Origin of the sequence: Pseudahrensia aquimaris (assembly GCF_042676045.1) — a bacterium.
Lineage (GTDB): Bacteria > Pseudomonadota > Alphaproteobacteria > Rhizobiales > Rhizobiaceae > Pseudahrensia > Pseudahrensia aquimaris.
The window spans coordinates 285294-515979 of the sequence record NZ_JBHTJV010000003.1; the positions used below are offsets into that span (position 1 = coordinate 285294).

At 56.0% G+C, this 230686-nt stretch carries 211 protein-coding genes, 2 tRNA genes, 2 pseudogenes and 1 riboswitch (2 of these 216 only partly in view); of the genes and pseudogenes, 86 read left to right on the forward strand and 129 right to left on the reverse strand.

Annotation, left to right across the window (positions count from 1 at the left end):
• The 5 genes in view from ACFQ14_RS04895 to ACFQ14_RS04915 are tightly spaced (at most 51 nt apart) and all read left to right on the forward strand, a layout consistent with a single transcriptional unit that may run on beyond the window.
• Nucleotides 1-278: the end of a cytoplasmic protein gene (locus ACFQ14_RS04895; protein ID WP_377211584.1), read on the forward strand. Its footprint begins 505 nt before the window's first position; 278 of the gene's 783 nt are visible here — the last part of the coding sequence; its start codon lies off the left edge, out of view; the stop codon is at nucleotides 276-278.
• A 51-nt stretch (nucleotides 279-329) separates the two neighbouring features.
• Nucleotides 330-1148, forward strand: coding sequence for a CAF17-like 4Fe-4S cluster assembly/insertion protein YgfZ (ygfZ, locus tag ACFQ14_RS04900; protein WP_377211585.1), 819 nt, complete (start codon nucleotides 330-332; stop codon nucleotides 1146-1148).
• A complete protein-coding gene (locus ACFQ14_RS04905; protein WP_377211586.1) occupies nucleotides 1148-1744 on the forward strand; it encodes a YfbR-like 5'-deoxynucleotidase in 597 nt (198 codons plus the stop codon). The genes ygfZ and ACFQ14_RS04905 overlap by 1 nt, the downstream gene beginning before the upstream one ends.
• A complete protein-coding gene (locus tag ACFQ14_RS04910) occupies nucleotides 1741-2289 on the forward strand; it encodes a tyrosine phosphatase family protein (RefSeq protein WP_377211587.1) in 549 nt (182 codons plus the stop codon). Before ACFQ14_RS04905 ends, ACFQ14_RS04910 begins: the two co-directional genes overlap by 4 nt.
• Nucleotides 2286-3275: an NUDIX hydrolase gene (locus tag ACFQ14_RS04915; protein WP_377211588.1), complete on the forward strand. Its 990-nt coding sequence runs from the start codon at nucleotides 2286-2288 to the stop codon at nucleotides 3273-3275. The genes ACFQ14_RS04910 and ACFQ14_RS04915 overlap by 4 nt, the downstream gene beginning before the upstream one ends.
• 12 nt (nucleotides 3276-3287) lie before the next feature.
• Here ACFQ14_RS04915 and ACFQ14_RS04920 read toward each other — a convergent pair whose 3' ends face one another.
• The 5 genes from ACFQ14_RS04920 to ACFQ14_RS04940 all read right to left on the reverse strand — a co-directional run bounded on the left by ACFQ14_RS04920 (nucleotide 3288) and on the right by ACFQ14_RS04940 (nucleotide 8296).
• Entirely contained in the window at nucleotides 3288-3656 is a 369-nt protein-coding gene (locus ACFQ14_RS04920) for a PilZ domain-containing protein (RefSeq protein ID WP_377211589.1), read from the reverse strand.
• 109 nt (nucleotides 3657-3765) lie between these two features.
• Nucleotides 3766-4635 carry a carboxylating nicotinate-nucleotide diphosphorylase gene (gene nadC, locus ACFQ14_RS04925; RefSeq protein ID WP_377211590.1) on the reverse strand — a complete coding sequence of 290 codons (870 nt, stop codon included), beginning with the start codon at nucleotides 4633-4635 and terminating at the stop codon, nucleotides 3766-3768.
• Between the two features lie 3 nt (nucleotides 4636-4638).
• Nucleotides 4639-6255, reverse strand: coding sequence for an L-aspartate oxidase (locus ACFQ14_RS04930; RefSeq protein ID WP_377211591.1), 1617 nt, complete (start codon nucleotides 6253-6255; stop codon nucleotides 4639-4641).
• Nucleotides 6256-6277: 22 nt separating this feature from the next.
• Complete coding sequence (gene nadA / locus ACFQ14_RS04935; RefSeq protein ID WP_377211592.1) at nucleotides 6278-7354, reverse strand: quinolinate synthase NadA; 1077 nt, start codon at nucleotides 7352-7354, stop codon at nucleotides 6278-6280.
• 174 nt (nucleotides 7355-7528) lie between these two features.
• A complete protein-coding gene (locus ACFQ14_RS04940) occupies nucleotides 7529-8296 on the reverse strand; it encodes a 2-keto-4-pentenoate hydratase (RefSeq protein WP_377211593.1) in 768 nt (255 codons plus the stop codon).
• A gap of 97 nt (nucleotides 8297-8393) precedes the next feature.
• Here ACFQ14_RS04940 and ACFQ14_RS04945 point away from each other — a divergent pair, with 97 nt between their 5' ends.
• Together ACFQ14_RS04945 and ACFQ14_RS04950 are read left to right on the forward strand one after the other, a co-directional pair.
• The gene (locus ACFQ14_RS04945; RefSeq protein WP_377211594.1) at nucleotides 8394-9620 is read left to right on the forward strand and encodes an MFS transporter; all 1227 of its coding nucleotides are present in this window, start codon (nucleotides 8394-8396) and stop codon (nucleotides 9618-9620) included.
• A 64-nt stretch (nucleotides 9621-9684) separates the two neighbouring features.
• Nucleotides 9685-10215: a hypothetical protein gene (locus tag ACFQ14_RS04950; RefSeq protein ID WP_377211595.1), complete on the forward strand. Its 531-nt coding sequence runs from the start codon at nucleotides 9685-9687 to the stop codon at nucleotides 10213-10215.
• On the opposite strand, the gene ACFQ14_RS04955 is transcribed toward ACFQ14_RS04950, so the two are convergent.
• The 7 genes from ACFQ14_RS04955 to ACFQ14_RS04985 form a co-directional block, all read right to left on the reverse strand.
• Nucleotides 10199-10696, reverse strand: a complete 498-nt coding sequence (locus tag ACFQ14_RS04955; RefSeq protein WP_377211596.1) for a PaaI family thioesterase — start codon at nucleotides 10694-10696, stop codon at nucleotides 10199-10201. The two genes, ACFQ14_RS04950 and ACFQ14_RS04955, sit on opposite strands and share 17 nt — an antisense overlap.
• Nucleotides 10697-11461, reverse strand: a complete 765-nt coding sequence (recO, locus tag ACFQ14_RS04960) for a DNA repair protein RecO (protein WP_377211597.1) — start codon at nucleotides 11459-11461, stop codon at nucleotides 10697-10699. It lies immediately after the preceding gene.
• A gap of 17 nt (nucleotides 11462-11478) precedes the next feature.
• Entirely contained in the window at nucleotides 11479-12459 is a 981-nt protein-coding gene (era, locus tag ACFQ14_RS04965; RefSeq protein WP_377211598.1) for a GTPase Era, read from the reverse strand.
• A gap of 10 nt (nucleotides 12460-12469) precedes the next feature.
• Nucleotides 12470-13219 carry a ribonuclease III gene (rnc, locus tag ACFQ14_RS04970; protein WP_377211599.1) on the reverse strand — a complete coding sequence of 250 codons (750 nt, stop codon included), beginning with the start codon at nucleotides 13217-13219 and terminating at the stop codon, nucleotides 12470-12472.
• A gap of 3 nt (nucleotides 13220-13222) precedes the next feature.
• The gene (gene lepB, locus ACFQ14_RS04975; RefSeq protein WP_377211600.1) at nucleotides 13223-13963 is read right to left on the reverse strand and encodes a signal peptidase I; all 741 of its coding nucleotides are present in this window, start codon (nucleotides 13961-13963) and stop codon (nucleotides 13223-13225) included.
• Nucleotides 13964-14074: 111 nt separating this feature from the next.
• Complete coding sequence (locus tag ACFQ14_RS04980) at nucleotides 14075-14731, reverse strand: uracil-DNA glycosylase (RefSeq protein ID WP_377211601.1); 657 nt, start codon at nucleotides 14729-14731, stop codon at nucleotides 14075-14077.
• Nucleotides 14732-14740: 9 nt separating this feature from the next.
• A complete protein-coding gene (locus ACFQ14_RS04985; protein WP_377211602.1) occupies nucleotides 14741-15313 on the reverse strand; it encodes a LabA-like NYN domain-containing protein in 573 nt (190 codons plus the stop codon).
• 281 nt (nucleotides 15314-15594) lie between these two features.
• On the opposite strand from ACFQ14_RS04985, the gene rpoZ reads away from it, so the two are divergent.
• The 4 genes from rpoZ to acpS all read left to right on the forward strand — a co-directional run bounded on the left by rpoZ (nucleotide 15595) and on the right by acpS (nucleotide 19576).
• Nucleotides 15595-15990, forward strand: coding sequence for a DNA-directed RNA polymerase subunit omega (gene rpoZ / locus ACFQ14_RS04990; RefSeq protein ID WP_377211603.1), 396 nt, complete (start codon nucleotides 15595-15597; stop codon nucleotides 15988-15990).
• A gap of 172 nt (nucleotides 15991-16162) precedes the next feature.
• Entirely contained in the window at nucleotides 16163-18418 is a 2256-nt protein-coding gene (locus tag ACFQ14_RS04995; RefSeq protein ID WP_377211604.1) for a RelA/SpoT family protein, read from the forward strand.
• A 115-nt stretch (nucleotides 18419-18533) separates the two neighbouring features.
• Nucleotides 18534-19187, forward strand: a complete 654-nt coding sequence (locus ACFQ14_RS05000; protein ID WP_377211605.1) for a DUF2062 domain-containing protein — start codon at nucleotides 18534-18536, stop codon at nucleotides 19185-19187.
• Entirely contained in the window at nucleotides 19184-19576 is a 393-nt protein-coding gene (gene acpS / locus ACFQ14_RS05005) for a holo-ACP synthase (protein WP_377211606.1), read from the forward strand. The genes ACFQ14_RS05000 and acpS overlap by 4 nt, the downstream gene beginning before the upstream one ends.
• On the opposite strand, the gene ACFQ14_RS05010 is transcribed toward acpS, so the two are convergent.
• Genes ACFQ14_RS05010 through dapA form a run of 3 tightly spaced genes read right to left on the reverse strand, consistent with a single transcriptional unit; the run spans nucleotide 19573 to nucleotide 21433 of the window.
• A complete protein-coding gene (locus tag ACFQ14_RS05010; protein ID WP_377211607.1) occupies nucleotides 19573-20061 on the reverse strand; it encodes a GNAT family N-acetyltransferase in 489 nt (162 codons plus the stop codon). The genes acpS and ACFQ14_RS05010 overlap by 4 nt on opposite strands.
• Nucleotides 20061-20537 carry an SsrA-binding protein SmpB gene (smpB, locus tag ACFQ14_RS05015; protein WP_377211608.1) on the reverse strand — a complete coding sequence of 159 codons (477 nt, stop codon included), beginning with the start codon at nucleotides 20535-20537 and terminating at the stop codon, nucleotides 20061-20063. Before smpB ends, ACFQ14_RS05010 begins: the two co-directional genes overlap by 1 nt.
• Before the next feature lie 29 nt (nucleotides 20538-20566).
• Nucleotides 20567-21433, reverse strand: coding sequence for a 4-hydroxy-tetrahydrodipicolinate synthase (dapA, locus tag ACFQ14_RS05020; RefSeq protein ID WP_449301297.1), 867 nt, complete (start codon nucleotides 21431-21433; stop codon nucleotides 20567-20569).
• Between the two features lie 263 nt (nucleotides 21434-21696).
• Here dapA and ACFQ14_RS05025 point away from each other — a divergent pair, with 263 nt between their 5' ends.
• From ACFQ14_RS05025 to ACFQ14_RS05035, 3 genes are read left to right on the forward strand one after another with little or no spacing between them, the layout of a single operon-like run.
• A complete protein-coding gene (locus tag ACFQ14_RS05025) occupies nucleotides 21697-23766 on the forward strand; it encodes a lytic transglycosylase domain-containing protein (protein ID WP_377211610.1) in 2070 nt (689 codons plus the stop codon).
• 56 nt (nucleotides 23767-23822) lie between these two features.
• Nucleotides 23823-24761, forward strand: coding sequence for an alpha/beta fold hydrolase (locus ACFQ14_RS05030; RefSeq protein ID WP_377211611.1), 939 nt, complete (start codon nucleotides 23823-23825; stop codon nucleotides 24759-24761).
• Nucleotides 24762-24777: 16 nt separating this feature from the next.
• A complete protein-coding gene (locus ACFQ14_RS05035) occupies nucleotides 24778-25632 on the forward strand; it encodes a fumarylacetoacetate hydrolase family protein (protein WP_377211612.1) in 855 nt (284 codons plus the stop codon).
• On the opposite strand, the gene ACFQ14_RS05040 is transcribed toward ACFQ14_RS05035, so the two are convergent.
• From ACFQ14_RS05040 to ACFQ14_RS05050, 3 genes are read right to left on the reverse strand one after another with little or no spacing between them, the layout of a single operon-like run.
• Entirely contained in the window at nucleotides 25629-27464 is a 1836-nt protein-coding gene (locus ACFQ14_RS05040) for an ABC transporter ATP-binding protein (protein ID WP_377211613.1), read from the reverse strand. The genes ACFQ14_RS05035 and ACFQ14_RS05040 overlap by 4 nt on opposite strands.
• Nucleotides 27465-27495: 31 nt before the next feature.
• A complete protein-coding gene (locus ACFQ14_RS05045) occupies nucleotides 27496-29358 on the reverse strand; it encodes an ABC transporter ATP-binding protein (RefSeq protein ID WP_377211614.1) in 1863 nt (620 codons plus the stop codon).
• Between the two features lies 1 nt (nucleotide 29359).
• Nucleotides 29360-29614: a hypothetical protein gene (locus ACFQ14_RS05050; RefSeq protein ID WP_377211615.1), complete on the reverse strand. Its 255-nt coding sequence runs from the start codon at nucleotides 29612-29614 to the stop codon at nucleotides 29360-29362.
• 243 nt (nucleotides 29615-29857) lie between these two features.
• Here ACFQ14_RS05050 and ACFQ14_RS05055 point away from each other — a divergent pair, with 243 nt between their 5' ends.
• Entirely contained in the window at nucleotides 29858-30313 is a 456-nt protein-coding gene (locus ACFQ14_RS05055) for a tRNA (cytidine(34)-2'-O)-methyltransferase (RefSeq protein WP_377211616.1), read from the forward strand.
• Here the strand turns inward: ACFQ14_RS05055 and ACFQ14_RS05060 are convergent.
• Entirely contained in the window at nucleotides 30310-30768 is a 459-nt protein-coding gene (locus ACFQ14_RS05060; protein ID WP_377211617.1) for a GNAT family N-acetyltransferase, read from the reverse strand. The two genes, ACFQ14_RS05055 and ACFQ14_RS05060, sit on opposite strands and share 4 nt — an antisense overlap.
• Nucleotides 30769-30779: 11 nt before the next feature.
• Nucleotides 30780-31040 carry a hypothetical protein gene (locus tag ACFQ14_RS05065; RefSeq protein WP_377211618.1) on the reverse strand — a complete coding sequence of 87 codons (261 nt, stop codon included), beginning with the start codon at nucleotides 31038-31040 and terminating at the stop codon, nucleotides 30780-30782.
• 152 nt (nucleotides 31041-31192) lie between these two features.
• Between ACFQ14_RS05065 and hemF the strand changes: the two genes are divergently transcribed.
• Nucleotides 31193-32107, forward strand: coding sequence for an oxygen-dependent coproporphyrinogen oxidase (hemF, locus tag ACFQ14_RS05070; RefSeq protein ID WP_377211619.1), 915 nt, complete (start codon nucleotides 31193-31195; stop codon nucleotides 32105-32107).
• A gap of 20 nt (nucleotides 32108-32127) precedes the next feature.
• Here hemF and ACFQ14_RS05075 read toward each other — a convergent pair whose 3' ends face one another.
• From ACFQ14_RS05075 to ACFQ14_RS05085, 3 genes are read right to left on the reverse strand one after another with little or no spacing between them, the layout of a single operon-like run.
• Complete coding sequence (locus tag ACFQ14_RS05075; RefSeq protein WP_377211620.1) at nucleotides 32128-33357, reverse strand: CCA tRNA nucleotidyltransferase; 1230 nt, start codon at nucleotides 33355-33357, stop codon at nucleotides 32128-32130.
• Nucleotides 33354-34019: an NUDIX hydrolase gene (locus ACFQ14_RS05080; protein ID WP_377211621.1), complete on the reverse strand. Its 666-nt coding sequence runs from the start codon at nucleotides 34017-34019 to the stop codon at nucleotides 33354-33356. The genes ACFQ14_RS05075 and ACFQ14_RS05080 overlap by 4 nt, the downstream gene beginning before the upstream one ends.
• A gap of 10 nt (nucleotides 34020-34029) precedes the next feature.
• Nucleotides 34030-34644, reverse strand: a complete 615-nt coding sequence (locus tag ACFQ14_RS05085; protein ID WP_377211622.1) for a DUF1285 domain-containing protein — start codon at nucleotides 34642-34644, stop codon at nucleotides 34030-34032.
• Nucleotides 34645-34809: 165 nt separating this feature from the next.
• On the opposite strand from ACFQ14_RS05085, the gene ACFQ14_RS05090 reads away from it, so the two are divergent.
• The 4 genes from ACFQ14_RS05090 to ACFQ14_RS05105 are packed head-to-tail and all read left to right on the forward strand — an operon-like array spanning nucleotide 34810 to nucleotide 41638.
• On the forward strand, nucleotides 34810-35820 hold the full coding sequence (locus tag ACFQ14_RS05090) for an AAA family ATPase (RefSeq protein WP_377211623.1): 1011 nt from the start codon (nucleotides 34810-34812) through the stop codon (nucleotides 35818-35820).
• Nucleotides 35821-35829: 9 nt separating this feature from the next.
• Entirely contained in the window at nucleotides 35830-36744 is a 915-nt protein-coding gene (locus ACFQ14_RS05095; RefSeq protein ID WP_377211624.1) for a DUF58 domain-containing protein, read from the forward strand.
• Nucleotides 36741-39551 carry a DUF4159 domain-containing protein gene (locus ACFQ14_RS05100; protein ID WP_377211625.1) on the forward strand — a complete coding sequence of 937 codons (2811 nt, stop codon included), beginning with the start codon at nucleotides 36741-36743 and terminating at the stop codon, nucleotides 39549-39551. The genes ACFQ14_RS05095 and ACFQ14_RS05100 overlap by 4 nt, the downstream gene beginning before the upstream one ends.
• Complete coding sequence (locus tag ACFQ14_RS05105) at nucleotides 39548-41638, forward strand: hypothetical protein (RefSeq protein WP_377211626.1); 2091 nt, start codon at nucleotides 39548-39550, stop codon at nucleotides 41636-41638. Before ACFQ14_RS05100 ends, ACFQ14_RS05105 begins: the two co-directional genes overlap by 4 nt.
• Nucleotides 41639-41647: 9 nt before the next feature.
• On the opposite strand, the gene ACFQ14_RS05110 is transcribed toward ACFQ14_RS05105, so the two are convergent.
• A complete protein-coding gene (locus ACFQ14_RS05110) occupies nucleotides 41648-42160 on the reverse strand; it encodes a GNAT family N-acetyltransferase (RefSeq protein WP_377211627.1) in 513 nt (170 codons plus the stop codon).
• Nucleotides 42161-42435: 275 nt separating this feature from the next.
• Here ACFQ14_RS05110 and ACFQ14_RS05115 point away from each other — a divergent pair, with 275 nt between their 5' ends.
• Nucleotides 42436-43416, forward strand: a complete 981-nt coding sequence (locus ACFQ14_RS05115; RefSeq protein WP_377211628.1) for a glutathione S-transferase family protein — start codon at nucleotides 42436-42438, stop codon at nucleotides 43414-43416.
• 8 nt (nucleotides 43417-43424) lie between these two features.
• Nucleotides 43425-44336 (forward strand): metallophosphoesterase family protein, encoded by a 912-nt coding sequence (locus ACFQ14_RS05120; protein WP_377211629.1) that lies wholly within the window; start codon nucleotides 43425-43427, stop codon nucleotides 44334-44336.
• Here ACFQ14_RS05120 and ACFQ14_RS05125 read toward each other — a convergent pair.
• The 9 genes from ACFQ14_RS05125 to ACFQ14_RS05165 form a co-directional block, all read right to left on the reverse strand.
• On the reverse strand, nucleotides 44306-45055 hold the full coding sequence (locus tag ACFQ14_RS05125; protein WP_377211630.1) for a hypothetical protein: 750 nt from the start codon (nucleotides 45053-45055) through the stop codon (nucleotides 44306-44308). The genes ACFQ14_RS05120 and ACFQ14_RS05125 overlap by 31 nt on opposite strands.
• A gap of 113 nt (nucleotides 45056-45168) precedes the next feature.
• Nucleotides 45169-46761 (reverse strand): L,D-transpeptidase family protein, encoded by a 1593-nt coding sequence (locus ACFQ14_RS05130; protein ID WP_377211631.1) that lies wholly within the window; start codon nucleotides 46759-46761, stop codon nucleotides 45169-45171.
• 101 nt (nucleotides 46762-46862) lie between these two features.
• Nucleotides 46863-47639 (reverse strand): alpha/beta fold hydrolase, encoded by a 777-nt coding sequence (locus tag ACFQ14_RS05135; RefSeq protein ID WP_377211632.1) that lies wholly within the window; start codon nucleotides 47637-47639, stop codon nucleotides 46863-46865.
• A gap of 12 nt (nucleotides 47640-47651) precedes the next feature.
• The gene (gene leuA, locus ACFQ14_RS05140; RefSeq protein ID WP_377211633.1) at nucleotides 47652-49331 is read right to left on the reverse strand and encodes a 2-isopropylmalate synthase; all 1680 of its coding nucleotides are present in this window, start codon (nucleotides 49329-49331) and stop codon (nucleotides 47652-47654) included.
• A gap of 544 nt (nucleotides 49332-49875) precedes the next feature.
• The gene (locus ACFQ14_RS05145) at nucleotides 49876-50898 is read right to left on the reverse strand and encodes a hypothetical protein (protein WP_377211634.1); all 1023 of its coding nucleotides are present in this window, start codon (nucleotides 50896-50898) and stop codon (nucleotides 49876-49878) included.
• A gap of 218 nt (nucleotides 50899-51116) precedes the next feature.
• Nucleotides 51117-54431, reverse strand: coding sequence for an OmpA family protein (locus ACFQ14_RS05150; RefSeq protein ID WP_377211635.1), 3315 nt, complete (start codon nucleotides 54429-54431; stop codon nucleotides 51117-51119).
• A gap of 633 nt (nucleotides 54432-55064) precedes the next feature.
• A complete protein-coding gene (locus ACFQ14_RS05155) occupies nucleotides 55065-56147 on the reverse strand; it encodes a porin (RefSeq protein WP_377211636.1) in 1083 nt (360 codons plus the stop codon).
• Between the two features lie 516 nt (nucleotides 56148-56663).
• The gene (locus tag ACFQ14_RS05160) at nucleotides 56664-57989 is read right to left on the reverse strand and encodes an ATP-binding protein (RefSeq protein WP_377211637.1); all 1326 of its coding nucleotides are present in this window, start codon (nucleotides 57987-57989) and stop codon (nucleotides 56664-56666) included.
• Complete coding sequence (locus ACFQ14_RS05165; protein ID WP_377212075.1) at nucleotides 57986-58705, reverse strand: response regulator; 720 nt, start codon at nucleotides 58703-58705, stop codon at nucleotides 57986-57988. The genes ACFQ14_RS05160 and ACFQ14_RS05165 overlap by 4 nt, the downstream gene beginning before the upstream one ends.
• 49 nt (nucleotides 58706-58754) lie before the next feature.
• Between ACFQ14_RS05165 and ACFQ14_RS05170 the strand changes: the two genes are divergently transcribed.
• Entirely contained in the window at nucleotides 58755-59447 is a 693-nt protein-coding gene (locus tag ACFQ14_RS05170) for an EF-hand domain-containing protein (RefSeq protein WP_377211638.1), read from the forward strand.
• A 173-nt stretch (nucleotides 59448-59620) separates the two neighbouring features.
• Nucleotides 59621-61732, forward strand: a complete 2112-nt coding sequence (locus ACFQ14_RS05175; RefSeq protein ID WP_377211639.1) for a beta strand repeat-containing protein — start codon at nucleotides 59621-59623, stop codon at nucleotides 61730-61732.
• A gap of 363 nt (nucleotides 61733-62095) precedes the next feature.
• Here ACFQ14_RS05175 and ACFQ14_RS05180 read toward each other — a convergent pair whose 3' ends face one another.
• Nucleotides 62096-65002 carry a beta strand repeat-containing protein gene (locus ACFQ14_RS05180; protein WP_377211640.1) on the reverse strand — a complete coding sequence of 969 codons (2907 nt, stop codon included), beginning with the start codon at nucleotides 65000-65002 and terminating at the stop codon, nucleotides 62096-62098.
• A 70-nt stretch (nucleotides 65003-65072) separates the two neighbouring features.
• Nucleotides 65073-67931 (reverse strand): hypothetical protein, encoded by a 2859-nt coding sequence (locus ACFQ14_RS05185; protein ID WP_377211641.1) that lies wholly within the window; start codon nucleotides 67929-67931, stop codon nucleotides 65073-65075.
• A 621-nt stretch (nucleotides 67932-68552) separates the two neighbouring features.
• Between ACFQ14_RS05185 and ACFQ14_RS05190 the strand changes: the two are divergent.
• Together ACFQ14_RS05190 and ACFQ14_RS05195 are read left to right on the forward strand one after the other, a co-directional pair.
• Nucleotides 68553-69205, forward strand: a pseudogene (locus ACFQ14_RS05190) (IS3 family transposase); the annotation flags it as partial.
• Nucleotides 69206-69425: 220 nt separating this feature from the next.
• The gene (locus ACFQ14_RS05195) at nucleotides 69426-72617 is read left to right on the forward strand and encodes a beta strand repeat-containing protein (RefSeq protein ID WP_377211642.1); all 3192 of its coding nucleotides are present in this window, start codon (nucleotides 69426-69428) and stop codon (nucleotides 72615-72617) included.
• Nucleotides 72618-73755: 1138 nt separating this feature from the next.
• On the opposite strand, the gene ACFQ14_RS05200 is transcribed toward ACFQ14_RS05195, so the two are convergent.
• Together ACFQ14_RS05200 and ACFQ14_RS05205 are read right to left on the reverse strand one after the other, a co-directional pair.
• Nucleotides 73756-73845: transfer RNA gene (locus ACFQ14_RS05200), tRNA-Ser, on the reverse strand.
• Between the two features lie 62 nt (nucleotides 73846-73907).
• Complete coding sequence (locus tag ACFQ14_RS05205) at nucleotides 73908-74483, reverse strand: TetR/AcrR family transcriptional regulator (protein WP_377211643.1); 576 nt, start codon at nucleotides 74481-74483, stop codon at nucleotides 73908-73910.
• Nucleotides 74484-74623: 140 nt separating this feature from the next.
• Between ACFQ14_RS05205 and ACFQ14_RS05210 the strand changes: the two genes are divergently transcribed.
• The 3 genes from ACFQ14_RS05210 (at nucleotide 74624) to ACFQ14_RS05220 (ending at nucleotide 77689) form a co-directional block, all read left to right on the forward strand.
• Nucleotides 74624-75583, forward strand: a complete 960-nt coding sequence (locus ACFQ14_RS05210; RefSeq protein ID WP_377211644.1) for an N-acyl homoserine lactonase family protein — start codon at nucleotides 74624-74626, stop codon at nucleotides 75581-75583.
• Nucleotides 75584-75800: 217 nt separating this feature from the next.
• Nucleotides 75801-76520, forward strand: a complete 720-nt coding sequence (locus ACFQ14_RS05215; RefSeq protein ID WP_377211645.1) for an HAD family hydrolase — start codon at nucleotides 75801-75803, stop codon at nucleotides 76518-76520.
• Nucleotides 76517-77689: an acetate/propionate family kinase gene (locus ACFQ14_RS05220; protein WP_377211646.1), complete on the forward strand. Its 1173-nt coding sequence runs from the start codon at nucleotides 76517-76519 to the stop codon at nucleotides 77687-77689. Before ACFQ14_RS05215 ends, ACFQ14_RS05220 begins: the two co-directional genes overlap by 4 nt.
• Nucleotides 77690-77741: 52 nt before the next feature.
• On the opposite strand, the gene ACFQ14_RS05225 is transcribed toward ACFQ14_RS05220, so the two are convergent.
• The 9 genes from ACFQ14_RS05225 to ACFQ14_RS05265 form a co-directional block, all read right to left on the reverse strand.
• Nucleotides 77742-78917, reverse strand: a complete 1176-nt coding sequence (locus ACFQ14_RS05225) for an ABC transporter substrate-binding protein (protein ID WP_377211647.1) — start codon at nucleotides 78915-78917, stop codon at nucleotides 77742-77744.
• Between the two features lie 54 nt (nucleotides 78918-78971).
• A complete protein-coding gene (locus tag ACFQ14_RS05230) occupies nucleotides 78972-80870 on the reverse strand; it encodes an AMP-dependent synthetase/ligase (protein WP_377211648.1) in 1899 nt (632 codons plus the stop codon).
• Nucleotides 80871-80875: 5 nt separating this feature from the next.
• Nucleotides 80876-81655, reverse strand: a complete 780-nt coding sequence (locus ACFQ14_RS05235; RefSeq protein WP_377211649.1) for an ABC transporter ATP-binding protein — start codon at nucleotides 81653-81655, stop codon at nucleotides 80876-80878.
• Complete coding sequence (locus ACFQ14_RS05240) at nucleotides 81652-82455, reverse strand: ABC transporter ATP-binding protein (protein ID WP_377211650.1); 804 nt, start codon at nucleotides 82453-82455, stop codon at nucleotides 81652-81654. The genes ACFQ14_RS05235 and ACFQ14_RS05240 overlap by 4 nt, the downstream gene beginning before the upstream one ends.
• Nucleotides 82452-83546: a branched-chain amino acid ABC transporter permease gene (locus ACFQ14_RS05245; RefSeq protein WP_377211651.1), complete on the reverse strand. Its 1095-nt coding sequence runs from the start codon at nucleotides 83544-83546 to the stop codon at nucleotides 82452-82454. The genes ACFQ14_RS05240 and ACFQ14_RS05245 overlap by 4 nt, the downstream gene beginning before the upstream one ends.
• 4 nt (nucleotides 83547-83550) lie before the next feature.
• Nucleotides 83551-84426 carry a branched-chain amino acid ABC transporter permease gene (locus tag ACFQ14_RS05250; RefSeq protein WP_377211652.1) on the reverse strand — a complete coding sequence of 292 codons (876 nt, stop codon included), beginning with the start codon at nucleotides 84424-84426 and terminating at the stop codon, nucleotides 83551-83553.
• A gap of 123 nt (nucleotides 84427-84549) precedes the next feature.
• Nucleotides 84550-85569, reverse strand: coding sequence for a zinc-binding dehydrogenase (locus tag ACFQ14_RS05255; RefSeq protein WP_377211653.1), 1020 nt, complete (start codon nucleotides 85567-85569; stop codon nucleotides 84550-84552).
• A 4-nt stretch (nucleotides 85570-85573) separates the two neighbouring features.
• A complete protein-coding gene (locus ACFQ14_RS05260; RefSeq protein ID WP_377211654.1) occupies nucleotides 85574-86821 on the reverse strand; it encodes an acyl-CoA dehydrogenase family protein in 1248 nt (415 codons plus the stop codon).
• On the reverse strand, nucleotides 86818-87522 hold the full coding sequence (locus tag ACFQ14_RS05265) for a TetR/AcrR family transcriptional regulator (protein ID WP_377211655.1): 705 nt from the start codon (nucleotides 87520-87522) through the stop codon (nucleotides 86818-86820). The genes ACFQ14_RS05260 and ACFQ14_RS05265 overlap by 4 nt, the downstream gene beginning before the upstream one ends.
• A 183-nt stretch (nucleotides 87523-87705) precedes the next feature.
• Between ACFQ14_RS05265 and ACFQ14_RS05270 the strand changes: the two genes are divergently transcribed.
• The 14 genes from ACFQ14_RS05270 (at nucleotide 87706) to ACFQ14_RS05335 (ending at nucleotide 100512) form a co-directional block, all read left to right on the forward strand.
• A complete protein-coding gene (locus ACFQ14_RS05270) occupies nucleotides 87706-88533 on the forward strand; it encodes an SDR family oxidoreductase (RefSeq protein ID WP_377211656.1) in 828 nt (275 codons plus the stop codon).
• A gap of 4 nt (nucleotides 88534-88537) precedes the next feature.
• Nucleotides 88538-89014 (forward strand): MaoC family dehydratase, encoded by a 477-nt coding sequence (locus ACFQ14_RS05275; protein ID WP_377211657.1) that lies wholly within the window; start codon nucleotides 88538-88540, stop codon nucleotides 89012-89014.
• A complete protein-coding gene (locus tag ACFQ14_RS05280) occupies nucleotides 89014-89916 on the forward strand; it encodes an SDR family NAD(P)-dependent oxidoreductase (RefSeq protein ID WP_377211658.1) in 903 nt (300 codons plus the stop codon). The genes ACFQ14_RS05275 and ACFQ14_RS05280 overlap by 1 nt, the downstream gene beginning before the upstream one ends.
• Nucleotides 89913-90953 carry a phosphotransferase gene (locus ACFQ14_RS05285; RefSeq protein ID WP_377211659.1) on the forward strand — a complete coding sequence of 347 codons (1041 nt, stop codon included), beginning with the start codon at nucleotides 89913-89915 and terminating at the stop codon, nucleotides 90951-90953. Before ACFQ14_RS05280 ends, ACFQ14_RS05285 begins: the two co-directional genes overlap by 4 nt.
• On the forward strand, nucleotides 90950-91744 hold the full coding sequence (locus ACFQ14_RS05290; RefSeq protein WP_377211660.1) for an SDR family NAD(P)-dependent oxidoreductase: 795 nt from the start codon (nucleotides 90950-90952) through the stop codon (nucleotides 91742-91744). The genes ACFQ14_RS05285 and ACFQ14_RS05290 overlap by 4 nt, the downstream gene beginning before the upstream one ends.
• A gap of 32 nt (nucleotides 91745-91776) precedes the next feature.
• The gene (locus ACFQ14_RS05295) at nucleotides 91777-92973 is read left to right on the forward strand and encodes an acyl-CoA dehydrogenase family protein (protein ID WP_377211661.1); all 1197 of its coding nucleotides are present in this window, start codon (nucleotides 91777-91779) and stop codon (nucleotides 92971-92973) included.
• A 9-nt stretch (nucleotides 92974-92982) separates the two neighbouring features.
• A complete protein-coding gene (locus ACFQ14_RS05300) occupies nucleotides 92983-94080 on the forward strand; it encodes an acyl-CoA dehydrogenase family protein (RefSeq protein ID WP_377211662.1) in 1098 nt (365 codons plus the stop codon).
• A gap of 4 nt (nucleotides 94081-94084) precedes the next feature.
• Complete coding sequence (locus ACFQ14_RS05305) at nucleotides 94085-94492, forward strand: PaaI family thioesterase (RefSeq protein ID WP_377211663.1); 408 nt, start codon at nucleotides 94085-94087, stop codon at nucleotides 94490-94492.
• 41 nt (nucleotides 94493-94533) lie between these two features.
• Entirely contained in the window at nucleotides 94534-95280 is a 747-nt protein-coding gene (gene otsB, locus ACFQ14_RS05310) for a trehalose-phosphatase (RefSeq protein ID WP_377211664.1), read from the forward strand.
• A 22-nt stretch (nucleotides 95281-95302) separates the two neighbouring features.
• Entirely contained in the window at nucleotides 95303-96676 is a 1374-nt protein-coding gene (locus ACFQ14_RS05315) for an alpha,alpha-trehalose-phosphate synthase (UDP-forming) (protein WP_377211665.1), read from the forward strand.
• Between the two features lie 118 nt (nucleotides 96677-96794).
• Nucleotides 96795-98480, forward strand: a complete 1686-nt coding sequence (locus ACFQ14_RS05320; protein WP_377211666.1) for an electron transfer flavoprotein-ubiquinone oxidoreductase — start codon at nucleotides 96795-96797, stop codon at nucleotides 98478-98480.
• 51 nt (nucleotides 98481-98531) lie between these two features.
• Nucleotides 98532-99155, forward strand: a complete 624-nt coding sequence (locus ACFQ14_RS05325) for a pyridoxamine 5'-phosphate oxidase family protein (protein WP_377211667.1) — start codon at nucleotides 98532-98534, stop codon at nucleotides 99153-99155.
• Nucleotides 99156-99164: 9 nt separating this feature from the next.
• Nucleotides 99165-100064 carry an alpha/beta fold hydrolase gene (locus ACFQ14_RS05330; protein ID WP_377211668.1) on the forward strand — a complete coding sequence of 300 codons (900 nt, stop codon included), beginning with the start codon at nucleotides 99165-99167 and terminating at the stop codon, nucleotides 100062-100064.
• Nucleotides 100065-100203: 139 nt separating this feature from the next.
• A complete protein-coding gene (locus ACFQ14_RS05335) occupies nucleotides 100204-100512 on the forward strand; it encodes a CBU_0592 family membrane protein (RefSeq protein ID WP_377211669.1) in 309 nt (102 codons plus the stop codon).
• Here ACFQ14_RS05335 and pcaD read toward each other — a convergent pair.
• Entirely contained in the window at nucleotides 100509-101300 is a 792-nt protein-coding gene (gene pcaD / locus ACFQ14_RS05340; protein ID WP_377211670.1) for a 3-oxoadipate enol-lactonase, read from the reverse strand. The genes ACFQ14_RS05335 and pcaD overlap by 4 nt on opposite strands.
• Before the next feature lie 115 nt (nucleotides 101301-101415).
• On the opposite strand from pcaD, the gene uvrB reads away from it, so the two are divergent.
• The 3 genes from uvrB to ACFQ14_RS05355 all read left to right on the forward strand — a co-directional run bounded on the left by uvrB (nucleotide 101416) and on the right by ACFQ14_RS05355 (nucleotide 105373).
• Entirely contained in the window at nucleotides 101416-104259 is a 2844-nt protein-coding gene (gene uvrB / locus ACFQ14_RS05345; protein ID WP_377211671.1) for an excinuclease ABC subunit UvrB, read from the forward strand.
• A gap of 454 nt (nucleotides 104260-104713) precedes the next feature.
• The gene (locus ACFQ14_RS05350) at nucleotides 104714-105064 is read left to right on the forward strand and encodes a hypothetical protein (RefSeq protein ID WP_377211672.1); all 351 of its coding nucleotides are present in this window, start codon (nucleotides 104714-104716) and stop codon (nucleotides 105062-105064) included.
• A 21-nt stretch (nucleotides 105065-105085) separates the two neighbouring features.
• The gene (locus tag ACFQ14_RS05355) at nucleotides 105086-105373 is read left to right on the forward strand and encodes a twin-arginine translocation signal domain-containing protein (RefSeq protein WP_377211673.1); all 288 of its coding nucleotides are present in this window, start codon (nucleotides 105086-105088) and stop codon (nucleotides 105371-105373) included.
• 62 nt (nucleotides 105374-105435) lie between these two features.
• Here ACFQ14_RS05355 and ACFQ14_RS05360 read toward each other — a convergent pair whose 3' ends face one another.
• Nucleotides 105436-105651 carry a hypothetical protein gene (locus ACFQ14_RS05360; RefSeq protein ID WP_377211674.1) on the reverse strand — a complete coding sequence of 72 codons (216 nt, stop codon included), beginning with the start codon at nucleotides 105649-105651 and terminating at the stop codon, nucleotides 105436-105438.
• A 398-nt stretch (nucleotides 105652-106049) separates the two neighbouring features.
• On the opposite strand from ACFQ14_RS05360, the gene ACFQ14_RS05365 reads away from it, so the two are divergent.
• From ACFQ14_RS05365 to ACFQ14_RS05380, 4 genes are read left to right on the forward strand one after another with little or no spacing between them, the layout of a single operon-like run.
• Nucleotides 106050-106400: a DUF2147 domain-containing protein gene (locus ACFQ14_RS05365; protein ID WP_377211675.1), complete on the forward strand. Its 351-nt coding sequence runs from the start codon at nucleotides 106050-106052 to the stop codon at nucleotides 106398-106400.
• Between the two features lie 30 nt (nucleotides 106401-106430).
• Complete coding sequence (locus ACFQ14_RS05370; RefSeq protein ID WP_377211676.1) at nucleotides 106431-106721, forward strand: hypothetical protein; 291 nt, start codon at nucleotides 106431-106433, stop codon at nucleotides 106719-106721.
• Nucleotides 106722-106772: 51 nt separating this feature from the next.
• On the forward strand, nucleotides 106773-108275 hold the full coding sequence (locus tag ACFQ14_RS05375) for an AMP nucleosidase (RefSeq protein WP_377211677.1): 1503 nt from the start codon (nucleotides 106773-106775) through the stop codon (nucleotides 108273-108275).
• 7 nt (nucleotides 108276-108282) lie between these two features.
• Nucleotides 108283-109326 (forward strand): endonuclease/exonuclease/phosphatase family protein, encoded by a 1044-nt coding sequence (locus ACFQ14_RS05380; protein WP_377211678.1) that lies wholly within the window; start codon nucleotides 108283-108285, stop codon nucleotides 109324-109326.
• Here the strand turns inward: ACFQ14_RS05380 and ACFQ14_RS05385 are convergent.
• Nucleotides 109221-110741, reverse strand: coding sequence for a class I adenylate-forming enzyme family protein (locus tag ACFQ14_RS05385; protein WP_377211679.1), 1521 nt, complete (start codon nucleotides 110739-110741; stop codon nucleotides 109221-109223). The two genes, ACFQ14_RS05380 and ACFQ14_RS05385, sit on opposite strands and share 106 nt — an antisense overlap.
• 126 nt (nucleotides 110742-110867) lie before the next feature.
• Here ACFQ14_RS05385 and ACFQ14_RS05390 point away from each other — a divergent pair, with 126 nt between their 5' ends.
• Nucleotides 110868-111722, forward strand: coding sequence for a uracil-DNA glycosylase (locus tag ACFQ14_RS05390; protein WP_377211680.1), 855 nt, complete (start codon nucleotides 110868-110870; stop codon nucleotides 111720-111722).
• 129 nt (nucleotides 111723-111851) lie between these two features.
• A complete protein-coding gene (locus ACFQ14_RS05395; protein WP_377211681.1) occupies nucleotides 111852-113156 on the forward strand; it encodes an MFS transporter in 1305 nt (434 codons plus the stop codon).
• Here the strand turns inward: ACFQ14_RS05395 and ACFQ14_RS05400 are convergent.
• The 5 genes from ACFQ14_RS05400 to ACFQ14_RS05420 all read right to left on the reverse strand — a co-directional run bounded on the left by ACFQ14_RS05400 (nucleotide 113153) and on the right by ACFQ14_RS05420 (nucleotide 118924).
• Nucleotides 113153-114229 (reverse strand): TRAP transporter substrate-binding protein, encoded by a 1077-nt coding sequence (locus tag ACFQ14_RS05400; RefSeq protein WP_377211682.1) that lies wholly within the window; start codon nucleotides 114227-114229, stop codon nucleotides 113153-113155. The genes ACFQ14_RS05395 and ACFQ14_RS05400 overlap by 4 nt on opposite strands.
• Nucleotides 114226-115038 (reverse strand): bifunctional hydroxymethylpyrimidine kinase/phosphomethylpyrimidine kinase, encoded by an 813-nt coding sequence (gene thiD / locus ACFQ14_RS05405; protein ID WP_377211683.1) that lies wholly within the window; start codon nucleotides 115036-115038, stop codon nucleotides 114226-114228. The genes ACFQ14_RS05400 and thiD overlap by 4 nt, the downstream gene beginning before the upstream one ends.
• A complete protein-coding gene (thiE, locus tag ACFQ14_RS05410; RefSeq protein ID WP_377211684.1) occupies nucleotides 115035-115682 on the reverse strand; it encodes a thiamine phosphate synthase in 648 nt (215 codons plus the stop codon). Before thiE ends, thiD begins: the two co-directional genes overlap by 4 nt.
• Entirely contained in the window at nucleotides 115679-116437 is a 759-nt protein-coding gene (locus ACFQ14_RS05415; RefSeq protein WP_377211685.1) for a hydroxyethylthiazole kinase, read from the reverse strand. Before ACFQ14_RS05415 ends, thiE begins: the two co-directional genes overlap by 4 nt.
• Nucleotides 116426-116534: riboswitch (TPP riboswitch) on the reverse strand. (Overlaps the previous gene by 12 nt.)
• Nucleotides 116535-116596: 62 nt before the next feature.
• Nucleotides 116597-118924 carry a xanthine dehydrogenase family protein molybdopterin-binding subunit gene (locus ACFQ14_RS05420; RefSeq protein ID WP_377211686.1) on the reverse strand — a complete coding sequence of 776 codons (2328 nt, stop codon included), beginning with the start codon at nucleotides 118922-118924 and terminating at the stop codon, nucleotides 116597-116599.
• A gap of 154 nt (nucleotides 118925-119078) precedes the next feature.
• On the opposite strand from ACFQ14_RS05420, the gene ACFQ14_RS05425 reads away from it, so the two are divergent.
• On the forward strand, nucleotides 119079-120041 hold the full coding sequence (locus tag ACFQ14_RS05425) for a DMT family transporter (protein WP_377211687.1): 963 nt from the start codon (nucleotides 119079-119081) through the stop codon (nucleotides 120039-120041).
• Here ACFQ14_RS05425 and pgi read toward each other — a convergent pair whose 3' ends face one another.
• Nucleotides 120042-121670 (reverse strand): glucose-6-phosphate isomerase, encoded by a 1629-nt coding sequence (gene pgi / locus ACFQ14_RS05430; RefSeq protein WP_377212076.1) that lies wholly within the window; start codon nucleotides 121668-121670, stop codon nucleotides 120042-120044.
• Nucleotides 121671-121794: 124 nt separating this feature from the next.
• On the opposite strand from pgi, the gene pepN reads away from it, so the two are divergent.
• A complete protein-coding gene (pepN, locus tag ACFQ14_RS05435) occupies nucleotides 121795-124437 on the forward strand; it encodes an aminopeptidase N (RefSeq protein WP_377211688.1) in 2643 nt (880 codons plus the stop codon).
• Between the two features lie 136 nt (nucleotides 124438-124573).
• Nucleotides 124574-127018, forward strand: a complete 2445-nt coding sequence (locus tag ACFQ14_RS05440) for a PAS domain-containing sensor histidine kinase (protein ID WP_377211689.1) — start codon at nucleotides 124574-124576, stop codon at nucleotides 127016-127018.
• On the opposite strand, the gene ACFQ14_RS05445 is transcribed toward ACFQ14_RS05440, so the two are convergent.
• From ACFQ14_RS05445 to ACFQ14_RS05495, 11 genes are all read right to left on the reverse strand, one after another.
• Nucleotides 127015-129936 (reverse strand): bifunctional [glutamine synthetase] adenylyltransferase/[glutamine synthetase]-adenylyl-L-tyrosine phosphorylase, encoded by a 2922-nt coding sequence (locus ACFQ14_RS05445; RefSeq protein WP_377211690.1) that lies wholly within the window; start codon nucleotides 129934-129936, stop codon nucleotides 127015-127017. The two genes, ACFQ14_RS05440 and ACFQ14_RS05445, sit on opposite strands and share 4 nt — an antisense overlap.
• A gap of 33 nt (nucleotides 129937-129969) precedes the next feature.
• Nucleotides 129970-131349, reverse strand: coding sequence for a sensor histidine kinase (locus ACFQ14_RS05450; RefSeq protein ID WP_377211691.1), 1380 nt, complete (start codon nucleotides 131347-131349; stop codon nucleotides 129970-129972).
• Nucleotide 131350: 1 nt separating this feature from the next.
• On the reverse strand, nucleotides 131351-132028 hold the full coding sequence (locus ACFQ14_RS05455) for a response regulator transcription factor (RefSeq protein ID WP_377211692.1): 678 nt from the start codon (nucleotides 132026-132028) through the stop codon (nucleotides 131351-131353).
• A gap of 157 nt (nucleotides 132029-132185) precedes the next feature.
• Nucleotides 132186-133709 carry a Do family serine endopeptidase gene (locus ACFQ14_RS05460; RefSeq protein WP_377211693.1) on the reverse strand — a complete coding sequence of 508 codons (1524 nt, stop codon included), beginning with the start codon at nucleotides 133707-133709 and terminating at the stop codon, nucleotides 132186-132188.
• Between the two features lie 127 nt (nucleotides 133710-133836).
• On the reverse strand, nucleotides 133837-134295 hold the full coding sequence (locus ACFQ14_RS05465) for a cytochrome c-type biogenesis protein (RefSeq protein WP_377211694.1): 459 nt from the start codon (nucleotides 134293-134295) through the stop codon (nucleotides 133837-133839).
• Nucleotides 134288-136273 carry a heme lyase CcmF/NrfE family subunit gene (locus tag ACFQ14_RS05470; RefSeq protein WP_377211695.1) on the reverse strand — a complete coding sequence of 662 codons (1986 nt, stop codon included), beginning with the start codon at nucleotides 136271-136273 and terminating at the stop codon, nucleotides 134288-134290. The genes ACFQ14_RS05465 and ACFQ14_RS05470 overlap by 8 nt, the downstream gene beginning before the upstream one ends.
• Nucleotides 136270-136716 carry a cytochrome c maturation protein CcmE gene (ccmE, locus tag ACFQ14_RS05475; RefSeq protein ID WP_377211696.1) on the reverse strand — a complete coding sequence of 149 codons (447 nt, stop codon included), beginning with the start codon at nucleotides 136714-136716 and terminating at the stop codon, nucleotides 136270-136272. Before ccmE ends, ACFQ14_RS05470 begins: the two co-directional genes overlap by 4 nt.
• 18 nt (nucleotides 136717-136734) lie before the next feature.
• On the reverse strand, nucleotides 136735-137877 hold the full coding sequence (ccmI, locus tag ACFQ14_RS05480) for a c-type cytochrome biogenesis protein CcmI (protein ID WP_377211697.1): 1143 nt from the start codon (nucleotides 137875-137877) through the stop codon (nucleotides 136735-136737).
• A gap of 61 nt (nucleotides 137878-137938) precedes the next feature.
• Nucleotides 137939-138361, reverse strand: a complete 423-nt coding sequence (locus ACFQ14_RS05485) for a hypothetical protein (protein ID WP_377211698.1) — start codon at nucleotides 138359-138361, stop codon at nucleotides 137939-137941.
• Between the two features lie 25 nt (nucleotides 138362-138386).
• Complete coding sequence (locus ACFQ14_RS05490; protein WP_377211699.1) at nucleotides 138387-139787, reverse strand: ATP-binding protein; 1401 nt, start codon at nucleotides 139785-139787, stop codon at nucleotides 138387-138389.
• An 18-nt stretch (nucleotides 139788-139805) separates the two neighbouring features.
• Nucleotides 139806-140459, reverse strand: a complete 654-nt coding sequence (locus ACFQ14_RS05495) for a response regulator transcription factor (RefSeq protein WP_377211700.1) — start codon at nucleotides 140457-140459, stop codon at nucleotides 139806-139808.
• A 286-nt stretch (nucleotides 140460-140745) separates the two neighbouring features.
• On the opposite strand from ACFQ14_RS05495, the gene ACFQ14_RS05500 reads away from it, so the two are divergent.
• Nucleotides 140746-141096 (forward strand): hypothetical protein, encoded by a 351-nt coding sequence (locus ACFQ14_RS05500; protein WP_377211701.1) that lies wholly within the window; start codon nucleotides 140746-140748, stop codon nucleotides 141094-141096.
• 11 nt (nucleotides 141097-141107) lie between these two features.
• On the opposite strand, the gene ACFQ14_RS05505 is transcribed toward ACFQ14_RS05500, so the two are convergent.
• From ACFQ14_RS05505 to ACFQ14_RS05600, 20 genes are all read right to left on the reverse strand, one after another.
• Nucleotides 141108-141314, reverse strand: a complete 207-nt coding sequence (locus ACFQ14_RS05505; RefSeq protein ID WP_377211702.1) for a hypothetical protein — start codon at nucleotides 141312-141314, stop codon at nucleotides 141108-141110.
• A gap of 10 nt (nucleotides 141315-141324) precedes the next feature.
• A complete protein-coding gene (locus ACFQ14_RS05510; protein WP_377211703.1) occupies nucleotides 141325-145176 on the reverse strand; it encodes a baseplate multidomain protein megatron in 3852 nt (1283 codons plus the stop codon).
• 3 nt (nucleotides 145177-145179) lie between these two features.
• A complete protein-coding gene (locus ACFQ14_RS05515; RefSeq protein ID WP_377211704.1) occupies nucleotides 145180-145623 on the reverse strand; it encodes an NlpC/P60 family protein in 444 nt (147 codons plus the stop codon).
• 30 nt (nucleotides 145624-145653) lie between these two features.
• A complete protein-coding gene (locus ACFQ14_RS05520) occupies nucleotides 145654-146541 on the reverse strand; it encodes a DUF2163 domain-containing protein (protein WP_377211705.1) in 888 nt (295 codons plus the stop codon).
• Nucleotides 146538-147182 (reverse strand): phage distal tail protein, Rcc01695 family, encoded by a 645-nt coding sequence (locus ACFQ14_RS05525; RefSeq protein WP_377211706.1) that lies wholly within the window; start codon nucleotides 147180-147182, stop codon nucleotides 146538-146540. Before ACFQ14_RS05525 ends, ACFQ14_RS05520 begins: the two co-directional genes overlap by 4 nt.
• A 7-nt stretch (nucleotides 147183-147189) precedes the next feature.
• A complete protein-coding gene (locus tag ACFQ14_RS05530) occupies nucleotides 147190-147735 on the reverse strand; it encodes a phage tail tape measure protein (protein WP_377211707.1) in 546 nt (181 codons plus the stop codon).
• Entirely contained in the window at nucleotides 147732-147950 is a 219-nt protein-coding gene (locus tag ACFQ14_RS05535) for a phage tail assembly chaperone (protein WP_377211708.1), read from the reverse strand. The genes ACFQ14_RS05530 and ACFQ14_RS05535 overlap by 4 nt, the downstream gene beginning before the upstream one ends.
• Entirely contained in the window at nucleotides 147947-148267 is a 321-nt protein-coding gene (locus ACFQ14_RS05540; RefSeq protein WP_377211709.1) for a gene transfer agent family protein, read from the reverse strand. The genes ACFQ14_RS05535 and ACFQ14_RS05540 overlap by 4 nt, the downstream gene beginning before the upstream one ends.
• Nucleotides 148267-148683, reverse strand: coding sequence for a phage major tail protein, TP901-1 family (locus ACFQ14_RS05545; protein WP_377211710.1), 417 nt, complete (start codon nucleotides 148681-148683; stop codon nucleotides 148267-148269). The genes ACFQ14_RS05540 and ACFQ14_RS05545 overlap by 1 nt, the downstream gene beginning before the upstream one ends.
• Nucleotides 148684-148714: 31 nt before the next feature.
• On the reverse strand, nucleotides 148715-149128 hold the full coding sequence (locus tag ACFQ14_RS05550; RefSeq protein ID WP_377211711.1) for a DUF3168 domain-containing protein: 414 nt from the start codon (nucleotides 149126-149128) through the stop codon (nucleotides 148715-148717).
• A complete protein-coding gene (locus ACFQ14_RS05555; RefSeq protein ID WP_377211712.1) occupies nucleotides 149125-149346 on the reverse strand; it encodes a hypothetical protein in 222 nt (73 codons plus the stop codon). Before ACFQ14_RS05555 ends, ACFQ14_RS05550 begins: the two co-directional genes overlap by 4 nt.
• Nucleotides 149343-149678: a phage head closure protein gene (locus tag ACFQ14_RS05560; protein WP_377211713.1), complete on the reverse strand. Its 336-nt coding sequence runs from the start codon at nucleotides 149676-149678 to the stop codon at nucleotides 149343-149345. The genes ACFQ14_RS05555 and ACFQ14_RS05560 overlap by 4 nt, the downstream gene beginning before the upstream one ends.
• Nucleotides 149678-150247: a head-tail connector protein gene (locus tag ACFQ14_RS05565; RefSeq protein ID WP_377211714.1), complete on the reverse strand. Its 570-nt coding sequence runs from the start codon at nucleotides 150245-150247 to the stop codon at nucleotides 149678-149680. The genes ACFQ14_RS05560 and ACFQ14_RS05565 overlap by 1 nt, the downstream gene beginning before the upstream one ends.
• A gap of 102 nt (nucleotides 150248-150349) precedes the next feature.
• On the reverse strand, nucleotides 150350-151594 hold the full coding sequence (locus tag ACFQ14_RS05570) for a phage major capsid protein (RefSeq protein WP_377211715.1): 1245 nt from the start codon (nucleotides 151592-151594) through the stop codon (nucleotides 150350-150352).
• Complete coding sequence (locus ACFQ14_RS05575) at nucleotides 151591-152256, reverse strand: HK97 family phage prohead protease (RefSeq protein ID WP_377212077.1); 666 nt, start codon at nucleotides 152254-152256, stop codon at nucleotides 151591-151593. Before ACFQ14_RS05575 ends, ACFQ14_RS05570 begins: the two co-directional genes overlap by 4 nt.
• 49 nt (nucleotides 152257-152305) lie before the next feature.
• Entirely contained in the window at nucleotides 152306-152686 is a 381-nt protein-coding gene (locus ACFQ14_RS05580) for a DUF6107 family protein (RefSeq protein ID WP_377211716.1), read from the reverse strand.
• Entirely contained in the window at nucleotides 152686-153888 is a 1203-nt protein-coding gene (locus ACFQ14_RS05585; RefSeq protein ID WP_377212078.1) for a phage portal protein, read from the reverse strand. Before ACFQ14_RS05585 ends, ACFQ14_RS05580 begins: the two co-directional genes overlap by 1 nt.
• A 36-nt stretch (nucleotides 153889-153924) precedes the next feature.
• A complete protein-coding gene (locus ACFQ14_RS05590) occupies nucleotides 153925-155232 on the reverse strand; it encodes a DNA-packaging protein (protein ID WP_377211717.1) in 1308 nt (435 codons plus the stop codon).
• Entirely contained in the window at nucleotides 155192-155671 is a 480-nt protein-coding gene (locus ACFQ14_RS05595; RefSeq protein WP_377211718.1) for a hypothetical protein, read from the reverse strand. Before ACFQ14_RS05595 ends, ACFQ14_RS05590 begins: the two co-directional genes overlap by 41 nt.
• Before the next feature lie 152 nt (nucleotides 155672-155823).
• Nucleotides 155824-156306, reverse strand: coding sequence for a YcgN family cysteine cluster protein (locus ACFQ14_RS05600; protein WP_377211719.1), 483 nt, complete (start codon nucleotides 156304-156306; stop codon nucleotides 155824-155826).
• A gap of 135 nt (nucleotides 156307-156441) precedes the next feature.
• Here ACFQ14_RS05600 and ACFQ14_RS05605 point away from each other — a divergent pair, with 135 nt between their 5' ends.
• The 4 genes from ACFQ14_RS05605 to ACFQ14_RS05620 all read left to right on the forward strand — a co-directional run bounded on the left by ACFQ14_RS05605 (nucleotide 156442) and on the right by ACFQ14_RS05620 (nucleotide 161350).
• Nucleotides 156442-158598, forward strand: a complete 2157-nt coding sequence (locus ACFQ14_RS05605; protein WP_377211720.1) for a transglycosylase domain-containing protein — start codon at nucleotides 156442-156444, stop codon at nucleotides 158596-158598.
• Nucleotides 158598-159218, forward strand: a complete 621-nt coding sequence (locus ACFQ14_RS05610; protein ID WP_377211721.1) for a DUF1214 domain-containing protein — start codon at nucleotides 158598-158600, stop codon at nucleotides 159216-159218. The genes ACFQ14_RS05605 and ACFQ14_RS05610 overlap by 1 nt, the downstream gene beginning before the upstream one ends.
• On the forward strand, nucleotides 159215-159787 hold the full coding sequence (locus tag ACFQ14_RS05615) for a DUF1254 domain-containing protein (RefSeq protein WP_377211722.1): 573 nt from the start codon (nucleotides 159215-159217) through the stop codon (nucleotides 159785-159787). The genes ACFQ14_RS05610 and ACFQ14_RS05615 overlap by 4 nt, the downstream gene beginning before the upstream one ends.
• Before the next feature lie 339 nt (nucleotides 159788-160126).
• Nucleotides 160127-161350: a hypothetical protein gene (locus tag ACFQ14_RS05620; protein WP_377211723.1), complete on the forward strand. Its 1224-nt coding sequence runs from the start codon at nucleotides 160127-160129 to the stop codon at nucleotides 161348-161350.
• A gap of 6 nt (nucleotides 161351-161356) precedes the next feature.
• On the opposite strand, the gene ACFQ14_RS05625 is transcribed toward ACFQ14_RS05620, so the two are convergent.
• The 3 genes from ACFQ14_RS05625 to ACFQ14_RS05635 are packed head-to-tail and all read right to left on the reverse strand — an operon-like array spanning nucleotide 161357 to nucleotide 163999.
• Complete coding sequence (locus ACFQ14_RS05625) at nucleotides 161357-161695, reverse strand: DUF1491 family protein (RefSeq protein ID WP_377211724.1); 339 nt, start codon at nucleotides 161693-161695, stop codon at nucleotides 161357-161359.
• A gap of 8 nt (nucleotides 161696-161703) precedes the next feature.
• Nucleotides 161704-162468, reverse strand: a complete 765-nt coding sequence (locus ACFQ14_RS05630; protein WP_377211725.1) for a peptidoglycan-binding domain-containing protein — start codon at nucleotides 162466-162468, stop codon at nucleotides 161704-161706.
• A complete protein-coding gene (locus ACFQ14_RS05635) occupies nucleotides 162449-163999 on the reverse strand; it encodes a sensor histidine kinase (protein ID WP_377211726.1) in 1551 nt (516 codons plus the stop codon). The genes ACFQ14_RS05630 and ACFQ14_RS05635 overlap by 20 nt, the downstream gene beginning before the upstream one ends.
• A gap of 228 nt (nucleotides 164000-164227) precedes the next feature.
• On the opposite strand from ACFQ14_RS05635, the gene ACFQ14_RS05640 reads away from it, so the two are divergent.
• On the forward strand, nucleotides 164228-164683 hold the full coding sequence (locus ACFQ14_RS05640) for a SufE family protein (RefSeq protein WP_377211727.1): 456 nt from the start codon (nucleotides 164228-164230) through the stop codon (nucleotides 164681-164683).
• A gap of 12 nt (nucleotides 164684-164695) precedes the next feature.
• Here the strand turns inward: ACFQ14_RS05640 and ACFQ14_RS05645 are convergent, their stop codons facing one another.
• The 3 genes from ACFQ14_RS05645 to ACFQ14_RS05655 all read right to left on the reverse strand — a co-directional run bounded on the left by ACFQ14_RS05645 (nucleotide 164696) and on the right by ACFQ14_RS05655 (nucleotide 166635).
• Nucleotides 164696-165550, reverse strand: a complete 855-nt coding sequence (locus tag ACFQ14_RS05645; RefSeq protein ID WP_377211728.1) for a DUF6456 domain-containing protein — start codon at nucleotides 165548-165550, stop codon at nucleotides 164696-164698.
• Nucleotides 165547-166029, reverse strand: a complete 483-nt coding sequence (locus ACFQ14_RS05650; RefSeq protein ID WP_377211729.1) for a helix-turn-helix domain-containing protein — start codon at nucleotides 166027-166029, stop codon at nucleotides 165547-165549. The genes ACFQ14_RS05645 and ACFQ14_RS05650 overlap by 4 nt, the downstream gene beginning before the upstream one ends.
• 192 nt (nucleotides 166030-166221) lie before the next feature.
• The gene (locus ACFQ14_RS05655) at nucleotides 166222-166635 is read right to left on the reverse strand and encodes a MucR family transcriptional regulator (protein WP_377211730.1); all 414 of its coding nucleotides are present in this window, start codon (nucleotides 166633-166635) and stop codon (nucleotides 166222-166224) included.
• A gap of 445 nt (nucleotides 166636-167080) precedes the next feature.
• On the opposite strand from ACFQ14_RS05655, the gene ACFQ14_RS05660 reads away from it, so the two are divergent.
• From ACFQ14_RS05660 to ACFQ14_RS05715, 12 genes are read left to right on the forward strand one after another with little or no spacing between them, the layout of a single operon-like run.
• On the forward strand, nucleotides 167081-167536 hold the full coding sequence (locus ACFQ14_RS05660; RefSeq protein ID WP_377212079.1) for a Na+/H+ antiporter subunit E: 456 nt from the start codon (nucleotides 167081-167083) through the stop codon (nucleotides 167534-167536).
• A complete protein-coding gene (locus ACFQ14_RS05665) occupies nucleotides 167536-167850 on the forward strand; it encodes a monovalent cation/H+ antiporter complex subunit F (protein WP_377211731.1) in 315 nt (104 codons plus the stop codon). The genes ACFQ14_RS05660 and ACFQ14_RS05665 overlap by 1 nt, the downstream gene beginning before the upstream one ends.
• Nucleotides 167847-168212, forward strand: coding sequence for a monovalent cation/H(+) antiporter subunit G (mnhG, locus tag ACFQ14_RS05670; protein WP_377211732.1), 366 nt, complete (start codon nucleotides 167847-167849; stop codon nucleotides 168210-168212). The genes ACFQ14_RS05665 and mnhG overlap by 4 nt, the downstream gene beginning before the upstream one ends.
• Nucleotides 168209-168766 (forward strand): DUF4040 domain-containing protein, encoded by a 558-nt coding sequence (locus ACFQ14_RS05675; RefSeq protein ID WP_377211733.1) that lies wholly within the window; start codon nucleotides 168209-168211, stop codon nucleotides 168764-168766. The genes mnhG and ACFQ14_RS05675 overlap by 4 nt, the downstream gene beginning before the upstream one ends.
• On the forward strand, nucleotides 168766-169203 hold the full coding sequence (locus ACFQ14_RS05680; RefSeq protein ID WP_377211734.1) for a Na(+)/H(+) antiporter subunit B: 438 nt from the start codon (nucleotides 168766-168768) through the stop codon (nucleotides 169201-169203). The genes ACFQ14_RS05675 and ACFQ14_RS05680 overlap by 1 nt, the downstream gene beginning before the upstream one ends.
• A gap of 3 nt (nucleotides 169204-169206) precedes the next feature.
• Nucleotides 169207-169632, forward strand: coding sequence for a cation:proton antiporter subunit C (locus ACFQ14_RS05685; RefSeq protein ID WP_377211735.1), 426 nt, complete (start codon nucleotides 169207-169209; stop codon nucleotides 169630-169632).
• Nucleotides 169629-171170 carry a monovalent cation/H+ antiporter subunit D family protein gene (locus tag ACFQ14_RS05690; RefSeq protein ID WP_377211736.1) on the forward strand — a complete coding sequence of 514 codons (1542 nt, stop codon included), beginning with the start codon at nucleotides 169629-169631 and terminating at the stop codon, nucleotides 171168-171170. The genes ACFQ14_RS05685 and ACFQ14_RS05690 overlap by 4 nt, the downstream gene beginning before the upstream one ends.
• Nucleotides 171167-172675: a proton-conducting transporter transmembrane domain-containing protein gene (locus ACFQ14_RS05695; protein WP_377211737.1), complete on the forward strand. Its 1509-nt coding sequence runs from the start codon at nucleotides 171167-171169 to the stop codon at nucleotides 172673-172675. Before ACFQ14_RS05690 ends, ACFQ14_RS05695 begins: the two co-directional genes overlap by 4 nt.
• Nucleotides 172672-173016: a hypothetical protein gene (locus tag ACFQ14_RS05700; protein ID WP_377211738.1), complete on the forward strand. Its 345-nt coding sequence runs from the start codon at nucleotides 172672-172674 to the stop codon at nucleotides 173014-173016. Before ACFQ14_RS05695 ends, ACFQ14_RS05700 begins: the two co-directional genes overlap by 4 nt.
• Nucleotides 173009-174712 (forward strand): Na(+)/H(+) antiporter subunit D, encoded by a 1704-nt coding sequence (locus ACFQ14_RS05705; RefSeq protein ID WP_377211739.1) that lies wholly within the window; start codon nucleotides 173009-173011, stop codon nucleotides 174710-174712. The genes ACFQ14_RS05700 and ACFQ14_RS05705 overlap by 8 nt, the downstream gene beginning before the upstream one ends.
• Before the next feature lie 35 nt (nucleotides 174713-174747).
• Entirely contained in the window at nucleotides 174748-175146 is a 399-nt protein-coding gene (msrB, locus tag ACFQ14_RS05710; protein ID WP_377211740.1) for a peptide-methionine (R)-S-oxide reductase MsrB, read from the forward strand.
• Between the two features lie 4 nt (nucleotides 175147-175150).
• Nucleotides 175151-177232, forward strand: coding sequence for a S9 family peptidase (locus ACFQ14_RS05715; RefSeq protein ID WP_377211741.1), 2082 nt, complete (start codon nucleotides 175151-175153; stop codon nucleotides 177230-177232).
• 54 nt (nucleotides 177233-177286) lie between these two features.
• Here ACFQ14_RS05715 and ACFQ14_RS05720 read toward each other — a convergent pair whose 3' ends face one another.
• Together ACFQ14_RS05720 and ACFQ14_RS05725 are read right to left on the reverse strand one after the other, a co-directional pair.
• Entirely contained in the window at nucleotides 177287-177889 is a 603-nt protein-coding gene (locus ACFQ14_RS05720) for a superoxide dismutase (protein ID WP_377211742.1), read from the reverse strand.
• A gap of 92 nt (nucleotides 177890-177981) precedes the next feature.
• Nucleotides 177982-178842: a branched-chain amino acid aminotransferase gene (locus ACFQ14_RS05725; RefSeq protein WP_377211743.1), complete on the reverse strand. Its 861-nt coding sequence runs from the start codon at nucleotides 178840-178842 to the stop codon at nucleotides 177982-177984.
• Nucleotides 178843-178959: 117 nt separating this feature from the next.
• Here ACFQ14_RS05725 and ACFQ14_RS05730 point away from each other — a divergent pair, with 117 nt between their 5' ends.
• Complete coding sequence (locus ACFQ14_RS05730) at nucleotides 178960-179613, forward strand: haloacid dehalogenase type II (RefSeq protein WP_377212080.1); 654 nt, start codon at nucleotides 178960-178962, stop codon at nucleotides 179611-179613.
• On the opposite strand, the gene ACFQ14_RS05735 is transcribed toward ACFQ14_RS05730, so the two are convergent.
• Nucleotides 179610-181109, reverse strand: a complete 1500-nt coding sequence (locus ACFQ14_RS05735; protein WP_377212081.1) for a helicase HerA-like C-terminal domain-containing protein — start codon at nucleotides 181107-181109, stop codon at nucleotides 179610-179612. The two genes, ACFQ14_RS05730 and ACFQ14_RS05735, sit on opposite strands and share 4 nt — an antisense overlap.
• Before the next feature lie 97 nt (nucleotides 181110-181206).
• On the opposite strand from ACFQ14_RS05735, the gene ACFQ14_RS05740 reads away from it, so the two are divergent.
• The gene (locus ACFQ14_RS05740; RefSeq protein ID WP_377211744.1) at nucleotides 181207-181971 is read left to right on the forward strand and encodes a DUF3750 domain-containing protein; all 765 of its coding nucleotides are present in this window, start codon (nucleotides 181207-181209) and stop codon (nucleotides 181969-181971) included.
• A 3-nt stretch (nucleotides 181972-181974) separates the two neighbouring features.
• On the opposite strand, the gene ACFQ14_RS05745 is transcribed toward ACFQ14_RS05740, so the two are convergent.
• The 9 genes and pseudogenes from ACFQ14_RS05745 to ACFQ14_RS05785 all read right to left on the reverse strand — a co-directional run bounded on the left by ACFQ14_RS05745 (nucleotide 181975) and on the right by ACFQ14_RS05785 (nucleotide 193683).
• Nucleotides 181975-183144, reverse strand: a complete 1170-nt coding sequence (locus ACFQ14_RS05745) for an acetyl-CoA acetyltransferase (protein ID WP_377211745.1) — start codon at nucleotides 183142-183144, stop codon at nucleotides 181975-181977.
• Between the two features lie 40 nt (nucleotides 183145-183184).
• Nucleotides 183185-184483, reverse strand: a complete 1299-nt coding sequence (locus ACFQ14_RS05750) for an NAD(P)/FAD-dependent oxidoreductase (protein WP_377211746.1) — start codon at nucleotides 184481-184483, stop codon at nucleotides 183185-183187.
• Between the two features lie 8 nt (nucleotides 184484-184491).
• Nucleotides 184492-186792: an NADP-dependent malic enzyme gene (locus tag ACFQ14_RS05755; RefSeq protein ID WP_377211747.1), complete on the reverse strand. Its 2301-nt coding sequence runs from the start codon at nucleotides 186790-186792 to the stop codon at nucleotides 184492-184494.
• Between the two features lie 86 nt (nucleotides 186793-186878).
• Nucleotides 186879-186953: transfer RNA gene (locus ACFQ14_RS05760), tRNA-Gln, on the reverse strand.
• Between the two features lie 75 nt (nucleotides 186954-187028).
• Nucleotides 187029-189377: a xanthine dehydrogenase molybdopterin binding subunit gene (gene xdhB / locus ACFQ14_RS05765; protein WP_377211748.1), complete on the reverse strand. Its 2349-nt coding sequence runs from the start codon at nucleotides 189375-189377 to the stop codon at nucleotides 187029-187031.
• On the reverse strand, nucleotides 189374-190777 hold the full coding sequence (gene xdhA / locus ACFQ14_RS05770) for a xanthine dehydrogenase small subunit (protein WP_377211749.1): 1404 nt from the start codon (nucleotides 190775-190777) through the stop codon (nucleotides 189374-189376). Before xdhA ends, xdhB begins: the two co-directional genes overlap by 4 nt.
• A 51-nt stretch (nucleotides 190778-190828) precedes the next feature.
• A pseudogene (gene puuE, locus ACFQ14_RS05775) lies at nucleotides 190829-191743 on the reverse strand (allantoinase PuuE); the annotation flags it as partial.
• Nucleotides 191740-193080, reverse strand: a complete 1341-nt coding sequence (locus ACFQ14_RS05780; protein WP_377211750.1) for an NAD(P)H-dependent oxidoreductase — start codon at nucleotides 193078-193080, stop codon at nucleotides 191740-191742. The pseudogene puuE and the gene ACFQ14_RS05780, both read right to left, overlap by 4 nt.
• Nucleotides 193081-193101: 21 nt before the next feature.
• Nucleotides 193102-193683, reverse strand: coding sequence for a biotin transporter BioY (locus tag ACFQ14_RS05785; protein ID WP_377211751.1), 582 nt, complete (start codon nucleotides 193681-193683; stop codon nucleotides 193102-193104).
• Nucleotides 193684-193836: 153 nt separating this feature from the next.
• Here ACFQ14_RS05785 and ACFQ14_RS05790 point away from each other — a divergent pair, with 153 nt between their 5' ends.
• Nucleotides 193837-194745 (forward strand): MBL fold metallo-hydrolase, encoded by a 909-nt coding sequence (locus ACFQ14_RS05790; RefSeq protein ID WP_377211752.1) that lies wholly within the window; start codon nucleotides 193837-193839, stop codon nucleotides 194743-194745.
• A 1-nt stretch (nucleotide 194746) separates the two neighbouring features.
• Here ACFQ14_RS05790 and ACFQ14_RS05795 read toward each other — a convergent pair whose 3' ends face one another.
• Both ACFQ14_RS05795 and ACFQ14_RS05800 read right to left on the reverse strand, forming a co-directional pair.
• Entirely contained in the window at nucleotides 194747-195727 is a 981-nt protein-coding gene (locus tag ACFQ14_RS05795; protein WP_377211753.1) for a DUF1499 domain-containing protein, read from the reverse strand.
• 42 nt (nucleotides 195728-195769) lie between these two features.
• Entirely contained in the window at nucleotides 195770-197401 is a 1632-nt protein-coding gene (locus tag ACFQ14_RS05800; RefSeq protein WP_377211754.1) for a long-chain-fatty-acid--CoA ligase, read from the reverse strand.
• A 186-nt stretch (nucleotides 197402-197587) separates the two neighbouring features.
• On the opposite strand from ACFQ14_RS05800, the gene ACFQ14_RS05805 reads away from it, so the two are divergent.
• Entirely contained in the window at nucleotides 197588-198013 is a 426-nt protein-coding gene (locus ACFQ14_RS05805; protein WP_377211755.1) for a hypothetical protein, read from the forward strand.
• 78 nt (nucleotides 198014-198091) lie between these two features.
• Nucleotides 198092-199486 (forward strand): aminotransferase, encoded by a 1395-nt coding sequence (locus ACFQ14_RS05810; RefSeq protein ID WP_377211756.1) that lies wholly within the window; start codon nucleotides 198092-198094, stop codon nucleotides 199484-199486.
• A 121-nt stretch (nucleotides 199487-199607) separates the two neighbouring features.
• On the opposite strand, the gene ACFQ14_RS05815 is transcribed toward ACFQ14_RS05810, so the two are convergent.
• The 10 genes from ACFQ14_RS05815 to ACFQ14_RS05860 form a co-directional block, all read right to left on the reverse strand.
• Nucleotides 199608-200447: a hypothetical protein gene (locus tag ACFQ14_RS05815; protein WP_377211757.1), complete on the reverse strand. Its 840-nt coding sequence runs from the start codon at nucleotides 200445-200447 to the stop codon at nucleotides 199608-199610.
• On the reverse strand, nucleotides 200444-200620 hold the full coding sequence (locus tag ACFQ14_RS05820) for a hypothetical protein (RefSeq protein ID WP_377211758.1): 177 nt from the start codon (nucleotides 200618-200620) through the stop codon (nucleotides 200444-200446). Before ACFQ14_RS05820 ends, ACFQ14_RS05815 begins: the two co-directional genes overlap by 4 nt.
• On the reverse strand, nucleotides 200620-201327 hold the full coding sequence (locus tag ACFQ14_RS05825) for an imm11 family protein (RefSeq protein ID WP_377211759.1): 708 nt from the start codon (nucleotides 201325-201327) through the stop codon (nucleotides 200620-200622). The genes ACFQ14_RS05820 and ACFQ14_RS05825 overlap by 1 nt, the downstream gene beginning before the upstream one ends.
• Nucleotides 201328-201364: 37 nt before the next feature.
• A complete protein-coding gene (locus tag ACFQ14_RS05830; protein ID WP_377211760.1) occupies nucleotides 201365-202321 on the reverse strand; it encodes a hypothetical protein in 957 nt (318 codons plus the stop codon).
• Nucleotides 202318-202602 (reverse strand): hypothetical protein, encoded by a 285-nt coding sequence (locus tag ACFQ14_RS05835; RefSeq protein WP_377211761.1) that lies wholly within the window; start codon nucleotides 202600-202602, stop codon nucleotides 202318-202320. Before ACFQ14_RS05835 ends, ACFQ14_RS05830 begins: the two co-directional genes overlap by 4 nt.
• On the reverse strand, nucleotides 202599-203297 hold the full coding sequence (locus ACFQ14_RS05840) for a hypothetical protein (RefSeq protein ID WP_377211762.1): 699 nt from the start codon (nucleotides 203295-203297) through the stop codon (nucleotides 202599-202601). The genes ACFQ14_RS05835 and ACFQ14_RS05840 overlap by 4 nt, the downstream gene beginning before the upstream one ends.
• 536 nt (nucleotides 203298-203833) lie before the next feature.
• On the reverse strand, nucleotides 203834-205468 hold the full coding sequence (locus ACFQ14_RS05845; RefSeq protein WP_377211763.1) for a pyruvate, phosphate dikinase: 1635 nt from the start codon (nucleotides 205466-205468) through the stop codon (nucleotides 203834-203836).
• Nucleotides 205469-205493: 25 nt separating this feature from the next.
• Nucleotides 205494-208955 carry a chromosome segregation protein SMC gene (smc, locus tag ACFQ14_RS05850; protein ID WP_377211764.1) on the reverse strand — a complete coding sequence of 1154 codons (3462 nt, stop codon included), beginning with the start codon at nucleotides 208953-208955 and terminating at the stop codon, nucleotides 205494-205496.
• An 80-nt stretch (nucleotides 208956-209035) separates the two neighbouring features.
• Nucleotides 209036-209695: a DsbA family protein gene (locus ACFQ14_RS05855; RefSeq protein WP_377211765.1), complete on the reverse strand. Its 660-nt coding sequence runs from the start codon at nucleotides 209693-209695 to the stop codon at nucleotides 209036-209038.
• Nucleotides 209696-209859: 164 nt separating this feature from the next.
• On the reverse strand, nucleotides 209860-210375 hold the full coding sequence (locus tag ACFQ14_RS05860) for a DUF721 domain-containing protein (protein WP_377211766.1): 516 nt from the start codon (nucleotides 210373-210375) through the stop codon (nucleotides 209860-209862).
• Nucleotides 210376-210387: 12 nt separating this feature from the next.
• Here ACFQ14_RS05860 and mutY point away from each other — a divergent pair, with 12 nt between their 5' ends.
• The gene (mutY, locus tag ACFQ14_RS05865; protein WP_377211767.1) at nucleotides 210388-211449 is read left to right on the forward strand and encodes an A/G-specific adenine glycosylase; all 1062 of its coding nucleotides are present in this window, start codon (nucleotides 210388-210390) and stop codon (nucleotides 211447-211449) included.
• On the opposite strand, the gene ACFQ14_RS05870 is transcribed toward mutY, so the two are convergent.
• Nucleotides 211446-212585, reverse strand: a complete 1140-nt coding sequence (locus ACFQ14_RS05870; protein ID WP_377211768.1) for a site-specific DNA-methyltransferase — start codon at nucleotides 212583-212585, stop codon at nucleotides 211446-211448. The genes mutY and ACFQ14_RS05870 overlap by 4 nt on opposite strands.
• A 158-nt stretch (nucleotides 212586-212743) precedes the next feature.
• Here ACFQ14_RS05870 and ACFQ14_RS05875 point away from each other — a divergent pair, with 158 nt between their 5' ends.
• Nucleotides 212744-213436 carry an HAD family hydrolase gene (locus tag ACFQ14_RS05875; protein ID WP_377211769.1) on the forward strand — a complete coding sequence of 231 codons (693 nt, stop codon included), beginning with the start codon at nucleotides 212744-212746 and terminating at the stop codon, nucleotides 213434-213436.
• On the opposite strand, the gene ACFQ14_RS05880 is transcribed toward ACFQ14_RS05875, so the two are convergent.
• A complete protein-coding gene (locus ACFQ14_RS05880) occupies nucleotides 213433-214119 on the reverse strand; it encodes a hypothetical protein (protein WP_377211770.1) in 687 nt (228 codons plus the stop codon). The two genes, ACFQ14_RS05875 and ACFQ14_RS05880, sit on opposite strands and share 4 nt — an antisense overlap.
• 139 nt (nucleotides 214120-214258) lie before the next feature.
• On the opposite strand from ACFQ14_RS05880, the gene thrC reads away from it, so the two are divergent.
• From thrC to ACFQ14_RS05900, 4 genes are all read left to right on the forward strand, one after another.
• The gene (gene thrC / locus ACFQ14_RS05885; protein WP_377211771.1) at nucleotides 214259-215653 is read left to right on the forward strand and encodes a threonine synthase; all 1395 of its coding nucleotides are present in this window, start codon (nucleotides 214259-214261) and stop codon (nucleotides 215651-215653) included.
• Nucleotides 215654-215686: 33 nt separating this feature from the next.
• A complete protein-coding gene (locus ACFQ14_RS05890) occupies nucleotides 215687-217018 on the forward strand; it encodes a M16 family metallopeptidase (RefSeq protein WP_377211772.1) in 1332 nt (443 codons plus the stop codon).
• A gap of 8 nt (nucleotides 217019-217026) precedes the next feature.
• Nucleotides 217027-217611 (forward strand): GNAT family N-acetyltransferase, encoded by a 585-nt coding sequence (locus ACFQ14_RS05895; protein ID WP_377211773.1) that lies wholly within the window; start codon nucleotides 217027-217029, stop codon nucleotides 217609-217611.
• A gap of 170 nt (nucleotides 217612-217781) precedes the next feature.
• Nucleotides 217782-220670, forward strand: coding sequence for an EAL domain-containing protein (locus ACFQ14_RS05900; RefSeq protein WP_377211774.1), 2889 nt, complete (start codon nucleotides 217782-217784; stop codon nucleotides 220668-220670).
• Nucleotides 220671-220679: 9 nt separating this feature from the next.
• On the opposite strand, the gene ACFQ14_RS05905 is transcribed toward ACFQ14_RS05900, so the two are convergent.
• Nucleotides 220680-221279, reverse strand: coding sequence for a YqgE/AlgH family protein (locus ACFQ14_RS05905; RefSeq protein WP_377211775.1), 600 nt, complete (start codon nucleotides 221277-221279; stop codon nucleotides 220680-220682).
• A 121-nt stretch (nucleotides 221280-221400) separates the two neighbouring features.
• Between ACFQ14_RS05905 and ACFQ14_RS05910 the strand changes: the two genes are divergently transcribed.
• Complete coding sequence (locus ACFQ14_RS05910; protein ID WP_377211776.1) at nucleotides 221401-222213, forward strand: protein-disulfide reductase DsbD domain-containing protein; 813 nt, start codon at nucleotides 221401-221403, stop codon at nucleotides 222211-222213.
• Between the two features lie 109 nt (nucleotides 222214-222322).
• Nucleotides 222323-222808 (forward strand): peroxiredoxin, encoded by a 486-nt coding sequence (locus ACFQ14_RS05915; RefSeq protein WP_377211777.1) that lies wholly within the window; start codon nucleotides 222323-222325, stop codon nucleotides 222806-222808.
• A gap of 22 nt (nucleotides 222809-222830) precedes the next feature.
• Here the strand turns inward: ACFQ14_RS05915 and rnhA are convergent, their stop codons facing one another.
• The 10 genes from rnhA to ctaD all read right to left on the reverse strand — a co-directional run.
• The gene (rnhA, locus tag ACFQ14_RS05920) at nucleotides 222831-223280 is read right to left on the reverse strand and encodes a ribonuclease HI (protein ID WP_377211778.1); all 450 of its coding nucleotides are present in this window, start codon (nucleotides 223278-223280) and stop codon (nucleotides 222831-222833) included.
• On the reverse strand, nucleotides 223277-224239 hold the full coding sequence (gene thrB, locus ACFQ14_RS05925; protein ID WP_377211779.1) for a homoserine kinase: 963 nt from the start codon (nucleotides 224237-224239) through the stop codon (nucleotides 223277-223279). The genes rnhA and thrB overlap by 4 nt, the downstream gene beginning before the upstream one ends.
• Before the next feature lie 20 nt (nucleotides 224240-224259).
• A complete protein-coding gene (gene ispH, locus ACFQ14_RS05930; protein WP_377211780.1) occupies nucleotides 224260-225264 on the reverse strand; it encodes a 4-hydroxy-3-methylbut-2-enyl diphosphate reductase in 1005 nt (334 codons plus the stop codon).
• Nucleotides 225265-225348: 84 nt separating this feature from the next.
• On the reverse strand, nucleotides 225349-226095 hold the full coding sequence (locus tag ACFQ14_RS05935) for an SURF1 family protein (RefSeq protein ID WP_377211781.1): 747 nt from the start codon (nucleotides 226093-226095) through the stop codon (nucleotides 225349-225351).
• Complete coding sequence (locus tag ACFQ14_RS05940; RefSeq protein WP_377211782.1) at nucleotides 226092-226487, reverse strand: DUF983 domain-containing protein; 396 nt, start codon at nucleotides 226485-226487, stop codon at nucleotides 226092-226094. Before ACFQ14_RS05940 ends, ACFQ14_RS05935 begins: the two co-directional genes overlap by 4 nt.
• Nucleotides 226488-226567: 80 nt before the next feature.
• The gene (locus tag ACFQ14_RS05945) at nucleotides 226568-227431 is read right to left on the reverse strand and encodes a cytochrome c oxidase subunit 3 (protein ID WP_377211783.1); all 864 of its coding nucleotides are present in this window, start codon (nucleotides 227429-227431) and stop codon (nucleotides 226568-226570) included.
• A 49-nt stretch (nucleotides 227432-227480) separates the two neighbouring features.
• Entirely contained in the window at nucleotides 227481-228077 is a 597-nt protein-coding gene (locus ACFQ14_RS05950; RefSeq protein ID WP_377211784.1) for a cytochrome c oxidase assembly protein, read from the reverse strand.
• Nucleotides 228078-228080: 3 nt separating this feature from the next.
• Nucleotides 228081-228272 carry a hypothetical protein gene (locus ACFQ14_RS05955; protein ID WP_377211785.1) on the reverse strand — a complete coding sequence of 64 codons (192 nt, stop codon included), beginning with the start codon at nucleotides 228270-228272 and terminating at the stop codon, nucleotides 228081-228083.
• Nucleotides 228269-229198 (reverse strand): heme o synthase, encoded by a 930-nt coding sequence (locus tag ACFQ14_RS05960; RefSeq protein ID WP_377211786.1) that lies wholly within the window; start codon nucleotides 229196-229198, stop codon nucleotides 228269-228271. Before ACFQ14_RS05960 ends, ACFQ14_RS05955 begins: the two co-directional genes overlap by 4 nt.
• Nucleotides 229199-229284: 86 nt before the next feature.
• Nucleotides 229285-230686: the 3' portion of a cytochrome c oxidase subunit I gene (ctaD, locus tag ACFQ14_RS05965; protein WP_377211787.1), read on the reverse strand. The gene runs 209 nt beyond the window's last position; 1402 of the gene's 1611 nt are visible here — the last part of the coding sequence; its start codon lies off the right edge, out of view — the gene reads right to left on this strand; it ends in the stop codon at nucleotides 229285-229287.

The following is a 230686-nucleotide window of genomic DNA, read 5'->3' on the forward strand; positions in this document are numbered from 1 at the left end:
CCGGCGATGACGAAGGACGGGAATTGCTGGCCATTTTGATCGAAATTCTTGAAATGGGATATGTTCGAACCGACGAAGGAACCGAGGACGAGTTGTTCGTGTGGCCCTATTTCTTCGCGGTGCCGTTGGACAAGCTGACCCCACCACAAAAGGTGGAATTGTTCCGCATTCTCACAGCCGGTGATTTGCAGGACAGCACGGAATTCGGCAGCTACATCTTCTACCGCACGGCCATTAAGCCAGACGGCACATGGAGTTTCTTCCTTGCTGGTGATTGAGCTTCTGCCCCATAAGCACCAATTCAACAGAGAATCGCAAAGCCCGCCCGCATGAGCCATTCAGCCAATCTTTTCGATCGCAGCCTATTCCGATTGTCAGGCGCAGACAGCGTCGACTTTCTGCACAATCTGGTGACGTGCGACGTCGTTAAATTGCGCGAGGGCGACGTAACTTTCGGTGGCCTGCTGACGCCGCAAGGCAAAGTTCTGTTCGACTTCCACATCATGCGCGAAGCCGATGGTTTTTTATTTGATGTGGCAAGCGGCGCACGCGATGATGTGATGAAGCGGCTGAAATTCTACAAGTTGCGTGCTGCTGTAGACATTGAACCGGACGATGATCGGCAGGTTTATGCCCTTTGGGGTGACGACGTAGGCGGCACAGACGGCCGGCGGCCGGAAATGGGCACGCGAGCCTATTCGGCCTCTCACGAGACAAATTCAACAATCGAAGACTGGAATCGGCACCGCCTGCATGTCGGAATTCCGCTTTCCGGCGTGGATTTTGATCTGGGCGATGTTTTCGCCCACGATACGCTCATGGATCAATTTGTAGGTGGCGGCGTGGATTTTTCCAAAGGCTGCTATGTCGGACAAGAAGTCGTCTCCCGCATGAAACACCGCGACAGCGCCCGCAATCGCTTCGTCAAAGTGAAAAGCGGGACCGACTTGCCGCAAAAGGGCGTTGCACTGATTGCCGCCGAAAAACGCATTGGGACGATGGGCAGTGCGGTGGGCAAAGACGGTTTGGCGCTGGTGCGCGTCGACAAGGTCGGCAAGGCGCTGGATGCGGGCGAGCCTATCACCGCTGAAGATGCGCCGGTCACACTCGAATTGCCGGAATTCGCCACTTTTGGCTGGGGTTCGTGATGGCGCAGCCAAGGGCATGGCAGCGCATGTTGTCGGGGCGCAGGCTGGACCTGCTGGACCCTTCACCGCTTGATATCGAATTTGAGGACATTGCACACGGCCTCGCCCGCGTGGCGCGGTGGAACGGCCAGACGGTTGGCGACCACGCCTTTTCAGTCGCGCAACATTCGTGGCTGGTGGAGGACGTTACGGTTCACTTGCTCGGCAGCGCAACCACCGAGCAACGGCTTTATGCGCTGCTGCACGATGCGCCCGAATATGTGATTGGCGACATGATCTCGCCCTTTAAAGCGATGATCGGCGATGCCTACAAAACGGTTGAGGCACGCTTACAAGCTGCAATTCATCTGCGCAGTGGCCTTGCTGCGGAACCTTCAGACAAGCTGAAAAAGACCATCAAGCGTGCCGATCGCATGGTAGCTTGGTTTGAGGCGACACATCTGGCCGGCTTCAGCGAAAGCGAGGCTGAAAAGTATTTCGAACGACCCTCAGGGCTTGCGCCCGAAGCGCTGGACCTCAAGCCACTGCCTACTTTGGAAGCGCAGGCCATGTATTTGGATCGTGTTCAGGCCGTAATGGCAGGAGCAGCCGCGTGACCTTGCTTTATGTTTGTCCGCTGGACCACCTTGAAGAAACGATGGCCCGATCTGGCGCTCGGCATTTGGTGACGCTTGCGGCACCGGGAAAAGGCATTGAACGACCTGCCAGCGCTGATGATGGTTTTTTGTCGCTGGAATTTCACGATATTGCGGAGCCGCGCGATGATCTTGTCATGGCAAGGCCGGAGCAAATCGATCAGTTGATTCAGACTGTGCGCGCGTGGCATCTGGCTCCTGCCATCGTTTTTCAGTGCTGGATGGGTATTTCCCGATCCACGGCGTCTGCCTTGATTGCCGCCCTTGCGTTAAATGGTGGCTTGGATGCGCAGATCCTCGCCCGCACCTTACGCAACACCGCGCCCAGCGCGACGCCTAACCCGCGGATGATATCGCTAGCTGACGAAACACTTGGTCTCGGCGGAGAGTTGGTGACAGCGGTGAGCGCAATTGGGCGCGGGTCAGATGCCTTTTTGGGAACGCCTTTCCATCTTGATCTCCCGGCAATCGCTACCCCCTCTTCGGCCAACACGGCCACGGCATGACGATGGACGAACGTTCGCCACGCATTGAAATTGGGCTTCATGCGGCAGTTGTTGCCGTGGAAGAGCGCACACCACTGGTTTTGATCAACAGTCCGGAGGGTAACGAGGCCGCTTTGCCTGCGCTGCCTTTCGGGCCTTTCGATCCAGACCAAAACCCAACGATGGAGGCAGGTTTGCGCCGTTGGGTTGGCGAACAAACGCTGCTGCCTCTTGGTTATGTGGAACAGCTCTACACGTTCGGAGACCGCCGCCGTATGCGCGCTGAAGGCGGCGGGCGCACACATTTGGTCTCGGTCGGCTATCTTGCGCTGGTTCGCAAGAAGAGCGGAAACCAGGGGCAAAACTGGACTTCATGGTATGCGCACTTCCCCTGGGAAGATTGGCGCGAAGGCGAGCCGTCCATGCTGCGTGAAGTCATTTTGCCTGCCCTGCGGCGCTGGATTGATGCTACGGGCGAAAACTCTGCGCTCAAGGCAGCGCGGTCTGGCCGCGTGCAGCTGGCGTTTGGCTGCGAGTTACACCACAACAAAGAAGTTGATTTGAAAAACTGGGACGAAGAGCGCGTGTTGGAGCGCTACGAATTGGCCTATGAGGCTGCGTTGGTGCAAGAGTCCGTCGCCGACGGTCACAGTGATACCCTTGCCCTGCCCACGGCTTTGGGGCGCGCCATGCTGCACGACCATCGGCGCATTTTGGCAACGGCTATGGCCCGCCTACGGGGCAAGCTAAAATATCGGCCGGTCGTCTTTGAGCTGTTGGCTGAGCAATTCACGCTGACCGAATTGCAGCAAACCGTCGAGGCCTTGTCGGGCCGTCGCCTTCACAAACAAAATTTTCGACGCATGGTGGATAAGGCAGGACTGGTAGAAGCCACCGGCGCGACCACATCGCGAACGGGCGGCAGGCCAGCGGCTTATTTCCGCTTCCGCCGCTCGGTGACACGCGAACGGCCTGTGCCAGGACTGCGCGTTGGATCGTCTATCTGAAAACGACCGGCGTTAGGTGGGGCGTCTGCGCAGAGTTTGCGGAATGCCGGTGGCCTTCAATTGCGCACGGTGTGGTTCGCTTCGTATGGTGGGCTTGGAGATAAACCGCACACCCAACGTATCACGCTCGCGCCAACGCACTTCGCACTCAATGCGAATGCCGTCCATTGGAATATCGAGGGTGAAGTGATCCGGAATCGGAACATCGTTGGTCATCTTGATTTTCACGCCTTGAGACGAGAAATCGCGCACCATTACTTCGCTCGAAATCGCGCCGTCATTATAGCTGACGACGCCCTTCTTCAGCACGCGTTGGCGGCGTTCCCGCTCGCCCGGTGTCAGCTCTTCGTCTGATGGCATTTTCGCAGTTTCTTCGGTCATTTTCACAATACCCATCCGTGGATTGTGTCGAATATAACCGGAAGTCGTAAATTTTGTGTTGCAGGTTTGGTTGCAATTTATCACACCACACCCGAAATTTTGTGTCAGATCAGGACTTTATCTGAATATCGAGGCCCAGATCGAGCGTTGGGGCGCTCATCGTGATCTTACTGGTTGATATGTAGTCCACACCGGCTTCCGCAATGGCGCCGATTGTATCGATGTTGACGTTGCCGGATGCTTCGATGGGAATCCTTCCATCAACAATCCTAACACCTTTCTCAAGATTTTTCAAAGACATATTGTCAAGCATTACAACATCAGGTGAACTCTTAAGCGCTTCCTCCAATTGGGCCAGCGTGTCCACTTCCACCTCCACTGACACCAAATGACCAGCAAAAGCGCGGGCCGCTTCGATGGCTTTTTTGACGCTGCCAGCAACAGCGATGTGGTTGTCTTTGATCAGGATTGCGTCATCCAGTCCGTAGCGGTGGTTTGAGCCTCCCCCGCATTTAACGGCATATTTCTCAAAAGCCCGCAGGCCGGGGATGGTTTTTCGAGTGCAGCATACCTGTGCCTTTGTGTGAGCAATGCGGTCTGCAAACTGGCTTGTGTAAGTGGCGATACCCGAAAGGTGACAAAGGAAGTTCAGTGCCACCCGCTCGGCGCTTAAAATTGCACGTGCTGGGCCCGATATCGTAGCAATGTCCTGCCCCGCTTTCACGCGGTCGCCGTCCTTCACCAAGGCCTTGAATTTAATACCTTCATCCATCGCCTCGAAGGCGCAAGCAGCGATGGCAAGGCCGGAAATGGTGCCAGCTTCGCGGCTGTTCATAACGGCTTTCGCCTTTGCCGATGCAGGTATGGTCGCATCGCTGGTCACGTCTCCCGCGAGACCGAGGTCTTCGCGCAGGGCGGCGTGGACCGCATCGCGGATCATAATAGGCGACAGAGTTGGCGGGTGCGGTTTTTTTGCCATTGGTCAGACCGCCTTTGCGGTTTTGCCCGCCAGCAATTGCTGAGCCAGCAAGTCCGCTTGTTTGCGAGTGATGAAAGATCGTTTGGCGAGTTCAGGCACTTCGTGAGGGATATCAGAGCGGAAATGACCACCCCGGCTTTCCATGCGGGTTATGGCGGAGACAGCAATCATCTTTGCTGTGATCAGACTGTTTTCAAACCGTTGCTTGGTGTTGGCTTGTTCAAGGTCCACGATGGTCCGCAAGCCATTCAACATGCCGTCGGGCGTTCGAACGACGCCGAATTCAGCGCTCATCGTGCGGCGCAGCAGGGTCATTTGTTCGGAATCTTCATCCGTCTCTATGTCTTCTTCCATAGCGGACGGGTCTGTGCTGCCGTCGCCCCGGCGCGGGGCCGGCATCAGATTTTGAATGTCTTCGGCAATGCGGGCAGCGAACACAACGGCTTCCAGAAGCGAATTCGATGCCAGACGGTTTGCGCCATGGGCACCGGTGGAAGTGACTTCACCGCAGGCCCATAGGCCATCCAACGTTGAGCGGCCGCTTGCGTCTGTCAGAATGCCGCCCATGAAATAATGGGCTGCGGGAACCACGGGGATCAGGTCTTTGGCCGGGTCAATGCCAGCATCTTGGCAATAGCCGTAAACAGTAGGAAATTCCTCCGCGAAATGGTTGCCTATGGCGGTCCGGCAATCGAGAAAAGCGCCGCGTCCTGCACGTATTTCGGCGGCTATCCCGCGTGCAACGATATCGCGGGGCGCAAGTTCCGCGTCTTCGTGCAACGGCACCATGAATCGCTCGCCGTTTTTGTTCAGCAGGTGGCAGCCGTGGCCGCGAAGAGCCTCGGTGGCCAGCGGTGACGGGTCTTTGTCGACGTCGATGGCGGTGGGGTGGAATTGGACAAATTCCATGTCTGCCAGTGTAGCACCAGCGCGAGCGGCCATACCGATGCCTCCACCACGGGCTTCAACGGGGTTTGTGGTGCGAGCGTAAAGGTGGCCGATGCCGCCTGCAGCCATGACAACGGCGCGGGTTGGCAGATGGATTTTGTTGGCTCCCCTTCCCGCATCATCACGCGCTACCACGCCGCTGACATGCTTGCCGTCGGTTTCAATGTCTTGCACGACATAGCCTTCAAGCACCCTGATCGACGGCGTTTTGCGGACAGCAGCAACCAGCGCTTCCATGATCGCACGACCCGCCATATCGCCTTTAACGCGCACGATGCGGTTTTCTGAATGAGCCGCTTCGCGCGAGACGGCGAGTTTGCCCTGAAGATCACGGTCAAACGGCACGCCGAATTCCAGCAGGTCGGTGATGCGATCTGCGGCTTGAGACGCCATGAGCCGTGCGATCTTTTCATCCACTATGCCCGCGCCAGCTTCCAACGTGTCGGCGACGTGTTTGTCCACCGTGTCGCCCTCGGAAACAGCCGCCGCAATACCAGCCTGCGCCCAAGCGGACGATGCCCCACGCCCTAGCGAAGCGGACGTCAGAACGGTGACCGACCGCGGCGCTAGTTTCAACGCACAAAACAGCCCGGCCAGACCACCACCGATGATCACAACATCGTCGTTGCCGTCCCAATCGACGGGACGCAGGAAAGAGAGTTGATCGGCCATGAGCGGCGCTTTCTTTGTCAGATTAGTTCTTCAAATTCACCATGCGCTCGACCGCTTGGCGGGCTTTGGCGGCCATTGTCGGGTCGACCAGCACTTCCTCTTTCATCTCCAGCAGGCTGTCGAGGATGCGTGGCAGCGTGATGCGCTTCATGTGGGGGCACAGGTTGCACGGCTTGATGAATTCGACGCCGGGCGCTTGTTCCTGAATATTCGAGGCCATGGAGCACTCCGTCACCAGCAGCACTTTCGCGCCGGGTTTTTGGCCCACCGCGTAATCGATCATGCCTTTGGTCGAGCCCGTAAAATCGGCAATGGCGGTCACTTCCGTGGGGCATTCGGGGTGGGCGATGATTTGGATTTCAGGGTCGGCCTCGCGGTAAGCAAGCAGCTCTTCCGCGGTGAACCGCTCGTGAACCTCGCAATGGCCCTTCCAAGTGAGGATTTTCACGTCCGTTTCTTTGGCAACGTTCTGGGCGAGATATTCGTCCGGGATCAGCAGCACCGTGTCGACACCGAAGCTTTCCACGACGGCGACGGCGTTGGAAGATGTGCAGCAAATGTCGCTTTCGGCCTTTACGTCTGCGGACGTGTTCACATAGGTGACGATGGGCACGCCGGGATTAGCTTCGCGCAGCAGACGCACGTCTTCGCCGGTGATGGATTCCGCCAGCGAACAACCGGCCCGCATGTCAGGAATGAGCACGGTTTTGTCCGGGTTCAGCAGCTTTGACGTTTCCGCCATGAAGTGCACGCCGCACTGGATGATGACCTGCTCTTTCACGCGGGTGGCTTCCATCGCCAATTGCAGCGAATCGCCTGCGATATCGGAGACGCAATGGTAGATTTCCGGCGTCTGGTAATTGTGCGCGAGGATGGTCGCGTCGCGCTCTTTTTTCAGCTTGTTAATCCAGTAAACGTAAGGCGCGTGGACGGGCCATTCGATCTCAGGGATGTGGTGCTTCACCTTCTCGTAAAGCGGCGCGGTTGCCTCGGCGATTTCCTTGGTGAAGGTCAAATCGGGCATGGGCAGGCGCTCGTATGTGTGGCCTGAGGCCACTTTAACCGCAGCTTGCTTGGTTTGGGATGTTTCGAGCGTCATGGTGCTCTCCTTTCCTTCAGGCCGATTGTCTCGCGGCCCCTCCATTATACTCCATATGAGTATAATGGAGGTCTAAAACAAGTCCGGCTGAACCGGACGGATATTGAGGGCGAAGCTAGCCGAGAGGCGGGCCGATCACAAGATGGCCCGCCTCTTTGTCGCGTTTGTTCGCTTCTATGTGAATTTGACGCTAACCGTGCCGAAATCACCGAACGATGCCGAGACTGTAGTGCCAGCTTTGGCAGGAACCGGCGCTGTGCATGTGCCGGTGGAGACCCACTCCCCCGCTTTCAGGCTTGATCCCTGATCGGCCAGCGCTTTTGCCATCCATACCAGCGAAGTGAGCGGCGCACCCATGACGTTTGCGCCGGAGCCTTCCTGCACAGTCTCGCCATCGCTCATGCCTTGCACAGGTGCCGAGACAAGATCGGCGTTTTGCCAATCCTTGATTTCGCTGCCGACGATAAAGGCCGAATTGCCCGCGAAATCGACTGTCAGGCCGATGCCGTTTTGAAAGCTCTCGCTGCCGACGCAGCGGCCAATGACCTCCAGCGCGATGTGGCATGAGGCGACCGCATCGGCGGCGGTTTCCTCGTTGATCGCTTCACCTGCAGCGGGATAGTCGCGGGCCATTTTGAACGCGTATTCCGGCTCGACTGCCATCACGGTCGGGCGGGCTGCGATTGCGCCGCCCTCTTCCACCAGGCTTGCTTCCACCATCGGGCCATAAAACGGGCCATCGAGGCCGAAGGCTTTTTGTGCGCCGTCATTCGTCGCGCCGACTTTCCAACCAATGTGCGGCGAGCCGAAAGCCGCAACCACGGCCTTCTGATGCTCCAGCGCCTGCGCCATTGTGGGCTTTGGGTCAGGCAATTCGACATGGGCTTGAACGCCCGTACGGCGGGCTTCGGCGATTGCGGTGGCGAATTCGGAACTGTTCATGGAGATACTCTTGATGGTTGCCATTTGCGCCCTTCTAGGCACAATTGAGCCTTTGGGACAGTCTCTGTCCGTCAATTGACCCCAAGAATCACGCCTTATGACCGAAACCCGCTGGCAGCCGCCCGTTCCTCTCATCATCGCTTGCGGCTGCGCCATTGCGCTGCTGGCCTTCGGGCCGCGCTCCGCGATGGGGTTCTTTCAGGAGCCAATCCTGCAAGACAAAGGCTGGGGCAGCACGACTTTCGGGCTGGCGATTGCCATCCAAAACCTCGCTTGGGGTCTAGGTCAACCGATCTTCGGCGCTTTGGCGGACCGTTTCGGCGCGTATAAGTCGCTGGCTGCCGGCGGGATCATCTACGCGGTTGGGCTTTATCTGATGGGCACCGCAGACGCGCCGATCTGGCTGCATATCGGGGGCGGCGTGATGGTGGGGCTTGGCGTGGCGGCTGGCTCGTTCGGCATCATCCTTTCAGTCTTCGCCCGCAATGTGGAGCCTGAAAAGCGTTCCTTCGTCTTCGGAATGGGTACAGCAGCGGGCAGCGCGGGCATGTTCCTGTTTTCGCCTCTCTCTGCCGCCTTGATTGAGAATTTCGGCTGGTCAAATGGGCTCGTCTATATGTCGATCATGATGCTGATCATCCCCGTCCTCGCCATCCCACTCTATGGCAGCGCAAAGGACGCGCGGATGACGCAAGATGCCATCGAGCAGACCATTGGCGAGGCGCTTTCCGAAGCGATGCGGCACAAATCCTATCTCCTGCTCATCACAGGCTTCTTCGTCTGCGGCTTTCAGGTGGCTTTCATCACGGCGCACTTTCCCAAATACATCGCGGACATCGGCATGGCGCCGATCTATGCGGTTTGGGCCATCGCTTTGATCGGACTGTTCAACATTTTCGGCTCGCTCGCTTCCGGTGTGATCGGGCAGAAATATTCAAAGCCTTACTTCCTCGCCCTGCTCTATGTCGGAAGATCGATTGCGGTAACGCTGTTTCTGCTGCTACCGCAAACGCCGACTTCGGTGATCATCTTTTCCATCGTGATGGGCCTTTTGTGGCTTTCCACCGTTGCGCCCACCAACGCGCTGGTCGCTATCATGTTCGGCACGCGGCATTTGGGAATGTTGGGCGGGATCGTTTTCTTCTCCCACCAGATCGGCTCGTTCCTCGGCGTTTATTATGGCGGCTATCTGCGCGATCTTACGGGCAGCTATGACACCGTTTGGTGGCTTGGCGTTGCGCTCGGCCTGTTTGCAGCCGCCGTTCACTGGCCGATCCGTGAAGCGCCGGTAGACAGAACAGCCCAAGGAACAGCAACAGCTTAACGCAATCTCAAATGATTTCAGCTTAGCGTGCGGCCACACAACCGATCTTTTGGGATGGTCGAGCATGAACAACACAATTATTGGCGGCGCGTTTGCGGGCGTCCTCGGGCTTGCAGTTTTGGGCATGGCCGTTTCTTTCGGACCAACCGCACCTGATGAAAACTTCGACTATGCAAACGCGACCGCACAGGAACAGGCCGATTGGCTCAACACCTATGGCCGTTATATCATCGATACGAACGGCGAAGAGATCGTCGGCAAAGACCGCACGATCACGTTTGAAAGCATTGACCCACAGCGCAAGGCGATTGGCTTTCGTGTTCTAACCGAGGCGGAAACCGACGAAGCCAAGGGCATCTTGTCGTCGGACACTTTCACCAAAATCGCCGCTGAACTGTCCAGCAAAGAGCAAAAACGCCTTTGCGACTATGCGCAAGCCAACGAAATGCTGATCGGTGACGCGCTGCTGCAAATCACCGTGCAGATCGACGATCAGGCTCTGCCCGCAATAGATGTGTCCAAAGCAGCCTGCGAGGAACTCAAAAACCGCAAAGAGCCACCAAAGCCACCGCTCGGCCTCACACCGAAAGTTTAAACACCGAACAGGCTTGCGAGCCGTGGGCGAAGAGTTTGCCGTTTTCGTCTTCAAGGCGGCCTTCGGCGGTGGCAACCTGGCGGCCGGGATGGACAACCTTTGCGCGGGCGAACAGGCGGCCAGTTTGAGGCGTGATAGGGCGCACGAAGTTCACTTTGAGATCAATTGACGTGCTGGCGAAGCCAACGGGGCAGAGCGTTTGTACGGCGCAGGCCATCGCTGAATCCAGCAAGGTCGCCGCGTAACCGCCGTGAACAACGCCCAGCGGGTTCAAGTGGTCTTCGCTTGGCACGCCGGTGAAGACGCACACGCCTTCGCTCACCTCCAGCAGCCGAAATTGCAGGGCGCGGCCAATCGTAGGGGCGGGAAAGTTGCCGTCGATAATGCCTTGGAGGTATTGCAGGCCGTTCAGCTGCACGATTTCTGCGGGGTCGGTCGTGCCGAAGCCCTTGGGCAAATCTATTCCGTCCAGAGTTTCCATCTAAAGCGTCGGCCCTTCCCGTTCTTCTTTTTCCATCGCCCGCCGCACAGCACGAATGAGGCCATCGCGTTCGGGCGGGCAATCTATCGCCCGTGGGCCGAAGACATGCCTGTCGAGAAAGAAGCCGGTCAAGCGAAATCCGTCTTCAATTGTGGCCAAAGACGCGCTTTCAACTTCCAGCGGATTGGCCACCAATAGAAACGGTGGAAGCGGCAACATGCGTTCGGCGTAGGGCGCGCCCGCCTCGCGGTTGACGGCGCGGCCGGATTTGGGCGAGACGTAGATAAGATCGCGCCGCCTGCCTGTGGCTGCACATTGCGTCAGGTCCAGGCCAAAACCCAGTTCATCGAGAATTGCCAGTTCAAAACGCACGAACAATTCGCCTGCGATATCGGGTGCGGTGAGATTGTCGAGCACAATGTTCAGCATAGCGAACAGCGCGGGATGCGCGTCGCGTTCGGGCAGCAGGCGCAGATGGGCGGCGATGGTTTGCAGTGCGTAGACGCCGTGCGGCGTCTCCATCAATTTCGCTGCGCGCGCGCCAGTGGATTCCAGCTTGAATTGACCCAGATGATCTTCCAGCCGCGCCCGCCAGACGGCGCGGACGGAATTGCCCGGTTGCAAAAGCGGGCGCAGCGTGCGCGACCGTCCGCCTTGCACGAGGCCGAGGTGTCGGCCCCGTTCGCGGGTCATCAATTCGGCAATGACGCTGGTTTCGCCATGCTTCTTCACGCCCAGAACAACAGCATCGTCGGTCCATTCCATGGCGTGGTTCTAGCCGATCATTTGGGAAATTGCAGGCCCATTTCCTGATAGCGTTCAGGATCATCAATCCAGTTTTCACGCACTTTGACGAACAGGAACAGGTGAACATCGCGGTCCAGCAGCTCTTTTAGCTCGGCGCGGGATTGGCGCGAGATGGCCTTGATCGTCTCGCCCTTCTTGCCGATGACGATCTTTTTGTGGGCATCGCGCTGGATGTAGATCACCTGCCCGATGCGAACGCTGCCGTCTTTCTTCTCTTCCCAGCTTTCGGTTTCCACGTGGGCGGAATACGGCAATTCCTGGTGGAGGCGAAGGTAGAGCTTTTCGCGGGTTACTTCCGCCGCCATCATCTTGGTGGGGAAATCGGAGACTTGTTCCGGCGGATAGAGCCATGGGCCTTGGGGCATCAACTCGGCAAGGCAATCGAGATAGTCCTTACAGCCGGTGCCTTTAAGCGCGGAAACCATGAACGTGTGGTCGAATTCGACGATTTCGTTGGCCTTGGCGATGAGGGCCAGCAATTCGTCGGAGCGAACGCGGTCGATCTTGTTGAGCAGCAGAATGCGCGTGCCCTGACGGTTTTTGAGCGCTTCCAAGATCCGCTCGGCGTCGCCCTTGATGCCGCGCTCGGCGTCGATGAGCAGCGTGGTAATATCAGCGTCCTTCGCGCCGCCCCACGCGGCATCCACCATTGCGCGGTCAAGCCTGCGGCGCGGCTGGAATATGCCGGGCGTGTCGACAAAGATGATCTGCGAGCCGCTGTGCATGACGATGCCGCGCACGGTTGTGCGGGTGGTTTGGACCTTGTGGCTGACGATGGAGACTTTGGTTCCCACAAGCTGATTGATTAGCGTGGATTTGCCCGCATTGGGCGCACCGATAAGTGCGACGAAGCCTGCCTTTTGTTCTGCCAGAGGAACCGATGGCGCGAGGTTGGAACCGCCTCCCAGAAATTCTTCGATATCGAGTTCGACGCCGCGAGGCTCTTCTTCGGCCATTATGTGATGCTCATTTGTTGGTGCGCTCTTCTATTGTTCCATCGGATTTTTTCACCCATGCACCTTCGCGCAACAGGATTGTCTCAGCCGCTTTTTGCTCCGCAGCGCGTTTGGAGCGCCCCCTGCCCCGCGCTCCCTTGGTGCCGCCGACCGTCACTTTGACGATGAAAGTCGGGTCATGGTCCGGGCCTTCGCGTTCAAAAATCTCATAGATGGGTGTTTGAAAGTTTTTCGAATGCGCCCACTCTTGAAGCGCGGTCTTGCTGTCGCGGTTGGCGGCATCGGCTTGGTGTATCCGGTCGCCCCAGAAACGCGCCACGAATGACCGCGCAGCATCCAGTCCGGCATCGAGATAGATGGCTGCGATGAGCGATTCCACGACATCGGCGCGCACGCTCTTCATGCGCTTGCCGGTCAGCTGTTTGACGTCCGCACCTGCCTTGATGAAATCGTGCAGGCCGATTTCGTCGGCAATCGCAGCGCATGTCGTTCCGCTGACGAGGGAATTGAGCCGAACCGCCAATTCGCCTTCACGCGCTTTGGGAAAAGCTGCAAACAGCATGTCGGCGATGCACAGGCCCAAAACACGGTCGCCCAGAAATTCCAGCCGCTCGTAGTGTGAAATCTCGCCAACCCGCTTGCTGGCGCTGGCATGGGTGAGCGCACGGGTCAGCCGCTCATGGCTGTTGAATGTATGGCCAACGCGCGATTCCAGATCGGCTAGGTGGGCAATGTCGGGTTCGTTTTTGGCGCGTTGCAAAAGCTATAGTCCGTCGAACAATCGGCCCCAGCGCATGTCGCTCGGCCATTTCCAGATGTGCCAGGCGGGGGTTCCGTTTTCCATAGACAGGAAGATGAAACGCGCCTTGCCGACCAGATGATCGGCTGGAACGAGGCCTACATCATAGCGGCTATCGGCAGAGTTGTCGCGGTTGTCGCCGAGAAAGAAATACTTTCCTTCCGGCACTTCGAATACAGGCGTGCTGTCGCCGCTGCTGCCGGGTTGAACGTCCAGAGTTCCATACATCGCGCCGTTATCCATGCGCTCCTGAATGATCGGGGTTTGGATGATGCGACCCTGAAAGTCTCCTTCGAACATGCCGTTTTGCAGCCGCTCAATGGGTTGGCCGTTCACCAGCACCACGCTATCACGCAATTGCACCTTGTCGCCGGGCAGACCAACGACGCGCTTGATGTAGTCTTTCGACGGATCGGGTGGGTATTTGAACACCACGACATCGCCCCGCTCTGGGTCAGAGCCAAAGATGCGGCCCGAGAAGATTGGTGGGCTGAAAGGCAAAGAATGGCGCGAGAAGCCGTAGCTCCATTTGGAGACGAAAACGTAGTCGCCAACAAGCAAAGTTGGTTTCATGCTGCCGGATGGAATGGAAAACGGCTGGACGATGAAAGAGCGGATGATAACCGCCAGCAGGATCGCCTGAATGACGACCGAAATGGTCTCGCGGATCGCGCCGCCTTCTTTCGCTTTTTCGGTGGTAGCCAAAGTGTTTTCCTGTCTCATGCGCCCGTCCGCGTCACGGGCTTGCTTATGGCGATGGACGGCCTTGGGGGCAAGGGGTTTGGCCGATTTAGCTAACCGCTAGCCGATACGCTGTTATGAGGCGTCCAGCCGCTCTCGCGCTGCGCGGAAGATATCGTGAAACATGGCCTCGGTAAGGCGGCCTGTATTGGTGTTGTAGCGTGAGCAATGATAGCTGGAGATAACGGTATAGCGGCCCATTTTATGCTCGACACCGTGACCGAAGGGCACCGCCGCCACCCGCTCCCCCAGCGCTCGCGCCGTGCTATCGTGGGAAATCTTGCCCAGCGTGACCAGAATTTCCAGCTTGGGCAGTTTATCCAGTGTGGCTTGCAGGAAAGGGCGACAAGCGTTGATCTCGGCTCCAACAGGCTTGTTTTGCGGCGGCACGCAACGCACCGCGTTGGTGATGCCGCAATCAACGAGTTTTAGGCTATCGGAAGGGTCTGCACCGTAGCGTCCCTGCGCAAAACCAAATTTCACGAGGGTGTCATACAGCAGATCGCCCGCATAATCGCCGGTGAACGGCCGTCCTGTCTTGTTTGCGCCTTTCAAACCGGGGGCCAAGCCGATGACCAGAAGCCGCACATCCTCCAGCAATCCAGAGCGCGGAAACCAGCTTGGAACAGGTGCGTTGTGCCATGTTGGATTGGCGCCACGATGGTGGTCACGAAATTCCTGCAAGCGCGGGCACAGCGGGCAATCTCGATTGGGTTCTGAGGCTGGCGTCATGCGGCGCTTTTAGTCGTCGTAGCGCTCGTTGTCACCTGATGCAGACGGGCGATCAGCAGGATCGCGGCCAATAGCTTTCTCCAGCGTCAGCAAATCGAGGAAATTATCAGCCTGACGGCGCAGATCGTCAGCAATCATTGGCGGCTGGCTGGCGGTTGTGGACACCACGGTCACCTTTCGACCACGGCGCTGCAAGCGTTCCACCAGATAGCGGAAATCGCCATCGCCGGAAAACAGAACGAAGTGATCGACTGTCTCAGCCAAATCCATCGCATCAATGGCGAGTTCAATGTCCATATTGCCTTTGACCTTGCGACGGCCGGCAGCGTCGGTGAACTCTTTGGCGGGTTTGGTGATGACGGTGTAACCGTTGTAATCCAGCCAATCTATGAGCGGACGTATTGAAGAATATTCCTGATCTTCAATTAGTGCGGTGTAATAGTAGGCGCGCAGCATGTAGCCGCGCTTTTTGAAATGGGTGAGCAATTCTTTGTAATCGATGTCAAAGCCCAAGGCTTTCGAAGTGGCGTAGAGGTTTGCGCCATCAATCATCAAAACAATTTTTTCGCGTTCGTCGAACATAGTATGTCTCGCAAGTTGCCCACACCGGCGAATGGGCGTCCAATAAACAGTTGAAATATAAGGCCGCAGCCAGTGGCGGTTTCGGAGATAATGTAATCAAGTGCAATTCAATTTGCCTTGAGAACAAGCGCCACAGGCGGCTATGCCGCACTGCCCCGCCTTCACTCCTAGATCCGCTTTGCGGCTAAAGAGTGGAAATAACTTGAAATTGCCGCAAAGGTTGCGTAGCACTCCAACAAATACAGACACCCCTCCCCGCAACAGCATTTCAGGAGCCTCTCATGGCCCGCGTTACCGTGGAAGATTGCATCGACAAGGTGCCAAATCGTTTCGAACTCGTCCTCCTCTCCGCCCACCGCTCGCGTCAGATTTCGGCCGGTGGCCAAATTTCCGTTGATCGCGACAACGACAAGAACCCTGTTGTTGCGCTGCGCGAAATCGCGGACGAACAATTGTCGCCCGGCGATCTGAAAGAAGATCTGATCCATTCGCTGCAGAAGCATGTTGAAGTGGACGAGCCGGAAGACGTTATGGAAGCAGCAGACGTTGCCGATGCAGCAGATGCTGACGCACCAGCCGAGGCGCCCGCACAAATCACTTTCGACAACCTGTCGGAAGACGAATTGCTCAGCGGTATTCAAGGCTTGGTGCCACCGGAAAAGACCGACGATTTTTAGAGCCCGAGCGGTATAGAATAAGTTTTGAAGGCCGGTTCTTGTGAATGAACCGGCCTTTTTCGTGTTTATGCGCTAAATTGCCTGCACCAAGGCGATTTTGCTTGCCGCCTGCCCTGCCCGTCTACAATTATAGGTGACGGATAATCACCTGTTAAACGGATCTTCCAACGCCATGATGCGCCAGCACGAGCTTGTCGATCGGGTAGCGAGCTACACGCCTAACATCGACCATGATCTGCTGAACCGCGCCTATGTTTACGCGATGCACAAGCACCGCCACCAAAAGCGCGCATCGGGCGATCCGTATTTCAGCCATCCGCTGGAAGTTGCCGCCATCGTCACCGACCTGCGGCTGGATCAAGACAGTGTGGTAGCCGCATTGTTGCACGACACGATTGAAGACACGGACGCCACCCGCGCAGAGATCGATTCGATGTTTGGCCACGATATCGGCCAGTTGGTCGACGGGCTGACCAAACTGAAGCGGATTGATCTGGTCTCCAAAAAGACCCGACAGGGCGAAAATCTTCGCAAACTGCTGCTGGCGATTTCGGAAGATGTTCGCGTGCTGTTGGTGAAGCTGGCGGATCGACTTCATAATATGCGCACGCTGGGCGCCATGCCAGCGCACAAAAAACAGCGCATCGCCCAAGAAACGATGGACATTTACGCGCCCTTGGCGGGACGCATGGGTATGCAGGATTTGCGCGACGAGCTGGAGGAGCTTTCCTTCCAAACGCTCAACCCTGAAGCCCATGACGTCATCCACGAAAAGCTCGCCAAACTGCGCGAGAAAAGCGCGTCCATCATCGCGGAAATCGAAACGAGTGTGCTCGACAATCTAGCGGCCTACGATATCAAGGCGGTTGTGAAGAGCCGTAACAAGCGGCCCTATTCTGTGTTTCGCAAGATGGAAAGCCGCAACATTTCGTTCGAGCAATTGTCGGATGTCATTGGCTTTCGCGTCTTGGTGGAACGGGTTGAACACTGCTATTTGGCGCTTGGTGCGGTCCACACGCGCTGGGCAGCTGTTCCGGGGCGTTTCAAGGATTATATCTCGACGCCAAAGCAGAACGACTATCGCTCACTCCACACAACAATCGTCGGGCCGTCGAGGCAGCGCGTGGAACTGCAAATCCGCACCCACGAAATGAACGATATCGCGGAATACGGGATTGCCGTTCACGCGCTCTATAAAGACGGCATCTATTCGGCGCCGGAGACTACCGAGGCATCCGGCTCGCTGAAGGGGTTGGACGCCAGCGAAAGCCGCGCCTATTCGTGGCTACGTCGCACGGTTGAAAACCTCTCAGAAGGCGATCATCCCGACGATGTGCTGGAACACACGCGGCTGGAACTGTTCCACGATCAGGTTTTCTGCTTCACACCAAAAGGCCGCTTGATTGCACTTCCCAACGGCGCAACCGCAATCGACTTTGCCTATGCGGTTCACACCGATGTCGGCAATTCCTGCGTCGGCTGCCGCATCAACGGGCAAGCCTCACCGGTGGTGACGAAACTGCGCAACGGTGACGAAGTCCACGTGATTCGCTCGGAAGGCCACACCCCGCCATTGGCTTGGGAAAATGTGGTTATGACGGGCAAAGCGCGGGCCGGTATCCGCCGCGCAACCCGTGTCGCGCGGCAAAAGCAGTATCTCGGCCTGGGTGAAAAAATTCTTACCGCCACCTTCCGCCGTGCCAACCACGATTTCGATGCGAAAAAATTGGCGCCCGTTCTGTCAAAACTGGCCTACTCTCGAGTGGAAGATGCAATTGCTGCGGTGGGCCGGGGCGAGGTTCCGCCGGAAGATGTGCTCAAGGCCGTCTTCCCTGACTACCAGAAAGAACGCAGCCAGCGTGGCACCGGCGCAGGCGGCGAAGGCTGGTTCAATATGACGGGCGTGGCCAACATCATGTTCCGCATACCGGGCTTGCGAAACCAGAAACACACCGAAGCTGCCCGCGACGTCTCCGCTGCCATACCCATCAGCGGCGCTGGCGAGGGCTTGCCGGTTTCCATCGATCCGGAAGGCGGCGCGGTGCCGGGAGATCGGATTGTGGGCATTCTAACGCCGGGCGAAGGCATCACAGTCTATCCGATCCAGGCCACCGCATTACAGAAATTTGAAGACAGTGCGGATCAGTGGTTAGACCTGCGTTGGGATATTGACGAGGACAATCCTGCCCGCTTTCCCGCCAAGGTGGCGCTGACGGCGGTAAACAGCCCTGGCGTGCTGGCGGAAATCTCTGATTTGATTGCACGGACTGACGCCAATATCGCCAACCTCTATGTTGCCTCACCCGAACAGGGGCTGACGCAAATGACTTTCGGGGTGGAGGTCTGGGACTTGAAACATCTCAACCGTCTGCTGTCAGAACTGCGGGGTCTGGATGTGGTCAACAGCGTTGAACGGCACCACGACTGACCGCTTCATTTTTTCGCGCCCCGCTTGCGCCACAAACGGCCTATTAACGCCCATAGTGTAGGCAGGGGGCGAACCGTTGGTTTTTGCGGCGGTGGGCTGGGAAGTAGTTGGATTAATGTTGTTCAAACGCCGTAAGGCTGCCTCATTGCTGGAGACGCTGCGGGTTTGGATTTGGCCGCGACGTTCTTGGCTGCGCTCAACACAATATGTGACCAAGCGCATTTTGCGCATTACAGCCACACCGCACTCGATAGCCGCTGGCGTGGCCGCGGGTGTTTTCACCTCGTTCACGCCATTCATGGGCCTGCACTTTCTGTTCGCGTTTGCGCTGGCTTGGGCATTGCGCGGCAGCTTGATTGCTTCTGCGCTCGGCACTTTCTTTGGCAATCCACTCACTTTTCCCATCATCTGGACGGCAACGTTCAACACCGGCAACTATCTGCTTGGCAACCATGGCATGGCCCACGAGGCTTTGGGCATCGGCCACACCATGAAGCGATTGTTCAATGCGACGCTCGATTTGAACTTTCACGCGGTGGGACAGGGACTTTCAGATATCTGGTTTCCACTCCTCTACCCCATGACAATTGGCGGGGCGCTGTTGGGGCCATTGTTTGCAATACCCGCCTACTTCCTGACCAAACGCGGCACGCAATTGTTTCGCGAGCGGCGTCGCAATGCGGTGATGAAGCGCGCCGAAGCCGTGCGCGAGCGGGCGCGGAAACTCGCGGCAGAGGCGCAGGCGAAACAAAAAGGCAGGACGGTATGATTATCGGTCTTGGCAGCGACCTCATCGATATCCGCCGGATTGAAAAATCGCTGGAGCGGTTTGGCGACCGTTTCACGCAGCGGGTTTTCACCGAAGTCGAGCAAGCCAAAAGCGATCGCCGCCGGATGCGCGCGGCATCTTACGCAAAGCGATTTGCGGCTAAAGAAGCCTGCTCCAAAGCGCTGGGAACGGGCATAAATCGCGGCGTCTTCTGGCGCGATATGGGGGTGGTGAACCTTCCTGGAGGCAAACCGACCATGCAATTGACTGGCGGCGCGGCCACTCGGCTCGACGCCATGACGCCGGACGGAATGACCGCGCATGTTCATCTGACAATCACCGACGACTACCCTCTGGCGCAGGCTTTCGTCGTTATCGAAGCGCTTTAGTCGAGATCAAGGCGCATGGTTATGGATGTGGGTTTGGCATATCCCGCATGCGCGCTTTCACCGACCTTTTCAAAGCCAAGTTTTGCAAAAGCCGCGTGGTTTTCCGTCAATTCAACGCGCGTTTGCAACTCCACCCCAAAAGCCCCCTGCTCTTTCGCTAGGCGGATCGCGGCATTCACCAAGCGGCGGGCGAGGCCTTGCCCCCGCATAGCCTGCGCAACAGCCAGTTTGCCGATATAGAGCGAACCGCCTTCATCACGGGCAAACAGGCAACCAATAATGTGGCCGTTGTGGCGGGCAACAAAGAGTGTCTCGACACGCGCCTTGCGGCGCAGATCATCCGCGGACATGGCGTCTAGAGACGACGGCGGGTCGATGCGTCCTTCCATAAATGCAAAGGCATCTTTCAGGAGCGTGTGAAGTTCGGTCCAATCGACCGAATCCCCATCAGGGTTTCGTTCGATTGTGACGTCGTCCTCCACCATCAACCGCGATCCCGCAACAGACGCGATTTCTCGCGGTTCCAGTCCCGTTTCTTTTCCGTTTCGCGCTTGTCGTGGTTCTTTTTGCCCTTAGCCAATGCCAATTGCAATTTCGCCATGCCACGCTCGTTGAAATACAGCTTCAGAGGAACCAATGTCATTCCATCGCGGGCGACAGCTTGCGAAAGGCGGTCGATTTCCCGCCGAGACATCAGCAATTTACGGCGGCGGCGCGGCTCGTGGTTGTTGCGGTTGCCCATGGCGTATTCAGGAATGTGCGAATTGATGAGCCACAGCTCGCCGTCTTCGTAGCTGGCATAGCTTTCCGCGATGTTTGCCTTGCCGGTGCGCAGCGATTTCACCTCGGTTCCGAGCAGCATAATGCCTGCCTCGAAAGTGTCTTCGATGGCAAAATTGTATCGGGCTTTGCGATTTTCCGACAGCGTTTTGCCGCTGTCCGGCTTCTTCTTCGGTGCCATTTTTGGGCGGGCCTCAGCGGCCCCCTTTGTTAGTTCATAAGACCCGCATGAACCAATGCAGCACGCATCGTTTCTTCGGTTTCCTTATCTATGGGCATCAACGGCTTACGCATCGAATTGTTCATTTTTCCCATCAGCGAAAGCGCATATTTAGCACCTGTCGGGTTTGGCTCTATGAACAGGGCGGTGTGCAGCGGTAGCAGACGGTCTTGAATTTCCCGCGCTGTTGCAAAGTCACCCGACAAGCAGGCTTCCTGAAATTTCGCGCACAGAGCAGGCGCGACATTGGCAGTAACCGAAATGCAGCCGTGTCCGCCATGCGCGTCAAAACCTAAAGCGGTTGAATCTTCGCCGGACAATTGGATGAAATCCTTGCCGCAGGTCGCCCGTTGTTCAGACACGCGGTCGACCTGCGCAGTCGCGTCTTTCACTCCAACAATGTTGGAATATCCATGCGCAAGTTCGCCCATCGTCTGCGGGGTCATGTCGATTATGGAGCGGCCTGGAATGTTATAGATGAAGATCGGCAGATTCATGCTTTCAGCAATCGCGCCAAAATGTGCTTTCAAGCCCTTCTGGTTCGGCTTGTTGTAATAGGGAGTGACCACCAGAATACCGTCAGCGCCGACTTTCGCCGCAAAACGAGCAAAATCGATGGCCTCTTCGGTATTGTTAGAACCAGCGCCCGCCATCACAGGAACGCGGCCAGCGGCAATCTCAATCGTCATCTCGATTACGCGCTTATGCTCAGCATGTGTCAACGTAGGCGATTCGCCCGTGGTGCCCACTGGCACGAGGCCGTGAGAACCTTCACCGATCTGCCATTCGACAAAGTCGCCAAATGCTTTTTCATCGACAGAGCCGTCATCAGCAAAAGGGGTGACGAGTGCGGGCATCGAGCCGTGAAATTTGGGAAGGGACACTGGTTATCTCCGCTCAGGAAAGGTCCGCGCGGGCTACCATTGGGCACCGTCACACTTGAACCGTATTGCTTGTCTATTCAGCGCGGCAACATAGGGATACGGGTCGGGCGCGGCAAGGCGAAAGCTGCAATTGCGTCAGTTGTGGTAAGGTTTTGTTAACGCGGCCTTCACCTCTTTGCGGCATGTTAAACCGCTCGACTGAGTATCCTCCCGCGTATCTTCGGAGCGACCCGCAAATGTTCCCTCGTTTCCTCATTTTGCAAACACCCCGTATCGTCGCCAAAGCAGCTTTGACGGCAGCTCTGAGCAGTGCGCTGGTTGCCACTTCTTTTGCCACCAACAGCACCGGAAGCGTGTCGACCTATGGCGCAGCGGCACAGTTTGGCAAACTCTCCACCCGTGGTTCGGTCGACATAAAACCCGCATCAGCCACACTGAAGCGTGGACTTGCCGCACTTGATAAACGCGATATGCAGAACGCGCTTGCCGCTCGCGAGCAATTGCAGGCCGGATCTCTGGAGCGCAAGGTTCTCGATTGGGCCATTGCCATGAACGGCAACGGCGTCCCTGCCCGCACTTTGGTTGGCATTTCCTCTGATCTGGCCAACTGGCCGGGCGCGAAAACGATGCGCATCAATGTGGAACGCGCATTGGTGCGCGAAAGCAATAGCGCTGCGCTGCGCGTGGCGTTTAGCCAGTCCCAGCCGGAAAGTCTTGAAGCCAGCATTGCGCTCGCCAAGGCACATCTCAACGCTGGCGACGGCAGTGTTGCCCGCAATGCCATTGCTCCAATCTGGCACTCACGCAAACTGTCGCAAAGCGATCAGCGCACAATTCTCAATACGTTTGACAAAGTGTTGTCGCGCGACGACCACCGGGCGCGTATTGAATACCTACTCACCATCAACCGCTTGCGCGAAGCAGAGCGACTGGCTGGCAAAGCTGGTATGACACGCCTCGTTAAAGCGCGCGCTGCTGTAGTGCGCAAACAACGCGGCGCAGCCGATGCTCTCGCCACCGTTCCCGCTTCGCAGAAGTCTCACCCTAATTACCTTGTCAGCCACGCACGCCATTTGCGCGGCAAGGAGCAATTGTCCCGCGCAGCCAAGGTATTGCTGTCGATTGATCTCGATAAAGTCCATCCAAACGCTGCTGATGCCCTGTGGGTGGAGAAGCGGATCCTCGCTTCCGATCTGATCGAAATCAAAAAATACAAGACCGCCTACAGCCTCGCCTCTCGAAACGTAGCGAAGTCGGCCAAGCGTCGATTGGATGCAGAGTTTCTCGCTGGTTGGATAGCGTTGCGCAAAATTGGTGATGCAAAAACCGCTGCCCAGCATTTCGCTCGATTGGTGAAAATCGCATCGACGCCGGTGAGCCTGTCGCGTGGACACTATTGGCATGGTCGTGCTCTGGAAGCCGATGGCAACATAAAGGACGCCCGCCGCGCCTACGCAAAGGGCGCACAACACGATACGACTTTTTACGGCCAGTTGGCCGCAATCAAGAGCGGTCGTTCGAAGATCAACATCGCGTCCGCAAGCCCTACGAAAAATGACCGCGCGTCCTTTGCGAATTTTGAATTGGTGCAGGCCATTGCAAAGCTGGAATCAGCAGGGCATCCGAACCGTGCCCGCACGATTTATCGCCATCTCGCGCGTCATTTGGAAACGCCGGGCCATCTTGCGCTTTTGGCTGCCCGTGCCGAAGCACGGGGCGATCATCAGCTCGGCCTTCAAGTAGGCAAGACCGGATTCAGCCGCGGCATGGAAGTGGACAAGGTGGCTTGGCCTTTGGGCGCTATCCCTTCAAACGCACGGCTTGGAAAATCCGGCACCGCCTTGGCATACGCGATTTCACGGCAGGAAAGCACGTTCCAGATAGATGCCCGCAGCCACGCCAACGCTTTGGGCCTCATGCAATTGTTGCCCGGAACAGCCAAGCAAACCGCCCGCCGCGTCGGTGTGAAATATTCAAAATCGCGTCTGACCCGCGATGCGTCCTACAACGCGCTTCTGGGCACCGCTTATCTCGACCAGCAAATGGAACGCTTTGGCGGCTCGCTGATTTTGACATTTATCGCCTACAATGCTGGCCCTTCCCGCGTGAACCAATGGATTGAACGCAACGGCGACCCGCGCGGCGCATCCTTGGAGTTTGTGGTCGATTGGATCGAGAAAATTCCGTTTTCTGAGACACGCAATTACGTTCAACGCGTGATGGAAAATCTCCAAGTCTACAAACGCCGCATTGAGGGCAGCAAGCTGACCATCGAGAGCGATTTGCGCCGTGGACGCGGCGCTTAGCGGCTTTCGCGATTGAGCTTTCGTGGATATGGTGCGCGCTGACCAAGGGGTGAGCTGTGGCATTGAACTTTGAGAAAACAGAGCGTTTTCCCGCCAACGCAAAGGTGAGCGAAGTCTTCGTTGAGCGCACGCCGTTTGCCGTTTCGATGCGCGATGCTGTGCAGCTAAGAGGCTTTCGCTACCGGGTTCGTAACGGCGGAAATAAGCGCAACCATCTGCCCGTTTTGTGCATCCCGAGCGATCTTGGCAACGCAATGGAATTCGACCGTTTCGCGCGGCAATTGCTCATGCAGGAAAACGGACCAACCGCCCTTTACAGCGTATCCCTGCGTGGGCGTGGCGGTTCTGACGCCGGCAGCGTAGCGACGTATTCGCCACTGATAGCCGCTGAGGATATCATATCCGTTTGCGATGCTCTCAACGTCCATGAGGTCGCTTTGCTGGCGAATGCAGGCGGTGCTTTGCCTGCCTTGCTGATGGCACCCAAGCGCCCTGCCCTGATTGAGAAGCTGATCTTGAATGACGCTGCGCCAGAACGTGACGATGTGGGCATTGCCCGCGTTCGAACGCTTGCCAAAAATCACACCCCAGCCAAGACTTTGGAAGACGCTATCCAGCGCGAAAAAGACATGCTGGGCTCCATGTTTCCGGCTTTTGGCGAGCCGGATTGGCGCGAAAAGGTGGAAGCTGCCTGGCATGATGGCGAAAAGCTGACCGCAGAACCCGCCTACGACGCAGCGTTGGCCAGATATTTTGACTCCATGAATTTCGAAGATCGCCAGCCACTGCTTTGGGACGAGTTTAAAATCTTTGCGGCGCGCCCGGTGATGGCATTGCGTGGTGAGAAATCGCAACTGATCACGCAGAGGATCATCGACAAGATGCGCGATATTTGCCCCACTCTTTTGGAACGTGTGGTTGCTGGTCAGGGGCACTTCCCGCTGCTGACCAAAGACGATCTGGCCGTCGAAATCGCTGCTTTTCTTCATTCTTGAAACTGGAACCAAACCCATGCGCCTCGTTACTTATTCATCAGCCAATCTCGGCGGCCCGCGCATTGGCGCTATGACGGAAGAAGGGCTGGTGGACCTGACCGAAGCCTGCGGTGTTACGTCAATGCGGGCCTTCCTTGAAGATGGACTGCAAGCCAAAGCGCAGACGCATGTGGATGGCGCCCGTGAATTTGTGAGCGACTACCGCCTTGATCTGCCCATCGCTGATCCCGGCAGGATATTCTGCATCGGCGTAAACTACATGAACCGCAACGAGGAATATAAGGACGGCCAAGCAGCGCCGACGAACCCTTCGGTGTTTATGCGCGGCCCACTTTCCTTCGTTCCGCATGGCCGCGATCTGGTCATTCCGCCGGAATCAGAGCAACTCGATTATGAGGGCGAGATTGTGCTGGTGATTGGACGTCCGGGACGCCGTATTTCAAAGGCGAAGGCGCTGGACCACGTGGCCGGTCTGACAATCATGAACGAAGGCACAATCCGCGACTGGGTGCGGCATGCCAAGTTTAATGTCACGCAGGGCAAAAACTTCGACCGCACGGGTGGCCTTGGCCCTTGGATCGAGACTGATCTTTCCGGAATCGATGTAACCAATATGACGGTTGAAACGCGGGTGAACGGCGAAGTGCGCCAGAGCGACACGACTGCTTCGATGGCGTTCCCTTTCGCCAAGATCATCGAATACCTCTCCACCTTCACCACTCTGCAAATTGGAGACGTGATCGCAACCGGTACGCCAACAGGCGCGGGCGCACGGTTCGACCCGCCGATCTGGCTGAAACAGGGCGATGTGGTGGAGGTTTCGGTTGAAGGCGTTGGCACGCTGGTCAACGGCGTGATCAACGAGGCTTAACCGCCAACGAAACCGCCCGATTGCCGCTCCCAAAGCCGGAAATACGCGCCTTTGGCCTTAAGCAACTCCTGGTGCGTTCCGTCCTCGACGATCTTACCCTCCTCCATCACGATAATGCGCTGGAGGTTTTGTAGGGTGGAGAGACGGTGGGCAATGGCGACCACAGTTTTGCCTTCCATCAGATCGGCCAAATGCTCTTGAATGGCCGCTTCAACTTCTGAATCGAGCGCGGATGTGGCTTCGTCCAGCAGCAATATCGGTGCGTTTTTCAAGAACACGCGGGCAAGAGCGATTCGCTGGCGCTGGCCACCAGAAAGCTTCACGCCACGTTCGCCCACATGGGTGTCGTAACCTGTCCTGCCCCGAACATCTTTCAGCTTCACGATAAACTCATGCGCCTTGGCGCGGCGGGCCGCTTGTTCGACCTCCGCGTCAGTCGCATCGGGTTTGCCGTATGTGATGTTGTCTTTGATCGAGCGGTGCAGCAGGGCGGTGTCTTGGGTGACGATACCCATCTGGGCGCGGAGCGACGGTTGGGTGACTGATGTGATATCGGTGCCGTCGATGGTGATTGCCCCTCCATCAATATCGTGAAAGCGCAGCAGTAGGTTCATCAACGTGGTTTTGCCAACACCCGACTGGCCGACAATGCCTACCGTCTCGCCCGGCTGGATGGTAAGATTGAAGTCTTCGATCACAGCATCCGTGCCTTCATAGGCAAAGCTCACCTGCTTAAACTCGATTTCACCTCGGGCTTCGCCAAGTGGCTTCGCGTTGCCGGCGTCTTTAATGGTCGGTTCACGAGCGATCAGTTCTGCGGAATTTTGCACTGTGCCGAAGTTGCGGAACAGACCGTTGAGCAGGCCGAGCATCCGACCCATAAGCAGGTTGAGCCGAAGGCAAAGAGCCAGAACGATGGAGACTTCGCCAACGCTCAGTGCCTCTGTGGTGTAGAGATAGAGCGCCAGCGCAGCGATGATGACCAGCATTACCGAAGACATGGCATGATAAGCCATGCGCATGCCGGAAACGGCGCGGGTGAAACTGCGCAGAACCGTCAGCACATTGTCCCACGCTTCGCGGATGAAGGCATCGTTGCGATTCTCCGCGCTGTAGAGTTTGAGCGTGCGGATGTTGCTGTAACCGTCCACGATGCGGCCTGTGACGCGAGCGGTTGCGTCGGCTGTTGCACGGCCACGGTCGCGAATTTTGGGGATGATGATAAAGGCGATTGCGGCCACCCCGCCGAACCAGATCAGCACAGGCACAAGCAAGCGCCAATCCAGCGACGCCAGAACAACGAGAGTGGTGAAGGCAAAGACGGCAATGAACCAGATGATCTGCAAAAGACTGACCATGAAATCGCCCGCCGCCTGCCCGGCCTGCCAGATTTTGCTGGAAACACGGCCTGCCATTTCCTCGTCGAAGAAAGAAACGTCCTGACGCGAGATGGCGCGGTGGGATTGCCAGCGCACGAAGGTGAAGAAATCCGGCACGACGATCTGTTCTTCCAGCGCAGCGGTGGCGACAAACAGAATGGCGCGCACGACACCCACGAGTAGGGCCATCCACAACAGGGTCGCTCCGTGATCGGCAAAGAAACTCTGCGGGCCCGAAGCGTTCATCATGTCCACCACCCAGCCGACAAAGGTGAACAGCGCAGCTTCAACCAGCGCCACGATGCCACCAAGCACCAGCATGGCAATAAACATGCCGGGCATCTGGCTGGCATAGTGGCGAATGAAGCCCATGCCGCTCGTTGGCGGCCGACCGGGATCGGGCCGCTCAAAGGGCCGCGCAAAACGTTCGAAGAATCGGAAAAACTGGTCCATGGGTTACGCTAGAGATGGCGAGCGACGGGCGCTATTGCGCCGCCACGTCGCTTGCCTCGTCAATGATGAAACCGCCCGATTGCCGCGCCCAGAGAGAAGCGTAGAGATCGCCGTTGGCCACCAGTTCATCGTGGGTGCCCTGCTCAACGATTTCGCCCCCATCCAGAACAATAAGCCGATCCATATTCGCTATGGTGGACAAGCGGTGAGCAATTGCGAGCACGGTCTTGCCTTCCATCAGGTTGAACAATTGCTCCTGAATGATGGCTTCCACTTCAGAATCGAGCGCAGACGTGGCTTCGTCCAAAATCAGAATTGGCGCGTCTTTCAGGAACACGCGGGCAATCGCTACGCGCTGCCGCTGGCCGCCGGAGAGTTTGACGCCTCGTTCGCCAACCTGCGCGTCGTAGCCCTTGTTTCCCTCGGCATCTTCCAATCCCAAAATAAACTCGTGAGCATTGGCCTTCTTCGCAGCGGCGATCACCTCGTCATCGCTCGCATCGGGGCGGCCGTAGGCGATGTTTTCGCGCACGGAGCGGTGCAGGAGCGAGGTATCCTGCGTCACCACAGCAATTTTCGAGCGCAGGCTTTCCTGAGTAACTTCGGCAATGTTCTGACCATCAATCGAAACGTTGCCGCCGTTGATATCGTAGAGCCTAAGCAACACGTTCATGAGCGTGGTTTTACCCGCGCCGGAGCGGCCAATCAGCCCGACCTTCTCGCCCGGCGCGAGGGTAAGGTTCATGTCTTTGATGACTGTGCCGTGCTTATCATAGGTGAAGGTGACGCCATCGAAACGCACCTCGCCTTTCGAAACCGTCAACGGCTTGGCGTTGGGCTTGTCGAGAACAGAGCGCTCCTGCGCGATCGTGTTCATGCCGTCGATGGCCATGCCGATGTTTTCAAACAGACCGGCCATTTCCCACATAATCCAGTGCGACATGCCGTTAAGGCGGGTCACCAGAGCAGCCGCGACGGCAACAGCGGCAACGGTCGCCGCACCATCAAGCCACTGCCAGATCGCTATGCCGCCAACGGATGCCAGCAGCAGCTTGTTGATGATCGTGAGCGTGACATGCATCCCCGTTGAGAGGCGCATTTGCGGGTGCACTGTCTCAAGGAACTTATCCATGCTCTCCTTGGCATAAGTGATCTCACGCCCTGCATGGGCGAACAGCTTCACCGTTGAGATGTTGGTATAGCTATCGACGATGCGTCCCGTCATCGACGAACGCGCATCCGCCTGCCTGCGCGAAATGACAGCCATGCGCGGCAGAAAGTATTTCATCGTGAGGCCGTAAGCGATCAGCCAGACAATGAACGGCACCATGAGCAGTGTGTCGAAAGAGGCGATCAGCACGAGCGCGCCGAGAAAATAAACGCCGACGTAAACGAAAACATCGAGGATTTTCATCACCGTTTCGCGCACGCCAAGGGCTGTCTGCATCACCTTGGTGGCGACGCGACCGGCATATTCATCTTGATAGAACTGCATGGACTGGCCGAGCATATAGCAGTGGGCCTGCCAGCGGATGATTTGCGGGTAGTTGCCGATCACCGTTTGGTGCAACACCAACGACCACGCCAGAATGATCAGCGGCAGCAAGACAACCGTTACGAAGGCCATCCAGACAAGATACGCCCCCTCCTGCTGGAGGAAAGTTTCGCGGTCCGCATTGGACAGCCAATCGACGATGTTTCCCAAAAACGCGAACAGCGAAATTTCGATCACAGCGACGAGCGCACCCAATACGCCCATCAGCGCAAGCCAGGGCCAGATGCCTTTGGAATAATGCCAGCAGAAAGCGACCAGCCCTTTGGGAGGCGTGGTCGGTTCTTCTGGCGGATAAGGCTCAATGAAGCCTTCAAACCATGTGTAAAGTCGGCTCAACATGTCAGGCCCTGCTTTTGTGATTGATCGGCGCCGTGGCGCACGCATCGGGGAAAGCACGCGGGAACTTCGGACGCAATGCGTGTCCGGGCTCACACTTGTTGTAGTGCGGGCTGGCCTCACTTGGAAGCGTGACAACATGGCGGGTGACCACAAACGCCGTCGCAACCTGCAAGGCGCAGATGACGACCAGTGTGGCGACCAGCCACTTATTGATGTGGTTTCGCTTGCGCGGTTTGATTTTGGTATTGTCAGTCATTGGATCAGTTCCGAAAATTGAAAGCCTTGCGTGGAGGCTTTCGGGAGCTAATCCTCTGCGAAAGCCGCTAGCGAGCGCCGACCTCGTGGGTGGCGGGCAAAAGGGAAACGTACATGATCATCGCAGTTCTCCTTGCGGTTTCGTTCTGCTGCTCCATAACTGGCGTCTGGCAGTTGCGGCAAGGGTAAGTCTGCTCACAAACCATGTCTAGCTGCAACATTTTGGATTTTCACCAGAGCCACCATGCCTCTCCACATCGCCCTCTTCCAACCGGACATCCCCGGCAATACTGGCACGATCTTACGCCTTGGGGCGTGTTTGGACTGCCGTGTTCACATCGTCGAGCCTGCTGGTTTTCGGCTTGATGACAAAAGCTTACGCCGGGCGGGTATGGACTATCTGGAATTAGCGGCTCTCCAGCGCCATACGGATTGGGAGCAGTTTCTGAAATGGCGGGACGAGGAAAAGGTTCGGCTGATCCTGTTCACGACGAAGGCGGAACGCGCCTATACGGATTTCTCCTACAATGAAGGCGACTGCCTGCTTTTTGGCCGCGAGACTGCCGGTGTGCCAGACGATGTGCACGAAAGTTGCGACGAACGCGTGACGATTCCCATGGCGGCGCAGGCGCGTTCTCTCAATCTGGCGATGAGTGTTGCGATGGGCGCGGGCGAGGCTTTACGGCAGATCGGACGTTAGAGGGTTTTTACCATGTGGCGATGCGGAATGCCTGCATCCATAAAGTCGTCGCCTTGGGCTTTGAAACCGAGTTTTTCATAAAAGCCCAGCGCGTCTGTCTGCGCGTCCAGCACAATTTGTGTAACCGCCGGATGGATTCTCGCATAGTCAAGCATCGCGGCCATCATGTTGTCGCCGTAGCCTCTTCCGCGGTGGCTCTTCACCACAACCAGACGGCCGATCTTCATTGTTCCGCTGTATCGTGTGTTGTTCTCGATCATCGGCTCCAGCGGAATCATCCGGCCGGCGGCAACGGGTTCATCATCAAGCAGTCCAAGAAAATGCACCGCGCTCAGACAGTCGGCCTCGTCGATTTCCAACTCTTCGGGCACCCCCTGCTCTTCCACAAATACCGTGTGGCGCAGCCGGAAGCAGGTCTCAATGTCGGCTTCAGACAGAGCTAGCCGAACTTGCATTGCCGCCACGCTCAGTCCGCCGTTGGCAAGCGCACCATGGTGAACTCTATCGTTTCATCCGGCAGTAAACGCCAGCTTTCAACGCGGGTCCAATAGGCAGCTTTGGGAAAATCATCGAGCCATTGTTGCGCGGTCGCACGCGCTTCATCACGCGGAAGCTGATAGCAGGCGCGCACCAAGCCGTCCTTGTCTTTGCGGGGGCGAACGGCAGCTTGCCGCGCTCTTTCCAAGGCTGGCGCATGGGATGGCTGGTTGTGGTTCAATTCACTCATGGACGCGATACTCCGCAGACAATGTGTCTGTCGCACATAAAATGGGAAACTGCGGCACGAGGAGTCAAGTATGGCTTTCCAAACAAGGCTTGCCTGCTACGCCAAGACTATGGCACTTCGTGGACACAATGACTGTCCACGGAAACTGACACATGCGCGACCGCCACGCTTTGCCCGCTGGGCTGCCTGAAAACATCGAAGCGAAAAAGCAAACTGCACGGGATTGGTTCGAAACACTGCGCGACGACATTTGCGCAAGGCTTGAAGCGCTTGAAGATGCGGTTGAAGGCCCATTGTCTAATCAGGAACCGGGCCGCTTCGAACGCACGCCGTGGAGCCGTGACGACGGCAAGGGCGGCGGCGGCGTTATGTCGATCATGAAGGGCCGCGTTTTTGAAAAAGTGGGCGTCCATGTCTCTACAGTGTATGGGGAATTTTCCGAGGCGTTCCGGGCGCAAATGCCTGGTGGTGATGAAGACCCCCGTTTTTGGGCATCTGGCATTTCGCTGATCTGCCACCCGCAAAACCCGCACGTTCCTGCTGTTCACATGAACACACGCCAAGTTGTCACGACCCGCCAGTGGTTCGGCGGAGGCGCAGACCTAACCCCCGTACTGGATGCGCGGCGGGTGCAAGACGATCCGGATTCAATCGCTTTCCACAAAGCCATGCAGGAAGCCTGCGATGCTCACGCGGTTGCTGATTATCCGATGATGAAAGAGTGGTGCGACGAGTATTTCTACCTACCCCACCGCGACGAACCGCGTGGTATTGGCGGTATCTTTTACGACTACCAACATTCAAGCGACGAAGATGGCGGATGGGATGCAGACTTCGCGTTCACGCAAGACGTAGGCCGCGCTTTTGCCGATATCTACCCGAAGATCGTAGCGGCAAACATGGAAAAGACCTGGACGGATGAACACCGCGAAGAACAATTGGTTCGGCGAGGTCGTTACGTCGAGTTCAACCTGCTGCACGACCGCGGTACTATATTTGGATTGAAGACGGGGGGCAATGTAAACAGCATTCTCTCTTCCATGCCGCCCGTGGTGAAATTTCCCTAGGCAGACCTTGTCAGAGCTTGTCAGACCTTCGCAAGGAGGAATTCTCGGCTCGCTTTGAAACCGGACGCAATCCATACCTCTTCAAGGCGCGTGAGAGTTTGTGCAATTTGGGGGCCGGGCTTCATGCCTGCGTCCAGCAAATCCTGACCGCGCACTGGCAATTCCGGCCTTTCCCATTTTGCGATTCTTTTGAGTCGCTTGGCGAGTTTTGTTGAACGTTTTTCATCGTTTTTGCCAATAGCGGTCGCGCAATCCAGGCGGATACGGTCCGACACGGCTTGAACGTTGCTGCGATAGAGCATGGCGTCGAATTCTTGTTTGCTCTGCTTTTTCGGCAAGCTCTCCTGCCCTGCCCAAGCAATCAGCCTGTCGCGCACTTTGTTCGACAGTTTCAGCCGTTCCGCCAAACCAGCGACCTTGTCTTCCATCGGCGCGATGATCGACATAAGCCGCAGTACAGCATCGGCGTCCCATCCCAGCTCCTGTTCCGCTTCGACAAGCCCGTGAATGGCATCTATGCCCCAGTTTTCGCTTTCCGGAAGCACTTTTGACAACACGCCAGTCTGACGCATCCAAAGCAAAGCGCGAGACGGGTCCGGCGCGGCCAACATGCGCGATAATTCCTGCCAAATGCGTTCGGCGGACAAATCATCCAAGCCGTCTTTCAGTCGTGTGCAGGCCATCAGCCCCTTCGCATCGGGGCGGAATGTGCCGTACCAAGCGAAAAAGCGGAAGAAACGCAGGATGCGCAGATAGTCTTCCTCGATGCGCTTTTCGGCCATTCCGATGAAAATCACGTTCCGCGCCATTAGATCACCATAGCCACCGAGCGGGTCAAACACCGTGCCATCGGCTTCCAAATACAGTGCGTTCATCGTGAAATCGCGCCGCTCGGCATCTTCCAGCCAATCCGTGCCGAACGTCACCGTGGCGTGACGGCCATCGGTGTCGATATCCTTACGCAGGGTTGTCACTTCAAAGGTTTCACCGTCGATAAGCGCGGTGACGGTTCCATGGTCTATACCTGTAGGAATGGCCCGATGGCCCGCTTCTTCCAGCCTCATCGTCACGTCAGCAGGAATAAGCGTGGTCGCCACGTCCACGTCTTTGATAGCTTCACCGAGCAGCGAATTGCGCACGGCGCCGCCAGCGATTTTGGCTTCGCCACCATCGCTGTTCAATAGGGCAAGAAGTTCCTGCAAGGCCGGGGAATGCAGCCAGCTCTGATCGATTCTTGCAGGCGCAATCATCCGCCATAAACCCTTTCCTGAACCATGCGGATAATCCCCGCCGTCACGCCCCAGATGCGGCGTTCTACAGGCGGGTTTACGCTTTCATCCATGAACGGCATAGCAAAGAAATGGCGTTCGCGCTCTTTCCAAGTGAGGCTTTCGATGCGGTGGTTTTCGCGGTCCATCAGGAACGACAACGGCACCTCAAAGGCGCTGGCGACTTCGTCTTCGTTGATGACCATTTCATAGTCGGGCCGCACTTTGGCGGCGACTGGCGTGATGCGGTAGCCGGAGCCGGAATAATAGTCGCCAAACGTGCCGATGAGTTGCACCGCATTGTCGTTTAAGCCCACTTCCTCCCACGCCTCGCGCGTGGCGGCCTCTTCCGGCGTTTCGCCGGGGTCAATCTTGCCACCAGGAAAGGCTATTTGGCCCTTGTGGCTGGAAAGGTGTTCTGCGCGTTGGGTCAGCAGAACGTGCGCATCATCACCGCGATCAATCACGGGGATCAGCACAGCCGCGTGTTTGAAATCGCGATCCATGAACTCCTCACGGTCGCCTGGGTTCAACCGATCGTCGCCGCCAATCGCCGCCATAACATCCGCACGACGAGCAAAACGTTCTTCCAACCTTTTGCAGAAGGCGGCGGCAGAGTATTGCGGTTCGTCGATCACCCTCACGCAGAAACACTCATGCGGATTGAGCCGCTAGTTCGTCCGCCGGCATGATGGGAAACACCTCGCCGCCGGAGCGGATGGAAAACATCGTCTTGCCATCAATTTCGATTTCTTCGCCATGTTCCACGAGTTCGTACATAACAGGCCGGGCCAAAAGCGCTTCGAGACGACCGCGCACGAGAGCGTAGGGCTTCAATTGTTTGTGTTTGCCATAAATCTCGAACCTCAGCGGATTGTCCGCATCGATTTCCACCACATCGCCCAAATTGGTGCGCAGCGTGATGACCTGTTCACCCTCTTTTTCACCTACATCCATCTCGACGCCGACAAAAGGCGCATCTTCGACACGAATTCCGACCTTCTCCACGGGAGTAACCAAATACGTCTTGCCGTCCTCATCTTTACGCAAAACGGTTGAAAACAAGCGCACCAGCGGTTTTCGCCCAATTGGGGTGCCTTGATAGAACCACGTTCCATCGCGCTTGATCTCCATATCGAGATCACCACAGAAAGGCGGATTCCACTTCTCTACAGGCGGCAGGCCTTCGCCGGAATGGGCGGCGCGCTTCACCAACGCTTCAAGCGATGCGGTGGTTGGGTTGTCGGCATCGTCAACAGATCGGGCCATAAGCCGCACTCGCCTCCCTCTACTCAATTGGGCATAAATCGAACATACTCACGAAATAGTGGGTGTTAGCCCGTTTGTCAGCATGGCAAATTGCGTCAACCTGACCAGCGACAGGCATTTGCTCCGTTTCCGCGTAGCCACATTTAAGACAAAGGGTTTTCCACGATGAACGATATGACCAAGACCGAAACGCCGGACGACAAAGCCCTCGTTGCAGACGCGGAAGCCGCAGTCGCCACCGTTGCCAAGGCCCGCGAAGCGATTGGCAAGATTATTTTCGGGCAGGAAACGGTGGTTGAAAACGCGCTCATCACCATTTTGGCTGGCGGTCACGGTCTGCTGGTTGGCGTGCCCGGTTTGGCTAAAACAAAACTGGTGGAAACATTTGGCACGGTGCTGGGTCTTTCGGCAAACCGCATTCAGTTCACACCAGATCTGATGCCATCAGACATTTTGGGTTCTGAAATTCTGGACGAGGATTCGAAGGGCAAACGCTCCTTCCGTTTCGTCAAAGGCCCGATATTCTCACAGCTTCTGATGGCGGATGAAATCAACCGCGCTTCGCCGCGCACCCAGTCAGCGCTTTTGCAGTCGATGCAGGAATATCATGTGACGATTGCTGGCGAACGGCATGATCTGCCCGCTCCTTTCCACGTGCTCGCAACGCAAAACCCGCTGGAACAAGAAGGCACTTACCCGCTGCCGGAAGCGCAGCTTGACAGATTTCTGTTGCAAATCGACGTTCCCTACCCGTCCGCTGATGCAGAACGCCGTATTTTGTTGGAAACAACTGGTGCCGGTAACGCGAAGGCCGAGGCGGCTATGACTGTTGAGGAATTGATGAAGATCCAGGACCTCGTCCGGCGGATGCCGGTTGGCGAGTCGGTCGTGGAAGCCATCCTCAAACTCGTACGGTCTGCGCGGCCCGGCGAAGATAACCCGCTCGATACCGCAAAACACATTGCCTGGGGCCCTGGCCCCCGCGCGAGCCAGTCGCTCATGCTAACCGTCCGCGCACGCGCGTTACTGGATGGACGGCTTGCGCCATCGGTTGACGATGTGTTGGCGCTGGCTGAGCCAGTGTTGCAGCATCGCATGGCGCTCAACTTTGGTGCCCGTGCCGAGGGTCTCACTGTCCGTTCCGTCATTTCCGATTTGAAACAGGCGGCGGCGTAAGCGACCGCGATGGCTCTTTCAATCGGCACAGTCTCCGCAAAAGTTGACAACAGCGATGCGCTGACACGCGCTCGGTTACGGGCGGGGCTGGTGCCAGACCTCCTCGTTGAAGCGCAGCGCATTGCCGCCAATGTCGTTTCCGGCTGGCATGGACGGCGCAGGCGTGGTTCTGGCGATACGTTTTGGCAATTTCGTCCCTATGACACGGGCGAAAGTCTGACACGAATTGATTGGCGACGCTCTGCGCGGGATGATTCGATTACAATTCGCGATAAAGAACTGGAAGCCGCCCACACTGTCTGGGTTTGGGCCGATAACAGTCCTTCCATGCTCTATCAATCATCGCTCAGCGAAGTTTCCAAACAATCACGCGCAATGGTTTTGGCCTTGGCGCTTTGCGAAGTGCTTGCTCGCTCTGGCGAACGTGTCGGCTGGCCGGGGCTGACACGGGCAATCTCGTCGCGCAGCGCGGCTGAGCGCGTGGCAGGCGAGTTGATGGGCTCGGCTGGTGAGGACACGGGTTCGTTCCCCCCACTGCGAGGTATGGTCCGCCGTCATTCGCTGGTCGTCATCAGCGATTTTCTGGAACCTATTTCCGACGTTCTGGCGCGGGTTGATGCTGCGGCCCAGATGGGCGTGGAAGGCATTCTGATACAGATTTCAGATCCTGCGGAAGAGACCTTCCCATACTCTGGCCGAACGGAATTTCGCGACCCTGAAACGGGTCGCAAATTCACTGCGGGGCGCGCCGAGACGCTTCACAAAGACTATGAGCGGCTGTTCAATGCGCGGCGCGAAGTGCTGGCTGAACACTGCAAACGATTGGGTTGGCATCACATCACCCACCGCACGGATCAGTTAGCTTCTTCAGCGCTTGTCGCTGCCCATATGCGCCTTTCAGGGCAGGTTGGAGGGGCACGATGAGCCTGTTTGGATTGACCTTCGCTTCTCCGCTTCTGCTGCTTGGGCTGCTGGCACTTCCCGCGATTTGGTGGTTGCTGCGGCTGACGCCGCCACGGCCCCGTGAAGAGGTGTTTCCGCCCACACGAATTCTGGAACAAATCACCAAACCTGAAGAGACGCCCGCTCAAAGCCCTTGGTGGCTGACGTTGTTGCGTCTGGTTATGGCGGGGTTGGTGATTCTGGCGCTTGCCGATCCCATACGAAATGCGATCACCGATGCGGTGTCTGGCGAAGGGCCAGTGCTTGTAGTTGTCGACGATGGCTGGACTTCTGGCCTCGATTGGCAAGAACGCGTGAACAGCGCATCCACTCTGATAGAAGAGGCCGGCAATTCCTCTCGCCCCATTGCTCTCGCGTTTCTCAGCGAGAGCGAACAGGCCAATCTGGCGCCTTCCACGGCGGATGCAGCACTCGCGCGACTGTCCGCTGCGCAGCCAACACCGCTAAAGACCAACGCCGCCGCGTTGGCAGAGAAACTGCGAGAGGACGCCACAACTTTCGGCACCATCGCTTGGCTTTCCAGCGGGTTGAGCGATGAGGGCACTACGGCGCTTAACGAAGCGATCGGACTGAAGCAGGCTGGCGAGGTGCTTTATTTTGGCCCTGCGCTCGACAACACGATTGCAGTGACACGCATTTCAAACGACACAGACGCAATGGTCGCAACGCTTGCTCGCCCCGCCTCAAGCTCAGTGCGTAGCGGAATAGTAAGCGCTTACGATATTCAAGGCCGGTCGTTGGCAAGTGCGGAATTTGCGTTCGAAACGGACGCCAGCTCAGCCGAAGCGCGTTTCGTGCTTCCTGCCGAGTTGCGCAACGATTTCGTTCGAATTGACGTGGATGGGCTTTCCAGCGCGGGTGCGGTTCAGCTGCTCGACGAGCGGTTCCGCCGCCGTAATGTCGGGCTGATTTCCGGCGAGAACGCCGACCGCAGCCAGCCTTTGCTTTCGCCGCTGTACTATATTTCGCGAGCGCTTGCCCCCTTCTCGCAAATCCGTGAAGCGCAGGACGCCAATCTTTTGACCGCAATAACGCAGTTGATAGAGGAGCGCGTTTCGACGCTCATACTGGCCGACATCGGCACTCTACCTGAAGACGCTGAAGCGAAATTGCGTGAATGGCTGAACGCTGGTGGCGTGCTCATCCGCTTCGCCGGGCCACGGCTCGCTGCGGCAAATGACGATCCGCTCATTCCTGTTCGGCTGCGCCAGGGCGACCGCAATCTGGGCGGCACGCTCACATGGGGTACCCCACAACGTCTTTCCACTTTCGACCCGGCGTCACCTTTTTCCGGCGTTGTCATTCCAGAAGACGTGACCATCAACCGACAGGTTTTGGCCGAACCGGATATTGATCTGGAAGCGAAAACGTGGGCAAGCCTTGAGGACGGAACGCCGCTCGTGACGGCTGCAAGAGAAGGCGATGGCTGGATTGTGCTGTTCCATGTGACCGCCGATGCAAGCTGGTCGAACCTGCCGCTATCGGGGGCGTTTGTGGACATGCTGCGCCGCATCGTGGCTGTTTCGAACGGCGCACTGTCCCAAAGCCTTGTGCAACAGGGTGGCGAGAGCGAAAGCACGCAGGCCAGTGGTACAATTGCTCTGCCGCCCCTGCGCAATCTCGACGGATTTGGTGTGCTTGGTGGCGCGGCGGAGGCCGCCCTACCACTGACTTTTGCTTCCGGTACGAACCCAACGGTTGGTCTCGAAAACCCACCCGGGCTTTACGGTTCCAGCGATGCTTTTGTGGCACTGAACCTGTTTCAGGATGGTGATACTTTGACCGCTTTTGATACTTCGACCCTGCCCGCAAACGCGGAACAGCGCGCCTATCAGGCGGAAGCTCCGTTCAATCTGAAACCGTGGCTGCTGGCTGTTGCGCTCGGCCTGTTCGCGCTCGATTGTCTCGCCGTGCTATGGATGGCAGGCGCGTTTCAAAAGCGCCTGCGGCCAGCTGTGGTCAGCATAGCGGCGGCACTTATGCTGGTAGTGGCACAAGGAGAGCGCAGCTTCGCGCAAGATACCAGCGCAGAATTCGAGGCATCCCTCAAAACCCGTCTCGCATTTGTGCGCACTGGCATCGCGGAGTTGGACACAATAAGCGAAAAGGGGCTCATCGGCCTGACGGATTTCATCGCGTCCCGCACATCTTTGGAACCTGCGGAGCCTATGGGCGTCGATATTGGAACGGACGAACTCGCGTTCTTCCCCCTGCTCTATTGGCCCGTCAGCGCGGCGTCTCCCGTGCCAAGCACGCAAGCGATGGCGCGGGTTGATGCGTTCATGAAACAGGGCGGCACGGTGCTCTTCGACACGCGCGATCAGCTATCGGGTGGGTTTGGCGGCAATTCCGTCAGCGCCGCCACCATGAAACTGCGCGAAATATTGGCGACGCTTGATATTCCACCGCTGGAGCCTGTGCCAGAAAACCATGTTCTCACCCGCGCTTTCTATCTTCTGGATGTTTTCCCCGGTCGCTATCTCGACGGCAATTTGTGGGTTGAAGCCTCGGCAGACGAAAGCAGCGCAGACCGACCAACGCGAAGCGGCGATGGTGTCTCGACAATCATGATCACGTCGAATGACTTCGCAGGCGCTTGGGCGGTTGAAGCCTCTGGTGCGCCCACGCTTCCGATTGTGCCTCCTAATCCCACCCAGCGCGTCTACGCCTATCGCACTGGCGTCAACATCGTGATGTATACGCTGACGGGGAACTATAAAGCGGATCAAGTTCACATCCCCGCATTGCTGGAAAGGCTCGGACAATGAGCGGCCTTGAGATCACCTTCGCGCCGTTTTTTGCATGGTGGGTCATTGCGCTGATCGCATCGCTGGCTGTCGCCTTCGCGCTGTTCGGCATTTTTCGCGGGCTGAAAGGTAGCTGGATCCGTCTTGCCGCCGCCGCCCTGCTTGGCCTCGCGCTAGCCAATCCATCGCTGCTGCAAGAAGAACGTGAGCCGCTCAAGACAGTGATTGCTGCTGTGATCGATCAATCCGACAGCCAAAAGCTGGATGGACGTGATGTGCAGACCGAGGAAGCCCGCAAACGGCTGGCAGACTTGATCGCCCGTTTCCCACAGTTCGAATTTCGCGAAGTTGTTGCAAAGAACGGCGGCACTGAAAACCAGGACGCGTCCACGGCTCTTTTCGGTGCGCTGAAGAGCGCTTTGCAAGATGTGCCGCCAGAACAGGTTGGTGGGGCAGTTCTGATCACCGACGGACAGGTTCACGATATTCCTGAAACTGCCGCTGCGCTGGGTTTTAACGCCCCCATCCATGCGCTGATTACTGGCCGTGAAGACGAGCGCGACCGTCGCCTTATTCTGCACAAAGCTCCCCGGTTCGGCATTGTGGGCGAGCCGCAGGAAATCGAATATTCGGTTGAAGACACCAACATTGATTCCGGTGGTTCGGTGGACGTTACCGTCTCCATCGACGGCGAAGTGATCGGCGTCGAGAACGTGGCTCCGGGCGAGAAAGCGACCTTCCTGTTTGATGTGCCGCACGGCGGCAAGAACGTCATCGAATTCGAAGCGCAGGTGGTCGATGGCGAGATCACGCCCGTCAACAACCGTTCGTTTGCGGTTATCGAAGGCATCCGCGAGAATTTGCGCGTGTTGCTGATCTCGGGCGAACCGCACGCGGGCGAACGGACTTGGCGCAACCTGCTGAAATCGGATGCCTCTGTTGATCTGGTTCACTTCACCATTTTGCGGCCGCCGGAGAAGCAAGACGGCACGCCGATCAATCAGCTGTCGCTGATCGCCTTCCCCACGCGGGAATTGTTCATTGAGAAGATTGATGAATTCGACCTCATCATATTCGATCGCTACCAGCGGCGGGGTGTGCTGCCGGTTTTGTATTTCGACAACATCGCCCGCTACCTCACCGATGGAGGTGCGATTCTGATCGCGGCGGGCCCGGAACATGCGGACTTTTCATCCATCCACCGCACGCCATTGGCGACGGTTTTGCCAGTTGAACCGACGGGCCAGGTGATCGAAGAACCTTTCAAGCCCCAGGTTTCCGATGCTGGCCGTCGACACCCGGTAACGCGCGATTTGCCGGGAATGGCGACTGCGGGAAGCGAAGAACAGCCCACCTGGAGCCGTTGGTTCCGCACAATCGAGGGAACAAACCCGCAGGGCGATGTTGTTATGACAGGCGCACAGGACAATCCCCTGCTGGTGTTGAACAGGCCCGGCGAAGGGCGTGTTGCAATCTTGATGTCGGACCATGTTTGGCTTTGGGCGCGTGGTTTTGAAGGCGGCGGTCCCCACACGCAAATGCTGCGCCGTCTTGGCCACTGGCTGATGAAGGAACCAGAACTTGACGAAGAAGCCCTGCGCGCCAGCGCAAGTGGCAACACGCTGCGTATTGAGCGACAAACGATGGGCGACCAACCCGGCAGCGTTGATATTGTGGACCCGACAGGAGCCCGTTCAACCGTGGAACTGACACAGGAGAGTGAAGGGCTGTGGACCGCCGACTTTGATGCGAACACTCTGGGCCTCTATCGCCTGGCCAACGGCGATCTTACAACTCTTGCCAGCGTTGGCCCGTCCAACCCACGCGAATACTCGCAGATCATTTCCACTGGCGAAAACCTCGCGTCTCTAGCAGCACAAACACGGGGTTCCGTGCGCCGCGTCGGGCCTGCCGATAGTCCGGACATGCCGCGCATTGTGCCCGTACGCGCAAGCGGAACGGCGGCAGGCAACGACTGGATCGGCCTGCGTTCCACGGGTGCGAGCAAGCTGGTCGGTGTCAATCAAATCCCACTTTTCGCCGGCGTTTTGGGTTTGATATTGCTTCTTATGGCACTTGCCGGGATGTGGGCTCGCGAAGGACGCTAGGCTTTCATTTTATCGGTCGATAAACCGCGATGCCACACCGCCCAAGACTACACCCTCTTCCAAGGCGCAGACCAGAATACGGTTCGGGTCTGCGGGCCTTGGCAGCACAATTGAACCGGCAGGAACCCGTTTGAAGCCGAAGGGCCCGTAATACGGTTCATCACCAACCAGCATTATGGCTTTCGGCCCGCCCTGCCGAGAATGCTCGCGAGAAGCTTTCACGGCCTCAGCCATCAACAACTTTCCCGCGCCTTTGCTTTTATGCTCGGTCAAGACAGCCAGCGGCCCGAGCATCAATGCAATGTCGTCGCCAATGCAAACCTTCGTCAGACGCACAGTGCCGATAATCGCACCGTTCAATTCAGCGACGAAGGACAGGGGCATTTCATGGTCCACGCCTTCGCGCAGAACGTAGGCCGCACGAGCGGTCATACCGGGGCCAAAAACCGACCAAGTGATGGTTTCAATCAAGGGAGCGTCATCAAGCCGTTCAGGCCGGATGGTCAGCGACGGATTTGTCATGGGATAGTCCTGAGGAGATATAAGCAAAAAGACGTTCGAGGCAGACATTGCGAAAACGCGCAAAAGGCCAGCCCCGTGTGAGCGAGGATTAAATGTATCGTCGTCGCAGCGTCGTCGTGCTCATTGTCAAATATCTCCCAGTCGAGGCGGTTCAGCTATCATGCAAACCGACATTCGTCTAGCGCCTGTTTCGTTTTTGCAGAAGCGTGTCCGGCTTGCCCTGTTTAAGCCTATGGGGCAAAACAAGGTCTCTTTTCCCGAAACGGAAACGTAAAATGGGCCTTCTCGTCGACGGCGAATGGAAAGATCAGTGGTATGACACCAAGAAGTCGGGCGGCAAATTCGTGCGTTCCGATGCTGGTTTTCGCAACTGGATCACAACTGATGGCAGCGCCGGACCAACCGGCGAAGGCGGCTTCAAGGCTGAAGTTGGTCGTTACCACCTGTACATTTCCCATGCCTGCCCCTGGGCCAATCGCGCAGCAATTTTCCGCACCCTTAAAGGCTTGGAGGACGCGATTGACGTCTCCGTCGTTCATCATTTCATGGCCGAAGATGGATGGACTTTCGAGTTGGAAGAAGGTGCCACTGGCGACAAGATCAATGGCTTCCCCTTCATGCGTGACGTTTATACTGCGGCAAAGCCGGACTACACGGGGCGCGTGACCGTGCCTGTTTTGTGGGACAAGGAGCGCCAGACAATCGTCTCCAACGAGTCGAGCGAAATCATCCGCATGTTCAATTCCGCATTCGATGGTATCGGTGACAACAGCGTGGACTATTATCCGGCGGACTTGCAGCCCGAAATCGATGCGATTAACGAGCGCGTCTATCACACGGTCAACAACGGCGTTTACAAATGCGGGTTTGCGACCACAAGCGAAGCCTATGAAGAGGCGTTTCAGCCGCTTTTTGAAAGCCTCGATTGGCTGGAGGATCTTTTGTCGACGAGGCGTTATCTGGCTGGCGCACAGATCACCGAGGCGGACTGGCGTTTGTTTACGACGCTCATTCGCTTTGACCCGGTCTACGTTGGTCACTTCAAGTGCAACCGCAACCGGATCGTCGATATGCCAAATCTTTGGAACCACACGCTTGAACTTTATCAATGGCCCGGCGTGGCAGAAACGATCAACATGCGGCACATCAAACGGCATTATTATGCCAGCCATGAGACAATCAACCCAACGCGCATCGTGCCGCTGGGACCCAATCTTGACTATTCTGCGCCGCACGACCGCGCTCGGTTCGACTGAGGGCAGATTTGGTTTTCAAACTTGCCCATCTTTCCGATCCGCACCTTGGGCCGTTGCCAGATGTGCGGCGCCGTGAACTGATTTCAAAGCGCATCACGGGCTACGTTAACTGGCAGCGAAACCGCGCCAAGTCGATGAACGATGATACGCTTTCGGCACTCGTGGCGCACTTACATGCTGCAAAGCCGGATCACATCGCAGCGACGGGCGATCTGGTCAATCTGGCTTTGCCGGCAGAATTTACACTGGCCCGTCAATGGTTGGAAACGCTGGGCAGCGGTGACGACGTGTCGGTCGTTCCCGGCAATCACGACACATATGTCCCTGGCGCGTTGGCGCAAGCGCAGGAAATTTGGGCGCCCTACATGACGGGTGATGGCGAGCGCGACGTCGCTTTTCCTTATCTGAGAATCCGCGATGGCGTGGCGTTGATGGGTGCCAATTCCGGCCGGGCCACCCTTCCGTTTCTGGCGACTGGCTCGTTCCGCGAGCCGCAAGCAAGGCGGTTGGCCGAACTGCTGGAGGCGAGCGGAGAGGCCGGACATTTTCGCGTGGTCATGATCCACCACCCGCCGCACAAAAATGCTACTGCGCGGCAAAAACGGTTGATCGGGTCTAGCAGATTTCGGGCGGTGATCGCCAAACACGGTTGCGAGCTGGTGCTCCACGGCCACACCCATTTGCCGACAAGAGTGGAAATCCAAGGTCCAAGGGGAAGTGCAGTGCCGGTCTTTGGCGTTTCCGCTGCCGGTCAATCACCCTATTCGATTGTGGGCAAGCGCCCGAAGCCACCGGCCAGCTACAACCTGTTCGAGATCAAGCGTCAAAGCAACGGATGGCAGTGTCTTCGTTCCCGCTACGGATTTGAACCAAACGGAAACGACGTGGTTCAGCTAAGCCCCAGCGCGCCCATTATCTGAGCGAAGACTTCCGGCGCGAACGCCCATGCCGCCGCAAGCGCCGCGGCCATTGTGACCGCAATACCCGATAAGAATCCACCAACATGGGAGATGAAGCTCCTGCGCGGTTTGTTGGAAACACTGCTATCAGCCTTTGGCTTTTCGCTTGAAGATGCTGTAGACGGTGCGCCCGTTAAACCGACTTTCGCGGTGGTATCGGTCGCCGCCTTTGCGCTTGCGGCGTTGTCTATGGATTGCTGATAAAGCGGTTGGGTTTGCGCTTTTTGCTCAGCCAAGGCGCGGTCTTTCGTTTCGATCCATTCACCTTCGATGATCCGCTCGCGCTCAACGATCTTCTCCGCGATGTAGTGCGAAACGATGTCCCCCATCGCCTGCACATCATCGGTTTGCGAAAGCACAATGCGACCAAGCCGTGTGTCTTTCAAAAAGCGATAGGTCTTGCCGTCATGGTCGATGGCAACGAATGACGTCATGTCTATCCAAAGGCGGGCGCGCTCGCCCTTCCCTATGGTGAATTCGAAACGGTCGTCTTTGGGATCGATATCCGTGATCAGCGGCGCAAGTTCCTCAACCAACTCTTCCAACCGTGCGCGATCTGAAGCGCGGCGTTCAAAAGCGATATCGTCGATATCCGCCCGCTCTTCACGCACCGTGCGCAGAGCTTCCTTGAGCGTGCGGGCGTGACGCTCGACGCGGTCAATCGGGTGGTCTTCGCTCATGTTCACCATCGTACTCACTCTCAACCGCGCCCGCTGCGGGCTGTTAAGAGGTTGTTTACCATAAATCCGTCGTAGATTCACAGCCGCCAAAGCGAAACATGTTTGCTGCTTAGCTAGAACAGGTAACGACCCACCAGGCGGTCGCGTTCATAAACATCATCGAAGAAGAGCGGCACGCCATTGTCGTCTATCCACGCTGTGAAGTAGGCTAAATGAACCGGCAGCTTTTCTTTCAGGTTAACGCGGGTGCGCTTCTTGCTGCTGATAATGCTGTCCACCTTGGACGGATCCATCCCGCCCTGCATCTCATAAATCTTCCGCGCAAAATCGAGCGGTTTTTCGACCCGAATGCAGCCGGACGAAAAGGTGCGTGAGGAGCGGGAAAACAGGTTGCGCGAAGGGGTATCGTGCAAATAGACCGCAAATTTGTTTGGAAACATGAACTTAACCTGTCCCAAAGAGTTGTTTTTACCCGGCTGCTGGACCACTCGGTACGGAAACTTGGTCGCAGACACGGCGCTCCAATCGACTGCGTATGGATTCAGCTCCGCAGAATTTGCGCCCCAACCTCGATAGAGTTTGTAATTGTTCTCCACCAGATAAGCTGGGTTCTTGAGCACTTTAGGCAGCAATACACGACCGGCGATGGAGGTTGGCACAGTCCAAGTGGGATTAAACTCGGAATACGATATCTTGTCCGAGAACATCGGTGATTGGTGGAACGGCTTGCCGACGATCACGCGCCGACGGTCCACAGTCTTGCGACCATCCACCATAAAGAGTTCAAATCCGGCCTGATTGACCAAGATGTGACGGCGGCCAAGCTGACGGGGAAGCCAACGCCAGCGCTCCAGATTGATTGCCAACTGACGCACACGCTCTTCGGCGGATACATTGAGCGCGCCGAACGTCTGCGGCCCGGCCACACCATCGGCGGAAAGACCATGACGCTTCTGGAAATGCATCAGCGCTTCTTTCAAGCCGTCGTCGTAGAAGTCCGGTTGATCGGTTTGCAACGCGTCGTAGCCGCGAGCCGAAAGGTTATCGCGCATTTGCGAAACACGGGGGCTCGTCATGCCCGGTTTGAGCGTTTCGCCAGCATCAATCGGGTTCCACCCGCCGCGCAGCAAAAGCGCGCGGTAGCCTGCAAGCATCTGGCGTAGCTGGCCGTACTGCGGATGGTTTGGCCGCAGCGCACGCAGCATTTCCTTCGGTCCGTTTTCCGCTGCCCCTTCCAGCCATTGCTGGGCGTTTACAGTTTTTGGTTTGATAACGATGTTGGGGTCCGTCACAGAGGGCGTCGTCAGACCGGAATAGAGATCACGCCCAAGCGTCAAGAAAGCATGGCTGAGCGCCAGTTCCAGCCGCGCTGCATCGTTTTCGCTGGAAACTTCATTAAAGCCGCGCAGACCGCCAAGATATTCCAAAGGGTCGAGGCCGTCCCGGTAGGAATTGCTGATTTCGTCGATCAGCGAGCGGCCCGCTTCGCTCAGACCACTGCCGCTTGTCCATATTGGATTGAAAGCACGCGCTTCATAGCTGGCGCGAAGACGTTCTGTCGGAAAGGAGCGGCCGGACCATTCAACTGTGTTGCGCTCTAGGTATGCAGAAACCTGCTCGGGCGTTCCCGCTTTTGCTGACAAAGCAGTCATTGCAGCTATCGACACCGCACCAATTGCCGCTCTTAGAATTGTCCTATGGCTCATGTTCAACCCTCCTGAACACTGTGATTCGCGCCAAGGTATCACCATAGGTCTCAAAACTGAATCCCGTACCGCCGACTGATTGCTCGACGCGAATGCGGCGATCAAGCCGACAGATTTTGAGCGATTGCGGCACGCACCAAGTCCGGCGCCTCTACGGGCGGCGAGTGCCCCATACCGTCCACGATGTGCAGCTTGATGCGACCGCTTTTCGCCAAGGGTTGCAGAGCCTCGGCTTGCTCTACGGGCAATATCGCATCGTCTCGCCCCCAGATCACTGTGATTGGAACGGCGCTTGTCCACAAATCATCAAGCGGTAATTCACCCTGCACGCCGTTGCGCGCCAAACGGGTTGCAATTTCTTGCAAGCTCGACACCGCACCGGGTTGAACCCGAAGTTCTGCGTTCATCTGAATGATACGCGGGTCGATGGTGTAATCGGCGTGAAAGAACGAAGGCATAACGGCTTCAACATCTGCGGTGGTTTGCGCATCTGCCCAGGTCGTCAAGGTATCGTGGGCTATGCCGGGGCCGAACCCACCGGGAGCGAGCAGGGTAAGGCTCGAAATCCGATCAGGTGCAATAATGGCCATGAGTGATGCGACCGCACCCCCCATGGAATGACCAACAACATGGACACGCTCGCTGCGCCTTTCCAGAGCTTCCAGAACGGCAAGCGCGGCGTTTTTGGGCGTCATTTTGATACCCGAATCCAGCGATCCAGCATGACCGGGAAGATCAAACGCCCAAGATGGTGCGCGATCACTCAAATGGCGCTGGAGGCCACGCCATTCTGCGGCGCAGCCTCCAAATCCGTGAATAAAGACAAACAGATCTTTTGCGCCTTCCGGCCCGGCCTGCTGGATAACGTTCAGCGACATGCTGGTCTTTCCTTAGACATCATTACCCAAGGCGCGGTTTGCAGCACTGACTAGAGCTTCCAGCGATGCGGCTACGATGTTGGCGTTTATCCCGGCGCCGAACCATTGGCGGCCTTTGTCATCCTTCACTTCCATATAGCAAATCGCGGTTGCGTCGCTTCCTTGCTGCAGCGAGTGCTCTGAATAATCCACTACCGTCAGGCCAAGGCCATATTCGGCGTTGAGCGCGGCGACGAAGCCGTCGATTGGCCCTGTGCCTTTGCCGTGAATAGTCTTGCTTTCTGTTCCATCGGTAATTGTGGCCTCAAGCCGACGCCCTGTTCCGCTGTCAGGGTCTGTAAAGGTTGCGTGGTCGACATAGCGCAAGCGGCCGTCAGGCTGCTCAATATATCGGGTGCGGAAGCGGTCATAAATCTCGGATGATGGAAGCTCCCTGCCCTCCTTGTCCGTGATTTTCTGGACGTCATCGCGCATCTCTACCTGCAAGGCGCGCGGCAGCTTCAGCCCGTAGTCCGCTTCCATCACATAAGCCACGCCACCCTTGCCGGATTGCGAATTGATGCGAATGATGGCCTCGTAGGTGCGTCCAACGTCTTGCGGGTCGATGGGCAGATACGGAACTTCCCAAACCGCTTTGTTCGCCTTCTCCAGCGCCTTCATGCCCTTGTTGATGGCATCTTGGTGGCTGCCAGAAAACGCGGTGTAGACCAACTCGCCCACATAGGGGTGACGCTCTGGAATGCGCAGCTGGTTAGAGTATTCGTAGACGCCCTTGATGCGTTCGATGTCGCGAACGTCCAGCTGCGGGTCGACGCCTTGAGTGAGCATGTTCAACGCCAAGCACACAATATCGACGTTGCCCGTGCGCTCGCCGTTGCCAAAGAGCGTTCCTTCCACGCGGTCCGCTCCGGCCATCAGACCCAACTCCGTGGCAGCGATACCGGTGCCTCTATCGTTGTGGGGGTGGAGTGAAATGATAACGCTGTCGCGCCGGTCGATGTTGCGGCACATCCATTCGATCTGATCGGCATGGATGTTCGGCGTCGACATTTCCACGGTCGCAGGCAGGTTCAAAATCAGCTTCTTGTCCGGCGTTGGCTGAACGACCTCAACGATCGCGTTGCAGATTTCAAGAGCAAAATCGAGTTCTGTGCCGGTGAAGCTCTCCGGCGAATACTGGTAGCGATAACCGCCGCCAGCCTTAGCAGCCATATCAACGATCATCTTTGCCGCATCGACCGCGATTTGCTTGATGCCATCGCGGTCTTGGCCGAAGACAACGCGGCGCTGCAATTCAGATGTGGAGTTGTAGAAATGCACGATGGGGGTGTCTGCCCCTTCCAGCGCTTCGAATGTGCGGGTGATGAGTTCGGGACGGCACTGCACCAAAACTTGCAGATCAACGTCGTCGGGCACATTGCCCTGTTCAACACACCAGCGGGCGAAATCGAAATCAGTTTGCGATGCGCTAGGGAAACCGATCTCGATTTCCTTGAAGTTCATATCCAGGAGCAGTTTAAACATCCGCGCTTTGCGCTCGTGACCCATAGGATCGATCAATGCCTGATTGCCGTCGCGCAGATCAACTGAACACCAGATCGGTGCTTTCTCGATGCGGTTGGATGGCCATGTTCGGTCTTCTAAACCGACCTGCGCATAGGGTGTGTATTTGCTTGCTTCTTCCATCATCATGGGAGGCAGTTCCTTATTCGGACAAGCCGTAAGTCGACGCTATCGGAGCGGGCCTTGGGCGAGATTATATGAGTTTTGTAAAGTTGAAGTGAGGGGGCGGAGAGCATTGCTGAAAAGCATTGCGGGATTTGCCTCGACCGCCGGTTGCCCCCTTACAGGCACACGCACCGACGGTCGCTGATAAGCGACAGAAGAAGGTTTAGCGAAAGAGTGCGCTGCGTGATCATGCTCTTTCCAATAGTCCCAAACCCGATGTTTGGCAAGATGGGCGCTGGTTGCTGGATGTCGAGAACGCCGACGGATCGGGCAGATCAAGGTTCACGAATGTAAAAATGGACGATCTTCCACATTGAGTGAAGGGCTGTTCGGAGCACTTTATCTAGCGCCGCAAGCGGTCTTTTCTCTCCTAAAGACTTCAATTTGCGCGGCATCTTCCACTTTCACACAAGCATACGGGCTTTAGAGACAGAAAACCCGCCAAGCTTTCGCTGGGCGGGTTTCGGTTTTCCGGCTTGAACGCTTTGAGGACCAAAGCGCCGAATCCCTACTTTTCGTCATCCGTGGATTTGCGACTGGTTTTGATTTGACCGCGCTCCACGCGCTTGGCGTGCTCTGTCGTACCGCCAGCGCCGAGGACTTTGGACTCCTCACGCCAATTCTCACGCTCGGGACGGCCGGGGAAACCGACCATATTGCCAAGCCACGTGATTTCCGCATCGCTCATCTCAGCGACCTGGTCGAAATGATAGATGCCGAGTTTGAACATCTTTTGCTCGATGGCATTACCGACACCGTCAATGAGTGTCAGATTGTCTGGCTTGCCACCACGAGCTTTCTTCAAAAGCCCTTTGGGCTCTTTGCCGACCGAGCCTGCGTCTGCTTTGCCAAGGCTCGTGCCGACTTGTCCGGCAGCGACGCGGGAGGCGAACTCAGTTGTTTTTCCCTTGGCCAGTTCTTTAGCCTGTTTCACCCATTCTTCGCGCTCGATGCGTCCGGGAAACGCCAAGACTTCGCCATAGTGGGCTTCGTCTTTTGCCTTCCACGATGCGATTTGAGCGAACTGATAAATGCCCAGATTGTTCAAACGCGCTTCGTTCTGCGGACCGATACCACTGATCATACGAAGGTTGTCTTTGTTTGCTGCACTTGGCTTTGGTGCTGATTTCTTGGCAGGAGCCTTGCGGGCTTTTGGCTTGGCAGCAGCCTTTGGCTTTGGCTTTGGCTTTGGTGTAGGTGTCGCTGAAACCAGGGGAGCCGCAGGTGCAGCGGGTTTGGTTACCGGCGGAGTTGGCATGGGCGGCTTCGGCACAGGCGGAGGTGTCGGCGCAAGAGGCGCAGATGGTGTTGGTGCTGGTGCTGGTGTTGGTGTTGGTGTTGGTGTTGGTGCAGCAACCCGAGCTGCGCCGGCGGCCACAGCAGCGCCGGTTCCAGCCGCAACAGCGGTGCCGACAGAGGGGGTTTCCGCTTCAGCTGAACCGAAAAGATTGCGGAGCAGGCAACCAAGAATACAGCCCAAAATGAAAGCGATCGCCATTAGAAGTAGTGTTTGAATGATCAATACGGTCATCGGATATTTCCCTCTCGTGGCGTCTTAGCGTGCGTTCGATTTGCGAACTTCAGATGTCATCCAGCCGACGATCAGCCCGATGATGAAGGCGATTATCAGGTAGACGATATATTGCTCGATCAAATACCACATGGATGAATTCCTTAGATTTTTCTTGCGCACCGGGTATGGCGGCTCAAATGGCTGAAGCGCGCGGCGTTGCCGCCGCGCGCTGATGGTTAGTCTTCGATCACATTAAACTCGATGCGGCGGTTTGCTGCGCGGCCTTCGACGGTGCGGTTGCTTGCAACTGGCGATGTTTCGCCGAAACCTTTTGCCGCCAAATTGTCGACGCTTACACCAGCATTGGTCAGGTAATCCAAAACGGCTTGGGCACGTGCTTCAGACAGAGCTTGGTTGAAGGCATCGCGTCCGCGGCTGTCTGTGTGACCACCGATTTCAAAGCGCGTGTCCGGACAAGACTTCATAGCTGCCGCAATTCGATCCAACAGAGCATTGGACTGTTCGTTGATTAACGCACGGTTGGTTGCAAAGAGAATTTTCTCGCCTGCAAACAAAGCGCGGAAGTCAATTTGGCAAACTGGTGCCGCTGGCTCGGGCGCCGGGGCTGGCGCCGGTGCGGCCGGCGCTGGTGCCGGGGCTGCTGGCTCTGGTGCCGGCGCTGGTACTGGTGCTGGCGCTGGTGCTGGCGCTTGAACAACGACTGCAGGAAGCGGATAGGAAATTTGCTTGCGCAGCTTGAAATTTTCCGGGATCGAACCCTCGATCTCAGCGCCTAAACGATCAGCCTCTTCTTCGGAAGACGCCCTGCCCTGCACAAACATATTCGTATCGGTGATGGACGCGCGGCTGTTGTCGAGTTTGTTCACCGCGGAAATAGCAGCGGCAACAGCGTTGCCGAAATTCTCCGGCTCACCCAATGCAACACGCTGCCTATCGTCAACATCTTTGCCAAGGGTGGCACGGGTGGCTGCGACCAGCGAATTACCAGTGCCGCGATTGGGAACAAACCCGGACTGAACAGCGGTGTCGCCACCTTTTTCGAGCGCCCACGTGTAGGGTGAAATCGCCACCGGCTTGATATCACGAACGTCCCACGAATATCCGTAATCCGGATTGTTGGCGATATCAGCGAGCGAATTTTCATAATTTGCGACGCTGGAAGCCTGCCCCTCAATGCTGAGTTGGCGGTTCGAAATGCTGGCTTTACCCGTGCTCAAACGGTCCAGCAGAGCCAACCCTTTATCAGCATTGGCAATAAAGCCAGCAGGTGCATCCTCGCGGGGCACAATACGGTTGACCACGGTAGCGTCTGGATAGAGCGCTTTGGCACGGTCTGCGATACCCTTGCGTGCCTCCATTGATGGTGCGTTACCAGCCAGGATGATTGCGCTGCCACGACGTTCTGCAGACCAGACATAGTCCCCAAGATCGGGCGCCGGTTCAATATTAGCAGCCGCGAGGCTCATGCCGGCATCAAGTGTTCCTTTCACCGTTCCATCGGCCGCAGTGAAATCGCTTGGCGAGCGGGCCTTGCCATTTACCGTGAGGTTTAGATCGGACAATGCAACATCGCCCTCGGAAAAGCGTGGCAGCAACGATACCGCACTAACGGAAGCCGCACTGAACGTTTCAGGTGCACCATTGGCGATTTTCATGTCGTCCACCACCTCGGCGTTCGGCAATTGGGCGCGTGTGGCGGCAACAATGGTTGCGCGCGCGCGCTCGTCAGGCACGAAACCGCTTAGCGTTACTTTGCGGCCATCATAATCCGCTCCCCATTCATATGGAGAGACCGTGTTTGGAACAATGCGCTCGCTGTTCAAGATCAAACTTGAAGGCAAAGCGCCTGCAACGGCGGCCTTGGCGACATCGAAGGTTTCGGGATCCCGTGCGACGCCCTCAACCGCTAGGTTAGTGTCGCTCAAGGCGACGTTACCGCTTGTGAAGCGTGGCAGTTGGTCGAGAGCAAATTGTGTACCTTCGCGGAATGTGGACGGAGCACCGGCCGCAATCGCCATGTCGTCAACGATTTCCGCCCCGGGCAGTTTTGCGCGGGCATCCTCTACAATGGAGGCGCGCGTTGCATCGTCTGGAACATATCCGTCCAAGACCACCTTCGCGCCATCATAGTCGGCACTCCATGTGTACGGGGTGATCGTGGCGGGGCGAATGTCTTCGGAGGCCAGAGCGAGACCTGCAGGCAAGTCTCCTGCGACCGCGGCTTTAGCGGTGTCAAATGCTTGCGGGTCTTTTGCCACACCATTGACTGTCAATGCCGTATCAGCAAGCGATACGTCGCCGCTTTGGAAGCGTGGTAATTGATCGATACCGAAACGCGCAGCATCAGTGAAATCGCTTGGTGCACCGGCTGCGATCTGCATTTGGTCGATAACTTCGAAGCCAGGCATCTGGCTGCGTGTTTGCGCAACGACAGCGTCGCGGACCGCCTGATCTGGCACATAGCCACCCAGAGTAACTTTCGAGCCATCAAAATCAGCATTCCACGTATAGGGAGACACTGTGGATGGAACGATTTTCTCTGCCGCCAAGACCATGCCTGCGGGCAATGCTCCAGCGACTGCGGCTTTGGCGGACGAAAATTCGTTGCTGTCTTTTGCAACGCCCTCAACCGTTAAGTCGAGATTGCTAAGACCTACATTTCCGTTGGTAAAACGTGGGAGCTGATCGAGTGCAAACCCGGCAGCGTCCTGAAATGTATCTGGTGAACCACCAGCTACAACCTGTTCATCGGTCACTGGCACGCCGAGCGTTTCGCCAGCTTTGGTAGCAAGGGCGGCGCCCACTTCTGTTGAAGGCACATAACCGGACAGTGTGACACCTGTTCCGCTGTAATTTGCTCCCCACGTATAAGGCGTCACAGACGGCGGTGTGATTTCCTTCATCGCGAGCGTTGCTCCGGCGGGAAGAACACCATCCAGAGCCGCGTTTACGCCGTTGAACGTGTCGAAACTGCTCGCAACACCTTTAACGCTGAGATTGCTGTCGCTGAGCGACATCTCACCGGTGGTGAGGCCGTTAAGCTGCGCCATTCCGAAGCCGGCCATGGCTGCAAGACCCTCGGGCGCACCGCGAGCCAGGGTCATTTGGTCGGTCACGTTGGTGCCAGGAAGGGCTTCTTTTGCAGCGTTTACGATGGTTTCACGCACGTCATCGTTGGGAACAAAACCGCTCAGTGTGACCGCATCGCCGTCGCGATTTGCTGTGAGCGTATAAGGGCTTTGAGCGGCGAGAAGGCTGGATTGGTTCTCAATGACGCGCACATCATAGGCGTTGAGCGCGGTTACTTCGGCGGCGTCCTGCGCATCTTCGCTTGGAGCAACACCCGTGAGCGTAGCATCGCGACCATCCATTTCGACACCCGCCCATGTAAGACCGCTGCCAGCAAGCGCCGCTGTGGCTTTGGCCTTCAAATCGGCTTCAATGACGTCTGCCTTCATATAAAGGGCAAGAAGCGAGAGCAGCCCGACTGTCAAAAGTCCGGGCCAAATCCATTTCTTCCAGTGACACATCAGTGACGCTCCTTAGCTCATATTTTACGCCTTCGGATGCGAAGGCAGGGACAAGACAGCAGTCTTGCGAAAGGAATTATGCGCAGGTTGCTGCTGTGGGGCACATAACAGCAAATTGCGTTGTGAACGATCAAAAACGGTTGGGAAATGGAAACAACGGCCATTTTAAGACGGCGCCAATTTGGTACCCTCCTGAACCTTTCCGCGAAATGTGCGCAGGCTCTTCGGCGTCAATGTTGCGGGTGCTCAAGCATCGGTTTGTGCAAACCCGGCTAACACTAATCTCGCCACATCCCTTGGCATTCAATCAATGGTTAACAAGATCTTATCTTTGCGCAGCGCCCACCAAAGATCAAGCGGTTTACTTACCTTAGGTAATGCTTGTAAAGCCTTGAACTATATGATTTTTTGAATTTTTTCTTCGTTTTTCTGTTGAAAATCATCGGAGCTGCTGAGGTTGCTTCAATGTCGCATGGGCCAACTCAGATCGTAATGGCGGTCTCTGGCTTCACGTTCATGGGGCAAGTGTTGCGCGAGGTGAATGAACAGCCCATCTAAATGTTCTGAAATCTGAACACAAAAAAAGCCCGGCAGTTTCCTGCCGGGCTCTTTTTTGTCTTATCGACTAAACGATTACCAAGTGCGGTAAACGCGCAGTGAGTAAGAGTTTGTGTCGTCGCGGAAAGCAGCAGTCGGGCGGATCGAGAGACCCGGGACTGGGTTCCAGCGAACACCAACAGTGATTTCGTCTTGGACAACCGAGTCGTCATCCGAACCGTGGTAGTTGATGTCTGCGCTCCACTCTGGGCTGAACGTGTAACGTGCGCCAACCAGGTAGTGGTAATCGCCAGCGGCAACAGCTGCTGTCGAGTCTGCACCATCTTCACCGTCCCAAAGAAGGACGCCGCGGATTGCGAGGTTTTCGATGAGGTTCAGGTCAACCGAAGCCTTGATGTAGCCTTCGTCCGTCACGTCTTCGTGCAGGTACGAAATGCGTGCGCCACCCCAAGAACCGGTGTAACCAACGCCTGCATAGTAGTCCATGTTGACGTGATCGTTATCAGCATCGTTGCCAACCGAGCTCTGAATACCAGCAGTAGCGGTGAAACCGTTAGCTGCATATGTGTAATCAAAGAAGATAGCTTGGTCGTATGCGTAGAACGTACCACCATCATACTTTTCGTTGTATGTGCCATAGCCGTGGAACGTTGTGTTCCAAGCATCGGAATAACCGAGGCGAACTTCGCCACCGTCAGCAGACAGGCTGATCAGAGCGCGGTCGATACCGACTGCTGCGTCTGGACCACCGTCGCCGTCAGCCTGAAGGCGAACCTGCGAGCGGAGCGTACCCCAATCGGTTTCGTTGCGAGCATCGATGTTCACGCGAACGCGGTAATCCCAACGAGAGTTGTCGGTCGTACGACCTGCAACTGCTGGCACGGGGACGATAAGGCCGGTAGCATCGTCAAGACGGAAGCTAGCAGGTGTTCCAGCAACGGGAACATCTGTGTTTTTCGTGAAGTCAACACGAACATAGCCGTCAAATCTGAGGCAAGTTTCGGTGCCTGGGATGTAGTAGAAGCCTGCGCCGTACATGTCGCAAACGCGGACGTATTCTACTGGCTCTGGCTCAGCAATAACAGCGTCAGCGGCGCGTGCGCCGGTAACAGCCATAAGCGCTGCAGCAGAACCCAGAAGGAGGGTTTTGAGTTTCATTGGTTTGATCTCCAGTAAAGAACCAAGTTGAGATAGGGCGGAAGCCCCGATGGGTCAGACACGTTTGCGCCCTATCCCTGAGCGGAACCTACTCGCACCGCCTGTGAAGGCAATGCCAAACTTGCCGTTTGGTGCCCTGCACAAGGGTTTCACAAACCCGCTGTTGCACAAAAGCCACGTTTTCGACGCTCTACAGCCTCATTAGGCTTAACAAACGGTGAATTCGATCTTGCAAAACGCATGTTTGAGGCGGGAAAACCGAACAACAGCGAACAAATGGACAATACTGCCCGCGCGGCATGACTCCAGTAATACACCGCTTAAGCGTTGATATATATAGGATTTCGTTTGCAATCAAAGTGAGGGAATCAGTGCGAGGGTGTTTGGGCGCCGATTCCACGCGATTCTTCATGTGATGACCGCACTAGTTTTGCACAGGCCCGTGCAGCAACAAGCCAGATCATCCAATGGTCTGAAAACCTGCAGGCTTCGGTTCGATTTTAAGCCTGTCCCACTTCACGCGATGGGCAGTTCAACCGTCACTGCTGCCCCTTTTTCATCTGAGCGGTTGGCAATGGTGATGCTGCCCAGATGGGATTCGATGATCGTCTTGGCGATAGATAGCCCAAGTCCGGCCCCTCCGCTTGCCCTTGATCGGCTGGCCTCGCCCCGCACGAACGGATCAAAAATCGTCGCCAATTGTTCTGGCGCGATGCCTGGCCCTTCGTCTTCCACCGAAATTATGGCCTTACCGCCCGTCTCAATGACCTGCGCCACGCCGCGCTTGCCGTAGCGTGACGCGTTATCGATAATATTTGTCAATGCGCGGCGAAGCGCAACGGGGCGCCCCGACACTATGATAGGCCGCGCGCGGGCGAACTTTATGTCAGTCGGCTCACAGATACTTTCGAGCAATTCGGTCAGATCGACGTTCTGTAACGGCTCTCCCGCGCCTTCCGCCCTGCCCCAATTCAACAATTCGTCAGCCATGACTGTCATATCATCGAGGGTTTTGATCATCGGTGTGCGCAAATCGTCGTCAGCGATCATCTCGGTGCGAAGGCGAAGGCTGGTGATGGGAGTGCGCAAATCGTGGCCAACCGCAGCGACTGTTCGCATACGCTCGGCGTTGAAGCGGTCAATGTTGGCTTGCATCGTATTGAATGCGTGGGCGGTCTTCTTGAATTCCGCAGCGCCACTCTCCGCCAGCGGTTGAGATCGGTCGCCTTTACCAACCCGAAGGGCGGCCTCCGTCAGGTCACGAAGTGGTTTGGTAAGGCGTCTGATGAACAGCAGCCCGACGGCCAGGACGCCCAAGAATGAAAAGATCAGGCTGGTCCAAACACCCTGCACATAGAAGAAGGGCCGCGGCGAAGCGTTTGTCTGCCGTGCGTTGAGCCAAGTACCGTCCATAAGCGGGATGGCAATTTCAACGACTGTGCGCCGCCGCCCGTTGCGCTCTCCCCCCAATTCACGGATCTGCATGAGAATGTCCTTGCCCTGCGGCAAGGCAATCGTTTCGCCAATTTCGCTGATGAGATTGGCGATGCGGGCGGTTTGCGGGCCTGAGGCATCAATCAGCGGCCGGTTCGCCAAGCGCAGGCGCAGCCGCCGCGCCGAGGATGCGCGAACCACGTCCTGGCGCAAATCAGGAGCCAAGGCATTGAGCGCAGGAACCAGCGTGACCAGACGTTCAATCTGAGAATTTCGGCGTAGGTCGCGCAGTTCGCGGTTTCGTTCAAAGCCAAGCACCAAGAACGCAACCGCGTTGGCGACGATGAGCGCTGCCGCCAAGACGAGCGTAAAGCGCGCCGCCAGGCTATCGGGCCACAGGCGGCTCATGCGAGAGCTTCCTGCACGTCGGCGGCAAAACGATAACCGCCGCCCCACTCGGTCAGTATGTAAGTCGGTTTCTTCGGGTCAGTCTCTATCTTGCGACGAAGGCGGCTGATTTGATTGTCGATGGCCCTGTCATAAGCCTTCGCCTCGCGCCCCGCGGTTAAATCAAGCAATTGATCGCGAGACAGCACAGTGTTGGGCCGGTCGAGAAAGACAGTCAGCAAGCGGTTTTCAGCCGTGGTGAGTTCATGTCGTGTGCCGTCATGATGAGAGATCGCGCTTTGCGAAGCATCGTGCACCCAATCGCCGAAGCGGCGAGCAGACAAAACGACCGTTGCCGGAGCCGATGGCACGCGACGCAACACGGCGCGGATGCGTGCCAAGAGTTCGCGCGGATTGAACGGTTTGACGAGATAATCATCCGCCCCGAGTTCTAAGCCAACTATGCGGTCTGTCTCATCGGCCATTGCGGTGAGCAGAATGATGGGTGGACCATTTTCGCTGTTGATCCAGCGGCACAAGCTCAATCCGTCTTCGCCGGGCATCATGATGTCCAGCACGACGAGATCAAACTTGCCATTGCCCAGCGCCTCCCGCGCCTGTGCGGCATCGGCCGCCATTTCGGTGCGGAACCCTTGTTTGCGCAAATATTGGCTTAGCGGCTCGCGGATCTCGCGAGCGTCGTCAACAATCAGAATATGGGCATTGGTAATGGTCATGGGCCATTCGTAGCGGATTTCGCGGGCTTCGCGAACGGCCAATCAGCCAGTGGCTGCGCTTTATTTGTCGCAAATTGTATCAAGCGGGCCGGTTGAGACAACTGGCGACAAACTGCCCCTGCAGCGACAAACTTTTCCGGCTTTGGGCGTCTACATCGGTGGCACAGGAATGATCCTGACGAACCTGAAAATGGAGACTATCATGGTCAATATCACAAAGACATCTGTTGCAGCGCTGACCCTTGGCGCCCTTCTCATCGGCTCGACCGGCGCAATAGCCATCGCTCAATCTTCAAACAACGAAGGCCCACGTGCTGAACACGCCTCATGGTCTGGCAAGAAAGACCGTGGCCACCGTCGTCATCATCGCGGCGGCAAACGTGGCGGGGGTATGATGCAAATGCTGCGAGCGGCTGATGCCAACAATGACGGCGACATCACCAAAGAAGAAATCGACACCTACCGCGCTGCTCAGGTGGCGGCAGCTGATGCCAATAAAGATGGCAATATCTCGCTGGGTGAGTTTGAGACGATCTGGATGGATATGACAAAGCAACGGATGGTTCGCGCCTTCCAACGCCTTGATGCCGATGGCGATGGTTCCGTTACCCAAGCCGAGCGCGATGCGCCTGTAGAACGTATGGTGCGCCGGATGGACCGCAACGGCGATGGCGTCATCAACCGTGAAGACCGTCGCGGACGCGGCGGTGAGCGCGGCAACCGCGATCAACGCGGCGATTAAGCCGATTCCTCAAATTTCTGAAATTGCGCCCCTCGATGAAAATCGTGGGGCGCTTTGTTTATTGCGGGGGCACGTCGCTTTTCGCCACTTTGACGGTTTGCGGGATAGAAAAGCTGCCAACCAGTGCTAGAACACTTCTGAGGCTGCATCTCGGCCTCCGCGGGGGACGTCCATTGGCGCAGGTTACAGTAAACAATGGTTTCAACGCTACGCTGTTCGATCACAGCATCAGCCTTCAGCTGATACAGACCGCCACAACATTTTCTTACAGTTCACTGACAGGCGATATCGTCACGCTAAATGGCACCTTTAGCTATCCCGGTGGTTTGGGGACCAATCCTATTGGCACTTTGGATAGTGTAACCATCGATATCGGCAACGACGGCACGACAGATTTGTCGACGGACTATTCGACTCCCCCGACCGATTTTTCCGGCCTCTTTTCACCCCAACCGGTGTTTTTCGACTCGCTGTTCCAACAAGATGACGTGCATGATCTAACAGGCAGCTTTGTGCTTTTTTCTCTGTCCGGATTTTACAGCAACGGGGGTGTGTTCGGCGCGCCCAGTCAAACGGTCAGCGACACGGCGTCCATATCTGGAAGCGGCGCCATATTTGGTGACGCGATCATCGGCGGAGGGTCGAACGCGCCCACAGGCGACGATCTTATAACGGTCACAGGGCTTACTGGCGATTTGTTGGTAGTCGGTGACACACGCTACAAAGATGCATCGCCCGACACTTCCGTTTATGGCGAGGACAACATCGCCGACACATCATCGAGCAGCAGTTTCAATCTCAAGCTGATCGGAGATTTCGACTTCACATTGGGAAATCTGGACGGCGGCACAATCAACGCCGGAATTGATACGATAACAGGTGGATTGACCGCAGTCACAATCATCGGAGACGGGCGAACGCTGGACGGGCGCAACAACAGCGTCTTTGCGGCTGCGGATATCCTAACCGGCAGTTCCAAAGCCGACACCATAATCGGTGACATTGATACCCTTCTGGTCGATCCACTTGGCGCAAATATCCTCCACGCCGGAGGCGATACAATCGACGGTGGCGCGGGCGATGACATCATCTATGGCGACTACCGTGTTTTGGACCCTGCTTCGGTGGTCAATCAGGGCAGTGATACTATCAATGACGGGGCTGGCAACGATCTGATCTACGGTCAGGTTGGTGACGATGTTTTGTTCGGCGGCACTGGCTCTGACACGATCGACGGTGGCACCGGCCGTGATACCGCCAATTTTTCTCTCAGCGCTAACGCTGTGACCGTGATTTTGGGCATGTTAGGCGCGGACGGCTCTGCCATCGGCAACGGCACCGATATTCTGCGCGAAATAGAAGACGTCACCGGATCGGCGCTCGGTGATATGATCACAGGCAACGAAGCAGCAAACGGCCTCGTGGGTGGCGGTGGCGATGACACTTTGATTGGCGGTGGAGGCAACGACGACTATTGGATCGACAGTTCAGATGACGTGATCCTTGAGCTGGCTGGCGAGGGATACGACGAGGTCTTTACCGATCTGGCCAGCTACACCCTTGGTGCAAACGTAGAGCGCCTCAACTTTATCGATGGTGGCAACCATTCGGCCAAAGGCAACGCGCTCAACAACAGATTTGCCGGCAATGCAGGGCAAGATACTTTCATTCTCGACGAAGGCGGAGCCGACATATTCTCTGGCGGCCAAGGGCAGGATGTATTCGACGCGCGATTGAGCACGAACGGTATCAACATTGATTTAGCCACAGGAATGCATGGTGGCGATGCGGCAGGTGACAGATTTTCCTCCATCGAGGTGTTCTGGGGCTCTAACAATGCCGGCGTCGGCGATACGATGATCACCGAGCTTGCTCGCGCCAAGTTTTACGGCTTTCGAGGAGACGACGATCTAACTGGCGGCGCGACGGTTGATTATCTTGACGGCGGCGTTGGCAATGATGTGCTCAATGGTATGGGCGCCCGCGATGGACTGCGCGGCTTCACGGGCGACGACACGCTGACAGGCGGGTCCGATCGTGACTATTTCCAATACGTCGTTGCCGGGTTCGATCATGATACGATCACCGACTTTCAAGACGGTCTGGACTATCTAAGGATTTTCTCAAACGTAGCCGACGAAATCTCCGATTTCACCATCGCTGGCAATGGAACGTCCTCCGTGTTGCTGACGCTGAACGATGGCACAGGTGAAAACACCATCACGCTCAACAGCGATGATGGCTCGAATATCATCATCGATTCTGGTGATTTTCTATTTTACTGAAAGCCAGCAGCCGTTCAGTGACCACGTTTTTGATTGCACATTTCAGTTAATGCGCTTCAATGCAGCCGGTTCGGATAGTCTGGCGGAGACAACGTCCGTCAACGCAGGGTTTCACCTAACTTCACCAGATGCCAATTTGGTCATCTGGCTGAGAGCTGGTGCATCTTTGCGCAGGCTATTGAGCAAGAGAACGGAATTGAGCAACACTCGTTGACAAAGTCGGCCAAAGGCAGCTGGCTTATCGGCGGATTACTTCACATTTTGAGTTTGTCCGCATCACGCAACTACACAGTTGGATGGAACCGAAGGGCTATCTCACGAAGGCGTCAACAGCCACGCAAGTATGCTCGGCGTTCAATCCGGCTAATAGAACAAAAAGTCGCTCGCATCGATTGTGATGTTCGAGCCACCATCGCTGTTGAGGGTGATGGTGTTATCGCCTGTCCCATCGTTCAACGTTAACAACACAGATGATGTGCCGTTGCCGGTGATGGTGAAGTCGGTCACGGCGTTGGCAACGTCGGAGAAGACGCGCAGGTAGTCGAGGCCATCCTCGTAGTCGGTAATCGTATCGTGGTCGAATTCGGCAAAGACGTATTGGAAGTAATCGCGGTCCGCGCCGCCGGTCAGAATATCATCTCCGACGAACCCGCGCAGTCCGTCGCGGGCTCCCGTGCCGTTGAGCGTATCATTCCCCAGTCCGCCATCAAGGTAATCGACGGTAGCCCCTCCGGTCAGGTCATCATCGCCTGCAAAGCCGTAGAACTTGGCCCGCGCTGCGCCCGTGACCATTGTGTCGGAAACGGCGGCGTTGTTGGAGCCCCAAAAGACTTCCATCGAGGCAAACAGATCACCAGCGGCATCACCACCATGGGTGCCGGAAACGAGATCAATGTCGATCCCCAGCGAACCGGCGCGCGCGTCGAACGTGTCCTGCCCCTGACCGCCTGAGAAGATGTCGTTGCCACCAGCATCGAGAATGAACGTGTCATTGCCCGCATTGCCGTCAAAGCGGTTGGCAAGATCATTGCCGGTGGCAGTGTGGTTGCCCGTATCAAGGAAGGTCAGACGCTCGACATTGTTGCCCAGTGTGTAGCTCGCAAGCCCATCCACATAGACCCGATCATAGCCTTCGCCCGCAAGTTCCGTGACGCTGTCGCCTGCATCCTCAATCCAGTACTCGTCATTACCAAGGCCGCCGATCATGGTGTCGGCTCCGGCTCCACCATCGATGTCATCGTCGCCGCCCGAGCCGAATAGGTTATTGTTTTCGTCGCTGCCGATCAGAACATCGTCAAACCCAGAGCCGGTCACGCTTTCAAAGCCCAGAAGAATATCCATTCCGGCTCCAATCGTGTCTTGCGCAGTACCGGATTGTTGAGACAGATCGACCGTAACGCCAGAAGTTGCGTTCAAATATTGAACATAATCGTTCACACCACCCCGTCCATCGAGAAGATTGTCGCCTTCAGTTCCTTGGATGAGGTCGACATCATTTTCCGAGCCAATCACGTTCTCGAAGCCGCTGAGCCGATCTCCCGAAGCATCACCTCCGCTGGCTAAAACATTAAGCTTGATGACTACGCGCCCGGCAGATTGCGAGTAGTCGACGGTGTCAATACCGCCACCACCATCAAGATCGTCGAAGCCTTCGCCACCGCGTATTGTATCATTGCCAATGCCGCCGAAGATATTGTCGGCTCCGTCCCCGCCGCTTAGCGTGTCATTTCCCTTGCCACCGATCAGTGTGTTTTGACCTTCGGTTCCGAAAACCACATCGGCAAAGTCTGAGCCAGTGACGTTCTCGAAATTCAAGAGCGTGTCGTTGCCGCCGCCGCCGGTCATCTGTTGCGTTGTAATTTCGAGATCAACGACCACCCCGGCGGACGCACCGCTATAGTCGGCGGTATCGTCTCCGTCTCCGCCATCCAGAACATCGTTTCCGTCACCTCCCGCAATGACATTGTCTTCTTCGTTGCCCGTGATTGTGTCGTCAAATGCCGAACCGATGACGTTTTCGAGTTCACGCAGCGTGTCCGTTCCTTCCCCGGTCGCGATGCCATCGGCTCCCGCGAGGCCGAGCAATACCGTCACCGCGCCGACACTTGTCTCGTAAGTGACGGTGTCGTTTCCGCTGTCGCCGTCTATCGTGTCGTTGCCGGTTCCGCCGGACAAAACGTCATCGTCGCCTCCGCCGTTCAGCGTGTCGTCGCCAGTTTGGCCATGAATGATGTCGTCGCCTTCCCCGCCATCGATCTCGTCATCACCTCCAATGACAAGAGCGCCGAGCGTGTTTTGGAAATAGTCGCCGTGGATCGTATCGTTCCCGAGGCCGCCATCTACGACGTCATCGCCTGCGTTCAACTGATTGTCGGCAGATCCTTCTGAAACCTCATAAACGTCTCCGATGATCAAATCGTCAGCCGTGCCGCCGACCAGCACATCAGCACCGGCGGTGACGATGACTTCGCCGTCGGCCACATCGGCCCCACCCATCTTGTAGACATCGCCGATAATTGTTGCCGACTGGCTGCCACCAGTGATCGTGTCGTCTCCTGTCTGAACCTCAACCTCAAATCGAAGCATATGGACATCTCCGATGAGCCATGTTTCGCCTGCCACGGTAGAAATGTCCGTGATCTGATCACCTTCGGTAGCCGCCAAATAATTCGCGGGAGAGAAATAACCATGGTCGCCAATGATTACAGACAGTCCGGTCTGCCCGCGATCAAAGGTCAGATTGTCAAATGCACTTGTGGGTACAGTTCCTGTAACACTTCCTGGGCTACCCCGGGCGGAGTCCCCGGCGACGAAGCCGGTGCTAGTGATCGTTACAGTGTCGGTGGCGGCGGGAAAAGCCAGCGTTCCATCCAGACCGAAAACGGAGTAATCAATATCAATGCCGAAATTTTCGATAGCTCCGCTGATTGTTCCTGTATCGGCTTGCGAAAGAGCATTTACCCAGAAGGATGCATTGCCAGACAAAAACTCACCGACGGGCAAGGGGCTTGTGCCGAAGTCGATGATGAGGTCGGTGTTACCGTCATTATCCGTGTCCCATTCGATCTGGGTCACATCGCCTTCGGGGTCGGTTCCGAGACCTCCGGGATAGGTAAATGTACCGGTGAGCGTCACCCGATCATTCGAGCCCGTTACCCAAACGTAGGACGTAGCGCTTTCAACGAGTATCAAGTCGCGCGCGGTCGATTGACCGCCATCCACGCTCGTGCGGGTCAGGACCGATCCGGCAAAGGTTGTTATTGTTGCCATCAAAACCTCGCATTTTGTGCCTGGTGACGGCAGAAACTTCCGGCTTTCCGTGCTATTTGTCACAAAGCTGTCAATAAAACAGGAAATCTCCTGCATCGATGGTGATGTTCGAGCCATTGCCGCTGTTGAGGGTGATGGTGTTGTCGCCAGTGCCATCGTTGAGTGCGAGCGTTACCGATGAAGTGCCGTTGCCTGCAATTGTGAAATCAGAGACCTCATCGGCCACAGCCGAGAAGACCCGCAGGTAATCCAGACCGTCCTCATAGTCCGTGATCGTATCGTGGTCGAACCCGGCGAAGACATACTGGAAATAGTCCCGCCCGGCGCCGCCTGTCAGCGTATCATCGCCGGTGAAGCCGCGTAATCCATCGTCGGCGCCCATGCCGTTGAGCGTGTCGTTGCCCGTGCCACCGTCGAGATAGTCTATGGTCGCCCCGCCGGTCAGGTTATCATTGCCGCCGAAGCCGTAGAACTTGGCGCGAGCCGCACCCGTAACCATGACATCGGCAGCGGAATTGGAGCCCCAGTAGACTTCCATCGATGAGAACGTATCGCCCGCTGCATCTCCACCATGACTGCCGGTGACAAGATCGATATCTATGCCGAGCAAACCTGCGCGCGCGTCGAACGTGTCCTGCCCCTGGCCGCCGGAGAAAATGTCCGACCCGCCCGCATCAAGAATGAAGGTGTCATTGCCCGCATTGCCGTCAAAGCGGTTGGCGAGTTCGTTGCCCGTGGCGGTGTGGTTGCCGCTGTCCTGGAAGGTGAGCCGTTCAACATTCGCGCCAAGCGTGTAGGTGGAAATACCGTCGGCATAGACGCGATCATAACCTTCGCCCACATTTTCGATCACCGTGTCGCCGGGGTCGGTGATGTAATAGCTGTCATTGCCCGCGCCGCCTGTTAGCGTATTGTCGGCGACATTGCCCGTGAGGCTGTCGTTGTGGGCGGAGCCAATGAGGTTCTCTATACGCAAAAGCGTGTCGCCCTCCGCGTCGCCGCCGCTTGCGGCCCCTGTGGTGAGATCGACGGTCACGCCCGCCGAGGAATTTTCGTAAGAAACCGTGTCGCTGCCCGCCCGCCCGTCGAGGCGGTTGGGCTGATCGTTGGCGGTGAACGTGTCATCGGAGGTTGAGCCGATGAGGTTCTCGATGCCGGTCAGCATGTCGCCTTCCGCATCACCGCCGGTGCCGGTTCCTGTGATCAGGTTGACGGTGACCCCCGCAGCCGAGGCGATGTAGGTCGCCGTGTCGCTGCCGCCGCCACCGTCCATGATGTCCGCGCCCGCGCCGCCGGAGAATATCTCGTCTCGATGGGTGCCGATCAGCACGTCATCTCCTGCCGTGCCATCCGGCACGCCGAAGAGGGCGAATTCGGTGAACTGGGAGGGGCTGGAACTGCTGAATGGGTTTATGTCCGCGACCAGGTCGACGTTCCCGTCGCTGTCGACCCGGTAAAGCTCTCTGTCGCCTCCTACTTCTGCGTCGAAATACAGCGCACCGTTATATTCCGTGAATTTGTTGGTGTTCACGGTCGTGGAGAACGTGACCTGTTCGACAGCCCCGCTGCTGTTGACCTTGTGCAGAAAGAACCCCTCCGTCGTCGCCGCAGAGAAATACAAAGCTCCGGAAAACTCGGTGAAGCCGAAGGGGCTCGAATTGCTAGATCCCGGCCTGATATCAGCCACCTGCTCTACGGATCCCGTGCTGGTGACGCGCCACAGTTCGTTACCGCTGATGCCATCATTGGCGGCGAAGTAAAGCGCTCCGTTGAACTCCGTAAAACCGAACGGGTCCGAACTGCTCGACCCGCTTCGGATATCGGCCACTTGCTCGACCGTGCCATTGCTGTTGAGACGCCAGAGCTCTCTGCCGTCCGTGCCACCATCTGCGTTGAAATAGAGCGCCCCGTTAAACTCAACCAGGTCCTGGGGGCTCGAGCTGGGCACCCCCGGATTGATATTGGCCACGATCTCGACCGCGCCCGTGGCGGTGATGCGCCACAATTCCCTGCCGGTGAGGAAATTGTCGGCGGCGAAATAGAGCGCTCCATCAAACTCGGTGAACCCATCCGGGTTTGCGCCGCCACCGAACGGGTTGAACTCCGTTACCTGCTCGACAGTGCCAGAAGCCGTGACGCGCCAGACTTCCTCGTTGCTGCCATCATCGTCGGCCGCAAAGTAAAGGGCGTCGTTGAATTCGGTGAAGTGAAATGGAAGCGAACCCTCCGAGCCCGGGTTGATGTCTGCCACCTGTTCGACGGTGCCTGTTTCGGTTACGCGCCAAAGCTCGGCACCCGTGGTATCGTCTAAAGCGGTAAAATAAAGCGAATTGCCGAACGGTGTCAGTGCGGTGGCAAGGGAGCTGAAGGGGCCTGGGTAAAGATCAGCCACCTGTTCAACGGTTCCGTCGTTCGTCAGTCGCCACAATTCCTGTCCGCTCGCGCCGTCATTTGCTCTGAAATAGAGTGCGTTGCCGAACTCCGTCAGCTCTCGGGGTTCCGAAAAACCTAAACCGGGCGAGATGTCCGCCAGTTGCTCGATCATGCCATTGCTGTCGAGCCTCCAGAGTTCCTCTCCGTCGCTGCCGTCTCTAGCTGCAAAGATCAGAGACGTTTCACGCGCCACCGTCGCCACGTTCATCGATGTCGTCACGATGTCCGTTGCGATGACCACGGTATAGGTGAACGTGCTCGTGCCCGCAGGCGCTTCGCGTCCGGCGGATTCATAGACCAGCGACCGCAATTGCGCAGCGGTGAGAAAATCTCCCTGCTGCACCAGCGTGCCGTCGGGATAGGTCACGTAACCCACATCCGGCAGGCTATCGATGAAGATGGTTGCCAGTTCCGCGAACGGCGTTTCGATCCCCATATCAACCCGGAAGCCCGAAGGCGCTGCGATGGTCTTGGGTGTGTCGACGGTGAAGGGCATGGGGCAACTCCGATACAAAAGGCGCGGCTCAACAACCCAGTGAAACGCAAGCCTTCATCCTGAAAGAACAAGGCCACGGGCGCTCGCCAGAAAAGGCAAAGCTTACCAATTCTCCGTCAGACTGCAATATCTCACTCTGATGCATCACCTCAGCACTATTGCTACCCTTGCGTTACGCGACAGAAGTATTACTGCCTGATTTATCGACCAGAACCCATTACGTGCAGAGCCTGCGCCATGAAGCCCGCGATCTGAGGGAGATAGTGGCAATGCAGACGCTGGAACTGCGCTTGGTCAAAAAAGCATGATCGCGGATGGGATTGAGATCGAATGAGGCATCCCGCATCTAAAAAGCTAGTTTATTGCTCTCAGGTCGTTCTTCACCATTCAGTACTGTGCAGCTGCATGCTGTCTCTACGACTTATTAGGCTGTTTTTGTGTCATACCTGAATGACGCCCTACCCTTCATGAAGTGTCGCAGCAGCACTCGAAAGATGGCAGGTAAGCCGGCTTTTTTTGGGTTGTGGTGACTCGAATTTGGCACCTCTTACCCACTTGTTTTCAGCGATTTTCGGCAAATCAAGCATCCAATTTCATATCACTTCAATTTCCATCAGGGGGTCGCGCGAAGACAAGCGTCAAACCGATTTGCTAAGTTGTGCGTGGCAGGACAGCGGCAAAGTCTACGGCTATCGCTAGCTGCACGATGATTTGCTCGATCAGGGCGAGACTTGCTGCCCAAACCGGGTGGCTCGATTGGCCAATCTTTCAGGGATCAAGGCGCAGATTGGTTACAAAAGTCGACCGGGAACATACGGCGGCAGGCCGTCCGTCATCGTCGATAATACGCTTGATCGGCGCTTCGATGCCAAAGCGCCGGACACGGCTTGGGTGAGGGATATTACCTATATCAAAACCCATGAAGTCATTGCCTATCTCGCTGTCGTCATCGACCTGTTCTCGCGTCGCGTCATTGGTTGGTCGCTTCAAAGCAGGCAGATAGCGGATGTGGTTCTGCAAGCGCTGCTGATGGCCGAGTGGCGGCGCAAACCAATGCAGCAGGTACTGGGCGCCACTTAGACGAAGGCTCGCAGTTCACCAGTATCGAATGGGCAGCGTTCCTGCGTCAGCACAATCTGGAGCATTCGATGATCCGACGCGGTAATTGCCACGACAATGCCGTAGCAGAGAGTTTCTTAAACCTGCTCAAACGCGAGCGGATCAAGCGACAAACCTACCGCAGCCGTGAAATGGCCAGTCGCGGATTTGCAGACGCGCAATTTTTCGCTCGTTGAAGCGGAAATTCGGTGGTGCTCGGTTGCGTCGCCACTCCACCGATAATCATCAATTTTCCGTTCTTCTGCACAAAAGTCTGGAACTAACAAACAGGATATTCAACAAGACTTGTAGCGTGTTGCTCTCGGATTACTCTAACGGTAGTGTTTTGTTTTTATTCAGCGCGTAGATTCGTGCGATTTGACGGCGGGACCAAGTATGGCGATTTCAACTTTTGGCAATACCAGCTTCGATACTGTTCTGGGGGACTATCTTATCGGAACAGGAGTCGGGCTGGGGTATGGCGAACTTGAAATAGATGCTGGAAGTATATTCAACGCAACCGCGTCGAATATCTCGACCAATCCCCGGCTTCTTGTTGGGGCAGACGGCAATGAGGGTTTGGTAGCAGTTGATGGTCTCGGTTCCTCAATCAACCTGCTGAGCAATGGCGCAAATTTCGGATCCAGCAGTTATGCCACATTCGGTTTCGGCTCTAACTCGATAGGCACGTTTGATCTTACTGCTGGAGCAGCTGCCAGTGTTAGCCTCAATGGAACCGTGCCTTTGGCCGGACAGGTTTCGAGCGCGAATTTCGGTGTAACGGGTGGTGATGGCATGCTCAATATGGATGCTTCCAGCTTAAGCATCGAAGGGGCAGCGGCACGACTTTCGTTTGGCTTTGACAACGCGAATGGCACAGGGACGATCAGCAACTCGTCGTCGATCTCCATCAACGCTTTGGGCAGCGGAAATGACGGTGCTGTTATGACGGTGGGGGACTTCAACTCGATCGGCGCAATGACTGTCGATGAAAGCTCCATCGCCATGACTTCTTCAAGTTACGCGAATGCTTTCGTCGGCAATGTCGGTGGTGATGGGATGCTGTCCTTAACATCCTCCACTTTCACCGCCGACGCCGAGAGTTTCGCGGGACTTTTCGTTGGAGTCCAAGAGTCTAGTGGGATCGTCAATCTGACGTCTACTGCTTTTGAACTGAACGGCAAGCTTGGCGCTTTCATGAACATTGGCCAGGCAACACCTGGATCAACCATGGTCCCGGTAAGCACCGCTGCGGTTAATCTCGATAACTCCTCGCTCACCCTGTATTCGCGAGACGGCTATGCAGGTTTCAATATGGGGCGTAACGGAAATGACGCTTCAGGCAGCTTTTCCGCGATCAACGGGTCATCGGTAACCATCACATCCGATGCCGCAGCGATGCCGGAGGGCGCTTATCTTGGAGTGGGCCGACTGGGCGAAGCATCAGGCGATTTGTCGATCATCGACAGCACTCTCACCATGTCGGCACTGACCGGTGACTACGCGACCATAAACATCGGAAGGGCCGGTGCCACAGGCACTGCAACTTTCAACAATGCAACTATCGACATTTCGGGAGGGCAGAACACCACCACCGGCATCCGCGTAGGGCGCAGCGACAACAGCAATGGCGATCTCATACTGACCAACGGTACCAATCTGACAATCGACGGCGGTTACGCATTCCTCCTCATCGGCACGAATGTGGACGAGACTGGGACTGTCACGGAAACCAGCGTCGACACCAATGGTTCTGTTTCTATTCTGGGCGGGTCGACCGTCAGCATAACATCCGATCCAACGAGTCCGGGTTCGATTGCCGCTGTCAGGATTGGCGCTGATGCTGCTGCCGCCTCGGCTGACCTGATAATCAGCGGTGCAGGATCAGCACTCAGTTCCACTGATGTTGTCATCGTTGGTGGAGACCCGAACCTTGGGCAAAACGGCACAGGTGCCATAACTGTGGAGGAAGGCGGATCGCTTACAACAGGTTTGCTGGGAATTGGCACCGGGGGCACGCTGAACACCAGCAATGCAGTCCTCAATGTTGCCGATCTTGGATCGGCTGATAACGCAACTTGGAATCTTCAGGCAGCCGGTGACACTGACCTGCAGGGTAACCTCGAATTGGAATCAGATATGGTAATCAATTTCGAGGTTTCAGCGGACGGCTTGTCGGCAGGCAGATTGATGCAGACGGGCATGAGCGCAGATATCGGTGCCGACGTCTCCATGATCCTGAATGCGCCGAGTGGCTTTGAATTTGAAGCTGGAGATGCTTATTCACTGCTTGCGTTGGACGTCACCACAGCTTCGGTTTCCACTGATCTGGCTACGGATTTCAGCGTGGCTGGTCAGGATGCTGATTTTTCCTATGTGGTGCAGACCTCGTTGGGATCTGGATACAATTTAGGCTTCGAGGCACTCAACAACGGCGACGGGAGCGGTGTCGCAACGCTTGATTATTCCGGTGCCACGGCCAGTTTGATGCTGGACTTCAATACCGACACCGGCGTCGTGTCTGGCGATGGCGGAGGCTTCAGCGAGATTTACGCAGTCAACGTCGATGAACTGGTAGGCTCGGTTCTGGGTGATGATATGCTTCTGATTGGTGCCAACAACGGCTTCCTCTCAGGAGGCGGAGGGTCCGATACGCTTTTTGGTGCAAATGGCGATGACACGCTTGATGGAGGTACTCAAAACGACATTCTGGATGGCGGTTCTGGTGCTGACACAATGATCGGCGGTGCGGGCAACGACCAATTTTACATCGATGACACTGGCGATGCGATTGTTGAATTGATCGGCGGAGGCAATGACCGTGTCTACGTGTCGGGACTTGCTGCCTATACGATGGACGACAATGTTGAACGCGCTACCTTCCTCGACGGGGGTAATCACACTATTTTCGGTAACGCCGGAAACAACCGGTTTGACGGTAATGCCGGTCTCGACAAATTCATTTTGGATGCAGGTGGCAACGACACCTATTCCGGTGGCAATGGCGAGGACACATTCGACGCCCGTACTTCAGCCAACGGCATCACGATTGATTTGGTGAATGGCAATCACGGCGGCGATGCAGCTGGTGATATTTTCTCTTCAGTGGAGAAGTTTTTCGGCTCCGCATCAATGAGCGATACGATGACAACCGGGCTGGCCCGGGCCAAATTCAGTGGTTTCGGCGGGGATGACATTCTCACCGGCGGCAACACCGTAGATTTCCTTGGTGGCGGTGCTGACGACGATGTTTTGTCCGGTATGGGAGCGCGAGATACACTCCAAGGCGATACGGGCAATGATACCATGACAGGTGGTGCTGACCGGGACCAATTCCTCTACGTCAAAGCTGCCTTTGGCCAGGATACAATCACGGACTTTGAGGATGGGCTCGATTATTTCAAGATCTGGGGCGGTAACAGCCCGTCCAACGGAGTCGCGTCGTCTCTTGCCGACTTCACAGTCACAGGTAATGGAACCTCCAGCGTCCGTCTGACCCTTAATTCGGACACATCAAACTTCATCGACATCGAAGGAGCAGGCGGATCAAATGTCACCATTGATACGTCAGATTTCCTTTTCTACTGATCCGCTTAAGTGGGCTGAAGCGGGTAATCTGAAACATCTCTCTGGTTCGCCAGAAATGTTATTGCGTACAGACTTCAGCAATTCCTAGCTTCTGGACACCTCGACGGATATTCTTGGTCGAAGTAATGGCGCCTCCTGCGAGCCGTCGCTTGTTAGCGGCTTGTTCCAGAATGCGCTGAGCCGCCGGGCGTTGTTTCGGTTCCCCTAACACTCCACCAGCGGCGAAGCATCGGCTGCAGCGCTGAAATGAAATTTGGATGAGCCATTTTTTTATGTCTGATTTGGAGTGATGAAAAGCGGATTAAGGCTTCATATAGAGCGGTCAAGAAGTCAGAGAATATTGAACTGGGCGGCAACTCTTCCTCGTGGAGAGCAGTGCAGCATGGAAAGTGCCAATCAATGCCATGCATGGCTTGTAAGTTGCGATGTCGTCGGCACCGAAAACCAATCGCAATAATTCAGATCTGGCTCTAATACGTTGCCCGACCGCCGGAGAGACCAAACGTGGAGCCTGTGGTGAAACTGTTTTATTCGGATGCGAGCCAGGCAAATCATTGCCCTACTTGGGGCGCATAACGGTCACCGCAAGCATGTAGCGATCAGCACAATATGGAATAAACGTTATCGTCACTTTTCCCCTCCACTGCCGTTGGGAGATTTTTGCAAACGAGCCATTCTGACTCTTCCGCTCTTTGCTTGGAAGCCTCAGAAACGGAATGACTCTTCATCGGCCAATATCGATTGGCTGCATATGGTCGCTTGATCAGAGCTACAGCGTTAAGCCAGTGCACCGAAATGTGCTCGGCAAAACATCGCAGAGAAAACCAACAACTAAACCTGGTTTTTCCCAACCTACGTGCTGCGTTCGCGTTAAGCACAGGCAGTCTGTACCAACTGGTTCAGGGCTTGATCACATCTTGCGTTGCAGAAATCTTTTCGGCGCGGTTGAAAAATGACCTTAGCTTTATTTGCATTGAAACTGACAGCGCCCATGCAGCGGGTAAAAGCGTCACTCTACTGCTGAGCTTACCCGCAGAACACAGGCGTTGGAATCAAATCGCAAAGGGGGTGCGGCAGGGGTAATATACATCGACCACCCCTTTGAATTGTTGATAGCAGTGATCGAATTTAAGAAAACTGGCGGAGACGAAGGGATTCGAACCCTCGAGACGGTTCCCCGTCTACGCCCTTAGCAGGGGCGCGCCTTCGACCACTCGGCCACGTCTCCGCCGCCGTGACTAAAGTAAAGGGGGGATGCGATCAAGGTGAAATTGAGCGCTTTGTATTGGCTTATGAAACCGCCAGCCAACGGGTGGCGGCAACGGTCAATTCTTCGATCATCTCAGTCGGGTCGGCTTGGGGGTTGGCCATGAGTTCCGACATCGCCCCTTCCACCATCCCGTGCGCAAGTGAGGCGGCGATTGCAGGGTCCACATCATTGCGCAGTTGGCCCCTTTGCTGGCCGTCTGCGATGTGCGCGGCGATTGATTGGCGCAGGCGTGTGCCGGAACGGTATCCGTCACGCAGGGCAAACGGCACCAGTGCCATCAGTTCCACCAAATTCTGCTCTTTCGCTGCCTGATTGAACATGGCCTGCATGACGTGGCCGAACCGCTCAGGCCATTCGATTTCCCAAAGATGTTTGGATTGCAGGGCTGTATCGAAACGGGTTTCCACCGCCTCCATCACCGCGATCAGCAACTCGTTCTTGCTCTTGTAGCGCAGATAAATCGTGCCCACTGCCACACCTGCATCTCGGGCTACTTCCGACAGCTTTGTGGCCTCAAAACCGTGCTCTGCAAAATGGCGGGTCGCCTGCTCAACGATGCGGTCAGTCTTGTCCGATTGGGGGGTGGTTTGGCTCACGGGTGAATGGGCTCTTTTAAAGACGAGAACAGGCTTTTCGCCAGAGCGAAATGAATATCATTCAGATTTTCGATTGACAAACGGCTGAGATTGGAAAAAATGAATGAGATTCATTCATATTTCAATTGAGGCGAATGGCTATGGCCAACATGACAAGACGACAGATTATGAGCGCCGCATCGGTCTGCGCGATTGGCCTGCCGATTGCCGGATGTTCCTATGCGATGTGGCGGCCTTTGGCGGAAATAGACCAAGCGCCTACCAATCCCCCGCCAGTGACCGTGCGGCTGTCCGCCAGGATTACCTTGCACATGATTCAAACTGGCTGGGTGTCGGTGAAGGAAACGCACCGCGCCTATTCCGGTCCGAAGGGCTTGCGCCTTCCTGCCATTATGACCGATGGCGATTGGACGGAATGGCTGCCTGTGACGGCTTGGGCCCTTGAACACCCTGAAGGACTTTTTGTGGTTGATACCGGCGAGACGGCGGCGATCCTGAAGCGTGATTACACCGCTTGCGATGCCGTCACCGGCCTGTTCTACCGCCGCAACCTGCGCTTTTCGCTGACGGCGCAGGATGAGATCGGGCCGCAAATGAAGGCGCTTGGGCTTGCGCCAGAGCGGGTGTCGAAAGTGGTGATGACCCATTTGCATTCCGACCATATGGGCGGGATGGGCTGGTTCAAGCAGGCTCAGTTTTTCGTCTCACAACAAGCGCAGGGCGGGCATGCGGGCGCTTTGATGTGCCGCATTCCCGAGGGAATCGATATTCGCGCCGTTCGTTTGGCGGAAACAGCGCGTGGCGTGTTTAACGCCTCCTCTCCTCTTACAACGGACGGCACGGTTTCGATCATCCCGACCAATGGCCATGCCAATGGGCATCAGTCGGTTTTGATCGAAGGCGAAGGTCGTTCGTGGTTGATTGCAGGTGACGCCGCGTTTTCGCTCGACCAGATCGAAAACGGGACGATTGCGGGAATCGTTGAAGATCATGCTGCCGCTGTGGAAACATCCAACCGGCTGAAAGCGCAATATCAACAGTTCGGCACGACAATTCTACCAACCCATGATGCAACCAACATGCAGCGCCTAATTGGTTAAACACCATATTCCCCTAGCGACGAAGGGCGCAAAGCCAAACTGCTGGGAGCGATACCGACGGTTAAGCCTTCCATCGTTCCTGCACGCAGCAGCCATCCGCACGATGCGCGGATTATCCCCAAGAGCCACGATTTTCACTGGCGGCTAATCCATGTCTGCCGTTGCACAACGGGCGTTCGTGGGGAACAGTGGTTCAAAATCCAACGGAATTCAGTGCATGGCCATTAAGGCAATTCTTTTCGACAAGGATGGGACCTTGATCGACTTCTCGGGCACGTTTGGGCCGGCGACCGCGAAGGTGATCGGTCATTTGAGCGATGGTCACGCAGTCATTGCCGCCGATCTGGCGGAGGTGCTCGGGTTTGATGCCGATTTGAAAGCCTGTCACGCGCATTCCGTTCTCATCGCGGGCAGTTTGAGGGATATCGCGGAAGTCGCAGCCCCAATCTTGCGGCGTGATGATATTGATCAACTCGCCAGCGATATCGATGCGCTCTACATCCTGCATTCGACCTCCAGCCTCACCCCGTTTCCGTTCACGCACGGCGTACTGGATGAATTGGGCGCGATGGGGCTGCCGCTTGGTATCGCAACCAACGATTCCGAAGAGGCTGCACGGGTGCATTTAGCCGAGCTTGGCCTGCTTGAACGCTTTGCGCTGATCTGCGGTTTTGACAGCGGACATGGCGGAAAGCCTGAACCTGGGATGGTTTTGGCATTCGCCAGCCACTGCAAATTGGCGGTGAGCGAAATTGCGATGGTGGGCGACTCCGAGACCGACATGAAGGCAGCACGGGCCGCAGGCGCTTTGGCAATCGCAGTGGCCAGCGGTGAAGCGGAAGCGCAAGACCTTGCTGAATTCGGCGACCATGTTTTGAATGATATCAGCGCATTACCCGATCTTGTGCGGAAATTGAATCAGGAGATGAACGCATGAGACAGGTTGTTCTAACGCTCAATGCCGGCTCGTCCTCGGTAAAATTCGCCCTGTTCGATGCCGATGGTGACCCGACATTGGAACTGGTTGGCCGCGTCGAAGGCATCGGCTCCGACGCTTGGCTAAGGGTGAAAAACGCGCAAGGCGAGACAGTCGTAAGGCGCGATCTGGACGAAGGTGCAATAACCTCCCCCACAGATGCGTTGGCGACCATTATGACGGTGCTGAGCGAGCTTGCGCCTGACACGGAAGTGCGCGCAGTGGGCCACCGTATCGTGCATGGTGGCGTCGACTATGACGGGCCGGTATTGCTCGACGCGCCAACCATCGCAAAGCTTGAGGCGCTGACACCCTTTGCGCCACTTCACCAGCCGCACAATTTGGCCGGGGTGGTGGCTGCGCATGAGGCATTTCCCGATGCGCCGCAAATCGGCTGTTTCGATACGGCCTTTCACCGCCACCAGCCGTGGGTGAACGACACCTTTGCCCTGCCTCGGCGGCTTTATGACGAAGGCGTGCGGCGCTTTGGGTTTCACGGGCTTTCCTACGAATATATCGTCAGCCAGATGAAGCGCGACGCGCCTTATCACCATGATGGCGGCGTGATCGTGGCGCATTTGGGCAACGGAGCATCCATGTGCGCCATTCGCGGCGGATTGTCGGTCGCGTCAACGATGGGCTTTTCCGCACTCGACGGCCTGCCGATGGGCACGCGATGCGGGCAATTGGACCCGGGCGTGGTGCTTTACATGATGGACCAATTGCAGATGGGGCCGCGCGAGATTGAGCACATGCTCTACAAGGAATCCGGGCTCAAGGGTTTATCGGGCTTGTCGAACGATATGCGCGAACTGCTGGCTTCCAACGACCGCGCGGCCAAACACGCGCTTGATTATTTCGTCTTCCGAATCCGCCGAGAAATCGGTGCGATGGCTGCCGTTTTGGGCGGGCTGGACGCTATCGTGTTTACTGGCGGGATTGGCGAAAACGCAGACATCATCCGCGAACGGGTTTGCGACGATATGGATTGGCTGGGCTTGGAAATGGACGAGGATCGCAACCGTCTCAATGCGCCAATCGTTTCATCAGACCGCAGCCGCGTGAGGATTTTCGTCACGCCAACTAACGAAGAGCTGATGATTGCACGCCACGCGAGCGGCTGGCTGTAGACAAAAAAGGGCGGCCCGATGGACCGCCCTCTTGGTTGTTCATGCGCAGGTTTTACTGGTCTTCGATACGCGCCAATTCCACCCAATTGCCGTCTTTGATGACGGAAATGATGACTTCGTCAGCGCCTTGGTGATCGGTTGCTGAATAGTCGACTGTGTTGCCAGAAATGACATCTTCGTAGTTCAGGCTTTCCATCGCTTTCTGGAACGTGTCGGCGTTCAAGTCTCTGCCAGCTGCTTCCAGTGCTTTGTGCATGGTGATGGCTGCAGAATAGCCCAACACAGCGCCTGTGCCCGGCAATTGCTCGCCTGTGGCCTCGGTGTATTGCTTGAAGAACTTCTGCACTTCTGGCTTGTCCATGCGGGAGAGCAAATCAGCCCAACCGGCAGCGGCATACATGCCCTCGGTCACGCCACCTGGCACTTTGGCCATGACAGTGTGGAAGCCAGCGGACGAGTTGATGAAGAACATGTCTTTATCCATGCCCAACTTCTTGGCCGTGCCAGCAACCGTGATCGCCTGACGCACGCCCAAAGCCATAGCGACGATCTGACAACCGTCTGACTTCAGTTTTTGCAGCGAACCGACGAAGTCGCCTTCGTCCGGCTTGTGCGTTGTTTCAGAGACGAACTCCAAACCGTCCATCGCCGAAGCGGCATCTTGTGCGCCAGCCACGATTTCTTTGCCGAAGTCGGTTGGCAGCGTCATGGTGCAGATTTTCGACACGCCTTTTTCTTTGGCCAAATACGGCACACCAGCTTTGATCTGCGCGTAGTAGGACGCTGTTCCCGCATATTTAAACTGCGAGAAAGGTTCGTTCATTTGGCGCGCGGCTGAAAGCGGCGAGACGTTGGGAATGCGCTTTGCTTCCAACACAGGGAAGGCAGCGATGTTCATGGGCGTGCCGAGCGACAGCAACATGGCGAAAACGCCGTCACCGTTGACCAGCTTGTTCATGCCCTGAATGGCTTTCGGCATCTGATAACCATGATCTTCCACAACAAAGCGGATTTTACGACCGTGGACACCACCGGCAGCGTTCAGTTCATCGAAGTAAAGCTGTGCAGCCTTGGTGGCAGGGCCGCCAAAGGCGGCAAAAACGCCTGATAGATCGTTGTTGGAGCCGATCAGGATTTCGGTGTCAGTGACCCCCTGTTCGGCGTGGGCTGGCATGGCCAGCATGGATGTTGCTGCGGCGGCAAGCGCCAGTTTCTTGAGCATTTTCATTTGTGTTCCTCCGGTTTGTTGCCGACACGCTCCCACGTCGGCGGATAAGAAAGGCTAGTACATTTCGGCGATGAGCGCCGCATGTTTTTCCTCCACGAAGCCACGTTTCAGCTTCATGGTCGGGGTCAGTTCGTCGTCCTCCGCCGTCAACAAAATGTCGATGAGGCGAAATTTCTTTATCTGTTCAACTTGCGCGAAATCTTTGTTCACTTCGTCGATAACGTCACCAACGAGTTTCTGAACTTCCGGCGCAGCGCAGAGCGATGCGTAGTTGTTGAACGGTATACGTCTGTCTTGTGCGAACTTTTCGACATTTTCCTGGTCGATCATCACGAGGCAGGACAGATATTTGCGGCGGTCACCGATGATGACAGCATCCGAAATATAGGGTGAGAATTTCAAGCGGTTTTCAATTTCCGCAGGCGTGATGTTCTTGCCACCTGCCGTGATGATGATGTCTTTCAAACGGCCTGTAATTGTGACGTAGCCTTCGTTGTCGACATAACCGACATCGCCAGTGCGTAACCATCCATCTTCGGTGAAGGTTTCTGCGGTCTTTTCGGGCTTGTTGAGATAGCCCTGAAACACGTTACCGGCTTTGTACTGAATTTCGCCATCTGTTGCGATGCGCACTTGGGCACCCGGCACTGGCTTGCCGACAGAGCCAATCTTGTGCTCACCGAATGTGTTGATGGAAATCACACCGCTTGATTCCGTCATACCGTAGCCTTCCAGCACCGGCGCGCCGATGGAATGGAACCATTTGAGCAATTCCGGCGATATGGGCGCAGCGCCTGAACCGCCGCGGCGCAGACGATCCATGCCGAGCATACGCCGCAGATTGCGCAATACCATGAAGTCCCAGAACCTGTAAGACAAAGAACCTGCCGCTTCAGGATCAGCACCATTCATGATTGCTTCTGCGCGTCGTTCGCCGGCCGCCAGCGCTTGCTTGTAGGCCCAGCGCTGCATGGCCGTTGCGTCGGATGTAAGGATAGACACGCGCGAGTATATTTTTTCCCAAAGCCGCGGCACAGCAACGAACGTATGCGGCGAGACTTCTTGCAGATTGTCGAAAACCGTCTCTGGGCTTTCGGCAAAGTTCAACGTGGCGCGAGAGACGAGCGGGCCGAAGCCTGAAAAGAGGCGTTCCAGAATGTGACAAAGGGGCAGGAAGCAAATTTGCTCGTCTGTCGCATAGGTCGGTGCGCCGACCATGCCGGATGACAGCGAGTGGAAGATATTTCCATGACTGATCATCGCGCCCTTGGGCATGCCGGTTGTGCCGGAGGTGTAGACGAGGATGGCGATGTCATCGGGTTTGCTCTTGGCAATCTCTTCTTCGAACCGGCCCGGATTGGCCTTCTCGAATTCGCGGCCCATCGCGTACAGATCTTCGATGAAAATGACCTTATCGTCCGAGAAGTCATGCAGGCCGTCGCGGTCGAACACGATCGCTTTGGTGAGGCCGGGCATTGCGTCTTTGACTTCGAGAAACTTGTCGAGCTGCTCGTCGTTTTCCAGAAACAGGAAACGGCTGTCAGAATCGTTGACCAGATATTCGAGCTGACTGGCGCTGTCTGTCGTGTAAACGCCGGAGCCGATCCCACCAACGCATTGGGTTCCGAGATCAGCGAACAGCCATTCCTTGTTGTCTTCCGACAAAATGGAGACAACTTCGCCGCGCTTCAGGCCCAATGACATAAGGCCGAGGCCGACGAGTTTGGCGTTTTGATAGTAATCGTTCCAAGAGAACGATAGCCAAATGCCGAAGTCCTTCTCCCGCATGGCGGTGCGTTCGCCCAGCTCTGCGCAACGGGCCTGAAACAGTTTGGGCAGCGTGTCATAGCCATCGATGAAGAATGGGCCTTGCGCCATATCAGCATTTACTTTGATGCCGTTTATGTCCTGCATTGCTGGCATTTCAGCCGCTTTGTGGGTCTTCAAATCCATGTTCGTTACCTCCACGTTTTGCGCTGTTTCCAGCGGCGCTGTCCGCGCTGATTTTCGTCGGCACTCACCCCCAGATAAAACTCTTGCACGTCTTTCGACGAAGCCAATGTACTGGCTTCGTCCGCCATCACGATGCGGCCAAGCTCCATGACATAACCGAAGTCTGCAAGCTCCAACGCCACATGGGCGTTTTGCTCAACCAACATCATGGTCACTTTTTGCTCGCGGTTCAAACGACCGATAATCTCAAAAATTTCTTCCGTCAGCAGTGGCGAAAGACCGAGGCTCGGTTCATCCAGCAGCATGATACGCGGCTTTGCCATGAGGCCACGACCGATGGCGAGCATTTGTTGCTGGCCGCCAGAAAGCGTTCCGGCCTGTTGCGCAGAGCGTTCCTTCAAAATCGGAAAATATGTGTAGACCATTTCCATGTCAGTGGCGATGTTGGCGGCACCGTCTGAGCGGGTGTAGGCACCCATCGAGATGTTTTCAGCCACCGTCAGAAGCGGGAAAATCTCGCGGCCCTCCGGCACATGAACAAGGCGCTTGGCCACAACACGGTCCGGCTCCATGCCCTGAATTTCTTCGCCCTCGAGAACGACCGTTCCTTTTTCAGGATCCATCACGCCGGAGATGGTTTTCAGGAGCGTTGTTTTGCCCGCACCATTTGCGCCCAAAACGGTTACGATCTGACCCTCACGCACTTCCAGCGACACGCCGCGAATGGCCATGATCGGTCCATAGTAGGATTCCAGGTTGTCGACCTTGAGAACAGGTTGACTCATGCCGCGTCCTCCTTCTTGGACTTCCCTGTCTTGGAGACCCCCTTCGTGCCGAGATAAGCCTCAATCACCGCCGGATGCGATTGCACTTCGGCGGACGTTCCGGTCGCCAATTCTTTGCCATCAGCCAGAGCAAGCACGCGGTTGGAGACGGCGGAAACGAGGCCCATGTCGTGCTCGACCATGAGCACGGTTATGCCGAGTTGTTTTTGGATATCTTCAATCCAGAAGGCCATATCCTGTGTCTCTTCGACGGAAAGGCCTGAGGCCGGTTCGTCGAGCAGCAAAAGGCGCGGTTCTGTCGCCAAAGCGCGACCCAATTCGACGACCTTGCGCACGCCATATGGCAGGCCAGAAATCATCTTGTCGCGGTATGCCTGGAGATCCAGGAAATCGATCACCTGTTCCACTGCTTCGCGGTGGCGGCGTTCTTCGTCGCGCACTTTCGGCGTGAAAATCAGCTCCGATATCATGCCGGTTTTGCGGTGGCGCTGGCGGCCAACGAGCAAGTTGTGCAGCACGGTCGCTTGTTCGAACAATTCGATGTTTTGAAACGTGCGCGCGATACCCAGCATCGGCACTTCGTCTGAACGACGCTTCAGCAGGTCTTTGCCATCAAACGTGATGCGCCCTTCCGCAGGGTCATAGAACCGCGAGACGAGGTTGAACATTGTGGATTTGCCAGCACCGTTTGGCCCGACAAGGGCGAAGACTTCGCCCTCCTCGATTTTCACCGACACATCGTTGACGGCGACAACACCGCCAAAACGCAGCGTGACGTGGTCGAATTCCAGCAGGCTCATCGCACGCGCTCCGTCTTTAGGTAAGATTTCTGGCGGCGGAACATATCGCGGCGGTAGAACGGGAACAGCTCGAAATAGGTTCGCACTTTCAACCAACGGCCATACAAGCCCATCGGCTCAAACAGAATGAAGCCGATCAGAATGGCGGCGAAGATGCCGCTCTCCAAGCCAGGCACGTTGATGTTGATGTCAAAGGCGGTGGATAGGAACGTGCGGCCGTTGGCGATCAAAACCGGAATGACCCCGACGACGATGGCCCCAAGAAACGCGCCGTGAATGAAGCCAAGTCCACCGATCACGATCATCAATAGCAATGTGATGGACAGCACCAGATCGAAGGTTTCGGAATTGACGAAACCAGCCGAATGGCCAAGCAACGAGCCGGAAAGCCCCGCGAAGGTTGCTGACAGGAACAGCGCCTTGGTCTTTGTCACGGTCAGGTTGATGCCCATCGCTTGCGCGGAGATTTCAGAGTCGCGCACGGCGGTGAACGAGCGGCCCAAAGGTGCCCGAAGGAGATTGCGGTAGACCAGCATCACGATAACCACGACCGCCAGACAGACATAGTAGAAGGCGTATGGGGTCGCAAAACGGTTCACCGTGAAACCAAAGATCGAAATGTCCGGCACCACAATACCGCTGACACCGCCGGTCCACGGTTCGGCAAGAATGATGATATCTGCGATGAGGATCGACAAAGCCAGTGTTGCGAGCGCTAGATACACCCCGTGAAGCCGCAAAACAGGCAGTGCGATCAACGCGCCCAGACCGCCAGCGATCAAACCGGACAGCGGGAAAGCGATGAGCCAAGGCACACCAGCTTCCAGCATTTTTACGTTGGCATAGCAGCCAAGTGCCATGAAAAAGGCGTGGCCCAAACTGGGCAGACCCGTATGACCCGTCAGCAACATCAGCCCCATGCCTGCGATAGCAAGGATCAAAACGCTGGTCACTTCGCCAATCGCATATCCAGAAAGCAAAAGCGGCAAGCCCAACATCCCAATGGCCAGCAGCGCATACCAGAAAGCCTGCGCGCCGTGTTTGAAGAGGCGGATATCGGCGTCATATGAGGTTTTGAAAACGAAACGCATCGGCCTACACCTTCTTCTTTTGGGTTTGCGAAAAAATACCGTCAGGGCGGAAGATCAGGACCAGCAACAAAATTGCGTAAGGCGCGATTTGCGAAATTCCTGGAACGCCATAGCGCGATGCCAATTGCTCAACCACGCCGATGATTAGACCGCCAACCAGCGCACCCGGCAACGAACCAAAACCACCGATGGCTGCGGCTGCGAATGCTTTGATGCCCAGCAGTCCGATGCTTGGTTCAATCGCGCCTTTGGAGGCGAACAGGATGCCAGCAACCGCAGCCACCGCGCCTGAAAGGCCCCAGACGAGGCTTTGAACCCGCTTGACGGGGATGCCCATGTAATAAGCGGCCAATTGGTTTTGTGACGCCGCCTGCATGGAAATGCCAAGCTTGGTCTTGGAGAAGAACAAGTAGAGCATGACCGTGAGCAGGATGGTCACGATGATAATCGTGAATTCCTCAGCGCCGAGAACGACCCCGAACAGCCTCACCTCATTACCGACGAACGGGCTTTCCAGCGAGACCGGCTCGTGGCTCCAGATGGTGCCCGCCGCAAAGCGCAGGATAAAGCCAAGCGCAATGGTCAACACCACAATGGCGACTTGCGACTGCCCGAACATATGGCGCAGCACCGTTCGGTCGAAGAGATAGCCGAAGGCGAACATAATTATGATCGACAACGCCACAGCCACGCCAAACGGCAGACCCATGAAATCCTGATTGGTGAAGCCGAGGCATAGAAACGCGCCCAGCATCATGAAATCGCCTTGAGCGAAATTGACCGCTTCAGTGGCTTTGTAGATGAGCACAAAGCCAAGTGCGATGAGGCCATACACGCAGCCATTTGCTAGGCCGCTGACCAACAGCTGGACGAGATCCAACGCAGTATCCTCCCTGACGCTTTCTGAGCCGTGCGGCTCTTGGCGTCTTGTGTGAAATCCTAGTCGCAGAGCGCACCGTTGCCAAGGCCTCCCGCCCCGGCATCAGCGCGAATTATCGTTTGTTCACGGCTTGATAAAGACTTTACCGTTCGGTTTGGCAAGTTCTTCCGGCAGGCTCTCCATCGCTTCCTCAAGCGATAGAATAGCGGTGACGTCGGTTTTCCACTCGCCCGTTGCAAAGCGCGTTTGCGCTGTTTGGATAGCGGCTACTTTTTCTTCCATCGGCGTGGTCATCATCCAGCTTGTCAGCCAGAAACCTTCGATCTGTTTTTGCATGAAAATCAGTTGGCCCGGTTCCTGGATGGTTGGAAGCTCGGTGTCGAGCTTGCCATAGATCACCCAGCGCGCGCCGCGGCCCATTGTGTTGAACACGGACGCGGAGGTGTTGTTGGCGACTGCGTCGAGGAAAACGCGGGGTTTGTCGTTTCGGCAAATGCCGCTCAGTTCCTCGACAAAGTTTCCGTTCTCCGCATTGAGCACATGAGTTGCGCCCATGCCTTTGAGCAGATCAATCTGCTCGTCGCGGCGCACAAGCGCGATGGGGCTATAGCCTTCGTCTTTCGCCATAGAAATCATCAATTTGCACAATTGGCTGGCCCCGGCAGAGACAATGAAGCTTTTCTCGCCTTCCTTTTTCACCAAATCAAACATGGCGATTGCGGTAAGCGGATTGACGATCATGGCCGCCCCGTCCTCATCGCGCACGGCATCTATGAGCGGTATGCAGGTTGCGGCCTCTGCAACCACATACTCGGCCCAAGCCCCCTGGGGCGAGGCGGCAAAAGCCACGCGCAGGCCCTTCAAGCCATCGGCAACGGCTCCGCCGCCAGATGATACGACTTCACCCACGCCTTCAAAGCCAGCGGCTTTTCCCGCGATGCGCTTCTGGCCGTAGAGGCCTTGGATGAACATCTCGTCAGACGGGTTCACAGATGCCAGCGAAACCTTGATGACCACCTGGTCTTCCTTCGCCTCCGGCATGTCCAACTCGCCAAATGTGAGGTGTGTAGCCATGTCGGTAAGCTGAATGCTTTCCGGCGCTTTGGTGGCGAAACCGCCTTCTTTGAGGATGAGAGCTTTCATGGGATCACGCGATCTTCTGTTGGGTGTATTGTTTCAATTCCTTGCGGGCGACCTGACGGCGGTGCACCGCGTCGGGGCCGTCTGCAAAGCGCAGGGTGCGAAGGTGCATCCACTGTTTCGCCAGAGGCGTGTCTTGCGAGATGCCAACGCCACCGTGCATCTGGATGGCATCATCGGTCACCTTCAAGGCAACAAGCGGTGCAACCACTTTGATCTGCGAAATCCACGGAGCAGCTTCACGGGCATCGCCCTGATCCATCATCCAAGCGGCTTTCAGGCACAGCAGGCGGGCCTGTTCGATGGCCATACGGGCATCTGCAATCGTGTCGAAGTTCGCGCCCAGTTGGGCAATCGGCTTGCCAAAGGCTTCGCGGCGCAACGAGCGCTCGCACATCAGTTTCAGCGCATGTTCGGCTTGGCCGATGGCACGCATGCAGTGGTGAATGCGGCCCGGCCCAAGGCGGCCTTGTGAAATCTCAAAGCCCCTGCCCTCACCGAGCAGCAGGTTTGTTGCTGGGACACGCACATCGGTAAAGCGCATGTGCATGTGGCCATGGGGCGCGTCGTCCATTGTGAACACATGCATTGGTCGCAATATTTCAATGCCTTTGGTGTCGGCAGGCACAACGATCTGGCTGTGCTGAGCATGTTTGGGGTCATCGTCCGAGCCGGTTTTGACCATGACGATATAGACCTTGCAGCGCGGGTCACCCGCGCCGGAAATCCAGTGCTTTTCACCGTTCAGAACGTATTCGTCGCCGTCGCGTACGCAGGACATTGAGATGTTGGTGGCATCTGATGATGCCACATCTGGTTCGGTCATCGCATAGGCCGAACGGATTTCGCCTGCGAGCAACGGTTTGAGCCATTTCTCTTTCAGCTCATCGTTCGCGTAACGCTCAAACACTTCCATATTGCCGGTGTCGGGTGCTGAGCAGTTGAAGACTTCGGCACCAAGATGCGCTTTGCCCATCTCTTCAGCCAAGTAGGCGTATTCCACCGTGCTGAGGCCATAGCCGCGCTCTGAATCCGTCAGCCAGAAATTCCATAGACCGCGCTTTCTTGCTTCAGCCTTCAGACCTTCGAGAATCTCCGTCTGACGCTCGGTATATTGCCAGCGGTCGCCTTTTTCGATCTCGTCTAGGAATTCTTTTTCCAGAGGCAGAACCTCATCTTGGATCATTTCGGCCACCTGGTCGCGCAGTGCGCGAACTTTGTCAGACATACCAAGATCCATTGCCGCGTCGCTCATGCGCTTGCTCCCGTTTGTTTCAAGACTTCTTTGTCAGCCTGAATGCCAACGCCTTGCATAGCGAAGGTCACCAGATCAGCTGCAATTTTTGCTTGTTCCCGTGCTGGATTTTCCGTGCGGGGCGAATACCAAAAGACTGTGCTGTTGATTACCGCCAGATAGCTCTTCGACGCCAACGATAGGTCGGAGACCGTCACGCCAGCCTCCTTAGCTGCCGCAGCAATTGCATTGCGGAAACGCGCTTCATAGGCATTTCGAATCTCTATCAACTCGTTCAGCGTATCGCGCTGCGCAGCCGTGGTTGAGCCCTGTTGGTGCAACTGCACCCCTTGGGCCAGCACGCGCTGATAATTTTGCCGCGCCATCAACACTGCCGCATGGGCGAAAGACTTGCGGGTCAGCTTCTGAATCGCGGTATCGGATCTGTTTGCCGTCGATTCGATTGCCTCGACGTTAATTTCCATTCCACGGCGATAAACCTCGAAGAACAAATCGGTCTTGGAGCGGAAATGGTGATAAATCATGCCTTTGGTTGCGCCAAGGTGGCGGGCAACATCATCAATCGAAGTTGCTGAAAAGCCCTGCTCCTTAAAGCACTCCGCGGCGGCATTGAGGACTTCCGTGCGGGCGTCAGGCGCGCCGTCGCTGGGCGCCGAAACGCCTCGCGTGCGTGTTTCCAATCGCTGTACGGCCGTATTCATTGGCTGCAGCTTAACCTCGCATTGTGCAGGCAAACCCTAGTCATCATTATCATCAGCCTGACCTCCCTCAGACAAATACGGGAACATACTACTCGGTATGTTGTCAATCGCATCGCACCGCCATAGGATTGCAATGCACGTTTTTGGCCAAACTTTAGGCTACGCGTTTGGGAGGAGCATTCGGTGAGCGATTATATCGACGGACTGTTTGGCTTGGAGGGTAAGACCGCGCTCATCACTGGCGGGGCAACCGGTATTGGCCGCATGATGGCTGAGGCTTTGGTGCGAGCTGGTGCCCGGGTGCTGATCTGTTCACGCAAGGGCGATGCCTGCGAGGCGGTGGCTGTGGAGTTGAACGCACTGGACGCGAAAGGATCGGCGGAAGGCTTTGGTGGCGATCTGGCGACAGAGGAAAGCCATGCGGCGCTTGTGTCTGAAGTAATGTCTCGCACCGACGTGCTGCACATTCTGGCCAACAATGCAGGCGCGTCTTGGGGCGAACCGTTCGAGACGCATCCGCGCAAGGCCTGGGATAAGATCCTGACGTTGAACGTGACGGCTATGTTCGAATTGACACGAGACCTCACACCTTTGTTGGAAGCATCCGCGTCAATCGATGATCCAGCACGGGTTATCAACACGTCGTCTACCATGGGCATCGTGCCGATAGCCGATGGGGCATACTCTTATACAGTGTCCAAAGGAGCGGTTTTGCATCTGACGAAGTTGCTCGCAAATGAATTCACTGCGCGTCGCATTACTGTCAACGCGATCTGCCCCGGCCCCTTCCCCAGTCGCATGACAGCTTTTGCGACCGCGACCGAAGAAGGCACTGATAAAGTTGCCCAAATGAACCCAATGGGGCGCGTCGGGCGGCCAGACGATATTGCAGGTTTGATGCTGTTTTTGTGCGGACGCGGCGGCGGCTATGTAACGGGTGCTGCGATTCCCGTAGACGGTGGATATTCCGTCGACACGGGCGACCGGCCAATTTTTCCAGATATGGGGTAAGACCATGAGCGAGACGATCACACTCGATGAATTGAAAGCCCAGGTTGGCGGCGAACCGCGCTATTCGCGTTGGTTCACGCTGGATCAAAAGCGCATCGATCTGTTCGCGGACGTGACCGAAGACTGGCAATTCATTCACGTGAAGCCGGAGGCAGCAGCAAAGACGCAATTTGGCGGCACGATTGCCCACGGGTTTTTGTCGCTCTCCATGCTGTCGGCCATGAGCTTCGATTGCGAACCGTCGCTTGAGAACATCGAAATGGGCGTCAATTACGGCTTTGACAAAATTCGCTTTACCGCACCTGTGGCCGTTGGCTCGCGGGTGCGGGGCAAGTTCACAACGCTGAGTGTGGATGAAAAATCTCCGACCAACATTCTGGTTACGAAGCGCGTTGACGTAGAAATCGAAGGCGGCAAGCGCCCTGCCCTGACTTCGGAATGGCTGGGGCTGACCGTATTGAAAAAAGAAGGTGCCGCGTGATGGCTATCTCGTTTGAAAACCAAGTTGTCATCGTCACCGGCGCAGGCAACGGCCTTGGCAAATCGCACGCGCTAGAGTTTGCCCGTTTGGGTGCAAAGGTCGTCGTCAACGATTTCGGCGGTGCACGTGACGGCACAGGCGGTTCGTCTGCCGCCGCTGAAGCCGTGGTTGCGGAGGTTGAAGCTGCGGGCGGAACGGCGATTGCCAATGGTGCCAACGTTGTCGACCGTGAACAAGTCGATGCGATGGTGAAGCAGACGCTGGACGCCTATGGCCGCATTGATGTGCTCATCAACAATGCAGGCATTCTGCGCGACCGCTCGTTTGGCAAAATGACGGGAGAGGAATGGGATGCGGTTGTGGCTGTTCACCTGACCGGCTCAGCCAATTGCACGCTCGCGGTTTGGAACATCATGAAGGCGCAGAACTACGGGCGCATCGTGATGACGACCTCAACCTCCGGCATCTACGGCAATTTCGGACAGGCCAATTACGGCGCTGCGAAGACCGGCGTTTGGGGCTTGATGAACACGCTCCATATTGAAGGTGCGAAGAACAACATTCACGTTAATTGCATTTCGCCAACCGCTGCAACGCGAATGACCGAGGATGTGATCCCGCCCGAAGCGCTTTCGACGCTGGACCCGAAATGGGTGACGCCAGGAGTGCTGTTTTTGGCATCGAAAGAAGCGCCTTCGCGCAACATTCTGTTGGCTGGCGCTGGCGGATACACCGTCGCCAAGCTGATGGAGGCGGAAGGCATTTTCCTTGAAGAAAACGACCGTACACCAGACGCAATCGCGGCTCGGTGGGGCGAAATTACTGACATGACTGGCGCCGTCGAACACATGCAGGGCAACGACCACGTGATGAAAATGGTCCAGAAGGCAATGAAAGGATGAGCGAGACGCCCCCTTTCGAGCTTGCCCCGCTGATCGAGTGGCTGGAGAGCCATTGCGGGCTTGCCGGCTTCAAGACCATCACGAAGTTTGGTGATGGTCAGTCAAACCCGACGTACAAAATTGAAGCCGAATCCGGCGATTACGTCTTGCGCGCCAAGCCGCCGGGCGAATTGCTGAAATCGGCCCATGCGGTGGACCGCGAATACCGCGTTATGACCGCGCTGGCTGACACGGATGTTCCCGTGCCGGATGCGATTGCGCTTTCAGAGAACGGAAACGCCTCGCCCATCGGGCGGCAATTCTTTGTCATGCGGTTTAACGAAGGGCGGATTTTCTGGGATCCAGCCCTGCCGGAAGTCGCCGACAATGATACCCGTACCCGCATTTACGACGCGATGAACGACACGCTGGCGAAACTGCACAGCGTGGATGTTGCGGCTGTTGGCCTGTCCGAATTCGGCAAGCCGGGGAACTATTTCGCACGGCAGACAGACCGCTGGGCCAAGCAATATCGTGCCTCTGAGTTAGAGCGTAACGATAATGTGCATGAGTTGATCGCTTGGCTGGAAGCGAACATGCCGGAAGACGACGGCACGGTGTCGATCGTCCATGGCGACTACCGGCTGGACAACATGATCTTCCATTCCAACCGCGAGGAAGTGGTCGCGGTGCTGGATTGGGAACTCTCCACACTGGGCCATCCGCTCGCCGATCTCGCCTATCAATGCATGCAGTGGCGGCTGCCCCATGCCAGCGGCATGCGCGGACTGGGCGGAATTGACCGCAACGCCATCGGCATACCGACTGAAGGGCAATATCTGATAAGCTATTGCGAACGCCGAGGCATTGAACGCATCGAAAACTGGTCTTTCTACGTGGCGTTCTCGTTCTTCAAACTGGCAGCAATTCTTCAGGGCGTTTACCGCCGTTCGGTTGACGGCAATGCGTCGAACCCCGAACGGGCCAAACAAATGTATGCAGCCGTGCCGCTGCTGACCCAAGCGGCGTTATCAGAAATTAAGGAGCACGGCGCATGAGTGTCGAACAGATATTTGAAGGCCAGACAGTGCTGATCACCGGCGCTGCCGGAGGATTTGGAAAATCCGCATCCGCCTTGTTTGCAGAGCGCGGTGCCAATCTGGTTTTGTCGGACTACAACGCGGATGGCCTCGCCGCGCTGGCCGCCTCTTTGGAGAAAGACGGCCACAAGGTCACCACTCTGGCCGGGTCGGTCGCGGAAGAAGACCATTGCCGCGAAACGGTTGAACTGGCGATGGAGCGGTTTGGACGCCTAGACGTGGCAATTAATAATGCAGGCATCGGCCACGATGCGGCGAAAACTGCACAGATCGATTCCAAGCAAGCGCATATGACGGTGCAAGTCGATTTGATGGGCGTCTTCTACGGCATGAAGTATCAAATAAGGGAAATGGAAAAGGCACACGGCCAAGACGGGCGCATTTGCTCGATCCTCAACGTCGCCTCGCTGGCGGGCCTTTCCGGCGCACCGACACTGGGCATGTATGCGGCGGCAAAATTTGGCGTTGTGGGCCTGACGAAATCCGCAGCCATTGAATATGCCCGCCGCGGCATCCGCATCAACGCCATCTGCCCCGCCTTTGCCCGCACGCCGATGGTCGAAGACGGGTTGCTGGCCGCTGGTGGCGGCACCAAGGAAGCGGAGGACTTTTTGACCCGTGGCATTCCGATGCGCCGACTGGCAGAACCTGAAGAAATTACCCGGTCAATGCTGTGGATATGCGACCCGCGCAACACATTCATGACCGGACAAGCTGTCGCCTTGGACGGCGGCACGAGCGCCCAATAGGGCGCACATGGAAATATTGGAGGAGCCTTACTATGGATCTCAACTACACACCGGAAGAACTCGCCTTTCAGACTGAAATTCGTGATTTCATGGCAGCTAATTTGCCTGCTCGGATTTCTGACAAAGTGCGGCACCACAAGAACCTTACCAAAGAAGACCATGACGAGTGGCACGCCATTCTCGCCAAGCCCGGTTATTTGACCGGCCACTGGCCCAAGGAATTCGGCGGCCTTGGCTGGAACGCGGTTGAGCGCTCGATCTTTGACGAAGAAATGTCTCTCGCCTGCGGCCCGCGCATCGTGCCTTTCGGCTTGAACATGCTGGCACCCGTGCTGATGGCTTTCGGCTCGAAGGAGCAGCAAGATCATTATCTGCCGCGCATCGTTGATGGCACCGATTGGTGGTGTCAGGGCTATTCCGAGCCCGGATCCGGCTCCGACCTCGCCTCGCTGAAAATGAGCGCGGTGCGCGATGGCGACCATTATATTCTGAACGGTCAGAAGACTTGGACGACGATGGGCCAATACGCCAACAAGATTTTCTGCCTCGTTCGCACGAACAATGAAGGCAAGAAGCAGGAAGGCATCTCCTTCATTCTGGTCGACATGGACACGCCCGGTGTGGAAGTGCGCCCGATCATCCTTTTGGAGGGCACTCACGAGGTGAACGAAGTGTGGTTCACCGACGTTCGTGTTCCTGCCGAAAACCTGGTCGGCGAGCAAGACAAGGGCTGGACCTATGCGAAATATCTGCTGGTGCACGAACGGTCTGGCATTGCAGGTGTCGGCATGGCGATGGCGGGGCTAGCGCATTTGAAGGACATCGCGGCGAAGCAAGTGAAAGATGGCAAAAGCCTTATGGAAGACCCCTACTTCGCAGCCCGTGTGGCCGAAGTGGATGTAGACCTTGCCGCGATGCGCACAACAAACCTTCGGGTCACGCAGGCAGAGAACGATGGTGGCCCTGCGGGAGCGGAAACGTCGATGTTGAAGATCAAAGGCACTGTAATCCGCCAGACGATCAACGATCTCACCCGCCGTGCGCTTGGCCCTTATGCCATGCCGTTCGTCAGCGAGGCACTGGATGCCGGTTATAACGAAGAGCCGATTGGGCCGGATTATGCCAACCCCGTCGCGGCCGATTATTTCAATCACCGCAAGACGTCCATCTATGGCGGCTCGAACGAAATTCAGCGCGAGATTATCTCCAAGACTATGATGGGGCTTTAGAGCAAACCGATGCAATTCACCCACACTGAAGAACGCCAAATGCTCGCCGATATGGCGGGGCGGTTTGTGCGAGAGCAATATCCGATCGACAAACGCCACGAAATTGCTGCCAGCGACGGCGGCATTTCGCCCGAAATGTGGGAGCAAATGGCCGAGCTTGGGCTGATAGGTGCACTATTCCCCGAAGAGTTGGGCGGTTTTGGTGGATCGGGCTTTGATGTTGCTGTGATTTTTGAAGAGATTGGTCGCGGGCTTGTCGTTGAACCTTTCCTTCCGAATATGCTGGCTGGGCTGGCTTTGGCCGAAGGGTCGGATGCGCAAAAGGCGGTCATCGACGAGGTGATCGCCGGCAGTACCAGACTCGCTTACGCCCACGGCGAACCGGCGAGCCGTTATACGCTCGATCACGTCGAGACAAATGCTGCAAAGACATCCAATGGCTATGTTCTAAATGGCAACAAGGCGGTGGTGCTGGGTGGTGATAACGCAGACCATTTGGTGGTTTCAGCCAAAACAGACAATGGCATCTCGCTCTTCTTCGTACCTGCCGATGCTACCGTGCGGCGGGATTATTCGACAGTGGACGGCTACCGCGCTGCTGAAATTGCATTGAAAGATGTTGCTGTTGGTGAAGATGCTCTGATCGGGGTGGAAGGAAGTGCGCTTCCATCGATCAAAAAGATTAACGCCTATGGCGCCCTGGCCGTTTCTGCTGAAGCGCTTGGAGCAATTGAAGTCGCGATTGACCTGACGCTGGATTACCTGAAAACCCGCAAGCAGTTCGGCGTGGTGATCGGCAAGTTCCAAGCGTTGCAACACCGGATGGCCGACATGATGGGCGAACGGGAGCAAATCCGTTCAGCGCTCATCAACGCAGCGGGCCATATGGAGAGCGACGAGCGCGATTGGTATGTCTCAGCGCTGAAAAACCTTGTCGGACGCTCCGGCCGCATGATTGCGGAAGAAGCAATCCAAATGCATGGCGGTATCGGCATGACGTGGGAATATGCGGTCGGCCACTACGCCAAGCGCATCGTGATGATCGACCATATGTTCGGTGACGTGGACCACCATCTGGAACAGATTATCAAGCTGGGCAAAGGCTGAGCCTTTGAGCGCGCCGGAGCGGGTCATCGAAGCAGATTCTGCTGCGCAGAAACACATCGGATATGTGGTGCATATTTTCGCAGACAGAAGCGAAGCGTTGCTCAAGCTGGAGCCACAACACCTAAACCGCAACGGCAAGCTGCATGGTGGGTTGATTTCTCTGCTGATAGATTCGTCCAGCGGATATGCTGCCAGCCGGGCACTTTCCGACGATGCAGATGCAATGGTGGTGACGGTTTCGCTAACAACGAATTATCTCGCACCCGCGGATGGCACTTCGGTTCGCGCCATCGGTCGGGTTGTGCGGGCTGGTCGCTCGATCGTTCACACTACAGGCGAAATCGTCGACGAGAACGGCGTTGTTCTTGCAACGGGCAGCGGTGTTTTCAAGGCGGTCAAGAGCAAGGCTTAATGCCCTTTGGAGGGCATGCTGACACCTGCTAGAGTAGGGACATGAAGAATGCCCTTCCCCCGCTAGAGCCTCCCCCGCTAGAGCCTGGCCGCCACGCGCTGTTCCTCGATTTCGATGGAACTCTCATTGCATTTGCTGAAACGCCTGACGGGATTGAGGTTAGCGATGATCTGCACATGTTGATTGATGGCATAAGCGAGCGGTTCGCTGGCGCTATGGCGTTTGTAACGGGGCGCGGCATCGCTAATCTGCGCAGTCATATCGGCGAGCGGCGCATCGCAATGGCTGGCGCCCATGGTGCGGAATGGAGCATTGACGGACAAGCGCATGAGACGCTGAAAGGCGAAGGCTTCGACGATCAACTCACGGCAGTTGCAGCTTTTGCAGCATTGCATGATGCATTGGTGATGGAGGTTAAGTCGGGAGGTCTAACCCTCCATTATCGACGCAAACCGGAACTGGAAGCGGATGTTTTCGCCATCGTGGAGCAGGCTTTTGCCGGACGCGACGACTTCCATATCATGCCAGGACACATGATGGTGGAGGCTCGCCGTGCGCAGGCGGACAAAGGTAAGGCGATAGAGCGTTTCATGAAGAGCGCCCCTTTTCGTGGGAGGGTCCCGGTTTTTCTCGGCGATGATGTCACCGATGAATTCGGCTTTGCCCCTGTCAACGCCTTGGGTGGCATTAGCGTTCGGGTGGGACCGGGGGAGACGCAAGCGCGATACCGGCTGCCCGATATTGCCGCAGTCCACGATTATTTGGGCGCTGCGCTGAAAACAGGCTAAGGTTGCCTTAGGGAGGAACATAGTGAGCCGATTGATTGTCGTGTCGAACCGAATGGGCGACCCGCGCAAGCCTGCTAAAGGTGGCTTGGCGGTTGCGCTAAACGGCGCTTTGAACGAAATCGGCGGCGTTTGGATGGGTTGGAGCGGTACGATCACCGATACCGCGCCGGGTGAAGGCCAATTGCACGTGGTCGAAGAGGGCAAGATCACGCTTGCGGGACTGGACCTGAACCAGCAGGAGCACGATGGCTACTATCTGGGCTATTCCAACAGCGTGCTTTGGCCCGCCTTTCACCACCGCACGGACCTGATCGAGTCTGATTCCGAAGCACAGGAAACGTATAAGCGCGTGAACCGCACCTTTGCGACCCGGCTTTACGGGCTGCTCCAGCCAGATGATGTGATTTGGGTTCACGATTATCATCTCATCCCACTGGCGATGGAATTGCGCGCGATGGGCGTGAAAAACCGCATCGGGTTTTTCCTCCACATTCCGATGCCGCCAAGCCAGATTTTCTCTGCCATTCCTGAAGCCGACTGGCTAATGCGGTGTTTTTATCATTTCGACGTGCTGGGTTTTCAAACTCAGGACGACGCAATGAATTTTCGCCTCTATGCCGAACGCATTCTGGGCGAAGACCCATGCAGCGGCGATCAGATCAAGGCCTATGGCCGAACGGTCACATCGCGGGCGTTTCCCATTGGCATCGACGTCGACCAATTCCGGGATTTGCTGAACCACCCCGACGCCGTGGAATTGAGCGAGCGGTTGGAGCTTAATTCGCTCCAGCGGAAATGGGTGACTGGTGTTGAACGGCTCGACTATTCAAAGGGTTTGCCGGAGCGGATGAAAGTGTTTCGTCGGCTGCTGGAAAAATATCCAGAAAACATGCGCCGCACGACGCTTGTGCAGATCGCGCCGCCGACACGCGAGGCTGTTGATGCCTATGCAGATATTCGAAACGAGCTTGAAAGCCTTTCAGGGGCGGTGAATGGCGAGTTTGCCCGCATCGACTGGACGCCGATCCGCTATATCCACCGCCATGTATCACGGGCCAAACTGGCCGCTCTTTTTTCAATTTCGAAAGTTGGCTTGGTCACGCCTTTGCGCGATGGGATGAACCTTGTCGCGAAGGAATATGTAGCGGTGCAGCCAGACGATGACCCCGGAGTGTTGGTGCTTTCTCGGTTTGCCGGTGCAGCCGAGGAAATGGATGCAGCGCTGCTGGTCAATCCGTTCGATATTGAGAGCACGGCTGACACGTTGCAACGGGCGCTGAGTATGTCGCTGGACGAACGAAAAGAGCGGCATGAAGCACTGAAGCGCGTGGTCGAAGATGGCGATGTGGTGACATGGTGCAACGGGTTTCTCGATTGCTTACGCGCGCAGCGCTAAGCGTGCGCCAACCATGCTCCACAGCGGCGTATTTGCCAATTGATTGCCCCCCTTAGCTGGTCTAACAACGCGCAACACGCGGCCGCGAGATTGCGGACACGACGAAAGGGAGTTGATCATGAGCGAAGCACTGGAACCACGCGAGAGCATGGAGTTTGACGTTGTCATTGTTGGCGGCGGACCATCCGGCCTTGCGGCTGCTATCCGGCTGAAGCAAATCGACGAAAACATCAACGTCGTTGTGCTGGAGAAAGGCGCGGAAATTGGCGCGCACATTCTGTCCGGCGCGGTGGTGGACCCCATTGCTGTCGACCGCCTTTTTCCCGATTGGCGCGATGAGGAAGATCATCCGTTCAAGGTGCCCGTCAAGAAAGACAAGTTCTATCTAATGGGCGAAGGCGGCAAGATACCCCTGCCCGTTTTTGCCATGCCAAAGCTGATGAACAACCACGGCAATTACATTGTCTCGTTGGGCAATGTCTGCCGCTGGATGGGTGAGAAGGCCGAAGCAATGGGGATTGAAGTATTCCCCGGTTTTGCCGCCGCTGAAGTGATTTATGACGATGCGGGCAACGTCAAAGGCGTCGCAACCGGCGATATGGGCGTGCAGGCCGATGGCACACCGGGGCCGAACTTCGAGCGCGGTGTGGAACTGCACGGCAAATATGTGCTGATCGGCGAAGGTGCCCGCGGCTCCATCGCGAAGCAGTTGATCCGCAAATTTGAACTCGACAAAGACAGCGACCCGCAGAAATACGGCCTTGGCTTCAAAGAGCTTTGGGAGATCGACCCCGACAAACACATCGAAGGCATGGTCATGCATTCGCTCGGCTGGCCGTTGAAAAACAACCAGGACGGCGGCTCGTTCATCTATCATATCGAGAACAATCAGGTTTACGTCGGCTATGTTGTCGCTCTTGGCTACAAGAACCCGTACTTGTCGCCGTTCGACGAATTCCAGCGTTTCAAAAAGCACCCGGCGGTCGCCAATCTTTTGGAGGGCGGCAAGCGCATTTCATACGGCGCACGCGCAATTACCCAAGGCGGATGGCAATCGGTTCCGAAGATTTCCTTCCCCGGTGGCGCGATCATGGGATGTTCCGCAGGTTTTGTGAACGTGCCCCGCATCAAGGGCAGCCACAACGCGATGTTGTCCGGCATGCTGGCAGCAGAGCATGTGGCAGACGCGCTGAAGGCAGGCCGTGCAAACGACGATCTGGTTTCCTACAATGCTGCATGGCGCACTTCCGACGTCGGTAAAGACCTGAAGCCGGTGCGCAACGTGAAGCCGATTGTCACGAAATACGGTGCGGTGCTCGGAACGATGATTTCCGGCATCGATATGTGGTGCACATCGCTGCTGGGCGGCTGGTCGCCTTTCGGCACGATGAAGCATGCCAAGGCGGACTATGAGACGACCGAGCCTGCTTCCAAGCACGAAGCGATACAATACCCCAAGCCCGATGGTGTGCTGACGTTCGACAAGTCTTCGTCGGTGTTCCTGTCGAATACAAACCATGCCGAAGACCAGCCAAAACACCTTCAATTGAAGGATGCAAAGCTTCAGTTTGAAAGCGAGTTCAAGGAATTCGCGGGGCTGTCGCGGCGCTATTGCCCCGTTGGTGTTTACGAATGGCTGGACGAGAAAGGTGATGCGGCGGTTGAGGGCGACCCGAACGCACGTTACCAGATCAACGCGCAAAACTGCGTGCACTGCAAAACGTGCGATATCAAAGATCCCAACCAAAACATCAACTGGGTGCCGCCGCAAGGTGGCGAGGGGCCGGTTTATCCGAATATGTAAATTTGAGGGCCGGTCGAAAGACTGGCCCTTTTGGTTTGAAAGGACACGGGCATGACCACGCACGCGATTGAAACGATCGAGCAGCTTGAGGCATATTATCCCGGCATCGCCAACATATCACCCGCGACTTGGGGCAAGGAGACGGCGAAGATTAATGACGACTATCGCCGCCTGATCGAAGCCTGCCCCTTTGCCACAGTAGCAACCGAAGGACCAGAGGGTCTGGATTGTTCGCCTCGTGGAGATGGGCCCGGATTTATTCGCATTATTGACCAACACACGATTGCCCTTCCCGACCGTCGTGGGAACAACAGGCTGGATACGCTGCGCAATATCGTTCGCACGGGGCGCGTGGCTTTGTTGCTTATGATACCGGGTTTGAATGAGACGGTTCGGATCAACGGCCGTGCCTTGGTGAGCGTGGAGCCGGATTTGCTGGAAAGCATGGCGGAGCAAGGTAAGGTTCCGGCAAGCGCCATCCTAGTCACAATTGAGACGATGTATTTTCAATGCGCCCGCGCCATCATCCGCTCGCGGCTTTGGCAGGCTGATGCGCAAGTTGATCCAAAGACCCTGCCCTCAGCAGGCCAGTTGGTGCGTTCCGTCATGGCCGATTTCGACAGCGACAGCTACGATGCCGTTTTGCCAGAGAGACAGGCAAAGACACTGTATTGAGGAATGCACATGCGTGATTTCCAAAGCGATTTCATCGAAGCCAATGGCCAGCGCATACACGTGAAAACTGCGGGGCCGGATGGCGCTCCCGTCATGGTCATGCTGCACGGTTTTCCAGAGTATTGGGCAGCTTGGGCGGATGTCGCGGCGCGGTTGGCAGATCGCTATCGGCTGATCTTACCGGATCAGCGCGGCTTCAATCTCTCGTCAAAACCAGAGGGGGTGGAGGCCTACGAGACCAAGCACATGGTTGCTGATCTAGATGATCTGATGGATACACTAGCGCCGAACCAAACCTTCATTCTGTGCGGTCACGACTGGGGTGCGTCGGTTGCTTACGCCTATGCGATGCGGCATGCGCAGCGGGTGTCCCACCTCATCATCGCCAATGGCGTTCACCCGATCTGTTTTCAAAAAGCGCTCTATGCGGGTGGCCCGCAGACCGATGCAAGCCAATACATGAACGTGCTGCGAACGCCCGGCATCGAAAGCAGGATGGCGGAAAACGGCTACCGCCGCTTGCTCAACATGTTTGAAAAATTCTCAGCTGCGCCTTGGTTGAATGAACGCGTCAAAGAGCAATACCGAACCGTATGGTCACAAGATAACGCGATGGAGACGATGCTGAACTGGTATCGTTCGTCACCAATGGTTGTGCCGGAAAGCGGCAGCGCACCAAAGGCGCTCGATATCACCGAGGCAATGCGCGAGAAATACCGCATCACCATGCCCCACCTATTGCTGTGGGGCGCAAATGATGTGGCGCTGCTGCCGGAAGCCAATGCAGATCTCGATCTGTTTTGTGATGATCTGACGCGTGTGGCCATCGACAATGGAAGCCACTGGCTGCTGCACGAACGGCCTGAAGTGGTAGCAGCGGCTATGCTCAATTGGTTGGACGAAGGCTGAACGCTAGCGCCCGCAAACTTCGTTCCCACACTGTGCCATTGGCCACATAATTGCGCGCTGCGCCGCGCTATAAATTCCTCACACATCAATGACCTGAGCAGAAATGGGAACAGGGTGGGTCGTAACGAGGAGACAGAAAATGGACGTGCTTTCAATTTCGCAAACCATCGGTGTTGCCGGCTTCCTGGGCTATGCCGCCACCTTCATCAGCCTGCGCTTCAACAAAATTGAACCCAATGGCAAAACGTTTTGGACGCTGAACATCGTGTCCGCAACGCTCGTGCTGGTCAGCTTGATCGAAGCTTTCAACTTGGCTTCCACACTTTTACATATCAGTGCCGTTGTTGTCGCAATCGGCGGCCTAGCGCTGCGGGTTTTTGCCAAACCGCAACACGATGTAGCCGACGCTTTTGAAGACTGGCAAACCGTGCAGCATTTGCATCTTTAGATCACGCTGGCGTCTTTCAAGAAGGCGTTGATGATTTCGACGAGCATTTCCGGCTGCTCGACGCATGGCAGATGCCCTGCCCCTTTGATGATCTCGTAGCGGCAATCAGGAATCAGTTTGGCAGTTCCTGCCACCAATTCCGGCGTAGTGGCGCGGTCATCGTCGCCAACGATGCAGATGGTCGGCACTTTAATTTCCAGCGCGTCTGCCCGCAAATCGCAATCGCGGATGGCGGCGGCAGTTTCCAGATATCCTTCAAGCGGCTGACGCTCGAACATCGTGGCATAGCCTTTGATTTCTTCTGTGCCGAGAAACGGCTTGGTGAACCAGCGCTCCATTACGCCTTGCGTGGCAGACGCCATCCCGCCTGCGCGGATGCTCTCGATGCGCTCGTTCCAGATTTCATCGGTGCCGATCTTTGCCGCCGTGTCACACAGGATAAGCGCTTTCACGAGGTCCGGTCGCTCTCGGTAGAGCATTTGTGCAATAAGACCGCCAACTGAAAGCCCGCATATCACGGCGTCGTTCACACCCAGATGATCGAGCAGACCCGCTAGGTCTGCCGCATGGTCCTCAATCGACGAATTGCCCGGCCCCGTGCCGGAAAGGCCGTGGCCGCGCTTGTCATACATGATGACGGACGCTTCGCCGACCAGACGGATGATGACATCGCGCCAAATGCGAAAATCCGTGCCGAGTGAGTTGGAGAAGACAATGGTCGGCTTTTCATCCGGCCCGGCAATGACCTGATGGTGGATTGAAACGCCGTTGATGGTTGAAAATTGCATCGCTTGAAGCCTCCAGGACCGTGGGAACCCTTCGATGCCGAAATCCGCCGCCCTTGTCCATGCGGTGCCAGATTGTCCCCTTTAATATGTTCTCGCTTTGGCCCATATATTGCTCATGGCTAAATCTCCCCCAAAACCATCCGGCTTCGAAGAAGCGCCGCAAGCCCCTTTTGAGGGCAAAGCGCTCTCCGGCGAGGTCTCGTCTTGGGCCGAGGAAATTGCCCGCGAGGCTGAAAAGACTTCGAGCGATGACGTGGTAAAGGCGCTTGAGAAGCAGACGAAGAACGAAACGGATCGGCCTGAACCCAAAAAGCGCCCTAAGCCGAAAAAGCCCAAACCCATCATCGGAGATAAGCGAACAGGCGGTGGCACGATTATTGGCGGGTCAAATGACCCGATGGAGCGCATTGCCGCTGGCCTAAACCCGGTTGCTGGCATGGACGTTTCCGCCGAAGAAGCGATGGAAATGGCATCGACTTCGGGCGTAACCGCAACCGTGCAGGCTCTGTCGGATCTGATCGAGCATGGGCGCGATGAGCTAAAGGGCGATATCTGGGTTCCGCATCGGCCGGACCGTCCGGACAAAGACCCGGAGCAGAAGCCATTCACAGTGGTGAGCGAATTTGAGCCCAAAGGCGACCAGCCAACAGCAATCAAAGAACTTGTCGGCGGATTGAAATCTGAAGCGGGATCGAATCAGGGCGGCGAGCGCACACAAGTGCTGTTGGGTGTTACCGGCTCGGGTAAGACGTTCACAATGGCAAAGGTCATCGAGGAAACCCAGCGCCCTGCTCTCATTCTCGCACCCAACAAAACTCTGGCCGCGCAGCTTTATGGCGAGATGAAAGCCTTCTTCCCCGACAATGCGGTCGAATATTTCGTTTCCTACTACGACTATTACCAGCCCGAAGCCTATGTGCCACGCTCCGACACGTTCATCGAGAAAGAATCATCGGTCAACGAACAGATCGATCGGATGCGCCACTCGGCAACGCGGTCGCTGCTGGAGCGGGATGATGTGATTATCGTCGCGTCGGTGTCGTGTATCTACGGTATCGGCTCGGTGGAGACCTACACCGCGATGACGTTCCAGATGAGCATTGGCGACCGGCTGGACCAGCGCCAGCTTCTCGCCGATCTGGTGGCACAGCAATACAAGCGCCGCGATATGGATTTCCAGCGTGGTTCGTTCCGCGTGCGCGGCGACACAATCGAGATTTTTCCTGCTCACCTGGAAGATCGCGCTTGGCGGATTTCGCTGTTTGGCGACGAGATCGAGACGATCACGGAATTTGATCCGCTAACGGGCCAGAAGACGGACGAGCTGAAAAGCGTGAAAATTTACGCCAACAGCCACTATGTGACGCCGCGCCCGACACTCAATCAGGCGGTCAAAGAGATCAAGAAAGAGCTCGCTTGGCGGCTGACGGAGCTGAACAATGCGGGCCGCTTGCTGGAAGCGCAACGGTTGGAGCAACGGGTTCGGTTCGACATTGAGATGATTGAGGCCACCGGCGCATGCGCGGGGATCGAAAACTATTCGCGCTATCTGACGGGCCGGAAACCGGGTGAGCCGCCGCCCACACTGTTTGAATATCTGCCCGACAATGCGCTTGTTTTTGCCGATGAATCGCACGTTACCATTCCGCAGATCGGTGGCATGTACCGCGGCGACTTCCGCCGCAAAGCGACGTTGGCCGAATACGGCTTTCGGCTGCCATCGTGCATGGACAACCGCCCACTGCGCTTTGAGGAATGGGACGCGATGCGTCCTCAAACCATTTGCGTATCGGCCACTCCCGGCGGTTGGGAGATGGAGCAGGCTGGCGGCGTGTTTGCTGAACAGGTGATCCGCCCAACTGGTCTGATCGACCCGCCTGTCGAAATCCGGCCCGCGAAGGCACAGGTGGATGATGTGATGCAGGAAGTGAAGGACGTGGCCCAGCAGGGCTATCGTTCACTCATTACCGTGCTGACCAAGCGCATGGCCGAAGATCTGACGGAGTATCTGCATGAACAAGGCGTGCGGGTGCGCTACATGCACAGCGATATCGACACTCTGGAACGCATTGAAATCATCCGCGATCTGCGGCTTGGGGCGTTTGATGTGCTGATCGGCATCAATCTGTTGCGCGAAGGCTTGGACATTCCCGAATGTGGGCTGGTGGCGATTTTGGACGCAGACAAAGAGGGCTTCCTGCGCTCTGAGACTTCACTGGTGCAAACCATCGGCCGCGCCGCGCGTAACGTTGACGGCCGTGTCGTGCTTTATGCGGACCAGATCACCGGCTCGATGGAGCGCGCCATCGCAGAGACCGACCGCCGACGCGAGAAGCAAGTGGCTTACAACACGGCCAACGGCATCACACCGGAAAGCATTAAGAAGCAGATCGGCGACATTCTCGGCAGCGTCTACGAGGCCGACCACGTCCGCGTGGATGCGGGTCTTGCGGACGAAGGCGCGCTCGTTGGCAACAACATGAAAGCGCATCTGGAAGCGATGGAGAAAGAAATGCGCGACGCTGCCGCCGACCTCGACTTCGAGACGGCCGCACGATTGCGCGACGAAATCAAACGTTTACAGGAAACGGAGTTGCTGATCGCCGACGACCCGCTGGCTCGCAATGCTGGCATCGAAAACACCCAGAAAAGCCGTGCGCAGGCGGCCAAGCGTGGCAAAGCTGGTGGTCGAGGAACTGATTCAACCGACAAGAACAAGAGTTTGTTCGCAAAGCCAAAATTGGACGACATGACGGTAGGGCGCACTGAAAAACCGCTCGCGCCCGAAGGTTGGGAGCAACCGCGAAAGACGTGGATGGAAGACAACCGCAAAGGCCTCGCCACCGATGGAGCCGAACACGGCGCGGCGTCCACCCCGCCCAAACGTCCCCTGCCCCGCAGCACAAGCGGCAAGCCCGGCCAGCGCGGTGGATTTAAGGCGAACAAGGGCAAGCGGTAAGCTCAAGCCTGTTCAATGAAAACTCCTAATGTCTTGGCACAAGCTGCCACGGCTTCTCCTTGCATTGCTGCGCGAGTACACTTATACTCACTTTGAACATAATTAACTTTGGAGGACAGCATGCTGTGTCCAACAACCAACAGTGCGCTTAGCAGATTGTCCCGTCGTCGATTTCTGACAAGTGCGGGAACTCTGGGGTTGGCAGTGGGCCTTGGCTTGCCAGCCGCGAAGACAGTCTTTGCAGCATCAAGCGTTAGCTGCGAGCGCGGCCTTCACACCTCCCAAATCACAACGCTTCGCCACACGATGGGCAGCCAATACATTGAGCGAACGCTTAAGGAAGCGATGCTGCACTCGGCGCATTGCCCATCTTGCGGCTTGAAAATCGGCCGCTTTGCCGCCAGCGCTTTAAAATCAGCCTGAACCAACCTCTCCCAAAAACAAGGAACCAGCCATGAAGGCTTTTAACTCCCCCCTTACCACAATGACCCGCCGGACCATGCTGGCCTCCACTGGCGCGGCAACTGGCGCATTGGCTTTCGGCAGTGCGCTGCCTATCGGCTCGGCGCAAGCATTTGGCTTCGTAACAACGCCGCTGGCAGCGGCTTGCCACCACAATCATACCTATCAGATTTCGTCTTTGATGGTTTCTATGGGAAGCCCGGTTCTGTCGGCGCATGAAAAGACGGCGCTGATGGCCCATGCGGCCTGCCCCGGATGCGGCGAATCGTTCAGCGGCGATTTGATGGCTGAAGTTGTCTGCCAGAACGTCGAATTGACGTGCTCAGCCTCCGTCTCTGCCTAACAAACCGTTGAGGAATCCGATATGAAACTCGAAATTACACGCCGCACGATGATGGCAACAACGGCAGCTGCAACAGCAGCCACTGCCCTGCCTCTTTCGTTGGCCGCAATCACACCCGCTCTAGCACGCAATCGCACGCAGAACGATCTCTGCCTCAGTCATCATGACTGGCTTTCACGGCGCCTGCACGATGCCTTGGCTCGAACCGATGTTGACGAAGCGTGGCGCAACAACGCGATCAAAACGAACACGTGTTCTGGATGCGGCGTTCACATTGGCGCAGCAGATCACGGTTTAATTGCCCGCTGATACCTGCTGGTTGAATCAAAAAGGCCGCTGTGGAGCTTTCCACAGCGGCCTTTTTTGTGCCGTTACGCGGCTGGCCTAGTGATGACCGCGGCGATGGCGGTGTGTGTGGCACCTGCGGTGCGTGTGCCGTGAACCACCGTGGCGATGCCGAATGCGGTGGCAATGGCGGTGCACGTGACGGCGCGGACGATAGTGCCGATGGCGATAATAACGGCGATGGCCGTAGCGACGATGGCCATAACGGCGGTGACCGCCGATATAAATTCGCACTCCGACATCTTGGACAATCGGTGCCTGGGCGATCGGTGCCGGGGCCGGCATCGACTGCGCGGATGTTGTTGCAACGCCAAATGTCGCTGCAACGGCCATGATGATTCTAACAAGTCTCATTTTGAAAACCCTCCTTCGATGTTACGTTTTAAACATCTCAATCCTAGGCCAAGGCTGTTATCACGAATGTGTGAAACATCACGTACCGTAGAATTGGCCAAAAAAGCGAAATTTGACGGATCTTTTCATAAGGCAGCGAAGATTGTGTGCGCTCTTACGGAGCCTCTTGATATGCGGCTCGCGCTTCGGCATTTTGACGTATAGGTCAACCAAACTGTTGACGTTCGCATTGCTCTCTCACCCTTTGAGCGAGCGCAAACGCCGGATCGCGGCAAGGGGCTACAGCATGAATAAATTCTTCTCTACCATCGCAATTGCAGCCGTTGTTTCGGCGGGATCATTGTCGGCTTCCTTCGCAGCCGAGCCAATCGAAGGCACTTGGAAGCGCAACGATGGCACGTTGATCAAGTTTTCTGGCAGTGGTGGGCGCTATTGTGGAACCGTGGCCAATGGCAAATACAAGGGCAAATCCATCGGGTGCCTGCGCGGCAAGGGCAACAGATATGATGGCTCTATCAATGTTCTCAGTGAGGGCAAAACCTATACTGGCAAAGCGGTTGTTTCCGGCAACACCATGAAAATGTCTGGTTGTGTTTTGAAAGTGATCTGCAAGGGCGAAAACCTGCGCCGTCAATAACTCCCTAGTGTTCATCATTTTGAACGTGGGATGAACGCGGCGGCCAGCATGGGTTCAGGCATGGTGGCGTACTCATTCACTATGACCAAAAAAGCTGAAAACACACTGCTCGCCCGCCGCTTCGTCATCATCGCATTGGTGATTGCGGTTTCCGGCATGGCGCTTGCTGAACTGATCGCAAGCACTTCACCCAATCGCACCAATTTCGTTGTTCATGATCGCGCTCAGCAATGGGAACAGATTGACCGCGAGGCGGACCGGCTTTCGAAATGCGCAGATCAGCTTTGCTCGCTCGATCTGGTGGCAATTTCATCCGTTTGAGTGTGCGAAAAGTCGTTTCGCCGTCACAATCGTCCGGTCTATACTGACGCGATGAAACAAGACCAAATTACGATTGCACAGGCCACCGAATTGCCTGTCGCCCACCCGGATGCCGGACATCCGAAAACCTTTCACAATGCAAAAGACGCAGTCCTTGAGCTCAAACGGCTCTATGCTTTGAGCACAAATTATCTAGCTGAGCGCTTTGCCGCCGCTTTGGGCGGAGAGGCCGTGACCCACCGTCACCGCGCTTTCTATCCTGAAATTCGCCTCACCAGCCTCGTCCACTCGCGTGTCGATTCGCGCTTGGCGTATGGCTATGTTGGTGGACCGGGCGAGTATCAGACCACGGTTACCCATCCGCAATTGTTTGCCGATTATCTGGAGACGCAGATCGAACTGCTGATGAAAAGCCACAATGTTCCGGTGACGATCGGACTTTCAAACACGCCGATACCGCTGCACTTTGCGCTGCCTGCTGATTTGACGGTGGGCGGCAACGTGGAACAAACGCTCAAGCGTTCTATCCGCGACGTGTTTGATGTGCCGGATCTCGCATCAACGGACGACAAAATTGTAAACGGCAACATTCACAACGGCGAAGACGCCCGCCCTCTTGCCCCCTTCACAGCACAGCGCATCGACTATTCGCTGCACAGGCTGGCGCACTATACCGCGACGGCAGCCGATCATTTCCAAAACTTCGTGCTTTTTACCAACTACCAGTTCTACATGGATGAGTTCGTGGCTTACGCGCAGAAAGCGATTGCTGATCCGAATTCCGGCTATACCGCGTTGGTCGAGCCGGGAAACTGCATTTCTTGGGCCAATGGTGAATGCGAAGGCAAACATCCAGACCGGATGCCACAAATGCCAGCCTACCATCTGGTTCGGGAAGACCGTCGTGGCATAACAATGATCAACATTGGCGTCGGACCTTCGAACGCCAAAACCATGACAGACCATGTGGCAGTGCTGCGCCCGCATACCTGGATGATGCTCGGCCACTGCGCGGGCCTGCGCAATTCACAGCGGTTGGGTGACTACGTTCTGGCCCACGCCTATGTTCGCGAAGATCATGTCTTGGACGATGATTTGCCGGTATGGATTCCCGTTCCTGCCTTGGCCGAAGTGCAGGTGGCGATTGAAGATTCGGTGGAGGAAATAACAGGTTATGAGGACTACGAGCTAAAAAGAATCATGCGCACCGGCACGGTGGCGACCATCGACAATCGAAACTGGGAACTGCGCGATCAGCGCGGCCCCGTGCAGCGGCTTTCGCAGAGTCGCGCTATTGCGCTCGATATGGAATCAGCGACCATCGCTGCCAACGGTTTCCGTTTCCGGGTTCCCTATGGCACGCTGCTGTGCGTTTCGGACAAGCCACTACACGGCGAGTTGAAACTGCCGGGCATGGCGACGGGTTTCTACGAAGCGCAGGTGCGTCGTCATCTGGAAATCGGGATACGCGCAATGGAAAAATTGCGGGAAATGCCGCCGGAACGGTTGCATTCCCGCAAGCTGCGCTCTTTCAGCGAAACAGCGTTCCAATAGGTCCGACTTGACCTTCCTGCGCCTTTTGCTCGGCTTCACGCTGGTATCGCTTGCTGGCCCCATCATCGCAGGAATGCTGGGCGCTGTGCACCCAATGCTGGATGCGTTCGCCCATTTCAGAGTGCATCTTGTGGTTCTGCTGCTGGCCTGTGTGGTTGTAACAGTGCTGCTGGAAATGAAATGGCTGAGCCGTTTTGGTATCGGGGTGGTCGCACTTTCTCTGGCTGCAACCTTACCCTATTTGCCGGGCTTGGATAGGCTCACCAGCGCACAGGCTGAAGGCGATGAACTGACGCTTGTTCAGTTCAATATGTACTTCTTGAACTCTCAGACCGACGCTGTCGAGAAGGCGCTGAAGCAGTTTTCAAGCGATTTCATCGTTCTGCAAGAAGTGACGGAAACCACCGAACCTGCGCTTGTTCGGCTGCGCTCAAGCCATCCGTTTCAGCTGAGTTGCCGCTTTGGGGCTATCGGAAGCGTGGCCATAGCCTCGCGCCATCCATTTGTTGAAACCACAATGAAAAAATGCATCCGCGCCTACGGTTTGGCGTCCGCGCGGTTCTCGGTTGCAGGGCGCGAAGTCACCGTTGGCAGCTATCATTCCTATTGGCCGTGGCCGATCTCACAGCACAAGCAGATTGACACGCTGGAGGAAAACCTGCGCCAGATGCGGGCGCCAATTCTACTTGCAGGAGATTTCAACGCCGCACCGTGGAGCCATGCCGTGAAGCGTATCGAGGCGCTAACGGGCACGAAAGCGGCGGCGGGTTTGCTGTCCACATGGTCACCATCGCTGGGCAATTGGCGCTGGCCCGATTTCATGGGACTGACCATCGACAACGCACTACACAGCGACGATTTTTCGTTGCAAGAACGCTTCACCGGCATGTGGGCTGGCTCAGACCATTTACCGGTTATCTCGCGGTTCCGCTGGGTGAAACCAGCTCAAAGCCTGTCCGCGAACGCTTCCAGCAGCGTTGATTTGAGGATCTTTCCAGTGGACGACGCGGGCAGCGCATCAGCCACCACAATGCGGCTTGGGCGTTTATAGGGGGCGAGATCGTCGCGCAAGAAGTCCTGCAATTCGCTTTCCGTCACATCACTGTTAGGCACTTTTTGCACGAAAGCGATAACCTCTTCGTTGCCCTGCACCGCACGGCCCACCACGGCAGACAGCGTGACACCCGGATGGCGCGTAATCGCTTGTTCGACCTCCGGCGGATAGACGTTAAAGCCCGAGCGGATGATCAGTTCCTTGCACCGGCCAACCAGATGAAGCCGCCCTTCTTCATCGAAACGGCCCAAATCACCTGTGTGGAATGTGCCATCGGCATCCATCACCTTCGACGTCTCCTCGGCGTTGCGGAAATAGCCAAGCATGATGTTTGGGCCTTTGACGACAATTTCACCCACGCCATCGTTCAATGCATCGGCACCCGGTTGAGGAACCACGCGCACATCTAAGTCAGGCAACGGATGACCGCAGGAAATATCTTGCGCGGAGGTTTCGATGCGCATGTTTTTCGATGAAGCGATGCCCGGTGCGCATTCCGTCATGCCGTAGCCGTTGTGTAGCGGAAGGTTGAAAAAACTCTCCACGCGCCGCTTCCAATCCACATCCAGCGGTGCACCACCAGTCATGATATAGCGCAGTGGCTTATTGTGCAGATTCTCAATACCCCGCGCCTGCGCAGCATCCAACAAATGGGCATACATTGCGGGAACGGCAGGCAGAACCGTTGTTCCGCCTTCAATTGCATCCAGCGTGGCGTTGGGGTCAAAGCGGCCAGCGACATCCAGCCGTGCGCCTGCGTGGAGCGAGCCAAGAAAGGCGCTGGCAAAACCGTAAATGTGGGTGAGCGGCAGAGCACAATAGGTGCGATCAGCCGGGCTGAGCCGCCTGAAGTCTCTCGTTACCGCCGCATACCATGCAAGGTTGGCGTGAGAGAGCATCACCCCCTTTGGCGAGCCTGTGGTGCCTGTAGTGTACATGAGGGCAGCGACTTGCTCTTCCGCTCGCGCCTTTACAGGTTCGGCTCCAGCATCTGCGACTAGAACATGCGGCATCAATCCGCCTTCGACAGCGCCCAAGCGTTCGGCATGCTGTGCAGCTTCTTTGGACACTTGCACCGTGAATAAAACGCAGCGCGGGCGGGCATGTTGAGCCAAACGGTCGATTTCGCCCGCGCTGAGCCGCGCGTTGACCGGCATAATCCATGCATGCAACTGCCAGGTGGCGAGCGCAGCAGCAACTATCTGAAGTGAGTTTTCAGCGACCAGCATAACCCGGTCTCCGCCCCGCACGCCGATCTGCGCTAGCCACTTGGCATAGCGCTCAACAATGCCCGACATGGTTTCAAAAGAAACCAGCCCTTCTTGCTCGAAATGCCAGCCGATTGCCTGCGGACGCTCGGCTGTCTGGCGCAACAAAAATTCATTCAACCGCGCGTCGATGTGCTTGTTCATGCGAGTCTGGATTCCGTGCCGCTCTGGAATCTCATTTCCGCACGGCATCGACGGATTGTCCACATTTTCAATCATGCGCTTATTGTCGGGCTTGTGCGCTTGGATGAAGGTTCTAGTGTGCATTCCATGCCTGATACACACCCAACAATCGCGTTGAACGATTTGCTCGCCTTCTACCGCGACGCGGGTGTGCACACGTTGTTGGAAGACACGCCGATTGACAGATTCGCGCAGGCGGAACAGGCGCAGGCCGAGCAGGCGGCGAAAGCTGCGGAGCAAAAGCAATCGACGCAACGACGAACAGCCACTCCACCGCCGTCAGTTGTCCAAAAAGAGCCGCAGCGAACGGTTCCCGACGAAGCCACACTGATGCGTGCAGCCGAGGCGGCGAAAGCGTGCGAGACGCTGGAGCAACTGCGTGAAGCGATCAATGCATTTGATGGCTGCAACCTAAAGCACACCGCACGGTCCACCGTTTTCGCTGATGGCAATCCCGAAGCGCCACTGATGATTATCGGCGAGGCGCCCGGACGGGACGAGGATGCGCAGAGTGTTCCTTTTGTGGGTCGGTCGGGTCAATTGCTCGATAAAATGCTGGCCGCCATCGGACACGACCGCACCAACACCTACATTTCAAATATCCTGCCGTGGCGTCCACCCGGCAATCGAACGCCAACACCTATCGAAAGCGAATTGTGCCGTCCGTTCATCGAGCGCCACATCGTCTTGGCGAAACCGCAAAAACTGCTGTTGCTGGGTTCGGCTGCGACAAAAACGCTGCTGAAAACCAACGATGGCATTATGAGCCTGCGCGGCAAATGGACTGCTGTCGAAATCGACGGCGTCATATTCGACCTGTTGCCGAGCCTGCACCCTGCCTATTTGCTGCGTCAGCCGGGTCAAAAGCGTCTGGCTTGGCACGATTTATTGTCTGTAAAAGCCGCGCTGGAACAACCCGCAGCAGAGGAAGCATCTCCTTAAACGCCACCATCTTCTAATGCGACCTATGCAGGCGCAAAATTGTCATTGTCGGCACGCAATTCTGCCTATATGCGCCGAACGGGGTCGATCTTTTGTCGGCCCTTTCGCTTTCGCCCCGGAGCATTTGCCATGGCACGCCAGATCATTCCCATTCTCGCTCTGCTTATCGGCATGGTGTTCCTCATGCTGGGCAGCGGCTTGCACGGGCTGCTCATTCCCATCCGCGGCGGTCTAGAGAATATGACCGCCTTTGATCTAGGTTGGATCGGCACGGGCTATGCCATCGGCTTCACACTTGGCTGTGTGCTGGTGCCGCGCCTTGTGCGCCGTGTCGGCCACGTCCGCACCTTCAGCACGATGACTGCGATCATGTCGGTCTCAATGCTTTTGAACGGCATGTATGTGGATGTGATCTTGTGGACCGCTCTGCGCGCCATCAATGGGTTTTGCATTGCCGGTTGCTACATGGTGGCTGAAAGCTGGTTGAACGAGCGGGTTACGAACGAATATCGTGGCTCAATGTTCTCCATCTACGCCATCACCACGATGGTGGCGATGATGGCTGGACAGTACGTCTTGGTGCTTGGCGATGCGGGCGAAGAGTTTCTCTTTATGCTCGGCGCGATCCTTTACGCATTGGCGGTCGTGCCAACGGCAACTTCCAAAGCTCAGTCACCTGCGCCGTTGAACAATGTCTCGATCGACTTGCCGGCACTGTTCCGCAATTCACCCGCATCGTTTATTGGCGCGATTTTGAGCGGTGTCATTTCATCGGCATGGACAAACTTTGGCCCTGTATTCGGACAGCAAAGCGCGATGTCGAGCGCAGAAATTGCGACGCTTTTGGCGGCTGCGATGATGGGGTCTATCCTGTTCCAATATCCGCTCGGCAAATTGTCCGACATGATCGACCGTCGCTATGTGATGGCAATTGCCGGCCTTATCGGCATCGCCACCGGCACGCTGATGACTAGCCTTTCGCGAGACGGATCGCACGACTTCCTCTTCTTCGCAGCAACGTTGGCCTATGGCGGTGTCATCTATTCGATCTATTCTCTCGTGGTCGCCCACGCCAACGATCATGCGGAAACCGGCGAGTTTGTGAAAGTATCCAGCGGCCTGCTCATTCTCTATGGCTTTGGCACAATGGTTGGCCCACTGATTACCGCATCGATGATGGATACTTTTGGTCCCTCCGGTGTGTTTGCAACGACCACAGCGGCCCATCTGGCCTTTGCAAGCTGGGCGATCTACCGGACGTTCCGCCGCGAACAGGTGGCGGAAGAAGAGCGGGTGGACTTCCAAGGCATGTCCGCTGCGCGGGCACAAACCCCAGAAACGTATGTTCTTGATCCGCGTTCAGACGAGACTTACGGACAAGAGGACGAGCCTGAAGCACCACCCATGCCTGCGCCAGTTAAAGTAGAACTTTAAGTTCGGGCGGCAAGAAACTTCTGGACTGACTGGGTAGACCAGTCGGCCAGATGTTTCGAAGCGCCGCGAAAACTGTCAACGGCTTGTGCGGTCAGATCATCACGCTGAGCAAGGTCGTTTAAGGTTTCAACTGCGGCAGCTCTTGCAGCGGCAATGATGTCCCGGGGAAAATCGCGCAGCTCAACGCCCTTTTCTTCAACCAACACCTTGAGGCGAGCTGCGTTCAACCACTCAGCTTCGCCCAGCGCACGAATGTTCTCCGATCCACACGCGGACATCACGATGGCTTGCAAATCGGCAGGCAAAGCGGCCAACGCCGACTTGGAAATCAGTGCTTCGCCGGTGCCGTTCGGCTCGTGCCAACCGGGCGTGTAGTAGAACTTTGCCGCTCGATAAAAGCCCATCGCCAGATCGCTGGAGGGGCCAAGAAATTCGGTCGCGTCTATCGCGCCAGATTGTAACGCCGGGAGAATATCACCCGGTGGCAAGGTGACGGGTGCCGCGCCAAGACGACGCATAACTTCGCCGCCAAGCCCCGGCATACGGATGCGCAGGCCTTTGAGATCGTCGAGACCCATGACTTCCTCCTTGAACCAACCCCCCATCTGGAAACCGGTATTGCCCGCCATCAGCGGTTTGATATCGAACGGCTCGTAGAGTTTGTCCCAGATTTCCTGCCCGCCGCCGTGATCAATCCAGGTGATATGTTCCAACGGCGTGAGGCCGAAAGGTCCGGCTGTGAACAGAGGTGCGGCGGGAACTTTGCCCCCCCAAAAAAGAGAAGCCGTATGCCCCATTTGGGCCGTTCCGCCTGCGATCGCATCAAAGACTTCGAGCGCGGGTACAATCTCGCCTGCCGCATAGAGCTTCACAGTCAAGCGACCGCCCGACATTGCGGTGATCGCGTCTGCCAATCGTTGAGCGGTGATGCCCGGGCCGGGTAGATTTTTGGGCCAAGAGGTCACCATGCGCCATTCAATCTTTTCCTGTGCGATTGCAGGCAAGGAAAGCGCTGCGGCGGGGGCTGCACCGATTGCAGCAAGTGCGGCGCGGCGTGTGGTCTTGATGGTCATTTGTGCGCTTTCCAAAGGGCGTGAAAATGATGAACGGGGCCAGCGCCCTTGCCGATACTGAGACTGTCCGCATGGGCTATTGCTTGCGACAGCCAACTTTTGGCGGCTTGCGTCGCTTCCACCAGATTAGTCCCTTTTGCGCATTCAGCGGCGATGGCGGACGATAGCGAACAACCGGTGCCGTGGGTGTTTTTGGTGTCGACAAATGGTGCGGTGAGCCAAACAGGCTCCTGGCCCGCAATCAGAAGGACGTCGCTCGCATCTTTGCCTTCGGCGTGTCCACCCTTCAGCAAGACGGCTTTTGCGCCCAAACTGATAAGCGCTTGTGCCTGTTCTTCCATGGCCGAACGGTCATTTGCCATGTCGCAGCCAAGCAAACGGGCGGCTTCGTGCAGGTTTGGCGTAATGAGATCGGCGAGTGGAAAAAGATGGGTTACCAAGGCCGACACTGCGCTTTCGGCCAGCAGGGGATCGCCGCTTTCGGCCACCATGACGGGATCAAGAATGATGGACTTGGGCTGGTGCTCCCGCAGACCTTTCGCGACCGCTTCGATTGTGGCCACTTGCGACAGCATTCCGATTTTGACCGCATCGACGTCAATATCTGAAAAGACGGCGTCGATCTGCGCGGTGATGAAGTCGGCGGGAACATCGTGGATGGCGCTAACGCCTTGGGTGTTCTGCGCGGTCAGAGCGGTGAGGACGCTTGTGCCGTAAACTCCGAGAGCGGAGAAAGTTTTCAGATCTGCCTGAATACCAGCGCCGCCGCCGGAATCGGAGCCTGCAATGGTGAGCGCGATGGCTGTCATGGTCTGGCTCCTTCAATGATTTCTTTCAGTTCTTCGGTCGCCCTGCGCACATCGTCAGCCATAAACAAGGCTGAGATGACCGCAACACCATCCGCACCGGCTTCGATCACTTCCGCAGCGTTGGAATGGTCAATTCCCGCGATTGCACCCACAGGAAGCGCCGGCATCTTGGCGCGGAAGGGTTGAGCCAATTCCTGCCATCCATCGATGCCAATGGCGCGCGGATTGTCTTTAGAAAGCGTGTCGAACACGCCGCCCATGCAGGCATAATCCAGCACTTCCAGTGGCGCTTCGTGGACGTGTTGCATTTCTTTAATCGTGAGACCGATTATGGCGTCAGGCCCCAACAGGCGACGGGCATCGCGGGCGGGCATATCGGACTGGCCCACGTGAACGCCCTGCGCACCGCTGGCTAAAGCAATATCAACGCGGTCGTTGATGAGCAGCGGCACGTTGAAGGGGTTAAGCGCTTCGATAATCGCGCGGGCGTTTGCCAGCATGGTGCGGGTGTCGCCCGTTTTATCGCGATACTGGAATATCGTTGCTCCACCATCGGCAGCTTGCGCCGCGAGATCAGCCAGCGGGCGGCCTTTGCTGCGGGCGGGATCAAGGATGGCGTAAAGGGAAATATCAGTCGGGTTCATGCAAATCTCACACGTTCGGCAATTGTGTCTGGTGCGAGTTCGGCCAGACAATCGAGGAAATGGGGGACGAAGGTGCCGGGGCCAGCTGCACGGACAGCGGCTTCTTCTCCAGCGATATTGTAGAGGCTTAGCGCTGCGCACGCGGCCAATGCCGTGTCGTCTTCGCAGGCCGAAAAACTAATCATCACTGCGTTGAGCGCACAGCCCATTGTCGTAACGCAGTCCATTAGGGGTGAGCCGTTTTGGAAACCAACTGTGAAATTACCTTGTAATATCTCATCCGTCTTGCCCGTCTTGGCGATGCATATTTCGGAGTGCTGCGCGGCAAAAGATGCCGTGTCACCAAACAACGCTTTGGCTTCGCCTGCATTGCAGCGCAGAAGTGTTGGGCTGTGCTTCAAAAGCTCTTGAGCCAAAGCCATTCGCCCCTTCGATGCTTGCACAAATACCGGGTCCAGCGCCCACGGCTTGGACTGTGCATTAGCCGCCGTAATAGCAATATGGGCGGCGCGCTTGCGCTCTTCGTCCATTGTGCCGAGGTTGATTAGCAAGGCATCGGCCATCGTTACGAAACTCTCCACCTCGTCAGGCGCGATGGTCATGGATGGTGTTGCGCCCGCCGCCAGCAGCACGTTGGCCGTGAAATGCTGGGCAACAGAGTTTGTGATACAGTGAACGTGAGGACGGCGCGTGCGAAAGCGGGCCACGCAATCGGCAATCTGTTCGGCTGTGTATTCGGGAGCGTTCTGTGCCATCCCATTCCCTCCGCCGGCATAATCCGGATCAGGTTCAAAGAGTTGGCACTGTGCCTCTCAGCCCGTGTTGAACCACGTGGCACCTCTATGAGAATATGTCGGTGAAATAGAACGTTTGGAGCCGTGCGGCAAGGCTCGGCTCCAAACTGTAATTCTGAGCTATGCGGCTTTGGCTTTTTTGGCTTCTTCGATTGCCTGCCAGACTTTGATTGGTACAGCAGGCATATCGAACTCCTGGATTCCATAAGCGCGGTTTAGCGCATCAACAACAGCGTTCATCACGGCCGGGCAGCCGCCAATCGTTCCCGCCTCACCGGCACCTTTGATGCCAAGCGCGTTGGTGGTCGATGGAACATTGCGCGTGTCGAAATTGAAATCCGGCATATCGGCAGCGCGGGGCATGCGGTAGTCCATAAAGCTGGCCGTTATAAGTTGGCCGTCTTCATCGTAATGGACATGCTCAAACAGGCACTGGCCGATGGCTTGGGCCACACCGCCGTGGACCTGACCGGCCAGCAGAAGCGGGTTCACCGTAACGCCGTAGTCGTCAACAATGGTATAGTTCGCGATTTCGGTAATACCAGTTTCAGGGTCGATCTCCACTTCGCAGATATGCGTGCCGTTGGGATAAGTCGCTTCGTCCTGCTTGAATTCGCCAACAGCGTTCAGCGCTTCGCCTGCGGCTTGGGCAACTTCGGCAAAGCTCATCACGCGGTCGGTGCCGACGATCTGCACTTGGCCTTGCACCAATTCCAGATCGGTTGGAGCCGCTTCCATTTTGTCGGCAGCGATTTCCTTGATCTTCTCCGCCAGCGCTTCCGAGCCGCGCTTGACCGACACGGCACCGAGCGGGATAGAGCGCGAACCACCTGTGCCGCCACCGCTGTTCAACTCGTCCGTATCGCCCTGCCGGACTTGCACCTTGTCGATATCCATATCGAGCGCTTCGGCAGCAAACTGAGCATAAGCGGTTTTGTGCCCCTGCCCGTTCGACTGGGTGCCAATGAAAATCGTCACCGTGCCGTCTTCATTGAGTTCTACCTTGGCAGGCTCGGAACCGGCAAAGGCGCAGGCTTCGATGAAAGTGGACATGCCGATACCGCGAATTTTGCCTTCGCTGTGCGCTTTCTGGTTGCGCGCATCGAAACCAGCCCAATCTGCAGCCTTCATGCAGGCATCCATGTGACCCATAAAATCGCCGGTGTCATACATGCGCCCGAACGGCGTTGTGTGGGGCAATTGATCTGGCGTAAGCGCGTTGCGGCGGCGAATTTCGTCGGGCGTCAGGCCCATATCCATCGCGCAGCGGTCTACCAGACGTTCCAGTGCGTAGATCGCCTCCGGGCGGCCAGCGCCACGGTATGCGTCAGTCGGTACGGTGTGGGTGTAGGTGCCGCGGATGCGGAATTTGCAGGCGTTGATGTCGTAAATGCCGGTGGCAATCGTCGTTCCGAGATAGGGGATATAGGGACCGTAGGTGTGGAGATAGGCACCCATTGCAGCTATCAGATCGACGTCGAGTGCGAGGAATTTGCCCTGCTCGTCCATTGCCATACGCATGGTGACGACGTTGTCTCGGCCGTGGGCATCTGAGACGAAATGTTCGCTGCGGGTGGATTTCCACTTCACAGGCATTTTCAACCGCTTGGCCGCGATGAGGCAGAGCGGGTATTCGCGGTATGGGAAGACCTTGGTGCCGAAGCCGCCGCCAACATCGGGTGTGATGACGCGCAGTTTGTCTTCATCGACATTCAGGCAAGGCTTGGCCAGCGCGCGGCGCATGCCGTGCACGCCTTGCGAACCAACGGTCAGCGTATAGCGGTCTTCCTCGTCCGACCACTCGCCCAGACAGGCACGCATTTCCATGTAGTTGCAGACCAGGCGGTTGTTGATGAGCTTCAACTCGGTGACTCGGGCGGCGGATTTGAAGATCTCTTCCGTCTCGTCAGGATTGCCGTGAATAAGCTCAAACGCCTTGTTTGAACCAAGGTCTTCGTAGACCAGCGTCGCATTTGCATCGAGCGCAGCTTCGGTGTCGGTGACGACATCCAGCATGTCCCAATCAATATCGATCAATTCGGCTGCGTCCTGCGCTTGGTCGACCGTCTCGGCCACGATCATCGCGACCGCATCACCAACGTGACGTGCCACGCCATCGCACAGCAGCGGAATGTCTTTGGTTGGGTGCTGTGTGCCGTCAGCTTGCGTTTGCACAGCCTGGCATTTGATGGGGCCGTTTTCCGTTATGTCTTTGGCTGTCAGAACCAATTTTACACCATCGGCGTTTTCCGCATCTTCCACGCTGTTGATTGTGAACGTTGCGTGCGCGTAGGGCGAGCGCAAGAAAAAAGCCTGAAGTGCACCATCACGCTGCACGTCGTCGGTGTATTGGCCTTTGCCGGAAACGAAATTGGCATCTTCAACACGCCGAACGGATTGGCCCATACCGACCTTTTTGCCGAATTTAATTGGGGTGTGCGCGTTCATGGCTCTGACCTCTCGGTGATGAAATGAGTTTTGGCGGCGGTGACGTTTTGGCCGCTGAACATGCACAACACTTTGCTTTTTTGCTCTGGATTGCAAGGGCGCTTTCGTCGCGGCTTTGCCAGCGGAGCCATTGCAGGCGGCTGTCGGCGCTGTCATGCTGGGGCGTCACCGCTTCTACAGTTTGAACCCCATGTCCTTCTCGTCCAGTGTCAGCAAATTCAACGCGCTGCCGGGCAATCTGAAGGGCGCGCTCACACTCATGGTGGCTGCCTTGGGTTTTGCGCTCATGGCAGCGCTGGTTAAGCTGGCTGGCGAGCGGTTGCATGTGACCCAAATCCTGCTGGTTCGGCAAATCATCATGATCGCCATCGTAATGCCGCGGGTTTTGACGCATTTCCCTGGCTGCCTGCGCACGCAGAGACTCGACTTGCAAATCATACGCGTATGCGCGGCACTGGTTGCCATGCTGGCGGGCTTTTACGCCATCATCAACATGCCACTGGCAGACGCTATGGCGATTGGTTTCGCCAAAGCATTCTTCGTGACGATTTTCGCAATCATCATTTTGCATGAAAAAGTGGGGTGGCGTCGTTGGGCGGCTGTGGCTGTTGGTTTCATCGGCGTGATGGTGATGATCCAACCCGGGACGGCCAATTTTAATCCGATTTCACTTTATGCGCTGGTCGGTTCGGCAGCGGCAGGTTTTGTAATGGTGATCATCCGCAAACTGTCGGAGACCGACGCACCCATCACGACGCTAAGCTATCAAGCATTTTTGGTCGGGCTGGCAGTGGTCATTCCGGGTGTAATTTATTGGCAGGCACCGACGGCAAACGAGTGGTTCACTCTGCTTGCGATTGGCGCGGTGTCTTATGGCGCGCAAATGGCCAACATCTACTCTTACAAGTGGGGCGAAGCCTCGGTTCTGGCCTCGCTGGATTATGTCCGACTGCTTTACGCAACTCTGTTCGGGTATCTGCTGTTTGAGACGCTGCCGACTGTCTATACGTGGATTGGCGCGGCTGTCATCATCGCCGCTTCGCTTTACACCGTCCAGCGCGAGCGCAGCAAAGCGAAGGCTGTGGTGATCGAGGCGAAGAAGAACGCCGAACAGTAATCAGGATTTTGCACGCATCGCGTGGAATGCGTCGAGCAAGCCCAAAGTGGAGCCGTTACGCCCGCTTCCATCAGCTTCACCTTTGACAAGCGGCAACAATTCGCCAGCCAGTTCCTTGCCCAATTCCACGCCCCATTGGTCGAACGAATTGACGTTCCAGATGACGCCTTGGGTGAATACCTTGTGTTCGTAAAGCGCGATCAGCTGGCCCAGAACAAAGGGCGTGAGTTCAGGATAAAGGAACGTGCATGTCGGACGGTTGCCCGGAAAAGCCTTGTGGGGCGCGAGCCGATGCGCTTCGACTTCATTCATGCCGTTGGCACTCAACTCCTTCAACACCTGCTCTTCCGTCTTGCCAACCATCAGCGCTTCGGTTTGCGCGAGCGCGTTGGCAACGAGCTTTTCGTGGTGATCGCCAATGGGCTTAGCCGGATTGGCAGCGATGAGGAAATCGCAGGGTATAATCGTAGTGCCTTGGTGGATCAGTTGGTAAAAGGCGTGCTGACCGTTTGTGCCGGGTTCACCCCAGACAATTGGACCTGTCTCGCTGTCTACTGCCGCTCCATCCTTTGTGATGCGCTTGCCGTTTGATTCCATGTCCAATTGCTGGAGATAGGCAGGAAAGCGCGCCAAATGGTTGTCATAGGGAAGAACAGCATGGGTAGCGTGGCCGCAGATATTGCGATGCCAAACGCCGACAAGCGCCATCAGCACGGGCACGTTGTCTAGCGGATCAGCCGAGAAGAAATGCTCGTCAGCGGCGGCAGCACCGCTGAGAAACTCGTCAAAGCGCTGGGGCCCGATGGCAATCATCAGCGACAGTCCGATGGCTGACCAGACCGAATAGCGCCCGCCGACCCAATCCCAAAAGCCAAACGCACGATCTTCGCGGATGCCGAAGGCGGCGGTTTTGTCGAGTGCAGTTGAAAGAGCCGCAAAATGGTTCGACACAGCCTCTTCGCCCAGATGTTCCACCAGCCAGCGCCGCGCGGTTTCGGCGTTGGTCATGGTTTCTTGCGTGGTGAATGTTTTTGACGCAACGATAAACATCGTGGTGGCCGCAGGCACCTTCTCGAGCACGTCAACGATATCCGCACCGTCTACATTGGAAACGAAGTGGATGGCCGGGCCATCGTGATAGGGTGCCAGCGCCAGTGTCGCCATTGCGGGACCAAGGTCTGATCCACCGATGCCGATGTTGACGATATCGGTAAAGCGACCGCCCTGCCCGGCTATGGAGCCATCACGGACGTTGCGGGCGAAACGCGCCATAGCTTCGCGCACCGCCAGCACATCTGGCGTGACGTTTGTTCCGTCGATGATAATTTCCCGTCCATCCATCACCCTCAACGCCATGTGCTGAACAGCGCGGTCTTCGGTCGTGTTGATCTTTTCGCCATTTTGAAAGGCTGACCGCTTCTCGTTGAAATTGACTGACTCCAGCAGTTCGACCAGTGCGACGCGGGCGGGCGTATCGAGCAGCGTCTTGGAATAATCGAACAGGATTTCGCCGCAGGTCGCGGTGAAGTCGTCGAAGCGCTGCGCGTCGAAAAGATCGGCAATGCGGCTTTTGCCAAGGCGTTCGCGGTGTTTGTGCAAGGCGTCAAATTTCTGTTCGGTCACGGTCAAGCTCGCTTGTGTGGGACGGATGTATTGCGGTTCGATGCGACAAGTTCCTAACACGCACCGGATGACACCGCCTATATTGATCGCCATATTGGAGGCATCTTTCCCCCAAAGGACGCACCAGCCGATGAGAACGACGACAGCTCCCGTCATCCGCCTGAAAAACTACACCCCACCTGCCTATACGATCACCCATGTGGATATGGATGTATCGCTGGCGGCCGAAGACACAGTGGTGACAACCACAATGAAGGTGGTGCGCCAAGCAGGAACCCCGACATCGGCTCCACTGGTTCTGGACGGCGACGAGCTTTCGCTCGATGGGCTTTGGATTAACGGCGATAAAGCCGATGACGCGAACTATTCAACGACACCAGTCGAATTGAAGATCCATCGACTGCCAGAGACAGCCGCTTTCGACGTTACCATCCGCACACGCCTCGCGCCGGTGAAAAATACCAAACTGATGGGGCTTTATCAGAGCAGCGGCGTGTTCTGCACCCAATGCGAAGCAGAGGGCTTTCGCCGCATAACATATTTTTTGGACAGGCCAGACGTGCTGGCGGTCTATAAAGTGCGGCTTGAAGCGGACAAGGCCACCTGCCCCATACTGCTGGCTAATGGCAATCCGGGCGAGGCAGGCGAACTGCCCGATGGTCGCCACTTCGCCGTTTGGCACGATCCGCACCCGAAACCATCATACCTATTCGCCATGGTTGGAGGTGATCTTGATGTGCTCAGCGACACCTTCACCACGGCCAGCGGTCGGCATGTCGATCTCAATATCTATGTGGAGACCGGCAAGGCGGCGCAGGCGGCCTATGCTATGGACGCGTTGAAGCGGTCGATGGTTTGGGACGAGCTGGAATACGGATGCGAATACGATCTAGAAGTGTTCAACATCGTTGCGGTTTCGGATTTCAATATGGGCGCGATGGAAAACAAGGGGCTGAACGTCTTCAATGACAAATACGTTCTGGCCGATGCCGATCTCGCCACCGACGCTGACTTTGCTAACATCGAAGCGATCATAGCGCACGAATACTTTCACAACTGGACGGGCAACCGCATTACCTGTCGCGACTGGTTTCAGCTCTGTCTGAAGGAAGGGCTGACGGTCTATCGCGATCAAGAGTTCTCCGCTGACCAACGCTCTCGCGCGGTGCAACGCATCCAGCAGGTGCGTTGGCTGAAGTCGGGTCAGTTTCCAGAAGATGCTGGGCCGCTAGCGCACCCCGTTCGGCCCAGCGCATACAAAGAAATCAACAACTTCTATACGGCGACCGTCTATCAAAAGGGCGCGGAACTGGTGCGCATGATCGCCACGCTGATCGGGCCGGAAGCCTATCGCGCGGGCACGGACCTCTATTTTGAGCGCCACGATGGCGAAGCGGCGGTTGTTGAGGATTTCCTAAAGTGCTTCGAAGACGCAGCCGGCGTCGATCTTTCTCAATTCGCCAGATGGTATGAGCAAGCGGGAACGCCAAATGTGGATGTGGAAGAAGAGTGGGATGCTGGATCCTGCAAATACACCTTGGTGCTGCGCCAGCATACGCCCCCTACGCCGGGGCAACAGAGCAAGAAGCTTGTTCCAATTCCCGTCCGTTTCGGGCTGATGGGCTCGGACGGCTCGGATATTGAACCTCGCACCCGATCTAGCGCGGTGAAAGACGACGTGATTGTGCTGACACGGCGAGAGACAAAAGTGACCTTTACGGGCTTGAAGACGAAGCCAACCCCCTCTTTGTTGCGCGGCTTCTCAGCGCCCGTGAAATTGAATTTTGCGGAAACCCAAGCCTCGCGTTTGTTCCGCGCAGAGCACGATTCCGATCTGTTCAACCGCTGGGAAGCGCTCGACGGCTATGGATTGAGTTTGTTGAGCGATGATGCAACTGGCGGCTCAAGTTTTACCGAAAAGGACCGCGAAGCGTTTGTGTTGGCGCTATGCAAGACAGCTTTGGATGACAGCATTGAGCCGCAGTTCCGCGCCAACGCGCTTTCTCTGCCAAACGAAATGGCCGTTGCCCGCAACATCGGCAAGAATGTCGATCCCGCGATCGTGCAGCAATCACGCAGCGCTTTGCTCAAATCGATTGGCAGGCAATTGGGCAAACGAGGGCTAGACTTGATGACAAAGCTCGATACGGACCCCAACGCTGACGATTTAGCGGCCAGCGGCGAACGGGCGTTGAAATATTCCCTGCTGCCGTTCCTACTCGTGTCTGGCGTGGAGGGTGCCCACAATCTTGCGCAATCGCAGTTTGTACAGGCGAAAACCATGACGGATCGAATGGGGGCCCTTTCGGCCATCGTTCATTTTTCCGGCGATGAGGTGATGAGTGAACAATGCCTTGAGGCGTTTTATGACCGCTACGAGGACAATGATCTCGTGCTCAATACATGGTTCACGCTCCAGGCAATGGTACCCAATGCGGCGGGGCTAGAACGGTTCGAACGCTTGCTCGATCACCCGAAGTTTTCGCTCAACAATCCCAATCGCGCTCGCTCATTGCTCGGCCCATTTGCGGCCAACAATCCAACGGCCTTCTATGCGAATGGAGCCAAAGGCGCCACGTTGTTTGCGCAGCAGATCATGACACTGGACGACAAAAACCCGCAAATCGCAGCTAGGTTGCTCACCGTGATTTCGTCCTACCGCGTTTTCAAAGCGCCGATTAGCGATGCTGTTACTGAGGCCTTGCGCACCATTCGCGCCAAAGAGCCCCTTTCCATCGACGTTCAAGAAATTGTGGACAGTTTGCTTTCATGAGATGAAAATTTTTTTGATTTGGTGGGTGGACACGTGGAGTCCGAGCGATTCAAATGGGACTGATTCGTTCGGCAGTTGATTGTTGGGTCCAACTGCACATTCCGAACGAGGGGCGGTTTAAATTCGGAGTGTAAGCATGGAGCATGCGGACGCAATCAGCGTGCGCGGCGGAGAATCGGACTCTATTCAGAATCCAATCCGCCACCAAAAGGGAAAACCGCGCAATGCGTGGTCGCTCCCTGCCCTTCAAATTCCGTTTACCGGCAATCCCTTTTCAAAACTGTTCATTGCTATTTCATCGGAACGATTTCAGCACATCGGCCTGCCAATTTTGATTTTGGCGGTGTTGATATTTGTTGCAGCCTTCCAATCGCTCAATCTCATAAGTGATCGCCAGCGTCTCTTGAATGAAGATTTGGATCGATTGGCTCTGGTTGGCGAAGTTGTGGTGTCGCGGCTGGAATCAAATCCAACCCTGATCGATTCATTAGATAGCCCCACACTTGCCCGTGTGTTCTTGCAATCGGTTCTGCCCGAAAGCGCGAAGCGTCAGGGCAACACCGTCTTTATCATCGGTCAATCCGGTCGCGTTTCCGCCAGCCTACCCGCAGAAGAGGCTTACCGAGACGCACGCCTTACTACGTTGCTTAATGGTAATATGGCGCTCACGACGCGCCAAAATCTTCCTGCTCGCGGCGAAATCAACTTGATTGGTTCTATGCCAGCCAATGCGCTCTATGCTGCAATCGACACGCCTGCCAGCGGGCGGGCCGCTTCAGTGCTCGTTGTGCAGACTCACTCAGAGTTGTTGGCTCCTTGGAACGCCTCGTTAAACCGCAATGTGATGTTCTTTATTACGCTGGTAACAGTTTTGTTCGTCGTGTTTTCCATCTACCGCCTCCAAACGCGCAAAGCGCAGCAGGCGGAAAATCTTTTCGAAGAAGCGCAAGCGCGGTTTGATACGGCCCTTGAACGCGGGCATTGCGGACTTTGGGACTGGGATCTGTCGCGCGGCCGCATTGTATGGTCGGACTCCATGTTCCAAATCCTTGGTATGGATCCGCTCCAAAACGCCCTTGGCTACGGCGATGTTGATGGCCTGCTGCACCAAACTGATCGCAATCTTATGGAAGTCGCAAACGCGGCGTTTTCTTCGCCTGACCGCACAATCGACCACCGATTTCGCATGGCCCACCGTAACGGCACCTGGGTTTGGCTGCGTATGCGGGCAGAACTGGTCAACAGCGCAGATGGCACACCCCATCTCATCGGCACGTCGGTAGATGTGACAGAGCAAGAAACGCTGAAACGCCGCCATCGCGACGCCGACATTCGACTGCGCGATGCCATTGAAACGATCTCGGAAGCATTTGTGTTATGGGACGCGCAGAAACGTCTTGTTATGTGCAACTCGAAATATCAGCAGCTTTACAATCTGCCGACATCGATCGTGCGCGGTGGCGGACACTACGACGACATCATGGCACAAAGCCGCCGCCCCCGCATTCGCAAGCAAATTTCCACTGAGAAAAAGACCAAAAAGGGCGGCGAAACGCTGGAAGCCCAACTTGAAGACGGTCGCTGGCTGCAGATCAACGAACGCCGCACACAGGACGGTGGTTTCGTTTCCATCGGTACTGATATTACCCAAATCAAGCGCAACGAAGAGAAGCTGGTCGATTCAGAACGTCGGTTGATAGCAACAATCGACGAACAGCGCCGCGTGCAACAAAAGACTGATCTGCAAGCGCAGAAGCTCGTTGAATTGGCAGAAAAATATGCTGAAGAGAAAAATCGTGCTGAAGCTGGCAACAAGGCGAAGTCAGAATTTCTCGCCAATATCAGCCACGAATTGCGCACACCGCTGAACGCGATCATTGGCTTTTCCGACATTATGCAGACACGCATGTTTGGTCCGCTGGGGTCCGACAAATATCTGGAATACGCCCAAGACATCCACCATTCCGGCACATTCCTGCTCGGCGTGATCAATGACGTTCTGGACATGTCCAAGATTGAAGCGGGACGTTTCCAACTCGATCCCGTCGAGGTCCGCGTTGATGAGTTAATGGATGAGACCCTTCGCTTCATCAAAATGCAGGCGCAGGAAGCCAACATCACGGTCGATCAGAAGCTGGAAGAAAACCTAATGCTCACGGCCGATCGCCGCGCGATGAAGCAAATTCTGCTGAACCTGCTTTCCAACGCCGTAAAGTTCACGCCGGAAGGTGGCCGCATCTCGCTCACCGCGAAGCAATCGCAGAAGGCGGTGACTATTGTGATTGAAGACAACGGCATTGGCATTTCCAAGAGTGCTATGAAACGCATTGGGCAACCTTTTGAACAGGCTCAGGATCAATTCACCAAAGATCACAAGGGCACGGGGCTTGGCCTCGCCATCGCCAAATCGCTGGCAAAGTTGCATGGCGGGAGTTTGAAAATTCGGTCCACTGTTGGCAAAGGCACGCTGGTGGTCATGCGCCTGCCACGGGTTTGCAAAGACAAAAAGCCGGAGCCGAAAGAGAACCAGCCCCCTGCTCCACTCCTAGACGAGCTGGAAGCCGAAACCCGCGCAGCCTAGTCGATTTGCTTCAAATAATTTTTGAACGCTAAGCGTACTTCGGCCTGATAGTCTTTCAGCGCGGCTTGGGAGCTTTCCAAATCTGGCATGTCGAGACAGCGCAGAAGTATCTCTGTGAAACCGCGAGAAACTTCATCGGGATTGAAAATACCGTTGAACGCGATGCGGGTGAGTTGTTGGATTGCCGCGTAGAAATCGTAGGCCTCCACGAGGCGCGCATTCAACCATTCACCCAATGCCACCAGTACGCCGCGTGTGAGCGCTTCTTTAGGACAATCACCGCGCAGCACGGCGGTTTGCGCCATAAACTCCAAATCAATCATGCCGCCTTTGGCAAGTTTCACATCCCACACTGAGGCCGGCGGACGCTCTTTGTCCATCAACTTGCGCATTTTCAAAACTTCCGCGCTTTCTTCCTTTCGCTCTCGTGGATGGGCTAGGAGATCGGAAATCGCATGGCTGACCTTCTCAACAAATTCGGCATCCCCTGCGACCGGTCGCGAACGCGACAGCGCCAATCGTTCCCACGTCCACGCTTCCTCGCGTTGATACCGCTCAAACGACGAAAGCGTTGTTGCCAGCGGACCAGCATTACCCGACGGGCGAAGCCTGAAATCGAGTTCATAAACGACCCCCTCCCCTGTCGGCGCACTCATAGCCGCGGTCAGGCGTTGGGTGAGGCGAGAGAAATACTGGTAGGCGTGGAGTGGCTTCTCGCCATCGGATTCGTCATTGGCCTCGTCAAATTCGTAAAGGACAATCAAATCTAGGTCGGAAGCAGCGGTGAGTTCGCGAGTCCCCAGGTTGCCCATGCTGACCACAGCGACGGACGCACCTTCGATGTGCCCGTGACGTTGTGCAAAAGCATCAACAACACGCTTGAGAATTTCTTGCACAGCCACTTCTGCCAGCAGAGCGAAAGCGGCACCCGCTTCTTGCGCTGGGCAAGCGCCCGCCAGCACCCGCACGCCGATGAGAAACCGTTGCTCAGCTACGAATAAGCGGGCGCGGTCGAGCATTTCTTCATAGCCTGCTGCTGCATCGAGGCTTTTGGCCATGCGCGATTGCAATTCTTCGCGCTTTGGCATGTCGTTGAAAAAGCCAGGCTCAAGGAGAGCATCGAAGACATGGGGCTTGTGGGTGACGATGGCAGCAAGACGCGGCGCAGCACCCAATATGAGCACCAACAGATCCATCAATTTCGGATTTGCCCGCATCATGTTCATCAACTGAAAACCGGCGGGCAAGCCTTTCAAAAAGGCGTCGAAAGCGATCATCGCTTCGTCAGGCGCGCCGGTATCCGCAAATGCTTCCAGCAGCGCAGGTGTGATTTCGGTCAGCCGTTCACGCGCCTCTACAGTCTGCATCGCGCGGTAACGTCCAAAATGCCAACCCTTGACCATTGCGATCATGTCGGATGGGCGGTTGAAACCCAGTTGGTCGAGTGTTTCCACCGTACCGGGGTCTTCCTCGTCACCTGTGAACGAAAGATTGCCGGAAACAGCCAGCGTTGGCTCGTTGGAAAACAGATCTGCATAGTGGCCTTCAACCCGCGTGAGATGGGCCACGATTTCTTTCTCGAAGGCAGCAGGAGAGGATGCGTTGCAGAGCGCTGCGATGTTGGCGAAGGCGTCTTTATCTTTCGGAATTTCGTGGGTCTGTTCATCGCGCACCATTTGCAGGCGATGTTCAACATCGCGCAGCACCCGATAGCTCTCGCAGAGCTCATCGCGCACATGAGGTTTGATCCATTTGTGCTCGGCAAGTCGCCTTAGCATTTCCAGCGTGCCGCGTTCGCGCAGGTCTTCGATACGACCACCGGCAACCAATTGCTGTGTTTGAACAAAGAATTCAATCTCGCGGATGCCGCCCCGCCCCAGCTTCACGTTGTGGCCCTTAGCGCTCAGATCGCTGAATCCCCGATGGCTCTGCAATTGGCGTTTGATGGAGTGGATGTCGGCAATCGCCGCATAATCGAGATAGCGCCGCCAAACGAAGGGACGCAGAAAGCCGAGCATTTCCGCTCCCAAAGACATGTCGCCAGCAACGGTACGCGCCTTTATAAGAGCCGCACGCTCCCAATTCTGGCCGCGGCTCTCGTAGTAATGCATGGCGTGCTGCATAGGGATTGCAAGCGGCATGGAGCCAGGGTCTGGGCGCAAGCGCAAATCGGTGCGGAAAACGTAGCCGTCCGCTGTTTGCTCCTGCATCAACTTGATCAAACCTTTGGTGACGCGGGTGAAGAGCAACACCACGTCTTCGGGGTCAGTAACCGCTTTCGCATCGGGATCAATGAAAACGATAAGGTCAATGTCGCTGGAATAGTTCAATTCCCGCGCACCGTGTTTTCCCATGGCGATAACTGTGTAGCCGCTGTCTTGCGAAGGATTTTGAGGATCGGGAAGCGCTAGCTTGCCACGCTCGTGTTGGGCGAAAAGCAGATGGTCAACTGCTGCCCGTAAACAGGTATCTGCCGTATCGGTAATCGCGTGGCTCACGGTTTCGCAAGACCAGCAACCGCTAAGGTCAGCGAGACCAGCTATCAAAGCAGCCTCCTGTTTAGCTTGCCGAAGAATGCGCGAAAGATCGCTTTCCGACGTAGTGATCGCTGTCCGGTCAAGCGTTGTAAGCGTGTGCTCAAGGGCTTGTGAAAAAGAACCGATGATGCAAGCCAGCACCGTATCTGGAAAGCGGCAAGCCAAGTCGCAGAGATAGGGCGAGCGCGCAAGAATGGCGGCAAAATGATGGCCTGCTTCGGTGTCCAAAAACGACCGCAATTGATCTTCGCTTGACTTTCCCTTAAGGCAATCGACAAACCGAGCCGTGGCTGCTTTGGCGTCATTGGGTTTTGCCGCAATATGGATGAGTGGCGAGCGTAGATGTGCGGCGCTCTCGTTTTCGGGCAAATGCTTTTTCACCGTCATCCCCTCATTGCCCCTTTGCTTGGACCGTCACTTGCTGATCGGCAGCCTCACTTCGATCATAAGGCCGGGCGCGTTGTCCATCAGTTTCAACGTTCCACCATGCAATTCCACGACTGCGTCCACCAGAGACAGTCCTAGCCCGGTACCAGCTTTCGTGCGGCTCGCATCGAGACGCACAAAACGTTCCAAAACCCGCTCACGGTCTGCTTCAGGAATTCCCGAGCCATTGTCCGCAACCCGCAAGACGGCATCTTCCTCTTCGGCCTTCAAAGACAGCTCAATGCGGGAAAGGGAAGAATTCCCTCCATATTTTATGGCATTATCCAGCAAATTCGTGATCATTTGAGCGAGAAGTTCACGGTTTCCGTTTACGGTCAGCGCAGGGGTTACATCTGCGGTAAATTCAGCGTCACTTTCGCTAACAATCGGCTCGAATAACTCGGCAATATCGCTGCACACTTCATCCATGCGCACGGCGCTCAACTTGGCCATTTTACTGCCGGATTGAACCTGGCTAATCATCAGCAATGCATCAAAAGTGCGCAAAATTCCGTCAGCATCTTCGATCACCTGTTCAATGGCGGCCCTGTCGGTTGAACCTGCGGTTACAAGCGCAGCCTCGGCGCGGTTGCGCAGTTTTGTAAGCGGGGTTTTGAGATCATGGGCAATGCTGTCGGACATAACCCGAACACCAATGCTGAGTTTTTCGATGCGGGAAATGGCACTATTGAGGTTGTCGGCCAAGCGATCAAATTCATCGCCAGAACCATCTGTCGGCAAGCGCCCTGATAAATCGCCGGCAATGATCCGTGCGGAAGACATTGATACGTCATCAATCCGCTGCAAGGCCCGGCGTCCGATGAAAAACCATAGCAGCAGGCCAGCCAGCACCATTAAAACGAGCGTCAGCCCAATCGCCTGCACCATGATCGTGCGGAAATAATTAGCCTCGCCAACATCACGGCCAACCAGCAATCGCAGCCCTTGGGGCAAATCAAACACTTGCGCAATGGCACGGTGGGGACCGTCAATCTCGCTATTTAGAGGGTCATATTTGAACGGTGTTTCGCTCCATCCATTCTGCGCAAAAACCTTAGGATCAACGCTCTTCACATTTCCCGCGATAATGCGGCCTTGTGGATCGGAGATGAGATAAAGATAAGCACCTGGAGCGCGAGAGCGGCGCTCAATGGAGTTGATCAGCCGTCCCGCTCCGCCAAAATTATAGATGGTGGAGAGTTCTTCCACTTCTTCCTGGGCGGCTGAGCGGATTTGGGAAAATACCAAGCGGCTGGTGTTGTAGCTCACGAAAGCCACCAGCGCGATCGCCAGAAGACCGAACAACACAGTGTAGATGAGAGACAAGCGAAAAGCCGTCACACGCAGCAATTGTGACAACCGCTCCAAATCAGCCGCCTACGCCGAACCGATAGCCAACACCCCGCACTGTGTGGATCAATGGGACATCGAAATTTTTGTCAATCTTGGCGCGCAGCCGAGACATATGGACGTCAATGACATTAGTCTGCGGATCGAAATTCAGATCCCAAACATTCTGCAGCAGCATTGTGCGGGTCACGAGATCACCTGTATTGCGGGCGAGATATTCAAGCAGCCGGTATTCGCGCGGTTGCAGCACAATCTCTTCGCCGCCACGATAAGCCTTGTGTGAAATGCGGTCGAGCTTCAGATCGGCAACTTCTATCGTCGCTCCCACCTGAGCCCGCTCGTTGCGCTTTGCCAACACTTCCAGGCGGGCAAGCAATTCTACAAAGGCGTAGGGCTTGGCAAGGTAGTCATCCCCACCTGCCCGCAAGCCCTCAACACGGTCATCTACCTGCCCCAAAGCCGACAGAATAAGTGCGGGTGTATCGATGCCTCTTTCGCGCAATCGCGAGATCATCGATAGACCATCCAGCCGCGGCATCATGCGATCCACAACCATAACGTCAAAGTTGCCTTGCTGGGCCAAGCGCAAACCATCCTCGCCATTTTCCGCGTGCACAGTTGTGTGGTCGGCATCTTCCAACGCCTTGCACAATTGGGATGATAGTTCGAGATCATCTTCTACGATCAGAACGTTCATGGTCATTACCAGCTAGTGATCTTTTGAAGTGTGATGGAATGTTTGATAAACGGCAAAGGCAGCAGACCAGCAAGGGCCCACTGCCTCGGGAGAGAAGCTACTTGGGATGTGCAGCCGAGGGGAAGCTGCGGACTTCTCTCCAACTTGGATGCCTGTTTTAGCCACGGCCAACGGGAATGGCGACGAAGCGGTTGCGCTCACCAGACTGAACCTGGAAGAGCACCGCTTTGCGCTCGTCTTCCATTGCCCTTGCGACCGCCTGACCGACATCATCAACCGTTTCCACCGAGCGTCCGTTGACAGAAACAATCTTGTCGCCTGCCCGCATACCTTTTTCGGCCGCCGAGCCGTTTTCGAAAACATCGGCAACCATAACACCTTCATCGGTCGTGACGATTGCCAGACCCAGCTCATCCATATCAACAGTTGACCGGTCCGCATCGGGCGCCTGAGAGGGCGACAGTGCCGCCTGACGCTCTGGCTCCGGCAGTTCGCCCAGTTTTACCGACACGGTGCGGCTATCGCCATCACGGTAAATCGCAACATCAACCGTTTCATTTGGTTCCAAATTTGCGATGGTTTTGGCCAGCTCGCGCGGTCCCTCAATATCTGTATCGCCAACCTTAACGATCACATCGCCAGCTTTCAGGCCGGCAGTGAGAGCGGGGCTATTGGGTTGAGTTTCGGACACAATGGCGCCTCTCGCATCAGCGAGGCCCAACGATTCGGCAATGTCTTTCGTTACAGGCTGAATTTGAACTCCTAGCCAGCCGCGGGTAACCGTGCCCCGCTCAATGAGATCGCTGACGACCTCTTTTGCGGTTGCGGCAGAGATTGCGAAAGCAATGCCCACATTACCTCCGGACGGGGAGAAGATAGCCGTGTTAACGCCGATTACTTCGCCAGAGAGATTGAATGCAGGGCCACCCGAATTGCCTTTGTTCACGGCAGCATCAATCTGGATGAAGTCGTCATAGGGGCCGGAACCAATATCGCGGCTGTTGGCCGAAACGATGCCCGCTGTAACGGTGCCGCCAAGGCCAAAGGGGTTTCCAACAGCCACAACCCATTCACCAACCCGGCTCAAACCAGTTGAGAAATCGACATACGTGAACTTGGCGCTGTCCTCGACTTTAAGTACGGCAAGGTCCGTCTTAGGGTCTGTGCCAATGAGTTTTGCTTCGAACTCCTTGCCGTCACTCAAGACAACCGTGAAACCTGTGCCGTTTTCGACGACATGGTTGTTTGTGACCACATAACCATCATCGGAGACGAAGAAGCCTGAACCTTGCGAAACCGGACGGGCGCGACGCTGCTCGCCTCCACGATTTCTGCGTTGGCCAAACTGGCGGTCACCGCGCGGGCCTTGGTCAAAGAAGCGGCGGAAAGGATGATCTTCCGGGAGCATGTCGAAACCGAATGGATCGGCTCCACGCTGGCCATTTCGACGACTTTGGCGTTGTTCTGACATGCCCGACACACGAACGCTGACAACTGCCGGAGATACGGCTTCGACCACGTCGGCAAAGTTCGTTACTTTTGGTGCTTCAATGCGAACAGCTTCTGCAAATGCGGGAGTGCTGGGGGAGACAATTCCGCCAGCCATAAAGGCAGTGGCGAGGCCGAAAGCAGTTGCGGAACCAAGAAGGGCGTTGCGAAATTTGGATGTTTTTGCAGGCATGGAATTTCCTCGTCCATAAGTCTCAAAATCAAAGAAGCGAAATGTTTGCGCTTCCGTCGAGAACCATATGGGTGAGTAAATTATGCCTTTTGAGGGCGCCGCCGTTAAATCTTGGTAATGTTGCGCGTCACTGCTTTTTCAGCAATTCATCCAATTTGCGCTGTTCGTCCGAGCTTAGTGGAGCAACAGAAGCGGCACTCGTTGTCCGGCTGCGCAAGATCCAATAGAGGCCGAACAACAAAAAAAGCAGCGGGCTGATCCAAAGCACAAATGTGTGTGCTGCCCAGCTTGGCTTCAACAAAATAAATTCGCCATAGCGCGAGACGAGGAAATTTTTCACTTCGCTGTTTGTAGCACCACCAGCAATCTGCTCGCGCACGACCTGGCGCAGATCGCGTGCCACTTCCGCGTCCGAATCAGCAATGGACTGATTCTGACAGACCACGCAGCGCAATTCTGTAAACAGGTCTTTGGCTTGCGCCTCCTGATTGGCGTTGAGGGGAACATTATCCGCAGCGAGCGAAAGTGTGACCGACACCAAAAGGCCGATGCAGGCAAGCAGAGTACAAAACGGGCCTCTAGGCATTTGCCAGCTTAGCCTCCATCCGTTTCGACCGCCTCGCAGCAGCAACCCGGTGACGGCGCTCAGTGAGTGAAATCAGCCCGCCAAAGACCATAAATAAGGTTCCAATCCAGATAAGCGTAACAAACGGTTTGTACCAAAGCCGCAGTGTAACCTGCTCGGTTACGGTGTTGGCTTCTGACAGCGTTAAATAGAGCTGCGAGAACAGGAATGTCTCGATATAGGCCTCTGTCGTCGGCATTTGGCGCGCGGGATAGAAACGTTTGGAGGGATTAGCCGTCTGGATGATCTCACCGTCTTTGAAGATCGTGAAAGTGGCCGTTTGCTCACGGAAATTATTGCGTTCACTCGCTTCAAGTGCATCAAACCGCACTTCGTATCCCGAAAGGGCCAACGTGTCGCCCTTCGACATAACGGCTGCGTTTTCGGTTTCGTAGGCCGTCACCATCACAACACCCAGCAATGTCACGCCAACGCCGAAATGAGCGAAAGCGGTCGACCAGACCGTCCGCGGCAGACCAACGGCACGAGCGAATGAGACTGAGAAGTTGAACTTTGAGAGCGCTATGCGCTGTGCCACTTCAGCGAACGCACCGATCATCAGCCATGCTGCCAACCCAATGCCAACAGGAGCAAGCCACGGTCCGGGCTGCATGAAGGCACCAGCGAGAACAAGCACCAAAAGCCCGATAATGAATGCGAACATCAGGCGTTGTGACACGCCATAGAGATCGCCACGCTTCCACGACAGCAGCGCACCAAATGGTAGCGCCACGAACAGCGGCAGCATCAGTGGTCCGAATGTCAAATTGAAGAACGGTGCGCCAACCGAAATTTTATCACCGCCTGTTACGGCTTCGTAGGCCAAAGGATACAGCGTGCCGATGAGAACCGTAGCGGCAGAGGTGCACAGGATAAGGTTGTTGAATACCAACGCCCCTTCCCGCGAAATTGGCGCGAACAAACCTCCCTGCTGCAGCGTATTGGCGCGCCACGCGAAGAGAGCAAGCGAGCCGCCAACGAATACGCATAGCAGGACAAGAATGAACAATCCGCGCGATGGGTCTGTAGCAAAGCTGTGCACCGAGGTGAGTACGCCGGAGCGAACAAGAAATGTACCGAGAAGCGATAGAGAGAAAGTAAGAATCGCCAGCAATACGGTCCAGATCTTCAACGCCTCACGCTTTTCCATCACCAAAGCGGAATGGAGCAGCGCTGTGCCTGTGAGCCACGGCAGAAGTGAAGCGTTTTCGACAGGATCCCAGAACCACCAGCCGCCCCAACCCAGCTCGTAATAAGCCCAATAAGAGCCCATTGAGATACCTGCTGTTAGGAAAACCCAGGCGGTCAAGGCCCAAGGCCGCACCCACCGCGCCCAGATGGCGTCGATGCGACCTTCAATCAAAGCTGCGACTGCAAATGCAAATGTGATGGAGAAGCCCACATAGCCGAGATAGAGCAACGGCGGGTGGATCGCGAGGCCGATGTCTTGGAGAATCGGATTTAGATCACGTCCTTCAATGCTCGGCGCTCGGCGTAAAAATGGGTTGGATGTGAACAGCACGAACGCTGTGAATGTCGCCATCATCCAGCCTTGCACCACCAAAACATTGGAGCGCAAAGTTCGTGGCAAATCATGGCCAAACACACCGACAGCGGCCGCGAACAGGGCCAGAATGAGAACCCACAACAGCATGGACCCTTCATGGTTTCCCCATGTGCCCGTGAGTTTGTAGAGCATCGGTTTCTGCGAATGGGAATTCTCCCAAACGTTCACCACCGAGAAATCGCTGACTGCATAAGCCCACATGAGGCAACCAAAGGACAAAGCGACGAAAAGGAAGCTGCCGACGCTGGTGTAGTCAGCAATGGCCATTAGCCTGCCGTCGCGGCGGGTTGTTCCTATCAGAGGCACAGTTGCCTGAACGAGCGATAGGGCGAGCGCAAGGATGAGCGCGAAATGTCCGAGTTCGACAATCATCCGTCACCTTCCTTGCCACGCCATAGGCCATCTTCTTTCAGCTTGTCGGCAAATTCGCGAGGGACGTAGTTTTCATCATGTTTGGCGAGAACTGTATCTGCGGTGAACTGGCCGGATGGGTCCAACATGCCTTCCGCGATGATCCCCTGCCCTTCACGGAACAGGTCTGGCAGGACGTTGTTGAAATTCACCGTCAATTCTTCGCCTTCGAGGCTTAGGTTGAAAGCAACGTTCAGGCCCTCACCGCGCTTTACGGAGCCTTCTTCGACGAGGCCAAACAAGCGCACACGCTGGCCGGGCGACACCTGAGCCGCCTTCAACTCAGCGGGGCTCATAGCAAATGAAATGCCGTCGCGCAGCGCGAACATGGTGAGCGCAAGTGCGCCAGACAGCACAAGTCCGATCGCGCCGATCCATGCTAGGCGCATTTGTTTTCTGGTCATGGCTCCCTAGTCGGCTCCCTATTGGTTCTCAGCCCGTTCCGTTTTTAATCTCGTATCGAGAACGTTTAGCTTCGTCAGAAGTTCTGTATCATTTGAAAACAATTTACGGGCGCGGTCCAGCGACGCACTTGCCGCGTCAAAGTCCTTTAGCACAAGTTGGGCATTGATCAGCCGCTGCCAACCGTCTCCATCCTGTGGTGCTTCATCAAGCCGAGCGGCCAATCGATCGACCATTGAACGAATGAACTGCGAGCGGTCGGCCTGTGGCATTTGAGCTGTTTGCTCAACGGTTTCTGCGTCGAGCTTGGGCATACCGGGTGCGGCCGGCAAATTAGCCTGCTGACGCAATCGCGCGATACGCTCGGTGAGGACTGGCTCAAGTGCTGACCCTTTTTCCGCACGCGCCAGCAGGCTTTCGAAACCTGCAATGGCGGCAGGAAAATCGCCCTCTTGTTCCGCGGCAATTGCCAGCATGAAGTTTGCGCGGATGTTGTCAGGCTCTAACGCCCGAGCGCGCAGCAACAGCTCTTTTCCCTGCGTAGTTATGATGTTGTCGATTTCGCTTGCCCGCAGTTCCGCTAGCAGAGCCAGACGGTCGGCGGTTTCCCCATCAAGTCGGATAATTTGCACAAGCGCGTTTTGCTGATCGGATCGGCGCCCCATTCTTGCGTAAACGCGCTCCAGCACTTTCCAACCACGCAGATCGTCTGGATTGGTCTTCAGCTGATCTTCAGCACGTGCCACCAATTGCTCAATCGGCAGTTCCCCTAATTCTCCTGCTCCCAAACGTGCCGAAAGCGGAGCGTCTGGCGTGCCCGGTGCGCCTTGAGTGAAATATATCGCAGCAGAGGCAACGGGAATGATCAGAATGCTCAGGACAGATACGACCGTGAGCCCACCGCGCCCAACGGGCTTTGGTTCAACGCGGCTGTCTCCCTTGTTTACGGCTCGTAGCAGCCGCCGACCGATCTCGGCGCGTTCTTCTTGCAATACTGAAGTGTCGCCAGTGGCCGCGTCGATGCGGGCGTCGATGTCATCCATCTGCCCCCGCAGAAATATTTCTTCGTCGCTGCGCTCGGCTACCTCCGCCTTTTTTGAAAGCGGGTAGATAACCATTGCGACAGCGATAGCGCACATCATAAGGGCGATTGCTTCAAACATGATCGCTATCTGTTGCGCCGCAGCAGAATTTTCAACGCGACACTTTTGATTGCGCTTGGGATCACTGAACCAGCGTCCATACTGCATCGCTGTGACGGCAAGCCGTACCACTTGTTTCCAGCTTGTCTGCGCCTGCATTAACGTTGTGAACAAAACGGCGACAGTTGGAATCACCAACTCTGAAGGGTTGATAGGCAACAACGCTGCCAGAGGCGTCATTGCGGGTGCTTTTCCAATCAATGGTCTGGCCTGGCTGGCCGTAATTCAATGCCTGCGCTTCGGCAGCAGAGAGCGCGGACTTGGCGCGGTTTGAGAGCTTGTCGCGTAAAACCTCGCTTGTGGAGAACGCCAAAGCGGATGGCGGCGCAACAGCCGCAGGCGCGAGAGATGCTTTGGTTGACGCATTGCCAAACGTGCAGGCGCCCAGCGCCAATCCGGAGCACAGCGCAATCATACAGCGGACAATTTTGGTGTCGAACGTCATCGAATATGGACTTAAACACTGCGCCTCAGGACGCAAGTGTCTTGCTCTTAAAGGCTGGCAAAATAATGGCAATTTTTAGCCCACCCAACTCTGATCGATCAAGTTCCAGCGAGCCACCATATTCCTCAACGATGTCGTTGACGATCGAGAGACCCAATCCAGTTCCCGGAAGGCTTTCGTCCAGACGCTTGCCGCGCTGCAAAATATTGGCGAATTGCTCTGGCTCAACCCCCGGCCCGTCATCGTCAATTTGCAGCAAGGCGGTGGCCCTTTCGCCCTTTATTGGCGGCATGGCCTTTGCCTGAATTCTAATTTTGGACTTTGCGTAGTGAGAAGCATTTTCCAGCAGGTTGCCGAGCACTTCCTCAAAGTCTTGCTTCTCTAGTGCCAGTTGAAGAGCGGGCTGCACGTCTTCTTCGAATTTTAGGGTTGGAGCCAGTTTTCGCATCACCCGCATAAGCCGTTCTGCAACGGGTTGTGCCTCGCATTTAGCGTGAATGGTTCCCATTTGAGCCGAAATTCGCGCGCGACTAAGATATGCATCAATCTGGTTCTGCATTATCTGCGCCTGTTCGCTCACGAGGCCCGAAGGCGTTTTCTCACCACGCGAAGCCTCATTTTTAATGACAGCCAAAGGTGTTTTCAAAGCGTGGGCCAGGTTGCCCACTTGAAGCCGCGCTCTCTCCGTTACCTTACGGTTGCTTGAAATGAGAGCGTTGATCTCACCAATCAGAGGTGCAATCTCTTTTGGATACCCCCCGGAAAGACTTTCCTGCTCCCCTTCTCTGACTTTGTTGAGTTGTTCGCGCGCATCGTCCAACGGTTTGAGGCCAAAACGGATGGCAACGGCTGTAGCGACAATTGTTCCCAATCCAAACAAGCTGAAAAACAAAACGACCTGATGCGAAAACTGGGCAGTCGCCTCGTCAATTCCATCGCGGCTACCAGAAACCATCACCTGATAAAGCGTTTCGCCATCACCGAGAAAGAGTTGTGCCTCCAGACGTTTTGTAGTCGTCCCGGCGCTCTCGATTTCATAGGTGCGCTGAAACTGATCGGAAAACGGAATAGCCGCTGTGTCCGGCACCTCTATTCGATCGCCAGCGAGAGAAGCAGAAAACAGAAGCGGTTGCGCCGGATCGTCCGCCGTAGCCACCACCCACGACCAGCCAGATAAGGGTGTCAAAAACCGCGGATCACCCAGATTTGGCATTCCACGAACGGTTCCATCGGGTGCAAGTTCAATCGCGCCAATCAAATTGTAGGCGTGGGCCAAGAGCAAGTCATCGAAGTTCCGCTCGGCGTTTTGGCGAAAGAATGTGGACAGTAGAATCCCAGTGGTCACCAGCGCGAGCAGTGTCCAAAGCGCGATTATCATAAGCAGACGGGCAGAAAGCGAACGACGGAACAGTGTTTGCTTAGGCAAAACGTGCTTATCCACGGATCAAGCGACCCGATAGCCGAGCCCGCGAACGGTTTCGATCACATCAGAATGAAGTTTTTTTCGCAGACGGCCTACAAAGACTTCAATCGTATTGGAGTCACGATCAAAGTCTTGATCGTAGAGATGTTCAATCAACTCGGTGCGCGAAACGATTTCACCCTTGTGGGTCATCAAATAGGCCAACAAGCGATATTCATGGGATGTGAGTTTTACCGCCGTACCGTCCATCGTGACCCGAGATTGACGGGTATCGAGGCGAACGGGACCGATCTCAATTTCTGACGATGCGTGACCAGCTGCCCTGCGAATAAGGGCACGTAGCCGGGCCAAAACCTCTTCTGTGTGGAACGGTTTTGCCACGTAGTCATCGGCGCCGGCGTCTATACCAGCCACTTTATCGCTCCAGCGGTCGCGGGCGGTCAGCATCAAAACCGGCATGTCACGGCCCTCAGAGCGCCATTTCTCCAGCACACTGATGCCGTCCATATGCGGCAGACCAATATCCAGAATGACGGCGTCATACGGTTCTGTGTCGCCAAGAAAATGACCCTCTTCACCATCGAATGCTTTGTCGACCACATAACCAGCGTTCAGCAAGCTCTCTTCGAGCTGGCGGTTTAGATCCTTATCATCTTCAACGACGAGAATGCGCATTGTGCGGCTCCAGCCCTATTTCGACACCACAACCGTTACACGTTTTGGTGGTTTGTTGGGAGAGCGGACGAGCAAAGTAATGCGGCACTTATTGCCTTGAGCTGAAGCGGACAAAACCTGCCCACCACGACTTGCTGCAACACTGGCAGCGCGCGCACTGCAGCTTTGTGCATGCGCAGGCTCAAAACCGAGACTGGCTGGCGCGAAGAGCAGACTGGCAGCAAGAGCCATGCATGAGAAAATCTTGATCATGACCGTGGTTTAGCAGTTTCTGCCTGAACGACAAATGAACGGAATAGTAGCCTATCTACGCGAGCACAACGCCTTCCAAACAGCGTTGTGCTCGCGAATTTGCTTTAACGTCCTGCTGCTGTCAGTGCGCGACCAGGTGATCGGCTCAAACGAAAGGCACAGCGATTCATTGGCGGCGATAGGTATCGTCCTCGTGCAAGCGCTCAGGGCGAATGCGGAGCAGATCACGCTCACCAAGACGAGCTCGCTTTGCCTTAGTGAGAGCGTCCAAAGTGCGCCGCGCTGCCTCCCCTCGCGCTTGCTCATTGGCCAGCGTGCGTTTGCGGTGCTCGGCAAACAAGCCGAATACCTGTCGCAGCAATTGAAGTACATGACCGAGCGCTAACCACAACGCCATCAGTCAATGCGCGTGTTGGCAACGAAGCGACCAAAGATCGCGAAGATTGATCCAGCCACCATCACGGCTTGCAGCACAATGTTAGTGATTTCCTCGCGTGATTGATCATCAATATCGATGCCAAACGCAGAGCCGATAGACGCAGCAACAGCGATAAGAGAAGCCCAGATGGTTTTCGAAAAATACCAAGGTTTTGAATCTGACATTGAATGTTCCTTACAGTTGGATTGAAGATGAAATGCGTGTCGCTATCCCTGCCCCAACACGTTCGCTAACTTGTGAGACAGAGATGCTGATTATGCTTGCGCCTGAGCCAAAGAGCGCAAAAAGCTCGCTCTCAGCAATCGTGAGTTCGGGTTTGATTGCGCTCCATTCGTGAACCAGTGGACCCGCTTGCAGCGTCACCAAATAGATCTCGGACGCCTCGCTCATTGGGATCTCGACAAACTGCCAATCGTCGCCACTTGCCCGGTCGCGACGGACCCATTTTATGTTGAGTGCGCCATTGACCTCTTGCTTCGCCCGAAGACGGACAGGGCCAAGCGGCAGAAGATGGCGCGTGCCGGGTTCGAAAATCGCTTCAACAGAGTTTGGAGAATCGAGCGGCACGCCCGCAGGGCCGATGGACCAAGCCAATGCTCGACCCAAGTATTTGTCGCTTCCTACCAATGGCTCGACAGCCGCGTCCAAGACGACAATTTGAGTGCCCTGCGCGTAACCCAACCCCGCAATGTCTTCAGTGCCGGATTGGCCGCGTAATAGGCCGCTTAACTCCCAAATTCCATTGCCCTTCGACACTGCATGGAGGAACTGGATGATTTCCCAGCCAGTCTCGTTGTTCCCCACAGCAATGGCGTTTGCGCCGTTGAGAACGCCAAGTTCCGTGCTTGAAGATAGCTCGCCGTTGAACAACTGAACTTCGATACTCGCTTCACGCAGCCAGCGGCTGGACACACTCGACGCAGGCAGGACTTGCCGCAATTCCCCTACCGTTGCGGGTGCAGGCACGCTTTGTTGGAATTCGAAGACGCCGCTGTCCCTGGCAATGTATACGTTGGCCGCATTGCGCCAAGGCAGCGCGGATATTGCGATACGGTTAGCCTGGGAAATATCGCTGAAAGGCAGATTTGGTAAATCTAGGAAAACGACAGCCAGACGCCCCAGTGCAGGGTTCGGCGTCACCGTAGTCAGCAGCGCGGACGTTTGCGGTAAGGTTTGCTGTGGACGCACACTAACAGCAGAGCACTCCAGCGATGCGCCTTCATTAATTTCGGTCAACTGCCAGATGCGCTCTGTCTGCAAATCTTCAAACCGGACCAGATCGCCAACTGCTAACTTGGTATGCTTGCGCGATAGGTTGAACTGTATCGTATCGCGAGCGGTGACTTTGGCAGCAAGCCAACTTTCCAATTCAGGAACTAATTCCGAACCTTCGGTCGCGATTGGGAGGTTGATGCTTTGACGGTTTTTCAATCCGCCAAACGCGGTATCGACGCTCGTCTCCGCGCTTTGATAATCGCGTCCACGATCCATGTGGATGAGCGATACCGAAGCGGCAACATCATCAGCTTGCATGCGGTTACGTATGGTTGTGGGTTTGTCGTCAGTGAAAACAACTTCATCCATCGAAAGCGTTGTAATCGGGTCTGTTCCCGGCGAGCGGAAAACAAGCGTGCCGTCTTGCTCTAAAACAGTGATTTGAAACAGGTCGATCAACGCTTCCAATGATCGGCGAGCAGAAGCCTGTTCTGCCAAAATGAAACCGTCGACCATTCCATAGACTTGGCTTGTATCGACCGCTGAAAAGCCCGCTTCCAACAACAAGATTTCAATGAGATCAGCGATCCGAAGTCGGCCAAGCCTGCCGTTCAACCAATGCCCGCGCTGCCAATTTTCACCATCCGACCAAACGTCGGTTTGTTGCGGAAAAGCAGGATATGGGCGCGCATCCCATGCCCATATTTGGCATCGTGACATATCGATCAGCGCACCAAGGCCGGAAGGCAAAGACGGATTGGTGCCGTCGTTATACTTGCTGTGTTCGCCGTCCCAATATTTCAAGAACGCATCGAGGTAGGCAGCTTGTGCGAGGTCGTCGCGCCCGCCGTTGGTGAAATAGGGCAGTCCATTCTCCGATGACTTTGAATCAGCGAAAACATTTGGTCGGGTCGCAGCATTGTGAACCGCTGGTGCGCCGAGTTCGGCAAAAATGATCGGCTTCGACAAAGGCTGCCATGGGCTTGGAGTTGAGATTTCGATTCCGCCCCGGCGATCAAAATGCTGATTTGACGCCCAATTCCGAATGTCCTTGAAACGATAGACCCAAGGCTTCTGTGCTGCACCATCGGTGATGAGGCTTCGAACGCCTGCCTCTCTGTCCCCTTCGCTGGCGTAGAACCAGTCATAGCCCTCCCCTGCTTCGATGTTGGAAAGTAGGGCGTTGGGATCGTTGGATGCTCGCCCCTGCGAGGACGGTTCGCCACCCTGCCGATGATCGCTAAGAGGGAAGTATACATCGATCGCAACAGCGTCGATATTTGCCGACGCCCAGAGCGGGTCGAGATTGTAGAACAAATCGCCAGACCCATCGTTTGGGCGATAATGGAAATATTCCGTCCAATCTGCTGCGTAGCTGATCAGGCAGTTTGGGCCAAGCAAAGTTCGCGCGTCATCTGCCAGTTGAATTAGTGCTTCGACGAATGGAAAGGTGTCATCAGTATCGCGCAACGATGTGAGACCGGGCATTTCTGATCCGATCAAAAACTGGTCAACGCCCCCTGCGGTTTGCGCCAGTTTCGCATAGTGCAAAATCATGCGTCGGTAATTCCAGCCAGCCGTTTGGGTTACACCGCCGACAAAGCTGGCGATTTCATTTCGGTTGCTGGTTTGCGCGGTGTCTGGCCCTAACGAACCGGTAATACGCCCCCGCCACGGATATGCACCCTGCTCGTTTTCACCATAGGGATCCGAAAGACCATTGTTGGCAGGAATGTCCATCATCAGGAATGGAGTGATGGCAACGCGCAGCCCTCTCGACTTAATTTCCTTGATCGCACGCAGAACCGAGCGGTCAGAAGGTGTCCCCCCTAAAGCGGGACGGCCGTCGATGCGGCTGACAAGTTCGGCCTCTTGGCGGGTCAATCCGGCACAATCCCAGTCTTCACCCACTGCCAATTTACGGCTGCCAACTTCAACCTTCGGGCGGATGGTGCATTGGCCTGCGCGAAGATCATTTCCAAACCAAGCGACCACCAGTGAGACTTGTTCGAGGTTGGGGCATGTCGCCTGCAACATATCGAGCGAGGCGAGAAAATCGCTTTCCGCTTCGCTTTGATGCACATTGAGAGCGATGCTGCTCAGCTTGCCACTTTCTTCGATTACGGGCTGAGTGTCATAAGCAAATTCACTGGCACCGGGAATGAGGTTGACTGCCTTGATCGTGCGCTCCAGATCACCGATGGGCTTGATAACCTCAATGGAAATTTGCGGGATGCGGTTGCCGTATTCTTCCAGCGCGAAATTCTCAAAGACCACATAGGCGGTGCCGCGATAAGCTGGCGCGCTACCAGCGCCTTGCTTGGTTTCGATCAAGGCGTCCGGCATTTGATCTTCAGTGCCACGATATACCCGTAGCGTCAGGTTGCTTTGATTGATTCGCGTGCCGTCAGCCCAGACTTGGCCGATGCCACCGATTTCACCTTCGCAAAGAGCCACCGCAAAATTTGCATAATAGCTGTATTCGGTGACGGTTGATTTAGGTGGACCACCCTTGCCGCCGCCCACCTTCTTTTTCGAAATCACCTCTTCAAAACGGGTTGTCCAGATGATCTCGCCAGCAATACGGCTTGTGCCATAGAGGCGCGCAATAGCATTGCCTTCGCCGGAGCTTAAATAGCGAACGCTGTCGAGCCTGGGGCCGTCGACATTCTGAGCGCCAGCACCAAACAGGCTTTGGTCGATTGCACTGCCCGCCGCCGCTCCCAACGCACTACCGATAGCGCCACCAATGGGCCCGCCGAGTGTCGTGCCGACAGTCGCGCCGACCGTTTGCAGGATGATTGTTGCCATGACCTAGGCTTTCTGTCTGTGAAAGGTGAAACGACCGGCAATCCGCCGACGCCAAAATGGCGAGAGCGCATTTTCGACCACATGGTTGCCCTGATAGGCGTGAATGAAAGTGTCTTGGCCGGTCAGTATCGCAACGTGCTTTGCCGCTGCTCCAGCACGTATTCTAAAGGCTACGATCATCCCGGTTTCATCATCTTGGATATCGGCTTGATGAAGATATTGTCCGAGCGCTGAGAGCAGTGTTTCGTTGCGATCAATTTCCGACCACGAGCTCGCGTAATTGACTGACCCAGCAGGCACCGCACCGCCCAGCTCTGCCCAAACACCGCGCACCAGGCCAATGCAATCGCAGCCGATGCCTTTGGCCGCTCCTTGGTGCAAATAAGGCGTGCCGATCCATTTGCGCGCAGTGGAAACCACTAACGCAGCGTCAAAGCTGTTGCTCATAATGTGTCCTAGAGTTTGATTATCGCCCGCTTACGGAATGAGCGGCGAACCGTCGTGGTCGTTGCCATTGGCGGCATAGTTCATGGCAAAATCATTGCCAGGCATGTGCGGAAAACCTCGGAAATTCAGATGATTTGCGAACTTCGCTTTGCAAGTCGTGAAGCGCTTGTCACACCCCGCGACCAGTTCGAAGCCATCGCCTGGTGCGATTGGCTCCGGCGGCAAGTCCCAGAGGCGTAATTTGTCCGCCGAAGGTTCCAAACTGCTAGCGATACGCTGACGTGTTCCAACATTTGCACCGGAGCGCCATTCGATGGTGCCGCCGGAAAACCAGCCTCTCGCAAAATCAACCATCGCATTGGTGGATATTGTGCCCTGCTCCGTCACTGAATTCACTGTGCCTTCAACCGAGAATTCCGGCTGATCAAGGTCAATCAAGCACCGCGCATCCCCCAGATCCGCGTCGCAGTTTCGTCCGTATGTTCGGCCCTGCACTTTGTCGAGCAAAGCGGTAAAGCCGCGCAGTTCTGCGCGAAATAGTTGGTCTTCACGGGTAACTTCGCCAATTACCATATTGCGCAGTAAGACCCGCTCATCGGGCGATTGCCAATTGACCAACCAAACCGCAACACGGGCATCGTCGTACTTGCCGGCTTCAACATCGCGCTCGCTGATCGAACTGTCTGAAAGCGCACCGGCAACATCAACATTGTCAGCCGCAAAACCGAGTTGGCTGACGGCCTGCGTTGGTTGCAACCCGCTTTCCGGCTTGCACGTAACGGCTTCGATTTCCAAGGCCTCATCATGGTCCGTGAAGCCAAGTTTCGTGCCGTCACTGCGGGTCAAAATCCAACAGTTTGCCAGCGTGGTGCAGGTGCGCTGCAGATGAAAAAGCAAACCCTCGGGAAGCGTTCTCACAGCGTCACCTCCAACAAAGGCACAGATGGAATATCTCCGGCATTGAACGCCGACAAACTAACGCTCAACTCATCATCGGCAAACCGCACTGGAACGTCGTATTCAAAGCCGGCTGTGAGCATAGCGCCCGGCTGGGGAGGCACGGAGAAGGTCACCGTACCGGTTTGATAATCGACCAAAAAGTCCGAGTTTTCCGTTTTTCCAATGCCATCAATACCAACCATCACAGAACCAGCGACCGGCAGATGTATCGGCCTCCGGTAGGCATCGTCGCCGCCGCCATAGGCTTTCACCAATGAAAATTCTGTCTTCGCGCCGTCTCCAAGACCCAAGGGTTGATCTTCAAGTCCTATCGCGCCGTCACCATCGCGGCTGCGCCAATCGAATGGATCCTTTAAGCGAAATCCGCTTTGAGCGCCGCGCCGCGCCTCATAGAATGCGACCACTGTCCGCAAGTCTTCCAGCGATTTGATGCCGAACCCGGCGTCATAACGTCTGCGCGAGTGTCGCCAACGTTGGTTACGGTGCTCACGGCCAGAGCCGAGCGTTACGATTTCGGTGGCACGGGTAACGGTTCGTTGGGCACCGAATGCAATATCGCTGGGGAACGCAACGTCGTGAAAGTCAGAAATCTCTGTCATTTTCGATTCATGCCCCCCGTCTGCTGCGGCTGACCGTTCGGGCCAACAGAGTTGAAATTTGCGTCTGAGACTTCTGGAAACCCTGAACATCAGGCGTAGAAATATTGAACGTCACGTTTGGTGCTGGTGAGCTTGTGGGCTGCACAGATTTGACCGACGTGGGCCCTGCGAAAGTGGGCAACGCCGTTCTTGCGACATTGGCGGTTTGAGTGGCCCCGAAGACGGATGCAATCGCACCACCGACATCAAAACCACCAGCACCGCCGCCGCCAACGACGCTATTGGTCAACGACGAAACCGCCGTTTGCAGCAAGCCACTGACGGCGTTCTCCAGCGGCTTTACGCCGGTTTGCAGCGCAATATCCGAGAGCCGTAACGCGAGCGATTTCAGGGTATCGTCAAACGATTGACCCGTTCGAATGGCGGTCCTGAACGAAGATGAAAATGCGCTGGCAAAGCGTTTGCTGGAATTTTCCAGTTCGCCCATTGCAGATTGGAAACCAGAAAAATCAGCCTCCAGCGGAATAATGATCGGTTCTTCGGTGCGGCTCACAGCTTATTCCTTTCAGTGTGTTTTTTATCGGGATTGGCGCGCATCGCCTCTTTCAGCCAAGCCCGACTGAGTGGGGGCACGCGCTGCGGATTGACCGCTGAAGCGGCGGCAGTGATTTCGCGCAAAGTCATCAACCAAAAATCCTGCGAAGAAAGCCGCAGCACACCCAGACCAAAGGCCATTAGAGTGTGCCAATCGTCCTCTTGCTTGATCATTCTTCGGCGGTCGCCGAAAAGGTTGCGCCAAGCAATTCCGCCGCAATTCGGGCATAACCAGCGGCTCCCCCTTCGCACTGCATTTCGGCAACTTCTGCGTCGGTAAACGTATGTCCCGCACCGCGCAGGCCGCAGCCGATAATGGAACGCAATTGCTGGGCCGTGAGGCTTTGCGAAGATAGCTGCGATACCAGATCAGAGAGCGATTTTGCGCCAAACAGCGCCTCGAGTTCAGCAAGCGCTCCCAGGGTTAGGCAAAGCGCATACGCCTTTCCATCAAGAATTGCTTCAACCTCGCCTCGATGACGGTTCACCATCAGTTCGCACCCGTGAAGGTTAGCGCACCGGCGGATTCAAGCGAAAGCTCAAACGTCACCTCCCCGTCGTGATCGCCTGAATATTCAAGCGCGGTTATTTGGAATGGGCCGCTCATTGTGCCGAAATCCGGGATCACCAATTGCCAATCAGCAATAACGCCTGCGAAAAAGAGCGCCCGCATCGCTTCATCGGAGACAGCGTCTTTAAAGATACCGCTGCCGGACACGGATGCCTTCTGCACCGCAGCGCCGCCAAGCAGTTCGCGCCAGCGACCCGCGCTTTCAAAATCCGTCGCGTCTACCGTCTCTGCGTTGAACGCCATACGGCGTGAACGCATTCCTGCGACTGTGGTGTACGTGCCGGAGCCGTCGGAATCGACCTTCAGCAGAAGGTCTTTGCCTTTTTGAGCAACCATGATGGTGCCTCCATAGAGTTTGATTTTTTGATTAAGCGCGCGGTTCGGTGACAGCGCGGAAGCGGATGAGTCCGTGCAGAACCCTGCCAGAAACATCGCGGGAAACTTCGCTGAACAGACAGCGCAGATTGATAAGATGATGGTCAGTGAGTGCGATCTGCCCTTCGTGCAACAAGGCCTTCACAGCATCCACCAGTCCATGACATTGCTGCCGATCTGGCGCCCGTGACCAAACATGAAGGGTGAAACTTATCACCTCCCCGGGCTCGGTCGCCGTGCTCCAGTCGGTCGCGGTCATATCGCCAATAACGAGATAAGGCGGCTTGGCGCGGTCGGGCAGTCGGTCATAGACTTTCACGCCACCCAAAAGGTCCGTCAGTTCGGGTGACTGGCTGAGCGTTTTGAAAATGCCTTGATGCAGGTCTTCCAATGGCGAAAGGCTCATGGTGCAGGCTCCCTAAGTGTCGGTTGATCGGTGCCGACAAGTTCCAACCCGCCGCCCGTGCGAACGCCTCGGAAACGGGTTTCGTCCGTCTCGCGCTCAAAGCGTGCGGCGATATCATTCGCCCGTTTTTCGAGGCGGGCCTTTATCGACGTTCTGGAAATGCGGCGGCGAATGGCGCTGGCGAGGTTGGAGAGGCCGCTTTTGATGCGAAAGCTCATCGGCCCACCTGCCGCTTACGCAGGCTTAGGTAAGCGCCGCGTTCATCGGGGTCGATCACGCTCAATATCTCAAATGATCGCTCACCCAAGATCACGCGCCAGCCGGTGCCCACATCAGTTCGAAATCGAACAGAAACACGGTGCAGAGCATATTCCTCAATCTGCTGTGCTTCTTCCGGCCTCTGCACAGAAATGGGTTCGAAGGCTGCCCAGACTTGCGCCACATCGTTCCACACAACATCCACGCCCCCACAACCATCCGGCGTTTCCAGCGGTGCTTGAAGCGTAATGCGGTGGTTCATCTGGCCGGGGTCAAACAAGCTCCGCTTCATCACAGGCGCACCCGATTGAACGGTGCCATCAGAGCATCAAAGCCGGGTGGCAAAGAGACCGGCTGGTCTTGCGGCGAGATAGCTCCACGGAATTCGTACCAATGGGCGACCAGCAGCAGGATGGCGCGGCGCAAAGCGGGAGGCACATCGATGCCCAGATCGCCAAAGCCGAACACGCAATCCACTTCCAGTCCGTTCACAGCCAAGTCGTCGGCAAGGCTTGCGGCGAATTCGATGATGACGGCATCCCCATCGCGCCGGACGGCATAGTCAGCAGGGGCGAGGATTGTGGGCGTTCCCTCGTGGTCAAACACGGTCACCGTATCGACAGATTGGAACGGCTGGATGCGCAATTTCACCCGCCGATCAGACGGGAAACAATTTTCGTATTGACGCCAAAGCTGGGTGATGAGTTTGGTGCCGCTAGCAAATTCTACATAGGCACGCGCGGCTTCCAGCGTTTGCGCAAGCAGCGTGTCTTCGTGGTCATGATCGATGCGCAGATGGGTTTTGATTTCGGCAATCGTCAATGGCTCCAGCGCCGCTGGAGTGATGAGAGCAGTGGTCATGTTGTCCTCCCTTCGAGGTATTGGGTGAAACGAAAACGGCCCCGCCTCGGTGTTTGAGACGGGGCCGCTCTTCGGCAGCGTGATGCGTGAGGGAGGAAACGCTTACGCGGCGCCGAATTTCACGAGCTTGATCGCGTCAAAGTCCTGAATGCCACCGCCAATGCGCTTGGTGGTGTAGAACATGACGTAAGGTTTGGCGGAGTACGGATCGCGCAGGACGCTCACACCGGTGCGGTCGACAACCAGATAACCACGGCGGAAATCACCAAAGGCAATCGACGTTTCATCTGTCGCAATGTCCGGCATGTCCTCGGCCTCGACCACGGCAAAACCCATCAGGCGGGCGCGGGCATCTGCCGTGGCTGGCGCTTGCCACAGATAATTGCCGTCCGCGTCTTTCAGCTTGCGCAATTTGGCCTGCGTCTTGCGGTTCATCACCCATGACGCGTTTTGGCGGTAGCCCGCTTTCAGCGCGTAGACCGTATCGATGAGAACATCGCTGTCTGCGAATGCGCCATCGGAGCCAGTCGCAATCGTGCCGAGATTGCCCCAAGACCAGGAGCCTTCATCCACTGTTGGTGCCGTCAGAAAACCGGACGGTTTGTTAACGCCGTCACCGTTGATAAAGGCGGCACTTTCCTGCTCAGCGAAAGCAGCTTCAACCTCTTCAGCCAACCACATTTCGATATCGACCGCACTGTCTTCCAGCAAAGACGAAGTCGCTGCTGGCATGGCGTAGAGTTCCATCGTTGGGAATTGCAGTTCAGCCAGTGATGGTGTGGCCGTTTCCGGGCGGATGGCGCTTTCGCCCACCCAGCCGACAGCGGGACCGGTTTGTGCGAAGGGCTTTTTGAACATCGCGGTTGAGACTTCACGCACCGTGGCGATAGACCGAATTGGCGACAAGTTCGCGAGACGCTTGCCGACTTCCGCAGAAATCTGCTGCGGCACAAGATAACCGCCGTCTGGGTCTGAACCTATCGACAGCGCCTTCTCTTCAAGCTGGCGCAAGCCGTGGTCGTTTCCGGAACGGATATAGGCGTCGAAACCTTCTTTGTGTTCCATTTGCGCCGGACCAGTGATGACTGAGCCACCCAATGAGGGCCGTTGGTTCTTCAAAACGAGCGCATCGAGATGGCGCTTTTGCTCATCCATCGCCTTGTTAATGCGGCTCACCTTTTCTTCGGTGATAACATCGCTGGTCATGCGCTTTTCGATTTGAGTTAGGCGCTCGTCGTTGGCTTCCTTGAAGCCTTCAAAGGCGTTCATAAAGTCATCGAATGCTTCGACGACGTCGAGGCTGGACGCCATTTTGGTTTCCAGGTCGGTGTGGGTTTGCTGTGTCATTGAGACTCCTGTTGGAAATGTTTAGCTGCGAGGCGCAGACGCGCCCGCAACTTTCGTTCGGCTTCCGCCGAGACGGAGGAATTGGCGGCAGCGTCTTGCGTGCCTTCAAGTTGGGCGAAACCTTTGCGGATGACCGTTCGGGCCTGCCCTCGGCTCAGCCCAGCGTCCTGCGTGAGCCAGCGTTCAAATTCGCGCAGCGATGGCAGACGCGAGGTGGATTGCGAGTTGTTTTTAAGCTGCATCACACGGGCCTGCGGCAGCATGGGGAATGTCACAATTGAGACTTCCCAAAGATCAGCCTGAAGGATGGAGCGGATGCCCGTTTTGCGGTCGAGGCGCGACCGAACAGTGCGAAAGCCAATCGAGAGCCCGTCAATTGCGCCGGAGCGCATCAATGCCAGCACTTCGGCGCCGCGCGCGCTGCTGTCGGCGATCTTACCCTTCACGTAAAGGCCGCGTTCGTCTTCGCGAATTTCCTGCCACACACCGATTGGGTCGGACGGGTCATGCTGGAACAACATGCGGATGTCGCTAGCACCCTTGGTGCGCAGCGAGGCGGCAAAAGCGCCCGCCTCAACCCTGTCCTTGCCCAGATCCACCTTACCGAAGAGGCTCGCATAGCCACTAAACGTCCCATCCTTTTGGGTCGTGTCGATTGTCATGGCGATGCGTTTGGTCTCGTAAGCGCGGTTTTGCAGTTCGGTGTTCAAATCACTGATCCTTTTTCGATTGGGTGGGCTTGCCGCGCTGGAAGATCGTTTCGAAGTAAAACGGCAGCCATTCGCTCATTCGGTGCAGCACGCCCAAGCCCCACCAAGCGCAGAGGCTGGCCAGCATGGAGCCCATCAGCGAGACTTCAACGATGGTAAGGCGGTCGAGAATGCCGAGCGCATCAGCCGCTTTCAGCCCAGCCGGAATGCCAAGCGCAAAGCCGCAAACGGTACCCACTGTGAACCGGAGGGCAGCCTCACGTCGGTTGCGCGGCAAGATGTAGGCGAGTGAAACCAGCGAACCAGCAACCGCTCCAAATATCTTGGCCAACATCAGTGCAGGAGCTGCGTCGTGAAGCATGGTCATAGGGCGCGGCAGCATCAGGCACCGCCTCCGCTTCGAGCAGGCTGGCGGGGCGAATAGCCGAGAGCCTCTCGCTTCTCGTCGTCATCGAGAAACTCCGCTGCCGCCAACCTTTTCCAAAGCGCATCGCGTTCAGCGCTCAAGCCTTCGACGCGGTCATCGTCGATGGCGAGGCGCACCGGCTCCTCATATCGCTGAGCCAACCAATTCCCCATCGCATCCACCGTGCGCCGGATCAGCGGCAGCACCGTCTGGCGGGCAAAGGCGCGGTTGGCCTCTTGGTAGTTGGAATAGGTGTTGTCGCCGGGAATGCCGAGCAGCATGGGCGGCACACCAAACGCGAGCGCAATGTCACGGGCAGCGCCGTTTCGGGCGTCAATGAAGTCCATATCGCGCGGGCTGTAGCCCATCGCTTTCCAGTCCAATCCACCTTCCAGCAACATCGGCCGTCCTGCATTGCGGGAACCTGTATATCCAGCCTCCAGTTCCTGCTTAAGGCGGTCGAATTGATCGTCTGTGAGGTTCGTCCCCTCTTTGCCCGAATAGACCAGCGCTCCTGATGGGCGGGCGGAATTGTCGAGCAGCGCCTTATTCCAAGCATTAGCGGAATTGTGCATATCGAGCGCCATCAGCGCGGCGCGAAGATGCGCAAATCCATAGTGATCATCGAGTGGGTTAAACAACGTCAGATGAAGCACGGGCGAGCGACCTACCACATCTACCATCAAGCGTGTTTTGCCCCGTGTGGAGCTGTATTCGTACCCCTCCACCCAACCTTGCCGATCGGCCAGCACCTTCACCCTATCAGGGCGTAAAGCATAAAGTTCGCGCGGCTCGTCTTCGATGGCAATCATCTCGACATAGGCATTACCGCCAACCAGCAATTGGCCGATAAGTGCTTCGAGAAACTCCGTTCCACTTTGGTTGGAATTGGGCCGAGAGAGCAGCTTCAGGATTGGATGTTCGTCCAATTCCTGAGCGTCTTGATAAGCCAGCAGCGGGATCGCGGCCGCGGTCTCCGCGATCAGACGAACGCAGCGGTGGACGACAGGATTTTTCATAAATCCGTTGCGCGCAAGCGATGCGTAATCATCAGGCGACCAAACCGCTTGACCCTGCCCCGAAATCGCAAACATGGAGGCCAGCGGCGCTGCCTTTTGCTCTGTTGGGACCGAGATGATTTCGGACGCGTTTGATTGAGCCGGCGTGAACCAGCGCATGGGATTTTTCATCAGTTTTCCAGTTCTGTTTCGGCTCTACAGGCTCCGCACACGCGGTGCAGGATTATCGTTCAGCATCAAGTCGCTCAGCGCCCAGACCAGCGCGTCGAGCCGGTCCGGCGAGGCGTTTGACGAAAGGCCATCAAGGCCAAAATCGCACATCTCGTCTTCCAATTGCGGGTGGTGGCCCACATGCGAGACAAGCCCGCGTTCATAGAGATGAGCCACCGGCTCTGCTCGCAGCCACTTGCCGCGATTGGCTTTCACCTGCCGAATGGGCATCATCGGGTCGCTCTGGCGCAACACGCTTTCGGCCATGTCGCCGCCCTGATTTGTCTCGATGACCACCCGGTCAGCGCCATAGGTTTTGGCCAGCATCGCCGTCGCGTCACCCCAGGCAGAGGGCGAGACAGCGTTGAGTGTCCTGTCCGCCAGAACATAGGCGCGGTCATCATCGCCCCTGCCCGCTACGACCATGCCGCAAGCGTCCGAAGTCACTTTCCCGGTCACGGGCGGGTCAACAGCCACCACAATGCGGCGCAGTACGGGTTGTGCCTTGATTCTGTGACCTTCAATCAATCCTCTGTTCCAAAGGGCATTCGCGCGGTCCTCAATCATCTCTCCATCAAGTTCTTGTCGCCCCAAGCGGGTGCCTTCATAGGCGTTCGTGATGGCAGCATAGAATCCAGGGGCAAGGTTCTCGCGGTTATCTCTCGTCATCATCCGCACGCTGTGCGTTGTCTCATCAGCCAGAAGCTTCTTCATCAAAGGTGTGGTGCGCGGTGTGGTTGTCACACACTGGCAAGGGCGCGCGCCCAATCGCACTGAGAATTGCAACATGTCCCATGTCTCCTGCGCGTTTCGCCATTTGCCAACCTCGTCACACCAGGCCACATCGAATTGCGGACCGCGCAGAGCGTCAGGGTCTTCAGAAGAGAATACCTGCGCAATGGCGCCGTTAGGCCATTCCAAACGGCGGCGCGAGCTGGTCCATACTGGCCGCTCGTCATCTCTACACAAAGCCAAAATTCCGCTTTCTCCTTCGATCATCACTTCGCGGCCATCGGCATAGGTTTCGCCAACCAAAGCGATGCGGCGCACAGGCTTTGGCGCGAAGTGATTGTGGCCAGATGCCATCGCTCTGACCCATTCTGCCCCGGCCCGCGTCTTGCCCGAACCACGGCCGCCTATGAGCAACCACGTGGCCCAATTCTGCGACCAATGGGGCGGCAATTGCTCCGGCCTGGCGACCAGCGGCCAATCCCCAAGGGGCAGCCGCAAACCTTTCTTGCGGACAATCGGTTCAATCCTGTGAAGCTGCTTCTTCTTGTTCAATTTTCGCAACAAGAGCTTCAAGTTCAGCATTGAATCGCTGAATGTTGTCGGCATCTAGCGTCACTTTCTGTGGTGTTGCCGGATCAGATATTGCTGTGATGCGAGGCATAGGCGATGCCTGCCCTGTCTCAAGCTCCGGCATTTTGGTTTCGACAGCAGCAAGAGATTCAAGCGTTTTGCTCATAGCGATCATCGTACGGGCCGCTTTTTCAAGTTCGGTGAAGCCATCGCGCTCATTATCAATGCGCTTTAGAAGCCGCTGATAGGCGTCTGAAAAGTGCGCCTTGAGCGCTGGAATGCCCTGCGCGGCCCGCCAGCCTTGCTGCTTGCTCAGCCTGCGCACGCTGTCTTCTTTCCATCCGGCAACAGCAGCGATCAAAGTGTGCGGCACCGCGAAGCGCTCAAACAAAGTGCGAGCGACAGCGCTGCGCTCTATGGAAAGAGGCATCGGCAGTTCTTTCAAATGAAGGAGGAGGAGGAGTGCGGGTTGCGTTGGCCCATTTCTCCGATTGTGCCCACAGGCTACACTTTGACCGGTTCGCAGTCAAGGACAATATTCCTATTTTTGCACTATTCTGCGAAGCCGTTGTTCTTCAATGACTATTTTCGCATTACCGGTTCACCGAGCCAATCGACGAGATGATCTTCCCAGTCTTCCGGCGTCATTCCGTCCTCAGAAATCGTACGACCACGCACGCTGATGCCGGCTTTGTGAACGCTTTGGGGGTCGCCGCTTACCAATGGGTGCCAATGCTGAAGCTCTCGGCCCTCATCTAAAATTCGGTAGGCACAAGTGTCCGGCAGCCAAGAATAGGTATGCAGATCTTCTGGTGTCAGTTTGATGCAATCCGGCACCGTGGCAAAACGGTCGTCATAGTCTTTGCAACGGCAGGTTTTGTCATCAAATAGGGTGCACGCAACGTTGGTGAAATGAATTTCGCCCGTATCCCAGTCTTCCAGCTTATTAAGGCAGCATTTACCGCAGCCGTCGCACAGCGATTCCCATTCAGGCAAAGTCATCTCTCTCAGCGTTTTCCGCTTCCAGAAAGGAACTTCACCGCTTTTATCTTTTTGAACGGTCATCGTGTCCTTTAACTTGCCCCATTCGTGATAATGTTGGAGTAATGGGCGCAGAGTCCGAAACAGTCCACCCTTGGAAGACAAAGCCGATGGCTACGCCTCAGGTCATCGCAAAGCTGGAAACCCATATTTAGCCCCATGCGCGATCCTTTTGCCCCGAAGAAACGCTGGAACGGTTCGAATTGGCTTTTGTCGTTCGATTCGACGATTGATGACGCGCTTTATCGCTTCAAAAACAGCGGTGGGGAAATGTGGGAGTCGCTCACGATTTTTTTCAGACGTTTTCGCGTCAAAGGTTTCAAACGTGTTTTAACTGAAGTGGCCTGCGAGGGGCTGACGCTTGGTTTTGTGGGTTTAATGCTGCTGCTGGCGTTGGCGAAACCTGCTTTTGAGGAAACCGAGAAAAACTGGCGCTCTCAGCAGGAATATTCCGTGCTTTTTCTTGACCGTTTTGGAAACGAGATCGGTCGTCGCGGCGTTCTGCATAATGACGCTGAAGCCGTTGATGCCCTGCCCGACCACTTTGTGAAGGCCGTTCTTGCAACCGAGGACCGGCGCTTCTTTGAACATATCGGCATCGACTTTTTTGGTCTCGTTCGCGCCATGATCGAAAATGCCCGTGCCAATTCGGTTGTTCAGGGTGGCTCCACAATCACTCAGCAATTGGCCAAGAACCTGTTCTTGACCAACGAGCGCTCACTTGAACGAAAGATCAAGGAAGCGTTTTTGGCGCTCTGGCTTGAATACAATCTGACGAAAAAAGAGATTCTGAAAACCTATCTTGACCGCACCTATATGGGCGGAGGCACGATTGGCGCGGCGGCTGCGGCGGAGTTTTATTTTGGGAAGAACATCAAGGATGTCGACCTGGCCGAAGGCGCGATGCTGGCCGGGCTCTACAAGGCGCCTTCGAAATATGCGCCCCATTTGAACCTGCCTGCAGCCCGCGCCCGCGCAAACGAAGTGCTCACCAACATGGTGCAAGCTGATTTCATGACCGAAGGTCAGGTCATCATAGCACGGCGTAAACCAGCTTCAGTGGTGGAGCGTGCGAAAATCGACAGTCCAGACTATTTCCTCGACTACGCATTTGAGCAGGTCAAAGATTTGGCCATCGGGTTCCCCACCAACACTCTGATTGCAAAAACGACGTTGGACCCTAGCCTTCAACAAGCGGCTGATGAGGCAGTGCAATACCATCTTCGTCAATACGGTCGCGAGTTTCGTGCCAACCAGTCCGCAATGGTGGTGATTGAAAACGGTGGGGCCGTGCGCGCCATTGTCGGTGGTCGCGACTATGGTGAAAGCCAATACAACCGTGCCACCAATGGCCGTCGCCAACCGGGTTCCAGCATCAAGCCCTACGTCTACGCCATCGCGATGGACAACGGTTATTCGCCGACCACGCGGGTCAACGGCGGTTCCGTAACCATTCGGGGTTGGACGCCGCGTAACTACAACGGACGCGTGTTTGGGCGGGTGGATATGACAACCGCCTTGGTCAAGTCCATCAACACCGTTCCAGTGCGAATTGCCCACCAGCTTGGCCGAGGCAAGATCGTCCGGCTGATGGCCGATATGGGCGTGGAATCTCCAATCACTGCCGAGCCGGCCATGCCGCTTGGCACGTCGGATATGACGGTGATGGACCAAGCGACTGGCTATGGAGTGTTCATGTCGGGCGGGATGCAAACAAACCGCCACACCATTTTGCAAATCACCGACTCTGCCGGCAAAGTGCTCTACGATTTTGCTAAACAAGCACCGAAGCCTAAGCGCGTGCTTTCAGAAAAAGCCACCGAAGGCATGAACATTATGCTGTCTCAAGTGCCAGAATGGGGCACAGCGCGCCGTGCGAAACTGGCGGGCATCAAAACCGCGGGCAAGACAGGCACCACTCAGTCATATCGCGATGCTTGGTTCGTTGGTTACACGGGCAACTACACCGCAGCAGTCTGGTTCGGCAATGACAACAACCAGGCCACAAACCGGCTGACAGGTGGTCGCCTTCCCGCGATGACGTGGAACCGGTTCATGACGTACGCTCACCAAAACATCGACATTCGCCCCCTGCCCTTTGTGGAGCCCGAAAAGCCAAGCACCGATAGACCTGCGCCTGCCGCGAACCCTGATGATGCTCCGCAACTCGTTGTCATTCGTCAAAAACCGCTGCCAAAAGAAACCGCAGACATTCTGCGCCGACTGGAATTGGAATTACGCCAAGCACCACCGTTGAAGGCGCAAACGCTGGCACGGCAATCGGCAACACAAGCCCCCAATACCGACCAGAACTAATGGCCTCTTCGAGCCGCAGCGAAAACCTGTTTAACCCTATGCGTTTGTTCGTTGATATCGCGGTTATTATGGTCGCTGGCCTTGTGCTAGGCGGCCTTCTTTCCAAGCTCTCTATTGAAAATAATCTCGGCTTCGGCGCGTTGAAAATCGGGCAGTGGACAGCATGGCCGCAAGCAGGTAGCCGCGATGCGGACCCTTATACGAAAGCCAAAGTTGCTGCCGATGGCGAAGTCCCGTTGGGTGCGGCCGAAGGCATCGCGTTTCATGGCCGGACCGACGAAACCGGTGAGCCACTTAATCTCAAGTGCAGTTATCTCTTACAAGGTTCAACGCCCAATGCGCGGCTTTGGACCCTAGCGGCACACCGTAATGATGGCTCAGCCGTTGGCAACGGGTTGGGAAATGCTGCCAGCCTTGTTTCGCGCAATATCGTGCGTGACCAATCTGGCCGTTTCTCCATTACCGTTGGCCCGCAACTGGCTGCGGGCAATTGGTTGCAGACTTCAGGCGATGGCCCGTTTGAACTGGTGTTTCGCCTTTACGATTCACCCGTCACAGCATCAGGCGGCATCGTCGACCCCGAAATGCCAATCATTCGGCTGATGGGGTGCCAACAATGAGACGCCTTATATACGGCACAACACTGGCGCTTGTTCTGGCGGGCATTGTTCACATTTTGGTCGTCCTTCTCATCCCGTCTTACGCCGAGCGCGACGCTTGGGCGAAACTTGCCAGCAAGGGCGAGCCTTGGGAATTTTCAGTCGTAGCACGCCCCGGTTTGGACAAGACCAGCGAACTGCCGCTGGCAGACCCAAGTTTTGGCGTGGCCGCTTGTCGGTTTGATCTTTCGGAAAGTCCGCTTGTAGTGGAAGCAGCTGGAAACCTTCCATTCTGGTCCGTTGCATTGTTCGACAGGCGGGGCCGCAACTTCTACAGCTTCAACGACCGCACGGCCATCGGACGGCAACTTTACATGATCGTGGTCAATCCGGTGCAGATGGCACAGTTACGCAAAAATCCACCGGAGGACACCGAGCGGGCGGTCTTGATCGAGTCGGATCTGCAAGAAGGTTTTATTCTCATCCGTGCGCTGCAAGACAACGCAGCGCGTGCTCCAGCGGTCCAGAAATTTCTCAATGAAGCCCAGTGCAGTCGCTATTCGTTGCCAGAATCCGACGGCACATCTTGAACCGCTGAACTCCCCCCAACCTTTTTTCCCTCGGCAGCAGTTCGGTCATAACGCACTCCAGTAAACGCCAATACCTGACCATCAAGCCCTGCGGTGTTTGCGCGTTTCGAAACCTTGCTTGAACAAGAGTAGCTTTTCAGCTCCACGACATTTTCCATCTCACGACACCCTCATGTCTTGCGCTGCCTGAAAGGCGCTTTGCAGCGCTTGCCCGGTGAACATTTTCATCGCGCAAAAACAGACTGAGCCCATTATGGTTAACAGCTTGCTAAGGAATTTAACGGCATTATCCAAGTTCAAACGGGCGCGCATCGCGCGTTGTGATGAATGGATATTCCGATGCAGACGTCAAAGCCGACTGTGAATTCTGTCACAATCGAACCAAAAAATGCGCCTCCGCGTCGCGAGGCAGCGATCGCTCAGCAGGATTTGCCAGCCGCTGCACCGCGCAAACGAAAAGCAACCACGCGAACCCTGCCGGAAAAGGACGCACTGCTTATTTTGGCAACGCAGCGGTTTTGTGAACGCGATGCGCACAATCGTTTGACCATCGAAGATTTCAAGACAGCATTTTATGGCCTTGCCAACGCAGTGGAGCCGGATACCCTCACTCATATTGCTACACTGCTCAAAGACCAGCCGAACACACCCCGCCAAGTTCTCATTTATCTGGCCCTAGAACCTGTTTCTGTGTGCGGTCCACTGTTGCGCGAAGCGATGCGTTTTACACAATTGGATCTTGTGACCCTTGTTGCAAAATGCGGCCTCAACCACGCAACAGAGATTGCCAAACGTTCCGATTTGGGGCCAAGCCTCGTGAAGCAATTGCGGGCGTTGAACGACACTGAGGTCAATAAGGCGCTTAAAGCCAACGCTTCCATTCTGGACGATCTGTCGAAACGCAGCATCGAGCAGCTCTTTAGCTCCGTTACCGAGGCGAAACTCAAACCCTTCGAAGAAGCCGCCTGGGCCCCTGCCCCGAGCGAAGAAAACGCTGCGGAGAAGACTGGGGCAAAAACAACCTCTCGTGCCGACGAGGCGCTGTTGAAAGCAGCCGGCCGAGGCAAGCGGATTGCAGCGGAAACATCTACAACCGCCTCAAACCTAACTAAGCATATGTCAGCGGAGGAGTTCGCAGACGCTTTGGAAAGAACGGCTCTTGCGCGCAGCAATCAGGGCATGTGCATGTTGATGCAAAAGCAGTTTGGATTTTCGCAGGAAACCACCAAACAGATCATGGCCGACGAAACCGGCAACACGCTTGCTGTCTTCATGAAGGCCGCCGGGTTCGATGTCGCTAAGGCAAACCGTATCGCGCTGATCACTTTTCCGAGGCTTGGCTTGTCCATTGAAAACGCACGCCGCGCAATCAGTTTTTACAAACAATTGAACACGCAGGCCTGCCAAGCTGCAATCGCGCAATGGCCGAAGCAGGCTCCAGAGGCTGCACCGCACCAACCCGTCCATTCCGAAGCCCCTGGCATCGACCGTTCGGGTGCTCAGCAGGTTGCAGGAAAGAGCGAAGATAAAGGGGCATCGACTGGCAAAGTCGTCAATTTCTAGTCGCACCTAGATGTCCACGAGATCGACGAAACAGCGCCCCTGACGGTCATCAATCTCGATGATCCAGACATCAGGATCAAACTGCTTTTCTCGGTCGAGGCGCTCTTGCACGGCGTCCATTTCCGCATCCGACAGCAGTGTTTCAAAACGCCGATCATTTGGCATGTCATCAAAGTAACTCTGCGGTGCTGGGCCGACGAGATCGGCCTTGCCGTGAGCGCGTCTGACGACAATGTAAATTGCGCCTGCAGCCTGCTCGCCTTTTGCCAGCACCATAACAAAAGCGCCGGCGCTTTCGGCGCGCCGGCGCAATGCAGAGATAAAAATTTCTGAGGTAATCCGCACCCGAGAGGCTATCCCTGCCGGTAGGCGCCGATTTCCTCAAGTTTCTTCAAAACGCTCTCAGAGGGTTCACCGGTGATTTTCATACCATAATCCAGTTGGAAACTCTGAATGGCTGAGCGGGTTTTGCGGCCAGGCTTGCCGTCCACTTCCAGTTCTTCATAGCCATAGTTGCGCAGACCGGCCTGAATGCGGGCAACCAGACCATTTGTGCTTTCAGACTTCGGCTTGTCCGATACATCGATGGAACCAACCTGTTGCTGGCTGATCGCAGCCGTGCGGGAATTGGGAACAGGCACTTCCTGAGGCTTGGCGGAAGCGGAAAGTAGAATTTGGCTCAACAAGCGGGCCGAAGCCTGACCATCTTTTTCCAAATCGTGATCGGCTTGGAATTTCGTGATTGCCGATTCTGTCCGGGAGCCGAATTTTCCGTCTACTTTGCCGTCATAATACCCACGAACAGCAAGAGCCGCCTGCACTTCGCGCAAAACTTCAGGCGATGCTGCGGACTTATCGGCTTTAGCGGTTTTAACCGCCTTCGTTGGCTTTTTCGCCTTAGCCAGCTTTGCGGGTTCATTGAACTCACCGCGAGTGGCAAACATTGGCGCGGGATGGTTGACGGGCTGATACCATACAGCGTTGGCAAAAATTGTGCCCATCGCCAAAAGCGATAAACAGGCTCCGCCCAGCAAAGCCGGGTGTTCGGAGAGGATTGAGGCAAGAAACCCTGATTTTTTAGGTTCCTGGACGAGTCGATCAGGCTGATAAGCGTGCACAATATTCTCCTTCATCGTCGACTTGGTTTTCGATACGGCTCTTGGGAGCCACATTTTTGATGGACCGGGCGACAGCTTCCGCAGCCCTTGTTTTCTTGGCGAGGCGCAAGGGCAGCATCACCGTGATCTTGGAGCCCGAAACGCCCGATGTTTCGCAAGAGATTGAGCCGCCAAGCGCTTCTGTCAGTCCTTTGCAGACCTGAAATTCGAGCGCGATATCAGCAAAGTCTGCAATTTCAGAAGCGTTGAAACCCTCCAGATACCGAACAACGTTTTCAGCAATCGGCGTAGCGTCACTTTCGATGGTGAATTTTCCGAAGCTGCCAAATTGGCGTGCTGCTAACCGTACTTCTTGGCCTTCGCCCGCGCTGCGGACAGCATTAGCGGTGAAGTGCAGCAGAATTTGCTGGCATGCATCTTCGTCGGTTAATCCGTCGGGCAGAGTTTCCAAACGCTCAGTGTTCAATGCTACACCACGGGAGCGCGTGAGATCAGCCAGGCGCTCTTGCAGCGCATCAAACAACTTATTCCAAATCACCGCCTGCGATTGCGGTTGGAAATCATCAGCACGAAGACGGGCAAATTCGCTGAGAGCATCAACGGTGATAGAAAGCTCACTGCCAGCCTTTGCAATTGTTTCAGCGCAATCGCGCACCACTTCAGCGTTGGTTTCGTTCCCTTGCAACAGTTCGCCAAAGCCCAGAACAGCCGTGAGGCTGTTTCGCAACTTGTGGCTGACGGTAGAAATCATCGCATCATAAGCCGCCAAACGTTTTTCGTTTGAGGCGGTTTGTGCTTCGAGATTGGCTTTGAGAGCGTTGGTTTCGCCGGTTGCGATCAACACGGCTATCGCTGAACCGTCCCCGCTTGCGCTCAATTCGCAGCGGAACGATTTCCATACACTTCGCGCCTCGTCAGGGCCGCGCAGGCGTAAATCAATCGTCGCACGTTCAGTTTTATCAATGCTTGCGAGAGCGTTCAAAAACGGCACGCGATCCAGCAGGTGCATACGCTCAAGCAGGCCGCGACCGTGTAGTTTGTCCAGCACATCATTCGCAAAATCGGCAGCACCGCCGAATGCTTCCACGACGTTACCCCGTACATCAAGCACAGCACTGAGCGGTTGTCCGTAAGCGTTCGATACAGTGCTTGAGTTGGAGTGGACCTCTTGGACTGGCGAATTCCGTTTGTTGCAGTTTAAGGCTGCCAGCGCCGTCGCCGCCAGTGTCGCCGCCCCATAGGGTGCAAGCGGATGAGCCAATACTGATCCAGCGAATGGATGCAACACTGTCATCGCCGTCAATGAAACCACGCCGCTGGCCACTACCAAGCTGCGGGAGCCAAAGGCCATTGCCGTCAGTGGCACCAAAGGTGCTAACAAAGCCACTGTTTCTGTTGCAGGGGCAAGGAACGCAATCGCAGCGGCGCTTGCTGACAAGGCACCAAGGCTGCAAATGACAAAGCCGCCGCCAACCCGCAGGGGCAACCGCTTTGCCTTTTCAACTTTGGGGGAAAGACCCTTGGTACGCACACTCAGTCCAAACGCAAACACAACTTTACTAGTCTGTTCACCATGTCATGGGGACTTTAACGGAAAACTAATCATGACTCGCAGATGGCAGTTTTTTGTGCGTTCCAAGCGGCATGGTTAATGCCGGGTTAATGTCGCAGGAGGCTGCAGCCCATTGGCAAGTCAGCGGACGCAACTTAGATAGGCAAAGCAATCCCATCTGCCGAACCGCAGGAAAACCCACCTCCAATGTCCCAAACCAGCTTTGCCGCCCCTATTGAACCCTCTGTCACGATAGAAGAGATCATCGAGAACTTTTCGTTTCTTGAAGAGTGGGACGACCGCTACGGCTATCTGATTGAGCTTGGCCGCAGTCTTGTGCCCCTGGATGAAGCGGAGAAAAACGAGGAAAACCGTGTCCAGGGCTGCGTTTCGCAAGTCTGGGTAGTAGGCAACGCGGACCGCAGCGGCGACGCTCCGGTGCTTACATTTCGAGGTGCCTCCGACGCTCATATCGTGAGCGGATTGGTGGCGATTGCGCTTACACTTTTTTCTGGCCGCACTGCGGAAGAAATTCTTGAGACGGACGAGCAGGCTGTCTTTGCGGAAATCGGTTTGGGAGAGCACCTCACACCGCAACGCGCCAACGGCTTGCGTTCTATGGTCCAACGCCTGAAGGCAATGGCCCAGACAGAAACGGCTTGAGGCGCAAACGCCTCACATATGCGTGTTGAGATTCGGGCGAAAATTGTCTGCGCCCCACATCCGCGTTTTGCCCTTTGCGCTGTTTGAACCGCTCTTGGTGCCGTAGTGCCTAGCAAGCAAATCCAGCCCCGTCCGCAGCATCAACTTTGCCGAACGTGGTGGCCATTTCTGTTCGCGCTCGACACTTTCCAAGCCCTTGAGAAAACAACACACATCCGTCAACACGGTGGCAAGGTCCGGGCCAACGGTGTCCAGCGCGCGGGACATTCTGTTTCTTGCATCGATGGCCGTATCGCTGAGATCCGCTTTGCCTCCAGCCCCGTTGCGGTTGTTACTGCCTGAGGAAAAATCCCAGTTCGACGTAGTCTTCTGCATCAGCTGCCCTCGTGTGAAATCGCGACGCAACCTCTCGCCGGCCTCCACATGCTCGGCCTCCAACCACGGCCTCCCGTTGCGGGTCTTGCGCGTATACAGTCGTTGAAGCGGTGATTCTGACAGATTGACATCCACCATCTGCTTTGTGCCATCAAACTTGATCTCCTGACGCGAAAGTTTTCGATGTTGGGCAGCAAACCCACCGCTTTGCGCGTCCAACCGAACCAGTTTCTTGCGGCCCAGATCGCTGATGCCAACGGAACACGCAACGTCTTTGTGAATATCACCCATGTCGATGAGTTCTGCCTTGTGCAGCGCATCCAGCACGGAACGCAAAACCAACATCTTGGCGCCATTCGTTCCCTGCAAGAGATAGCGCGGCGCGCCGCAGTCATCCAGCACGACGAGGCTGGCTTTCGGGCTGGCTTTCGGGCTGGATTGCAGGAACCGCAAAATCCGTATGGCCAGCTTTGCTTCTGCCGCCGACATCATATCGTCTCCGAGGGAAAATTGATGGCTCCGTTTTTGTCCAGAACGGCTGTTTCCACCGCAGAGCGGACCTCTATCAACAGGCTTTCCAACTGGCTCACCGTCACCTCAAATGACATCGAGTCACGTCTATTTTCTACCACTGCGCAGGCATGGGTGACGGTTGTGCGGTCGCGCTTGAAATAGATTCCAACCTCGGTCAGTGGCAGGGAAAAGGTTGTGTGTGCTAGATACATCGCGATCTGGCGAGCGAGCGCAATGTCTGCGTTTCGCCGGGTCGGTGCGCGCAATGCGCCCAGCGAAACATCAAGATGCAGCGCCACCATTTTTTCGCAAAGTGCACACACCGAATCCCGATAGGGTGCAGACTTGGGCGGTGTATCGCGGGTCAATTCTCTGCTGCTTTTTATCTGATAAATCCGCGCAGTTCGGGAACGAACAGGCTGCGGGATGGCACGCTTTTGGAGGGCGGTTTTGGTCATGGACTGAAGGGCTCCTTGCTTTACTCACTTCAAGGAATTTATTCCTTTTACCCTTTGCGTGGATAAGTTTGAACCCTTTTTGTTCTCTTATGTGTGGACAGCATAGAAAAAGGGCTCCGCCACTGGCGAAGCCCTCTGTCGTTTTTAAAAGTATCCCCTCAAACGTGGTAACGCGAGATGAATACAGGGGGGTTAGCTACGTTTTTGGCCAAGCTTCATTTGCTTTGCCAGTTGCGAGCGTCTCTCTGCATAAGCTGGAGCAACCATTGGATAATCGGCAGGCAAACCCCATTTTTCGCGATATTGGTCGGGTGAAAGATCGTAATGCGTTTTCAAATGGCGCTTCAGCGATTTGAAAGGTTTGCCGTCTTCCAAACAAATGAGATATTCGTGTCCGAGCGATTTCTTGATTGAAACGGCCGGCTTCGGCTTTTCCTTTTCGGCCTCGTGCGGCGCACCTGCAATCCCTGCCAGAGCAGCATGAATGTCTTTGATCAATCCAGGCAAATCGCTCGAAGATATTGGGTTATTGCCTACATAAGCAGCGACAACATCGGAAGTCAGTTCTAATAGAATAGTGTCGTCTAGTTTTTGATTTTCATCCATTTTGCGGCCCCGCATGATTGGAGTTTGGTTAAATCCTTGATCAGGTATCAATTGGTCTTGAAGAACCCATCGGCCCTGCGGTCAATATTACATGACATGAGTCGCGTCTAGGTTATTGTCGGTTTTCAGTCAAGATTACCAAACGATAGAAATATCACGATTTATACATTAAATTTAACAATATATGCTGACACCATATTTATCGAAGGCAATAAAACAACGTTTCCTTGAAATCCGGCATATCCAGCAAAGGTTATGCCACGAAGAAGGCGGCTTTGTGGAACAGAACCTGCCGCGCCTTTCCGAGTGAGCAAAAAGTGGTATAGATTGTCGCAGGCGTGTTGCGTATTGGAGCCTTTGCGACCGCATTCATTTCACTACCTCAGGCCGCCAGAGGAGAATTGCCATCCGCGCTCGTTTTCGCGCCATTTTGCTTGTTGCTGCGTTGTTTGGGCTGTGGCTGCTCATGTCTGGTCTGTTCAAACCACTGTTGATCACCTTTGGCCTCGCTTCCAGTGTTTTGACAGTTTGGATTGCCTACTGTCTGAAACTCATTGACGGTTCTTTGGTTTCCAAGTCGGGGCTGCGCATTATGGCGATGATCCGTTATGTGTTTTGGCTCATCGTTGAAATCGGTAAGGCGGACTGGGCTGTTACCAAAGCCATACTCGCCTCGCCTGAAGGCTTGCGCCAACGGCTGATCAAAGTTCCTGCGGGGCAGAAATCTGATCTCACACGCGCTCTCTTCGCCAATTCAATCACGATCACGCCCGGCACAGTTTGTGTTGAGACAGAAGTCGATCACTTCGTGGTCCATGCGCTGGATGATGCAACGGCGGACAAAGAAGCACTTGCCGATATGGAGCGCCGGGTAAGCGCATTGGAACGGGAGCAGCGCTGATGTTTGTCGCTGCCACCGCTGCTGTCTGCGTCTCGATGGTGCTTTTGCTGATCCGCCTTTTCGTTGGTTCAACGCTGTATGATCGCGTGCTGGCGTTGAACACCTTTGGCACCTGTACCGTCCTGCTGATCGCGGTCAGCGGTTTTTTGTTCGGAAGGCCGGACTTTCTCGACATCGCCTTGCTTTATGCGCTGATCAATTTCGTGGGTACAATCGCGGTTTTGAAGTTCTTCCGCTACCGCCGCCTTGGCGACGCGCCGGACGAACAGGCAATGGTCAATGAGGAACCAGATTCAGGGGCGACATCGTTATGATTGCGCTCGTGGCAGACGTGATTGCATGGGCCTGCATTTTGGCGGGTGGCTTTTTTCTGGTCATTGGCTCGCTTGGCATGGTTCGCTTTCCCGATTTTTGGTCGCGCCTGCATGCCGCCTCGGTTATTGATTCTGCGGGAATCGGTCTTCTGTTGCTGGGCATGATGGTCCACTCAGGCTTTACAATGGTCACGGTTAAACTGGTGTTGATCGTGGTCTTCCTTTTCATCACCGGCCCAACAGCCACGCATGCGGTTGCCAATGCTGCATTCATTTCCGGCTCTCGTCCAAAAGACATGGTCGAAGATGAAACCACTGCGCCGGAACCCTTGCGGAAGTCCCGCAAAGTGAAGGTCGCATGATGGAACTGGCACTCACGATTTTTCTGTTCCTTGCGCTGGTTGCTACCGCCATCATGATCGCCCTGATGCGTTCTCTGTTTGCGACTGTCATGTTGTCTGGCGTGTTCAGCCTGCTTTCAGCTGTGCTGTTTGTCGTAATGGACGCTGTGGATGTGGCGTTCACAGAAGCCGCTGTTGGCGGCGGCATATCGACTGTTTTGATGCTCGGCACCATCGCGCTGACGGCACGGCACGAAAAAGAGCCGACGAGTTTTTCTGTCCTCCCGCTCGCAGTTGTTTTGCTCACCGGGGCGGCGCTGATCTACGGCACGCTCGACATGCCGAATTTCGGCGCCCCTGATGCGCCTGTCCAACTTCATGTCGGGCCGGACTATCTGGCCCGAACGCCAGACGATATCGACGTGCCAAATATCGTCACCGCCGTCCTCGCCAGCTATCGCGGCTACGACACGCTTGGCGAAACCACCGTAGTTTTCACTGCGGGCCTGGGAGTCATTTTGTTGATTGGCGGCGTAGGACGCAGGCGCAACCGCAGAAAAGATCAGGATAGCTGATGGACCATCATCTCATCCTGCGCGTCGTCACCCGAATTTTGTTTGCACCCATTTTGCTGTTTGCGCTCTACGTGCAGTTCCACGGTGACTACGGTCCCGGCGGTGGATTTCAGGCTGGTGTGCTGTTTGCCGTGGCTTTCATTCTTTACGGGCTGGTCTTCTCGCTGTCGCGTCTTCGACAATTGTTTCCCGACTGGCTGGTGCACCGCATCATCGCCGCAGGCGTGTTGATTTACGCTGGGACCGGTATTGCCTCACTGCTGATGGGCGCTAATTTTCTTGATTACAATCCGCTTGGCCACGACCCCGTTTCCGGCCAGCATCACGGTATTCTGATCATTGAACTCGGCGTTGGTATCACTGTGTTCGGTGTGATGGTCGCCATCTACTATGGTTTCGCAGGACGTCCGCCGCGCATTGACGATAAGGATTGGTAGGCCGTGACAGACCAATCCTTCCTCACTTACTTCCTGGGTCACATGAACTATTGGCTGTTCGTCGTTTTGATGATGACAGGTCTCTACATCGTCGTGGCACGGGGCAATTTGCTAAAAAAGATTATCGGTCTGAACATCTTTCAGGCTGCCGTTTTCATGCTCTATATTTCTATGGGCAAAGTCAGGGGCGGCACCGCGCCGATTGATACGGGCAATCCGGCTGAGATTTATTCCAACCCCCTGCCCCATGTTCTCATTCTTACAGCCATCGTTGTCGGCATCGCTACAACAGCTTTGGGGCTCGCGCTCATTGTGCGTATCAACGAAGAATACGGAACGATCGAAGAAGACGAAATTCTGGAACTCGACAGACTGGACGCAGAAGCTGAACTCCAATCGACGGCTAAGAGTGGGGAAGCCTCCGCGTGATTTCCCAACTGCCACCCGCTTTCCAGCACCTGCCTCTTTTGGTCGTGGTCATCCCCATGCTTGCAGCGCCGCTCGCCATGATGATCGGGCGCACGGGCGCGAGTTTTTGGCTGGCTGTCTTTGCATCGCTGGCATCGTTCTTGGGCAGCCTTATTCTGCTCATCACAGTCCACGACGGCACTGTTCTTTCCTATCATATCGGCGGTTGGGCGCCGCCGATTGGTATCGAATACCGCATCGACATTGCCGCCGCGCTGGTGATGGTCATCGTCTCTATGTTGGCGGTGATTGTGTTGCCGTATGCCCGGACAAGCATCGCCAATGAAATCCCACAAAAGAACCATGGCCTGTTCTACGCATGCGTAATGCTGTGCTTTACGGGGCTTATGGGTGTTGTGGCGACGGGTGATGCATTTAACGTCTTCGTCTTTCTCGAAATCTCATCGCTTTCAACATATGTGCTCGTGGCTCTGGGGGCAGACAAAGACCGCCGTGCGCTTTCCGCTGCCTACGATTACCTGGTGCTCGGCACAATCGGCGCGACCTTCTTCGTCATCGGTCTTGGCATGCTCTATATGGCGACCGGTACGCTCAACATGGTGGATATTGCCGAAAGGCTGCGTGCAGCGGAAAGCAACCGCACCATCCAAACCGCCTTCGCATTCATCGTGGTTGGCATGGGGCTGAAGGTTGCGATTTATCCGCTACACCGCTGGCTGCCTGGCGCATACACATACGCACCTTCCGCCGTTTCCGCTTTTCTTGCTGCCACGGCCACGAAGGTCGCACTGTATGTCGTGATACGTTTCATGTTGAGCGTGTATTCGCCTGGCTTTGGCTATGAGCGCGAAATGCTGACCTACATCATCATGCCTGTGGGCATCGTTGCCATGTTCCTCGGCTCAATGGTTGCGGTGTTTCAGGTCAATCTCAAACGCCTGCTTGCATGGTCCAGCATCGCGCAAATTGGTTATATGTTGGTTGGAATCTCGCTGTTGAACGTTACAGGCCTCAGCGCTTCACTCGTCCATATGTTTAACCACGCGGTCACCAAAGGCGCTCTGTTTTTGGCGGTGGGCGGTTTTGTTTACGCGATAGGCAAAGCACAAATCCCCGCGTTAGCAGGCATGGGCAAACGAATGCCCTGGACGAGCGCAGGATTGGTTATCGCAGCGCTTAGCCTAATCGGTGTTCCTGGTACTGCGGGCTTCGTGTCGAAATGGATCTTGCTGCAAGCAGCCGCTGAACAAGGGTCTTGGTTTATTGGTCTGTTGGTCGTCGCCTCATCGCTGTTCGCCATCGTTTACATGGGAAAAGTGATTGAGACACTTTACTTCCGAGACCCGCCGGAAGGCTCGACGGTGGCCGATATACCGCTTTCCATGTTGCTTCCACTTTGGGTGTTGGTTGCGATCATCGTCTGGTTCGGCATCTCCGCCGAGTGGACGGCGGGAACAGCAAGACTGGCTGCCGAATCGCTGCTAAACGGCGGCTTCCTCACCGATACGCCTTTGGTTCTGGGAGTCCCCGGGCGATGATGGCGATTGAAACCCTCTATGCACTGGCTCTGCTTATACCGCTGGCCACCAGCGCGCTTTGCATGATTTTGAAGGATCGGCACAATGCCCGCGACTGGCTGACTTTTGTTGCAGCGTTGGCAACCTTTGCTTGCACCATCGCCATCGCGCTTTCGTTCGATGGCAGCGGACAGCGCGTTGAATTGTTCACGATGCTGCCGGGCTTCGCGCTTGCGTTTCATCTTGAGCCGCTCGGCGTCATTTTCTCGCTTGTTGCGTCTGGCCTATGGATCGTCACCCATGTCTATGGCGTCGGCTACATGCGCGGCAACAAAGAGAAAAATCACGCCCGGTTTTTTGCGTGTTTCGCATTTGCCATTTTTGCGGCTCTCGGCATCGCCTTCTCCGCAAACCTGATCACCCTGTTCTTGTTCTACGAATTGTTGACCGTCTCCACCTACCCCCTCGTCACCCACAAAGGAACCGCGGAAGCGAAGGCTGGTGGGCGCACCTATCTAGGCATTTTGATGGGCACCTCCATCGTCTTTTTGCTTACCGCTGTTGTCTGGTCCAGCGTGCTGGCAGGAACGAGCGAGTTCAAAGAGGGAGGCATTTTGGGTGCGGTCGAAAGCCCGCTGACGCTTGCTATCTTGTTGGCGCTGTTCGCCTTCGGCATTGGCAAAGCGGCACTGATGCCTTTTCACCGTTGGCTGCCGGCGGCGATGGTTGCCCCCACGCCCGTCAGCGCCCTGCTCCACGCAGTCGCCGTGGTGAAAGCTGGTGTGTTCTGCGTTTTGAAAATTGATGTCTATGTTTTTGGTGTCGACAGATTGGCAGAAACGGGCGCTTCCAATTGGCTAATATGGCTTGCCGCTTTCTCCATCCTATCCGCCTCTATGGTGGCGATGACAAAAGACAATCTCAAGGCCCGCCTAGCATATTCTACCATCTCACAACTTTCCTACATCACGCTCGGCATGGCACTGGCGACCTCGATGGGCGTGATTGGCGGCGGTGTCCACATCGTCACACATGCACTCGGCAAAATCACATTATTCATGTGCGCTGGCGCGATTTATGTGGCGACACACAAGACCGAAATCAGCCAAATGCAGGGCTTGGGCCGAGCCATGCCGTTTACCTTTGCCGCCTTCGGCATCGGGGCGCTGTCGATTATCGGCCTACCTCCGCTGGGAGGATCGTGGAGCAAATGGGCGCTGATGATGGCAGCTGCAGACACGGGCCACATCGTCATCATCTTGGTGCTCATGGTATCCTCCTTGCTCAATGTCGCTTACCTCGTGCCAATCTTTGCCAAAGGCTTCTATCTGCCGGCTCAAGGCGAAGGCTCCGTTGCCATGAACGCTGATACGCCGTGGCGCGAACGGCTGTCGGAAGCGCCACTGCTTTGCGTTCTGCCCCCTTGCCTCACCGCAATCCTATGCATCATCTCATTCTTCTATGCGGCAGACATCGCAGCCTTCATTGAGCCGATTGTCAGCGCGAAGGCAGAGGTGGGCCAATGAGCGACAAACGCACCACCAACCCAATATCAGCCGCCATAGTGCGCAGCCTTGCATGGGTTGATAACCGCAAATCGGTCGACCGCTTTTTCTGGGGGCTGGTTGCGGGTGGAGCCGTGCTGACGCTGCTGGATTTGCTCTACAAAAAGAAAAGCTATTTCAGCATCGAAAATATCTTCGGTTTTTATGCGTTCTACGGCTTTTTTATGTGCGCCGCGCTGGTGGTTTGCGCCAAAGCCATGCGCCGCCTGGTGATGCGCAGCGAGGCTTACTATGCGCCTCATGACGTGGAGAGCGAAGCGCATCCCGAAGCTGATCTGGATCGGAGACAGGCCGATGAATGATCTGCTCCATCCTGCCCTGATCTATCTGCTTGGCGCCGTGCTGATACCATTCCTGCCCAACGGCAAAGTCCGTGCGACCATCCTTCTGCTGGTGCCAATTGCTGCCGCTCTGCCGCTGCTGCTTTTGCCCTATGGCACGTACGGTGAAGTCGCTCTGCTCGGCGAAACGCTCACGCTGTTTAGGCTCGACAGGCTCAGTTTCGTCTTTACTCTGATCTTCTCGCTCGCAGCCTTTCTGTCGCTCATCTATGCGTGGCACGTGCGCGATACGATGCAGCAGGTGGCTGCACTCGCCTATGCAGGTTCCGCCATAGGGGCAGCACTGGCAGGCGACCTCATCACGCTATTCATCTGGTGGGAAGGCACGGCCATCGCGTCGGTATTTCTCATCTGGGCGCGGCGCACGCCAGGCGCATATCACACAGGAATGCGCTACCTAATCGTGCAGATTGCCTCCGGCGTTATTTTGCTCGGCGGCGCAGCCATCCACTACCGCGAAACCGGTTCGCTGGCCTTCGATGCCCTGTCCTTGGATCGGATCGGTGCTTGGCTCATCTTGCTTTCGTTTGGCATCAAATGCGCCTTCCCGTTGCTGCACAATTGGTTGCAGGATTCCTACCCCGCTGCCACCGTCACAGGAACGGTTATTCTATCCGCCTTCACCACAAAACTGGCAATCTACGCACTTGCCCGTGGTTACGCAGGCACCGAGTTTCTCATCTATATCGGCGCAACGATGACATTGTTTCCGATCTTTTACGCAGTGATCGAAAACGACTTGCGGCGTGTTCTTGCCTATTCACTCAACAATCAGCTTGGCTTTATGGTGGTGGGCATCGGCATTGGCTCGGAACTGGCAATCAATGGAACCGCAGCACACGCCTTCAGCCACATTCTGTATAAGGCACTGTTGTTTATGAGCGTCGGCGCTGTGCTTTTCCGCACCGGAACCGCAAAAGGTTCGGAACTCGGCGGCCTCTACAAGACCATGCCGCTGACAATGGTTTTCTGCACCGTTGGCGCTGCTTCGATTTCAGCATTCCCACTGTTCTCTGGCTTTATTTCGAAGTCCATGATCCTTTCGGCGGCAGGGCATGATGGCTATTACATCACGTGGCTGATCTTGTTGTTTGCCTCCGCCGGTGTGTTTCACCACTCCGGCATCAAGATTCCCTATTTCGCTTTCTTCGCCCATGACAGCGGCAAGCGTCCGGCAGAAGCACCGTGGAACATGCTCTTGGCAATGGGGCTTACGTCCGCGCTGTGCATCGGCATCGGCGTTTATCCCAACGCGCTTTACAACATTTTGCCGTTCCCAGTGGATTACAATCCCTACACTTCCTCCCACGTCATTACACAATTGCAGTTGCTGTGGTTCTCTGCGCTTGCCTTTGGCACGCTCATGCGCACAGGCATTTATCCGCCGGAATTGCGTTCAACCAACCTCGACAGCGACTGGATGACCCGCAGGTTCGCTCCGGCAATTATTGGCTTCGTAACACGGGTTTTTGCAGTGCTTTGGGAAGAGGCCCTACGCGGGGCGAACGCAGCGCTTAACGCAAGCCTGACAGCGCTGCACGCGCTGTATGGGCCAACGAGCCGCATAGCGCGCATTCAGGCAACGGGGCATATGGTTCTTTGGCTTGCACTGCTGCTGACTGCAGCCTTGTTCATCAGCCTGCTCGACATTAGCTAAGAGCGAACCAAAGCCCGAACGAACGGAGCGCGACAATGCCCAAAATCGACAAAACCGAAGCCCAATGGCGTGAAGAACTAACGCCGGAGCAATACTATGTTCTGCGCGAAGAAGGCACGGAACGCGCCTTCACCAGCCCGCTCAATGATGAAAAGCGTGATGGCGTCTTCAAATGCGCAGGCTGTGGAAAAGAGCTGTTTGCCGCCGAGACCAAATTCGACTCCGGCACAGGCTGGCCCAGTTTCTGGGCACCGATGGAACAAGACGCCGTTACCGAACACACCGACCGCAAGCTGTTCATGAAACGCACCGAGGTGCGCTGCGCCGATTGCGACGGGCATTTGGGCCACGTCTTCAATGACGGCCCCCGCCCCACCGGCCAGCGCTATTGCATGAACGGCATAGCGCTCGAATTTAAACCCAAGGAAGACTAATCCATTGCCATTTGATTTGAGCAAAGCCACACCGCCGGTCGCCGAAAAGCGGCCGGTGGAAGACACCCGTCACGGCATCACCCGCACCGATGATTACGCATGGCTGAAGGCCGACAATTGGCAGGACGTGATGCGCGATCCGTCAGTTCTGTCACAAGATATCCGGGGCTGGCTGGAAGGCGAAAACGCCTACTTCGAAGCCATGATGGACGATACGAAGAAGCTGCAAGATGCACTGTTTGAAGAGCTTAAGGGCCGTATCAAACAGGACGATTCTTCAGTGCCTACTAAGGACGGTCCCTATGCCTATCAAAGCCGCTATGAAGAGGGAAAAGAGTATCCGCTCTTCGTGCGCATGCCGCGCGATGGCGGCGAAGAAACCGTTCTGTTCGACGGTCCGAAAGAGGCGAGCGGCAAAGACTATTTCGCGCTTGGCCATATGGAGCATTCTACGAACCACAACAAACTGGCTTGGAGCGTCGACGAAAACGGCTCGGAATACTATCACATGCGCCTGCGCGGCTTGGCTGACGGCAAAGACAGTGACGACCTTATCCGCGATGTCGGCAGCTTTGCTTGGGCGGCCGACAGCGAGCGGTATCTCTATGTAAAGGTCGATGACAAGATGCGGCCCAGCAAGGTTTTTGGGTGCGCACCGGGCGAAGAGCCAAAGCTCATTTATGCTGAAGAAGACCCGCGGTTTTATGTCGGGTTGGACGTGTCGCTCGATGGCAAAACAATCGAGATAGCCACCGGGCAAAACGATGAGGACGAAGTGCGCCTTGTTCCCGCTGATGATCCATTTGCAGAACCTGTTCTGGTATCGCCGCGCAGGCCGGGGCACGAATATTCGGTCATTCCCGCTGGCGACACGCTCTACATCGTCACGAATTCCGGCGGCGCGGAGAACTTTCGCATCATGACTGCGCCGCTCAATGCCCCGCAGGAAAAACACTGGAAAGAATTGATACCCCACAGAGCGGCAGTGAAACTCGCCAGCGTAATTGTGTTCAAAAACCACATGGTGCGGCTGGAAGTGGAAAACGCGCTGCCCCGCATCGTCGTGCGCGAACTGGCAAGCGGAGACGAGCACACAATCGACTTTGATGAGGAAGCCTATTCGCTGGGCATTTCATCAGGCTATGAATTCGACACGACCACACTGCGCTTCACCTATTCCTCTCCCTCAACACCGGGCCAGGTGTGGGATTACGATCTGATCTCGCGCGAGCGCACGCTTCGCAAGACGCAAGAGATACCCAGCGGCCACGATCCGAAAAACTATGTCGTGCGTCGCCTGCACGCACCTGCCAAAGACGGCGAACTGGTTCCGCTAACGGTTTTGCACCACAAGGACACCCCCATTGATGGCACCGCCCCATGCCTGCTCTACGGCTATGGTTCTTACGGCGCGGGCATGAGCGCGGGTTTTTCCAGCCACCGGCTCAGCCTCGTCAATCGGGGCTTCGTTTATTGTACTGCCCACATTCGCGGTGGGGATGAAAAAGGGCGGCATTGGTACGAGCAGACGAAAAAAGCCGGGAAGATGAAAACGTTTACCGATTTCATTTCCAGCGGGCGCTATCTCATCGACCAAGGCTTCACCGCTGAAGGCAGAATCGTTGCTAATGGGCGTTCCGCTGGCGGCCTTTTGATGGGCGCGGTTGCAAACCTCGCGCCGGAACTGTTTGCAGGCATTATGGCCGAAGTGCCCTTCGTCGACGTGCTGAACACGATGCTGGACGATTCACTGCCGCTGACACCGGGCGAATGGAGCCAGTGGGGCAATCCGATTGAGAGCGAAGAGGAATACAAGATAATCGCAGCCTATTCGCCCTACGATAATGTGCGCGAACAGGCTTATCCCGCGATGTATGTTTCTTCGGGTTTGACGGACCCACGGGTGCAATATTGGGAACCCTCAAAGTGGGTCGCCAAATTGCGCGACGTAACAAAGGGCGAAACGCCGATTATCCTGAAAACCAACATGGGCTCGGGCCATTTTGGCAAGACCGGCCGCTTCGCCTATCTGGAAGAGGTCGCGCAGGTTTATGCGTTCGCTTTGAAAGCCGTGGGCAAGGCTTAAAACAAAAAACCCCGCATCCATGATACGGGGTTTTTTCGTTCTGCAATCCGCTGATTAGGCGGTTGCCGCGCCATACATTTCTGCGACGTATTCCCAGTTGATCAACTCGTCCACGAACGCTTCGAGGTATTTCGGGCGGGCGTTGCGGTAGTCGATGTAATAGGAATGTTCCCATACATCGCAGCCGAGAATTGGCGATGCACCATGGGCCAGTGGGCTTTCGCCGTTTGGTGCGTTGGAGATTTCCAGTTTGCCGTTATTGACAGCGAGCCATGCCCAACCGGAGCCGAATTGGGTTTTACCGGCATTGATGAAATCTTCGCGGAATTTGTCGTAGCCACCAAGATCGCTGTCGATTGCCTTTTCCAGTTCGCCCGGCATTTTCTTGCCACCGCCGTTCGGCGCCATCCAGTTCCAGAAGTGAACGTGGTTGTAGAACTGACCAGCTTGGTTGAAGAGCTTGGCATTATCCTTGAAGCTTTTCTGAACGATCTCTTCCAGCGACATAGAGGCGTAATCGGTGCCAGCAATCATTTCGTTCATCACGGTCAGGTATGCATTGTGGTGCTTGTCGTGGTGAAATTCGAGCGTTTCAGCCGACATGTGCGGTGCAAGTGCGTCGTAAGCATATGGAAGATCGGGAAGTTCAAAAGCCATGGTTTTCTCCAATATTGTGGACAGGGTGCATTTAGTCTGCGTTGTCATAGCGATAACGCCACTGGAAGTCGTGGGTTCCAAATGTCGCGTATCTATGCCTCGGCGTGAGCGAATTTCCAATAGAGTTCACGCGCAGCGTTGCTCATCGGTCCGGGCTGAAGATTTCGCTGTTGAAAGCGGGTGACGGGAACGACTTTGGAATAATTGCCCGTGGTGAAAATCTCATCCGCATCGTCAAAATGCGCAACCGAAAGCGTTTGCTCGCGCACATCGTATCCAGCCTTGCGCATTTCCGTGATCACACGGTGACGTGTAATGCCGGAAAGGAATGTCCCGTTGGGCGCAGGCGTATAGACCACTCCATCTTTCGCCATGAAAACATTGGCGGTCGCCAACTCGGCCACATTGCCAAGCATGTCGAGCAATAAACAATTGTCGAAGCCTTCATCCCGTGCAGCCTGAAGCGCACGGGCGTTGTTGGGATATAGGCAACCGGCCTTTGCGTTCAGCGGCATGGTTTCCATCGTCGGGCGGCGGAATTTTGAAACCGTGACAGACAGCCCGCCCGGCTCCGGCATCGGCGTCTCGTAAATCGACAGAATGAACTTGGTAGATTCAGCATCGGGCGCAACAGCCATAAAGCCGCCCTGCTCCGCATAATACATCGGGCGAATGTAAAGCGCTGCGTCGGGCGCAAACTTCGCCACACCTTCTTTACACAGTGCGATGATTTCGTCGGTGGTTTTCACCGGCTTCAGGCCCAATGCCACGGCAGAATTGTTCACCCGCTCGCAGTGCAAATCCAAGTCCGGCATCACGCCTTCAAAGGCGCGCGCGCCATCGAAAACGCTGGAGCCAAGCCAGAACGCGTGCTCGCGGGCGCCGATTAGGGGTGGGTTACCTTCGTGCCATTCGTCGTTGGTATATGTCCAGGTTTCGCTCCATTCAGACATGGTCGCTCTCACACTTCGTTTTATCTCGGTTTGGTGTTCCACATCCTAAGGGGCGATTGCAATGGTTTTGGGCGCGATAGCGTGGCAGGCTGCTCTCCAATAATTAAGTGAGGGCCAATCGTGACCAAAGCCTATTTTTTCGACGCCTATGGCACGCTTTTCGACGTCCATTCCGCAGTGCGTGCGCATGCCGATGCTATCGGGCCGGATGCTGCGCAGGTCTCTGAAATCTGGCGACAGAAGCAGCTTGAATTCACCTGGACGCGCACGCTGATGGGCCGTTACCGCGACTTTTGGGAATTGACGCAAGAAGCACTCGACCACGCATTTGCTAAAGTACCATCAGCAAACACTGCGCCACGCAAAGCTCTGCTCGACGCATATTTCGCGCTGGATGCGTTTGATGAGGTGGCCGACGTATTGGCAAAGTTGAAAGCGAAAGGCGCCGTTCTGGGAATCCTGTCCAATGGCTCAACGCCCATGCTGGAAGCGGCGGTGAAATCGGCAGGCATCGGGGAGCATGTCGACCATGTCATTTCAGTCGACAGGATCGAAAAATTCAAAGCCCTGCCGGAAGTCTATCAGATGGTGCTGGACGATACCGGCCTCGCCGCTGGCGACATCTCGTTTCAATCGTCAAACCGTTGGGACATTGCCGGCGCGCATGCATTTGGCTTCAAGACGGTTTGGATAAACCGCGGCGGCCAGCCGGACGAATATTCCGACTTACCACCTGATCGCATTGTGAATGACCTGACCGCGCTGCTCTAAAAGCCGCGCTTCAAGCTTCCCAAGATTCCGCGCACCAGTGCACGGCCCAGAGAAGCGGCAACCGTGCGCGCAACGCTTTTCATCGCTGTCTCGCCAACGCTTTGTCGGCTGCGGCCACGCGAGCGGGAACCACGCCGACGGGCTTTCTCAGCGTCTTCGCGAGCCCGCTCAGCTTCTTCGGCTTTCACCCGTTGTTCGGCACGTTTCTCTAAGACTTCGTAGGCTGATTCACGGTCGACGCCATCGTCATACAGGCCCAGAACCGGGCTTTCTGCGATAACATCTTTGCGCTCTTTTTTGGTGAGTGGCCCGAGGCGCGATTGCGGCGGGCGGATCAACGTGCGCTGAACCATGGACGGCACGCCTTTTTTTGCCAGTGTCGAAACCAGCGCCTCACCAACGCCGAGGTTGGTAATCGTATCAACAGCATCAAAATCCGGATTGGGACGGAACGTGTCAGCGGCGGTTTTCACAGCCTTTTGCTCGCGTGGCGTGTAGGCCCGAAGTGCGTGTTGAACGCGGTTGCCAAGCTGCGCCAGCACGCCGTCCGGCACATCAAGCGGGTTCTGCGTTACAAAATAAACGCCCACGCCTTTCGAGCGGATGAGTTTGACAACCTGCTCCACACGGTCGACCAAAATCTTCGGCGCATCATCAAACAGCAAGTGTGCTTCGTCGAAGAAGAAAACCAATTTTGGTTTGTCAGCATCCCCCACCTCCGGCAGTTCCTCAAAAAGCTCCGAGAGCAGCCAGAGCAGAAACGTGCCGTAAAGGCGCGGCGACATCATCAGTTTATCGGCTGCCAGAATGTTAATCGATCCGCGGCCATCGCGTGTGGTGCGCATGAGGTCTGCGATATCGAGAGCCGGCTCGCCAAAAAAGTAGTTACCGCCCTGCTGTTCCAAAACCAAAAGACTGCGCTGGATAGCTGAAACGGACTGTTTCGAGACATTGCCAAGGCGGCTGGAAATTTCCTTTGACCGCTCTGCCAGATTGTTCAGGAGCGACTGCAGATCTTTCATATCAAGCAGCAGCAGGCCTTCTTCGTCTGCTATGCGGAAAGCAATGTTAAGCACGCCTTCCTGCGCATCTGTTAAGTCCATCAGACGGGACAGGAGCAGTGGGCCCATTTCGGAAATCGTGGTGCGGATCGGATGGCCCTGCTCGCCGAATAGATCCCAAAAGATCGCCGGAAAGTCTTGGTAGGTGTAGTCGTCCAGCCCGATATCGGCAGCGCGTTTTTCCAGAAAGTCCTTGCCCTTGCCGGCGCGGGCAAGGCCGGACAGGTCGCCCTTCACATCGGCGCAAAACACTGGCACGCCTGCATTGGAAAAGCCCTCAGCCAAGATTTGCAGCGAGACTGTTTTGCCCGTGCCCGTTGCACCCGTGATCAGCCCGTGGCGGTTTGCCAGCGCAAGGTTGAGATATTCTGGCTGTTGCAGGCTATCGTCGGGTTTGCGGCTGGTGCCGAGATAAATTTTGCCGTCTTCGAGCATGGTGCTGTCCGTTGTTTTGTCCACTGCGGCGCTTATAGGCGGCTGCGCCAATGGGTTCAATTGTGCCTTTCGCATTCATGCCACACTCTGTGGTCAGATGTCCCCACAGGTTTTTCTTCTCAACTCGGTTCCCATGCGCACTTTGAAATTCTTCACGATCTTCCTGCTTGCTGTTTTCATCATGCCGGCGCTCACCCATCTTGCGGTGTGGAGCGTGCAGGACAGGCCGAATTCTTGGCGCGATGCGAATTGGAGTAGTGCGGGAATTTTGCCTAAGCCTCCTAGAGAGACAGCCCAAATCATGCTGATGGCGGCGCGGACAGGTGGTATGAAGGGGGCGTTCGCGACCCATTCATGGCTGGTCTTAAAAAGGCCCGGAGAGACAACCTACAACCGTTATGACGTCGTTGGCTGGGGTACGCCCGTTCGGCACAACGCGTATGCGGCGGACGCGCGGTGGTATTCCAACGTGCCGCAGATCTACCAAATGATCGAGGGAGCGAAGGCAGAAAGCCTGATCACCAAGGTGGAGGCGGCGATCAAGAACTATCGCTACAACCAACGCGGTGATTATGTGCTTTGGCCGGGGCCAAACTCAAACACGTTCGTCGCCACGATCTTGAACGAAGTGCCGGAACTCAACTGGCAGATGCCCGCCACCGCTGTTGGCCGCGACTTTCCCGCCGACCGGCGCTGGTTCTCCAAGTTCAAATATGGCGGTTGGCGACTTTCGCTGGCTGGATATGCAGGCATAACCTATCGGCCAGACTACGGCGTTGATCTCCAGTTTCTGGGACTCGTCGCGGGCTTCGATTGGTTCAATTATCAATTGAAGGTGCCCGGCTTTGGCGTGGTTGGATAATCGCTATTTGATGCGCTCCAGAACGGACACATAATTCGCCACTGCGGCGCCGCCCATGTTGAAAATTCCACCCAATTTCGCGTCCTTTACCTGAATGCCCTCCGGCGCATCGCCAGTGAGTTGCATCGCAGTGAGCGCGTGCATGGAAACGCCGGTTGCGCCGATCGGGTGGCCTTTTGCTTTCAAACCGCCAGACGGATTGACCGGCAAGCGCCCATCCATCTGAGTGTGGCCTTCCATCATCATCGCGCCGCCCTGACCCTCTTTCGCCAAGCCCATCGCCTCGTATTCAATCAATTCGGCAATGGTGAAACAGTCATGCGTTTCGACGAAAGACAAATCGTCAATTGAAAGTTTCGCCTGTGCCAGCGCCCTGCTCCACGCTTCAGTGCAGCCCTCAAACTTCAAAATGTCGCGCTTCGACATCGGCAGGAAATCTTGCGCGTGACCCATCCCGCGGAAGGCAACCGCCTTGTCCATGGAAAGCGCCGTTTGCACATCGCTGATGACGATTGCTGCGGCACCATCCGAGACCAGCGAACAGTCTGTGCGTTTTAGTGGCCCTGCAACAAACGGGTTCTTTTCGCTTTCGGCGCGACAGAATTCGTAGCCCAAATCCTTGCGCATTTGTGCGTATGGGTTGCCTGTTCCGTTCTTGTGATTCTTGGCTGCGATGGCAGCGAGCGCGTCGGATTGATCGCCGTGGCGCTGGAAATAGGCTTGGGCGATCTGCCCGAACACGCCAGCGAAACCGGCGGGAATGTCTCCGTCTTCCGGCAGATAGGACGCTTTCAAAAGGTTTTGCGCGATTTCTGGTCCGGGCGTTTTCGTCATCTGTTCTGCGCCGACGACCAGAACGTGGCGCGCGCGGTTTGCCTCAATGGTTTTCACAGCCTGATGAACAGCTGCGGAGCCGGTCGCGCAGGCGTTCTCCACCCGTGTCGTCGGTTTGAAGCGCAAGTCGTCAGATGCCTGAAGGATAAGGCTTGCGGTGAAATCCTGCGGCGAAAAGCCAGCATTGAAATGGCCGAGGTAAATCTCGTCCACGTCCTTCGCTTCCAGCCCCGCGTTGGCAAGCGCATCGCGCGCGACGCCGACGATGAGGCTCTCCAGCGTTTCGTCTGCAAGCTTTCCGAATTGCGAATGGGCCCAGCCCGTGATGCACGCTGTCATGAAATCTCTCCTTCGATCTGAACCCTATGTAAGGCCGCTTTCAGAAACGGTCCAGCCGGAAGGGCGTTGGGTCCACACACGGCGTTTCGTTCGTCAACAGTTCGGCCATCAGCTTGCCCGCGCCCGGGCCAAGGCCAAAACCGTGGCCGGAAAGACCTGTGAGCATGAAGAAGCCGGGAATTGCGGACACATCGGAAATCACAGGGACAACATCGGGCACCACGTCGATAGCACCTGCCCATTGATGGGAAATCTTCGCCTCGCGGAATTCTGGGTGAATGCGTCGCAAGGTTTCAAATGACTTTTCATTGATCTTTTTCTGCGGCGCAGGATCAAGCACACGCACCTGCTCGAAAGGCGAAACCTCGTCCGGTTTCCAGCGGCGTTTCAGCTTTGCTTCTTCGAGAAAACGCGGGCCAATACGAAACCGAAAATCGCGCCAGTTGTCGCGCAGCGTCGGCAAAAACGCGCCAGCCAGCCGTATGTAATCCGGCAGGAAGTCAGCCGTATTGTAGGTATCATCGCCAATCGTGAAACCACCATCGGCGCGGCGGCGCACGGCAACGCCACCACCGGCTACGGAAGTCTGCAATTGGCTGCGCACCGGCGTGGTAGCAAATACGTTGTTCTGCACCATGATTTGCGGCAAGCGCACACCGATGTTGTGAGCAAAGCGGCGCGACCATGCCCCACCTGCCAGCACTACGTTTTTGCAAGCAACAGTGCCACGTTCTGTGATAATGCCGCTTACAGCTCCCGCTGATTTCTCAATATCCCGCACCGCGCAGTTTTGAAAAATCTGGCCACCTTGAGCACGAATGTAACGCGCCATGGCAGGCACAGCCTTTTGTGGCTCCGCGCGGCCATCGTCAGGTGTGATCAGACCGCCAGCCCACTCGACGGAGGAGTTTGGAGCCAGTTCTTTCGCCTCCGCGGCACCGAACAAATGCGTGGAAAGCCCATTGGGCACGGCTTGCTCAGCATGCCACTTTTCGCGCGACGCCATCTGTTTTGGCGTTTGGCACAAATACGCAATGCCACAACGGGTAAAGCCGGTTTCGCCGCCGATTCGCTTGTCCATCGCCGCCCACAGGTCGAGCGAAATTTTGGACAGTGGCACTTCCCGGGAATCACGTCCCATCTTGCGGCACCAGCCCCAATTGCGGCCTGATTGCTCTCCCGCGATCACACCCTTTTCAAACACGCCAACCGAGAGGCCACGTTCCAGCAATTCCATCGCAGTGGTTAGCCCTGCAATGCCGCCGCCAATGATCGCTACATCAACCGCGGCAGGCAGTTCAACATCGCTCTCAACTGTCTCAACAACGGGAACAGCCATTGCGCTTCCTATGCGTAAGAATTAACCGGAGCGCCCGCCAATGCGGCAACGTTCAGCAGACCTCGCGTTGTGATGGACGGGGTGACGATGTGAACGCGGTTGCCCATGCCCATCAGGATCGGGCCAACCTCTGTGCCGTTAGCGATAGACTTCAAGCTGTTCTTCACGCCACCAGCCGTCTCCGCATTTGAGAATACAAAGGCATTGGCGCGGCCTTTTATTCGGCTATCGGGCATAAGGCGATCACGGATTTCGGGGTCAAGCGCGGCATCGACAGGCATTTCGCCTTCATAGACAAAGTCTTGTTTCTTCTGATCCAAAATCGCCAACGCTGCCCGCATCCGTTTTGCGGACTCCGTTTCCAACGTGCCGAATTGCGAGTTCGAACAAAGCGCGATTTTCGGCTCAATGCCAAAGCGGCGGATGTGGCGGGCAAGACCAATTACGGTTTCTGTGATCTGCTCCGGCGTCGGTTCTGGGTGAACATGGGTGTCGGCCACGAACAACGGGCCAGAATCCAAAATCAGCAGGGAAAATGCACCGACGGGTGACAGGCCGTCGGTATCCAGCATTTCCTCGACATATTTCTGGTGCCAAGCATAGTTTCCAAACGTCCCACAAATCATGCTGTCGGCTTCATCACGCGCCACCATGACGGCGGAAATCACCGTAGAATTTGTGCGCAGAATCGCTTGGGCCAGCGCAGGTGAAATACCCCGGCGGCGCATACGGGCATGATAGGTTTCCCAATATTCGCGATAGCGGTCGTCCCGCTCTGGATTGACGATTTTCACGTTATCCAGAAACGCCTCGGGCAAGCCGAACTGCTCGCATCGACTGCGAATAACTTCTGGGCGGCCTACCAGGATTGGCTGATCAATTGTCTCCTCCAGCATAGCGTGCGCGGTGCGCAGCACCCGTTCGTCCTCGCCTTCAGCAAAAACGATGCGGCGCATTTCTGTATTGGACGCTTCAAAGACGGGCCGCATGACCATCGAAGAGCGATAGACGGACGCTTCCAACTGGGCGCGATAGTCTTCAATGTCGGCCACGGGCTTGCGGGCCACGCCCGTCTTCATTGCCGCCTCCGCAACAGCTCCGGCGACGATAGCCAAAAGGCGCGGATCGAACGGTTTAGGGATGAGGTAATCGGGGCCGAAACTCAACGACTCACCGCCATAAACTGCAGCGGTTTCGGCGGCAGAAGTTTTTCGCGCCAGTTCCGCGATACCCTGCACGCAGGCAATCTGCATGGCGTCGTTGATCTCGCTTGCCGCAACGTCAAGCGCGCCGCGGAAGATGAAGGGGAAGCACAAGACGTTGTTCACCTGATTGGGATAATCCGACCGCCCCGTCGCCACCAAAGCGTCTGGAACCGCTTTACGCGCTTCGTCTGGCATGATTTCCGGCGTTGGGTTGGCGAGCGCGAAGATGATGGGTTTAGGCGCCATTTTCTTCATCATGGCGGGGGTGAGCACACCAGGGCCAGACAATCCGAGGAACAAGTCTGCGCCGCCGATTACATCGGTCAATTGCTTTGCGTCAACGGGTTGGGCGAAAGCTTGCTTTTGCGGCGTCATGTCCGCTTCGCGCCCCTCGTATACAAGCCCTTCAAGGTCAACCAGAAACACGTTTTCGCGCTTCACACCAAGCTTCACCAGCATGTTGAGGCACGCGATCCCTGCTGCACCGCCGCCGGTCGAGACAACCTTGATGTCTTTGAATTCACGGCCCGTCAGATGCAGCGCATTGGTGGCAGCAGCGCCAACCACAATTGCGGTTCCGTGCTGGTCGTCATGGAAAACCGGAATATCCATCCGCTCACGGCAGATCTTTTCCACGATGAAGCAATCGGGCGCTTTGATGTCTTCCAGATTGATCGCACCAAAGGTCGGCCCCAACGCACAAATGTGATCCGCTAGTTTGTAGGGGTCGCTCTCGTCAATCTCAATGTCGAAACAGTCAATGTGAGCGAACTGCTTAAACAGAACCGCCTTGCCCTCCATGATAGGCTTGGAAGCGAGTGCGCCGATATTGCCAAGACCAAGCGCTGCGCTGCCGTTGCTGATGACGGCGACCAGATTGCCTTTGGCAGTGTAGCGCGATGCGGCCATCGGATCGGCTTTGATAGCAAGGCTAGCTTCAGCCACGCCGGGCGAATAGGCACGGGCCAGATCACGCGGGTTGGCGAGCGGCTTGGTGGGGCGCACTTCCAGTTTACCGGGACGTGGAAACTCATGGTATTCGAGCGCCAAGCGCCTTTGGCGGGCCTGTTCGAATTCGTCGAGGGTGGATTTTTTCTTAGCCATTAAAACGCCGGGCGATTGAGCAATCGACAAGACTTAACCCGACCGACGACAAAGGCCAAGCGACACAATCGCAAAGGTTGGAAAATTGGCTGGGGCGGTAGGAGTCGAACCTACGATACACGCTACCAAAAAGCGTTGCCTTACCACTTGGCTACGCCCCAGCACTGCGACCGCATATGCGATGCAGGGCTTCTATAAGGGAAGGATTTCCAGCCTGCAACTCCGTTTGATATAGATTATTGCGAGCTCTGCGCGGCAACGCGCCGCTTCATATCTTCAACCGCAAACAACACCGCTTCCGCCGTGGCTGGTGTGTCTAGACTGGCCGGCATTTTACCGCCAGAAAGCGATGAAACTGCATCGCGCAGCGCGAGCCAAACGGATATCGCCAACATAAGCGGCGGCTCGCCGATGGCTTTGGAGTGGAAGATCGTGTCCTCGCGGTTGGGTTCATCGTCAAGGATGGACACTTTGAAATGCGGCGGAACATCGCGCGAACCGGGTATTTTGTAGGTTGAGGGGCCAACAGTGCGCAGTTTGCCGCTCTTGTCCCACCACAATTCTTCGCAGGTGAGCCAGCCCATGCCCTGCACGAACGCGCCTTCGATTTGCCCAAGGTCAATCGCCGGATTGAGCGGCTTGCCGCAGTCTTGGACGATGTCGGCCCGCAGGCAGCGATTTTCACCCGTCAGCGTGTCGATGACGACTTCGGCCACAGCCGCGCCGTAGGTGTAGTAGAAGAACGGACGGCCTTTTAGCCGCTCGCCATCCCAATGAATTTTCGGCGTTTTGTAGAAGCCGGCAGCAGAAAGCGAGACGCGCTGGAACCAACAATCGTTTGCCAATTGTGCAAATGTCATCGAACCATTGGGACCATGAGCCTTGCCGCGCTCAAACGTGATTTGAGCCTTCTCGCAATCAAGCTTTTGTGCCGCCACAGCCACCATCCGCGCCTTGATTTCCTCCGCCGCGTTGCGGGCAGCCGCGCCGTTGAGGTCTGACCCGGCGGAGGCTGCGGTGGCGGATGTGTTGGGCACTTTGCCCGTGGTCGTCGGGGTGATCTTGATCGCCTCCAGCGGCAGGCCAAACACTTCCGCCACCACTTGCGCGACCTTGGTGAAAAGCCCCTGCCCCATTTCCGTACCACCGTGGTTCAGATGCACGGAGCCGTCTTTGTAGACATGAACCAGCGATCCGGCCTGATTGAGCGCAGTCAGATTGAACGAAATGCCGAATTTGACCGGCATCATCGCCAGCCCCTTTTTCAGCACCTTGTTTTTGCGGTTGAAGGCGTCGATGGCCTTGCGGCGCTTGGCCCAATCCGCTTGCTGCATCACGCGGTCGACGACATCACGGATGCGGTTGTCCTCCACCTTTTGATCGTAAGGCGTCAGATCGCCCGTTGTATCGCCATAATAGTTGATGGCGCGCAACTCGTTTGGGTCCATGCCCATTTCGCGGGCGACCGTGTCAATGATGCCCTCAATAGCCACCATGCCCTGCGGCCCGCCAAAACCGCGAAAGGCGGTGTTGGAGACGGTATTGGTTCTCGCCGCCACGCCAAGAAAATCAGCGTTAGGAATGTGATAGCAATTGTCGAGATGCGTGAGCGTGCGGGTCACCACCGGGCCGGACAGATCGGCCACATGGCCCGCATTGGCCATGGCCTCCACCTTCAGCGCATCGATGCGGCCTTCGTCACTCAGCCCCGCCTGCCAGTTGATCACATAGCCATGGCGTTTGCCGGTGGCTTCCATGTCGTCGTCACGGCGCAGGCGGAAACGGCAAGGCTTTTTCGTCAACTTTGCACCAAGCGCGGCGATGGCGGCAATGATGGTTGGCTGGCTCTCCTTGCCGCCGAAGCCTCCGCCCATGCGTCGAACCTGAACGTCGAGATCGTTTGCCGGCTGGCCGAGGAATTCCGCCACATGAAGCTGCACTTCGGTCGGATGCTGGGTAGAGGACCAGAGCGTCATTTCACCGTTTTCGCCGGGGATGGCGTAGGCGATCTGGCCTTCGAGATAGAAATGATCCTGCCCGCCGATCCTGAACTTGCCTTCGAAGATGCGCGATGCCTTTTTCATCGCACCAGCCGCATCGCCCTGAACGAGGTGTTGGTTTTTCAGCGTCACGCTCCCCGCCTTGTGGGCTTCCTCAACATCGAAACAGGGCGTCTGTTCCTTGATCGACAGCTTGACCGAATGAGCCGCCTGCAAAGCCTCGGCAAGACTTGTAGCGACGACAGCGGCCACAATCTGCCCGACATGTGCCACCTTGCCGTCTGCGAAAACTGGCTCGCCGGAAAGGATGGGCGCGATATCATTGTGGCCCGGCACGTCGGCAGCCGTGAGCACGCGAACGACTCCGGGCATTTTAAGCGCCTCGCGGGCGTCGATCTTTTTCAACACGCCTTTGGCGACCGGTGAAAGGACGGGCGCGATGTGCAGCGTTCCCGGCAGGTCCGGCATGTCGTCGATATAGACGGCCTTCCCGCGCACGTGGCGGTCGGCGGAATCGTGCGGATAGCTCTTTCCGACGACGTGACGGCGGATGGTGAGATCCTTTGGGTTCGGGCGAACGTTCATAGCGCCATCACCTCCACGATATCGCCCTCAAGGTCTTGCGCAAAGCGGCAAACTAAGTTCGCCGCGACCTTGGCGCGGTAGTCGGCGGTGCCGCGCATATCACTCATTGGCGTGAATGAGGCCGCTATTGCGGCGCTTGCGGCTTCGAAAGCGGGCTCATCAAGAGAGGTGCCCACCAAAGCTATCTCTGCAGAAGCGCAGCGTGCCGGAACGGCTGCCATGCCGCCGAAAGCGATGCGGGCTTGCTCGACCTTGCCCGCTTTCCGCGATACCCAGAACGCGCCACAGACAGTGGAAATATCCTGATCGTAGCGTTTGGAAATCTTGTAGACGCGGAAATCCTCCCCCTTTCTAGGCAAAGGAATGCTCACACTCTCGATGATTTCGTCCTCGCGGCGCAGCGTCTTTCGATAGCCTGTGAAATAATCGGATAGTGGAAGCGTGCGGCTTTTTCCGTGGCGGGCCAGCGTGATCTCGGCACCCAATGCCAGAAGCGACGGTGCGCCGTCTCCGATCGGGCTTGCCGTGCCAAGGTTGCCGCCGAGTGTCCCCATTGAGCGAATCTGCACCGAACCGAAACGGCGAATGAGAGTGGCGAAACTGGGCCAATGTTTCTCAACCATCGGCAGCATTTCGGCCCAAGTAACGGCTGCGCCAAATGTGATGTGGGTTTTGCTTTTCTCGATGCCGCGCAGCTCTTCCACTTTGCGGGTTACAATGGCCAACGGCCAGCGCGCGCGGGCGTGGGAGACATCAAGCGCGAGGTCCGTTCCGCCTGCGAGCAGCACAGCTTCGGGATGCTGCTTCTTCAGCTTCAACAGGCTTTTCAGATCAGTTGGCAGAAGGAAACGGGACTCGTCGCTTCCCGCTTCATGATCGCTGTCGGCAATCTTGGCCGACGGCAAACGCGGCGCCACACTTTTGGCGGCCTTTTGCGCGGCCTCAACAATCGGGCGGTATCCCGTGCAGCGGCACAGATTGCCCGCCAGCGCATCGTGGATTTCGCTTTCCGAAGGGGCTTTCTTGGCCTCCAGAAGCCCCGCAAGCGCCACCACGATGCCCGGAGTGCAAAAGCCGCATTGAGATGCGCCGTTGATGGCCATTTCGTTTTGTATCGCGTGGCCTGCCTCGCCGAGTTCGGCCAATCCTTCCACCGTCATCAAAGTCGCACCTTGCATTTGGCCCATCAGCAGAATGCAGGAATTGGTTGGCAGATAGCGCGAGGCCTTGCCGCCGCTGTTCTTCACCAACACCGAGCAAGCGCCGCAATCGCCTTCTGCGCAGCCCTCTTTGGTGCCACGCAACAGGGCCTCACCGCGCAGCCATTCCAGCACCGTCATGTCGGCGCGGCACTGGGCTTCAACGGGCTTGCCGTTCAGGGAAAATCGTATCGGTTTCATGGAGTTGAGACTCGCACATTCCTGCGTGCGGTCAAGAACCAATCAGGCCGCAGGATGATGCGTCCGCCAGTGTGCCGCAATGTCGCCACGGGTAGCGACCCACGCGTCCTCATGAGCGCAAACGTGATCGAGAAAACGCGCCAGGGCGAGCGCCCTGCCAGGGCGACCCACGAGACGGCAATGCAAACCGACCGACATCATCTTCGGCGCGCCTGCCCTGCCCTCTTCCAAAAGGCAATCGAACGTGTCGCGCAGATAGGCAAAGAATTGATCGCCGCTGTTGAAACCCTGCGGCGTGGCAAAGCGCATGTCGTTGGCATCCAGAGTGTAAGGCACGATCAGGTGATGCTTGTCGTGCACGTCCACCCAATAAGGCAGATCGTCGGCATAGGTGTCGGCCAGCCAGTCGAAGCAATCCATCTCCATCGCGATGTCGAGCGTGTTGAGCGACGTGCGCCCCTGATACAGCCCAACCGGTGCAGCGCCGGTAATGCGCTCGTGCAGCCGCACAGCTTTCTCGATGTGGGCGCGTTCCTTGTCGCGGGAGAAATCCTTGTAGTCGATCCATTTCAGACCGTGGGTCGCGATTTCCCACTGCGCCTCTTTCATGGCCTCTACCGCTTCCCCGTTTTTCTCCAAAGCAGTAGCGACGCCAAACACCGTCACCGGCATGTTGCGGGAAGTGAACATGCGCCATAGCCGCCAGAAACCGGCGCGGGAGCCGTATTCGTAGATCGATTCCATGTTCATGTGGCGCTGGCCGGGCCAGGGAGCCGCGCCGACGATTTCGCTCAGGAAAGCTTCGGACGCCGCATCGCCATGGAGAATGTTGTTTTCGCCGCCCTCTTCGTAGTTGATGACGAACTGCACCGCTATTTTCGCGCCGCCCGGCCATGCGACTTTCGGGATGTTTCGGCCATAGCCGACCATATCGCGGGGATAGTTGAGCGGGAACGTCTCGCTCATGCGCAGGGCTCGTAGCCAAGCTCGCGGTCTTGCAACATGCGCAATTCGTAGAGCTTGTTGTCTTTCAGCACGCCCACATCATGGCGCGTAATCAATGCGCCTTTGGGGATGTCGTTCAACACGGTCGCACCGTCGAGGAGCCCGACAGGAACTGCGCCTTCGTCACGCGCCTCATCCGCCCGCATGGCCCACGAGCGGTAGCTTGTCTCGCCGATGGAATCGAGCGTATCGCCCGCCTTGAGATCGCGTTTCGCCAGAGCGCAGACCTCTGCCACCGGTCGGTCCAGCGGCTTCATGTCGGACGTGCCGTAGAGCACCGCACGGGCGGCGGACAGCGGCACTTCAAGGCTGGTCAGATGATAGGGACGGAAAAAGGCGTAATACGGCCCCGGCCCCAAATGCAGATCGTTCATCCGCTCTCGGATGCGGGGATGGCTCATTTCGGCAATGACGAAAACGCCGGGGGCAACGCCCTTGCCGACCGTGAAATCCACGCAACCCTTGCGGCTCAAAACGCCGCCGTCTTCGACGGGGCACAGCGTGGTGGGTAATTCGTCCAAGCTGCAATCGGGGCCGTGCATGCCCGGTTTGTCCGGCACGAGGCCGGTTGCGTTGGCAATGCAGGTCATCTCGACCATCGTCTTGGAACCATCCACGAACTCCACCAGCATGCGCGGGTTCATGTTGCGCCGCTCGGCTTCAGCGCGGTAATCGTCCGGCACGGCGTCAATGTTGAAGGCGTTGTTCTTGCCCTTGCCTGCAGCCACGACCGGATAACCCAGCGATGTAACGAAGTCATAGAGCTCCATCACCGAGCTTGGCTCATCGCCCGCGCCGACCGTGTAGACCAATCCCTTTTCGGCGGCGCGTTTTTGGAGATAAGCGCCAATGGTCACATCGGCCTCGACGTTCATCATCACGAGGTGCTTGCCAGCGTCCAAAGCTGCCATGCCATATTCCGCGCCGGCGGTGGGGCGGCCCGTGGCGTCAATCACGACATCGACAAGCGGATGCGCGAGGCCGTTGTGCGCGTCGGAAACGACGGGAATTTTGCCTGCATCGAAGGCCGCTTGGATTTCGTCAGCTGTCTCGCAGACCACATCGTGACCCGCCGGATAACCAGCGATTTCCATCGCGGCACCGGCATTGGTCAGGCTCCGGTCGACCAGAACGGCAATGCGAACGCCCGCCATGCGGCGGATGGCGGTTACAAGGTCGGTGCCCATTTCACCCGCACCGATGATGCACACGCGTATGGGTTTGCCCGCCCGCTCCCGCTCAGCCAGCGCGTAGGCAAGGCCGGTCACGGGAATCGGTTTCTGGTCTGTGTCGCTCACTCTGGAGAGGCCGCGCGCCGATTAAGCGCGCTTCCAGACTTTCCAGACGGCAGAAACAGCCAGCGCAGCGATGGCGATTTTCACCAGATCACCCAGAACGAATGGCACAACACCGAAGGTGAAGGCTTTTTCTGCGCCGATCAAAGTGGACAACCAAGCAAAGCCCAACATGAAGATCACAACGTCAGCCGCGAGAATTACGCCGCCCATCTTGATTGCGCTTTTGCTCCAGCCTTTGTCGGCTGCGGTTCCGATGATGAAAGCTGCAACAACAAAACCTGCCAGATAACCGCCTGTTCCGCCAATGAAGTAAGCTGGCCCAGCGGCAGCGCCTGCGAAAACAGGCAGCCCTGCGAAACCCTGTGCGAGATAGAGCAGCACCGTCGCCACAGCCAGATTGCGGCCATAGGCTGCCCCGATGGCGAAGACGGCAAGCGTCTGCAGTGTCATGGGCACAGGGAAGAAAGGAACTTGGATTTTTGAGGCGATCGTCAGCAGCAGCGAGCCCAACACCGCCATGACCAAAAACCCTGCCGTTTTGTTCGCCCATTCGCGGGCGATGAAGGTTTGAGCAAGAGAGCCGTTAGCAAGTGTGTTCGACATTGAAGAACCTCTGATTTGGGCCGCACAGGCGGCGAAAGACACAGCGCGAGTTTTCGCACGTTCATCAATGTATATTGACTTGGCAATTTCCTAACAAGACAGTCAGCCGCACTCCACGCATTTTTGCGCCTTGTTCTTTCGTAGGCCTTTTTCATGTCCAGCCCAAATTTTCGCACCGAATTCGATCCGCGCCATGGAGAGGCCGTGGAACTCGTGCCAGGGCTTTCCCGTGTGGTTTGCGAAAACCCCAGCGCGTTCACCTTTCACGGAACGAACACTTATATACTGGGAGAAGAGCGCGTAGCTGTGATTGACCCCGGCCCACTGGTCGACAGCCATTTTGATGCGCTGCTGGGCGCAATCGGTGGTCGCACGGTCAGCCACATTATCGTAACGCATACTCACGCCGATCACTCACCTCTCGCCAAGGAATTGCAGGCCAAGACGGGCGCACCGATGTTTGCCGAGGGGCCGCACCGCGCGGCGCGGGCGTTGAACATCGGCGAAACCAACCCGCTGGATGCCAGCGCCGACATGGATTTCAAACCCGATCACGCGCTTGCCCACGGCGATTTGGTAGAAGGCGACGGCTGGACGCTGACCGCTTTGCACACGCCAGGGCACACTGCGAATCATCTGGCTTTTGCTTGGAAAGATACCGACTATCTGTTTCCCGGCGATCACGTGATGGCTTGGGCCACAAGCATCGTTGCCCCGCCAGATGGGGCGATGGCGGACTATATGGCCTCACTCGAAGTGCTGTTGGCACAAGACCAAGAAGTTTATTTCCCCGGCCATGGTGGGCGGTTGGACCAAGCACGTTCGTTCACCCGAGCGCTGCGCGCACACCGCAAAATGCGTGAACAGGCCGTCCTTGATCAGGTACGCAAAGGCAAAGAGACGATCCCGGAAATGGTCGCTGTGATTTATCGAACGACTGACAAAAAGTTGCACGGTGCTGCTGGGCTTTCCGTCCTGGCGCATATGGAGGATTTGGTGGCGAGAGGCGTTGTCGCTTGCAACGGCGCACCGGGAATCGATAGCGTCTACAGACCGGCTTAAATTACTGGCTGAGACCTTGCAGCGCGGTGTCGAGATCTTCCATGAAAGAAATGATTTGCTGCGCGTTCGCACCCAAATCATGCGGCCCCCACCGTGAAGCGGAGCGCATGTCCACCAATGTGCCTTCCTCCTCCTCCACGATTCGGAAAACAACATCGGTTTGAAACCCGAATATCAGAGACGACGATACAGCCTCCACATAACGCTCTTCCAGCGGTTCTTCTTCGCTGTCTGCATCGTTGCGGCCTATCGGCGATACAGACTGCGCCTCAATCGCTGTGGTTGGTTCGTCGCGGATTTCCGGCGGGCGGAAATTTGGTGTGGCGACGCGCAACGGCAAACCATTTGCGTCGGATGTGGGTTTGGCGACCAAAGCTGAACCTTCATCATCAATCGGTGCTTCGCCCGTTGATGTGGCGGAGGTCAGGATGGTCCAGTCACGGTCGCGCACCAGTTCCGCCACCGCGCTGAAAACGCGACCAGCGCCAAGAGGATAGCGCCTGGCAACAACACGCGGATAGGCTTTCAGCTGCAAGCGCCGGGTCACGTCCGTTGGATCGGTAATATCGTTCATCGCTTCGGTGCGGTCGTAGACTGCGTTTTCAAACTGGGGCGGATCGTCAAGGTCTGTGGAAACATCGTTGAGCGGTGGCAGCGTGAACGCTTTCAGGCCGGTGTAGAAAAACGGGGCAATGAGCAAGCTTGCCAGCAAAAGCCCCCTGGCTGCCTTCAAGCCTCCCTCTTCGCCACGTTCCCAAAGATCAAACAGGCCGCGCAGGCCCAGTGCGATAGCCGCCAACACCATCGCCAAGCCAACGCCGAGCAACCAGAATGTCGGGATCGTGCTGATGGTGTCAAAGCGGTGACCGACGATGACGATGGCAAGAAAACAAGCGGCGAAGACGGCTAGCTTCTGGCTCCAGTCGGCAGGAAGCGAACGTTGTCGCTCGTATTTCGCCAATCGCTGGGAAAAGGTTGCCATACAGTTGCTGCCGCTCTTCTATCTTGTCTTAACGGACCGCATTCAGACCGCCGTTGGTAAAGTGTAGTCAGCAAATTGCTTGCGCAACTCGGTTTTCTGAATTTTGCCCGTCGCGGTGTGCGGGATTTCGTCTACGAATACCACATCATCGGGCATCCACCATTTGGCAATTTTGCCCTCCAAGAACGACAGAATGTCCTGCGGCGCAGGCTGTTTGCCTTCCTTGCGCACGATCACCAAAAGCGGGCGCTCATCCCACTTGGGATGCACGATGCCGATCACCGCAGCTTCTGCTACATCAGGATGGCCAACGGCAAGGTTTTCAATATCGATTGTCGAGATCCACTCGCCGCCGGATTTGATTACGTCCTTCGCACGGTCGGTAATTTGCATGTAGCCGTGCTTGTTGATGTGGGCCACGTCGCCAGTATCAAAATAGTGGTCCTCATCGAATTGCTCTGCCCCTGCTCCGCCGAAATAGGCCTTGGCAATGGCTGGTCCCCGCACTTTCAGGCGGCCAAATGTCTTGCCGTCCCAAGGCAGTTCCTCATTCTCGTCGTTGGTGATTTTCATCTCAACACCAAACGGCGCGTAGCCCTGTTTTTCCTGCAAATCGAGTTTTTCGCTTCCAGATAGGCCCATATATTCAGGCTTGATAGAGCCGAGCGTTCCAAGCGGGCTCATCTCTGTCATGCCCCAAGCGTGAACGACATCAACATCGTAGTTGTCCTGGAACTTCTCAATCATCGAGCGAGGCGCCGCCGATCCGCCGATAACCACGCGCTTCAGATAGGGCAGTTGTTTGCCCGTTTCTTCAAGATAGTTCAGCAGCATCAGCCATACCGTTGGCACGGCTGCGGTGAATGTCACTTTTTCAGTATCCAGCAATTCGTAAATCGCCTCACCATCCATACGTGGGCCAGGATTAACCACCGTTGCGCCATTGAGCGGTGCGGCGAATGTTATGCCCCAGGCGTTAGCGTGGAACATTGGCACAACCGGCATGATGGTCTCGTTTGACGACATATTAAGCGCATCTGGGAAAGACGCGATCATCGCGTGGAGCACATTTGAGCGATGGGAATAGACCACGCCTTTGGGATCGCCTGTTGTGCCGGACGTATAGCACATGCCGCAAGCGGTGTTTTCGTCAAACTCTTTCCACGCAAAGTCGCCGTCGACCGAATTAAGCCACGTTTCATAAGCCACCAAATCCAGTTTGGTGTCTTTTGGCAAATGGGCTTCATCGGTCAGCACGATGATCTTTTTCAGGCTCGGCACCTTATCGGCAATCGCCTCAACTATCGGCAGGAACGTCAGATCAACAAACAGCGCTTTGTCTTCGGCGTGGTTCATAATCCATGCGATTTGCTCGGGAAACAGGCGCGGATTCAGTGTGTGATACACGGCGCCAATGCCCATGATGCCATACCAACATTCCATGTGGTGGCCAGAATTCCACGCGAGCGTGGCGATGCGGTCGCCCAATTTAAAGCCATCGCGTTCCAGCGCTTGTGCAACCTTTAGTGCGCGGGTTCGGATGTTGGCGTAATTGGTGCGTACGATCGGACCTTCGACCGAACGGGTTACGATTTCGCGCTGGCCGTGTTGAGCGGCCGCATAGTCAATGATTTTGTAGCCGAGCAACGGCCATTCCTGCATCAAACCGAGCATGTATTCCTCCTCTTAGGTACCAGCTAATTTGGGCCATGGCGCGCGCAGGGTAAAGGGCCGTTACAAGGGAAAAACAAACCGTGTTCCGTTCCGCCCCATTCTTGCCGCTCTTAGTGCCCCACATTCGCAGTGGGGAGACAAAATGGGGGATGGCAAGTATAGGCTGTTAAGAGGAAGTGTAACAAAATGGAATATGCAGACTCGCAATCATTTGACGAATATCGGCTGGGCTCCATGAACACAGACAACGAACCGTTCGACATTGGCCCCGTCGATCTGGGGTTGGAAATTGCCGAGCTGGAAATGATCTTGAGCATGAAGCACGAAGAAGGCTTGAGTTTCGAAGCCGCTCTGCGTTCTGCTCTGGCCGTTTCAGGCAACGAGCAGCTTTTCGCTTTTCCAAGCGACCGTTTTCCCCTCGATGCCCGCGCCGTATTCGCCATCCGTGTGCGCTCTGGCGATGAGCACGGCTTCTGCTACGCCTACGAGTGTGGAGTAAGCGGCGCGTTTCTGATTGCTGAACAGGGCGATATTGGAGAACGCTATATTGCGTTTGCGGCCAGCTATTCTGCCATCATTGGCGCGTTGGACGAATCGTGGCCGTTGCACTGAGCTAAAACCTTTTGCTTGCCGAACTGGTGCTAAAGCGTCAGATTCAGAACAACGATACCGTTCGGCAAGGAAAGCACCATGGCCCCCACGCCACCGCTCAGCAATCTTCAGACCCGCGATCTGGCAAGCGTCGTTCACCCCTATTCGCCGCTGCACAAGCTGGATCAGATGGGGCCGCTGATTCTGGAATCGGGCAACGGCGTTTATGTGCGCGATACGCACGGCAACGATTATATCGAGGGCATGGCCGGGCTTTGGTGCACGGGGCTTGGCTTTAACAACGAAGAGATGATTGAAGCGGCCACCGCCCAGATGCGCGCGCTGCCCTATTACCACCAATTCAGCGGACGTGGCACGGAGCCTGCCATTGAACTGGCCGAAAAGCTGAAAGAAATCGCGCCTGTGCCGATCAGCCACGTCTTTTATACATCCAGCGGATCGGAAGCCAACGACACGCAGGTGAAGCTAGCATGGTATTACAACAACGCGCTGGGCCGCCCGAAAAAGAAGAAGATCATTTCGCGCATCAAGGCCTATCACGGGGTGACGCTGATGGCGGCGTCTCTGACCGGCCTGCCCTACAACCACATGGATTTCGATCTGCCGTTCGACGGCATTTTGCACACCGATTGCCCGCATTATTACCGTTTTGGCAAGGATGGCGAAAGCGAAGCGGAATTCGTCGCGCGGCTGGCGCAAAACCTGCGCGACATGATCGAGCGTGAGGGCGGCGACACGATTGCTGCCATGATCGCCGAGCCTGTGATGGGCGCTGGTGGCGTTATCGTGCCGCCGAAGGGCTATTTCGAGGCGATCCAGCCGATCTTGGACGAGCACGATATTTTGCTGATCTCGGATGAGGTCATCAACGGCTTTGGCCGCACGGGCGAGTGGTTTGGCAGCCAGAGCCACGGCATGACGCCGACCACCATATCAGTCGCCAAACAAATGACGTCAGCCTACGCCCCGCTGGGCGCGGTGATGATCCCTGAATTCATGATGGACGCGCTGAAATCGCAGTCCGAAAAGATCGGCACGTTCGGCCACGGCTATACCTATGGCGGGCATCCGCTAGGTTGTGCGCTGGGCGTGAAGGCCATCGAAATCTACCAGCGTATGAACATCTGCGAGCGCGTGCGGTCCATGACCCCTTTGTTTGAGCGTCGGTTGGAAGCTCTCAAAGACCATCCGCTGGTGGGCGAAGTGCGCAGCTCCGGCCTTTTGGGCGGCGTGGAACTGGTCGCCGACAAAGCCACCAAACGCGCCTTTGACCCCAAACAAGGCGTCGGCCCCCAAACCGCCGTCCACCTTCAAAAGCACAACCTAATCCTGCGCCCCATCGGCGACACGATAGCCATCTGCCCGCCGATGATCATCGAAGAGGACGAGCTGAACGCCCTGTTCGATAGGCTGGAACTGGCGCTGGATGACACCGAGCACTGGGTGGCGAAAGAAGGGCTGAGGGGGGCTTGAGCAGACTGTGCGGTTGGCTTGCTGTTTTGGTTGCCAAGCATATCAGCGCAACTGGAAGGCTTTCGCTCACATTCCCGAAAAGAAGCCTTGGCGCAGCGCCTTCAGGCGACCAATTTCCTCTTCACTGAACGTCAACATCGCCCCTGCCCTCTAAATCGCGTCTTCTATACCCTCGTGCAGTATACAGTAGCCGCCAAATGTCCGGCTCAAACAGCTTCAATATTTCAGGCGACCAATAGAGCGAGTGCGGCCCCGACCTCCAAGAAGGCCGCTCAAGCCGCCCGTGAAGACGTTTTAAAAAAAATGGACTCAACTTGTAAACTACGCCATCACCACTAAAATAGATGTATTTACAACCACTTGCATGGCAATAACCAACCTGTTTTTTGTGATTTTGAGAAAACATAACGTCAAAATATTCGCCTCTTGAGGGGCTTGGAAAATTTTGAGGAAGCCTACTTATTGTGATCTTTCTATCATCCATATTGAACATATTGTTTGCCAATTGAAGACCATCCCTAGTTTTCAAAAAAGCAGATTTTTCATAAATTGTCACGCTACCCTGTGGTATATGATTGAGATTACCAAAGTAAAACCACAGCGTTTGGGTTGGCGTGTCGCGAAACCGTGTTCCGACTCTTATTGGAACATGATCAATACTTTGGCAGTGAGTGGTGAATCGCTGATATTCCACTGGCATTTTAATATAAAATTTCTCTTTTTGATCTTCGGTTAAATTATCAAGAATATTGATAGACTTTGGTATGTCGAAAATTGCATCTCCAACCTGATATCGGAAAAAATCTCCGCTCAAACATTGACTGGGATCAAATTCTTCAACTTCTTCGAATAAACACGCTGACAAGGTTAACGGTAAAATAATAATTACTATTCGTAATATTGAACGAAATACAGAGATTCTGCATGAATAATTCTGATAATATTTCTCTGTGAACTTCATGCTAAACCTGCGCCCTCTACAATCTTCCAACTGAATGAATTGTCGTTCGCACCTGCAATGCCTGCCATCACAGCACCTGCTCTAATCAACGTGCCAATGCCATAGACGTTTGAGATTTCGTTGGATCCCGCATTGCTCTGTGCATTTCTAAACGTGGTTGGGCCGCGGCTCATTATGTGGTCCCGTCATCTTCTGGCAGCCAGTCATCAGGCCGTTCGTGGAAATAATTAGACTCGTGCCAGCCTTGACATTTTGCCTCTCGGAGGCGGGCCAGGAAGGCATCAGAAAAGAAAATACGTCTTGGCATGCGAGGATCTTGCCAAGCCGCCAAACCCTCAATGCGGTCGCTGTAAACCGCTAGGCGGCTTGGTTCGCCAGGGGAACGTGCCTTAATTTGATACGTTGCCGTAGACATATCCATTTCTGGATACCAACCGATGGCATGGACCCCGCCTGACACAAGGTTTAACGCTTCGCATACGGTATCAACCCAGAAGAAATAGAAATTACCTTCATGGGGGGTTTCGTCTTTGTTCAAGATCGTGACCGGGATGAATTGGTTTCCCTCTGGCTGCACTGCTTTGTGACAATCCTTGAATGCCTGAGTGACGATGCCCTTCCCATAGCCATCGGTCATGTTGTAGAGCTTCTTGCCCTTGGTGAAAATCATGGTTTTCGGGAACAGTTCCGGAGGCAATGTATGTCCAATTAAGCTTCCAAACGAATGGTATTTGCCATCCCTATACTCCTCTTTTTGGGCGACGCACTCTTCCAGATATTTCGTGATCGCTTTCCCAGGCGCCCGATGGTCACCCTCATAATTCCTCAACTCCGTTCCGAGGTGTCGCGCCTCGTTTGATCTGCTAATAGTGGCCGCCACTAAGCTGCGTCCAGTTCATCACCTGTGAAAACGTAACTCATGGACGCCGCCCTTCACCGTAAAGATTGTGATCGAGGAAGATATTGTCCACGGCAGTTTGGACAGCAACAAGTGGCACCATCCAGTCGTCGTCATATTTCTCGATTGAGAACTGCGAACGCCAAACGATGGGAATTTTCAAAGGTGCATCACCGAATTTTATTGCTTCTCGACCTCCTTTCATCCAGTTGTGGCTGACGCTAAGATACAAGTCACGCCCCGTTCTATTGCGGGGATTTTGAGCATCCATTGCCAAAACTTCAGCGTGGCTTTTGTGTTGACCGAGATCTTCACCCCTATTCAGTCTTTCTATTATATCCTCAGACTTAAAAACTTTAAAACCCTCGAAGTCTGGCATAAATCTTTGTAAACGATAAAGCCCAATCATCCACTCGTAACTTCGATTTTTCGGCTTTTCTATATAACGCTCTTGGTATTCGACTGGAGGAACGATTTGAATAAGAAACGAATACCTGCTTTCCTCTGGGATAAACGCCTTTCGAAATACAAAACTCGTTGGCAAATCTTGACGCGTCACACCAAATAATTTTTCTGGCAGCGACGCGTCATTTGCGGGCTCATTCTGATTGTATGCCCAAACCAAAAAACGCCGGTTTAGGTCGACCTTCGACAATTCCCGTTGAAGCAGAGCCTCATTTTTCAAAACTTGTTGTAAGGTAAAATGCACCGCATTCGTGGGTATCTTTCTTTTCTCATGCCTCAGTTCAAAGGCATCTACTACACGAACTCCCGCAGGATATTGTGTAAACGCCACCGAGTCCGTTTTTTCAAACGCCATTCGATGCCCCATGATCGTCAGAACTACCCGACCATCAGAGAGTTCCTCCAATGCGGTCTCTTGTGCATGACTGGGCGACAACAGTGGTCCAACAAGAGCGACCAGCAAAAACAAACACCTGCTTTGCTTCAAAAAATAGCGCAAAGATTCCATCATGACCCCGTCCGCGAGAGTTCAGCACCCGTGAAGTCAACATCCGTCCCGCAATATGCGATGAAAGTGCCGTAGTCTTCAGTCTCATAGGCGATGGCGTAGAAACCGGCGGCTTGGGCCTCAGCAGATAAGCTTGCATCCTCAATATTTTTGGAAATAGTCGCGTCACCAATTTTCACTGAGCCGTCCGAACTATCGTCCAAACCAGAAATGCCTGCTCCGTATCCACGGTTATAAGAATCCATGGACAAAAGGGCTAGAAGCAAGTCTTTAGAAATAGTCATTTAGAAGTCTCATTAAATTTTTTGACGCGATCAAGCGACCAAAAGGACAAAGGTGATAAATGCTTCCACCCACGTGGGCTATCGTTCGGAAGTTTCAGTGATTTCATGCTATTGTACGGCCCACCCCGAAAACTTGGCCACCAACCCAACACCTCTTCCACCCGCCCTTCGGTCACACGCTCGTTGGTGATCTCCAGCGTGACGGATTTGAGCGCGTAGCCTTCGCCAAACGTGGCGGCCAGATTGTTCGGGTCCACCGGCTTCACGGTCTCAGGCTTGGTGATGTCATCGAACGTGACCAGAATTGGATAATATTCTCGCGGCATCACACGCGGCGCCGACTTGGTTAGACCCGAAATATCGGAAGACTTCTCCAAATCATCTTTATAGATGTGTAGTGCCCGCCACCGAACATCCAGCAAAGCAAACAGATAACGCGGCCCCGAACTGTCCGGCAGTTCCAAGACAATCGCTTCTCCCCTTCGATACTTCAAAGACCGGCCCGTCACCAAATCGGCTCTGGGCAGCCCAACGCGATGCACAGAATATGCGCTCTTTACTCCCGTGGGTGTCGTGACGGTCAAAGTCACTTTCTCGCGCCATTCCAAACCGCCTAACATCGAATACACCCACACGATCAAAGCGATAAGCGCAACAAAACCGACAAAGACTTTCTTCCAGAGCCTCACAGCCATCTTGCTCCCATTATCCAGCCTTGAAAAACATGTTCAAAGGCTCCCAATGGGCAACTTGAACCGTCGAACCCCAAACCGTTCCATCGGGTGTCGCTACTTCCACAGTGATTTTCCAATGCCATGACTAACCTTCGTCACACCCAACCAGAACAAGCGCGCCGAAGCGATTTTTGCATTCAACTTCCGCATCTTGAAACCAGACTTCATCATTCGCCCAACCGCTCCGCGCCCAGCTTCTCCAGCGTGTCTTTGTCCACCATCTTCGCCACCACAGGATGCAGTTTCAGCGTGCCGCCCTTCACCACTTGCGAGAAGTTGGTCAGCACGTCGTTTATTTTTCGTGGGGTGGGTGCTTTGGAATTTTGGGGCGAAGAAGTCGAGCAGCCAGCGGTTTTCGCCGCTTGCGCAGCGCTCCCCAACGGACCGCCCGAGGAAACTGGAAGCTTCGTTCTGATTGATAACCGCGCTTTTCATTCCATGCTGATTACACACAAAGCGTGAAAGAACGGCTAAGCGATGCGGTTAAGACGGCAGAGCTAGCCCTCACCGCGCCAAGACAACAGTTCCGCCAATTCGCCGTCCGGCTCGGGCGTTACGATAGGGATTTCGCCGGCGTAGACTTCGCCGCTTGTGCCGTCGAGGCTGATTGTGTCTCCGGCTTTCAGAACCGTTCCCAAGCAGGAACACGTTCCCGCGACTGCATCGATCTTCAGGCCCATTGCGGCGGTGATGCAGGTTTTGTTCATGCCCCGTGCGACGACTGCGGCGTGGCTGGTCATGCCGCCGCGTGACGTCAGGATGCCGATGGCGGCGTCCATGCCGTGGACGTCTTTCGGATCGGTTTCCGGGCGCACCAGAATGACGGCCCTGCCTGCATCTCGTGCCGCGACCGCATCATCGGAGGTGAACACGATCTCGCCGCTCACCGCGCCGGGTGATGCGGGCAGACCCTTGGCGAAGCGCTTGGCATCTTTGGGTGGGGCCAGTTTGGATACGAGCATGGGCGTCAAAATCGCCTCATCGCAGCGCGAAACCGCCTCGCTGCGACTCAAAATGCCCTCCTTGGCCATCGCAACAGCGCTTTTGAGCGCCGCTTTGGGCGTGCGCTTGGCGGAGCGGGTTTGCAGCAGGTAAAGCTTGGAGGATTCCACCGTGAACTCGATTTCCTGCACGTCTTTAAAATGCGCTTCGAGCTTGCCGCCCAATTCGATCAATTCGGCGAATGCCTCCGGCAGTTCTTCCTCCATCGAGGGCTTTTCCGAAAGCGAGCGGCGGCGGGCCTCTTTCGTCAATTCCTGCGGTGTGCGGATGCCGCTCACAACCTCCTCGCCCTGCGCGTTGAGCATGAATTCGCCGTAAGCGGCGGCTTCGCCCGTCGAAGGATTGCGGGTGAAATACACGCCAGTGCAGGAATTCTGGTCGCGGTTGCCGAACACCATCGACTGCACAGTCGCAGCCGTTCCACCGTCATGAGAAAACGATTGCATGTCGCGGTATCGCTTGGCGCGCGGCGTGTTCCATGAACGGAACACGGCCATCAGTGCTCCGAACAATTGCTCATACGGATCCTGCAGAAACGGCGTGGCCGTCATTTCCTCAACGATCTCACTGTAGATTTTCGCCACGTTGCGCATGGCAGCGGCGGAGAGTTCAGAATCGGATGCCACGTCTTCACGGGCGCGCATCTGCTCTAAAACCAGCTCGAAATCTTCGTTCTCCAGCCCCAACACGACAAGCGAATAGCTCTGGATGAAGCGGCGATAGGTATCCCAAGCAAACCGCTCGTCGCCGGTGGATTTTGCCAAATGCGGAACGGCATCGCGGGTGAGGCCAAGGTTCAGCACCGTGTCCATCATGCCGGGCATGGAAACCGCAGCGCCGGAACGCACGGAGACGAGGAGCGGATTTTGAGGATCATCGAACGAGCGGCCCAGCGCCTTGGACAAATCATCAATATGGTCGCGCACTGCCTGCCCCATGCCTGCGCCCATAATCGCGTCGTCGCTTGCCAATATGCGACCAGCTTCCGTGCCGACCACGAAGCCTGGTGGCACTGGTACGCCCAAAGCTGACATGGTGATCAGGTTCGCGCCTTTGATGCCCTGCGCCTCAGGGTCGGCTGCACATGGTTCGCCGCCGATGCCAAAGGGAAATATGGGGTAGTCCGCCATCGTGCGGCGCTCCGGGGTAACGTCTCTATCCAGCTTCGCGGAAGGACTCGGCGGTTTCAAGGTCTACCGATACCAATTGACTAACGCCGCGCTCCGCCATGGTTACGCCGAACAGCCGGTTCATCCGAGCCATCGTGATAGGGTTGTGCGTAATGATGACAAAACGCGTGTCGGTGTTTTCCGCCATCTGATCCATCAGATTGCAGAAACGCTCGACATTGTGGTCGTCGAGAGGCGCGTCAACTTCATCCAGCACGCAGATCGGGGCAGGATTGGTGAGGAACACCGCAAAGATCAGCGCCATAGCCGTCAGCGCCTGCTCACCGCCGGAAAGAAGCGTCATGGTCTGGGGTTTTTTGCCGGGCGGGCGGGCGAGGATTTCAAGCCCGGCTTCTAACGGGTCGTCGCTTTCGACAAGCTGAAGCTCCGCCGTGCCGCCGCCAAACAGGTGAGTGAACAGTTTCTGGAATTGCTCGTTCACCTCGTCAAAAGCGGTGAGCAGGCGCTCGCGGCCCTCTTTGTTCAGGCTGTTGATGCCGGTGCGCAATTCCTTAATCGCTTCGATCAGGTCATCGCGCTCGTTCACCATCGTATCGCGCTGTTCAAGAATTTCGTTCTGCTCTTCCTCGGCACGTAGGTTCACCGCACCCAGCCGTTCGCGCTCGGATTTTAGGCGCTCAAGTTTGCGCTCCACGGCATCGAGTTCAGGCAGCTTATTTTCATCGTCCAATCCGGTCTGTTTGAACGCTTCATGTGCTTGGCATTCGAGATCTTCGCGGATGCGCGCCTCGATTTCAGCGCGGCGTTCGCGGGCGGCTTCCAACCGTTCCTCGGCTCGGGCGCTGATCTGTTTGGCGTCGGAAAGCGCATTGAGCGCACCATTGGCAACCTTATCGGCCTCACGTTGGTCGTTTTCCATTTCAGCCAGGAAATCGGCAGCCTGTTTGCGAGCAGCTTCGGCTTCGTCGATTTGTTTCGAGAGCGCCTTGCCACGCTCTTCGATATCGCTGGGCGCGTCGTCAACGTCTTTTTTCTGCTGTACCGCTTCGGCCAAGCGTTCGCGCAGGGATTTCATCTGGCGGTCGGCGTTGACAGCGCGGTCGTTCCACGCCTTGCGCTCGCGTTCGATTGCTTCGATGCGTTCGAGACGCAGTGCGTTTTCGCGGGCCATGCCTTCAAATTCTGCACGAACTTCCGCAAGCGCGGCGCGTTCTTCGCCAGCCTTGGTACGGGCTTTTGCAACCTGTTGGTCGAGCGTATCGGCATTGGGAAGCGTGGCTTGCGCTGCACGAGCCTCTTTCAGACTTGCTTCGGTCTCCGCTTTGCTGGAGGCGAGACGAACTTTCGCCTCTTCCAGCGCAGAGCGTCGATTTGTGAGATCGCTTACCTCGCGCTCGGCTGCGGCGTAATCTTTGCGAGATTGGTCGAGATTTGTCTGAAGGGTGCGCAGGGCATTGCGAGCGGCGATTTCGGCTTCGCGGGCGCTGGATGCTGCCGCTTGCGCTTCACTAAACGTCGCTTCGCGCTCGCGCACCAGTTTAAGCGCGGCGATGGCTTCGGCATCAAGTTCCGCCAAACGGTTCTTCTGTTCCAATCGCACTGCAGCGGCAGTGGGCGCTTCGGCGGTGGCGCGATAGCCGTCCCAGCGCCAAAGATCGCCATCGCGTGTAACGAGCCGCTGGCCGGGCTTTAGCGAGCCGCTGAGGCGCACGCCGTCCTCTTTTGACACAACGCCGATCTGCGCCAACCGGCGGGCCAATTCGCGCGGGGCTTTGACCTTGTCAGCCAGAGACATAGCGCCAGCGGGAAGAGCGGGATCGTTAGCCGTCTCGGCGCCTGTCGCTGCCCAATGGGCGGGTGCGGAGGCTTCAAGCGGCACGTCAAGATCGTCGCCAAGGGCTGCGCCAAGCGCTTTTTCATAGCCCTGATCGGCACGCATTTGTTCCAGCACGGCGGGGAAGAGATCCTTGCCGCCAGCGTTCAAGATGCGGTTCAGCGTTTTCGCCTCAGTCTCGATGCGGTCATGCTCGGAACGTGCCTCTGCAAGCGGATTGCGGGCTTCTTGCTCCTTTGCACGCGCTGTTTCAGCGGCTTGCTCGGATGTGGCTACAGCGGCTTGCGCTGTTTCCAGTTCCGCTTCGAATTGGGCAACTTTTGTCGCCTTTTCCTGAACGCCGGACTGGGATGCAATTTGCTGCGAAAGGGTAGCGAGCTCGTTGGCCACATCGGCAATCTGCACATCGAGTTTGGCTTCGCGCTCGCTGCCCTCGCGGATGGTGCGCTCCAACTGGCCCGCCTGCGCTTGCACCGAAGCCTGCTCGCGGGTGAGCGTGGAGAGTTGCTCTTCGGTCTGTGCGAGTTGATCTCGGACCGTCTCTAACCGCTGCTTGGTTGCCGCCTCTTTTTCAGCACGGCCTTCGGTCTCGGCGCGCAGTTGTTTTTCTTCGCGGTCAAGATGCGAGAGAATATCGCTGTTTTCGGCGATCATCTGTTCTTCGCGCTCGATATCCGCTTCCAGCTGCGCTATCCGGCCAGCGAGTTCGGTGCGGCGGCGTTCAAGGCGGCGCGCCTCTTGCTCCAACTGATCGCGGGAAATGCGTAAGTGTTGCAGCGCGGCGGCGGCTTTGGCTTCCGCTTCCCGCAATTGCGGCAGCTTGGAAGCGATGATCGCCTGCGCCTTGGCCGCTTCGGTTTGGACGAGTTGCGTTTCGCCCACTTTCATCGTGGCTTCCGTCAGCGCCTTTTCGGCCTCCGCTGTGGCAGCTTTGGCCGACGACCATTTCAAGTGGAGGATCGTCGCCTCGGCACGGCGGATATCGCCTGCAATATTGCGATAGCGATTGGCTTGTCTGGCTTGGCGTTTGAGGCTTTCAAGCTGGGTTTCCAACTGGCCGATCACATCGTCCAGTCGCTCCAGATTCGCCTCGGCAGCACGTAAGCGCAGTTCCGCTTCGTGACGGCGAGAATGCAGGCCCGAAATGCCGGCAGCCTCTTCCAGCAACGCACGGCGGGCTTGCGGTTTGGCGGAAATCAACTCGCCAATACGCCCCTGCCCGATCATCGAAGGCGAACGCGCGCCAGTGGAAACATCGGCAAACAAGAGCTGCACGTCTTTGGCACGAACATCTTTGCCGTTGATGCGGTAGACCGAACCCGCTTCGCGTTCGATGCGGCGCGAAACCTGCAATTCGTCGGCATCGTTAAAGGCAGCTGGTGCAGTGCGGTCGTCGTTATCAAGGAAAAGCGCGACTTCAGCCGTGTTGCGCGATGGGCGGTTGCCGGAGCCGGAGAAAATCACGTCATCCATCGAGGATGCACGCATGTTCTTGTAGGAATTTTCGCCCATCACCCAACGCAGAGCTTCGACAAGATTGGACTTGCCGCAACCGTTAGGGCCGACCACGCCGGTCAGCCCTTTTTCGATGGCAAATTCTGTCGGCTCAACGAAGGATTTGAAGCCAAGCAGTCTAAGTTTGTTGAATTCCATAACTCACGCCCGTGTTTTTGTCGGAACGCGCCTGCAAAACCACAATTTTTGCACGTCCTCGCTCGGACGCAGCTATACCACTAGAGCGCAGCTTCGATGGCCGCCGTGACCGCATCGAGCGAATAGTCCCCAAGTTTCTCGCCGTTCACATAGATCGACGGGGTGCCGGTGACCTTGAAATCACGGCTGGCGCGATTTCGGCCTTCAATCATCTGGGTGTAGGTTTCCTGCGATTTACCGGAGAGACAATCATTGAATTGTTCTTCGGACATCCCCGCCAGTTTAGTAATGCGGCGCAGGTCTTGGATCACGTTGGGCGATGTGCGCAACTGCTCTTGAATGCCGTAAATGGCGTCGATCATGCCGTAATATTGATCCTGCGGGGCGCATAGCGCCAGCATGAAAGCGGCTTCGCCACGGGCATCTTTGTCGAACGGGAACGGACGAAGGATCAGCTTTGCCTTACCTGTTTCGATGTATTTTTCTTTCAGCGTCGGCAGAACCTTCTCGTGGAAAGTCTTGCAGTGCGGGCACGTCATCGATGCGTATTCGACGATTGTGACCGGCGCGTTCGGATCACCCATTATGCGGTCTGCCAGCGGAATATTGTCAAAAAGGCCATCGATTTTCTCAGCCCAAGCGGCCGAAAGGGGCAAACCGGAAGCAAAAACCACACCGAGAGCAGTTGCTGCGCTCAATTTCATCATTTCGCGGCGTTTAATAGTCGACTTGACGGTCATGGGTGTTCCTCTTGAGAAGTCTATCGTGAAGCGCCCTCGAATCGTGAGCCGCTGGTGAATGTCTGAACAATAAATTAGGGCGGGATGATGCCCGTTACCACTGCCTTTGCATCATCTGCGACGCTTTCGCTCTGACAATGCTGTGAAGCACTATGGTCGCACGTTCATGAACCCTTGCTGAACACGCCGCGACCGAGCTTTTCCAGCGCGCTTTTCAGGTGTGGATCGTCAACATTCTCGACGATTTCGGCAATGCGCCGGGCTTGATCCGGCTCGACTTGAGGTGCGCGGCGGCGTTTGCGCTTGTCGGTGCGGGTCAGCGGCTTTTGCACAAGTTTGAGCTTGGCGACGGCGGCAAAACCGAAATAGGCGTTTACCCGCTTCACGATGCCGTCTGAATCGTGCTGCAAAAACAGCGCGTGATGACCTTCGCAGGCGACAATCAGCGTAGCTGGCTCAAACGGGTCGTCATCATCGTGTTTACGGGGCCAATTGAGCTTTTCAGGGCGGGAGTGTTCGGCGTGGCGTTCGCCGACGATCTCTTCCCACACTGAAAGCAGATCCAGCGTCATGCCAGCGCGTCGCTCAATCACCGGATTGAGCAGTTTCGACACCAAATCGGCGACAGGACGCGCGCCGCGGGGCACAAAGCCGTCTTGCTTTTTGTCTCGCTCGCTCAAAGGGTGCGCTCCATGGATTCTTTCGCTGACAATTTGCTCATCTGGTACGACCGCCACGCGAGAACCCTGCCGTGGCGCATCAGCCCTGCCGATGGGAAACTGGGCGTGCTGCCGGATCCATACCACGTCTGGCTGTCGGAAGTCATGTTGCAGCAGACAACCGTGGCGACAGTCAAAGCCTATTTCGAGAAATTCGTCGCCCGTTGGCCGAGTGTGATGGACCTTGCAGCCGCTGAAACAGACGATGTGATGAAGGAATGGGCGGGGCTTGGCTATTATTCCCGCGCCCGCAACCTGAAAGCCTGCGCCGACATCATCGCAGCCGAACATGGCGGACGCTTCCCACAGACACAGGCGGAATTGCTCAAACTGCCCGGCATTGGCGACTACACATCCGCTGCCATTGCCGCAATTGCCTTTGGAGAGCGGGCCTCGGTGGTGGACGGCAACATTGAGCGGGTGGCCACCCGCCAGCGCGAAATTGAAACGCCGCTGCCGGACGCCAAGAAAGACTGCCGCGCCTTCATGGGCGAAGTGACGCCAGCGGACAGGCCGGGCGATTTTGTGCAGGCCATGATGGATTTGGGCGCAACAATCTGCACCCCGCGCAATCCGAGCTGTGTTTTGTGTCCCGTTCGGTACGGTTGCGGCGCTGCGAAGTCCGGTCGGCAGGTGGAATTTCCTGTCAAAGCGCCCAAGAAAGCCAAACCCACACGCAAGGGCGCAGCTTTTGTTGCGATGCGCGACGATGGGGCCGTTTGGCTGGTGAAGCGCGAGGATAAAGGCATGCTAGGCGGAATGGCTGGCGTGCCGACAACCGATTGGGCGGTCAGCAAGGATGGCGCAACAGGAACCGGCGCCGCTCCCCTATCAGCCGATTGGAAGCCGCATGGCGTCGTGCGCCACACGTTCACGCATTTTCATCTGGAATTGGAAGTCTATGCAGCACAAACCGAACCGGATGGTTCGGGGTGGTGGGTGGCCCAACAGGATTTGCATGGAGAGGCACTGCCAACGCTGATGAAAAAGGCCATCAGCTCGGTTTTGCCCGACGCGTTTAAGGCCAGAGCCTAAGCGGCGGCGCCCAGTTTCTCGCGATACTGACGGCGTAAGTCGTCGATGGGCAGGAAGCCATCGCCTTTATCGACATGCCAGAACGTCCAGCCGTTACAGGCGTCGAGTTCTTGCACTTTTGCGCCCATGCGGTGGATGGAGGCTGTCTCGCCGTTGCAATCAAGTGAGCCGTCGAGGCGCACTGTGGCCTGCCAGCGCTTTTTGCTGTCCTGCAGCACGTCACCGACCGCAATGTAGCCTGTCTCGATGAGCGCACCAAAAGCCACACGGGGAAGCGCCTTTTTGCCCTCTGTGACGACCAATTGTGCGATCGGCTCTGGCCTAATGCCTTCGATGCGGGCGCTGGCGGCGTCGATGTAATCCTGTTCGCGCTCGATGCCGACGAAATGACGGCCCAAACGCTTGGCGACTGCGCCGGTGGTTCCCGTGCCGAAGAATGGGTCGAGGACCACATCGCCGGGCTGGGTGGATGAAAGGAGGACTCGGTGCAGCAGGGCTTCGGGCTTTTGGGTTGGGTGAACTTTTTTGCCGTCCGCGCCCCTCAGGCGTTCGCCGCCGTTGCAGATGGGAAACACCCAATCGGAGCGCATTTGTACGTCGTCATTGGCCATTTTCATGGCGTCATAATTAAATGTGTATTGCTTGGCGTCTTGATCGCGCGAGGCCCAGATCATCGTCTCGTGGGCGTTTGTAAACCTACGACCACGAAAATTCGGCATGGGGTTAGTCTTGCGCCATACGATGTCATTCAGGATCCAGAACTGCATATCCTGCAAGATCGTGCCGACACGGAAAATGTTGTGGTAGGAGCCGATCACCCAGATCGTGCCGTTGGGTTTCAACACGCGGCGAACGGCCAACAGCCAAGCGCGGGTGAAGTCGTCATAGGCTTTGAACGTGTCGAACTGGTCCCAGTGATCGTCGCAGGCATCGACCTTGGACTGGTCGGGCCGCGAAAGATCGCCACCAAGCTGGAGGTTATAGGGCGGATCGGCAAAGACCGTGTCAACGCTGTTGGCGGGGAGCGCTTCAAGTGCGGCTACGCAATCACCTTTGATGATGGAGTTGAGCCAAGTAGCCGACTGATCGGCGGAAGACTTCGAGCGGCGCAGTTCGGCCGCGGATACGATACGCATTGATGACAACCCAAACGCAAAACAAAAATAAGGTCGCGGTTAACCTTACCCAACAGGGTGAAGATTTGCTTAAACCGGATACGGTTCGCGCGTTGCCCTTCCCGCACAGTTTGCTTATGCAGCGCCTTTCGTCTCGCCAAACCCAGCCGGAGAACCCTATGGCCGAATGCAAACTCGTGATTTTCGATTGTGATGGCACGTTGATGGATACCGAAAACATCGCAGCCGAAGTCGAGTGCGAAATGCTCAAAGAGATGGGCATCGAGATGGAGATCGGTGAATTCAACCAGCGGTTCGCGGGCACATCGTCAGGCTTTGTAAAGCAGACAATGGAGGAGGAATCGGGACGCGCCTTCCCCGATGACTACGCAGCCAAGGTGGAAACGAAAATGAACGAGAAGCTGTGGCGCGAGGCCAAAGCGGTCGAAGGCGCCCACGAACTGCTGGACGTTCTGGATTACCCACGCTGCATTTGTTCCAACGCAGGGCTGGATAAGCTGAAGATTGAATTGAGCCGTGCAGAGCTTTGGGATCGTTTCCGCCCTTATGTGTTCTCCTCAAAGGACAGCGGCGATTTCGAGCAGAAGCCAGCGCCGGATATTTTTCTACACGCCGCGAAGGAGTTTGAGGTGGAGCCAGAGCAATGCATGGTTTTGGAGGATTCAGCGGCGGGTGTTGCGGGTGCAAAGGCTGCCGGAATGCGCGTAATAGGTTTTGTCGGCGCGTCTCACGTTTTACCCGGCCATGCCGACAAGCTGACGGAAGCTGGCGCCGAGACGGTGGTGAGCCGTTTGGCCGACGTGCCAAAAACCATTGAAGCGCTAGCTCTCTGGGACGGCTTCGACGTTTAAGGCGTGTTGTACGGACCTTCGTCAAAGCCAACAAATACGCGCACATTGGTGGCCGTTGGCGCCGGAATAATGACCTCATTGTCGACGAACTGGAACGTAGCGTTTGAACGGCCCGCTGGAATGGTCTGCACGGGGCGATGCAATTTGGAATAAACCGTATCGCGCCCAACCGTCACCGCCACGCGAATTGGCATAGTCACATCGCCGGAGCCACCCTTCGGACCAGTGATAATACGGCCCCGCGCACCGATATTGATTTTCAGATTTTGGCCGACGTAGGCGCACTCGCGGGCCACCTGCGAAATTACAGCCTGATAGCGCAGATTGTCTTCGTCTTCTTTGTCGGCTCCTTCAGGAAACGAGCGAAGCGTTTCCGTTCCGGCACGAATGCGAACGGCAGGGCAGTATTCGCTGAGCGCATTTCGGGTGTTTTTCAGGTTTGTGCGCGCGTTCGGATTGCTTCCACTGGGCGCTGCTGCGACCTGTTCGCCAGCCGGTTGGTTCGGCTCGGCAGGCGTTGACGGCGTCGTGCTGTTGGAACCATCCGGCAAAATGCCGCTGAACACGCCATCGGTTCCTGCCGTTTGGCAGGCCGAAAGCGCACCAAGCGCCGCCACAAACACGGCCGCGCGAAGGCCTTTTGATGTGTTGGTCGTCATCAATTCATCCGCCAAAAACCGCATATCTGCCCCGAAACCTAAACTATGGCTGTGTTGGCGGATGCCTTAGAGCAAAATTGGGGCGATTTGAAGCTTGATATTGGGTGCCTACACGCCTTAGTTTCCGCTCGACTTTCCCAGCACCAAAAGTGTGGCTCTCACCTTGAAATATATCAGCACCAGAGGCGATGCGCCGACGCTTGGATTTTGCGATGCGGTGCTGGCTGGATTGGCCCGCGATGGCGGCCTCTACGTGCCTGAAAGCTGGCCACGACTTGATGCGGCAACCATCCGTGCGATGGCGGGCCAAAGCTACGCCGACATAGCCAAAACAGTGCTGACACCGTTTGTTGGCGGGGAGATTTCGGATCAAGATTTTCATTCGATGGTTGATGCCGCCTATGGCAACTTTGGCCACGACGCCGTTGCGCCGCTCGTGCAAACTGGCCCGAACGAATTTGTGCTAGAGCTGTTTCACGGGCCAACCATGGCATTCAAAGACGTTGCCATGCAGTTGCTGGCGCGGATCATCGACCACATTCTGGCGCAGCGCGGTGAGAAGATTTCGGTAGTCGGCGCAACGTCTGGCGACACCGGCGGCGCGGCAATTGAGGCGTTTCGCGGACGCGATCATTCCGATATTTTCATCCTGTTCCCGCACGGCAAAGTATCCGACGTGCAACGCTGGCAGATGACTGGCGTTGCCGATGCTAACGTTCATGCATTGGCGATTGAGGGCAATTTCGATGATTGCCAGGCGATCGTTAAGGCGATGTTCAATCATCACAGCTTCCGCGATAATGCCAATCTATCCGGCGTCAATTCAATCAACTGGGGCAGGATCATGGCCCAGATCACCTATTACTTCACTGCCGCCGTATCGTTGGGCGGACCGATGCGGCCCGTCAGCTTTTGCGTACCAACGGGCAATTTTGGCGATATTTTTGCCGGTTACGTCGCCAAGCAGATGGGTCTTCCCATCGACAAACTGGTGATCGCAACAAACAGCAATGACATTCTAGCCCGCACGTTGGAAACCGGGCGTTATGAGACGGCGGGCGTTCACGCCACCACATCGCCCAGCATGGACATTCAGGTGTCATCAAACTTTGAGCGGTTGCTGTTTCAGGCCTCGGGACGCGATGCGGATTACGTCAAAACCAGCATGAGTTCACTTTCGCAATCGGGCGCATTCAATTTGGGTGAAATGGCAACGGATGCGATAAGATCGGATTTTCTTGCGGGACGTTCTGACGAAAATGCTGTCGACCAGATGATGAAATCGATGCTGGACGACAACGCTTATCTGCTTGATCCGCATACGGCGGTTGGCGTTGATGTGGCACGGCGCTTTCCTGGAAACAGCCCAATGGTTGTGCTTGGCACGGCTCATCCGGCGAAGTTTCCAGATGCGGTGGAAGCGGCGACAGGCCTCTGGCCCGCCCTGCCCCCACGGGCCAAAGACTTGATGGCAGGCACAGAACGCTTCACAGTGTTGGCTAACGACTTGGAGACAGTCGAAAATTACATTTCACGCCACACGCGTGTGAGTGCTTAAAGCGTTTCGCTTTCCGGGGGAGGGAAAGCCCATATGAGTAAAGTTACCCGATTAAAGCCTGCTGCTCGTGTCGAGCCGTTGGCAAAGGCTGCTGGCCTTCCGCGCAACTTGGAAATCACCGAGTTGAAAAACGGCCTGACAGTCATCACAGACCGAATGGACTACCTCGAAAGTGCGGCTCTTGGCGTCTGGGTAAAAGCGGGGTCTCGCGATGAAGCTTCCCACGAACATGGCATCGCTCATGTTTTGGAACATATGGCATTCAAAGGAACCTCCGGCCGCCGCGCTCAAGACATTGCAACGCAGATCGAGAATGTTGGCGGCGATGTGAATGCTGCAACCAGCGTCGAGACAACGTCCTACTATGCTCGGGTGCTGAAAAACGATGTGCCTCTGGCTGTTGATATTCTGGGCGATATATTGACCGAGAGCCTGTTTGACGAGGGCGAATTGAAACGTGAGCAACACGTGATTTTGCAGGAAATCGGTGCGGCTCAAGACAGCCCTGAAGACGTGGTTTTCGATCAATTCCAATCAACTGCCTTTTCCGATCAAGCGCTTGGCCGCCCTATTATGGGCACGCCGGAGACGGTCTCCTCGTTCGCGCCCGATCACATCCGTTCCTATCTCTCCGACCACTATCACGGCCCCAACATGGTGCTGGCAGCGTCAGGCGCTGTCGATCACGACGAGATCGTCAAGCTGGCTGAAAAACGGCTTGAGTCATTTGGCGATACGCCCACGAAAGAACCGGAAGCGGGACACTATTCTGGCGGTGAATTCCGGCAGTCCAAAGATCTGATGGAGGCGCAGATATTGCTCGGTTTTGAAGGCCGCGCCTATCACGCCCGTGATTTCTACGCGTCACAGGTTCTTGCCATGCTGCTCGGTGGCGGCATGTCCTCGCGCTTGTTCCAAGAAGTTCGGGAGAAGCGCGGCCTTTGCTATTCGATCTACGCTTTCCATTGGGGCTATTCCGACACCGGCACGTTTGGCATTCATGCTGCGACCGAAGAAGCGGATGTCTCCGAACTCATGCCCGTGCTGCTGGACGAATTGCGCCATGCGAGCGGCAACATCACCCAAGAAGCGCTGGATCGCGCAAGGGCGCAAATCAGCGCCGGCTTGCTGATGAGCCTTGAAAGCCCAGCCTCTCGGGCAGGACAAATTGCACGACAAATGCTGTTGTTTGGCCGCCCTGTTTCCAATGAAGAATTGATGGAACGGCTGAATGCGCTTACTATTGAGCGTCTTGGCGATCTGGCACAGCGCATGTTCACGCAAAGCGACCTCACCGTTGCAGCCATCGGCCCCATTGGAAACCTGCCTGAGCATGCCGAACTGTCCGGCATTTTGAAAGGCTGAGGACTGCGATGCGCCTGCTGTCCTTTCCGCGAAAGTCTTCTGAGCAGGCGCAGCTTATCAGCCAACGCTTGACCCTGCGGCGCCCGCGCATTGATGACTACGAACAATGGGCCAAACTGCGCCGCGAAAGCGCGGAGTTCCTTAAGCCGTTCGAGCCGAAATGGGCGCGAACGGAGCTTGCAAAAACATCCTACCGGGCGCGGTTGGCACAGCAGGAAGCGGACATCGTTTCAGGGCGTGGCTACCATTGGTTTTTGTTTTCAATTGAAAACGGGGCGCTGTTGGGCGGCCTGTCTCTCACCAACATTCGCCGCGGCATCATCGAAAGTGGCACGCTAGGTTATTGGATGGGCGAGGCTTACGCGGGGCAGCATTTCATGCGCGAGGCGGTTTCCACAGTCTCTGACTACGCATTCGATACTCTGGGGCTGCATCGGCTGGAAGCTGCGACCGTCTTGAACAATGTTGCCTCTCAAAAATTGCTCTCCGCCTGTGGTTTCCAGCGCGAAGGCGAGGCGCGAGCGTATTTGAAGATTAACGGGGCGTGGCGCGATCATGTGCTTTTTGCCCGCGTCAACCCGCAAGACGATTGAACCACCCTGTCAAATCACGCTGCCTCCCTCAAACGGCCATGATTGATGCGTTTTCTGACAAACCTTAATACGGGTGCAAAAACGCGCTGCACGAGTGGCTTTGAAGCGTTTACCTAAAGGCCCAAACAACGTATCAACACGCGATATTTTCACGGGCGGCATTCCGGCTTATGAGACTGCGTAAACACCTCAGCAGAACCCTGCCTTGGCTCCTTGCCCTCACGATGATGATGTCGGCGCTGCTGCCGGTGCGCGCCGTGGAAATTGTGGAAGTAACCCGCGATCAGACGGCAATCGACCTAACGCAAATCATCGAAATTCGCCGTGGCAGCCCGGATTCAATTCAGCTGCAAGCAGCGCCGGATGCACAGGGTGTCATCAATAGGTTGGAAGTTCGCGCGGCGGGCGAGAACAACACAGGCAATTGGGCAGTCTTTGCGCTGGCCAACAACAGCGACGAGCAGATTGACCGCTTGATCGTTGCCCCGCATTTCCGCCTTGCTGATTCTGGTTTTTATTGGCCTGATCTCGGCTCGGTGCGCATTTCCGCCATCACTCCCAGCGAGGGCTTCGCGCTGGAGCGGTTGAGCGAACCAGAAACAGACGTGTTTCAAATCACTCTCGACCCAGGTTCGGTGGTAACATTCATCGCCGAAATGAGCGGTGAGGAACTGCCTCGGCTGACGCTTTGGGAGCCAGACGCCTACAAGGACACGCTCAACAGCTACACGCTCTATGAGGGCATTGTGCTTGGAATCGCAGGCTTGTTGGCCGTTTTTCTGACTATTCTCTTCGTCATCAAGGGATCGGCAATGTTTCCTGCGACGGCCCTGCTTGCGTGGTCAACTCTTGCCTATGTCTGCGTCGATTTCGGGTTTCTGACCACAATTCTCGGCCTTCTACCGGAGGATCAGCAAACGTGGCGCGCGATGACGGAAGTGGCGCTGTGCGCCTCTTTCCTGCTGTTTCTCTATGCCTATCTCAATCTGACCCGATGGAGCCGCGCTTACAGTTATTTGGGCTTGATTTGGCTCTTGGGAGTGGCAGCCCTTGTCGCGAGCGCGCTATTTTTTCCAGCATATGCCGCTGGTATCGCACGCACAGGTTTTGCTGCGATGGTGGCCTTCGGTTTGATCGTCGTGTTGCATTTGACCTTCAAGCGCTACGACCGGGCAATTTTGCTAATCCCAACATGGTTGCTCACGGGTGCCTGGATGGGCGCGGCTTGGCTCACAATCGACGGGCAGTTGGACAACGACATTATTCAAGCCGCACTCGGTGGCGGCTTGGTTTTGATCGTGTTGCTGCTGGCTTTTACCGTGATGCAACATGCATTTGCTGGCGGTGCGCTGAACAGCGGTCTGGTGAACGATACGGAGCGTCAAGCGCTGGCGCTCACCGGTTCAGGTGATGCGTTTTGGGATTGGGACGTGGACCGCGATGAAATCGTCACAGGGGCTGCGCTGGCAGAGGTGCTCAATCTGGGCGTGCGAGAATTGAAGGGGCGCGTCAGCGAATGGATTGGCTATCTTCACCCACAAGACCGTGATCGCTTTCAACTGCTGCTCGACACGATGCTGGAACATCGCCGCGGCAAGATCGCGGAGGAAATACGACTGCGAGCGCGCAATGGACAGTATCACTGGATGGCCATTCAGGCGCGGCCTGTCATCGGCAACGATGGCGAGGTTCTGCGCTGTGTGGGCACAATTCGCGATGTAACCGGACCAAAACTGGCCGAAAGCCGGATGCTGCACAACGCCGTTCACGACAACCTCACTGGTCTGCCGAACCGCGAACTGTTCATGGACCGACTGACAAATACACTAGCGCTTGCAAACCACGGCCAAGAATTGCGCCCTTCTCTCTTTGTGGTGGATCTCGACGGGTTCGGCGCGATCAACGAAGGCAAGGGCTATTCGGTCGGTGACAGTGTTTTGCTGACGCTGACGCGCCGCTTATCACGTCTGCTCAAGCCGCAGGATACGCTGGCGCGTTTGCATGGCGACCAATTTGGACTGTTGGTCTTGTCGCGCGAAGAGCCCGACCAGATCGCCGCCTTAGCAGAAGCGGTGAAGCGCGCCGTGACAACACCGCTCAACTTTGCCGAAGAAGAAATCACCATAACCGCTTCTATCGGCATCGTGAGTTGGTCGACAGAAAAAGTGTCAGCCGACGAAATGTTGCGCGATGCGGAAATTGCGATGTTCCACGCCAAACGGGCTGGTGGCGATAAAATTGAACCGTTCCGCCCACCGTTCCGCACGGCAAACACCGGTGATAGCCATATTGAAGCCGAGCTTAAGGGCGCTCTGATGCGCAACGAAATCGAGATGGTCTACCAACCGATCATCAAGCTCGACACCAAAACAGTTGGCGGGTTCGAAGCCTTGATGCGCTGGCGGCACCCTAAACGCGGCATCATTCCGCCTTCGACGTTCATTCCCATTGCCGAGAAGAATGGCCTGATCATTCCGTTGGGTTTGTTTGCTCTGCAAAAATCTGCAGCCGAACTTTCAAAGTGGCAGAATGCACTGGGCGGTGTGTCCGTTTTCATGAGCGTCAACATTTCCAGTCGCCAATTGCTGCGCCACGACCTCATCAATGACGTGCGCGGCGTGCTGGCAGAAAACAGCGTGCTGCCGGGTACGTTGAAAATGGAATTGACCGAATCGCTGATCATGGAAAACCCCGAACACTCGTCGCAGGTTCTTGCCAAGATCAAAGAATTGGGCGCGGGCCTGTCGCTGGACGATTTTGGCACCGGCTATTCATCGCTGTCCCATGTGATGCGATTCCCATTCGATACGATTAAGATCGACCGCACTTTCGTCAGCGAAGCCGAAGGCAAGGGACGCCCTGCAATTTTGCGCTCGATTGTTTCAATGGCACACGACTTGGGAATGGAAGTTGTGGCGGAAGGTGCGGAGACCGAAAACGACGCGCTGGCGCTGCATCAACTGGGCTGCGAATACGCTCAGGGATTTTTGTTTGGTGAACCGATGGATGCGACGCAGGCGTTCAAGGCTTTGCAGCAGGACTTCCCGCTCACCCGCTAGGCACGGACTTCAGGCATGCCCTGCGCTGCCAGAGAGCGAGGCACTGCTAATGCCAAGAAGCCCAAGGGCGGCGTCGTATTGCAACTCCGTCCTCGTCTCAAACAGCAGATCGGGCGTGGCCTGAACCGTGAGCCAGCCATTTTCGGCAATTTCGCGCTCAAGCTGACCCGCTGACCATCCAGCGTAGCCGAGAAACAGATGCGAGCGCTGTGGCGCAAGCGGAGCGGCTAGCACTTTCAACGCATCGAGGGTTGCCGTAAGGCCGGCTAAGTTTTGCAAGCGCATCGTGTTGGATGAAGCAAAATCCAGCGTGTGCAGAACAAATCCTCTGCCCTGTTCCACCGGGCCACCGCGAAAGACCGGAACATCACGAGCCAACATGCGCACCATCTTACGCTCGCCGTCTAAACCCAGTTCTTCGAGAATATCGTCATAGGTCGGCGTCGAAACGGGCTGGTTGAGGATGAAGCCCATCGAACCTTCCGCATCGTGAGATGTGATAAGCACCACAGTTTTGGCAAAGCGCGGATCACTCATTCCAGGCATGGCAATGAGGCAATGGCCCTTTAGATCAAGGCTATCCATGTTTTTGTTTCGTTTCGCGTTCATGGAACCGTTCTAGCAAGAACAAGGCAGGCGGGGAAACCACTGGAATGTGTTCACGGCATAATGATGTGCCGTCAATAGATTTTTTGATGAACTGATGACGCTCTACGATTAGATTGACACTATGAAAACACTTCTCGCCCTCACAATTCTCCTGTTTGCAAATGTCTCTGCCCACGCGGCATCATCCGATTGGGTGAAAGTCGATGGTGCAAAAATGCGGCTTATCGGAATGCCGTCGCTGGACAATGGCCCCTACCGGGCAGGTTTGCAGATTGAGCTTGAGCCGGGTTGGAAGACCTATTGGCGCAATCCCGGCGCTTCCGGTCTGCCGCCACAGCTAGACTTCTCCGCGTCCAAAAACGTCAACGAAACGCAGTTGAAATTTCCGGCCCCACACTTTTTTGCGGAAGACAGCTCAATTGGTTACAAAAACTCGGTTACGTTTCCAATTTCCGTCACGCCCACAATGAGAGGCTTTCCAATGGCTCTCGATGTGAATGGCATTGTCGGCATTTGCAGCGATATCTGCATTCCGACCCAAGTGCAGCTTTCTCTGCAAGTGGGCAAATCCGCAATCAGCCAAATGGATGTGGCGATGGCGCTCAACAAATCGCAAGCGCTGCTGCCCACGCAGCCTGAACAAGGCTTCGCCATAGAAGATGTGATGCTGCAAGGAGAAGAGAAGCCGGCACTCGTTGTTATGGCCCGCGTACCGATACAGGCCGAAGACGTTCGGCTTTTCGTGGAAGGGCCGCAGAGCTGGTATCTTGACCGCGCAGAACTGATCTCGCGCAAAGGCACTTTGGTTCGCTTTTCGGTCGATGTATCAGAAGCCAAGTCACGCGAGGATATTCTGGCGGCCGACCTCGTGTTCACTTTGGCAACACAGCGCAAGGCGATTGAGCAGACGATGAAGGCCAAAGCTGCGCAGTGAAAAGATTGCGCCTGCCTATGACAAATTGCGACTTGACCGGAACCGTCTTGGGCGGCTTGAGTGCGACGCGCGGCGAGAACGCCGCTTAGCCATTTCAAAGGATTGCAGCATGACCATCAAAGCCGGTGACAAAATTCCAAGCCACACTTTTCACATCATGAGCGACGATGGCCCCGCCACCATGTCCACCGATGAATTGTTCGCGGGCAAGAAAGTCGTTCTGTTCGGTGTTCCCGGCGCATTTACCCCCACCTGCCATGCCAATCATCTGCCCGGTTTTGTAGAGCACAACGACGCAATCAAGGCCAAAGGCGTCGATACGATTGCTGTGACGACGGTCAACGATGTGCATGTCGTCAACGCTTGGCATAAAGCCAGCGGAGCGGGTGACAAGGTTGTGTTTCTTTCCGACGGCAATGCAGATTTTGCGAAAGCTGCGGGTTTGGAAATCGATTTGGGCATGGCAGGAATGGGCATGCGCTCCAAGCGTTATTCCATGATTGTGGACAACGGAGTGGTGACGCAAGTCAATATTGAGGAAAATCCGGGCGAAGCGGAAACCAGCTCGGCTGCGACCATTCTCGGCCAATTGTAAACCTGCTCTTTGAAGGACGGTGCTAGTCGCCGTCCTTCATCTTCCAGGGCTCCATGCCCATACGCGCAAGTTCATCGGCGCGTTCGTTTTCCGCGTGGCCCGCATGGCCTTTGACCCAGTGCCAGGAAACATCGTGACGTGCCACCGCTTCATCCAGCGCTTGCCACAGTTCTGCATTTTTAACCGGCTTCTTGGCAGATGTCTTCCAGCCGTTCTTTTTCCAGCCGTGAATCCAACCGGTAATGCCACCCTTCACGTATTGGGAATCAGTGTACAGGTCGACTTTGCAAGGATGTTTGAGCGCGCTTAGTGCGTTAATCGCGGCCAGCAATTCCATGCGATTATTGGTCGTTAGTTCCTCACCGTCATAGAGCTCGCGCTCGTGCTCGCCAAAGCGCAACAGCGCACCCCAACCACCGGGGCCGGGATTGCCGGAACAAGCGCCATCTGTCCAGATCGAGACCTGTTTCATACAAGCCCCATCAGGCGATCTATTGAATTATCGCGGAAAAATCGCAGCCGCTCGCTAAACTCTTTGGGATCATGGGGCATTACCAACGCGCCTGTTGGCACGTCCAGCCAGTCGTTTAACCGGGTGAGAAGGAAGCGCAATGCAGCACCTCGGCACAACGTGCCGAACGCCAGTTTTTCAGCATCTCCCAACATCCTAACAGACTGATAGCCTTCGATCATAGCTTTCGCTTTGTCCGACTCAAATCGCAATGCGCCGTCGAAACACCATGCGTTCACCGTGATCGCCAAGTCGTAGGCGAACATATCGTTACAAGCGAAATAGAAGTCGATGACGCCGGATAGAGCATCATTCAAAAAGAAGACGTTGTCTTTGAAAAAATCCGCATGGATGACGCCGGTGGGCAGATCGGTTGGCCAATGGGCATCGTGAAATGCCATTTCGTCTGCGATGAGCGCAGCAAGGCCGGGTTCAACTGCATCAGCCCTCGCGCCGGCATTTTGCGCCAGAGGCCGCCAGCCAGATGGGTCGAGCGCGTTCTTGCGGCGGATTGCGAACTCTTCGCCTGCCAGATGTAGCCTCGCAAGCGTTTCTCCCGCCATGCGACAATGGTCGGCGCTTGGCTCCTTGACACCCATGCCTTCCAAAAAAGTAACGATGGCCGCAGGACGGCCCGACAATTCTCCCAAAGCATCGCCATTTTTCATGCGAACGGGAAGCGGACAGACAAAGCCCTTGTGCGCCAGGTGATCCATCAGACCTATGAAGAACGGCAGATCGTGAGCAGCCACACGTTTTTCGTAAAGCGTGAGAATGAACATGCCCTGCTCCGTCTGAAGCAGGAAATTGGAATTTTCCACACCTTCTGCGATACCTTTGCAGGAAACCAGACGGCCAATATCATATTGGCCTAGAAACGCCGCCAATTGGGCATCAGAAACTTGCGTATAGACTGCCAAAACTTGCCCTTTCGCCGCCCTTAGGCCGGGCCATTGACGAAGGCCATGTCTTTGGCAGTTAATGGCACGTCACGCAATTCTCGGTTGACCATGAATTCCTCGTCTTCGATGGTCGTTTCCGCCAATTCGATGGTGAGGTCAAAGCGGGCGCGCATGGTCTCTATGATTTCTTCGATGAGCACTTCAGGTGCAGACGCTCCTGCAGAAAGCGCAATAGTCAAACCGTCGCCTTCAGGGAAAGTAGCCCAATCGATTTCACCCGCATTTTGAACCAGCGCAGCGTGGGTGGCACCTGCTCGTTCGGCAACCTCGACGAGACGTTTGGAATTGGAGGAATTCGGTGCGCCCACAACGAGGAAAACGTCCGTTCCCGGCGCGGCGGCTTTAACGGCCTGCTGACGGTTTGTGGTGGCGTAGCAGATGCTTTCGGCGGCTGGCGCGACCACGTGCGGAAATTTTTGGTGAATGCGATCGATCACGTCTTGGGTGTCGTCCACCGACAGCGTGGTCTGAGTCACAAAGCCAAGTCCCGTGTCTTCTGGAAGTTCAAAAGCATCCACGTCCTCCGGTGTTTCCACCAAAGTGACAGCGCCATCCGGCAACTGCCCCATCGTGCCAATTACTTCCGGGTGTCCTTTATGGCCGACGAGCAGCACATGCCTTCCGCGTCGCTCATGCAGCATGGCCTGTTTGTGCACTTTGGAGACAAGCGGACACGTTGCATCCAGATAGAGCATATTGCGAGCACTCGCAGCTTCTGGAACCGATTTTGGAACGCCGTGGGCGGAGAAGATAACGGGTTGTTCGGTTTCCGGAATTTGATGGAGGTCTTCAACGAAAACGGCGCCGCGTGTCTCCAGCCCTTCCACGACATAGCGATTGTGGACAATCTCATGACGAACGTAGACCGGTGCGCCATACTTCTTCAACGCAAGAACGACTATCTGGATGGCGCGGTCCACTCCAGCGCAGAAGCCACGGGGGCCACACAGTCTCAAAGTCGCTTTTTGTTGTTGGTCGGCCAAGGGTTGCTCCGAGTGTCAGGATCAGCGTTTGTCGGCTTTGAAAATAGTGCAGCCATGATGACAAGGCCAGTGGGCCTCGCCAATTCAAGCCACTTCGTTTTCCTTACTGCCACGCACGAGGCTAAATAGGAAAAATCCACCTACGCCAACAAGAGCAGCCGCAAGGCCGAACCATGTATAGGCGTATTGGAGGTGGTTGTTGGAGAATGTAATGCGGGTTACGCCACCGATGGGAAGGCCGCCCGGTGCGACGCCTTCGCCGGCGTCGAGGAATACACTTGCAGTATCGAATTCCGTCTTGTCATAGGCGCGACCTGCCATCTGGGAGAGTGATTTCCAATAGTAAACATTTTTGGTGAGATCGTTGTTGGGAACTTGCGAATTGGGCTTCTCCGTAGGCGCAGTCCGCGCCAGCCCCTCTATGCGCACGCGACCAACAATCTGGCCCTCTGGACGCGAAGATGCATCTTTGCGCTCCATAGGAACAAAACCACGGTTCACGAAAAGCCTTTTGCCGTCATCCATGACCAGCGGCGTGTAGACAAAATAGCCCACGCGGGAACGATATGTCGCGAAATAGTGCTGTTCGGCATCGTGCAAAAATGTGCCTTCGGCAAAAGCAGGGCGGTATTCGATATCCTCGCCAGCCGCATCCAGCGCTTCAATTTCATCGATGGAGAGCGGGGGTTTGTTCAGCCCCTCTTCAACGCGGGCAATCATTGCCTCTTTCCACTCCAGCCGTTGCAATTGCCAGAATCCGAGGCCCATGAGCACGACGAACGCACTGGCGATGCAAATGAGCAAAACAGCAAGGGAGAATTTATTTTTCATCGCTGGTCTTTCTTGCCTGCAAGCCGTCCAGAGGACGCATCAGTCTTGTATTGTTGAGCGATTAGATAGCCCTTTGTCGCGCGCAGTAAGGGGATGCCAAACCCGAACACCAAGGGCGGCCAGAGCAAAACATGCAACCAGAGCGGCGGGCCGTAAGTAAGTTCCAGATACACAGCGCCCCCAAGGATAACGAAGCCGAGACCCAGTAGAATGAACACAACCGGACCGTCGCCTGAGTCTTCAAAAGCAAAATCAAGGCCACAGACGGAGCAATTTTCGCGCACATCCAACCCTTTGAACAGTTTGCCCTCTCCACACCTTGGGCAAAGACCGCGCGCGCCAGTAGCGGAAGGATCCAGATCAGGATAAGCGGAATGGGGCGAATGGGTCATGGAGCTTTCTAGTGGCGAGAACGAAAAGAGGCGGCCTTTCGAAGTGGAAAGACCGCCCCCCTTGAAGAAGTATTTGCCGATTAATGGTGGATCGGCGCACCCTGAGAGGCCCAGATGTAGACTGCGAAAAACAAGAACAACCAGACCACGTCCACAAAGTGCCAATACCAAGCGGCCGCTTCAAAGCCGAAGTGCTGCTTCTCGGTGAAATGGCCCCGCAGCGCACGGCCCAAACAAACGGCAAGGAAGATAATGCCAACGAACACGTGGAAGCCGTGAAAGCCGGTCGCCATGAAGAATGTCGCGCCGTAAAGCGAATTGCTGAACGAGAAGGGAGCGATTGAGTATTCCACAACCTGGACGACTGCAAAGATTGCTCCAAGAGCAATGGTCAAGGTAAGCCCCCAGATGAGCCCCTTGCGATCGCCTTCCAAAAGGGCGTGGTGCGCCCAAGTGACAGTTGTACCGGAAAGCAGCAGAGTGATCGTGTTAAACAATGGCAGGTGCAGCGGGTCCAGCACTTCGAGACCAGCTGGCGGCCACTGCCCACCAGTATAGGCGTTTCGGGCAACCTGCTGTGCTTCGTCGTAAAACAGTGCCGCATCAAAAAAGGCCCAGAACCAAGCAACAAAGAACATCACCTCTGAGGCGATGAACATGATCATGCCATAGCGAAGATGCAGCCCAACAACGGGTGTGTGGTGTCCCTCGTGGGCCTCCTTCACCGTATCCGCCCACCAGCCATACATCGTGTAGAGAACGATCAGCAGGCCAACAATGAACACGTAGGGGGATCCAAGGCCAAGGAAACTTCCGCCCTTAAGGCCCTGCATCCAAATGATGCCGCCTATGGCCATAACCAACGCTCCAACGGACGCCAGAAGCGGCCAAGGGCTTGGATCTATGATGTGATAGTCATGATTTTTGGTTTGCGCGTCAGCCATTGGGCTCCCCAGCATTGCTCTCTCTTAGGCCAAACCCTAGCGCTTTCCGCTACAGCTTGGAATTGCTTTCATCGCCCACTTTGGAACGATCTGTGACTTTCTGTTCGGCATCTTCGTCCGGGAAGAATGTGTAGGACAGCGTGATTGCCCCCAGATCCTTCAACAGCGGATCGTTGACGATGTCGGGATCAACGAAAAAGATGACCGGCATATCGACTTTTTCACCAGCGGCAAGTTCCTGCTCGGTAAAGCAGAAGCACTCAATTTTGGAAAAATATGGCCCGGCCTGTTGTGGCGAGACATTGAAGGATGCTGTGCCGAAACTGGGCGACGATCCGATGTTTTTGGCAACGTAGTGAGTTTGTGACTTCTCGCCGATACGGACGGTAATTTCCCGCTCAAACGGTTTAAAATCCCAAGCGAGATTGTTGCTCGTATTTGCATCGAAGCGCACAACAATTTTGCGGTCCAGCACGGTGCCAGTGGTGTCTTCAGCGCGCTGAGTGGTTCCGGCATATCCAGTGACACGGCAAAACCAGTCGTAGAGCGGCACGGAGGCATAAGACAGACCAAGCATGCCAAACGTCATGGCGCAGCACATGTAGACAGTGCGGGTGTAGGATTTGGGCTGGCCGTCTTGGCTCATGTTCTACTCGTTCACCGTGTTCATGGGTTTGTTAGCGACTTCCGGACCGAGCTTGACGACGGTTGCGCCGTAAAACGCAACGACCATGAAGCCGAGGCAAGCAGCGATAGCGATGCTGCGTTTGCGGCGCGCTGCGACTTGTTTTTCAGACAGAGTCACCATTTCAAGCGGGGCTGGTTTTTTGGTTTCGGTCACAGGAATAGACCTCCAAAACGGGTGAACAGAGCTTCTGCCAACAGTGCGCCAAAGATGGCAAACAGGTAAAAGATGGAATACAGGAACAGGCGACGTGCCGGCGAAAAAGTTTGGTCGCGTCCGGCGTCAGCCCAGACCTGCCAAGTGCGCCACAGAAAGATACCGCTCAAGACTGCCGCCACAGCGCCGTAAACCGGACTCGCAAACCCCATTACGGCAGGTGCAAGGGACAGCGGCAACAGAAGCACTGAATAAGCGAGCATCTGATTGCGGGTTGAAGCCTCGCCTGCCACGTTGGGCATCATCGGAACATTTGCGTCGTCGTAATCGCGCATCTTGAACAGAGCCAGCGCCCAGAAATGCGGCGGCGTCCAAAAGAAGATGATCGCGAAGAGCACGATGCCTTCCAATGTGATGGAGCCGGACACGACTGCCCACCCGATCATCGGCGGGAATGCCCCTGCTGCGCCACCAATGACGATGTTTTGCGGCGTCGAGCGTTTCAGCCACATCGTGTAAATGACTGCATAGAAGAAAATGGTGAAAGCGAGCAGCGCCCCTGCGACCCAGTTGACCAGCAGGCCCAGAGTTAAAACTGACAGGATCGAAAGAACCATGCCGAAGTTCAGCGCCTCGGTGGGCGATACGGAGCCGCCGGGAATAGGACGATTGGCAGTGCGGGACATAACAGCATCGATGTCGGCATCGTACCACATATTCAATGCGCCCGAGGCGCCAGCACCAATGGCTATACAGATGATCGCGATCACACCCAGCACGGGGTCAATCGGACCAGGCGCAAGCAACATGCCGACAAGCGCGGTGAACACAACAAGGCGCATCACGCGAGGCTTCATCAACGTGAAGTAGTCACGCGGTTCAGCGAGCGATACGTCTGGCTCTATGGTCTGCGTCTCGATGGACATGCTGTTTACTCTTGGTTTTTCCGCAGGCGGCAGCCTGACCGGATTGTAGGATCGGCCGGATGATTTCCGGCCGATCTAGGTCTTTCCTACTTCACGCGAGGAAGCTGTTCCCACTGGTGGAATGGTGGCGGAGACGGCAGTTGCCATTCCAGTGTCGTTGCGCCCTCACCCCACGGATTGTCGCCAGCAACACGCTTGCGCATGAAAGCTTCTGCGATGGTCCAAAGGAATATCAACACTGCGAAAGCGGAAATGTAGGAGCCGATGGACGATACGTAGTTCCAGCCGGCAAATGCATCTGGATAGTCAACGTAGCGGCGCGGCATCCCGGCAAGACCGAGGAAGTGCTGTGGGAAGAAGATGATGTTTACGCCGATGAACGTCACCCAGAAGTGGGCTTTGGCGAGGATCGAATTGTACATGTAACCCGTCATCTTCGGGAACCAGTAGTACCAGGCCGCGAAGATCGCGAACACGGCACCGAGCGACAGCACGTAGTGGAAGTGGGCAACCACGTAGTAAGTGTCGTGGAATGCGCGGTCCAAACCAGCGTTGGCGAGTTGTACGCCTGTCACACCGCCGACGGTGAACAAGAAGATGAAACCAATCGCCCATAGCATTGGCGTGCGCATCGTGATCGAACCGCCCCACATGGTGGCAATCCACGAGAAGATCTTCACGCCGGTTGGCACGGCAATCACCATCGTTGCGAACACGAAGTAACGCTGCGTGTTGAGCGACAGGCCAACCGTATACATGTGGTGCGCCCACACGATGAAGCCCACTGCACCAATAGCAACCATCGCATAGGCCATGCCAATATAGCCAAAGATCGGCTTCTTCGAGAAGGTAGATACGATGTGCGAAATGATGCCGAAACCAGGCAAGATCAGAATGTAGACTTCAGGGTGACCGAAGAACCAGAACAAATGCTGGAACAAGATCGGGTCACCACCACCTTCTGGCACGAAGAACGTCGTCCCAAAGTTACGGTCGGTAAGCAACATCGTGATCGCACCAGCGAGAACAGGCAGTGACAGCAGCAGCAGGAAGGCTGTGATCAGCACAGACCATGCAAACAATGGCATTTTGTGCAGCGTCATGCCCGGTGCGCGCATGTTGAAGATCGTGGTGATGAAGTTGATCGCACCCAAAATGGACGATGCGCCAGCAATGTGAAGCGACAGTATAGCCAAATCCATCGCTGGACCGGGGTGGCCGTTAGCGCTCGAACCAGATAGCGGCGGATAGGCCGTCCATCCGCCCCCGAAGCCATAGCCACCGGCAGGACCGGGGACGAAAATCGACATGGTCAAAAGAATAAGCGCGGGCGGCAGCAACCAGAATGAAATGTTGTTCATGCGAGGGAACGCCATGTCCGGCGCGCCGATCATGATTGGCACCATCCAGTTGGCAAAGCCACCAATAAGCGCGGGCATTACCATGAAGAAGATCATGATAAGACCGTGACCCGTTGTGAACACGTTG

Excerpts from the sequence above, each read along its gene's own strand:
- ACFQ14_RS05095 (WP_377211624.1), top strand. The coding sequence starts at position 35,830 with ATGGCTCTTTCAATCGGCACAGTCTCCGCAAAAGTTGACAACAGCGAT.
- ACFQ14_RS04920 (WP_377211589.1), bottom strand. The coding sequence starts at position 3,656 with ATGACCGAAGAAACTGCGAAAATGCCATCAGACGAAGAGCTGACACCG.
- ACFQ14_RS05595 (WP_377211718.1), bottom strand. The coding sequence starts at position 155,671 with ATGCCTCTTTCCATAGAGCGCAGCGCTGTCGCTCGCACTTTGTTTGAG.
- ACFQ14_RS05135 (WP_377211632.1), bottom strand. The coding sequence starts at position 47,639 with ATGTCGCTGAACGTTATCCAGCAGGCCGGGCCGGAAGGCGCAAAAGAT.
- ACFQ14_RS05845 (WP_377211763.1), bottom strand. The coding sequence starts at position 205,468 with ATGGCGGACTACCCCATATTTCCCTTTGGCATCGGCGGCGAACCATGT.
- ACFQ14_RS05350 (WP_377211672.1), top strand. The coding sequence starts at position 104,714 with ATGAAGGCTTTTAACTCCCCCCTTACCACAATGACCCGCCGGACCATG.
- ACFQ14_RS05160 (WP_377211637.1), bottom strand. The coding sequence starts at position 57,989 with ATGAGCCGCCTGTGGCCCGATAGCCTGGCGGCGCGCTTTACGCTCGTC.
- ACFQ14_RS05785 (WP_377211751.1), bottom strand. The coding sequence starts at position 193,683 with ATGTCGAACACACTTGCTAACGGCTCTCTTGCTCAAACCTTCATCGCC.
- ACFQ14_RS05300 (WP_377211662.1), top strand. The coding sequence starts at position 92,983 with ATGCAATTCACCCACACTGAAGAACGCCAAATGCTCGCCGATATGGCG.
- leuA (WP_377211633.1), bottom strand. The coding sequence starts at position 49,331 with ATGATGATGGAAGAAGCAAGCAAATACACACCCTATGCGCAGGTCGGT.
- ACFQ14_RS05580 (WP_377211716.1), bottom strand. The coding sequence starts at position 152,686 with ATGCTGCCGCGCCCTATGACCATGCTTCACGACGCAGCTCCTGCACTG.
- thiE (WP_377211684.1), bottom strand. The coding sequence starts at position 115,682 with ATGAACCCGACTGATATTTCCCTTTACGCCATCCTTGATCCCGCCCGC.
- rnhA (WP_377211778.1), bottom strand. The coding sequence starts at position 223,280 with ATGAAACAGGTCTCGATCTGGACAGATGGCGCTTGTTCCGGCAATCCC.
- ACFQ14_RS05945 (WP_377211783.1), bottom strand. The coding sequence starts at position 227,431 with ATGGCTGACGCGCAAACCAAAAATCATGACTATCACATCATAGATCCA.
- ACFQ14_RS05840 (WP_377211762.1), bottom strand. The coding sequence starts at position 203,297 with ATGGCTGTGAGGCTCTGGAAGAAAGTCTTTGTCGGTTTTGTTGCGCTT.
- ACFQ14_RS05705 (WP_377211739.1), top strand. The coding sequence starts at position 173,009 with ATGAATGATCTGCTCCATCCTGCCCTGATCTATCTGCTTGGCGCCGTG.
- ACFQ14_RS05640 (WP_377211727.1), top strand. The coding sequence starts at position 164,228 with ATGTCCCAAACCAGCTTTGCCGCCCCTATTGAACCCTCTGTCACGATA.
- ACFQ14_RS05110 (WP_377211627.1), bottom strand. The coding sequence starts at position 42,160 with ATGACAAATCCGTCGCTGACCATCCGGCCTGAACGGCTTGATGACGCT.
- ACFQ14_RS05225 (WP_377211647.1), bottom strand. The coding sequence starts at position 78,917 with ATGAAAATGCTCAAGAAACTGGCGCTTGCCGCCGCAGCAACATCCATG.
- ACFQ14_RS05105 (WP_377211626.1), top strand. The coding sequence starts at position 39,548 with ATGAGCGGCCTTGAGATCACCTTCGCGCCGTTTTTTGCATGGTGGGTC.
- ACFQ14_RS05960 (WP_377211786.1), bottom strand. The coding sequence starts at position 229,198 with ATGTCCATCGAGACGCAGACCATAGAGCCAGACGTATCGCTCGCTGAA.
- ACFQ14_RS05750 (WP_377211746.1), bottom strand. The coding sequence starts at position 184,483 with ATGGCTGTTCCCGTTGTTGAGACAGTTGAGAGCGATGTTGAACTGCCT.
- ACFQ14_RS05145 (WP_377211634.1), bottom strand. The coding sequence starts at position 50,898 with ATGACCGTATTGATCATTCAAACACTACTTCTAATGGCGATCGCTTTC.
- ygfZ (WP_377211585.1), top strand. The coding sequence starts at position 330 with ATGAGCCATTCAGCCAATCTTTTCGATCGCAGCCTATTCCGATTGTCA.
- recO (WP_377211597.1), bottom strand. The coding sequence starts at position 11,461 with ATGGAATGGACCGACGATGCTGTTGTTCTGGGCGTGAAGAAGCATGGC.
- ACFQ14_RS04915 (WP_377211588.1), top strand. The coding sequence starts at position 2,286 with ATGACGATGGACGAACGTTCGCCACGCATTGAAATTGGGCTTCATGCG.
- ACFQ14_RS05720 (WP_377211742.1), bottom strand. The coding sequence starts at position 177,889 with ATGGCTTTTGAACTTCCCGATCTTCCATATGCTTACGACGCACTTGCA.
- ACFQ14_RS05060 (WP_377211617.1), bottom strand. The coding sequence starts at position 30,768 with ATGCAAGTTCGGCTAGCTCTGTCTGAAGCCGACATTGAGACCTGCTTC.
- mutY (WP_377211767.1), top strand. The coding sequence starts at position 210,388 with ATGGATTCTTTCGCTGACAATTTGCTCATCTGGTACGACCGCCACGCG.
- ACFQ14_RS05470 (WP_377211695.1), bottom strand. The coding sequence starts at position 136,273 with ATGATTGTCGAACTCGGACATTTCGCGCTCATCCTTGCGCTCGCCCTA.
- ACFQ14_RS05560 (WP_377211713.1), bottom strand. The coding sequence starts at position 149,678 with ATGAAGCGGAGCTTGTTTGACCCCGGCCAGATGAACCACCGCATTACG.
- ACFQ14_RS05605 (WP_377211720.1), top strand. The coding sequence starts at position 156,442 with ATGCGCGATCCTTTTGCCCCGAAGAAACGCTGGAACGGTTCGAATTGG.
- ACFQ14_RS05485 (WP_377211698.1), bottom strand. The coding sequence starts at position 138,361 with ATGACGTTCGACACCAAAATTGTCCGCTGTATGATTGCGCTGTGCTCC.
- ACFQ14_RS05745 (WP_377211745.1), bottom strand. The coding sequence starts at position 183,144 with ATGACAGCGTGCATCACGGGCTGGGCCCATTCGCAATTCGGAAAGCTT.
- ACFQ14_RS04940 (WP_377211593.1), bottom strand. The coding sequence starts at position 8,296 with ATGAACAGTTCCGAATTCGCCACCGCAATCGCCGAAGCCCGCCGTACG.
- ACFQ14_RS05065 (WP_377211618.1), bottom strand. The coding sequence starts at position 31,040 with ATGAGTGAATTGAACCACAACCAGCCATCCCATGCGCCAGCCTTGGAA.
- ACFQ14_RS05385 (WP_377211679.1), bottom strand. The coding sequence starts at position 110,741 with ATGAACAAGCACATCGACGCGCGGTTGAATGAATTTTTGTTGCGCCAG.
- ccmI (WP_377211697.1), bottom strand. The coding sequence starts at position 137,877 with ATGTTTGAAGCAATCGCCCTTATGATGTGCGCTATCGCTGTCGCAATG.
- ACFQ14_RS05540 (WP_377211709.1), bottom strand. The coding sequence starts at position 148,267 with ATGGTGAACCGTCATCGAGGCGAGGTTGAAGCAATTCTTGATGGAAAG.
- ACFQ14_RS05055 (WP_377211616.1), top strand. The coding sequence starts at position 29,858 with ATGCCTCTCCACATCGCCCTCTTCCAACCGGACATCCCCGGCAATACT.
- ACFQ14_RS05500 (WP_377211701.1), top strand. The coding sequence starts at position 140,746 with ATGAACGGAATAGTAGCCTATCTACGCGAGCACAACGCCTTCCAAACA.
- ACFQ14_RS05525 (WP_377211706.1), bottom strand. The coding sequence starts at position 147,182 with ATGACAGAGATTTCTGACTTTCACGACGTTGCGTTCCCCAGCGATATT.
- ACFQ14_RS04905 (WP_377211586.1), top strand. The coding sequence starts at position 1,148 with ATGGCGCAGCCAAGGGCATGGCAGCGCATGTTGTCGGGGCGCAGGCTG.
- ACFQ14_RS05265 (WP_377211655.1), bottom strand. The coding sequence starts at position 87,522 with ATGAATACGGCCGTACAGCGATTGGAAACACGCACGCGAGGCGTTTCG.
- ACFQ14_RS05155 (WP_377211636.1), bottom strand. The coding sequence starts at position 56,147 with ATGAAACTCAAAACCCTCCTTCTGGGTTCTGCTGCAGCGCTTATGGCT.
- ACFQ14_RS05820 (WP_377211758.1), bottom strand. The coding sequence starts at position 200,620 with ATGAGCCGCGGCCCAACCACGTTTAGAAATGCACAGAGCAATGCGGGA.
- ACFQ14_RS05890 (WP_377211772.1), top strand. The coding sequence starts at position 215,687 with ATGAGTAAAGTTACCCGATTAAAGCCTGCTGCTCGTGTCGAGCCGTTG.
- ACFQ14_RS05555 (WP_377211712.1), bottom strand. The coding sequence starts at position 149,346 with ATGAGCTTTCGCATCAAAAGCGGCCTCTCCAACCTCGCCAGCGCCATT.
- ACFQ14_RS04985 (WP_377211602.1), bottom strand. The coding sequence starts at position 15,313 with ATGTTCGACGAACGCGAAAAAATTGTTTTGATGATTGATGGCGCAAAC.
- ACFQ14_RS04945 (WP_377211594.1), top strand. The coding sequence starts at position 8,394 with ATGACCGAAACCCGCTGGCAGCCGCCCGTTCCTCTCATCATCGCTTGC.
- ACFQ14_RS05150 (WP_377211635.1), bottom strand. The coding sequence starts at position 54,431 with ATGTGTCACTGGAAGAAATGGATTTGGCCCGGACTTTTGACAGTCGGG.
- ACFQ14_RS05895 (WP_377211773.1), top strand. The coding sequence starts at position 217,027 with ATGCGCCTGCTGTCCTTTCCGCGAAAGTCTTCTGAGCAGGCGCAGCTT.
- ACFQ14_RS05245 (WP_377211651.1), bottom strand. The coding sequence starts at position 83,546 with ATGCGTTTCGTTTTCAAAACCTCATATGACGCCGATATCCGCCTCTTC.
- ACFQ14_RS05295 (WP_377211661.1), top strand. The coding sequence starts at position 91,777 with ATGGATCTCAACTACACACCGGAAGAACTCGCCTTTCAGACTGAAATT.
- ACFQ14_RS05330 (WP_377211668.1), top strand. The coding sequence starts at position 99,165 with ATGCGTGATTTCCAAAGCGATTTCATCGAAGCCAATGGCCAGCGCATA.
- ACFQ14_RS05050 (WP_377211615.1), bottom strand. The coding sequence starts at position 29,614 with ATGACTGACAATACCAAAATCAAACCGCGCAAGCGAAACCACATCAAT.
- ACFQ14_RS05915 (WP_377211777.1), top strand. The coding sequence starts at position 222,323 with ATGACCATCAAAGCCGGTGACAAAATTCCAAGCCACACTTTTCACATC.
- ACFQ14_RS05815 (WP_377211757.1), bottom strand. The coding sequence starts at position 200,447 with ATGAAGTTCACAGAGAAATATTATCAGAATTATTCATGCAGAATCTCT.
- ACFQ14_RS04950 (WP_377211595.1), top strand. The coding sequence starts at position 9,685 with ATGAACAACACAATTATTGGCGGCGCGTTTGCGGGCGTCCTCGGGCTT.
- ACFQ14_RS05375 (WP_377211677.1), top strand. The coding sequence starts at position 106,773 with ATGAAACAAGACCAAATTACGATTGCACAGGCCACCGAATTGCCTGTC.
- xdhA (WP_377211749.1), bottom strand. The coding sequence starts at position 190,777 with ATGAAACCGATACGATTTTCCCTGAACGGCAAGCCCGTTGAAGCCCAG.
- ACFQ14_RS05130 (WP_377211631.1), bottom strand. The coding sequence starts at position 46,761 with ATGAGCCATAGGACAATTCTAAGAGCGGCAATTGGTGCGGTGTCGATA.
- ACFQ14_RS05125 (WP_377211630.1), bottom strand. The coding sequence starts at position 45,055 with ATGAGCGAAGACCACCCGATTGACCGCGTCGAGCGTCACGCCCGCACG.
- ACFQ14_RS05835 (WP_377211761.1), bottom strand. The coding sequence starts at position 202,602 with ATGACTATTTCTAAAGACTTGCTTCTAGCCCTTTTGTCCATGGATTCT.
- ACFQ14_RS05585 (WP_377212078.1), bottom strand. The coding sequence starts at position 153,888 with ATGCGCTGGTTCACGCCGGCTCAATCAAACGCGTCCGAAATCATCTCG.
- ACFQ14_RS05285 (WP_377211659.1), top strand. The coding sequence starts at position 89,913 with ATGAGCGAGACGCCCCCTTTCGAGCTTGCCCCGCTGATCGAGTGGCTG.
- ACFQ14_RS05215 (WP_377211645.1), top strand. The coding sequence starts at position 75,801 with ATGGCCATTAAGGCAATTCTTTTCGACAAGGATGGGACCTTGATCGAC.
- ACFQ14_RS05495 (WP_377211700.1), bottom strand. The coding sequence starts at position 140,459 with ATGCGCATTCTCGTCGTTGAAGATGATAAGGATCTAAACCGCCAGCTC.
- hemF (WP_377211619.1), top strand. The coding sequence starts at position 31,193 with ATGCGCGACCGCCACGCTTTGCCCGCTGGGCTGCCTGAAAACATCGAA.
- ACFQ14_RS05565 (WP_377211714.1), bottom strand. The coding sequence starts at position 150,247 with ATGACCACTGCTCTCATCACTCCAGCGGCGCTGGAGCCATTGACGATT.
- ccmE (WP_377211696.1), bottom strand. The coding sequence starts at position 136,716 with ATGACCAGAAAACAAATGCGCCTAGCATGGATCGGCGCGATCGGACTT.
- ACFQ14_RS05790 (WP_377211752.1), top strand. The coding sequence starts at position 193,837 with ATGTCCAGCCCAAATTTTCGCACCGAATTCGATCCGCGCCATGGAGAG.
- era (WP_377211598.1), bottom strand. The coding sequence starts at position 12,459 with ATGGCCGAAGAAGAGCCTCGCGGCGTCGAACTCGATATCGAAGAATTT.
- ACFQ14_RS05510 (WP_377211703.1), bottom strand. The coding sequence starts at position 145,176 with ATGGCAACAATCATCCTGCAAACGGTCGGCGCGACTGTCGGCACGACA.
- ACFQ14_RS05655 (WP_377211730.1), bottom strand. The coding sequence starts at position 166,635 with ATGGATGAAAATCAAAAACTAGACGACACTATTCTATTAGAACTGACT.
- ACFQ14_RS05795 (WP_377211753.1), bottom strand. The coding sequence starts at position 195,727 with ATGGCAACCTTTTCCCAGCGATTGGCGAAATACGAGCGACAACGTTCG.
- ACFQ14_RS05940 (WP_377211782.1), bottom strand. The coding sequence starts at position 226,487 with ATGACCCATTCGCCCCATTCCGCTTATCCTGATCTGGATCCTTCCGCT.
- ACFQ14_RS05260 (WP_377211654.1), bottom strand. The coding sequence starts at position 86,821 with ATGAGCGACGCGGCAATGGATCTTGGTATGTCTGACAAAGTTCGCGCA.
- ACFQ14_RS05085 (WP_377211622.1), bottom strand. The coding sequence starts at position 34,644 with ATGGCCCGATCTGTTGACGATGCCGACAACCCAACCACCGCATCGCTT.
- ACFQ14_RS05075 (WP_377211620.1), bottom strand. The coding sequence starts at position 33,357 with ATGATTGCGCCTGCAAGAATCGATCAGAGCTGGCTGCATTCCCCGGCC.
- ACFQ14_RS05505 (WP_377211702.1), bottom strand. The coding sequence starts at position 141,314 with ATGTCAGATTCAAAACCTTGGTATTTTTCGAAAACCATCTGGGCTTCT.
- ACFQ14_RS05010 (WP_377211607.1), bottom strand. The coding sequence starts at position 20,061 with ATGGTGGAGGACGACGTCACAATCGAACGAAACCCTGATGGGGATTCG.
- ACFQ14_RS05600 (WP_377211719.1), bottom strand. The coding sequence starts at position 156,306 with ATGACCGTTCAAAAAGATAAAAGCGGTGAAGTTCCTTTCTGGAAGCGG.
- ACFQ14_RS05800 (WP_377211754.1), bottom strand. The coding sequence starts at position 197,401 with ATGCTCGGTTTGATGCAGGAATGGCCGTTGCTCGGCTACAAAATCATT.
- ACFQ14_RS05735 (WP_377212081.1), bottom strand. The coding sequence starts at position 181,109 with ATGCTCGAAGACGGCAAAATTTATCTCGGCACCAGCCGCAAACCCGAC.
- ACFQ14_RS05675 (WP_377211733.1), top strand. The coding sequence starts at position 168,209 with ATGATGGAACTGGCACTCACGATTTTTCTGTTCCTTGCGCTGGTTGCT.
- ACFQ14_RS05165 (WP_377212075.1), bottom strand. The coding sequence starts at position 58,705 with ATGACCATTACCAATGCCCATATTCTGATTGTTGACGACGCTCGCGAG.
- ACFQ14_RS05755 (WP_377211747.1), bottom strand. The coding sequence starts at position 186,792 with ATGGCTAAGAAAAAATCCACCCTCGACGAATTCGAACAGGCCCGCCAA.
- ACFQ14_RS05700 (WP_377211738.1), top strand. The coding sequence starts at position 172,672 with ATGAGCGACAAACGCACCACCAACCCAATATCAGCCGCCATAGTGCGC.
- ACFQ14_RS05210 (WP_377211644.1), top strand. The coding sequence starts at position 74,624 with ATGGCCAACATGACAAGACGACAGATTATGAGCGCCGCATCGGTCTGC.
- acpS (WP_377211606.1), top strand. The coding sequence starts at position 19,184 with ATGATTATCGGTCTTGGCAGCGACCTCATCGATATCCGCCGGATTGAA.
- ACFQ14_RS05575 (WP_377212077.1), bottom strand. The coding sequence starts at position 152,256 with ATGACAATCGACACGACCCAAAAGGATGGGACGTTTAGTGGCTATGCG.
- ACFQ14_RS05335 (WP_377211669.1), top strand. The coding sequence starts at position 100,204 with ATGGACGTGCTTTCAATTTCGCAAACCATCGGTGTTGCCGGCTTCCTG.
- mnhG (WP_377211732.1), top strand. The coding sequence starts at position 167,847 with ATGATTGCGCTCGTGGCAGACGTGATTGCATGGGCCTGCATTTTGGCG.
- ACFQ14_RS05425 (WP_377211687.1), top strand. The coding sequence starts at position 119,079 with ATGCTGGGGCGTCACCGCTTCTACAGTTTGAACCCCATGTCCTTCTCG.
- ACFQ14_RS05680 (WP_377211734.1), top strand. The coding sequence starts at position 168,766 with ATGGACCATCATCTCATCCTGCGCGTCGTCACCCGAATTTTGTTTGCA.
- xdhB (WP_377211748.1), bottom strand. The coding sequence starts at position 189,377 with ATGAACGTTCGCCCGAACCCAAAGGATCTCACCATCCGCCGTCACGTC.
- ACFQ14_RS05115 (WP_377211628.1), top strand. The coding sequence starts at position 42,436 with ATGGGCCTTCTCGTCGACGGCGAATGGAAAGATCAGTGGTATGACACC.
- ACFQ14_RS05830 (WP_377211760.1), bottom strand. The coding sequence starts at position 202,321 with ATGATGGAATCTTTGCGCTATTTTTTGAAGCAAAGCAGGTGTTTGTTT.
- ACFQ14_RS05905 (WP_377211775.1), bottom strand. The coding sequence starts at position 221,279 with ATGAACGCGAAACGAAACAAAAACATGGATAGCCTTGATCTAAAGGGC.
- ACFQ14_RS05900 (WP_377211774.1), top strand. The coding sequence starts at position 217,782 with ATGAGACTGCGTAAACACCTCAGCAGAACCCTGCCTTGGCTCCTTGCC.
- ACFQ14_RS05290 (WP_377211660.1), top strand. The coding sequence starts at position 90,950 with ATGAGTGTCGAACAGATATTTGAAGGCCAGACAGTGCTGATCACCGGC.
- ACFQ14_RS04980 (WP_377211601.1), bottom strand. The coding sequence starts at position 14,731 with ATGACGCCAGCCTCAGAACCCAATCGAGATTGCCCGCTGTGCCCGCGC.
- ACFQ14_RS05040 (WP_377211613.1), bottom strand. The coding sequence starts at position 27,464 with ATGGACCAGTTTTTCCGATTCTTCGAACGTTTTGCGCGGCCCTTTGAG.
- ACFQ14_RS05365 (WP_377211675.1), top strand. The coding sequence starts at position 106,050 with ATGAATAAATTCTTCTCTACCATCGCAATTGCAGCCGTTGTTTCGGCG.
- ACFQ14_RS05810 (WP_377211756.1), top strand. The coding sequence starts at position 198,092 with ATGGCCCCCACGCCACCGCTCAGCAATCTTCAGACCCGCGATCTGGCA.
- thiD (WP_377211683.1), bottom strand. The coding sequence starts at position 115,038 with ATGACAGCCATCGCGCTCACCATTGCAGGCTCCGATTCCGGCGGCGGC.
- ACFQ14_RS05235 (WP_377211649.1), bottom strand. The coding sequence starts at position 81,655 with ATGAGTCAACCTGTTCTCAAGGTCGACAACCTGGAATCCTACTATGGA.
- nadA (WP_377211592.1), bottom strand. The coding sequence starts at position 7,354 with ATGACGCTCGAAACATCCCAAACCAAGCAAGCTGCGGTTAAAGTGGCC.
- ACFQ14_RS05570 (WP_377211715.1), bottom strand. The coding sequence starts at position 151,594 with ATGACACAGCAAACCCACACCGACCTGGAAACCAAAATGGCGTCCAGC.
- ACFQ14_RS05740 (WP_377211744.1), top strand. The coding sequence starts at position 181,207 with ATGTCCCCACAGGTTTTTCTTCTCAACTCGGTTCCCATGCGCACTTTG.
- ACFQ14_RS05035 (WP_377211612.1), top strand. The coding sequence starts at position 24,778 with ATGCGCCTCGTTACTTATTCATCAGCCAATCTCGGCGGCCCGCGCATT.
- ACFQ14_RS05420 (WP_377211686.1), bottom strand. The coding sequence starts at position 118,924 with ATGAACGCGCACACCCCAATTAAATTCGGCAAAAAGGTCGGTATGGGC.
- ACFQ14_RS05390 (WP_377211680.1), top strand. The coding sequence starts at position 110,868 with ATGCCTGATACACACCCAACAATCGCGTTGAACGATTTGCTCGCCTTC.
- ACFQ14_RS05325 (WP_377211667.1), top strand. The coding sequence starts at position 98,532 with ATGACCACGCACGCGATTGAAACGATCGAGCAGCTTGAGGCATATTAT.
- ACFQ14_RS05255 (WP_377211653.1), bottom strand. The coding sequence starts at position 85,569 with ATGAAAGCTCTCATCCTCAAAGAAGGCGGTTTCGCCACCAAAGCGCCG.
- ACFQ14_RS05355 (WP_377211673.1), top strand. The coding sequence starts at position 105,086 with ATGAAACTCGAAATTACACGCCGCACGATGATGGCAACAACGGCAGCT.
- ACFQ14_RS05695 (WP_377211737.1), top strand. The coding sequence starts at position 171,167 with ATGATGGCGATTGAAACCCTCTATGCACTGGCTCTGCTTATACCGCTG.
- ACFQ14_RS05395 (WP_377211681.1), top strand. The coding sequence starts at position 111,852 with ATGGCACGCCAGATCATTCCCATTCTCGCTCTGCTTATCGGCATGGTG.
- ACFQ14_RS05620 (WP_377211723.1), top strand. The coding sequence starts at position 160,127 with ATGCAGACGTCAAAGCCGACTGTGAATTCTGTCACAATCGAACCAAAA.
- ACFQ14_RS04955 (WP_377211596.1), bottom strand. The coding sequence starts at position 10,696 with ATGGAAACTCTGGACGGAATAGATTTGCCCAAGGGCTTCGGCACGACC.
- ACFQ14_RS05650 (WP_377211729.1), bottom strand. The coding sequence starts at position 166,029 with ATGACCAAAACCGCCCTCCAAAAGCGTGCCATCCCGCAGCCTGTTCGT.
- ACFQ14_RS05180 (WP_377211640.1), bottom strand. The coding sequence starts at position 65,002 with ATGGCAACAATAACAACCTTTGCCGGATCGGTCCTGACCCGCACGAGC.
- ACFQ14_RS05535 (WP_377211708.1), bottom strand. The coding sequence starts at position 147,950 with ATGATCAAGCAAGAGGACGATTGGCACACTCTAATGGCCTTTGGTCTG.
- ACFQ14_RS05515 (WP_377211704.1), bottom strand. The coding sequence starts at position 145,623 with ATGAGCAACAGCTTTGACGCTGCGTTAGTGGTTTCCACTGCGCGCAAA.
- ACFQ14_RS05615 (WP_377211722.1), top strand. The coding sequence starts at position 159,215 with ATGAGACGCCTTATATACGGCACAACACTGGCGCTTGTTCTGGCGGGC.
- ACFQ14_RS05870 (WP_377211768.1), bottom strand. The coding sequence starts at position 212,585 with ATGCGTATCGTATCCGCGGCCGAACTGCGCCGCTCGAAGTCTTCCGCC.
- ACFQ14_RS05195 (WP_377211642.1), top strand. The coding sequence starts at position 69,426 with ATGGCGATTTCAACTTTTGGCAATACCAGCTTCGATACTGTTCTGGGG.
- ACFQ14_RS05910 (WP_377211776.1), top strand. The coding sequence starts at position 221,401 with ATGAAAACACTTCTCGCCCTCACAATTCTCCTGTTTGCAAATGTCTCT.
- ACFQ14_RS05090 (WP_377211623.1), top strand. The coding sequence starts at position 34,810 with ATGAACGATATGACCAAGACCGAAACGCCGGACGACAAAGCCCTCGTT.
- ACFQ14_RS05220 (WP_377211646.1), top strand. The coding sequence starts at position 76,517 with ATGAGACAGGTTGTTCTAACGCTCAATGCCGGCTCGTCCTCGGTAAAA.
- ACFQ14_RS05875 (WP_377211769.1), top strand. The coding sequence starts at position 212,744 with ATGGCCGAATGCAAACTCGTGATTTTCGATTGTGATGGCACGTTGATG.
- ACFQ14_RS05025 (WP_377211610.1), top strand. The coding sequence starts at position 21,697 with ATGTTCCCTCGTTTCCTCATTTTGCAAACACCCCGTATCGTCGCCAAA.
- pepN (WP_377211688.1), top strand. The coding sequence starts at position 121,795 with ATGAGAACGACGACAGCTCCCGTCATCCGCCTGAAAAACTACACCCCA.
- smc (WP_377211764.1), bottom strand. The coding sequence starts at position 208,955 with ATGGAATTCAACAAACTTAGACTGCTTGGCTTCAAATCCTTCGTTGAG.
- ACFQ14_RS05465 (WP_377211694.1), bottom strand. The coding sequence starts at position 134,295 with ATGCCTAGAGGCCCGTTTTGTACTCTGCTTGCCTGCATCGGCCTTTTG.
- ACFQ14_RS05440 (WP_377211689.1), top strand. The coding sequence starts at position 124,574 with ATGGAGCATGCGGACGCAATCAGCGTGCGCGGCGGAGAATCGGACTCT.
- ACFQ14_RS05240 (WP_377211650.1), bottom strand. The coding sequence starts at position 82,455 with ATGAGCCTGCTGGAATTCGACCACGTCACGCTGCGTTTTGGCGGTGTT.
- ACFQ14_RS05665 (WP_377211731.1), top strand. The coding sequence starts at position 167,536 with ATGTTTGTCGCTGCCACCGCTGCTGTCTGCGTCTCGATGGTGCTTTTG.
- ACFQ14_RS05275 (WP_377211657.1), top strand. The coding sequence starts at position 88,538 with ATGAGCGAGACGATCACACTCGATGAATTGAAAGCCCAGGTTGGCGGC.
- ACFQ14_RS05880 (WP_377211770.1), bottom strand. The coding sequence starts at position 214,119 with ATGCGGTTTTTGGCGGATGAATTGATGACGACCAACACATCAAAAGGC.
- rpoZ (WP_377211603.1), top strand. The coding sequence starts at position 15,595 with ATGGCCCGCGTTACCGTGGAAGATTGCATCGACAAGGTGCCAAATCGT.
- ACFQ14_RS05610 (WP_377211721.1), top strand. The coding sequence starts at position 158,598 with ATGGCCTCTTCGAGCCGCAGCGAAAACCTGTTTAACCCTATGCGTTTG.
- ACFQ14_RS05000 (WP_377211605.1), top strand. The coding sequence starts at position 18,534 with ATGTTGTTCAAACGCCGTAAGGCTGCCTCATTGCTGGAGACGCTGCGG.
- otsB (WP_377211664.1), top strand. The coding sequence starts at position 94,534 with ATGAAGAATGCCCTTCCCCCGCTAGAGCCTCCCCCGCTAGAGCCTGGC.
- ACFQ14_RS05725 (WP_377211743.1), bottom strand. The coding sequence starts at position 178,842 with ATGTCTGAATGGAGCGAAACCTGGACATATACCAACGACGAATGGCAC.
- nadC (WP_377211590.1), bottom strand. The coding sequence starts at position 4,635 with ATGGCAAAAAAACCGCACCCGCCAACTCTGTCGCCTATTATGATCCGC.
- ACFQ14_RS05805 (WP_377211755.1), top strand. The coding sequence starts at position 197,588 with ATGGAATATGCAGACTCGCAATCATTTGACGAATATCGGCTGGGCTCC.
- ACFQ14_RS04930 (WP_377211591.1), bottom strand. The coding sequence starts at position 6,255 with ATGGCCGATCAACTCTCTTTCCTGCGTCCCGTCGATTGGGACGGCAAC.
- ACFQ14_RS05360 (WP_377211674.1), bottom strand. The coding sequence starts at position 105,651 with ATGTCGGAGTGCGAATTTATATCGGCGGTCACCGCCGTTATGGCCATC.
- ACFQ14_RS05185 (WP_377211641.1), bottom strand. The coding sequence starts at position 67,931 with ATGCCCTTCACCGTCGACACACCCAAGACCATCGCAGCGCCTTCGGGC.
- ACFQ14_RS05645 (WP_377211728.1), bottom strand. The coding sequence starts at position 165,550 with ATGATGTCGGCGGCAGAAGCAAAGCTGGCCATACGGATTTTGCGGTTC.
- ACFQ14_RS05545 (WP_377211710.1), bottom strand. The coding sequence starts at position 148,683 with ATGGTTGCTCAAAAAGGCAAAGACCTTCTGCTGAAGGTCGATTCCGAC.
- ACFQ14_RS05100 (WP_377211625.1), top strand. The coding sequence starts at position 36,741 with ATGAGCCTGTTTGGATTGACCTTCGCTTCTCCGCTTCTGCTGCTTGGG.
- ACFQ14_RS05935 (WP_377211781.1), bottom strand. The coding sequence starts at position 226,095 with ATGAAAAATAAATTCTCCCTTGCTGTTTTGCTCATTTGCATCGCCAGT.
- ACFQ14_RS05230 (WP_377211648.1), bottom strand. The coding sequence starts at position 80,870 with ATGGATTTGAAGACCCACAAAGCGGCTGAAATGCCAGCAATGCAGGAC.
- msrB (WP_377211740.1), top strand. The coding sequence starts at position 174,748 with ATGCCCAAAATCGACAAAACCGAAGCCCAATGGCGTGAAGAACTAACG.
- ACFQ14_RS05370 (WP_377211676.1), top strand. The coding sequence starts at position 106,431 with ATGAACGCGGCGGCCAGCATGGGTTCAGGCATGGTGGCGTACTCATTC.
- uvrB (WP_377211671.1), top strand. The coding sequence starts at position 101,416 with ATGGCTAAATCTCCCCCAAAACCATCCGGCTTCGAAGAAGCGCCGCAA.
- ACFQ14_RS05415 (WP_377211685.1), bottom strand. The coding sequence starts at position 116,437 with ATGGCACAGAACGCTCCCGAATACACAGCCGAACAGATTGCCGATTGC.
- ACFQ14_RS05550 (WP_377211711.1), bottom strand. The coding sequence starts at position 149,128 with ATGAGCCTTTCGCCATTGGAAGACCTGCATCAAGGCATTTTCAAAACG.
- smpB (WP_377211608.1), bottom strand. The coding sequence starts at position 20,537 with ATGGCACCGAAGAAGAAGCCGGACAGCGGCAAAACGCTGTCGGAAAAT.
- ACFQ14_RS04995 (WP_377211604.1), top strand. The coding sequence starts at position 16,163 with ATGATGCGCCAGCACGAGCTTGTCGATCGGGTAGCGAGCTACACGCCT.
- ACFQ14_RS05400 (WP_377211682.1), bottom strand. The coding sequence starts at position 114,229 with ATGACCATCAAGACCACACGCCGCGCCGCACTTGCTGCAATCGGTGCA.
- ACFQ14_RS05460 (WP_377211693.1), bottom strand. The coding sequence starts at position 133,709 with ATGCCTGCAAAAACATCCAAATTTCGCAACGCCCTTCTTGGTTCCGCA.
- ACFQ14_RS05045 (WP_377211614.1), bottom strand. The coding sequence starts at position 29,358 with ATGTTGAGCCGACTTTACACATGGTTTGAAGGCTTCATTGAGCCTTAT.
- ACFQ14_RS05455 (WP_377211692.1), bottom strand. The coding sequence starts at position 132,028 with ATGAACGTTCTGATCGTAGAAGATGATCTCGAACTATCATCCCAATTG.
- ACFQ14_RS05950 (WP_377211784.1), bottom strand. The coding sequence starts at position 228,077 with ATGAGCCAAGACGGCCAGCCCAAATCCTACACCCGCACTGTCTACATG.
- dapA (WP_449301297.1), bottom strand. The coding sequence starts at position 21,433 with ATGCCCGCACTCGTCACCCCTTTTGCTGATGACGGCTCTGTCGATGAA.
- ACFQ14_RS05280 (WP_377211658.1), top strand. The coding sequence starts at position 89,014 with ATGGCTATCTCGTTTGAAAACCAAGTTGTCATCGTCACCGGCGCAGGC.
- pcaD (WP_377211670.1), bottom strand. The coding sequence starts at position 101,300 with ATGCAATTTTCAACCATCAACGGCGTTTCAATCCACCATCAGGTCATT.
- ACFQ14_RS05855 (WP_377211765.1), bottom strand. The coding sequence starts at position 209,695 with ATGACCGTCAAGTCGACTATTAAACGCCGCGAAATGATGAAATTGAGC.
- ACFQ14_RS05320 (WP_377211666.1), top strand. The coding sequence starts at position 96,795 with ATGAGCGAAGCACTGGAACCACGCGAGAGCATGGAGTTTGACGTTGTC.